Genomic DNA, 224,989 nt, shown 5'->3' with positions numbered 1-224,989 from the left:
GTTGTCCCGGCAGTGGGTGATCCTCACCCTCATCGCCCTCGTTCTCATCCCCACGATGATCGAGCTGGGCTTCTGGCAGTTGCACCGCCACGAGCACCGCGTCGCGCAGAACGCCGAGATCGCCAAGGCGCTCGACGCGAAGCCGGTGCCGGCCGAGCGGCTGACCTCCCCCGGGCACTCCGTCACCCGCTCCGAGCACTACCGCCGGGTGAGCGCGCACGGGACGTACGACACGAAGGACGAGGTCGTCGTGCGGCGCCGCACGAACGCCGACGAAGAGATCGGCTTCCACGTCCTGACCCCGTTCGTCCTCGACGACGGCAAGGTCCTGCTGGTCAACCGGGGCTGGATCCCGGCGAACGGACCGCAGACCGCCTTCCCCAAGATCCCCGCCGCACCCAAGGGCAAGATCACCGTCACCGGCCGGCTGATGGCCGACGAGACGTCCGCGCAGAGCGGCATCAAGGACGTCCAAGGACTGCCGGACCGTCAGATCATGCTGATCAGCAGCGGGCAGCAGGCGCACAGCCTCGGCAAGGAGGTGCTCGGCGGGTACGTCGAGCTGACCTCGCCGGAGCCCCCGGGCGGCTCCCCCCAGCTGATCGGCGAGCCCGAGCACGGCGACATCGGCCCGCACATGGCGTACGCGGTGCAGTGGTGGCTGTTCTGCACGGGCGTGCCCATCGGCTGGGTGGTCCTGGTGCGCAGGGAGGTCCGCGACCGCCGCGCGGCTGCCGCGGAGGCGGCGCCCGCGACGGAGTCGACGCCGGCCGCCGTCTAGCGGGCCTCGCGTTCCACTGTGGCGAGGCGGCAGGATAGAGCCATGGATCTTGGACTGAAGGACCGCGTCTACGTCATCACCGGTGCCACCCGTGGCCTGGGCAACGCCGCCGCGCGTGCGCTGGTCGCGGACGGCGCGAAGGTACTGATCACCGGCCGGGACGAGAAGACGGTCGCCGAGGCGGCGGCCGAACTCGGCGACAACGCCCGGGGCATCGCCGCCGACAACGCCGATCCGGCCGTCGCGGGCCGGCTGATCGCCGCCGCGCGTGAGCACTTCGGGAGCTTCGACGGCGTACTGATCAGCGTCGGCGGGCCGGCGCCCGGCTTCGTCGCCGACAACACGGACGAGCAGTGGGAGTCGGCCTTCGAGTCGGTCTTCCTCGGAGCGGTGCGGCTGGCCCGCTCCGCGGCGGCGGAGCTCGGCGAGGGAGGTGTCATCGGTTTCGTGCTGTCCGCCTCAGTGCACGAGCCGATCCCGGGGCTGACCATCTCCAACGGTCTGCGGCCGGGGCTGGCGGGATTCGCGAAGTCGCTCTCCGACGAGCTCGGCCCCCGGGGCATCCGCGTCGTGGGACTGCTGCCGTCCCGTATCGACACGGACCGCGTGCGGCAACTGGACGGACTCTCCGCGGACCCCGAGGCGACGCGGGCGGGCCACGAGTCCCGCATCCCGCTGCGCCGGTACGGCACTCCGGAGGAGTTCGGGCGGACCGCGGCGTTTCTGCTGTCGCCCGCGGCGTCGTATCTGACGGGGGTCATGCTGCCGGTGGACGGCGGGGCGCGGCACGGATTCTAGCCGCCGGATTCCTCACGGTATGGGGCGATTGGCCGAGCCATGCCCCATACCGTAAAGCTCAACTGACCCGCTCGGCGCGATGCTTCACGGCCCGCAGCTGCACCACCGCGGGCAGCCGGGCGAGGCCCGCCGAATCCCTCGCGTGCGCCAGCGCCTCCGTGGAGAGCCGGTGCAGTGCCTCATCGGGCGTCGCGTGGGGTTCCATGAGCAGCGACACCCGGGCCTCCGGCGCGTTGCGGCGCCCGGTCAGGGAGACCCCGGCCCGCTGCACGCCGTCCAGGGACTCCGCCTCGCCCACGAGCACGCTCTCCAGGGCCCGCCCCCGCAGCAGCGCACCCTCCCCGTCGCCGGTCTCCACGAGTACCTCGGCCAGCCTGCGCCGCCGCAACTGCGCCGCCAGCCACCACAGGGCGAGCAGCAGGCACACCGCGAGCACGGCGATCACCGTGGGCCAGAACCAGCCCTCGTCCCGCCACCGCGACCGGTCCGCGTCGCTCACCAGGACGTCACGCTTCCCGTCGTGGATCCACCACGAAGGCGGCGATGCCCCGAGCCCGATGGCGAGGACCGAGCCGCCCCCGATCACGAGCACCAGGCCGAGGAGGCCGAGCACCACACGGTTGACCGTCTTCAGCATCGCGCTCAGCCCTTCCTGCCCGGCCGTGCCACCCGGACGGAGAGCGCGGGACCGCGGGCCAGGCCCAGGTCCCGGATGCCGTCGGCCAGCGTGGCGTCCAAGTCGCTTCGTACGTCGTCGAGTTCGCGGAAGTGCGAGACCGCGCGGACGTCCACCTTCGAGCGCGTCATGCGCACCCGCACCGACTGCACCCCGGACACGTCCATCGCCCGGTCCCGCAGCACGGTCGCGGCGGCGCCCCGGTGCAGCCCGGCCCGTACGTCCGCGTCCCCGCGCCGCATGGCGAGGACCGCCCGGAGCCCGGGTGTCGCGGCGAGCACGATCAGCCAGAGGCCGGCGGCCACGGCCACCCCGGCGCCGACGAGCACCGCCGTGTCGTCCAGGGGCCGTTCGGAGAGTTCACGGGCGAGGTCGCGCCGCCAGCCCATGGCGTGATGCCCGGCCCGCACCGCCGCGACGTCGTACAGAAGCAGCCCCGCACCGCCGAGGACCAGCAGCGCGAGGACGGTGGCGGGAACCCGCCGCGGTGACCAGAAGCGGGTCGCCCTGGTCTCGTCGGCCAGCGTGGGCGGCGGATCGTAGGCCGCCGCGGAGGCCGACTGGTCGAGTTCGCTCTCGGCGCGTTCGACGACGGGCAGCGGCTGCGTGCCACCACCGCCGCCCGCTCCCTGAGGCCCCTGAGCCTCGCTCATCGCGTCCTCCCCTGCCTCGCGGCGCGCACGTGTGCCGAGTGCAGCCGCTCGACCTGGACCGCGACCTCGGGCACTTCCATCCCCGCCAACGCCTTTACCCGCTGGGTGACTTGGCGACGCACCGCACCGCACTGCCCGCCGATGTCCGAGGGGTAGTCGAGCTCGACGCTGACCCGGACGCGGGCGACGTCATGGCGGACGGTGACGGTCGCGTGCGGCGGCGAGCAGTCCGCGGGCACCTCCGTCAGCGCCTCACGGGCCGCCTGCGCCGCGATCTTCGCGACGACCCGGTCGGCGATCACGGTCGCGCCGCGCTCCCCGGGCCCGACCTGAGCCGCCACGGCTCACCGCCGCCGGTCGTCGCCACGCGTACGGAAGAAGTCGCCGACCTCAAGGTCCCCCTCAAGGAACCGGCCGGCGACAAACCCTATGGCGCCCAGGGCGGCCACCAGCAAAAAGGCCCCGAACCCGCCGAAGTACCCGGCGAAGCCGAGCGCCATTCCGGCCACCATGCCGATCACGGCCATGCTCATCGTGCGCTCCTTAGCAAGACGCGGCTGAGGTGGGGCTGATCCCGTACGGGATTGTCACTGGAGGCGGCCTTGCGGCTCATCGTCTTCCTCGTCCGGGAGCTTCACATCGCTCACCGCGATGTTGACCTCGACGACCTCGAGCCCGGTCATGCGCTCGACGGCACCGATGACGTTCTCCCGCACGTCGCGCGCGACGTCCGCGATCGACACCCCGTACTCGACGACGATCTCCAGGTCGAGCGCCGTCTGTACCTCGCCGACCTCGGCCTTCACGCCGCGTGAGACGGACTTGGAGCCGGAGCCGCCGGGCACCCGGTCGCGCACGGCCCCGAAGGTCCTGGCGAGCCCGCCGCCCATCGCGTGCACGCCGTCGACGTCGCGGGCCGCGAGCCCGGCGATCTTCTCGACCACGCCGTCCGCGATGGTGGTGCGCCCCCGGGTGGCGGGGTCGCCGCCGCCCCTCCTGGTCGTGCCGCTCTTCCCCACCGCCTCGTCCGGTGCTCCCTTGGCGAGGGGCTCCTGAGCCACGTTCCGCTGTCCGGTGTCGGTCATCGCCGTCTGTCCCTTTCGAAAGGGGATCTACTCCTTCGCCCACACTAAGTGCGGTTACGTCCTCGCGCGCCAGGGATGCGGCAGGCTGGGGCAATGACCGGTGACGGATGGACCGAGGCGGTACGGCGGCAGCTCGGCCTGGGGCGTGTGCTCCCGCTGGGCGGACCGGGTGACGGCTCCTGGCTGACCGAGGCGTGCGCGGACGGGGTGCTGCGCCATGCGGCGGAGCGGGTGAGCGGTGTGCGTCTCGGCGGTCTGCGGGTGGCGCTCGCCGATCCTTCGAAGGCGTACGCACCCTCCGTGCCGGCGCCGCCGAGCGCGCTGCCGCCGGGGCCGCTGCGGATCACCGCGGAGTTCGCGGCCGAGCCCGCCGAGCCGCTGCCCGCGGCGGCGGCCCGGCTCCGGGAGGCGCTGTTCGCGGCCGCCGGGGAGCGGCTCGGCCTGGTGGTCGACGAGGTGGACCTCAGCGTGACGACGCTGCTGGACGCGGGGCAGGCCCCGGCCGACGTACCGGCGGCCCCGGAGAAGGCACCGCAGGACGGGGCGGGGGCGGCCCCCGGGAGCGGGGACGAGGCCCGGGTGGCGAGCGCCGCGCTCGATGTGCCGGGCGTGCGGCGGCTGACCGGCGCCCTCGGCGGTTTCGGTCGCGCCGTCCACCTGGCGGAGGCCCGGACGGCGGACGCCTCGCTGCCGCGCCGGCACGCGCGCGTGGAGCTGGCCACGGACCACGGACACCGCGCACTGGACGTGGCGCTCGCGGTCCGTACGGCCGTCGGTGCGGCGCTGCCGGACCACCCTTCGGTGACCGTCCTGGTCACCGCGGTGGAGTGAGGTCAGTCGCCGAGCCCCGCCAGGTCGCGCAGCCGGCGCCCCTGCGCGGCGCGTTCGGCGGTGCGCTGCTCCTCGTACGTACGACCGGCGACGCCCTGCAGCAGGGCCTTGGTCTCGATGACGGCGTCGCGCGGGGCGGTCAGCAGCGCCGCCGCGAGGTCGCTCACGGACGCGTCGAGCTGGTCGGCGGGCACGACGAGGTTGGCCAGGCCGACGCGCTCGGCCTCGGCGGCGTGGACGAACCGCCCGGTGGCGCAGATCTCCAGCGCGCGGGCGTAGCCGACAAGACCCACGAGGGGGTGCGTGCCGGTGAGGTCGGGCACCAGGCCCAGGCTGGTCTCGCGCATGGCGAACTGCACGTCGTCGGCGGCGATCCGCAGGTCACAGGCGAGCGCGAGTTGGAAGCCCGCACCGATGGCATGCCCCTGGACGGCAGCGATGGACACGATGTCGCTGCGCCGCCACCAGGTGAACGCCTCCTGGTATTCGGCGATCGTCGCGTCGAGGACGTCGTCGTCGCCGCGCGCCAAATCGATGAATGACGGCTCACCGTCGAAGCCCTCGGGCGTGAACGCCTGTCGGTCGAGGCCCGCGGAGAAGGACTTGCCCTCGCCGCGGAGCACGACGACACGGACACTGCCCGGCAACATCCGGCCTGCCTCGGCCAACGCCCTCCACAGCGCGGGAGATTGGGCGTTGCGCTTGGCCGGGTTGGCCAGCGTCACCGTGGCGACGGCCTCGTCGACAGTCAGGCGTACGCCGTCCTTGTCGAGTACCGGTGCGGATCCGCCGAGTTCACTGCCGGGCGAAACCATAGGAGCCTCCGATGGTGGTGTGCAGTCGGTCGGGACGCAGGTACGCGCCCGTAAGTGACTGCACAGTAACCACCCGGCCGATCAGTCGATCGACCGGGTGGCCACCGTCGAAGCCGGTGTACCGCCCGCAGCCGTCAGCCGGCTGCGGCCTTCTTGCCTCGCGTCGCCCCGCCGCGTCCCCGCAGCGTGACTCCGGACTCGCTGAGCATGCGGTGCACGAAACCGTACGAACGGCCCGTCTCCTCGGCCAACGCCCGGATGCTCGCACCGCTGTCGTACTTCTTCTTCAGGTCTGCCGCGAGCTTGTCACGCGCGGCGCCGGTTACCCGGCTGCCCTTCTTCAGAGTCTCGGCCACCCGTGCCTCCTCATAGGAAGTGCGCTCTGGACTTCTCATGATCACCCCTCCCGGGCTTCCTGGCCACCCATTCGGCAAGGTCCGTACGACGAGCTTTCCCGTCAGGGAAGGCGACACCACGAGCGGAATTAACGATTCCGCTCGTCGAATTCCGTGCGGCCGAATGGGTTGCGGGAGGAATGGCCAGGTCAGCGGGGTGCCGGGCGAGAACCGGGTCGTACGCCCCTGCCGCCGATGAAATCCGTGTATCCGGCACTTCGGTACGAGGAGACCTCACACAGATGAAGGATCACGGATCGGCCGAATGATCCATACGCAGTGGATCAGTTATTCGATCAACCAATGTGGACGCCCCGACGGGGGCCCGGGGATCAGGCGAGAGCGACCAGATCCGCGTAGTCCTGGCCCCAGAGGTCCTCGACGCCGTCGGGCAGCAGGATGATCCGCTCCGGCTGGAGCGCCTCCACGGCGCCTTCATCGTGCGTGACGAGGACGACCGCGCCCTTGTAGGTGCGCAGGGCGCCGAGGATCTCCTCGCGGCTCGCCGGGTCGAGGTTGTTCGTGGGCTCGTCGAGGAGCAGCACGTTGGCGGAGGAGACCACCAGGGTGGCGAGGGCCAGACGGGTCTTCTCGCCGCCGGACAGGACGCCCGCGGGCTTGTCGACGTCGTCGCCGGAGAAGAGGAACGAACCGAGCGTCTTGCGCACCGCGACGAGGTCGAGGTCGGGGGCGGCCGAGCGCATGTTCTCCAGGACCGTGCGCTCCGGGTCGAGGGTCTCGTGCTCCTGCGCGTAGTAGCCGAGCTTGAGGCCGTGGCCCTCGATGACCTGTCCGGTGTCGGGCTTCTCGGCGCCGCCGAGGAGCCGCAGGAGCGTGGTCTTGCCCGCGCCGTTGAGGCCGAGGATGACCACGCGCGAGCCCTTGTCGATGGCGAGGTCGACGTCCGTGAAGATCTCCAGGGAGCCGTACGACTTCGAGAGGCCCTCCGCCATCAGCGGCGTCTTGCCGCAGGGCGAGGGGTCCGGGAAGCGCAGCTTGGCGACCTTGTCGCTCTGGCGCACCTCGTCCAGACCGGCGAGTAGCTTGTCGGCGCGCTTGGCCATGTTCTGCGCGGCGACGGTCTTGGTGGCCTTGGCGCGCATCTTGTCGGCCTGCGAGTGGAGCTGGCTGGCCTTCTTCTCGGCGTTCTGGCGCTCGCGCTTGCGGCGCTTCTCGTCGGACTCGCGCTGCTGCTGGTAGAGCTTCCAGCCCATGTTGTAGACGTCGATCTGGGCGCGGTTGGCGTCCAGATAGAAGACCTTGTTCACGACCGTCTCGACCAGTTCGACGTCGTGGGAGATCACGATGAAGCCGCCGCGGTAGGACTTGAGGTAGTCCCTGAGCCAGACGATGGAGTCGGCGTCGAGGTGGTTCGTCGGTTCGTCGAGGAGCAGGGTGTCGGCGTCCGAGAAGAGGATGCGGGCCAGCTCGACGCGGCGGCGCTGACCACCGGAGAGCGTGTGGAGGGGCTGGCCGAGCACGCGGTCGGGGAGGCTGAGCGCGGCGGCGATGGTGGAGGCCTCGGCCTCGGCGGCGTAACCGCCCTTGGTGAGGAACTCCGTCTCCTGGCGCTCGTACTGCTTCATCGCCTTGTCGCGGGTGCCGCCCGAGCCGTTGGCGATGCGCTGTTCGTTCTCGCGCATCTTGCGGATCAGGGTGTCGAGGCCGCGGGCGGAGAGGATGCGGTCGCGGGCGAGCACGTCCAGGTCGCCGGTGCGCGGGTCCTGCGGGAGGTAGCCGACCTCTCCGGAGCGGCTGATGGTGCCGCCGGCCGGGATGCCCTCACCGGCGAGGCACTTGGTGAGCGTGGTCTTGCCCGCTCCGTTGCGGCCCACCAGACCGATGCGGTCGCCCTTGGCGATACGGAAGGTGGCGTTCTCGATGAGGATGCGGGCGCCGGCGCGCAGCTCGATGCCGGAAGCGGTGATCACGGACAGACTCCTGGGCAGGGGGTGGGATGGACGGCGGAAGGGCTGAAGGCGATCACGCCGTCTAATGCACGAGGAGAATGGCCATGCGGCCAATTCTAACGGGGCGCTGCAAGCTCTTTTTCTGCCCGGGTCGGCACGTCCCCGGGGGCGCCGCCCGGCAGCTCGTTGCCCAGGGGCGTGCGGCGGGGCACGATCCGCCCGAGGCCGTCCACGGCGATCAGCTGCGAGGTCCACGGTGTCGCGGGGTCGTCGCAGGGCTGGGCCACCATCAGGGCGCCCCGGTGGCGCACGGCACGGGCGGGCTCGAAGGCGCAGCCGCCGCGGGCGGGCAGCACCCAGCGCAGGTCGCCGTCGGCGCTGCGGTAGGCGGCGATGCGCTGCGGGGTGACGACGGCGAGCATGCGGCCGCGGGGGTCGAGCGGCTGGAGGACTCCGGCGGCTTCGCGGGCGGCGGGCGAGCGCAGCCAGGGGGCGCTGCCGGGGATGGCGCGGTGCCAGCGGACGTTGCTGCCGTCGGCGCGTGCGGTGTCGGTGACCAGGCCGTCGCTCCAGAGCGCGACGGCGTGCCCGGGTACGGGCAGCAGCGCGAGCGGGCGCGCTCCCTCGCGGCTGTACGTCCAGCGGGGGCGCCCGGTCGCCGGGTCGTACGCCCGGACCGATCGCCCCGTCGTGCGGAGCTCGGGGGCGGCGGTGCCGTCGGCCACGCGCGCGTGGACGGTGACGTGGTCTCCGTAGGGGGCGGGCCGTGAGTGGTGGGCCGCGGTGATGAGCGGCAGGGCGAGCAGGCCGAGGGCCACCGGGAGGGCGAGCCGCGAGCCGCGGCGGGCGGACGCCGGTCCCACGGACCCGGATCCGGTCACCTCGAACGGCACTACGGACACGACGCCACCCCTCTGCGGCACATCTGCCGGTACCTCTGCCCATGGAACAGGCGCAGAGCGTAGCGGCGGCGGCGCCGCACGGCGCCGGGCGACGGCCGCGACACGGCGCACCGATCGCCGGGGTCCCCCGTTCGGACCCCCGTCCGGCGCCGCACGGAGTGGGGCATACCAGGATGAAGGCGCCGACATCTCGGCACAGGGCGGCGCGACGCCGCCCCGGATGCGAGGCAGAGGGTGGTGCGCCCATGCAGTTCGACGACGACGCCGATCTGGACACGTCCGAGGTGCAGGACGTGCGGGGCAGCCGGATCCCCGGCGGCAAGGCGACGGTCGGCGGCGGCATCGCGGGCCTGATCGCGCTGGTCCTCGGGCTGCTCTTCGGGGTCGGCCCTGACCAGCTCGGCCTCTCGTCGGGCAACGACGAGCCCGCCGCCACCTCCTCGTCCCTCGCGCAGGTCCAGCAGACCTGCCATACGGGCCAGGACGCGAACACCAAGGAGGACTGCCGCATCGTGGCGGTGGTCAACAGCGTGCAGGACTTCTGGCGTGCGGAGTTCCGGCGCAGGAACGCGAGCTACACCCCCGCGTCGACGGTCCTGTTCACCAGCCGGGTGGGCACGGCGTGCGGCGCGGCGACGTCGGCGGTCGGCCCGTTCTACTGCCCCGGCGACCGGAAGGTCTATCTGGACCTGGGCTTCTTCGAGGAGCTGCGGACCAAGTTCGGCTCCAGCGGCGGCCCCTTCGCCCAGGCGTACGTCGTGACGCACGAGTACGGGCACCACGTGCAGAACCTGATGGGGACGCTGCAGCGCTCCCAGGACGGGCGGACGGGGCAGAACAGCAACGCGGTGAAGGTCGAGCTGCAGGCCGACTGCTACGCGGGCGTCTGGGCGCGGCACGCGACCCGTACCCCCGACGACAAGACGGGCAAGCCGCTGATCACCAGCCTCACCGAGGCGGACATCCGCGAGGGCCTGGACGCGGCGGCCGCCGTGGGCGACGACCGCATCCAGGAGAAGTTCCAGGGCCGGGTCACCCCCGAGTCCTGGACGCACGGCTCGGCCGAGCAGCGGCAGCAGTGGTTCTACCAGGGCTACCGCACCGGCGACATGGCGCAGTGCAACACCTTCCGGTGACCCTCTGGGTTCAGACGCCGCCGGTGTGCACCTGGAAGGCCGCCCGGCGCACCGCCTTGGCGAGCGCCGGGTCGGGGTGGGCCGCGGCGAGGGCGACCAGGACCTGGACCGTACGGGGATGGCCGATGCGGCGGACCTCGTCGAGGAGCGCGGGCACCGTGGGCTGCACCGCGGACTCCAGGTGCCGTACGAGGAGATGGATCTCCCCGTGGTCGGCGACGGCCGCGGCGGTGTCGACCCACAGCCACGTCGACTCGTCCCGCGTCAGGACGAGATGGACGTCCTCGGGGTCGGCGCCCTCCTGCTCGGCCAGCCAGATCAGGGCGTAGGGCCGCAGCGAGGTCTCGTCCACGACGGCCCGCACTTCCGCCTCGGCCGGGGCGCCGACCACCCGCAGGGCCTCGAAGGCGAGGCCGCGCAGCAGGGCGTCCTCGCCGCGGGCCGCGGTGAGCAGCTCGGCGACGGCGCTGCCGACGGGGCGGGCGGCGAGCCAGGCGCGGTACTCGGAGCGGGCCGCGTTCGGGCGCAGCCGCGCGCAGCCGCGGAGCATGTCCTCGGCGGACTGCTCGATGTTCCCCGCGGGGCTCTGCGCGGCCACGCAGATCTGTTCCAGCTTGACCCAGACCGCCCAGGAGCCGAGTGGCGTCAGGGTGGCCTGCCCGTCGGCGTACGTCAGCGCGCCGACGGCGGACAGGCCACGCAGCGCCCAGTCCAGGAGGGTGGCGAGGGAGGGGGTGTCGGCCGGGTCCACCGGCTCGGGCTGCGGGCCGTAGGGGATCTCGCAGCGTTCCGTGCGCAGTTCCGTGACGCGCTGGTCGAGGAGGTCCAGGAGCTGTGGCACGGGGACGGGGCCCGCGGAGAGCTGCAGCAGGGTGAGGAGCTGCGGCATGGCCTCGACGGTCTCGGCCACGAGGGCGGGCGCCAGTTCGCGCGAGGCCGCGTGCGCGAGCGACCAGGCGTCGAAGAGGGCGACCCAGCCGCGCAGCACGGCGGCGTCGTCGCGGTCCCAGGCGCGCAGCCGCCAGCCGGGGCGCGCGGTGTCGCCGTGCACCTCGATGAGGCCGGCGAGCCGTGCGGTGTCCCAGTCGGCGCGGACCTGATCCGGGGTCAGCGAGAGGTCCGCGGCGGCCCGTTCGGCGGTGGCGGTGGAGAGGGTGCCGCGGGCGCCCTCCCCGCCTTTGGCGTCCGGGGCCGCGGCGCGGCTGCGTCCCGGGTGCAGCGAGGCGTCCGCCCAGCGGGCGAGCCGCACGGCGTCGGCGAGGCTTTTGCGGGCCATCCGGGCCAGCTCGCCGGGGGCGGGTGTGCCCTCGGGCGGGCGGGGCGCGGGACGGCGCGCACGCTGCTGTGTCACTGCGCCGGGGGCGGTCAGGGGCCGCGCTGTGCCGCGCTCCGCCCCCGCTCGCCTGTCGGCCCTGGGGGACTGAGCGCGGACGAGTCGGAGCCTTGAGTCGCGCGGGATACGGGACGTCACGGGAGCAGTCTTCCTGGTGACCGTCCGAAAACCCAAACGGAATGCTTGCGCAAGGCTTTGGGGCGCTGTGTCAGAGGGCTTTCACGCGCTACATGAGGGGCGTGAGGAAGCGTCGCAGCGCCTCTTCGTAGGCCGCGGGGTCGGCGTTCCACATGGCTCCGTGGGGCGCATCCGGAACGGTGTGCAGAGTGACCAGTTCCGGGCGCCGCTCGGCCAGTTGACGGGAAAGCGCCCAGGGGGCGATCACGTCGTCGGGGCCGTGGAAGAGGAGCGTGGGGACCTTGAGCACCCCGGGGTCGGCCGCCTCCAGGATGCGGTCGCCGCGCAGGCCCGTGCGGCCCTGGGCGGCGCGCACCGCGAGCGGCAGCAGGGCGCCCGGTGTGCGCCGGGCCGCGGCGAGCGCGCGCAGCGTGGTCTCCCAGTTGAGGACCGGGGAGTCCAGGACGATGCCGCTGATCCGGTCACGCAGAGCCGAGTACGCGGCGGCGTGCAGGGCCATGGCGCCGCCGGTGGACCAGCCGTGCAGGATCACGTTCTCGGCGCCGTAGCGCACGGCGTAGCGGATGGCCGCGTCCAGGTCGCGCCACTCGGTCTCGCCGAGGTGGCCGAGGCCGTCCGGGGAGCGGGGCGCGCCGAGGTCGCCTCGGTAGGCGAGGTCGAGCACCGGGAATTGCTGGCGGTGCAGGAAGTCCATGACGACCATGGGGTGCTCGCGGGTGGTGCCCAGGCCGTGCACGGTGATCACCCAGGTGTCGCGGACGCCCGGCACGAACCAGGCGGGCAGGCCGCCGAGTTCGCCGGGGATGTCGACGTCCGCGTGGTCGATGTCCAGGGCGGCGTGCGGGTCGCCGATGTGGACCTGCGGGGTGAGCCAGACCTTCGCGCCGGGTTCCAGGGAGCCGTGCGTGACGCGCTCCAGGCGGCGTACGACGGTGTCCGCCTCGTGCGGCGCGGAGTCCAGGACGGGCCCGATCACGGCGTGGCTGCCGTTGCCGCTGAGGCCGTACGTGCCGGGGCGCAGGCTCGCGAGGGCGCGGGTCAGGGTGATCTGGCCCGCGGCCGTGGAGTGGACGGTGAGGCGGGGCTCGGTCGGCAGCGGGCGGCCCGCCGGCGCTTTCAGGGCCGCGTTGCTGGCGAACCGGCCCGCGGCGACGGCGGCTGCGCCGCCCATGAGGGCGGTCGTGACGGCGGTGACGGCCGTTGCCGTCGCTTTGGCTGGGCGCACCTGCCCAGTGTCCGGCCCTGACGGGTCCTGGGCCAGTGGGCGGGGCCCGCGGGGTGATGTCAGTTCGTCCGCGGCGTCACGGGCTCGCCCCCGGGCGTCCGGAGGCGGAGCCGCTGCCGTGTCACCGCTTTCCGTAGCCCCGCAGTCTGTCCGCCGCTTCCCTGAGCTGCCCCGCGGACAGGAGGCTCGGGGCGTGGCCGGGCACGGAGCTGGCCGTCAGCCAGAGGCGGGACATCCACTCCAGCTGCGCCGTGCGGTCGTACGCCTGGTCCAGGGTGTCCCCGTAGGTGATGGTTCCGTGGTTCTGGAGCAGGCAGCCGGTGCGCTCCCTGAGGGCCCGGAGCATGTTCTCGGCCAGCTCGTCCGAGCCGTACGGCGCATACCGGGCGACCCGGACCGGGCCGCCGAGGGCGGCCGTCATGTAGTGGATGGGCGGGAGTTCCGGGACCAGGGTGGAGACGGCGGTGGCGTGCACCGCGTGGGTGTGGACCACGGCTCCGGCGTGCGTGGTGCGGTAGACCGCCAGGTGCATGGGCAGTTCGCTGGTCGGGGCGAGGTCGCCGAAGAGCTGGTTGCCGTCCGCGTCGACACCGACCGCGTCCCGCGCCGTCAGGCGGTCGTACGGCACCCCGCTGGGGGTGACGAGGATCGTGCCGCCGACGCGCACCGAGACATTGCCCGAGGTGCCGACCACCAGACCGTCCGCCACCGTTCTGCGGGCCGCCGCCACCAGCTCTTCCCACGCCCGCTCCATCGCACCCTGCCGGCCTTCGTCGCCTTCGCCCCGCTGCTCCGTCATGCGGTGATCCTGCCAGCAGCCCTCGCCGGGATTCCGGTTTCGGCCACGGGCAGGCCGAGAAGGCGCCCCTCTGCGCCACCACCCCTACGGGGTGATCAGGATCTCTCCAACGGATCGCCGGACCGCTGAAGAGGTTCGCCCGGGGGCGGCCGGGCACGGGCCAGGCACCCCAGAAGCCCGGAATCCAGGCTTCCGGCCGCCGCTCCGGGCGATCTTCGTCAGGGCCCCGGCACAACCGGAGTGACAGTGCCGCGCATTGGGTCACCGCACGGCCCGACCCAGTTCACTTTCCGTTCACCCACATTGCCTACGTTCCACTTGCCACTGACGTCCAACAGAAGCCTGGGTAAATGGAACACATCACGCTTCTCCTCGGGATCGTGATCGTTACCGCTCTCGTGTTCGACTTCACGAACGGTTTCCACGACACAGCCAACGCGATGGCGACCACCATCTCGACTGGCGCTCTCAAGCCCAAGACGGCGGTGGCCATGTCCGCCGTGCTGAACCTCGTCGGCGCTTTCCTCTCCGTCGAAGTCGCCAAGACCATCTCCGGCGGCATCGTCAACGAGGACGGACTGAAGACAGAGGTGATCTTCGCGGCCCTGGTCGGCGCGATCCTCTGGAATCTGCTGACCTGGCTGGTGGGCCTGCCCTCCAGTTCCTCCCACGCACTCTTCGGCGGCCTCATCGGCGCCGCTGTCATGTCGATGGGCTGGTCGTCGATCAACGGCGGCACCGTCGTCACCAAGATCCTGATCCCCGCGATCGCCGCGCCCCTGGTGGCCGGCATCGCCGCGACGCTGGCCACGCGCCTGACGTACCGCATCGGGCGCAACACCGACACCAGGGCGACCGCCAAGGGCTACCGCACCGGTCAGATCGCCTCCGCCGGCCTCGTCTCGCTGGCGCACGGCACGAACGACGCGCAGAAGACCATGGGCATCATCACGCTCGCCCTGATCACCGGCGGCGTCCTGAACCCGGGTGCCAACCCCCCGATGTGGGTCATCGTCTCGGCCGGTGTCGCCATCGCGCTCGGCACGTACCTCGGCGGCTGGCGCATCATCCGCACCATGGGCAAGGGCCTCACGGACCTCGCGCCGCAGCAGGGCTTCGCCGCCCAGACCAGCGCCGCGACCGCGATCCTCGCCTCCTCGCACATCGGCTTCTCGCTCTCCACCACCCAGGTCTGCTCGGGCGCCGTGATGGGCGCGGGCCTCGGCCGCAAGGGCGGCGTGGTCCGCTGGTCCACGGCGACCCGGATGTTCGTCGCCTGGGGCCTCACCCTGCCGGCCGCCGGTCTGGTCGGCGCGGGCGCGGAGTTCCTCACCAAGCAGGGCCCCTGGGGCGTCGCGGCGACCGCCGCGCTGCTGGTGGCCGGCTCGGCCGTGATCTGGGTGCTGTCCCGGCGCAACGCCGTCGACCACACGAACGTCACGAACGACGAGCCCGGCGCTCTCGACGCCGAGCCCGCCGGTGTCGTGACCACCGCGATCGCCGCCGTCAGTCCGCCGCCCACCGGGTCGGCCGTGACCAGCACCGACGTCGACCTCGTCAAGACCACCATCCCGGCCCCGACCAGCACCGTGGCGGACCCCGCCCGGCCCGCAACGGTGTAAGGAAAAGTCAGCATGGACATCGACTGGGCAGCTCTCGGCTCCGTCTTCGGAGTCAGCCTCGCGGTGACGGTGGCCCTGGTGGGCCTGTTCACCCTCGGCATCGTCGGCCTCGCCAAGCGCGAGGCGGCGACGTCCGGCGCCCCCTCGGCCGCGGGCGGCACCGCCGCGGCGGCACGCACGGGCGCGTACGTGTGCTTCGCGCTCTGCGCGGCGGCAGTGGCGTACGGGATCTATCTGATCGTCGCCTGACGACGGCGGTTCTCAGTGGGGTGCGGGACGCTTCGGCGTCCCGCACCCCACTTTTGTCCGTGGGCTCGGCAAGGAGCCGTCAGAGGCCCGGCTGTGGGCCTCAGCACACTCTCCCGTCGCAGGTCAACGGCGAGTTGACGGGCCTTCGCGGGCCGTGGTGGACTGCCGGAGCCAATACGGCAGCAGGAGAGGAAGCCGGTGCGAATCCGGCGCGGTCCCGCCACTGTCATCGAGGAACTGACTCCTCGGAAGCCAGGAACTCTCGCCGCCGATCACGTCGAACCAGGGCGCGGACACCCTGAGTGAGGACATATCGCCATGCGCGGCCGCCCATTGCCGGACCAGTTCCCGAGCGTGAGCTCTCCTCTCGGCACAACGGCCGGCTGAACCGATGCGTGCCGATCGCGACTTCGCGTACGGCGCCGCCGCCGGCCTCCTCGGTGACCTGTTCCTCGGCGATCCCCGCCGCGGGCATCCGGTCGCCGCGTTCGGGCGGGCCGCCGCTGCCGTCGAGCGTGTGCTGTGGCGTGACCACCGCGGGTGGGGCGCCCTGCATGCCGTGGTGTGTGCCGGAGGTGCGGCCGGTGCCGCCGTCCTGGCCTCTTCTCTCGTACGTGACTCGCGCGCCGCATCCGTCGCGCTGACCGCCGCCACCACCTGGGCCGTGGTCGGCGGCACCTCGCTGGGGCGTGAGGCGCGGGCCGTCGGCGGCGCGCTGGCCGCCGGGGACATCGAGGTGGCGCGGGAGCGGCTGCCGCATCTGTGCGGCCGGGACCCGCAGGCGCTGGACGCCGACGGCATCGCGCGCGCCGTGGTCGAGTCCGTCGCCGAGAACACCTCCGACGCCGTGGTCGGGGCGCTCGTGTGGGGCGCCGTCGGCGGCGTTCCCGGGCTCGTCGCCTTCCGGGCCGTCAACACCCTCGACGCCATGGTCGGGCACAAATCCGCGAGGTACCGGCGCTACGGCTGGGCCTCCGCGCGGCTCGACGACGTACTGGGGTGGCCCGGGGCCCGGCTCACCGCCGTGCTCGCGGCTGCCGCCGGGGACGCGCCGCGGGGAGCCCTGCGCGCCTGGCGCGGCGATGCGGCGAAGCATCCGAGCCCCAACGCGGGGCCCGTCGAGGCCTCCTTCGCCGGGGCGTTGGGCGTACGGCTCGGGGGGACGCTCTCGTACGCGGGGCGTGTCGAGCACCGACCTGTCCTCAACGAGGCCGGGCGGGGCGTCGAGGTCGCCGACATCGAGCGGGCCGTGAAGCTGTCGCGGCGGGTCGGGCTGCTGGCCCTGGGCGTCGCCGCGGCCGTGAGCACACTACGGAAAGGCAGGGCCTCATGAGCGGTGGACTGCTCGTCGCCGGGACGACGTCCGACGCGGGGAAGAGCGTCGTCACCGCCGGGATCTGCCGGTGGCTGGCCCGCAAGGGGGTCTCCGTCGCGCCCTTCAAGGCGCAGAACATGTCCCTCAACTCCTTCGTCACGCGCGAGGGTGCCGAGATCGGGCGGGCCCAGGCCATGCAGGCGCAGGCCGCCCGGGTCGAGCCGAGCGCGCTGATGAACCCCGTGCTGCTCAAGCCGGGCAGCGACCGCAGCAGCCAGGTCGTCCTGATGGGCAAGCCCGTGGGCGAGATGAGCGCCAGGGGCTACCACGGAGGGCGGCAGGAAGCGCTGCTCTCCACCGTCGTGGGATGCCTGGAGGAACTTCGGGGCAGCTATGACGCCGTGATCTGTGAAGGCGCGGGCAGTCCCGCCGAGATCAATCTGCGGCGTACGGACATCGTGAACATGGGGATCGCGCGGGCCGCCCGCTTCCCCGTGGTCGTGGTGGGAGACATCGACCGCGGGGGCGTCTTCGCCTCCTTCTTCGGGACCACCGCGCTGCTGAGCGCCCAGGACCAGGAGCTGGTCGCCGGGTACCTCGTCAACAAGTTCCGGGGCGACGTCTCGCTGCTCGAACCGGGGCTCGACATGCTCCATGAGCTCACCGGGCGGCGGACGTTCGGTGTGCTGCCGTTCCAGCACGGCCTCGGCATCGACGAGGAGGACGGGCTCCGGGTGTCCCTGCGGGGCGCCGTGCGGGAGTCCGTGGTCGCTCCCCCGATCGGTGCGGACGTGCTGCGGGTCGCCGTCTGTGCCGTACCGCTGATGTCGAACTTCACGGACGTGGACGCGCTGGCCGCCGAACCGGGCGTCGTCGTGCGGTTCGTGGACCGGGCCGAGGAACTCGTCGACGCCGACCTGGTGATCGTCCCCGGCACGCGCGGGACCGTGCGTGCCCTGGAGTGGCTGCGCGAACGCGGCCTCGCGGACGCCATCGCCCGGCGTGCCGCCGAGGGGCGGCCCGTGCTCGGGATCTGCGGCGGCTTCCAGGTGCTCGGCGAGCACATCGAGGACGACGTCGAGTCGCGGGCGGGCGCCGTGGACGGGCTCGGACTGCTGCCCGTGCGCGTCCGGTTCGAGCGGGAGAAGACCCTCGCGCGGCCCGTCGGCGAGGCCCTCGGAGAACCCGTCGAGGGGTACGAGATCCATCACGGCGTCGCTCAGATCCTGGGCGGAGAGCCCTTCCTGGACGGCTGCCGTGTCGGCGAGGTGTGGGGCACGCACTGGCACGGCTCGCTGGAGAGCGACGCGTTCCGGCGGCGTTTCCTCACCGAGGTGGCCCGCGCCGCCGGGCGCCGATTCGTGCCCGCGCCCGACACCAGCTTCGGCGCACTGCGCGAGGAGCAGCTCGACCTGCTCGGCGACCTGATCGAAGGGCACGCGGACACGGACGCGCTGCTCAGCCTGATCGAGACCGGCGCACCCGCCGGTCTCCCCTTCATCGCACCGGGGGCACCCTCATGACCGTCCTGCTTCTGTCCACCGCCGACACGGACCTCCTTGCCGCCCGTGCCTCCGGCGCCCCCTACCGCATCGGCAACCCGACCCGGGTCGACGTGCAGGACGAGCTGCCCGCGCTGATCGAGGGCGCGGACGTCGCCGTCGTACGCCTGCTCGGCGGCAAGCGTGCCTGGGAGGACGGGCTCGCGGCGCTGAAGGCCGCCGGGATCCCGACGGTGCTGCTCGGCGGCGAGGCCGTGCCGGACGCGGAGCTGATGGCCGAGTCGACCGTGCACGCGGGGTCGGTGGCGGAAGCCCTGCGGTATCTCGTCGAGGGCGGCGCGGAGAACCTGCGTGAGCTGGTGCGGTTCCTCAAGGAGGACGTCCTCGCGGCGGGACCCGCGCGCTCCGGTGACGCCCATGAGCGGCAGAGCGCCGAGCCGAAGAAGATGCCCGAGTACGGGGTGCACGGCACGCGCCCGTTCGTCGAGGGCCGGCCGACCGTGGGGGTGCTCTTCTACCGGGCGCACCAGCTCTCCGGTAACACCGGCTTCGTCGACACGCTGTGCGAGGCGATCGAGGCGCGGGGCGCCAACGCCCTTGCCGTGTACTGCGGTTCGCTGCGCGGCGCGGACGCGGGACTGTACGAGATCCTGGGGCGGGCGGACTCCCTGGTCGCCACCGTCCTCGCGGCGGGCGGCACGCACGCCTCGGGCGCGAGCGCGGGCGGCGACGAGGAGGCCTGGGACATCGGCGCGCTCGCCGACCTGAACATCCCTGTCCTGCAAGGACTGTGCCTGACCTCCTCGCGCGCCACGTGGGACGCGTCGGACGCCGCGCTCTCCCCCATGGACGCGGCCATGCAGGTCGCCATCCCCGAGTTCGACGGCCGCATCATCACCGTTCCGTTCTCCTTCAAGGAGCAGGGCCCCGACGACGTACCGGTGTACGTCGCCGACCCCGAGCGCGCCGCCCGGGTCGCCGGAATCGCCCTGCGCCACGCCCAGTTGAAGCACAAGCCGAACGCGGAGAAGAAGCTCGCCCTGGTCTTCACCGCGTACCCGACCAAGCACTCGCGCGTCGGCAACGCCGTCGGCCTGGACACCCCCGCGTCGGCGGTGCGGGTGCTCGACTCGCTGCGCGATGCCGGGTACGTCGTCGAGGGCCACCCGGACAACGGCGACGAGCTCATCCACCGGCTCATCAACGCCGGTGGCCACGACGTCGAGTGGCTCACCGAGGAGCAGCTGGCCGCCGCCCCCGCGCGCGTGCCGCTCGCCGACTATCAGGCGTGGTTCGACACGCTGGCCCCCGAGCTGCGCGACGGCATGCTGGAGGCGTGGGGCGAGCCGCCCGGCAACCTGTACGTGGACGGCGACGACATCGTGCTCGCCTCCCTGCAGTTCGGGAACGTCGTCGTGATGATCCAGCCGCCGCGCGGCTTCGGCGAGAACCCGATCGCGATCTACCACGACCCCGACATGCCGCCCTCGCACCACTACATGGCGGCCTACCGCTGGCTTGAGATGTCCTTCGGCGCCGACGCCGTCGTCCACATGGGCAAGCACGGCACGATGGAGTGGCTGCCGGGCAAGGGCCTCGGCCTGAGCGGGGGCTGCGCCCCGGACGCGGTACTCGGCGAGCTGCCGCTGATCTACCCGTTCATCGTGAACGACCCGGGCGAGGGCACCCAGGCCAAGCGGCGCGGGCACGCCACGGTGGTGGACCACCTGGTGCCGCCGATGGCGCGCGCGGACACGTACGGCGATCTGGCGAAGCTGGAGCAGCTCCTCGACGAGTACGCGCTGGTCAGCGACCTGGACCCGACGAAGGCGCCTGCGGTGCGGGCGCAGATCTGGACGCTGGTGAAGGCCGCCGAGCTCCACCACGACCTGCACGTGGACGAGCAGCCCGACGACACCGCCTTCGACGAGTTCGTCATGCACATCGACGGCTATCTGTGCGAGATCAAGGACGTGCAGATCCGCGACGGTCTGCACATCCTCGGCGGCGGCCCGGAGGGCGAGGCCCGCGTCAACCTGGTCCTCGCCGTGCTGCGCGCCTCGCAGGTGTGGGGCGGTCAGGCCAACGCCCTGCCCGGACTGCGGGCCTGCCTCGCCGAGCACTTCGGGCTGAGCGAGAAGGAGCTGCTGGCCGAGCCGGGCGCCGCGGTGAAGGTCGCCGACGGTCTCACCTCGCTGGTCGACGGGCCCGCGCGGTCCGGCGCGGACGCCCTGGACCTCCTGGAGCAGCTCTGCCGCCGCCTCGCCGAGGGCATGGAGGAGCGCGGCTGGGAGCTCGCGGCCGTACGGGAACTCGTACGCGATGTGGTCGGTGTCGAACTGCCGCCCACCGTGGCCGTGTTGGGCTTCGCCTGCGAGGAGGTCGTGCCGCGTCTCGCCCGCACCACGGACGAGATCGGGCACATCCTGCTGGCGCTCGACGGCGGATTCGTCCCCGCCGGTCCTTCCGGTTCGCCCACGCGCGGGCTCGTGAACGTGCTGCCGACCGGCCGCAACTTCTACTCCGTCGACCCCAAGGCGATCCCCTCGCGGCTCTCCTGGGAGGTCGGCCAGTCGCTCGCCGACTCGCTCATCGCGCGCTACCTGGCGGACACCGGCGACTACCCGAAGTCCGTCGGCCTGACCGTGTGGGGCACGTCGGCGATGCGCACCCAGGGCGACGACATCGCGGAGATCCTGGCGCTGCTCGGCTGCCGTCCCGTGTGGGACGACGCGTCGCGGCGCGTGACCGGCTTCGAGATCGTGCCGGTGGAGGAGCTCGGGCGGCCCCGCATCGATGTGACGGTGCGGATCTCCGGCTTCTTCCGCGACGCGTTCCCGCACGTCATCGGCCTGATCGACGACGCGGTGCGGGCCGTGGCGGAGCTGGACGAGGCCCCGGAGTCCAACTACGTACGGGCGCACGCCGACGAGGACACCGGCGAGCACGGTGACCGCAGGCGCGCCACCTCCCGCATCTTCGGCTCCAAGCCGGGCGCGTACGGCGCCGGTCTCCTTCCGCTGATCGACGCGCGGAACTGGCGCAGCGACGCCGACCTCGCCGAGGTGTACGCGGTGTGGGGCGGCTACGCGTACGGGCGCGGCCTCGACGGCAAGGCCGCGCGCGGCGACATGGAGACGGCCTTCCGCCGGATCGCCGTGGCCGCGAAGAACGTCGACACCCGGGAACACGACCTGGTCGACGCGGACGACTACTTCCAGTACCACGGCGGCATGGTCGCCATGGTGCGGCACCTGACGGGCGAGTCCCCCGAGGCGTACGTCGGCGACTCCGCGACGCCCGACCAGGTGAAGACCCGCACCCTGGGCGAGGAGACCCACCGCGTCTTCCGGGCCCGCGTGGTCAACCCCCGTTGGATGGCGGCCATGCGGCGCCACGGGTACAAGGGGGCCTTCGAGATGGCCGCCACCGTGGACTACCTCTTCGGGTACGACGCCACGGCGGGCGTGGTCGACGACTGGATGTACGAGAAGCTCTCCGCCGAGTACGTCTTCGACCCCGAGAACCGGGAGTTCATGCAGAAGTCCAACCCCTGGGCGCTGCGCGGGATTTCCGAGCGGCTGCTCGAAGCTGCCGAGCGCGGGCTGTGGGCCGAGCCGGACGCGGGGACCCTGGAGCGGCTCCGGGCCACCTACCTTGAGCTTGAGGGCGAGCTGGAGGGGGACGGGTGAGGCCCGCCGTCCCCTGCCCCGCCCTGGACCACGCAATGGAGGCCTTGTGAGTACCCCCTATCCGTTCACCGCCCTCGTCGGACAGGACGACCTGCGGCTCGCCCTGCTGCTCAACGCCGTGTCCCCCGCCGTCGGCGGCGTGCTCGTGCGCGGCGAGAAGGGCACCGCCAAGTCCACGGCCGTGCGGGCCCTTTCGGCCCTGCTTCCGCAGGTGCCCGTCGTGGCCGGCTGCCGGTTCTCGTGCGACCCGGCCGCCCCCGACCCCGCCTGCCCCGACGGTCCGCACGACGCGGGCGGGGCCACCGTGCGGGACGCGCGGATGGTCGAGCTGCCCGTCGGAGCCTCCGAGGACCGCCTGGTGGGGGCGCTGGACATCGAGCGTGCGCTCGCCGAGGGCGTCAAGGCCTTCGAGCCGGGACTGCTCGCCGACGCCCACCGCGGCATCCTCTACGTCGACGAAGTGAACCTGCTGCACGACCACTTGGTCGACCTGCTGCTCGACGCCGCCGCGATGGGCGCCTCGTACGTGGAGCGTGAGGGCGTCTCCGTGCGGCATGCCGCGCGGTTCCTGCTCGTGGGCACCATGAACCCCGAAGAGGGCGAGCTGCGCCCGCAGTTGCTCGACCGGTTCGGGCTCACCGTCGAGGTCGCCGCCTCGCGGGAGACCGACCAGCGCGTCGAGGTCGTACGGCGACGGCTCGCGTACGACGACGACGCGGAGGGGTTCGCCGCGCGGTGGCACGACGAGGAGTCCGCGCTGCGGTCCCGGATCGTCGCGGCGCGCGCCCTGCTTCCCCACGTACGGCTCGGTGACGGCGCGTTGCGGCAGATCGCGGCCACCTGCGCCGCGTTCGAGGTCGACGGGATGCGGGCCGACATCGTGATGGCGCGTACGGCGACGGCCCTGGCCGCCTGGGCCGGGCGCGAGGACGTACTGGCGGAGGACGTGCGGCAGGCCGCGCTCCTCGCGCTGCCGCACCGGCGCCGCCGCAACCCCTTCGACGCGCCGGGCCTCGACGAGGACAAGCTCGACGACACGCTGGAGCAGTCGGCCGACGACGAGGGCGACGGCGGGGACGACGACCCGGACGGCGGCGGCCCCGGTGGCGGCGGCCGGCCGCCGGAGGGCGGGCCCGACGCCCCTGACACCCCCGAAGGCACCCCCGACGCCTCCGACGCTCCCGCCACGGAGAGCGAGGGCGGTGAAGCAGGGCAGGACGAGAACGCCTCCCCCGCGCAGTCCCCGGCCGCCGGTGGCGGCGAGCAGCAGGCCGTGCGGGCCGCCGAGCCGTTCCGCACGAAGATGCTGAGCGTGCCCGGCCTGGGCGAGGGCGCCGCGGGGCGCCGCTCCCGGGCGCGGACCGAGCACGGGCGGACCACCGGGGCCCGGCGGCCCCAGGGGGCGCTCACCAAGCTGCACCTGGCGGCCACCGTGCAGGCCGCGGCCCCGCATCAGCGGGCGCGCGGGCGCGCGGGGCGCGGGCTCGTCGTGCGGCGGGACGATCTGCGGCAGGCGACGCGGGAGGGGCGTGAGGGCAACCTCGTGCTCTTCGTCGTGGACGCCTCCGGGTCCATGGCCGCCCGGCAGCGCATGAGTGCCGTGAAGGGCGCGGTGCTCTCGCTGCTGCTTGACGCGTATCAGCGGCGGGACAAGGTCGGGCTCATCACCTTCCGGGGTGCGGACGCCACCGTGGCGCTGCCCCCGACCTCCTCCGTGGACGCCGCCGCCGCCCGACTGGAGACGCTGCCCACCGGCGGGCGTACGCCTGTCGCCGCCGGGCTGCTCAAGGCGCACGAGGTGCTGCGGGTGGAGAAGCTGCGGGATCCGGCGCGACGGCCGCTGGTCGTGGTCGTGACGGACGGCCGGGCCACGGGTGGCGTGGAGCCGGTGGCGCAGGCGGGTCGTGCGGCGCGGCTGTTCGGGTCGGCCGGGATCGCTTCCGTGGTCGTGGACTGCGAGTCGGGGCCCGTGCGGCTCGGGCTCGCGGGGCAGCTCGCGGGTGAGCTCGGCGGGACCGCCGTGACGCTCGACGAGCTGCGGGCCGAGTCCATCGCCGGGCTCGTCAAGGACGTACAGGGAACTCGGATGAGGAGCGTGGCCTGATGCCGCAGGGGCAGCCGAGCGTGGTGCCGGACGACGGGCTCACCACGCGTCAGCGGCGCAACCGTCCGCTGGTGATCGTGCACACCGGGATCGGCAAAGGGAAGTCCACCGCCGCGTTCGGGCTCGCGCTGCGGGCCTGGAATCAGGGGTGGCCCATCGGGGTCTTCCAGTTCGTGAAGTCGGCGAAGTGGAAGGTCGGCGAGGAGAACGCCCTCAAGGTGCTCGGGGCCTCCGGCGAGGGCGGGTCCGTCGACTGGCACAAGATGGGCGAGGGCTGGTCGTGGATCCAGCGCGCGCCCGCCGAGGGCGAGCAGAGCAACGAGGAGAAGGCCCGCGAGGGCTGGGAGCAGGTCAAGCGCGACCTCGCCGCCGAGACGTACCAGCTGTACGTCCTCGACGAGTTCGCCTACCCCATGCACTGGGGCTGGATCGACGTGGACGAGGTCGTCGAGACCCTCCGGACGCGGCCCGGCAACCAGCACGTGATCATCACCGGGCGCAACGCGCCCGAGGCCCTGGTCGGCTTCGCCGATCTGGTCACCGACATGTCCAAGGTCAAGCATCCGATGGACGCCGGGCAGAAGGGCCAGAGGGGCATCGAGTGGTAGCTCGGCTTGTGGTCGCCGCGCCGTCTTCCGGGAGCGGGAAGACGACCGTCGCCACGGGGTTGATGGCCGCGTTCTCGGCGGCCGGGCTCGCCGTGTCCCCGCACAAGGTGGGGCCCGACTACATCGATCCCGGGTATCACGCGCTGGCCACGGGACGCCCCGGCCGGAATCTCGACGCCTACCTGTGCGGGCCCGACATGGTGGCTCCGCTGTTCGCGCACGGGGCACGCGGATGCGACGTCGCGGTGGTCGAGGGCGTCATGGGGCTTTACGACGGTGCCTCGGGGCAGGGTGAACTCGCCTCCACCGCACAGGTGTCGAAGCTGCTGCGGGCGCCCGTCGTCCTCGTCGTCGACGCGTCCTCGCAGTCCCGGTCCGTGGCCGCGCTGGTGCACGGCTTCGCGTCCTGGGACCCGGAGGTGCGGATCGGGGGCGTGATCCTCAACAAGGTGGGCTCCGCGCGCCACGAGGAGCTCCTGCGGGAAGCCCTGGACGCGTCCGGCGTGCCGGTCCTCGGGGCGCTGGGGCGGGCCCCGCAGGTGCGGGCTCCCTCGCGGCACCTGGGGCTCGTGCCGGTGGCCGAGCGGCGGGCCGAGGCCCTGGATTCGGTGGCCGCGCTGGCCGCGCAGGTGCGGGAGGGGTGCGACCTGGACGCGTTGCTCGCCCTGGCCCGCAGTGCGCCCGCGCTGGGCACCGAGCCCTGGGATCCGGGCACCGCTGCCGCCGGTGGCACGCGGCCCGTCGTCGCCGTCGCCGGGGGCGCCGCGTTCTCCTTCTCGTACGCCGAGCACGCCGAGCTGCTCGAAGCCGCCGGAGCCGAGGTCGTCACCTTCGATCCGCTGCACGACGAGGAACTGCCGCCGGGCACCGCCGGACTGGTCATCGGAGGCGGGTTCCCCGAGGTGTACGCGCCGGAGCTCTCCGCCAACGAGCCGCTGCGCAAGGCCGTCGCCGAACTCGCCCTGAGCGGCGCGCCCGTGGCCGCCGAGTGCGCCGGACTGCTCTATCTGACCCGGGAGCTGGACGGGAAGCCGATGTGCGGGGTGCTCGACGCGCACTCCCGCATGTCCGAGCGGCTGACCCTCGGCTACCGCGAGGCCGTCGCCGTGTCGGACAGTTCCCTCGCGGCCGCCGGGACCCGGCTGCGCGGGCACGAGTTCCACCGCACCGTCGTCGAACCGGGCGCCGGGGCGGTCGCCGCCTGGGGGATGCACGCTCCTGAGCGGCGCCTCGAAGGCTTCGTACAGCAAGGTGTGCACGCGAGTTACCTGCACACGCATTGGGCCGCCGAACCCGGTATCGCCCGTCGGTTCGTAGAGAGGTGCGGAGCATGAGCAGCAAGCTGACCGGTGTCGGGGTCGGGCCCGGAGACCCGGAGCTCGTCACCGTCAAGGGCGTCAACGCCCTGCGTGCCGCCGCCGTCGTCGTCGTGCCCGTCATGGCCGCGGCCGACGGGACGGACGGCGGGGAGCGCGGCCGGGCCGAGGCGACCGTGCTGCACTACGTCCCCGAGGACAAGGTCGTACGCGTCGTGTTCGCGCTGAACGAGCGCAGCGACCGCCAGCGCCGCGAGGCCGCCTGGGACGCCGCCGGTCAGCGGGTCGCCGCGCTGCTGCGGGAGAACGGCTCGGTGGCGTTCGCGACGATCGGCGACCCCAACGTGTACTCGACGTTCACCTACCTCGCGCAGACCATCGCGGAGCTCGTGCCCGGCGTCGAGGTGGAGACCGTGCCCGGGATCACCGCCATGCAGGACCTCGCCGCGCGCAGCGGTGCCGTCCTCACCGAGGGCACCGAGCCGCTGACGCTGGTGCCGGTGACCGCGGGGGCCGCCGTGCTCAAGGACGCGCTCGCCGGGCCCGGCACGGTCGTCGCGTACAAGTTCGGGCGGCTCGCCCATGAGGTGGCCGCCGCGCTGCGGGAGACCGGCCGGATCGACGACGCGGTGTGGGGTTCCGCCCTGGGGCTGCCCGAGGAGTCCGTCCAGGGGGCCGCCGAGCTCGGTGACGCCCCGCTGCCCTATCTGTCGACCCTCATCGCGCCCGCGCGGCGCGAGGGCGGCCGGGGCGGGAAACTGTGACCTCGGCGCATGCCGCGGCCTCACTCCGCGATGCCCACCACCAGCCAGATGAACGCCGCTCCCGCCACCGTGCACAGCAGCGTCGAGCGGGCCGGGTGCTCGTGGTGCGCCTCCGGCAGGATCTCCGCGGCGGCCAGGTAGAGCAGCGCTCCGCCGAAGAAGCCGAGATATCCGCCGAGCAGTTGCTCCGGAATGGTGAACAGGAGCGTCGAGGCGGCGCCCGCCACGGGGGCCACCGCGTCCGCGAAGAGCATCGCGAGGGCCTTGCGGCGGGCGTTCCCGTACAGGCTGGTGATCGTGTACGTGTTGAAGCCGTCCGCGAAGTCGTGGGCGACGACCGCGAGCGCCACGGCCGTCCCCATGCCGCCGCCCACCTGGAACGCGGCGCCGATCGCGACGCCGTCCATGGCGCTGTGTCCGACCATCGCGGCGGCCGCCGTCAGGCCCACCTGTGGGACCCGGCCGTTCGTGTGCTCGTCCCCGCCGTGCGCGGCGTGCCGCCCCGCGAGGAGCCGCTCCACGAGGTGCGCGGCGAGGAAGCCCGCGACGAACAGGAGCAGCGCCGCCGGTACGCCGAAGACGGGGGCGCCCGCGGCGTCCAGCGCCTCCGGCAGCAGGTCGAGGCCGACCACGCCGAGCATCAGACCGCCCGCGAGCCCGAGGACGAGGTGGCGCCGGTCAGTGACCCGCTGGGCCGTCCAGCCGCCCACCAGGGTCATCACGAAAGCGCCGAGCGCCACGAACACCGCCATGCGCCCTTGCTAGCCGATTGACCCCCTGCCCCGCACGTCCGACATCCGGCCGCGGGGTGACAACCGCCTGATTCTGTTCGTTCACGAGAGGAACCACACCCATGGCCGACGCCGAAGCCACCACCGGCAAGGTGACCTTTGTCGGGGCAGGGCCCGGCGCAGCCGACCTGCTCACCTTCCGGGCCGCGCGAGCGATCGCGGACGCCGATGTCGTCATCTGGGCGGCAAGCCTCGTACAGCCCGAAGTACTCGAACACGCGCGTGCAGGCGCAGAGATCCTCGACTCGGCGACGATGTCCCTCGAAGAGGTGGTCGCCGTCTACGAGCGGGCCGCCGCCGAGGGCCTGAAGGTGGCCCGCATCCACTCCGGCGACCCGGCCCTGTGGGGCGGCACGCAGGAGCAGGTCGACCGGTGCGCCGATCTGCGCGTGGAGACCGAGATCGTGCCCGGCGTCTCGTCGTTCTCGGCGGTCGCGGCGATCGCGCAGCGCGAGCTGACGGTCCCCGAGGTCGCGCAGTCCGTCATCCTCACCCGGCTCGGCGGCGGCAAGACGCCGATGCCGCCCGGCGAGGAGGTGCGGGAGTTCGCGCGGCACGGCACGACGATGGCGCTGTTCCTCTCCACGGCCCGCAGCGGCCAGCTGGTGCGGGAGCTCCTGGAGGGCGGCTACCCGACGACCACGCCCGTCGTCATCGCGTACCAGGCGACGTGGCCCGAGGAGCTCATCCTGCACTGCACCATCGAGACCCTGGAGGAGACGGTCAAGGAGCACAAGCTCTGGAAGCACACCCTCTTCCTGGTCGGCCCCGCGCTTGCCGCGCACGGCACCCGCTCGCACCTGTACCACCCGGGCCACTTCCACGGCTTCCGCAAGGCCGACCCGCAGGCGCGGGCCGCGCTACGCGCCGAGAAGGCCACTTCATGATCACTGTCGTCGGTACGGGGACGGGGGCGCCGCTCGACACGGCCGCCCTCGACGCGGTGCGCGCCGCGAGCCTCGTGGTGGGCGCCCAGCGGCACATCGACGCGGCCGGACTGCCGCCGGGGACGGCCCGCGTGGTGATGGGGCCGCTCGCCCCCGCGCTCGACGCCATCGAGGAGCGGCTGGCGAAGGCGGACCCGGCGGACGGCGGTGTCGTCGTGCTCGCCTCCGGGGACCCCGGGTTCTTCGGGATCGTGCGGGCGCTCGCCGAGCGGTTCGGGCCCGCCGAGCTGGACATCCGGCCCGGCGTCTCGTCCGTCGCCACCGCCTTCGCGCGGGCCGGGCTCCCGTGGGACGACGCGGTGGTGGTGAGCGCCCACGGGCGCGATCCGCGCACCGCCGTGAACGTCTGCCGCGCGCACCCCAAGGTGGCCGTCCTGACCGGCCCCGGCAGCGGCCCCGCCGAGCTCGGCGCCGAGCTGATGCGCCGCGCCGACACCCGCACCCTGGTCGTCGCCTCCGCCCTGGGTGACCCGGTGCACGAGCGCGTCGAGCGGGTCACGCCGGCCGAGGCCGCGGGCCGTGACTGGGGCGGCGCGGTGAGCGTCGTCCTCTGCCTGGACGAGGAGCGGGTGCTGGCGCCGGTGCGGACCGTCGCCGGGGCGCGGCTCTCCCCCGGCCGATGGGCCCTGGACGAGGACGAGTTCACGCACCGCGACTCGATGATCACCAAGTTCGAGGTGCGGGCGCTCGCCCTGGCCAGGCTCGGGCCGCGGCTCGGCGACCTCGTGTGGGACATCGGCGCGGGGTCGGGATCGGTCGCCGTGGAGTGCGCGCGGTTCGGGGCGGCCGTCGTCGCCGTGGAGAAGACCGCCGACGGCGTCGAGCGCGTCCGGGCGAACGCCGCCGCGCACGGTGTCGACGTACGGGCCGTGCACGGGGCCGCGCCCACCGTCCTCTCCGATCTCTCGGACCCGGACGCCGTGTTCATCGGCGGCGGCGGACGTGAGCTGCCCGCCATAGTGGCCGCGTGCGCGCGCCGTGCGCGGCGGACCGTCGTGGTCGCCATGGCGGCGATCGACCGGGTGCCCGCGGTCCGGGTCGCGCTGAGCGGTGCCGGTTACGACTGTGACGGCGTGCTGCTGCAGTCGTCGCGGCTCGCGCCGCTGCCCGGTGAGGTCTCGCGGCTCGCCGCGGCCAATCCGGTCTTCCTGGTGTGGGGCACCCGCCCCACATCTTCCTTGTCTGACCTGTCTGAAGGAGTAGTTCAGTGATCGGCCTGATCTCCGCCACGTCGGCGGGCGGCGCGGCACGCGACCGCGTCGCCGCGGCATGGCCCTCGCGGACGCGGGTGTACGAGGGTCCCGTTCGGGAGGCCTTGGAGCAGGCCTTCGCGGAGTGCGAGCAGGTGGTGTGCTTCCTCGCCACCGGCGCGGTGGTGCGGCTTGCCGCGCCGCTCCTGCGGGGCAAGGACGTCGACCCCGGGGTCGTGTGCGTCGACGAGGCCGGGCGCTTCGCGGTCGCGCTGCTCGGCGGGCACGAGGGGGGCGCCAACGCCCTGGCCCACGAGGTGGGGGACGTCCTGGGGGCCACGCCCGTTGTGACGACGGCGACGGACTCCGTGGACGTGCCGGGGCTCGACACGCTCGGCCTGCCGGTGGAGGGGGACGTCGCCGGGGTCACCCGCGCGATCCTCGACGGCGAACCGGTCGCGCTGGACGCGGAGTTGGCCCACCCGCTGCCCGCGTTGCCGTCCAACGTCACACCGGGGCAGGGGCACCCGGTCATCCGGGTGTCGGACCGGGTGCTCGAACTCGGTCCGGGTGAGGTCGTGTTGCGGCCCGGCTCGCTCACCGTGGGCGTGGGCGCCAGCAAGGGCGCTCCCGTCGAGGAAGTCCTCGGGCTCGTCGAGGACACCCTGCGTGGCGCGGGGCTCTCCCCCGCGTCCGTCGCCGCGCTGGCGACCGTCGACGCGAAGGCGGAGGAGCCCGGCATCGTCGGGGCCGCCGCGCGCCTCGGGGTGCCGGTGGTGACGTACACGGCCGACGAGCTGGCCGCCGTCGAGGTGCCGAACCCGTCAGACGCGCCGCTCGCCGCCGTCGGTACGCCCTCCGTGGCGGAGGCCGCCGCGCTGCGCGGCGGCGGTGAACTCCTCGTACCGAAGCGGAAATCGGCGCCCGAGGGCCGCGCGCCCATGGCGACCTGCGCGATCGTGCGGCGGACGCCCCGCGGGCGGCTCGCCGTGGTCGGGCTCGGTCCCGGCGCCCGCGATCTGCTGACGCCGCGCGCCCGGGAGGAACTGCGCAGGGCCTCGGTCCTGGTCGGCCTCGACCAGTACGTCGACCAGATCCGTGACCTGCTCAGGCCCGGCACGAAGCTCATCGAGTCCGGTCTCGGCGCCGAGGAGGAGCGGGCCCGTACCGCCGTCGCGGAGGCCCAGAAGGGGCAGGCGGTCGCGCTGATCGGGTCCGGTGACGCGGGCGTGTACGCGATGGCGTCGCCCGCGCTCGCCGAGGCGAGCGACGACATCGACGTCATCGGCGTGCCCGGCGTGACGGCCGCGCTCGCCGCCGCGGCGATCCTGGGCGCGCCGCTCGGCCACGACCACGTCTCCATCAGCCTGTCGGACCTGCACACTCCGTGGGAGGTCATCGAGCGCCGGGTGCGCGCGGCGGCCGAGGCGGACATCATCGTCACCTTCTACAACCCGCGCAGCCGGGGCCGCGACTGGCAGCTCCCGAAGGCCCTGTCGATCCTGGCCGGGCACCGGGAGCCGTCGACGCCCGTGGGTGTGGTGCGCAACGCGTCCCGCCCGGACGAGTCGGCGCGCCTGAGCACGCTCGGCGAACTCGACCCGGCGATCGTCGACATGATGACGGTCGTGACCGTCGGCAACACCGCGACCCGCGAGATCGCGGGCCGCATGGTGACCCCGCGCGGCTACCGCTGGCAGCACGCGGCCACCCCTTCAGACGCGGCGGCCCCTTCGGAGGTGACCAAGTGACCCGTGTCGTCCACCCCATCGAGCAGGAGTCGTTCCGGCGGCTGCGGGCCCGCCTGGACACCTCGCACTTCGCGCCGCTGACCCGCGCGGTCGTGGAGCGCGTCATCCACTCCGCGGCCGACCTCGACTACGCGACGGACCTCGTCACCGACGAGGCCTCCCTCGTGACCGCCCACGCGGCACTGCACGCGGGTGCGCCCGTGGTCGCCGACGTGGAGATGGTCGCCGCGGGCATCACGAAGCGGCAGACGATCTGCCGCCTCAAGGACGCCAAGTCCCATGCGGGTCTTACCCGTTCGGCCCACGCGATCCGCCTCGCGTACGAGGAGGTGGGCCCCGGCGCGATCTGGGTGATCGGCTGCGCGCCGACCGCCCTGGAGGAGTTGCTCGTACTCGACGCGGCGCCCGCCCTGGTGATCGGCCTGCCGGTCGGCTTCGTGGGGGCCGCGGAGTCCAAGGCGGCGCTGCGCGAGAGCGGGCTCCCCGCCGTCAGCAATGTGTCGGAGAAGGGCGGTTCGGCGGTGGCCGCGGCGGCGCTGAACGCGTTGCTGTACCACCCGGCGCCGTCCGACAAGGCCTCACTGCCACACCACCCCGCGCCGTCGTCCGGTGCGAACGAAACAACCCCCGAAGCATCCAAGGAGTCCCAGTGACCACCCCGCCCGCACTGCTCATCGCCGGACACGGCACCCGTGACGAGGCCGGGGCGGCCGCCTTCAGGGACTTCGTGCAGGAGCTCGCCCGCCGCAACCCCGAACTCCCGGTCGCCGGCGGCTTCATCGAACTGTCGCCGCCGCCGCTGGGCGACGCGGTGACGGACCTCGTGGACCGGGGCGTCAAACGCTTCGCGGCGGTGCCGCTGATGCTGGTGTCGGCCGGGCACGCCAAGGGCGACATCCCCGCGGCCCTCACCCGCGAGAAGGAGCGCCACCCCGGCATCTCGTACACCTACGGCCGCCCGCTGGGCCCGCACCCCTCGCTCCTGAAGGTCCTGGACCGCCGCCTGGACGAGGCGCTCGGCGGCACGGCCCGCACGCCGGAGGACCGCGCGGACATCACGGTGCTGCTCGTGGGCCGCGGCTCGACCGACCCGGACGCCAATGCCGAGGTGCTCAAGGCGGCGCGGCTGCTGTGGGAGGGGCGCGGTTACGCGGGCGTGGAGACGGCGTTCGTGTCGCTCGCGGCGCCGGACGTGCCGTCGGGCCTGGACCGCTGTGTGCGTCTTGGCGCGAAGCGGATCGTGGTCCTGCCGTACTTCCTGTTCACCGGCATCCTGCCGGACCGGGTCCGCCAGCAGACGGACGGCTGGGCGGCGGCGCACCCCGATATCGAGGTGCGCTCGGCGGACGTGATCGGCCCCGAGGAGGAGCTGCTCGACCTCGTCATGGAGCGCTACCGCGAGGCGGTCAAGGGCGATCTGCGGATGAACTGCGACTCCTGCGTCTACCGCATCGCGCTGCCCGGCTTCGAGGACAAGGTAGGGGCCCCGCAGCAGCCGCACTTCCACCCGGACGACGACGGGGACCACGCGCACGGCCATGGCCACGGTCACGGCCACCACCACGGGTCCCATGCGCACTCCCACTGAGACCGGTCCCGGGGTCGAGGCCGGGTACGTCGGCGAACCGGACCTGCGGCATCACGGGGATGCCGAGGTCCGGGGCGCCGACGGCCTCACGGACCTCGCGGTGAACGTCCGCGCTGACACGCCGCCCGCCTGGCTGAAGCGGCACATCGCCGCCTCGCTCGACGGCCTCGCCGCCTATCCGGACGGCCGGGCGGCGCGCGCCGCGGTGGCGCGGCGGCACGGTGTGACGCCGGACCGGGTGCTGCTCACGTCGGGTGCGGCTGAGGCGTTCGTACTCCTTGCCCGCGCCCTGAAGGTACGTCAGCCGGTGGTGGTGCACCCGCAGTTCACCGAGCCGGAGGCGGCGCTGCGGGACGCGGGGCATGCGGTGGGGCGGGTGCTCCTCCGGGAGGAGGACGGTTTCCGCCTCTCGGGTGCGACCGTTCCCGAGGACGCCGACCTGGTGGTGATCGGCAACCCGACGAACCCGACGTCGGTCCTGCACCCGGCGGCCTCGATCGCCGAACTTGCCCGCCCTGGCCGGGTGTTGGTGGTGGACGAGGCATTCATGGACGCGGTGCCGGGTGAGCGGGAGGCGCTTGCGGGTCGCACGGACGTACCGGGTCTGGTCGTCCTGCGCAGCCTCACCAAGACGTGGGGTCTGGCGGGGCTGCGGATCGGCTACGTCCTGTCCGACCCGGAGACGATCGACGCGTTGTCACGGGCGCAGCCGCTGTGGCCCGTCTCCTCCCCCGCGCTGGCGGCGGCGGAGGCCTGCGTGACGCCCGCGGCGCTGGAGGAGGCTTCGGTGGCGGCGGTGCGGGTGGCTCGGGATCGGGCCCATCTCCTGGCCGGGCTGCGGGAGTTGGCCCCCTTCGGGGTGCGGGCCGTGGAGCCCGCGGAGGGCCCTTTCATCCTGCTCCGTGCTCCTGAGGCCGCGGCTCTCCGGGAACGCCTCCGAGACCGGGGCTTCGCCTTGCGGCGGGGAGACACGTTCCCGGGCCTGGGGGCTGAGTGGCTTCGGGTGGCGGTGCGGGACCGGGGGACGAGTGATCGGCTTTTGGGGGCGGTCCGGGGGTTGTTGGGGGGCTGATTTTCCCCAACCCCGCCCCTTCCCGAAAACTCGCTGACGCGAGGGCCTTCGCCTTGCGTGCTGTCATCACCGGCTCCGCCGAGTTCGTCCTCAAACGCCGGACGGGCTGAAACCAATCAGCCCGGCCGGCGTTTGAGGCCATCTTGTCGGGGTCCAGGGGGCGGAGCCCCATGGTTTCGGGAAGGGGTGGGATCGGGGAGAGCCCCGCAGGGCCCGCCCTGCCCTCAGCCCTTCCGCCCCCGCCGAGTCATCGCCACCGCCCCGCCACCCACAGCGAGCAGCAGAGCCCCGCCACCCAGCAGGTAGGGAGTGGACGAATTCCCTCCGGTCTCCGCGAGGTTCGCCTCGGCGGGCTTCTTGGGCTTCTCGGCGACCGGCTTCTCCCCCGCACCCCCCTGCGGCTTCACCGGAGCCGACGGCTCAGGCTTCGGTTTGGCCGCCGCGGGCGTCTCGCAGGACGCCCCCGCCAGCGTCACCGTCCCCTCCACCTCGGCGACATTAAGCTTCAGGGGGTTCACGGACACCTTCAGCTCCAGTGCGGACGCGGCGGCCGTACGCGAGGTGGTGTGCGTCTTCGACAGGTCGAGCCGCACCTCACCGACCCCCGGCACCTTCACCTGGGTGGTGCCTCCCGCCGACAGGGTGATCTTCTTCCCGAGCACGGTCACGCCGCCCAGCAGATTCGATTCGGCGACAGGCCGCGCGCCCGCCTTGCAGACCGCCTTGGACGTCACCTGCTCGACCTCGATCAGGGACAGCAGCGGCAGGCCCGGCACATGCACCTTGGCCCGCGCGATGTTGCTGTACCCCTCGGCCTTGCCGTGCTCGACGGTCGCCCTCGCGGTGGCGACGTCCGCCCGCAGCACACTGAACGGCTGCCCGCCGTTGACGCCGTTCAACTCGGCGGTGAGCGCGGTCTTGTCGGCGGTGGCGGGCGCCTGCACTTCGTTGAGCGAGACCTTGAGCGGGACGTTCACGGTCTTGTTGAGCAGGGACACGTCGAGCCCGGTACGCAGCACGACGGCGTTCGCGCGGCCCTTGTCGCCGCCGCCCGTCGCCGAGGCGGGCCCCGCGGTGGCGAGCGCCGCGGGACCCGCGACGAGAGCCGTGGCGGTGGCGATCACACCGAGGCGGCGTGCGGGCAGGCGGAAGGTGTTGCTGTTCAAGGTGGTGGAACCCCCACAAGAGTTACGGAGCCGCCGGAAGCGTCGCGCTTCGCTGGATGGGGACATCGCATGAGCACGACACCGGCAACATCGACAGGGGGAATCTTTACGCACTGAGAGTGAATAGCCAGCGACGAAGCGTGAGTTCACTCCAAAGGGAGGTTTCCGCCCCTGTTTTCGAATCCCCCGGCACGGACGTTCCCCTCAGCCACTCAAGCAACTCCCTGGCTCGAACACATCGGTTGACGCCAGGACCGTGGCCGAATCATGTGTAACGAACCGGGGGCCTCACACGTAACGCTGCGTCAATGTAAGTCACTTGGGGCGAGCGGGCCGGGCGGGTAGCAATGACGGCTACCCCACCACCCTCCCGTTCAGCACCACCCTTCGCGGTGCCGCCAGTACCCCGACGTCCTCCCGGGGGTCCGCCTCGTAGACCACCAGGTCCGCGGGGGCTCCCTCCTCCAGGCCGGGGCGGCCCAGCCAGGACCTCGCGCCCCATGTCGTCGCCGACAGCGCGTCCACCGCCGGGATTCCGGCCAGCCTCAGTTCGGCGACTTCGGCGGCGACGAGGCCGTGGGCCAGGGAGCCGCCCGCGTCCGTGCCCGCGTAGACGGGGACGCCCGCGTCGTAGGCGGCGCGCACCGTGTCGTAGCGGCGGTCGTACAGGCGCCGCATGTGCCGTGACCACTTCGGGAACTTCGCTTCGCCGCCGTCGGCGAGCTGCGGGAACGTCGCGATGTTCACCAGGGTCGGGACGATCGCGACGCCGCGCTCGGCGAAGAGCGGGATGGTGTCCTCGGTGAGGCCCGTGGCGTGCTCGATGCAGTCGATGCCCGCCTCCACCAGGTCCCGCAGGGAATCCTCGGCGAAGCAGTGCGCCGTGACGCGCGCGCCCAGGCGGTGCGCCTCCGCGATCGCCGCCTCCACCTCGGGGCGGGGCCAGCACGCCGTCAGGTCCCCGGCGTCGCGGTCGATCCAGTCGCCGACCAGCTTGACCCAGCCGTCGCCGCGCCGCGCCTCCTGGGCGACGTACGCGACGAGGTCGGCGGGCTCGATCTCGTGGGCGTAGTTGCGGATGTAGCGGCGCGTGCGCGCGATGTGGCGGCCCGCCCTGATGATCTTCGGGAGGTCCTCGCGGTCGTCGATCCAGCGGGTGTCGGACGGGGAGCCCGCGTCGCGGATCAGGAGGGTGCCGATCTCGCGGTCGGTCAGCGCCTGCTTCTCCGCCGTGTCCGCGTCCACCGGTCCGTGCGTGTCCAGGCCCACGTGGCAGTGCGCGTCGACCAGGCCGGGGAGTGTCCAGCCGTCGACGGTCACGTCCGGGGCGGCCGACGGGCGGTCGTACGTCACCCTGCCCCCGACCACCCACAACTCGTCCCGGACCTCGTCCGGGCCGACGAGCACCCGCCCCTTCACGTGCAGCACCGTGTGATCGCTCATGTACAGCAGCTTAGGAGCCTGTCGGTACGCTCGGTCCGGCAGCCCGAACGAACTCGTGAGCGAAGTGAGCAGCGAAGTGAGCAGCACCGTGACGACGCATCCATTCCTTGACCTGGCACCCCTGAGTGCCCGGCACTTCGCCTCCATCGAGGAGCGCGTCGCCGGGCTGCTCTCCACCTCGCAGGACGTCGTGATCATGCAGGGCGAGGCGCTGCTTCCCCTGGAGGGCTGCATCCGGGGTGCGGCGCGGCCCGGCACGACCGCGCTGAACGTCATCACCGGCCCCTACGGGCAGACCTTCGGGAACTGGCTGCGGGACTGCGGGGCGACCGTCGTCGACCTGGCCGTGCCCTTCCACACCGCCGTCACCGCCGAGCAGGTCCGCCAGGCACTCGCCGAGCACCCCGAGATCGACTTCGTCTCGCTCGTCCACGCCGAGGCCGCGACCGGCAACACCAATCCCGTCGCCGAGATCGGTGAGGTCGTACGCGAGCACGGCGCCCTCTTCATGCTCGACGCCGTCGCCTCGGTGGCCGCCGAGCCGCTCCTTCCGGACGCGTGGGGCGTGGACCTGTGCGTGATCGGCGCCCAGAAGGCGATGGGCGGACCGGCCGGCGTCTCTGCCGTCTCCGTGAGCGAGCGGGCCTGGGCCCGCCTCGCCGCCAACCCGCAGGCGCCGCGCCGCTCCTACCTCTCCCTCCTGGACTGGAAGGAGCGCTGGATCGACGGCGGGCGCAAGGCCCTGCTGCACGCCCCGGCCCAGCTGGAGATGCTCGCCCTCGAAGCGTGCGTGGAGCGCATCGAGGCGGAGGGCCTCGACGCGCTGACGGCACGGCACGCGACCGCAGCGGCGGCGACCCGTGCGGGCGCGATCGCCCTGGGCGGCGGCCTCACCCCGTACGTCCACGAGGCGGCGGACGCCGCTCCGGTCGCCACGACGCTGCGCGCCCCGGACGGGGTCGACGCCTCGGAGCTCGTCGCCAAGGCGCTCGCGGCGGACCCGGTGCTTCCGCTGGTCGCCGGTGGCGGCGCGCTGGCCCAGGAGATGATCCGGGTGAACCACTACGGTCCGGACGCGACCCGTGGCGTCGTGCACGCCTCGCTCGCCGCCCTGGGTGCCGCGATGGGCGAGGCCGGTCTCGCGGTCGACCTGGAAGCGGCCCGGCGCGCGGTGACGGCCGCCTGGCAGTAGCGCGAGCCGGCACTAGGCGCGCCAGGAACACCGAGAAACACCGACCGCGGCAGGCACCCGCCTGCCCGCCCCTGCCCGCCCCTGCCGCGCCAAGCTCACAGCGAACAGCGGCCGTCCCGGGTGGTCGGCGTGGCAGCGTGACCGCCATGCCCACCCTCCCGGACGGCCGCACCGTTCCCGCCCCGACCGCCGACGAGCCGGCGATGCTGGCGGACTGGCTCGATTTCCATCGCGCCACGCTCGTGGTCAAGTGCTCCGGGCTCGATGACGCACAGACCCGTGTCGCTTCGGTCCGGTCCTCGTCGTTGACCCTGCTCGGTCTCGTGCAGCATCTGGCCGAGGTGGAGCGGAACTGGTTCCAGCGCGTGCTCGCCGGGTGGGACGTGCCGTGGGTGTACGGGGACCCGGCAGGGGGCTTCGCCCTTGACCCGGAGCGGACGTACGAGCAGGCCCTGGCCGTGTGGCGGCGCGAGGTGGCGGTGAGCCGGGAGATCTGCGAGGGGCGGTCGCTCGACGACGTCGGGCGGCTGAGCGAGCGGGACGCGGCCGTGACGGGCGGTTCCGAGGTCAGCCTGCGCTGGATCCTGGTCCACCTCATCGAGGAGTACGCGCGGCACAACGGCCACGTCGATCTCCTCAGGGAGGGCATCGACGGAGTGACGGGGCCGTAAATACTCTACGTAAATTCACGGACGAATTCTCACCGCTTCTTTATCCACTTTATCAGCACAGCTTCCCGTATTCTTCTGCCCGCTTTCCGAGGACCTAAACACTAAGGTTTCGTCAGCGGCAAGTCTCACAATTCGGACATGCTTCGAGGGAGTTACGCTTCTGTGACGTACTCCACATCGCGCCCGGTATGAGCCGTATGACCCCATCAAATCAGGCCATATCGCCGGGGATTCCCGCGGGCGCGCACCCCCGCCTGATAACACATGAAGCGCTCTGACGTAACCCCTTCCGGCGATGCAATTAAAGAAATTGCTCGGTAAATTCAATCCGCATGACCGCTGCACAAGCCGATCTACCGACCGACCTGCACGCGAATTCCCTGGAAATGCCCGAGGGGTTGCGACTCGACACCCCCGACGTCGCCGACGGCGCCGCCATCTGGCGCATCGCACGCGACTCGAAGGTGTTGGACCTCAACTCCTCGTACAGCTACCTGCTGTGGTGCCGCGACTTCGCGGCGACCTCCGTGGTGGCCAGGGACTCGAACGGTGAGCCCGCGGGGTTCATCACCGGATACATCCGGCCCGAGAGGCCGCGCACCCTGGTGGTCTGGCAGGTGGCCGTCGACCAGGAACACCGAGGCCGCGGCCTTGCCGGTGCGCTGCTGGACGGGCTGACCGCCAAGGTCGCCGCCGACCGGGAGCTGGTCTCGGTCGAGACGACCATCACGCCTGACAACGCACCGTCCCAGCGGCTCTTCACCTCGTACGCACAGCGCCACGGAGCGTCTGTCGAGCGCACGGTGCTCTTCGACGCCGGACTCTTCCCCGACGAGGGGCACGAGCCCGAGGTCCTGTTCCTCATCGAGCCGATAGCGCAGACCGGGAAAATCGCGCAGATCGAACCGGTCGAGCCCGTCGGCTGAGTTCCGCCGTTCCCCCCCACGCACCACCCGTCACCCCCCACTCCCACGTCTTTCCATCTCCCAGGAGATTTGCTGTGACCATCACCCAGCCCGACCTGAGCGTCTTCGAGACCCTGGAGTCGGAGGTGCGCAGCTACTGCCGCGGTTGGCCCACTGTCTTCGACCGTGCGCAGGGCAGCCGCATGTTCGACGAGGACGGCCACTCGTACCTCGACTTCTTCGCCGGGGCCGGCTCGCTCAACTACGGGCACAACAACCCGGTCCTCAAACGCGCCCTGATCGACTACCTGGAGCGCGACAGCGTCGTCCACGGCCTGGACATGTCCACGGTCGCCAAGCGGGCGTTCCTCGAGTCGTTCCAGAACATCATCCTGCGCCCGCGTGACCTTCCGTACAAGGTCATGTTCCCGGGCCCGACGGGCACCAACGCCGTCGAGTCCGCGCTGAAGCTCGCGCGCAAGGTCAAGGGCCGTGAGTCGATCGTGTCGTTCACGAACGCCTTCCACGGCATGTCGCTCGGCTCGCTCGCCGTGACCGGCAACGCCTTCAAGCGCGCCGGCGCCGGCATCCCGCTGGTGCACGGCACGCCGATGCCGTTCGACCACTACTTCGACGGCAAGACCCCCGACTTCATCTGGTTCGAGCGTTTGCTCGAGGACCAGGGCTCCGGCCTCAACCAGCCCGCCGCCGTGATCGTCGAGACGGTGCAGGGCGAGGGCGGCATCAACGTCGCCCGCGCCGAGTGGCTCCGCAAGCTCGCCGACGTGTGCGAGCGCTGGGACATGCTGCTCATCGTCGACGACATCCAGATGGGCTGCGGCCGCACCGGCGCGTTCTTCTCCTTCGAGGAGGCGGGCATCACGCCGGACATCGTGACGGTGTCCAAGTCCATCAGCGGCTATGGCATGCCGATGGCGCTGACGCTGTTCAAGCCCGAGCTCGACGTCTGGGAGCCGGGCGAGCACAACGGCACCTTCCGCGGCAACAACCCGGCGTTCGTCACGGCCGCCGCCGCCCTGGAGACCTACTGGTCCGACGGCCCGGCCATGGAGAAGCAGACCCGCGCCCGCGGCGAGCAGGTCGAGGAGGCCTTCGCCGCGATCGTCGAGGAGAACCCCGGCGCCATCAAGGAGTACCGCGGCCGCGGTCTCGTCTGGGGCATGGAGTTCATCGACAAGGCACGCGCGGGCGCCATCGCCAAGCGCGCCTTCGAACTCGGCCTGCTGATCGAGACCTCCGGCCCCGAGAGCGAGGTCGTCAAGCTCCTGCCGGCGCTGACCATCACCGCCGACGAGCTGGACGAAGGACTTCGCACGCTCGCCCGCGCGGTGCGCGAGACCGCCTGAGCGGTTCCCGGAAGCCGGCCGGGGCGGTGCGTCTGCACCGCCCCGGGCGGCTCTCGGACCGCGTCTTCACCCCCGTAAGAGAAAAGGAACCAACTCACCGTGATCGTCCGTTCGTTCAAGGACATTGAAGGCACCGACCGGCACGTGAAGTCCGCGTCCGGCACCTGGGAGAGCAAGCGCATCGTCCTCGCCAAGGAGCGGGTGGGCTTCTCGGTCCACGAGACCATCCTGTACGCGGGTACGGAGACGTCGATGTGGTATGCCAACCACATCGAGGCCGTCGTGTGCACCAAGGGCGAGGCCGAGCTGACCGACGACACGACCGGCAAGAAGTACACGATCACGCCGGGCACGATGTACCTGCTCGACGGGCACGAGAAGCACACGATGCGGATCAAGGAGGACTTCCACTGCATCTGTGTCTTCAACCCGCCCGTCACGGGTCGTGAGGACCACGACGAGAACGGCGTGTACCCGCTGCTCACGGAGCCTGAGCCGGCCTAGCCGGAGCTCGCACCCCATGAATCTCCCCCGCCGCCCTCTTCCTCTGGGCGGCGGGGGTGTACATCCCGGAAAGGGCCGTACGAGAGGAGAGGCAGGCAACACCATGACCACCGCACCCGAACGCACCGCCGACCTGTACCCGACACGAGGAGCCGAAGAGGTCCTCATCGAGCGCAAGGACCCCGTCGTGTGGTCCGAGCCGGGTACGCCGGGGCCCATCGCGGCCGACGAACTGGCGGGGTTCGACCGGGACGGATTCCTGGCGATCGACCAGCTCATCACCCCTGACGAGGTGAGCGTCTACTACGCGGAGCTCGCGCGGTTGATGGACGACCCCACGATGCGGGCGGACGAGCGCTCGATCGTGGAGCCGCGTTCCCAGGAAATCCGCACCATCTTTGAGGTGCACAAGATCAGCGAGCTGTTCGCGAAGCTCGCCGCCGATCCGCGAGTGGTGGGTCGGGCCCGGCAGATCCTGGGTTCCGACGTGTACGTCCACCAGTCCCGGATCAACGTCAAGCCGGGCTTCGGGGCCTCGGGGTTCTACTGGCACTCCGACTTCGAGACCTGGCACGCCGAGGACGGACTCGCGAACATGCGGACCGTCTCCGTCTCCATCGCGCTCACCAAGAATCACGACACCAACGGCGGTCTGATGATCATGCCGGGATCGCACAAGACGTTCCTCGGGTGTGCGGGCGCCACGCCGAAGGACAACTACAAGCGGTCCCTGCAGATGCAGGACGCGGGCATTCCCTCGGACGAGACGCTGACCAGCCTCGCCTCGGACTACGGCATCCGGCTCTTCACCGGTGAGGCGGGCTCCGCGACCTGGTTCGACTGCAATGCCATGCACGGTTCGGGGGACAACATCACGCCGTTCCCGCGCAGCAACGTCTTCATCGTGTTCAACAGTGTGGAGAACACGGCCGTGGAGCCGTTCGCGGCGCCGATCCGGCGGCCGGAATACATTGGGGCCCGCGACTTCACTCCGGTGAAGTGAGCAGCCTCGTGAAGTGAGCAGCCTCGTGAAGTGAGCAGCCTCGCGAAGTGAGCATTTCTCGTACGGGAGTTGGGCCCGGTACCTGGGGGTGCCGGGCCCAACTTTGTGCCCACCTCCGTGCCCGGCCTTGTCCGGGGTGCCGCTAGAGCCACGCCAGGGATGCCGCCCGAGTCAGGACCCGCTGTGCGGCGCTCTCGCTGCCGGAGACTCCCCTGGGCACCTCCGCCGGGTCCACCCGGCCGCCCATGAGCAGGCAGAAGTCCACCGGTTCGAGCACCAGCTCCGCGCTCACCGGCTCCGCCCCGCTGCCCAGGACCCAGGACATCTCGCCCCCTTCCCCCGCGACGGTCAGCGCGACGGCGGGCGCCCTGGAACCCAGGGCGAGCTCCAGGATCCGTACGGCAAGGCGCACCAGGTGCCATAGGTGCGGGGTGCGGGGTGGCGGCACCGGCACGTCAAGCGCCCTGCCGATGTCGTCCATGTGCACCCACGCCTCGAAGGCCCGGACCAGGAAGTGGTCCGCCAGCGGCAGCCGGGAGCCCATCAACGTCGTGGCCCGCCCCGCCAGTTCCGGATCGTGCGCCTCGGGGGACGCGAGCAGCGCGGTCGCCTGGCTCTCCCAGGACGCCATGGTCTGGGCGGGAGTACGGAGCCGCTCCCGGGTCAGGACCTCTTCCGTGCGCGCCGCCCACGCCACCCGCCACGGCGTCCCGTCCACGACGTCGCACGGCCCCGGATCGCGCAGCCGGAGCCGTACGGCCAGCGGCTCGTCGGCGGCCAGCAGATGCGCGACCGTGTCATGGACGTTCCAGTCGTGCACGACATGGGTCTCCCAGGACCCGTGCGCGTCCACCTCCCGCAGCATCGCCTGGAGACCGGCCACCGCGGCGGCGTACGGAGCGGCGTGCGGAGCCGTGCCGGTCGCCGCGGGCCGGGTGCGCAGGGCGAGGTCGAGGACGCGGGCGCGGCCGGCCGGGGCGGGCCCGGCGGCGAGGGGCGGGCCGTCCAGGTGGCGCACCGTCGTCCGCAGCCGTGTCGCCTCGGCCGCGCACGGGTCGCAGTCGGCCAGATGCGGGGCGACCGTCCGCTCGTCGCCCGGCATGAGCGCGCCGACGGCCCAGGCCCCGAGAAGGTCACGTACGGCTTCGTGATCCGTGGTCATCACGCGCCTCTTTCGCCTGGAGCGTCGGCAAGTGCCGTGCCGGATGGGCCTGTTGAGCCTGCTGGGCCTGATGGATCTGATGGGTCTGTGGGGTCGGGAGGTTCGGCCAGGGCTTCGGCGAGTCTGCGCAGGGCCGCCCGTAATCGGGTCTTCGCCGTGCCCTCCGGGATGCCGAGTTCCGCCGCCGCCTGGCGGTACGTGCAGCCCGCGAAGTACGCGAGGTGCACCACCTGGCGCTGCGGGAGCGGGAGTCTCGCCAGTGCGGAGTGCAGGAGCAGGGAGCGTTCTCGTGCCATGACCACGTCTTCCGGGGGCGGATCCGGGGTGGGGATCGTGTGCAGGGTCGAGTCGTCGGCGTGGACCGCCTTTCGGTGGCGTTCCTCGCCGCGTACCCAGTCCACCGCCCTTCGATGCGCCAGCATGCACAGCCAGGTGCGCAGACTTCCCCGCCGCGCGTCGAACGCGTAGGGCCTCGACCAGAGATGGGCGAAGACCTCCTGGGCGACGTCCTCCGCGGCGGAGGGGCTGCGGGTGACGCGTCCCGCGACGCGGTGGACGAGAGCCCCGTACGTGTCGTAGACCTCGGCGAGAGCCGTCTCGTCGCCGTACACCAGGCGCTGGTGCAGGCCGGCGTCCGGACAAGACTCCTGAGCCACTGACACCACCGCCTCGTGAGGCCACCCCGTCATGCCTTCCTAGCGCCCCGCCGCCCGGCGCGCCAGGGTTCAGCCGGAGAGCACGTCGAGGATCCGGTCCACGTCCGCCTCGGTGTTGTACAAGTGGAACGAGGCCCGCAGGTGTCCCGCCCGCGCGGAGGTGATGATCCCGGCGCTGCTCAACTCGGGCTCCCTGCCGCTGAGTCCGGGGACGGAGACGATGGGGGACGCACCGGGCACCGGCTCGTGGCCGAGCGAGGCGAGTCCGGCGCGGTAGCGGGCCGCGAGCGCCATGTCATGGGCGTGCACGGCTTCGACGCCGGTCTCCTCCACGTACGCCAGGGCCTCGGCCGCTCCGTGGTACGCGAGGAAGGCGGGGGGTTCGTCGAAACGGTGTGCGTCGGGTCCCAGTTCCGGCAGCGGACCGTAGATGGAGTCCCAGGTGTCGGCCGCCGCGAGCCAGCCGCCGTGCAGCGGGACGAGGGTCTCCTGCGCCTCCTCACTCACCGTCAGGAACGACGTGCCGCGCGGGCAGAGCAGCCACTTGAAGGCACCGGTGACGGTGTAGTCGTACAGGCTCGCGTCGAAGGGCAGCCAGCCCACGCTCTGTGTCGCGTCGTTGAGGGTGCGGGCGCCGTGGGCTGCGGCGGCCTCGCGCACCGCCGCGTCGTCGGCGACACGGCCGTCGGCCGACTGCACGCCGGAGTACACGACGAGGGCCGTGGTGGGGCGGATCGCCTCGGCGAGGTCTTCGAGCGGCGCGTACCGGATCTTGAGATCGCCGCGCACCACGAAGGGGTTGATGATCGAGCTGAAGTCCCCCTCGGGGAAGAGGATTTCGGAGCCGGGGCGCTGTGCCGCGGCGATCAGTCCGGTGTGGACGGCGACCGATCCGCCGAAGGCCACGCGCGCGTGCGGCACGCCGACGAGGCGCGCGAAGGACTCACGGGCGGCCTGCACGATCCCGAAGTCGCCCGCGCCTCCGCGTCTGCCCGCGCCGTTCTCGGCCGCGAGTGCCTGGATCGCCCGGACCGCGCGGGCGGGCAGCAGGCCGCAGCTCGCGGTGTTCAGATACGTCGACGTGGGCGCGAACTCGGCGCCGGTGATGATCCCCATGGGATCAACTCTCGCGCCCGTTCGCACCCACGTCCATCGCGGATGTGTGGAGGTGACCGGTTAGCGCTGCTTACCCATCGCCCTCAAGGGGTTCAGGCCTGCGGAACCGCGCAGCCGTCAGGGCCGCAGGCGTCGCCGTCCGCGAGCGTGGTGAGCGGCGAACGGCTGTCCCACGCCTGCTCCAGGGCCTGCGCGAAGACGTCGGCGGGCTGGGCGCCGGAGACGCCGTACTTGCGGTCGAGGACGAAGAACGGCACGCCGTTCGCGCCGAGCTCGGCGGCCTCGCGCTCGTCGGTGCGTACGTCGTCGGCGTAGCGGGACGGGTCGGCGAGCACCGCGCGGGACGCGTCGGCGTCGAGACCGGCCGCGACGGCGAGCTCCACGAGCCGCTCGTCGTCGTCGAAGACGGAGCGCTCCTCGGCGAAGTTGGCGCGGTAGAGGAGCCCGAGCAGCTCGTCCTGCCTGCCCTGCTCCTTGGCGAAGTGCAGGAGGCGGTGCATGTCGAACGTGCTGCCGTGGTCGCGGCCCTCGGTGAGGTAGTCGAGGCCTTCGGACGCGGCGTTCACGCCGAGGTTCCGCTCGGCCTCCTGGGCCTGCTCCTCGCTCATGCCGTACTTCTTGGCGAGCATCGGGATCACGAGCCCGCTGTCGCCCTTGGCACGCGAGGGGTCGAGCTCGAAGGAGCGGTGCACCACCTCGACGTCACCGCGGTGCGGGAAGGCGGCGAGTGCCTGCTCGAAGCGTGCCTTGCCGACATAGCACCAGGGGCAGGCGATGTCGGACCAGATCTCGACGCGCATGTGACTAGCTCTCTTCAGGTCGAACGGTAGTGCGGAGGTTCCCTCCGGTCAGTTGAAGAACGTACGACCTGCCCCGCTCATTCCCCGGCCGTCTCCTGGGCCGTCTCCCCGGCCGTCAGGGACAGCCGCATGCACATGTGGGTGCCGGTGCCGCCACCCGGTGCTTCGCGCCGCCAGCCATGGCGGGCGTAGAAGACCTGGGCCCGGCGGTTCTCGCGGTGGACGTCCAGGGAGGCCGCCCGGATGCCGTCGGCCCGCCACTCCTCCACGCACGCGTCGTGCAGGTCCGTGCCGACGCCCGCGCTCCAGTGCTCGGGGTCGACGTGGAACTGGAAGAGCCGCACGGTGTCCGTGGCCTCCCCCTCGGGCGTACGGAACGACGCGAGGCCCACGATCCGGCCGTCCCGGACCGCGCACAGCACATGCCCGTCACGGCGCTCGACGGCTCCCCGCCACATCGCCACCACGTCGAGGCCTTCGTCCGGCAGCCCCTCGGGGTAGTACGTGGCGCGGGCGCGGGCGTGCAGGGCCGCGAGGGCCGGGGCGTCGGCGGTGACGGCGCTGCGTATGACGGTCGGCATCACGGTCCGCATCGTCGTGGGAAGTACTGAGTGGATCACGCTGCGATAGACGTGTTCCGGGGGCCTTGAGTTCCGAGGCGGCTGAACTGGACGCGGTAGGCGCTCGGCGTGAGCCCGGTGCGGCGCACCAGGTGGCCGCGGAGCGAGTCGGCGGTGCCGAGCCCGCAGGCCTCGGCGACCCGGTCCATGGGGAGCTTCGTCGTCTCCAGGAGCTCCTTGGCCCGCTCGACGCGCTGGTGGAGGAGCCACTGCAGCGGGCTCACCCCGCTCTCCGCGTGGAAACGCCGGGTGAGGGTGCGCACGCTGACGCCCGCCTGCCGGGCGAGGTCGGTGAGCGTGAGCGGCTCGTCGAGGTGGCGCATGGCCCAGCCGCGGGTGTCGGCGCAGGCGTTGCCGCGCTCCGGCGGCAGCGGGGTCTGGGTGAACTGGGTCTGGCCGCCGGGCCGTACGGGGGCGACGAGCGCCGCTCTGGCCACCTCGTTGGCGGCGGCCGCCCCGTAGTCGGTGCGGATGATGTGCAGGCACAGGTCGATCCCTGCGGCGTACCCGGAGGACGTCATGACCTGCCCGTCCTCCACGTAGAGGACGTCTCCCTTGAGGTCGAGCGCCGGATAGCGGCTGCGCAGTTCCTCGGCGAGCTGCCAGTACGTGGTCGCGCTGCGCCCGTCGAGGAGTCCCGCCTCGGCGAGCACGAAGGCGCCGCTGCAGATGGACGCGATGCGCCGTCCCGCTTCGGCGGCCTCGCGGACGGCGGCGACGGTCCGCGGGTCGGGTTCGTAGCGGTGTCCGGTGCCCGCGACGAGGAGGGTGTCGGCGTCGCGCGCGGCGTCGAGCCCCTGCTCGACGTGGAGGCTGAGCCCGCCGGTGGTGGCGATGGTGCCGGGCTGCGGGGTGCAGACGACCACCTCGTAGCCGGGTCCGCCGGCCACCTCGACCCTCTCGAAGAGCATCTCGGGGACCGCGAGGTTGAACATCGACACGGGTGAGGGCGCGATGACGGCGATGCGGTGCGGCCGGTGCGACCTGTGCGACCTGGGGGCCGCCTTCGGGCGGGACATGGCCAGAACCTCCGGAGGTATGGCATTCAGGCCACTACTGTAGCCGCGCCGCCGCCAGCAGACTCATGGACATGGCAACGAACTCCCTCACCGATGGCGCCCCGGCGGCGGCGCACCCCACGGAACCGGCACCCGGCCCCGGCCGGCGCGGCACGGGCCGGACCTCCCCCGGCCTCACCCTCGCCGCGGCCATGCTCGGCTTCGCCCTGATCACGCTCGACGCCTCCGTGGTGAACGTGGCGCTGCCCGCGATCGGCGGCTCCCTGGGCGGCGGCATGTCCGGGCTCCAGTGGGTCGTGGACGCCTACACCCTCGCCTTCGCCGCCCTGATGCTCTCCACCGGCGCGCTCTCCGACCGGATCGGCGCGACGAGGGCGTACGCGACCGGCATCGCGGTGTTCGTCCTGGCCTCGGTGGCGTGCGGGCTCGCGCCGTCGCTGCCCGTGCTGATCGGCGCGCGGGTGGTGCAGGGCGTGGCGGCGGCCGTGGTCCTGCCCGCCTCGCTCTCCCTCGTCCGCCAGGCCTACTCGGACGCGGCCAAGCGGGCCCGTGCCGTGGCGATGTGGGCGGCGGGCGGCTCGGTGGCGGTGGCGCTCGGCCCGGTCGCGGGCGGTGCGCTGACCACTGCGTGGGACTGGAGCGGCATCTTCTTCATCAACGTCCCGCTGGGCGCGGTGACCCTCGTCCTGTTGCTGCGGGCGCCGCGCTCGGAGCGGCGGCCCGCTCCGCTGGACGTGCCGGGCCAGCTGCTCGCCGTCCTGACGCTCACGGCAGTGACCTTCGCGGTCATCGAGGGCGGTACGACGGGTCTGATCGCCCTGGCCGCCGCGGTGGCGGCAGGTGCGCTGTTCCTGTGGACGGAGGCTAGGCAGCCGCATCCGGTGGTACCTCTGGGCCTCTTCCGCGACCGGACGGTCGCGATCACCGTCGCGGCCGGGGCGGCGTGCAGTGTCGCCTTCTACGGACTTGTCTTCGTCTTCAGCCTCTTCTTCCAGCAGGTGCAGGGGCGTTCGGCGCTCTGGGCCGGGCTGATGTTCCTGCCGATGACGGGCCTGATCGCGGTGACGAACGTCTTCGCGGGCAAGCTGACGGCACGGGTCGGTCCGCGGCTCCCGATGCTGGTGGGCCAGGCGGTGGCCGTGCTCGGGCTGCTCGCCCTGCTCTTCGCCGACGCGTCGACGCCCGCGCCCGCCCTGGCGTTCCTCATGGTGCCGCTGGCGCTGGGCTGCGCGTTGACGATTCCACCGCTGACCGCGGCGATGATGGAGGCGGTGCCGGCCGACCGGGCGGGCCTTGCCGCGGGGGTTCTCAACTCGGCCCGGCAGGTGGCCGGGGGCCTGGGGATCGCGGCCTTCGGAGGCCTGGTGGCCGGGGACTTCGTCCCCGGGATGCGGGTGAGCCTGCTGATCGCGGCGGGCCTGCTGGCGGCTTCGGGGGTGGCGACGCTGGGGCTGCGGCGCGGACGCTGATTTCTCCCCAACCCCGCCCCTTCCCGGCCGTGACATGTGCGGCTCCGCCGAGTTCGTCCTCAAACGCCGGACGGGCTGAATCTGAAATCTCAGCCCCTCCGACGCTTGAGGACCGGGGCCCCGTGGCAGGGGCCCGAAGCCACAGGCCCAGGATGAATATTTCAGCCCCTCCGACGCTTGAGGACCGGGGCCCCGTGGCAGGGGCCCGAAGCCGCGGGCTCAGGATGAATATTTCAGCCCCTCCGACGTTTGAGGACCGGGGCCCCGTGGCGGGGGCCCGAAGCCGCGGGCTCAGGATGAATATTTCAGCCCCTCCGACGTTTGAGGACCGGGGCCCCGTGGCGGGGGCCCGAAGCCGCGGGCTCAGGATGAATATTTCAGCCCCTCCGGCGTTTGAGGAGCGGGGTCCGGGGCGGAGCCCCGTGGCGGGGGCGGAGCCGCGGGTTCAGGAGCCGTCTCTCAGGCCCCGGGGCCAGTTCGGACGGAACTCGATCCCGTCGTACGTCACCACGCACCCCTCCCCGACAGGGGACTGCGCCATGAAGCCGACCAGCGCCGCGCCCGCCGTCTCCTCCTCGCCCAGGGAGAAGATCCGGACGAACGTCCACTCCTTGCCGTCCAGCGAGGCGTGGAAGGCGAACGCCGAGCCCGTACGGCTGATGCGGAGCCAGACGCTGCTGCCGTCCACCACGAACGCGTTCGCGTCGTCGGAGCGGCCGCGGGTGACGACCGTGCAGACCGTCGCCTCGTCCGGCGACCGCTCCAGGCAGAGCTTCGCCCACTCCCGGTCGCCCACGTGGAGGTAGAGGACGCCCGCGTCGAACGCCGCCGCGAAGCCCACCGTCACCCGGGCGATGAGCTGGAAGTCCCCCTCGGGCGCGCCCAGGAGGCGCGGCGCGTCCGACGCGGGGTCCAGCGCCTCGCCCGTCGGCGGGACGAAGCGGTCCTGCCGGGAACCCGCCCAGCCGGTGAGCACCCCGTCGTCGTACGACCAGTTCCCGTCAGGGCCGTATGTGCGCAGGGAGAAGGGCAGTTCGGGGATATTGACGTCCATGGGCGTCAGTGTTCCAGGCGCCCGTCGTAGCGACGCGGCAGCCCCATCGGATTGTCGTCCCGCAGCTCGGGCGGCAGCAGCGCGGGGGGCGTGTTCTGGTACGCGACGGGCCGCAGCCAGCGTTCGATCGCCGTACCGCCCACGGAGGTGGAGGTCGACGTCGTCGCCGGGTACGGACCGCCGTGGTGCTGCGCGGGCGCCACCGCGACCCCGGTCGGCCACCCGTTGACCAGCAGGCGCCCGGCCAGCGGCGTCAGCTCGGCGAGCAGCGCGGCCCCGCGCCCCTCGCCGGCCGCCTCCTCGGCGGACAGCTGCACCGTCGCCGTGAGGTTGCCGGAGAGCCGGGTGAGGGCGGCGGCGATCTCCGCGTCGTCCTCGTAGCGCGCGACGACCGTCACCGGCCCGAAGCACTCCTCCAGGAGCAGGTCGTGCTCGCCCTCGGTGGCGAGCCTCGCCGCCGGGACCGTCAGGAACCCGGCGCTCACCGTGTGCTCGCTGCCCGCGCCCGGCGTCACCGGGGCGTCCACGTCCGGGAGTTCGCCGCGCTCGCGCACGCCCGCCACGAAGTTGTCCCGCATCCGGTGGTCGAGGAGCACCCCGGCCTCGGTGTCGCTGACCGCCTCCGTCAGGGACTTCAGGAGCCGGTCGCCGCCCGCGCCCGCCGGGGCGAAGACCAGGCCGGGCTTGACGCAGAACTGGCCGACGCCGAGCGTCATCGAGCCCGCGAGCCCCGCGCCGATCTCCTCCGCGCGCTCGGCCGCCGCGGCCTCGGTCACGACGACCGGGTTGAGGGAGCCGAGCTCGCCGTGGAAGGGGATCGGCACGGGGCGGGCCGCCGCCGCGTCGAAGAGGGCACGGCCGCCACGGATCGAGCCCGTGAAGCCCGCGCCGGACACGAGCGGGTGCTTGACGAGCTCGACTCCCGCCTCGAAGCCGTGCACGAGGCCGACGACGCCCTCGGGGATGCCGTGCAGGGCCGCGGCCCGCCGCAGCGTCGCCGCCACCAGCTCGGAGGTGGCCGGGTGGTCCGGGTGCGCCTTGACGACCACGGGGCAGCCCGCCGCGAGCGCGCTCGCGGTGTCACCGCCGGGGACGGAGAAGGCGAACGGGAAGTTGGACGCGGAGTAGACGGCCACGACGCCGAGCGGGATCTTGTAGCGCCGCAGGTCCGGGATGGGCGGCGTGGCGCTGTTGTCGGGGTGGTCGATGACGACGCCCAGGAAGCCGCCCTCGTCGACCACGTCCGCGAAGGCCCGCAACTGGAAGCAGGTGCGGGCGAGTTCGCCGGTGAGGCGGACGGGACCGAGCGCGGTCTCCGCGTCCGCGGCCTCCACCAGGTGATCCTTGGCTCCGTCGAGCAGGTCGGCCGCGGAGCGCAGGAAGGCGGCGCGTACGGCACGGTCGTTCAGGGAGTCCTTGGCGGCCAGTGCGGCACGCACCGCCTGATCCACCTCTTGGACTGTGGCTTCGACCGCAACCTGTTCGCGCTGCTTCCCGGTTCGGGGGTCGACACTCCAGACTGGTGCTGCTGCCACCGCGGGCCCCTCCAGAGGTGATGCCTCAGATGTGCTGCCACCCACCTGGGCTGTTCGATATGCTGAACGCTGTCTCCGATGATGAATAGCGGAGACTTCGGAGACTATTTCTCGTCGAACTAAGGGGTCAAGGGCGATGTCGGCTGGCGAGACTGGCGGGGCACAGGTCAAGTCCGCTGTGCGGACGGTGGAGTTGCTCGAATACTTCGCGGGCCGCCCCGGAATGCACTCTTTGGCCGCCGTCCAGGAAGCCGTCGGTTACCCCAAGTCCAGTCTCTACATGCTCCTTCGTACGCTGGTGGAGCTGGGCTGGGTCGAGACGGACGCGACGGGCACGCGGTACGGCATCGGGGTACGGGCCCTGCTGGTGGGCACCTCGTACATCGACGGCGACGAGGTGGTGGCGGCGGCGCGTCCCACGCTGGACCGCCTCTCGGACGACACCACGGAGACCATCCACCTGGCGCGCCTCGACGGCACGAACGTCGTCTACCTCGCCACGCGCCAGTCGCAGCACTACCTGCGGCCCTTCACGCGGGTGGGCCGCCGTCTCCCGGCGCACTCGACGTCCCTGGGCAAGGCGCTGCTCGCCACCCACACCGACGAGCAGGTCCGCAAGATGCTCCCGGAGACGCTGCCCGCCCTGACCGAGCACACGATCACCGACCGCGAGAAGCTGATCGAGGAGCTGCGCACGGTCCGCGAGCAGGGCTTCGCGGTGGACCGCGAGGAGAACACGCTCGGCCTGCGCTGCTTCGGCGTCGCGATCCCGTACCGCACGCCCGCGCGGGACGCGATCAGCTGCTCCGTGCCGGTCGCGCGGCTTACGCCCGCGCACGAGCAGATGGTGAAGGACGCGTTGTTCGACGCGCGGGACCGCCTGACACTGGCGACTCGTAGGCTTTGATCCATGGTGAGTATGGATGTCAGTCTGCGCCCGGTCCACGACAGCGATCTCCCGGTCTTCTACCGGCAGATGAACGATCCCGAGTCGAACCGCCTCGCCGCGTTCACCTCGCCGAAGGCCGCCGACCGGGACCTTTTCGAAGCCCACTGGAAGCGGCTCCGCGCGTCGGACGACGTCGTCCGCACGGTCCTCGCGGACGGCGACGTCGTGGGCAACGCGGCGGTGTACGGGGAGCCGGGCGAACGCGAGGTCACGTACTGGATCGACCGGGCGTACTGGGGCCGCGGGCTGGCCACGGCCGCCCTGCGGGAACTGCTCGCGGAGGTGCCGGAGCGGCCGCTGTACGCCCGAGCGGCGGCGGACAACGCGGGATCCCTGCGGGTCCTGGAGAAGTGCGGTTTCCGGGTCACCGCCGCCGCGCGGGGCTTCGCGCATGCGCGGGGCGAGGAGATCGACGAGGCGGTCCTGATCCTGGAGTAGGCCGGCGACGGGCCGGCCCCGTCCCCGACCGCGGGACGGGCCGACCCCGTCCTCGATCACAGGACCGGCTGCCCCCTCCCCCGCACGGCGGACCCGGATCATCGCCACGCACGACGTGCGCAGAGCCCCGCGCCGGGAGCGTAGGGGGCATGAGCCAGACACTCGTCCCCGCCCCGCCGGTCACTGCGCCCACGGACACGCCCCGCTCCCGCCGCGCCCTGCGGACCCTCGCCGTCCTGGCGTCCCTCCCCTACCTCACCCTCAAGATCGCGTGGATCGCGGGCAGCCACATCGGCATCCCCGAGGGCAGCAGCCTCCTCGACCACCGCGGCACCATGGTCTTCGCCAACGGCCTCACCCTCCTCATGGACGCGAGCGTCATCGTGCTCGCGCTGCTCCTGACCCGCCCCTGGGGCCTGCGGACCCCTGCCTGGCTGCTCGCCTTGCCCATGTGGACCGCCACCGGGCTGCTGACGCCGATCATGGCCGGGTTCCCGCTCCAGCTCCTGGTCAGGGCGCTGGGCGGCAGCGTCGACGACCCCTCGTCGGGGAGCGGCGACAGCGGTGGTGCCTTTCTCGACGACTGGGTCTTCGGCGTCGTCTACGGCGGCTTCATCCTCCAGGGCCTCACCCTCGGCGCCCTGTTCGTCCTCTACGCACGGGACCGCTGGGGACATGTGTGGCGGGGCCGCGTGGAGGATCTGCCCCGCACCGCCACCGGCCGCCGGAGCCCCCAGCGAGGCGCCGCCCTCACCGCTGCCCTGCTCGCCCTCGTCCCCCTGGCGATGCACGTTCTCTGGATCAGCGGCTCCACCGTCGGCCTCAACGAGGAGCGGATCGAGGGGCGTACGACCGACTTCTACGTCCTTGAGGCGCTGGACATGGTCTACCTCGCCGCGGCCGTGGCCGGCGGGCTGCTCCTCGCCTTCCGGTGGGCTCCCGCCCTGTCCGTCAGGGTGCCGCTCGCCCTGGGCTGGCTCGGCTCGGGCGCGATCGCCTGCTGGGGCGGCTGGCTGCTGCTCGCCTCGGTCGTCGGCGTGGACGACATCGCCCGGCAGCCGACGGCGGGAATGCTCCTGACCTACTCTGTGCAGATGATCGCCGGGATACTGGTGGCCGCCCTCGGGGCGTCCTTCCTCAAGGAGCGGGCGGGAGCGTCCGTCCCGGCACCGCGGCACCCCGCGTGAAGGCTCTCGCGGCAGCTCTGCCGGTCCTGTTCGGGCGGCGGGCCCGGCGCCGGTGGATCCATCTGATCCTCGGCGGCGCACTCGCCATGCCGTACGTCTTCGTGGGGTCCGTCATCGTCGGGCCGCTGCTCGGCGAGGACAACGTGTTCGGCTCGCTCACCTCCCAACTCGGCGCGTTCGCCCTGGGGTTGCCGCTCGCCGCGATCACCGCGCTCTTCCCGCTCACGCGCCCCATGTCGGTGGCCGCGGTGCGCGCGCTGTGCGACGTGCCGGGCGACGCACTCGCCGACGGGCCCGCACGGTCCCGGCAGGCACGCGGGCGCACCGTCGCGTGGTTCACGCTGCACCTCGGGTTCGGCGGGATCATCAGCGGGATGTCCCTGGCGCTGCCGCCGTTCGCGGCGGTGCTGATCGTGCTGCCCTTCGCCCCGGCACTGCGGGACAGCCGGGCCGGGACGCCGGAGGTCCTGAACGAGGGCTGGGCGCTCGCGCTCTGCCCGGTCGCCGGGATCGTCTCCCTCGTCGCGCTCGCGGGGTGCGCGGCGGCGGCCGGGGGCCTGCTCGCGCGCTGGGCGCCCGATCTCCTCGGCCCTTCGCCCGCCGACCGGCTCGCGGCGGCCGAGCAGCGCGCCGCGGACCTCGCCGTGCGCAACCGGCTCGCGCGGGAGCTGCACGACTCGGTGGGCCACGCCCTGAGCGCGGTCACGCTGCAGGCGAGCGCCGCCCGCCGGGTCCTGGACCGCGACCCGGAGTTCGTCCGCGAGGCGCTGACCGCCATCGAGGAGACGACGCGGCGCACGGTGGGCGAACTCGACGCGGTCCTCGGGGTGTTGCGGGAGGGCGGCGGCCAGGCGGGTCCGACCGCCCCCGCCCCCACCCTCTCCGCCGATCTCGACGGGCTCCTCAAGCGCACCCGCGCGGGCGGCCTGCGGGTGAAGGCCACGGTTGAGCTGGGCCCCGAAGGCGCGGACGCCCTGCCCCCGATGGTGTCCCGCGAGGCCTACCGCATCGTCCAGGAGAGCCTGAGCAACGCGCTGCGGCACGCGGGCCCCGACGCCCCGGTGACCCTGCGGATCGCCCTGGACGGCGCCGATCTGGCGATCCTCGCGGAGAACCCGCTGCCCCACGAAACCCCCGCGTCCCGCCCCGGCGGCGGCCACGGCCTGCGCGGCGTCACCGACCGGGCCAGGCTCCTCGGCGGCACCGTGCGGGCGGGACCCGTCGACGGGGTGTGGCGCGTGGACGTACACCTCCCCCTGAAAGGACCCGCACACCCATGACCGAGACGGCCTCGGCCCCCGCCCCCATCCGCATCGTCCTCGCCGACGACGAGCGCATGGTGCGCACCGCCCTGCGCGTGATCCTCTCCGCCGAGCCCGACCTGGAGGTCGTCGGCGAGGCGGCGAGCGGCGCGGAGGCGGTGTCCGTCGTGCGCGAGCTGCGGCCCGACGTGGTGCTCATGGACGTACGCATGCCGGAGATCGACGGCATCCGGGCCACCGAGCAGATCCTGGGGACGCAGGCCGACCCGCCGCGCATCGTGGTCGTGACGACCTTCGAGAACGACTCCTATGTGTACGAGGCACTGCGGGCGGGGGCCTCGGGGTTCCTGCTGAAGCGGGCCGACGCGGACTCGCTGGTGCAGGCGGTACGGCTGGTCGCGCGCAGCGACTCGCTGCTCTTCCCCGCGGCGGTGCGCGCCCTGGCCGCCGAGCACGCGCGCGCCAAGCCCGCGCCACCTGCCTGGGTGGCCCGGCTGACGGGGCGCGAGAGCGAGGTGCTGCGGCTGATGGCGGAGGGCCTGACCAACGCGGAGATCGCCGGGCGGATGGGCGTGGGCCCGGCGACGGTGAAGACGCACGTGGCCGCGGTGCTGGCCAAGACGGGGGCACGGGACCGCACGCAGGCGGTGATCGCGGCGTACGAGGCGGGCTTCATGAACGCCGACTGAGCCCACGGTCGCGTGTGTCCCCGCAGTATGAGGAATCTCTGAGAAACCCGGCAGAACGGAACGAATACGTCCGGGCCGCTCGTCCTTTTATGGGATGAACAAGACGATCAGGAACGCCTCGGTCTTCACGCTGCTGCTCGTGCTCGCCCTCCTCGTGCGGGCGACGTGGGTGCAGTTCTACGACTCGAAGGCACTCGCGGACGACAAGAAGAACCGGCGCAACGTGATCGAGCAGTACGCGAACCCGCTGGGCGACATCATCGTGGGCGGTGACACCGTCACCGGCTCCGAGCGGACGAAGGGCAGCGACCTCAAGTACAAGCGCACCTACAAGGACGGTGACCTGTACTCGTCCGTCACGGGCTACAGCTCGCAGGTGTACGGGGCGACGCAGCTCGAGGGCATCTACAAGGACGTCCTCGACGGCACCGACACCCGGCTGAAGAACCCGCTGGACACGGTGACCAACAAGCGCGCCGACCCGGGTGACGTGGTCACGACGATCGACCCGGCGGTGCAGAAGGCCGCGTACAAGGCGCTCGGCGACAAGAAGGGCGCGGCGGTCGCCGTCGACCCGAAGACGGGCAAGATCCTCGGCATGGTGTCGACGCCGTCGTACGACCCCTCGAAGATCAGCGGTTCCACGGACTCCAAGGAGTGGCAGTCGCTCCTCAAGGACGAGGACAAGCCGCTGGTCAACCGTGCGCTGCGGCAGCCGCTGCCGCCGGGTTCGACGTTCAAGCTGGTCGTCGCGGCGGCGGCCCTGGAGGACGGGCTCTACGGTTCGGCGGACACGAAGACCGACAGTCCGAACCCGTACACGCTGCCCGGCACGCGCACGGTCCTGAAGAACGAGAGCGCGAGCGCGCCCTGCGAGAACGCCACGATCCGTACGGCGCTGCAGTACTCGTGCAACAACGTCTTCGCGAAGATCGCCGTCGACCTGGGCCAGGACAAGGTCAAGTCGATGGCCGAGAAGATGGGCTTCAACACCGACAAGCTGGACGTGCCGGTGCGCGCGTCCGAGAGCGTGTACCCGTCGGACATGGACAAGGCCCAGACGGCGCTGACCGGCATCGGCCAGTTCGACGTGACGGCGACGCCGCTGCAGATGTCGATGGTCTCGGGGGCGATCGCCAACGGCGGTGAGCTGGTCGCGCCGCACATGGTGTCCCAGATCACCGACTCGGACGGCGATGTCCTCGATTCGTACGACGACGCCGACTCGCAGCGGGTGATGAGCGAGGGCACGGCGAACCAGCTGCAGTCGGCGATGGAGACGGTCGTCGGGACTGGCACGGGCACGAACGCGCAGATCAGTGGCGCGGAGGTGGGCGGCAAGACGGGCACGGCCCAGCACGGCGAGAACAACAGCAAGACGCCGTACGCCTGGTTCACCTCGTACGCCAAGGGCGGCGACGGCAAGGAGGTCGCGGTGGCGGTCATCATCGAGTCGTCGGACGCGGCACGGTCAGAGGTCAGCGGAAACGGCCTGGCGGCGCCGATCGCGAAGGCGATGATGCAGGCGGCCCTGACGTCGTAGCCCCTGGGCCGTGCCGAGCTCCGCGGGGTGCCGGTGATCGGGACGGCACCCCGCGCGCGGAGGTCAGCCCCGTGAGCGCCAGGCCTGCAGGCCCCACAGGGCGGCGAGTGGCACCACGGCGCCCACGAGCAGTCCGCCGGTGAAACCGAGACCGCTGCCGGCGTCCCCGTCGTCCACGGCGACGGCGACGCCCGCCACAACGACAGCCACGGCGGCGACGGCCACCAGCGCGTAGAAGCGCCGGCTGAAGAAGCGCCACCGGTCGGGCACCTCCGGCGGCGCCGGGATGTCCGCGCCGGGCCCCAGGCTCGCCGCCACCGGCCGCTTGAACCACGCGTAGACGATCCAGTTCCCGCAGGCCTCCCAGCCGTCCGGGGCCAGTCGCTCGTCGAGGCCTTCGCGCCCCCGCGTGACCAGCTCACGCCGGTACTCCCAGCGCTGCGGCCGCTCCAGGTCACGGTGGCTGACGAAGCGGCCGAGGGCGTCGACTCGCTCGACCTCCCAGCCCTCGCCGCCGAACCGGTTCAGGAGCCCCTCGTCGACGTACGTGTCGGCGGTCCACCGCCAGGTCTCGACGTGCGGCTCGGGGGCGTCGTGCCGCACTCCCCCGGCCGGGGCGAGCTCGCGGGCGAACGCGTCGACCGGGCCGAACTCGGCCTCCGGGTCGGCCCCGTCCGACTCGTCGAGGTGCGCGCCGAGATCCGCGACGGTGGCCTCGATGCGGTCGGCGGGCAGCCCGTGCTCCCGCAACCGGTCGGCGAGGTCGAGGAGGTAGCTGTCGCGTACGTAACCCTCGTCCATCGTTGCGTCGTTCATGGTGTCGTTCATTGCTTCGTTCATCGCTTCGTTTTTGGCGTCATTCATGGCGTCGTTCATCGCACGCCCGCCTTCGCCAGCATCTCGCGCACGGATCCGTCGAAGGCGAGCCACAGCCCGCCCTGCTCCCCGAGGGTGGCGCGCCCCGCGTCGGTGAGGGAGTAGTAGCGCCTGCCGGGGCCCTTCTCCGTGGCCCGGAACTCCGCGGCGACGAGGCCCGCCTCCTCCAGGCGGTTGAGCACGGGATAGAGCGTGCCGCCCTTGATCTGGCCGAAGCCTGCGGCGCCGAGCAGCTTGGCGATCTCATAGCCGTAGCTCTCGCCGTCGGTGAGGGCGGCGAGCACGAGCAGATCGAGTACGCCCTTGAACCAGCTGGCCCGGCGGTCGGTCTTCGCGCCCCCGGAAGCGGGTGCGGTCATGGTCAGCTGCCCTTCGGGGTCGGCTCGTACGGGGTCGGCTCGTACGGGGTCTCGCGCGGGGTGAAGGTCTCGACGGGCTCCGGCACGGGGAGCGTCAAGTCCCTGACGGAGAGGGCGATATGGATGGCGACGGGCAGCAGCAGGCTTCCGCTCGCCAGATAGAGCCCGGTGAACAGCACCCCGACGAGGCCGAAGGCGATGACGCCACTGCGGCCCTGGTAGATCCCGGCGAGGGCGTACGCGAGCACCGAAAGGGCCGCCGCCACATAGACGTCGAGGCCGAGCACGCCGACGCCGAAGGCGATCAGGAGCCCGCGGTAGACGAGCTCGGCGCAGATGCCGTCGGTCACGGCGACGGCGATCGCGAGGCGGCGCTCCTGGGGCGTGCGCGGCAGCATCGCCTGGATGGAGGCGAGCCCCGGCACGTTCCTGCCGCCCTCGGCGAGGGCCCGCATCTTCCGCCCGGACACCACGGACACCGCCACCATCACGGCGATGACGGCGACCGCGGTCAGCGGCGACTCGGGGAGCGCGATGCCGAGGTCGGCGGCGGCCATGGCCGGCGAGAACAGCAGCACGGCCATCGCGAGCGCGGCGAGGACCCACCAGAAGACGAGTACGAAGGTGAAGTAGCCGACGAGCGCGCGGGGTTCGGTGTCGCGGCGGCGGGCGAGCGAGGCGTAGACGCGGCGTCCGAGCCAGGGCTCGCCGAGGAGCAGATAGGCGCCTACCGCGGCGGCGACGGCCGTGGACACGGCCGAGAACTCCGGTGAGAGCGAGACGGTCATGGTGGGATCCCCCTTCCCGAAAGGGCCGCGCGGGCGCACCGCGCGGCCCCATGAGCATGTGAGCTACCTAGACCGTAGAGCGACCTAGTCAGGAATACAACCTATCTCGCCATGCCGAACAGTACGGAGCCGGGCTACTCCACGAAATAGGTGGGGTTGGGCAGCTTGTACGTCTTGTCCGCGTAGCCGCCCGCGAGGTCGGAGACCTGGTCGCCGAAGCTGCCGACGATGTTGTAGCCGGTCGACTCGATGTGCTTGCGGGTGCCTTCCTTGAACTGCACGGTGGTGCACTCCCACTTGGCGGGCGTGGCGCAGTTGCTCAGATAGGCGGGCGGGGCGGTCTTGTTCTTGGTGAAGACGTGCGTGGTGTCGAGCTGCGTGTCGTACCCGGCCTTGGCCAGGTTCGTGACGGCGCCCTCACGCTGCGACTCGCTCAGGCCGGTCAGGAAGAAGACCTCGACGCCCTTGCTCTTGGCGTACGTGACCAGTCCGGGCATACCGAAGACGGCGGGGCGCTTGGCCGCCTTCACGTACGCGTCCCACGTGGTGTTGTTGTAGGTGTAGTTGGTCGTCTTCTCGTAGTCGAAGCTGAGCAGCGAGGTGTCGTCCACGTCGAGGACGATCGCGGGCTTCTTGCCGTGGTGATGGCCCGTGCGGGCGGCGGCCTTCCTGATGTCCTTCTTCGCCTTCGCCTGGATGCGCGCCAGGTCCTTGGCGTACGGGCTGTCGGGCGAGGAGCGCCAGACACCGTCGGCGTCCTGGTAGGCGCCGTAGTAGTCGTCTATCTCGCCGACGAGCACGCCGATGTTCTGGGGTTCGGCGGTGTGCCGCGCCGTGGCGTTGTCGGCGGTGGCGGCGCCCGTGCCGTACAGCGCGGCACCGGCGACGGCACAGGCGGTGGCGATGCCCGCCACCCGTAGAGACTTGCGCATAGGTCGATTTCTCCGGATCAGAGTCAGTGCAGGGGCAACAGGTTCGAGCAGGTCAACACCTGTCTACGCGCACTGTCTACGCGCATCACACGCCACCCCGCGAGACCCTTTACCCGATCGATACCCGATCCGGAGAAAGCCAGGAGGCCGGAGAGAGCCAGGAGGCCGGAGAAGGCCCGGAGGTCACACCCCGGGCGTCCACCCCGGGTCCCGGCCGCTGAGGCCGATCACGCGGTCGAGCAGCGGGGCGTCGTCCGGCACCGGGACCATGGGCCCGAACAGACTGTTCCCGGACTGGTCGCCCTCCTCGGGCGTGAGGAGCTCCTTGGCCACCCCGAGGCTCACGTCGTCGGGCGCGTACGCCTGACCCGTGGACCGCGCCAAGTCCCAGCCGTGCACGACGAGTTCATCCATGGCGACGGCCCCCGCCACAGCCCCCGGAAGATCGATGCCGCCGGCCCGGGTCATGCCCTCGTACGCGGCGGGGCCGCGCCACACCTCCACCAGCTCGTCGAGCAGCTTCGGCAGCTCGGCACGCCACCCGGGCGTCAGTTCCGGGAGGGAGTCCCCCGGGCTCCGGTCGAGGTGCGCGCCCAGGTCCTTGCGCCCGGCGTCCCGGAACGCGGCGGTCAGGCCGACCAGATGGCCCAGCAGATGGCGCACCTGATACTCCGGACAGGGCGTGGGCCCCGCGAGCTGCTCGTCGGTGATGCCGTCCGCGACAGCTGCCACCAGCCGGGCCTGCCGCTCGAAGTCGATCGTCCGCGTCATGGATCCTCCAGAATCTCGGCGGCCCTGTCCCCCGCGGACCGCTGTCCTGCCCTGTAGACCGGCCCGGCGCCCGAAAGTCATCGGCGCACCCGGCTCGTCCGAGTCACGGAATACCGCACCTGCCCCATGCCGGACCGGGGGCCTTAGAACCAGCATCACCTGCCATGACATCTGCCACGACACCTGACGCGAGATCGTCGGTCTCCCGTGTCCTGCGCGACCGCGACGCGCGTCTCTGCCTGGGCGCGGTGCTGGTCTCCGGCTTCGGCAGCTCCGCGATGTGGCTGGTCTCCGGGATCTGGGTGAAGGAGCTGACCGGCTCGGACGGCCTGGCCGCCCTCTGCGCCTTCGCGCTCTGGGCCCCGGCCCTGATCGGCCCTCTCCTGGGCACGGTCGCCGACCGCACCCGCCGCAGACCCCTGCTCATCGGCACGAACCTGGCCCTGGGCGCCCTGCTGACCGCCCTCCTGTTCGTCGACTCCACCAGCACCCTGTGGATCCTCTACGCGGTGCTGTTCCTGTACGGGGCGTGCGGCGCCGTCACCGACGCGGCGGAGGCGGCCCTGGTGACGGCGGCGGTCGGCAGGGATCTGACGGGGGACTTCAACGGCCTGCGGATGTCCGCGAACGAAGGCATGAAGCTGATCGCGCCCCTCGCCGGAGCGGGCCTCTTCGCCGCGTACGGAGGCGCCCGGGTGGCGCTCCTGGACGCCGCCACCTTCGTGCTCGCGGCAGGGATGTTCGCACTCCTTCGGGTCCGCGAGGACTCACCCGTGCCCGGCGACGCGATGGGCTGGCGGGCGCAGACAGCCGAAGGGGCACGCCACTTGTGGGGCGACCCGCGGCTGCGGCCCCTAGTCCTCGCGGGCGGTCTCGCCATGCTGACCTCGGGGATCAGCGGGGCGGCCGTCTACGCGGTCGTGGAGGGACTGGGCCATTCCCCCGCGTACACAGGCATGCTGTACGTCGTGCAGGGCGCGGGATCGGTCGCGGTCGGCGTCGCTTCGGGGGCGCTGATGCGGCGCTTTGGAGGGCGCCGGTTCGGCGGGGCGGGCATCGCGCTCACCGCGCTCGCCGTGGTCCTGCAGGCACTGCCGTACGACGCGACGGCCCTCGCGGGCAGTCTCGCCAACGGCCTCGGGCTGCCCTGCGTACTGATCGCGGGCATGACGGCGGTGCAGCGCGAGACACCGCGGGCGCTCCTGGGCCGGGCGGCGGCGACCGCGAACACCCTGATGTTCACGCCGACCGCGGTGGGCATCGCTCTGGGCGCGGGTCTGGTCGAGACAGTCGACTACCGCGTCCTCCTGCCGGTCCTCGCGGGGGCGCGGCTGCTGATCGCCGCGCCCCTGCTCAGGTCCCGTTCCGCACGCGCTACTTCACGTCGGCCCAGCGCTTGATGGTCGCGACGGCCTCGGCCTGTTCGGCGGCCGGGAGCTTGGCGATGGAGGCGCCGTGGTTGGAGCCGGGGGCCTCGTAGCGGTAGGAGTCGCGGTGGCTCGGGGTGAACTTCTCCGCGCTCCACGGGTCGTTCTCGCCGTAGATGAACATCATCCGCTGGCCGCGGGTCTTCACCCAGCGGTCGACGTCCGCGATGGTCCGGTTGTTGTACGAGCCTCGCATCGCATCGGGGAGCACCGAGTTGGGCTGGTAGATGTCCGGGTAGTGGCGGACGTCCTTGAGGTGCTTGAACTTCAGGTCGGCCCAGCCGAGTTGGGTGGCGGCCTGCCGGTAGTAGGGGCCCGTGCCGTTCGTGCCGAGGGTCTCGTCCTGGTAGACGCTGAAGCCGTGGCCCTTCGACCAGGCGTAGAGCTCGTCGTCGGTGGCTTTCTTGGCGTCGGGCACGGTCGGGCAGTTGTCGATGCTGCCGCTCTGCCAGAAGTTCCACACCTGGTCGAGCACCGCGAACTCGTAGGCACGGTCGGTGGTGCCGAGCGTCTCCTCGAAGGTGTCGCCATTGGACTTGGCGTCCGCCTCGAACTTGGGGATCAGCGCGTCACGGCGTACGAGCATCTCGCGCTGCACGGCGTTGAGGGCGCTGCGGCACTCGGCCGTGCCGACCGTCTTGAAGAACCGCTCGTAGCCGCTGTCGTCCCTGTTGTCGGCGTCGTTCGGTGCCACGAACGCGACGACCGCGTCCAGGTCGTCGGGGTAGAAGCGCTCGTGGTACGTCGCCGTCATGCCGCCCTTGCTGGCGCCCGTGCCGAGCCACTTGCCCTTCTCGATGCCGCGCAGCGCCTGCGTGAGGCGGTGCTCGTCGGCGGCCTCCTGCTGGACGGTGAGTCTGGACCAGTCGGAACCGGCCGCTCCCGAGGGGCGGGACTGCTCGAAGTAGCGGTGCTCCACGCTGACCTGGTTGGCGTCGATCAGCTTGGTGAGGGCGGTGGTGTTGGACGCCAGGGTGTAGCCGCCGGTGTAGAGGACGGTCGGCTTGTCCGTGGCCTTGTGCCAGAGTGTGGCGCGCTGGGTGAACGTGCCGGCGCGGGGGTTGCCGTGGTCGACGGGCTGGGCGTACGTGAGCGTGTAGAAGGGGTATCCCTCCCTGTCGACCACGGAGACGACCTTCATGCCGGGGATCTTCTCCAGCTGCTCCCGGACGTCGGGTGCGGCGGCGCTCTGTCCGTCACCGGTCCGCGCGGCGGCGGGCATCGCCCCGCCCAGCACCGCCGCGCCCGCCATGATCCCGGCACAGGCCAGCGCCGCTATCCCCTTGTTGCGCACCTTGTCTCCTCGTACTGGAGCGAAATGGTTGGGCGGATGGTAACCGCTTCCACTTCGTGGGCGACAGAGGGTGGTTGAGGGGCGCGCGCCGGGCTAGTCCAGCTGCTTCAGGGCGCTCCTCACCTGTGCGAGATCCGCGTCCGACGCCAACCCCGCGTGGTAGAGCCGCAGTTCGTTCGCGCCCAGCGTGCGCGCATGCGCGGCGTCGGCGGCGAGGGTGGCGGGGCTGCCACCCATGCCGGAGACGACGGTGAGGTTCGCGGCGAGGGTGGTGCGGGCCGTGCGGTGCGCGGCGAAGGGTGCAAGGGCCTGAGCGCCGCCCGTGCAGGGCACGACCACTCCGTCGGCGACGGAGAGGATGTGCTCCGGGTCGACTCCGGCGTTGGCTCCGCAGTGGTACGCCACCGGGTCGGCGTGCAGCAGTACTTGGAAGCCGTCCGGGGCCGCGGCACGTACGGCTGCGATCGCCGCCTCCTGGAGCGTGCGGGCGGTTTCCTCGCGCCACGCGCGCGTGGCGGCGGCCGGCCCGGCACCCAGGAGCTTCTCCACCGCCTGCCAGCCGCCGGGGGGCTCGTCGCCCCGCCACACGGGCTCCAGGGCGCGGCGGACCCCGGCCGCCAGCTCGTCCGGGTCGAGTCCTTCCCGGGCGTATCCCGCACGGCAGTCCGCGCAGAAGCACAGCGACATCAGGTACTGCCCGGCTTCGCCGAGCGGCACCCCCGCGATCTTGTCGTGGGCGTGCAGATGCGCGAGGCCGTACCAGCCGAGGGACTCCAGCTCGGTGCCGCGCGCGCCGGGGCGTACGGCGGCCTCCGCCGCGAGGTCGACGAGGTACGCGCGCGTGGCGGGCTGTGCGATACAGGGCGCCCAGGGGTAGCGGTCTCCGTAGGCGTTGACGACGGAGGTGTCCGGATGGTCGGCGCCCATAAGGGAGTTGTGGGCGAGGACCACCCAGGTGTGCACGTCGAGCCCGGCGGCCGCCAGCGCGTCGGCGGCCTCTCTGTAGGCGTCGCCCGGGGCCCAGCTCCCGGCCGCGTACGGGCGCAGCACACGCCCCTCCCACCGGCCGTCGGGCTCGTAGAGGACGGCCGCATGCTCGGCGGTGACGATGCGGTGGCGCGGGTGACGCGGGGTCAGGGCGCGTGTGGAGTGGTAGGCGGAGGCGAGGGTGACCTGCTGGACGCCGAGGTCCGCGACGCGCGCGGGGGCGGTGGGGTCGCCGGTGACGTCCCAGGGGTACAGGAAGGCGGAGGTCCTCACGCGCCCTCCTCCCGCACCAGGGCGCGCCCGCGCTCGGTCAGCTCGGCGAGGCGCTTGACGTGCTCGTCGGCGGGTTCGTGCAGCGGCGTCCGCACCCCGCCGACGTCGAGCCCCGCCAGGCGTACGCCCGCTTTGACGAGGGAGACGGCATAGCCGCGGCCCTCGCTGCGCAGCTCCACGAAGGGGCGGTAGAAGCCGTCGATGAGCCGGTTCACCATCGCGTCGCCCTCGGCGGTCCCGGCGTTGAAGGCCCGGTGGAAGGCGAGCGCGATGTCGGGGGCGAAGCAGAAGACCGCCGACGAGTAGAGCGTCACACCGATGCCGCGGTAGGCGAGCCCGGTCAGCTCGGCGGTGGGCAGGCCGTTGAAGTAGAGGAATTCCTCCGGGACTTCCACGCGCACGGCACTGACGATGCGCTGCATCAGGTCCATGTCGCCGAGGCCGTCCTTGAAGCCGATGATGCCCTCGGTGCGGGCAAGACCGACGACGCTCTCCGGGGTGAACACGGCGTTGTCGCGCTGGTAGACGATGACGTCCAGCGAGGTGGCCGCGGCCAGTTCGGCGTAGTGGCGGAGCAGGCCCTCCTGCCCGGCGACGACGAGATAGGGCGGCATCGCCAGCAGCCCGTCGGCGCCCGCCTCCTCGGCGAGCTTCGCGTACCGCACGGCCAGCGCGGTGCCGTACCCGGCGCCCGCGACCACCGGCACCCGTCCCGCGGACTCCTCGACGGCGGCGGCGACGCACGCCCGGAACTCCTCGGGCGTCAGGGCGTGGAACTCACCGGTGCCGCAGCAGGCGAAGACGGCCGCGGCACCCGCCTCGATCCCCGCGCGCACGTGCGCGCGGTAGATGTCGAGGTCGATGGAGCCGTTCGGCCCGTAGGCGGTGACCGGGAAGAACAGCGGCCCGCTGGGGATGTCGAGTCGAGCGGCGAGGGGTGCTGACGTCACGGGCTCTCCCTTAGCGTGCACGTTTCTGATCCACGTCCATATTTCTGAACAAGCCCACGCTAAGCCGCCTCTTGAGCCCCGGTCAAGCGTCAAGGTCCGTGAGAGAACCGCGATTCAAGAGCGGATTCTCCACCGCCGTACGACACTTGACGCGATGAGCCGTTGATCCCTAGCGTGTCCATACATGTGAATGCTGTACGTGGACAAGAACGCGACCGACCGCCGAGCCACCGCTGAGCCACCACCGAGCCACCGCTGATCTGAGGAGACCCCCTCATGCCCGCTCCCCGCACCATCCTGCTCACCGGCGCCGCAGGCGGCCTCGGCACCTTGATGCGGGGGCTGCTGCCGGCCTACGGCTACGAGCTGCGGCTGCTCGACGTGCGGCCCATCGAGGGCGAGCCGGACGCGATCACGGCCGACCTCGCCGACAAGAAGGCGCTGCGGGAGGCCGTGCGGGGCGTCGACGCGGTCATCCACCTCGCGGGCATCTCCCTGGAGTCCTCCTTCGACAAGATCCTGCGGGCGAACATCGAGGGGACGTACAACCTCTACGAAGCGGCGCTCGAAGAGGGCGTCCGCCGTGTCGTCTTCGCGTCGTCGAACCACGCGGTGGGGTTCACGCCCCGGCCCGTCGGCGACGATCCGCTGATCCCGGTGGACACGCCGCGTCGCCCCGACACCTTCTACGGCCTGTCGAAGTCCTTCGGCGAGGACCTCGCCCAGTTCTACTGGGACAAGCACGGGATGGAGACGGTCTCCGTGCGGATCGGCTCGTGCTTCCTCGAACCGTCGAACGTACGGATGCTGTCGGTCTGGATGAGCCCGGGGGACGGCGCCAGGCTCTTCCACGCGGCGCTGACCGCCCCCTCGGTGGGGCACACCGTGGTGTACGGGTCGTCCGCGAACACGCGGCTGTGGTGGGACCTCTCGTCGGCGCGTGCGCTCGGCTACGAGCCGCAGGACGATTCGGAGCAGTACGCGGAGAAGCTCATCGCCGAGCAGGGCGAACTGGATCCCGCGAACCCGGATCACGCGCATCTGGGGGGCCACTTCTGCACGAACCCTCCGGTGTGGCCCCACTGACCCTCCGATGACCCTCCGATGGCCTTGCCGAGCCGGGGTCGTCCTCGGCCGCCGGAGGGGCTGAAATCAGCCCTCCGGCGCCGTCGGAGGAGTGCCCGGAACCCCCGAACGGGCAGCGAACGGGCACCCTTGACCCCCCGAACGGGCACACCGCCCGCCCGAACCACAGGCCGTGGCCCTGCCAAACGGGCAGAGGCGGGCAGCATCGCCCCCGTTCCGAGCCTGTTCACGCACCGCGCCCCGCTGTAGAACTTTCCCCCAGGGCCCGAACGGGCACAGCGAGGGAAGGAGGCGGCGCCCATGACCGCGGAAGAGCGCCAGCGGGAAATCGTCCGGGCGGCGCGGTCCTCCGGCTCCGTGGACGTCACCGCGCTCGCCACCAAGCTGGGCGTAGCCAAGGAAACCGTCCGGCGTGACCTCCGCGCCCTGGAGGACCACGGTCTGGTCCGCCGTACGCACGGCGGCGCCTACCCCGTGGAGAGCGCCGGTTTCGAGACCACCCTCGCCTTCCGCACCACCATGCACGTCCCGGAGAAGCGCAGGATCGCCGCTGCCGCCGCCGACCTCCTCGGCGACGCCGAAACGGTCTTCGTCGACGAGGGCTTCACCCCGCAGCTCATCGCCGAGGCACTCCCCGAAGCCGCCAAGGGCCGCCCTCTGACCATCGTCACCGCGTCCCTGGCCACCGCCGGCGCCCTCGCCGAGGCCGACAACATGTCCGTTCTCCTCCTCGGCGGCCGTGTCCGTCCGGGCACCCTGGCGACCGTCGACCACTGGACGACGCGCATGCTGGCCGGGTTCGTGATCGACCTCGCCTACATCGGGGCCAACGGCATCTCCCGCGAGCACGGCCTGACCACGCCCGACCCCGCGGTCAGCGAGGTGAAGACGCAGGCCATCCGCGCGTCACGGCGCACCGTGTTCGCGGGCGTGCACACCAAGTTCGGGGCGACGAGCTTCTGCAGGTTCGGGCACGTCGGCGAGCTGGAGGCCATCGTCACGAGCACGCAGCTGCCCGCCTCCGAGGCACACCGCTACTCGCTCCAGGGCCCCCAGGTCATCCGCGTCTGACGCTCCCGACCGCCCCCTGGACCCCCGCTCCGGCACCTGTCGTGATCCCGCACGCCCTCACCCGCCTTCGACGCCCCCCGACACACCCCCTCACACCCGATACGCCCCCATACGTCCCCATACGTCCAGGAGCATTCATGCGAACCCAGAGCCGACGGAGGCCGCGCGCACTAGCCGCGGCAGCCGCAGGGACGCTGCTTGCCCCGCTGCTCTCCGGCTGCTGGGCCGGGGCGGGCGGGACCGGTTCAGGCGGCGACTCCATCAACGTACTGATGGTGAACAACCCGCAGATGGTCGAACTGCAGAAGCTCACCGCCGCCCACTTCACCAAGGAAACGGGCATCAAGGTGAACTTCACGGTCCTGCCCGAGAACGACGTCCGCGACAAGATCAGCCAGGACTTCGCCAACCAGGCGGGCCAGTACGACGTCGCCACGCTCAGCAACTACGAGATCCCGATCTACGCCAAGAACGACTGGCTGCACGAACTCGGCTCGTACACCAAGAAGGACACGGCGTACGACGAGAAGGACGTGCTGCCGTCCATGCGCCAGTCCCTCACCGGGGACGACGGCAAGCTCTACGGACAGCCCTTCTACGGAGAGTCGTCCTTTCTGATGTACCGGAAGGACGTCTTCAAGAAGGCCGGTCTCACCATGCCGAAGAAGCCCACCTGGCAGCAGGTGGCGAAGCTCGCGGCCGACGTGGATGGAGCCGAGTCCGGGATGAAGGGCATCTGTCTGCGCGGGCTTCCCGGCTGGGGCGAGTTGATCGCGCCTCTGACGACCGTGGTGAACACCTTCGGAGGCACGTGGTTCGACAAGGACTGGAAGGCCCGCCTCGACTCCCCCGAGTTCAAGAAGGCGACGCAGTTCTACGTGGACCTGGTCCGCGAGCACGGTGAGTCCGGAGCCGCCCAGTCCGGCTATGCCGAGTGCCTGAACAACCTCACCCAGGGCAAGACCGCCATGTGGTACGACGCCACGGCCGCCGCCGGTTCGCTGGAGTCCGCCAAGTCCCCCGTCAAGGGCAAGATCGGCTACGTGCCGGCGCCGGTGGAGAAGACCAAGAGCTCCGGGTGGCTCTACACCTGGGCCTGGGGCCTGCAGAAGGCCTCGCGCAACCCGGACAAGGCCTGGAAGTTCGTCTCCTGGGCGTCCAGCAAGGAGTACGAGGAGCTGGTCGGCGAGAAGATCGGCTGGTCCAACGTCCCCGCGGGCAAGCGCTCCTCGACGTACGACAACCCCGAGTACGTCAAGGAAGCCGCAGCCTTCCAGGACGTCACCCACGATGCCATCGAGGGCGCGCGGCCGACCGATCCGGGCGTGCAGCCCCGCCCCGCGCCCGGCATCCAGTTCGTCGGCATCCCCGAGTTCACCGACCTCGGCACGAAGGTCTCCCAGGAGATCAGCGCGGCCATCGCCGGACGCCAGTCCGTCGAATCGGCCCTCAAGACGTCACAGAAGCTCGCCGAGAAGATCGCCGAGGAGTACGAGGGACGATGACCGCCACCGCGAGCACCACCACCGTCGCGCCACGGACCGCGCGCGCCCCCGGGCCCAAGGCGCCGGGACGGCTGCGTGCCTGGGCCACCAGGGCCCCGCTGCTCCCCGCCTTGATCTTCATGGTCGTCGTCACCCAGCTGCCGTTCGTGGCGACGCTGGTGATCTCCTTCTTCGACTGGAACGCCCTTTACCCCGACGCCCGCAGTTTCACCGGACTCGACAACTACTCCGAGGTCCTCACCGACCCCGACCTGCGCAAGTCCGTCCTGACGACCATCGTGCTGACGGCCACCGTCGTGATCGCCAGCCTCGTCATCGGGCTCGGCCTCGCCCTGCTCCTCGACCGGAAGTTCCGGGGCCGGGGCATGGTGCGCACGCTGCTCATCGCGCCGTTCCTGCTGGTTCCGGTGGCCGCGGCGCTGCTGTGGAAGCACGTGCTCTACAACCCCGAGTACGGGCTCTTCAACGGCCTGCTGCACTGGGTGGGCGGTGACGGCGCGGCCCAGCCCGACTGGGTCTCGAACACCCCGCTGATCGCCATCGAGGCCTCCCTGATCTGGCAGTGGACGCCCTTCATGATGCTGATCCTGCTCGCCGGACTGCAGAGCCGCGACAGCGAACTCATCGAGGCGGCCCGCATGGACGGCGCGGGCAACTGGCAGGTGTTCCGCTATCTGACGCTGCCCCATCTGCGCCGCTATCTGGAGCTCGGCTCGCTGCTCGGCTCGATCTACATCGTGCAGAACTTCGACGCCGTCTTCACGATCACCTCGGGCGGTCTGGGCACCGCCAACCTGCCCTACACCGTCTACCAGAGCTTCTACCAGGCCCACGAGAACGGCCTGGCGTCCGCCGCCGGTGTCCTCGTCGTCATCGGTTCCATCATCATCGCGACCTTCGCGCTGCGGGTCGTCTCGTCCCTGTTCCGTGAGGAGGCGTCCCGCGCATGAGCACCGCTGAGACGCGTGTACGTACCCAGCCCGGGAGCCGCATCCGGGGCTCAGCGGGCCTCGGCCTCGCCGCCTGGCTGGCCGGGATCCTGTTCTTCCTGCCCATCGCCTGGATGACGCTGACCTCGTTCCACTCGGAGGAGGACGCGGCCACCAACCCGCCCTCCCTTGCCGCCTCGCTCACCCTGGACGGCTACCGCGACTTCTTCGGTTCGGGCGGCGGCGCGAGCCCCTGGCCCTCGCTCATCAACTCGACCGTGGCGTCGGTGGCCTCGACCCTGCTCGTGCTGCTCCTCGCACTCCCCGCCGCGTACGCGCTCTCCATCAGGCCGGTGAAGAAGTGGACGGACGTCCTGTTCTTCTTCCTGTCGACGAAGATGCTGCCCGTCGTGGCGGGCCTGCTGCCGATCTATCTCTTCGCCAAGAACACCGAGATGCTCGACAACATCTGGCTGCTCGTCATCCTCTACACGTCGATGAACCTGCCGATCGCCGTGTGGATGATGCAGTCCTTCCTCGCCGAGGTGCCGGTCGCCATCATCGAGGCCGCGCAGATCGACGGGGCGCGGCTGCCGACCATCCTCGCGCGCGTGGTGGCCCCGATCGCGCTGCCGGGGATCGCGGCGACGTCCCTGATCTGCTTCATCTTCAGCTGGAACGAACTGCTCTTCGCACGGGTGCTCACGGGCGTCGTCGCCCAGACCGCGCCCGTGTTCCTGACCGGCTTCATCACCAGCCAGGGCCTGTTCCTGGCGAAGGTGTGCGCCGCGTCGCTCGTGATCTCCCTGCCGGTGCTCGCCGCGGGGTTCGCCGCCCAGGACAAGCTGGTCCAGGGCCTGTCGTTGGGAGCCGTCAAGTGAAGGCCGCCATCATCGAGTCCGTCGGCAAGGCCGTAGTCGGCGAGGTGCCCGACCCCACCCCGGGGCCGCGCGAGGTCGTCGTCGAGGTCGCGGCGTGCGGTCTGTGCGGGACCGATCTGCACATCCTGCAGGGCGAGTTCGCGCCCACGCTGCCGGTGGTGCCGGGGCACGAGTTCGCCGGGGAGGTGGTGGGGCTCGGCCGCGAGGTCACGGAGCTCGCGGTCGGCGACCGGGTCGCCGTCGACCCCTCGCTCTACTGCTACGAGTGCCGCTACTGCCGCACCGGCCACAACAACCTCTGCGAGCGCTGGGCCGCGATCGGCGTCACCACCGCGGGCGGTGCGGCCCAGTACGCGGTGGCGCCCGTCGCCAACTGTGTGCGGCTCCCCGAGAACGTACGCACCCAGGACGCGGCCCTCATCGAGCCGCTGTCCTGCGCGGTGCGCGGCTACGACGTGCTGCGGGCCCAGCTGGGCGCCCACGTGCTGATCTACGGCTCGGGGACGATGGGCCTGATGATGCTGGAGCTCGCCAAGCGGACGGGGGCGGCGAGCGTGGACGTCGTGGACCTCAACCCGGACCGCCTCGCCACGGCACGGCAGTTGGGCGTCTCGGGGTCGGCGGCGGGCGCGGACGAGCTGGACCGGCCGCAGGGCTGGGACATCGTGGTCGACGCCACGGGGAACGCGAACGCCATCCAGGACGGCCTCGGGCGGGTCGCCAAGGCGGGGACGTTCCTGCAGTTCGGCGTGGCCGACTACGCGACCCGGGTCAGCATCGATCCGTACCGCATCTACAACCAGGAGATCACCATTACCGGGTCGATGGCGGTCCTGCACAGCTATGAGCGCGCGGCGGAGCTGTTCGCCGCGGGCGTCCTCGATCCCGATGTCTTCATCAGTGACCGGATGCCGCTGGACGAGTACCCGCAGGCACTGGATCGGTTCGCCTCCGGCGTGGGACGGAAGATCATCGTGGTCCCGTAGAGGCCTGCCCCCGGGCCTCCCGGAGGCCCCCCGAACGCGCCCCTTCCCCACCCCCGGGAAGGGGCGCTCCCCCGTGGAGTGCGCCCCTGGACACAGCGGGCGAAGAAAACCTGTCAGGTAAGGGAACGGCAAAGCCGGGACGTTCGTTACCCCGGACATGACCGCTATGACACCCGGCTCGAACATCCCTCTCACCGCCACCCGCGTGGCGGTGGACGTCGCCGCACCGGTGCGGCTCGACGTGTCGGGCCTGCTGCTCACCGCCGACGGCAAAGTGCGCTCCGACGACGACTTCATCTTCTTCAACCAGCCCGCAGGCCCCGGTGTGACGTACACGTCGGGTGGCGGCACGACCCCCGACAAGATCACGGTCGACACCAGCGCCGTGCCCGCCGGCATCGAGAAGATCGTCGTCACCGCGAGCCCGGACGCGGCCGGCCAGACCTTCCAGGGCATCGAGCCCACCGCCACCATCCGCAACGCGGACGACGGCTCCGTCCTCGCCACGTTCACGCCCCCGCAGCTCGGCGGCGAGACCGCCCTGGTGATCGTCGAGGTCTATCTGCGGAACGGCGCGTGGAAGGCGCGCGCCGTCGGCCAGGGGTACTCGAACGGCCTGGCCGGCATCGCGACGGACTTCGGTGTCTCGGTCGAGGAGCCCGCCGCCCCGGCCGCCGCAGCCGCGCCTGCGGCCCCCATGGCGCCGCCGACCGGTGCCCCGGTCCAGGGCCCGCCCCCGCCGGTCGCGGACCCCCGCCTGGCCGCGCCCGCCGCCCCGGCCGCTCCCCCGGCCCCCGCCGCCCCCGCGCCCGGCGCCGGGAAGATCAACCTGGACAAGGGCCGGGTCAGCCTCCAGAAGAACCAGACGGTGTCCCTGGTCAAGGGCGGCCGGCCGCTGCTCTCGCAGGTCAAGATGGGCCTCGGCTGGGAGCCGGCGTACGGCGGCAAGGACATCGACCTGGACGCCTCGGTCATCGCGTACGGCCCGCAGCGCAACCACGTGGACAGTTGCTACTTCGGCAAGCTGTCGATCGTGAACGGCGCGATCAAGCACTCCGGCGACAACCTCACGGGCGAGGGCGGCGGTGACGACGAGGTGATCGTCGTGGACCTGGGCCGTCTGCCGCAGGACGTGACGGGTCTCGTCTTCACGGTGAACTCGTTCTCGGGCCAGAAGTTCACGCAGGTCGCCAAGGCGTACTGCCGTCTGCTCGACGCGGCGTCGGGCGAGGAGCTGGTCCGCTTCGACCTCACGAACGCCGAGGCGCAGACGGGCGTGATGATGGCCAAACTCATCAAGCAGTTCACGGGCGAGTGGGAAATGACCGCCATGGGTGACTTCGTTAAGTCACGGACCGTGCGCGGCATGGTGAAGCCCGCGGCGCAGGCGCTCTAGCCTCCGCACGGGCCTGGGCCGGACGAGCAGGAGGCCCGTTGCAAAGCGCAGGGGCGGTCGGCGGGGAAGGGGTGAACCTTCCCGCCGGCCGCCCCTTGTCGTACATGGGGACGCGCGCGCAGGCGTACGTCAGGTCAGAGCTTCGCCAGCTTGGGATAAGGGCTCAGGAACCTTCCCTGGCGGCCTGCGAAGTCGATGACCACTGCTTCCTCGCCTTCCACTCCGACGATCCGTCCGAGTCCGTACTGGTCGTGGGAGACCCGGTCGCCCACGGCGAACTGCTCGATGGGCGGTGCGGGGGGCGGCGGAACGTTGAAAGGACTGTTCGGCAGGTGGCGTCGGGTACCGGGGGGCCTCGTCATGTTCTGAGTATGCGCCCTCCGGACCCCGGCGCACCATGCTCCGAGCTCACACGGTCCTCACATCGGCATCAAACCGACACACAATTGCAGATTCCTCGTAGCGGTACGTAGTTGTTCCGTGGCACCACGCGCACGACGCGCACATGTGTGCCCCATGGGCAGCGACCGGACCCCGGACGGTCAGAACAGGGCGCTGTAAGCGTTCAGGGCGGGCTGCCCGCCGAGGTGGGCGTACAGGACGGTCGCGTCGCGCGCGATCTCCCCCCGGTCCACAAGATCGATCATCCCGGCCATCGATTTTCCCTCGTAGACCGGGTCGGTGACCATGCCCTCCGTGCGGGCCGCGAGCCGCATCGCGTCGAGGGTCGCCTCGTCCGGGAGCCCGTAGGTGCCCGCGTGATAGCGCGCGTCCAGCTCGATGTCGGCGTCCTTCACCTCGGCCTGTACGCCGATGAGTTCGGCCGTCCCGCACGCGATCCTGGTGATCTGCTCGCGGGTGCGGCCGGGGTCGGCGGAGGCGTCTATGCCGAGGACCCGGCGAGGGCGACCGCCTTCCTCGGCGAGCGCGGCGAATCCGGCGACCATCCCCGCCTGGGTGGACCCGGTCACCGAGCAGACCACGACGGTGTCGAAGAAGACCCCCAAGTCCTGCTCCTGCTCGGCCACTTCGTACGCCCACTGCGCGAAGCCCAGGCCGCCCAGCCGGTGCTCGGAGCAGCCCGCCGGGATCGCGTACGGCTTGCCGCCCGCCTCTTCGACCTCGCGTACCGCCCGCTCCCAGCTGTCCTTGATGCCGATGCCGAATCCGGCGCGCACGAGACGGATGTCGGCGCCCGCGAGCCTGCTGATGAGGATGTTGCCGACCTTGTCATAGACGGAGTCGGGCCAGTCCACCCAACTCTCCTGGATCAGCACGCACTTGAGCCCGGCGCGGGCGGCGACGGCCGCGACCTGGCGGGTGTGGTTGGACTGGACACCGCCGATCGACACGAGGGTGTCGCAGCCCTGGGCGAGCGCGTCGGCGACCAGGTACTCCAGCTTGCGCGTCTTGTTGCCGCCGTAGGCGATGCCGGAGTTGCAGTCCTCCCTCTTGGCCCAGAGCGTGGCGCCGCCGAGGTGATGGGTGAGGCGGTCCAGGGGGTGGACGGGCGAGGGGCCGAAGAGGAGGGGGTAGCGGGCGTAGGAGTCGAGGGGTGCGGGCACGGTGGCCTCCAGCCGGGGCGGTGTCTGCGGTGTCTTCAGGGGTGGGCGAGTTCTTCCAGGACGCGCCAGATCTCCGTGGTGACGGCCGCCGCGGCTTCCGCGTCGCCGTCCGCGCACGCGTCGATCAGCCGCTCGTGCAGTGCGGCGGAACCGCAGGTCACGCCCTCGCCGAAGCGCTGCCTCTCCAGGCGGCGGATGAGCGGGGTGTAGCGGGTGATGGTGGCCGCTGCCGCGCTGTTGCCGCAGGCCGCGACGAGGACGCCATGCAGGTCGTCGTCGGCCCGCAGGGCGCCCTCCACGTCGCCGGACGTGAGGGCCGCAGCGAACCGGCGGTTGGCCTCCCGCATCGCGTGCAGGTGCGCGGGCGCCAGGCATGGCACCGCGCTGCGGGCGACGAGCTCGTGCATGGCGCGGACGACGGCCGCCGCGTCCCTGACGTCGGCCGCGTCCAGCGGCGTCACACGGGTGTGGCTCTGCGGTTTGGTCTCCAGGAGGCCTTCGTCGACGAGCCTCGCGAACGCCTCGCGGACGGGTGCGCGGGACAGGCCGAGCGACGCGGCGAGGTCGGCGTCCCGCACGATGCTGCCCGGCGGGATGTCGCCTCCGACGATCGCGTCACGGATCGATGCGTACGCCTGGTCCCTGAGGAGGGTGCGTCGCACCGGTTGCATGGCTCCCATGCACTGAAATGTTAGATACCAATTCCCGTCGCGGACAAGGGCCTTGACGCGAGCAGGAGCCTTCACGCGAGCAAGAACCTAGAACGGCCAGTTGCCGGAAGAGCCCGCCTCCACCAGCTGCACCATCCGGAAAGCCGCGTCCGAAAGGCCCCCGAACACATGGCGGTTGCCCGTGCCGGACTCGCCGTGGCCCACCCGGTAGCCCGCGAGGTTCCAGGTGTAGACCGGGATGTGCGCCGGAACCTGCTCGGTCGGGTCGCCGTGGTAGTTGTACGTCGCCTGCTCGTCGGTGATGATCAGGACGCGGTCGTGCTTCTCGTAGAAGCGGCGCACCGCCTCGGTGGTGTTCGTGCCGCCGAGCTTGCCGAAGCGCTCGAGGATCTTGAGCACCGACTCCCCCTCGCGGTACTTCACGCGGGCGCTCGTCGTGCCGAACTCGACCAGGTCCGCGTCCGCCGCCCGCAGCGCGAGCGCCGTGCCGAAGACCGCGGCGGCGTCCGCGCGGTTGAGCTGCGAGCGCTCCGAGAGCGGCGACCACATGGAGCTCGAACGATCCACCAGGATCAGCGAACGGCCGGGCAGCGCGGGCACGTTGGCCAGCGAGTGGCCGAGCGCCCGCTCCAGCGGGTACGCCCAGCGCAGCGACGGCGCGTGCTGGTACGCGGCGAGGTAGCGGAAGGGGAACTGGCGCGACTTCGCGACCTCCGCCGGGTCGGCGAGCTTCGCCGCGACGGCGCTCGCCACCTCGTCCGACACGCCTGCCGTGTCGAAGTTGCGCAGGTTGCGCACGAGCGCCATCGCGCCCATGGACGGAATGACCGCTTCCCAGGCCGCCTTGTCCATCGGCCCCTGCAGCCAGCCCGCGAGCGCCTCCCAGGTGAGGCCCGCCGCGGCGAGCCGCTCGGCCCCGCCCGCGCCGGTGACCACCGCGCGCCGCTCGGCGACCGGCACGGCCATCAGCTCGCGGTGCGCGGCCAGGACACGGGCCGACGCGGGCGGTACGGCGGTGTCGGGGTGGTGGCGGCGGTCGAGCGCGTACTGGAAGAGGTCGCCCTGCCACGGCTTGTCCGGGTCGGGCGCGGCGTGCACGAGGTTGAGGATGTCGCCGAAGCGGTAGCCCTTGGACGCCGTGTCGTACTTGAGCAGCGCCTTCTCGTTGTACAGACGGCGCACCGCGTCCGCGATGCCGCGCTTGACGGGCTTGGGGATGGTCCGGCCGTACGTCGCCGTCCAGTACCCGAGGAACTCGCCGGGCTCGTCCGGGCGGCGCAGCACGGAGGCGACGACCTGGCGGTTGGCGGGGCCGTCGGTGGCGCCGGCGTCGAGGCGCGCCTTGACGTACTCGGCGGCGCCGACGAGTGAGGCCGTGCGCATGTTGCCGTCGCCGCGCAGCCAGCCGAGCAGGCCCGCGGTCCACTCCGGGTCCTGGACGGCGAGGCGGCGCACGAGCGCGGCAAAACGGTGGTCGCGCTCGTCTCCGGTCTCGTAAAAGGTCTGCTGCGAGACGAAATTCGCCACCGCGAGCAGAAAGAGCTCGGAGTGCGCGTCGCGGAGCTGGCCCCGGCCGCCCTGGTGGGTCGGCGCGGTGCGTCCGGTCGACTTCACGACGGAAGTGACCAGTGCCTTCGCGGACTTGGTATTGAAGCGTGCCATGTGAATTCCCCCGAATTCCGGAAACTCCGTATGACTTTAGGAGAGGGAACTCGGGGGGCGCCAAAGGTTTTCGCCGGGCGCTTTCCACGAACCGTCGGTGGATCGCCGCTGGACCCGTCAGTGGCGCTGGCGGCGCCACGGGCCGGTGATCGCCAGCATGATGCCGGGGGTCTGGATGTTGGCGTAGAGCGTCTTGCCGTCGGGCGAGAACGTGACGCCGGTGAACTCACTGTAGGAGGGGTCCTCGGTGGTGCCCCCATTGAGTTCGTTGCGTGCGATCGGGTACGTGCGGCCCCGGTCGGTCGCCCCGAAGAGGTGCTGGATGCCCTCGCCGTCCTCGGCGATGACCAGGCCGCCGTACGGGGAGACCGTGATGTTGTCCGGGCCGTCGAAGGCGCCGTCCTTCGCCGGGTCGGGGTTCACGCCGAGCAGGACCTTCAGGGTGAGGGTGCGGCGCGACGGGTTGTAGAACCACACCTGTCCGTCGTGCGGGACGGGGCTCTCGCCGCGGGCGAACGAGGCGACGATGTAGACGCCGCCGTCACCCCACCACATGCCTTCGAGCTTGCGGGCGCGGGTGACGTCGCCGTCGGCGAACTGCTTGCGCACCGAGACCGTGCGGGCGTCGCGGTCCGGGACCTCGACCCAGTCCACGCCGTAGACGGTGCCGGTCTTCGTGGCGCGGGACAGGTCGTCCACGAAACGGCCGCCGGAGTCGTAGCACTTGGGGGCCTTCAGGACACCCGCGTCGTCGGCCAGGGTGCGCAGCCTGCCGCGGCCGTGGTGGAAGCCGTGCGGCGGGGTCCAGCGGTAGAGCAGACCGTTGGGCCCGGAGGCGTCCTCGGTGAGGTAGAGGTGGCCGCGCTTGGGGTCGACGACGACGGCCTCGTGGGCGTAGCGGCCGAGGGCCTTGATCGGCTTGGGGGCGCGGTTGGCCCGCTTATCGAGGGGGTCGACCTCGAAGACGTAGCCGTGGTCCTTGGTCATGCCGTTCTGGCCGGCCTTGTCCTCGGTCTCCTCGCAGGTCAGCCAGGTGCCCCAAGGAGTGCTGCCGCCCGCGCAGTTGGTGGCGGTGCCCGCGATGCCGACCCACTCGGCGACGTGTCCGTCGCGGCGGACCTCGACGACGGTGCAGCCGCCGGACGCGGCCGGGTCGTAGACGAGGCCGTCGGTCAGCGGGACGGGGTGCGGCCACTTGGAGCGGGGGCCGCTCAGCTCGTGGTTGTTGACGAGGAGCGTCGCGCCGCGCGGGCCCTCGAAGGTGGCCGTGCCGTCGTGGTTGGAGGGCGTGAACTCGCCGGTCTCCAGCTTGGTCCTGCCGCTGTGGGTGAGGACGCGGTACGAGAATCCGGCGGGCAGCGCGAGCAGGCCCTTCGGGTCGGGGAGCAGCGGCCCGTAGCCGGGGGCGCCGTCGTGGCCGTCGACTCCGTCCTGGGTCGTCTCCTCCGCGGCGAGCGCGCCGGGCGCGGTGGCGAGCGCGCCGACGCTGCCGGCCAGCGCGACCCCCGCGCCGGTGATCGCGGAGCGTCTGGCGAAGTCCCTGCGGGTGAGCGGCATGATGTCTCCTGAGGCGCGTACGGGCGGGCTACGGGCTGACGGTGCACGTGCTGCGACTCTCGGCCTGCGTACTTCCTGTTTCGGCCGGGCTGCTGTCGGCGTCACGTTCCCGCTCACGTATAAACGGCGGTTGAACGCTGTCCGACATCAAGGGGCCACCTTCCATGAACCTGCCTGCCACCGGCCGTCGTGTACTGATCAGCGGAGCCTCCCGAGGTCTGGGCAGAGCCCTCGCGCAGGCCTTCGCGGCGAACGGCGACCGCGTCGCGGTGCACTACGGCTCCCGCGAGGACGAGGCGCGCGCGACCCTCGCGTCCCTGGCGGGCGACGGCCATGTGCTGGTGGGCGGGGACCTGTCCGATCCGGCGGGCGCGGCGGATGTCGCGGGGCGGGCCGCCGCGGCGCTCGGCGGTCTGGACGTCCTGGTCAACAACGCCGCCGTGAACCTGCCGCATCCCCTCGCCGACACGTCGTACGAGGACTGGGCGGCGCTCTGGCAGCAACATGTGTCGGTGAACCTGCTTGCCACGGCGAACCTCAGCCACCTGGCGGCCCGCCGGATGATCGACCAGGGCACGGGTGGCCGGATCGTGAACGTCGGCTCGCGCGGCGCGTTCCGCGGGGAGCCCGACCACCCGGCGTACGGGGCGACCAAGGCGGCCGTGCACGCGCTCGGCCAGTCCCTCGCGGTGTCGCTCGCGCCGTACGGGATCGCGGTGGCGTCGGTGGCGCCCGGGTTCTTCGCGACCGAGCGGGTCGCGCACCGGCTCAGCGGCGACGAGGGCGCGGCGATCCGCGCGCAGAGCCCCTTCGGGCGGGCGGGCACGGCCGAGGAGATCGCCGCGGCGGTGCTGTGGCTCGCCTCGCCGGTCGCGGAGTGGGCGTCCGGCACGGTCCTTGACCTCAACGGCGCTTCACACCTGCGTACGTGAAAGGGAAACGACGCACGTGGGCCACTGGTGGGAAGAATCTTCGTAGACAAGGTCAACAGGAACGGATCACCCGTAAAGCCAAGATTTCGTGCAGAACGCCTTGACCCGCCCTCCACACGGCAATAGACATCACCTACGTGCATCACCCGTAGGGGGAGGCGAGCCGCGTGGACGCACAGCAGGCACGCAGTCTCCATGAGGACCGGCTGATGAAGCTGGCCAATGTCACCGGTGTCGGCACCGGGAGGGACGAGAACTCGGGTACGGACGTGATCGTCGTCTTCGTCACCCGCAAAGTTCCCCGTGACCGGCTCCGTGACGAAGACGTGGTTCCGGCGGTGCTCGAAGGCGTCCCCGTGCGCGTACTCGCGATCGGCGGCGTCGACGCCCAGACCCAGGCCTAGGACAAGGCCAAGGACAGAGCACGGACCGGAACTCCGACCCCGCAATGAAGGCGAAGAGGTGGTCTGGCGTGAGCCAGCCCGAATTGATGCGAGGACCCACCGGCGGTCAGCTCAGTGACAGCTCCCGCCAGCAGGCGACATCCGACTTCCTGCGGCCCCAGTCGCCGCTTGCCAACGTCGTCGGCTTCGGCCACGGCGTGAAGTGGACCGAGGGACAGCCCACCGGCGAACCGGCCGTCATCGTGTTCGTCACCCAGAAGGTCCCGGAGTCCATGCTCCCGGAGCGGGACGTCGTCCCGCGCCAGATGGACGACGGCACCCCCACCGACATCGTCGCGGTCGGCCATGTCGCCGCGCAGCGGCAGCAGCGCCAGTCCTCCCGCGCCGATGACCGCTCATCGGCGGCGTACGGCCCCGACGGCAGCGTGAGCGAGCAGCTCGCGGGCCTGTCGCAGCCCCAGCTCCAAGAGCGCGGCGGGCTCGGCGCGTTCGAGCCGCAGCTCCTCAAGCGCCGTATGCGCCCGTGCCCCTCCGGCGCCTCGGTCGGCAACGTACGCGTGACGGCCGGCACGCTCGGCAGCGTGGTCTACGACTTCCTGCCCGGCGCCGCCGTCGACCCGCCGGGCCCCGGCCTCGGCGTACCGGCGAAGTTCTACGTCCTCTCCAACAACCACGTGCTGGCCGACTCCAACCGCGCGCAGCTCGGCAGCGCGATCGTGCAGCCGGGCGTCTTCGACGGCGGCCAGGACCCGGCCGACCGCATCGCGACGCTGGAACGCTTCATCACGATCCAGTTCGCCCCGCAGATCCCGCTGGAGCGTCACAACAACGTCGTCGACGCGGCGCTCGGCACCGTCGACTTCCAGGACGCGACCCGTGAGACGTACTTCAGTGGTGCGCCGCGCGCCTGGCGCCGCAAGGCGAACGTCGCGGTCGGCGACCAGGTGAAGAAGACCGGCCGTACGACCAACATCTCCTTCGGCCGGATCATCGCGGTCGACGCCACCATCGACGTCAACTACGGCACGGCGGGCACGGCCCGCTTCAAGGACCAGATCCTGACGACGAACATCTCGGCGGGCGGCGACTCGGGGTCCCTGGTGACCTCGCTCGACAACGTCGCGCTGGGGCTGCTGTTCGCCGGATCGTCCACCGTGACGGTGCTCAACCACATCGAGAACGTCCGCGCGCTGCTGCGGGTCGAGGTCTCCGAGCAGCTGGCCTGACCGGCCTCACCCCGAGAGGAGGGCTTCATGACCACTCAGTCACGCAAGCAGAAGGGCCAGGCCCGCGCGGAGCACCGCTTCCACAACCCGCAGGGCGCCGAGGTCAAGACGCGCGACGAGGCATTCGCCGCGCCCCAGGACGTGTCCGCCGAGGCGGTCTCCACCACCTGCAAGCTGGAGCTGCACAACGGCGCGATCACGTTCGCCATCGAGGTGAAGTACAACCCCAACACCCACCCGCACGTGGTGACCGGCGGCCAGATCACCTCCGGCATCTGCGGCGCCCCCTGGGACATCACGGGCGGCTTCGTGGGCGACACGATCCGCCTGGACGCCAAGCGCACGGGACAGGGCTCCTGCGCCAACACGATCACGATCGTCGGCGAGTACCAGAACCCTCCGGCGTACCGGGGGACGTACGGCTTCGACGGCGCGACATCGTCCTTCAAGCACACGACGAAGTACGAGTGCTGAGCTGACACCACTACCGGGCGGGCCGGGAGCTCCGGCCCGCCCGGTACGGCTCCGTGCTCGTCACATCCCTTGCTGCGACCGGGCCTTGAACGCCGCCTTCCGCGCTTCCTTCGCCACCTTCTTGTCGGGGTGCAGCCGCCCCATCGCCTCCAGGACGTCCGCGGTGGCGGGGTGTTCGACCCGCCAGGCCGCGGCGAAGAACCCGCTGTGCTGCTCGGAGAGACCCTCCACGAGACCCTGCAGCTCGTCCGAGTTGCCCTCGGCGGCGAGCTGCGCGGCGATCGTGTCGATGGTCAGCCAGAAGACCAGCTCCTCGGACGGCGCGGGCACGTCGGACGCCCCGTGCTCGGCCAGCCACACCCGGGCGAGTCCGCCGAGTTCGGCGTCGTCGAGGACCTCCCGCAGGGCGGGCTCCGCCTCGCGGCCCACCAGCGAGAGCGCCTGCTGGCACCGCAGCCGCCTGAGCGGTGCCCCATCGTCGCCGCCCCGCGCCGCGGCCAGCAACTCCCGTGCCGCGTCCAGCGGTTCGTGCCGGGCGAGCCACTGCTCGATCTCGGCCTGCGCCGCGGCCTGCGGGAAACCGGCCGTCCCTTCGAGCAGCGCGTCGGCGCCCTTGCCCGCGAGATCGCCCACCGCGGGGGCGTCCACACCGGCCTCCAGCATCCGCGCCCGGATGCCGTACACACCGAGCGGGGTCAGCTTGACCATCCCGTACCGCGAGACGTCCTCGTCGTCGTCCGGCAGCGGGGCGTCGGCCTCGTCGATGTCCACCATGAGGGCCTCGTCGACCGGCTGGTACTCGACGAGTCCGAGCGGCTCGAAGAGCCGGAACTGGTCGTCGAGTTTCATCATCGCGTCCGACACCTGCTCCAGGATGTCGTCCGTCGGCTCCCCCATGTCGTCCGGCACGATCATCGACGCGGCGAGCGCGGGCAGCGGCACCGGGGCGTCCTCCGCCCCGGTGTCCCCCGCGGTGAGCAGGTACAGGTTGCCGAGCACGCCGTCCAGGAAGTCCGCCTCCGCCTGCGGGTCCCAGCCGAGCTCCTCGAAGTCGATCTCGCCGTTCTCCTCCAGGACGTCGAGGAGGTTGTCCATGTCCGGAACGGTCGCGTCCGAGTACACGGTATCCAGGGCGCCGAGCCAGACGCCCAGGATGTCCTGCGGGCTGCCGGAGGTGAGCGCGGCGAGGTCCTCGCCCGCGGTCACCGTGCCCGGCGCGTCCTCACCCTCCGACTCGTCCGCGTCGGTCACGTCCACCAGGCCGGTGTCGACCGCCACGCGCCAGGCCTCGCTCGCGTACGCGGCGGCGTCCGGGTCGGCCGCCGCGAGCCCGAGCTCGGCCGCGGCGGCCGGCAGCTGCTCGTCGACGAGCTCACCGCCCGCCCCGACGCGCGTCTCGGGGCCCGCCCAGCGTGCGAGGCGCACGGCACGGGAGAGCAGCGGCGTGGCGAGCGCGGCCCGCGCGAGTTCCGCTTCGGAGTGCAGCAGCACCGGCGGCAGGGTGGCGGGACTTACGGACATCGGCTGGTTCTCCTCCGAAGGATGGGGCGTCCCCTGGTCGAGCGATGTCGAGCACCCGGGGAAAGGTCGGCAGGACCAAAGCCTAGACGGATTTGGACCCATGCCGCCCGGTTCATGTCCCTGTCAGAAGACATACACGGTGAGAACACCCGCGGAACCTTGACAACTCCCCTGGCCACGCAAGAGATTGACGCGCGTAGAACGCCGAGTGCCCGCCGGCCCCTCAGGGCCGGCCCGCTTCAGGTCCGCCCCTCACCCTCACCCTCCCGGAGTCCTTGCATGCCGCACATATCCCGTGCCACCCGGCCCGCCGTGAGATCCGCCGCCGTCTCCGCCGTCGTGGCGACCGCCCTCGCGGCCGGTCTGCTCGCCGTGAGCTCCTCGTCCGCGTCCGCCGCCGAGGTGCGCGTCCACGACATCCAGGGCACCACCCGTCTCTCGCCCCTCGCGGGACAGCAGGTCACGGACGTGACGGGCATCGTGACCGGCGTCCGCTCGTACGGCTCGAAGGGCTTCTGGATCCAGGACCCGAAGGCCGACTCCGACCCCTCGACCAGCGAGGGCATCTTCGTCTACACCGGCTCCGCCGCCCTGACCGTGAAGGCCGGTGACGCGGTCCGCGTCTCCGGGACGGTCGGCGAGTACGTTCCAGGCGGTGAGGCCTCCGGCAACCAGTCCCTGACCCAGCTCACCAAGCCGACGGTCACGGTCGAGTCGTCCGGCAACGCGGTGCCCGCGCCCGTCACGGTCAACGCCAAGGCGGTGCCTTCCGCGTACGCGCCCGACGGCGACCCCGCGAACGGCGGCAGCATCAACGCCCTGCCCCTGAAGCCCCGCTCGTACGCCCTGGACCTGTACGAGTCCCTGGAGGGCATGAACGTACGCGTCGGCACCTCGCGCGTGGTCGGCGCCACGGATCCGTACTCGGAGCTGTGGATCACCGTGAAGCCGCACGAGAACCCGAACCGGCGCGGCGGCACGGTCTACAAGTCCTACGACGACCAGAACACCGGACGCCTGCAGATCCAGCAGCTGGCCCCGGTCTCCGAGCAGCCCTTCCCGAAGGCGAACGTCGGCGACACGCTGTCCGGTGGCGCCGAAGGCCCCCTGGACTTCAACCAGTTCGGCGGTTACACGCTGGTCGCGCGGACGCTGGGCAAGGTCACGGACGAGGGTCTCGTACGGGAGAAGACGCGGCGCCAGACCAAGAGGGAGCTCGCTGTCGCGACGTACAACGTCGAGAACCTCGATCCCGGTGACCCGCAGACGAAGTTCGACGCGCTTGCCGGGGCCGTCGTCTCGAACCTCGCCTCGCCCGACATCCTCGCCCTGGAGGAGATCCAGGACGACAACGGCGCGAAGAACGACGGGACCGTCTCGGCGGAGGCGACCCTGAAGAAGTTCACGGACGCGATCGTCGCCGCGGGCGGGCCCCAGTACGCGTGGCGGTCCATCGACCCGGAGAACAACAAGGACGGCGGGGAGCCGGGCGGCAACATCCGCCAGGTCTTCCTCTTCAACCCCGAGCGGGTCTCCTTCACGGACCGCGGCCACGGGGACGCGACGACGGGCACGGGTGTCGTACGTTCCTCCGGTGGGCGCGCCGCGCTGACGCTCTCCCCGGGGCGCGTCGACCCCGCGAACACGGCGTGGGCGGACAGCCGCAAGCCGCTGGCCGGAGAGTTCGGCTTCCGGGGGCGCAGTGTGGTCGTGGTCGCCAACCACTTCGGTTCGAAGGGCGGCGACGAGGGGCTCACGTCACGGCACCAGCCGCCGGTGCGGTCCTCGGAGGCCAAGCGGCTCCGGCAGGCGCAGGCCGTGAACGCCTTCGTGCGGGACGTGCGGAAGGTGCAGAAGAGCGCGGACGTGGTCGTCGTGGGGGACGTGAACGACTTTGAGTTCTCGGCGACGACGACCGCCCTGGAGGCGGGCGGCGCACTGAAGTCCGCCGTCAAGTCCCTGCCGCGGTCCGAGCGTTACTCGTACGTCTACCAGGGGAACACCCAGGTCCTCGACCAGATCCTGACCAGCCCCGGGGTGGGCGGCGCAGGCGACTTCTCGTACGACAGCGTGCACATCAACGCGGAGTTCGCCGAGCAGAACAGCGATCACGACCCGCAGGTGCTGCGGTTCCGGCCGTAGGCCAGTGCCGTGAGTGACTGCTGTCCGGCTGCGCTCCCTCGTCACGCGTAGAGCCGGAGCAGCCAGTCCCGCCAGGCCATTTCGGTGCCCTTGGCGTCCGCCTGCGGCGCGAAGTCGTGGATGCTGATGCTCACGGGGGCACCGAAGTGGTTGCGGCCGAAGAAGCGGTAGAGCGCGGTGTCCGTGCGCAGGCCGATGAAGTGCCTGCTGCGGAAGTCGACCATCGCGTCGAGGTCTCCGCCCGGGGCGTCCACGCGCACCCGGGCCCCTTCCGCCGCGTCGTCGGGGAGACCCAGGCGGCGGCCCAGCCTGGCGAAGGCTCCCGGGGCGGTGGAGGGGGCGGGGCCGTCGAGGGCGGTGAACGTGACGGGCAGGCCCGTGAAGTACGTCAGGTACTGGCACAGGGTGTGCAGGTAGAAGTCGGTGTGCTTGGCGGCCTCTTCGTACTGGCTGTCCCAGGCGCCGGTGAAGATGCCGCTGTGCACGTAGCGGACCCAGGAGCGGCGGCCGCCGTCGCGGGGCTCGATGGTGCGGTCGAGCAGGTTGAGCTTCTGGCCCGGCGGAAGGCCCGTGGGGTCGTCGGCGCGGTCGGTGAGGCGGTGCGGCGGCTCCCAGTGGGTGACGATGCCGCCGAACGGAGCGGCGCCGCCCTCGCGGGGCTCGTACTCCACCAGGGGCCACAGCCAGCAGCCGGTGCCGGTGGTGAACGCGTCCCAGACCTCGGCAGGAGAGGCGTCGACCTCGAACTCCCGCGCTATCTCGAACTCCTTGCCCGCGATCATGGCGGCTCCCCCCGACGTTCCCGCATCGCTTCAACGTCCCACCGTCAACCATTCCCGTCCAGGGGGATGGTGCTGCCGGGGAAAGTATGTGCAATGTGGGGGAAATCGCCACTACTTGAGTACTTGAGCGTACGGGTTCCGGAAGTCTGCGCGGCTCGACCTACTGTGGCTCGATCCCGACGGCCAGGCGGTACCTGCCCTCCTCGGGCAGCCCGTCCCCGCTCTCCCACTCCTCGTAGCGGATGACCCGCTCACCGTCCGTCGTCACGTGGAAGTGGACGGAGATCAGGCCCGGCGCCCCCTCCGGCGGCCCTGCCTCCCCCTCGGTGATCACGATCGCCCCGGCCACCCGGTCGTCACCGGCCGCCCGCGCCGTCCCGTCCCGCAGCCGCGTCTTGTGCAGCCCCAGCCGTTCGATGCCCGGCACCGCCTCGTCGATCTCGGCGTTCCGCTCGTCCCTGCCGTGGGCGAAGAAGTCCCGGTACGCCCCCTCGTTCCGCCAGTGCGAGCGGTGCGCCAGCGTCGAGCCGTCCGCACCGGCGTACACGGTGTACGAGAGGAGGCCCTCGTGCGGCCACGGCCTGCTCCCCCAGGCACCGGCGATCGCCTCGGCCGCCGCCCGCTGCCGCTCCGGCGTGCCCGTGCTCCACGTGCTGAGGAAGACGAGCCCGCCGTCCGCGACAGCCGGGTCGGGGAGGGTGGTGGTGTCGGTGTGAGCCTTCATGGCCTGCTCCTTCAGTGTGTGGGGGTGGCGCTGCGCCCGCCCCACGGACACACTGCGACCTCAAGTTCGCTTGAGGTCAAGCCCGTTCAGACCTCGCGGTTCTCGCGGTCGTCGCAGCCCTCGCAGCCCTCGCGGTCAGGCCCGTTCGGGAGCGGCCACCGGGGTGAGGTCCGGCCGCTTCGCCTCGCGGCCGTCGCCCGAGGAACGGCCCCTGACGCGCCGCCACACCCACGGGCCCAGGAACCCCGCGAACCACGCCGTCTCCGCCGCCACCGCCCGCGGCGCGGACACCGGAGGTGCCGGGGGCAGCAGCGGCCGCACCCAGCCCTCGTGGCCGGGCACGCCCAGCGCGTCCGCCATGCCCGCCGCGATCCTGGCGTGCCCCAGCGGACTCGCGTGCAGTCGGTCGGTGCTCCACAGCCGGGGGTCCGTGGTGACCCGGTGCGGGAACGTGTCCAGGACGACGACCCCGTGGCGGTCCGCCGCCGCGCGGATGCGGGCGTTCAGGTCGAGGACACGGGGCAGTGCCCTGCGCGCGAGTGGCGAGATCCGTCCGATGTCCGGGAACGTCACCGTGGCGACCCGCGCACCCGCCGCGGTCAGCTCGGTGAACATGTCCTCGATGTCACGGGCCACCTGGGCCGCGTCGAAGCCGGGGCGCACCAGATCGTTCATGCCCGCCATGACCGTGACCAGGTCCGGGCGCAGCGCGAGGGCCGGGGCGAGCTGCTCCCCCTTGATGCGGGCCGTCAGCCTGCCCCGTACCGCGAGGTTCGCGTAGCCGAACTCCGGGTCCCCCTCGGCCAGGATCTCGGCGAGCCGGTCGGCCCAGCCGCGGTAGCCGTGAGCCTCGTCGCCGTCACCGACCCCTTCCGTCTGGCTGTCGCCGATCGCGACATAGCGTGCGTACGAATGCGTCGTCATGGCCAGAGCCTCCCCCCGGAGTCAGCGCACGTCAACGCGGTACCGGCCGCCGGCCCCCCCGCTACTCAGAGGAGGTGGCCCCCGCCGTCCACCAGGAGGATCTCGCCGGTGATGTACGAGGCGTTCACCAGGTCGAAGACCGCCTCCGCGATGTCCTGCGGCCTGCCCACGCGGCGCAGCGGAAGCCGGGCCGCCGCGGCCTCCATCGCGGCCTCGATGCCCTCCACGCCGTCGAACCACGGGGTGTCGATCATGCCGGGCGCGACCGCGTTGACCCGTACGTCCGGGCCGAGCGTCTTGGCGAGCAGCTTCGTCATGTGGTTCACGGCGGCCTTGCTCACCGAGTACGGGATGGAGCTGCCGCCGGGGCGCACTCCCGCCTGGGAGGAGATGGTGACGACGCTGCCCGTGCCACTCGCCCTGAGGTGCGGCACGGCGGCCGTGATCGTCTGCCATACGCCGATGACGTTGATGTCGTACAGCTCGCGCCAGACCTGGGGGCTCGCGGACTCGAAGTCGTCGTGGGCGATGAAGCGCGTGGCCCCGGCGCAGTTGACCAGGATGTCCAGGCGTCCGTACGCGTCGACCGCGGACCGGACCAGGCGCTTGGCGTCGTCCTCGTCGGCGACGTTCGCCCGGACGTAGAGGGCGTCGGGGAGTTCGGCGGCCAGTTTCTCGCCCGCCTCGACGGAGCGGGCGGAGTTGAGCACCACCCGGATTCCGGCCGCGGCGAGACGCCTGGCCACCTCCGCGCCGATGCCCGACGACGAACCCGTCACCAGGGCCACGCGGGTCTCTTCTACTGCCTCGGCCGCCTCGGTCGTCTTGCCCGTCCCAGTCGTCCCGGTCGGGCTTTCGTTCTTGTTCATCAAGCCTCATGCCTTTGTCATGTCGGCCTGTCGCACCCGGCTCCGATCATGCCAGACGGGCGGCACTAGCTCTTCCCGTCCCCCGCCAGGCGCGCCAACTCCCCCTGGAACAGATCGAGCCGGGCCTGGAGCAGCGCCGCCTCCGCGAGCAGCTCGGGCACCCCCATGGCCTCCGAAGGCGTCCCCGGTACGGAATCGGGGCGCGCCCCGGTGACCGTGAGGCCTTCTCCGGCGAGGCGGGCGAACTCCGCGAGCCGCAGCGACGCACGCCTGCCCGCGCAGGCACCGCACGCTCCCTCGACCACCCGCCACCCGGGCCTGCCCCAGCCCGCGTCCGCCAGGACCACTGCCCTCGCACCGCAGCGGCAGGGCCGCACCGTCACGGCCCGCACCCGCTGCCGCGCGTACCGGAAGCCGCGCTCGAAGCGGATGTACGCGCCGAGCACCGTCACCTGGAGGAGCGCCGCCCCGCGATGCTCCGCGGTGCACAGGAACGCCTCCGCCGCGGCACGTTCGTGGACGCAGTGGAAGCCGCAGTCGCAGCGGCGGTGCGGTGCCGCGTGCCGCCGGCCGTAGACGCAGTGGGCCTCGTCCAGCACGCCGTAGGGCAGGGCGGCGCCCAGGGAGACGCCGGTGAACCCTGCCCTCGCGCCGTCCTGGGACAGCGCGAGGCGGGCGATCTTGTATCCGGTCGGCGGCTCCTTCGGGCGTTCCGCGGGGAGCCGCAGCCTCATCGCGCCGCCGGAGCCTCGGCCGCCAACTCCTCGGCCACCGCGTTCTGTTCGGGCTCCGGATCCGCGTGCTCACGTGCTTCCTGCCGCGGCTGCTCCCGCGGGTCTTCCTCGGCGATCCCGGTGGCGAGTGCTTTGCCCAGCCTCATGACGCCTCCTGTGGCCGGCGGCCCTGCGGCCGTCCGTCGACTACCGTCCGGCCCATGGTGGCCCATACGGGGGCGAGTTGGCACTAGGGGGTGTGCCGCCGGACCCGGGAGCCAGTGGGTCGGGGGCGTCCTGACGCGTGCGGTAGCCGTCCTGGAAGACGATGGTGTAGACATCGTCACCCAGAGCCAGACGAGCCTGCTCCTCGCAGGTCCGCCGGGTGGCGATCCATTCGGCGACTCCGATCCGCGGTGCGCCGAGGGTGTCCCACAACTGCTGTGCGAGGCCGAGCAGATGGGCGGTCCGCCGGGCGTCGCCGTCCGCGGCCGCGGCCGCGCCGAGGACATCCAGGGCGACGGCCATCCCGAGCGAGTCGTCGAGGCGCCGCTTGGCGTCCCACGAGGCCCTGCCGTGTTCGAACGCGGCCTGTACCCGGCCGCGGGCCAGCTCGGCGCGTGCGCACATGTAGTCGGCGAAGGCACGCGACCACTGCTCGCTGTGCCGGTCGCAGTCGGCCCGGATGGGCGTCCATCGGTGGGTGCCCCGCCGCTCCTGGGGTGCGAGTCGGCACAAGGGGCCGCTGCCTCCCTGGTCGGCACCTCGGCGGCCACCTCGTAGCATTCCTGTGAAACATCTCGTAGCAGAATTAAGTGGAGCTTCAGCGTCGGTGTGCCGACACTGCCTCCATGGCCTCTCCCTCATCACCGCATCCCCCCTTCGGCCGCGCCCTCTGCGCGATGGTCACGCCCTTCACGGACGACGGGCTGCTCGACCTGGACGGCGCCCAGCTGCTCGCCGAGCGCCTGGTGGCCGACGGCTGCGACGGGCTCGTGCTCTCGGGCACCACCGGCGAGTCCCCCACCACGTCCGACAGCGAGAAGGCCGCGCTGGTGCGGGCCGTCGCCGAGGCGGTCGGCGACCGGGCATCGATCGTCGCGGGGGTCGGCAGCTTCGCCACCCGGCACACCGTCGAGATGGCGCTGCAGGCCGAAAAGGCGGGCGCCGACGCCCTGTTGGTGGTCACGCCCTACTACAGCAAGCCGCCGCAGGACGCCGTCGAGGCGCACTTCCTGGAGGTCGCCGACGCGTCGGGGCTCCCGCTCGCGCTCTACGACATCCCCGGGCGCACGGGCACCCGCATCGAGCCGGAGACGATGCTGCGGCTCGCGGAGCATCCGCGGATCGTCGCCGTGAAGGACTGCGCGTACGACCTGATGGGCACCCAGAAGGTCCTGTCCCGGTCGGACTTGGCGTACTACGCCGGCTGCGACGAGCTCATCCTGGCGCTGTACGCGGTGGGCGGCGCGGGATACATCAGCACGGTGGCCAACGTCGTACCCCGTCAACTCCGTTCCATCATCGACGCGTTCGACGCGGGCGAGACGACTCAGGCCCAACGGCTCCAGCAACAGGCCATGGAACTGATCGAGTTGATGATGGGCGCGGGACTGCCGGGCACGGTCACCTCCAAGGCGCTGCTCGGCGCGCTCGGACTGCCCGGCGGCCCGGTCCGCGCACCGCTGCGGCCCGCCGGGCCCGAGGCGGCCGACGGGCTGCTCGCCGCCTACGAGAGGTTCAGCCCGCGGCGGGGAAGCCCCCTGCCTTCGTCCACACGAGCGTGTCGGAGCCTCGGCTGAACGTGGCCTTCTTTCCCCCGGGGGCGACGGCGATCTTCTCCCAGCCGTCGAAGTTCTTGGTGAGGTGCGTGGCCCACTTGGTCAGCGGGCCCGTGGCGACCGCGGCGACCGACTCGGTCGGCGGCTCACCGTCGGCGCAGTACACCCCGAAGTCCCCGAAGGCCGCCACCGTCCCGTCCTTGGCCTTGAGCGTGATGCCCTGACAGGCGTCGGTCTTCGTCTTGTGGACCACGGCCGACTTGGACCAGCCCTTGGCCTTGGGGCTGTAGTCCTGCACGAGGAGCCCCTTGCCCTTCATGTAGTGCATCGCCACGCGCCGCCCGTCGGCGAGCTTGACCTGCGCGTTGAACGGGCTGGGGCTGCCGCTCCAGGGGATGTCGCTCTTCTGCAGGGGATAGCCGTGGTCACCGGTGGAGATCCGGCTCGCCCCGTGCGCGGCCCCGGCTCCCGCGCCCACGCTCTGACCGCACCCGGCCACCAGCGCGAGAACCACCGTTCCGCTCAGGGCCAGCGCCCTGACACCCACTCGCTGCATATCGCTCTCCTGTCGTCCGGCGCGACGCGCGCCCCCGTGGGAGGGCAGCTTACGCAACAGCGCCCCCCGGAAGACCGGAGGGCGCTCTTCACTGAAGCGGTGATGCTCAGTTGTGGCTGTGCAGCACGTCGTTCAGGCCGCCCCACACCGCGTTGTTCGGGCGGGCCTCGACGGCGCCGGTGACCGAGTTGCGGCGGAAGAGGATGTTCGAGGCGCCGGAGAGCTCGCGGGCCTTGACGATCTGCCCGTCGGGCATGGTCACGCGGGACCCGGCGGTGACGTAGAGACCGGCCTCGACGACGCACTCGTCGCCCAGCGCGATGCCGACGCCAGCCTCGGCGCCGATCAGGCAGCGCTCGCCGATGACGATGCGGACGTTGCCGCCGCCGGAAAGGGTGCCCATCGTGGAGGCGCCGCCACCGATGTCGGAGCCGTCACCGACGACGACACCGGCGGAGATGCGGCCCTCGACCATGGAGGTGCCGAGCGTGCCCGCGTTGAAGTTCACGAAGCCCTCGTGCATGACGGTCGTGCCCTCGGCGAGGTGCGCGCCGAGCCGCACCCGGTCGGCGTCGGCGATGCGGACGCCCTTCGGGGCGACGTAGTCCGTCATGCGCGGGAACTTGTCGATGGAGGTCACGGCGAGGTGCAGGCCCTCGGCGCGGGCGTTGAGCCGTACCTTCTCGACGTCGTCGACGGCGACCGGGCCGAGCGAGGTCCAGGCGACGTTGGCGAGGAAGGCGAACTGGCCGTCGAGGTTCACGCCGTGCGGCTTGACCAGGCGGTGCGAGAGCAGGTGCAGACGCAGGTAGACGTCGTGGGCGTCCAGCGGCTTGTCGTCGATGGACGCGATGACCGTACGTACGGCGATGATCTCCACGCCACGGCGGGCGTCCCGGCCGATGGCCTTGGCGGCGCCCTCGCCGAGCAGCTGCACGGCACGCTCGGCGGTGAGCCGCTCGGTGCCCGAGGGGCCCGCTTCGGCGACGAGCTCGGGCGCGGGGAACCAGGTGTCGAGAACGGTGCCGTCGGTGGTGACGGTGGCGAGGCCTGCGGCGACGGCGCCGGTGGGGCGGGAAGCGTTCGTGTCGGTCATGGGGAAAACCTAACCGGCGGCGCGCCGCGCGGGCGAACCGGTCTCAGCCTCCGGGCCACCCGTCCGCCTGCGCCGCGTGTCCCGGGAGCGCCCTCGGCGGTCAGCCGCCCGACGGAACGAGCCGGTGGAACACCTCGCGCGCGTACGCCTCGTCGTACCGCACGCCCGTGAGCAGCACCTGCAGGCAGATTCCGTCCACGAGCGCGACGAGCGCCTGTGCGGTGACGGGGTCGGTGCGCCGCCGCAGGACCACGGCGAGCGCCTCCCCGCACTCGGCGGCGACGGGCTGCAGCGCGGGCTTGCGCAGGGCGGCCAGATAGAGCTCGTACTCCAGCTCGAGCTCCGTGCGGTCCCCTGCGAGCCACTGGCCGAGCAGCCCGGCGAGCTCACCGGCGAGATCGACCCTCGGGTCCTCGAACGCGCCGCTCGCGGTGACCGCCTTGGCGAATCCTTCGTTGGCCTGCCGCATCGCGGCCACCAGCAGATCGTCGAGCGTCTTGAAGTGGTAGGTGGTCGAACCGAGCGGCACATCGGCCTCCGCGGCGACCGAGCGGTGGCTGAGCCCGCCAATTCCCTTGTCCCCCACCACCCGGATCGCGGCGTCGATGATCCGCTGGCGCCGCTCGGGGTCGTAGCGCCGGGCCATCAGTGCGCTCCGCCGAGGTTGAGCAGGACGACACCCGCGATCACGAGGGCGATCCCGGCGATCTTGGCGAGGCCGGCCGACTCGCCCATGAAGACCATCCCGATGGCCGCGACCGCGGCGGTGCCGATCCCCGCCCAGATCGCGTACGCGGTTCCGACGGACAGCGTCTTCAGGGTCTGCGCGAGCAGCGTGAACGCGATCAGATAGCCCACGACGGTGATCAGCGAGGGCCAGAGCCTGCTGAACCCCTCGCTGTACTTCATGGCCGTCGTCCCGGCCACCTCCGCGATGATCGCCCCGGCGAGCAGTCCGTATCCCATGCGTACGAGTGTACATATCGTTGTGTACGGGCGTACGCAAACGCGGGTGTTCCCACCGGTTAGGGTGACGCGATCGCTGTGGGGGGGCCACAGAGGCGCAAGAGACGACGGAGCACGAAAGCGATGGCAGACGCATCGGGGTGGGGACCACAGGAACCACAGTGGCCGCAGGGGCCGCAGGGGCCGCAGGGGCCGCAAGGACAGCCCGGGCCGTACCCGCAGGGTCCGTACCCGCCGAGTCCCTACGGCGGCCCGCCCGGCTGGGGCTGGAACGGCGGGTGGACGCCGCCGCCCCCGCCGCCCAAGCCCGGCGTCATCCCCCTCGCCCCGCTGAGCGTCGACCGCGTCCTCGGCGGCACTTTCGCCACGATGCGGCGGTACGCGAAGCCGCTGTTCGGCACGGCAGCCGCGGCGTACGGTCTGCTGGCCGCGGTCATGACAGCGGCGGCCGTCATCGCCTACCTCGGTGTCCGCGACCACTGGCGCACCCTGTCGGAGCCCGGGGGCACGTTCTCCTGGGACGACGGCAGGCCCGTCCTGATCGCCTTCGGCACGGTGTGGCTGCTCATCATGCTCGCCACCCTGGCCGTGAACTCGTTCATCCAGGCCGCGTGCGCGGCCACGCTGCACGAGGCGGTGCTCGGCCGCCCGGCGACGTTCACGGCGGTCTGGCGGCGGGCGTGGTCGCGGACGCCGTCGGTCATGGGCGTGACCGTCCTCTTGGCCGTCATCCTGCTGCTGCCCGCGGCCGTGTGCGTACTGCTCTTCGTCTCCTTCTTCGTCACCGTCCTGACGCAGTCCGCCGCGCCGTTCGGCATGATCTTCCTGCTGCTGCTCGTCGTGACCCCGCTGGCGGCCTGGCTCTACGTCATCTTCGCCTTCGCCCCCGCGGCCGCGTCCCTCGAGACGGCCGGCCCGCTGCAGGCCCTGCGCCGGTCCGTACGCCTGGTCCGCGGCGCCTGGTGGCGCACGTTCGGCATCTCGCTGCTCGCCGGGATGATCGTGGGTGCCGTGTCCCTGGCGGTGCGCCTCCCCCTGCAGTTCGCGACGCCGACACCGCCTCCGGTGCACGCGGGCGACTCCACCTCCACGATCATGCTCGACCAACTGCGTTCCCAGTTCGGCCTGTACGCCCTGTTCGGTCTGGTCGCCTCGTTCCTCACACAACTGGCCGCCAGCGTGTTCCTGCCCCTGGTGACCGCCGTGCTCTACATCGACCAACGCATCCGCAAGGAGGGCCTCGCGCACACGCTGGCGCAGGCCGCGGCCGAGAACGAGGCCGAGCGGGACGGCGCGCTGAGCCCCGCCCCCTGAGCGGAACGCGGTTCGGCCCCCCGCGCATCAAGCGCGGGGGGCCGAACCAGCAGAACTACCTGTCACACGTCAGACGTCGAGCCCTCGGACCCTCAGACGTTGAACCCGAGCGCGCGAAGCTGCTCGCGGCCGTCGTCCGTGATCTTGTCCGGGCCCCACGGCGGCATCCAGACCCAGTTGATCCGGAGCTCGTTGACGATGCCGTCGGTGGCGGACTTCGCCTGGTCCTCGATGACGTCCGTCAGCGGGCAGGCCGCCGAGGTGAGCGTCATGTCGATCGTCGCGATGTTCGCGTCGTCGACGTGGATGCCGTAGATCAGGCCGAGGTTGACGACGTCGATGCCCAGCTCGGGGTCGACCACGTCGTACAGCGCCTCGCGGACCTCTTCTTCCGAGGCCGGCTTGGTCAGGGTCTCGTTCTCGCTCATGCGGTCTTCCTCTCAGCGACGTCGTCGGTACCGAGTGCCTGCGCCGTCGCGTCCTTCCACGCCATCCAGCTCAGCAGAGCACACTTCACACGCGCCGGGTACTTCGAGACCCCGGCGAACGCGACGGCGTCCTCCAGGACCTCCTCCATCGCGTCGTCCGGCTCCAGCTTGCCCTTGGACTGCATCAGCTCCAGGAAGACTTCCTGGACCTTCTGCGCCTCGGCGAGCTCCTTCCCGACCAGCAGGTCGTTCAGGACGGATGCGCTGGCCTGGCTGATGGAGCAGCCCTGGCCCTCGTACGACACGTCGGCGATCGTCGACCCGTCGTACTTCACGCGCAGCGTGATCTCGTCGCCGCACGTCGGGTTGACGTGGTGCACCTCGGCGTCGCCATCACGCAGACCGCGCCCGTGCGGGTGCTTGTAGTGGTCCAGGATGACTTCCTGGTACATCGAATCCAGCTTCACGTTCCCAGCCAGCCCCTCAGCCGAAGAAGTTCCGTACGTGCTCCAGGCCGTCGACGAGCGCGTCGATCTCGCCGGGCGTGGAGTACAGATAGAACGACGCTCGCGTGGTCGCAGGAATTCCGTAGCGGAGGCAGACGGGGCGGGCGCAGTGGTGACCCACGCGGACCGCGATGCCTTGCTCGTCCAGGACCTGGCCCACGTCGTGCGGGTGGATGTCGCCGAGCGTGAAGGAGATCGCGGCGCCGCGGTCCTCGGCCGATGCCGGGCCGATGATCCGGAGGTCGGGGACCTCCAGGAGGCGCTTGACCGCATACTCGGTGATCGCGTGCTCATGAGCGGCGATCTTGTCCATGCCGATCGCGGAGAGGTAGTCCACGGCCGCGCCCAGGCCGACGGCCTGGGAGACCGGGGGCGTACCCGCCTCGAACTTGTGCGGCGCGGGAGCGTACGTCGACGAGCTCATCGACACCGTCTCGATCATCTCGCCGCCGCCGAGGAACGGCGGCAGGTCCTCGAGAAGCTCCTGACGGCCCCAGAGGACGCCGATGCCCGTCGTGGCCAGCATCTTGTGGCCGGTGAAGGCCACGAAGTCGGCCTGCAGCGCCTGCACGTCCAGCGGCATGTGCGGGGCGGCCTGCGAGGCGTCGATGAGGACGAGCGCGCCGACCTCCTGCGCCCGGCGGACGATCGCCTCGACGGGGTTGTGCGTGCCGAGGATGTTCGAGACAAGGACGAAGGAGACGATCTTCGTCTTCTCCGTGATGATCTCGTTGATGTTGGACAGGTCGAGCCGGCCGTCGTCCGTGAGACCGAACCACTTCAGCTTCGCGCCCGTGCGCTGCGAGAGCAGCTGCCACGGCACGATGTTGGAGTGGTGCTCCATCTCCGTGATGACGATCTCGGTCTCGTGGTCCACGCGGTAGGGCTCGTCGGCCCAGCCCAGCATGTTGGCCACGAGGTTGAGCGACTCGGAGGCGTTCTTGGTGAAGATCACCTCGTCGCGGCTCGGCGCGTTGATGAACGCCGCGACCTTGTCACGGGCGCCCTCGTAGAGCGCCGTGGCCTCCTCCGCGAGGACGTGCACACCGCGGTGGACGTTGGCGTTGTGCTTCTCGTAGTACTCGTTGAGTACGTCGAGCACCTGGCGCGGCGTCTGGGACGTCGCCGCGTTGTCCAGGTAGACGAGCTTCTTGCCGTCGTGGATCGTGCGATCCAGGATCGGGAAGTCCTTGCGGAGCGCCTCGGTGTCGAGGAGGCCGGAGAGCCCCTGGTGGGCCACTGTCACGCGGATACGCCACCCTTCGTGTAGGCCTCGTAGCCCTCGGCCTCGAGCTTGTCGGCGAGCTCGGCGCCGCCGGACTCGGCGATGCGGCCGTTCGCGAAGACGTGCACGAAGTCGGGCTTGATGTAGCGCAGGATGCGCGTGTAGTGCGTGATCAGCAGCGTGCCGACCTCACCGGTCTCACGGACGCGGTTGACGCCGTCGGAGACCTGACGCAGGGCGTCGACGTCCAGGCCGGAGTCCGTCTCGTCGAGGATCGCGATCTTCGGCTTGAGGAGCTCCATCTGGAGGATCTCGTGGCGCTTCTTCTCACCGCCGGAGAAGCCCTCGTTCACGTTGCGCTCGGCGAAGGCCGGGTCCATCTGGAGCTGCTCCATCGCGGACTTGACCTCCTTCACCCAGGTGCGCAGCTTGGGGGCCTCGCCGCGGATCGCCGTCGCCGACGTACGCAGGAAGTTGGAGACCGAGACGCCGGGGACCTCGACCGGGTACTGCATGGCGAGGAAGAGGCCGGCGCGGGCGCGCTCGTCGACGGACATCTCGAGGACGTCCTCGCCGTCGAGGGTGACCGTGCCCTGGGTGATCGTGTACTTGGGGTGACCCGCGACGGAGTAGGCGAGCGTCGACTTGCCGGAGCCGTTCGGGCCCATGATGGCGTGCGTCTCGCCCTGCTTCACGGTGAGGTCGACGCCCTTGAGGATCTCCTTCGTGGCGTTGTCGGCCTCGACGGTGACGTGCAGGTCTCGGATTTCAAGCGTTGCCATGTGCCTCAGGACTCCTGGGTGAGGGAGACGAGCACATCGTCCCCTTCGATCTTTACGGGGTATACGGGGACGGGGCGCGTCGCGGGGAGGCCGGACGGCTTGCCGGTGCGGAGGTCGAAGGCGGAGCCGTGCAGCCAGCACTCGATCTGACAGTCCTCCACCTCGCCCTCGGAGAGGGAGACGTTCGCGTGCGAGCAGATGTCGTTGATCGCGAACACCTCGCCCTCGGTGTGGACGACCGAGACCGGCGTGCCGTCGAGTTCCACCCGCTTCGGGGTGTCCTCCGACAGCTCGCTCAGTCCACAGGCGCGTACGAATGTCATGCGGCCGACGCCTCCAGCTCCTCTTCGATCTTCGCGAGGAGGCGCTCTTCGATGTCGGGCAGGCCGATCTGCTGGATCAGCTCGGCGAAGAATCCGCGGACGACGAGGCGGCGTGCCTCGTCCTGCGGGATGCCGCGCGACTGGAGGTAGAAGAGCTGCTCGTCGTCGAAGCGGCCGGTCGCCGATGCGTGGCCCGCGCCGACGATCTCGCCGGTCTCGATCTCGAGGTTCGGCACGGAGTCGACGCGGGCGCCGTCGGTCAGAACCAGGTTGCGGTTCATCTCGTACGTGTCCGTGCCCTCGGCCGCGGCCTCGATGAGGACGTCGCCGATCCACACCGCGTGGGCGTCGTCGCCCTGGAGCGCGCCCTTGTAGACGACGTTCGACTTGCAGTGCGGCTGATTGTGGTCGACCAGGAGGCGGTGCTCCTGGTGCTGGCCCGCGTCGGTGACGTACAGACCGAAGAACTCGGCCTCGCCGCCGGTGCCCGCGTACTCGACGCGGGGGTGCAGGCGGACGACGTCGCCGCCGAAGGTCACGACGACCGACTTGAAGGAGGCGTCGCGGCCGACCAGCGCGTTGTGCTGGGCGACGTGGACGGCCTTCTCGTCCCAGTCCTGGACGGAGACGACGGTCAGCTTGGCGCCGTCGCCCAGGAGGTAGTCGACGTTCGCGGCGAGCACGGCGTCACCGGTGTGGTCGATGACGACCAGGGCCTCGGCGAACGCGCCCACCTCGATGACCTGGTGCGCGAAGGCGGTGCCGCCCTCGCCGTGCACGGCGATCCGGATCGGCTCGGTCAGGACCGTCTCCTTGGGGACGGTCACCACCGATGCCTTCTCGAAGGAGCTGTAGGCCTGCGCGGCCACGCGGTCGACGGGCTTGCCCGCCTTGCCCACGCGCGCGTCGTCACGGCCGACGGTCTCCTGGGTCACGCCCGCCGGAGCCGTCACCTCGACGCGGATGCCGCCGGTGGCGACCGCCGTGCCGTCGTGCAGCCCGCGCAGGCGCTCCAGCGGGGTGAACCGCCACTCCTCCTCGCGGCCGTGGGGGACGGGGAAGTCCGCCACGTCGAAGGACGGGGGCGCGCTCATGCGGGTGGCGACGGTGGACTCGGCGGCCACCGCGATGGACCCGGCGGTGGTGGACCCCACCGGAATGTTCTGAGCCTCAGCCATGGCTGTCGTCGTGCTCTCTCTCTGCGTAAGAAGTCAGTCGCTGCTGCGGGGGTCGCGGCCGGTCTTAACCGACCGAACCCTCCATCTGCAGCTCGATCAGCCGGTTCAGCTCCAGGGCGTACTCCATGGGCAGCTCCTTGGCGATCGGCTCCACGAAGCCGCGCACGATCATCGCCATGGCCTCGAACTCCGTCATGCCGCGGCTCATCAGGTAGAAGAGCTGGTCGTCGGAGACCTTGGAGACGGTCGCCTCGTGACCCATGGACACGTCGTCCTCGCGGACGTCCACGTAGGGGTACGTGTCCGAGCGGGAGATCGTGTCGACGAGCAGTGCGTCACAGAGCACGTTCGACTTCGATCCGGCCGCGCCCTCGCCGATCTCGACGAGACCGCGGTAGGAGGTGCGGCCACCGCCACGCGCCACGGACTTCGAGACGATGTTCGAGGACGTGTTGGGCGCCATGTGGACCATCTTGGAGCCGGCGTCCTGGTGCTGGCCCTCGCCCGCGAAGGCGATGGACAGCGTCTCGCCCTTGGCGTGCTCGCCCATGAGGTAGACGGCGGGGTACTTCATCGTCACCTTGGAGCCGATGTTGCCGTCGATCCACTCCATGGTCGCGCCCTCGTACGCCACGGCGCGCTTGGTGACCAGGTTGTAGACGTTGTTCGACCAGTTCTGGATCGTCGTGTAGCGGCAGCGGCCGCCCTTCTTCACGATGATCTCGACCACGGCGGAGTGCAGCGAGTCCGACTTGTAGATCGGCGCGGTGCAGCCCTCGACGTAGTGAACGTAGGCGTCCTCGTCGACGATGATCAGGGTCCGCTCGAACTGACCCATGTTCTCCGTGTTGATGCGGAAGTAGGCCTGGAGCGGGATCTCGACGTGCACGCCCTTGGGGACGTAGATGAACGAGCCGCCGGACCACACGGCGGTGTTCAGCGACGCGAACTTGTTGTCACCGACCGGGATGACCGTGCCGAAGTACTCCTTGAAGAGCTCCGGGTGCTCCTTCAGGGCCGTGTCGGTGTCCATGAAGATGACGCCCTGCTCCTCCAGGTCCTCACGGATCTGGTGGTACACGACCTCGGACTCGTACTGGGCCGCGACACCGGCGACGAGGCGCTGCTTCTCCGCCTCGGGGATGCCGAGCTTGTCGTACGTGCTCTTGATGTCCTCGGGCAGGTCCTCCCAGGACTGTGCCTGCTTCTCCGTGGACCGCACGAAGTACTTGATGTTGTCGAAGTCGATGCCCGACAGGTCCGAGCCCCAGTTGGGCATGGGCTTCTTGCCGAAGAGCCGCAGGCCCTTGAGGCGCAGCTTCGTCATCCACTCGGGCTCGGACTTCTTGGCCGAGATGTCCTTGACGACGTCTTCATTGATGCCGCGCTTGGCGGACGCGCCGGCCACGTCGGAGTCGGCCCAGCCGTATTCGTACGTGCCCAGACCCTCGAGTTCGGGGTGGGCAGTCTCCGTGGGGAGCGTCATGCGGGGTTCCTCCCGGCCGTGCTTGCGGATGCTTTATCGGTGGTCTGTGAAGACTGTGGGGTGTTGCGGGGAATGAACGTCGTGCAGACGCCGTCGCCGTGGGCGATGGTGGCGAGCCGCTGGACGTGCGTCCCCAGGAGGGCGGAGAAGATCTCCGTCTCCGCCTCGCAAAGTTGTGGGTACTGCTCGGCGACGTGGGCGACCGGGCAGTGGTGCTGGCACAGCTGCTCACCCACCGGCGCGCTGCGAGCCGTAGCAGCGTACCCGTCGGCGGTCAACGCTTTCGCGAGAGCCTCCGTGCGCTGCTCGGGGGGCGCCGCGTCGATGGCTTTTCGGTAGGCCACGGCCTGGGCGGCGATCCGCTCGCGGGCGAATTCGACGACCGCTCCTTCGCCGTGCCGCTCGCTGATCCAGCGCAGGGCGTCGGCGGCGAGCTTGTCGTACGACTGGTCGAAGGCGTCCCGGCCGCAGTCGGTGAGCGCGAAGACCTTGGCGGGGCGGCCACGGGTACGTGCTCCGTAGACGCGCTGCTCACGGGGCTCGACGACGTCCTCATGGGCGAGCGTGTCGAGGTGGCGGCGGACGGCGGCCTGGGTCAGGCCCAGGCGGCCCGCGAGGTCGGCCACCGTGGAGGGGCCGTGGTCCAGGATGGAGCGCGCGACCCGGTTGCGCGTAGACCGCTCCCCGGTCGCGAGTTCCTCCTGCGGAGCCTCGCCAACGTTTTTCACAACGCCATTGTTGCGTAATTCCTCAGAGCCTGACAACCCGCGTCCGGATCACGGTCCGGTGCGCTGCATCACTTAGGCATACCTAAGCTGACCTGCGGGAATGATCACTGATCGATCAAATCGGTGGCGCCGGACGGCAGCGGCGAGGAGACTCCCTGACCATGGCGACACCCCCTCCGACCGGCCCTTTGTGTACGCGAGCGTCCCTCTCGGCGGACCTCGGCGAGCTCGGCGTGAGCCCCGGCGAGACCCTCCTCGTGCACTCCTCGCTGAGCGCGCTCGGCTGGGTCAGCGGCGGCCCGGTGGCCGTGGTCCAGGCACTCCTCGACACGCTGGGCCAAAAGGGCACCCTCGTGGTCCCCACGCAATCCAGCGACAACTCCGACCCCACCGAGTGGCAGGCCCCGCCCGTCCCCCAGGCCTGGTGGCCCGAGATCCGCGCGTCCATCCCCGCCTACGACCCGCGCACCGCCCCCACCCGAGGCGTCGGCGTGATCCCCGAGACCGTACGGACCTGGCCCGGCGCCCTGCGCAGCGCGCACCCCCAGACCTCCTTCGCCGCGGTCGGCCCCCGCGCGCAGGCGCTCCTGGCGGGGCACGCGCTGGACTGCCGCCTCGGTGAGCGAAGCCCGCTGGCCCGCCTGGAGGAGTCGGGCGCCCGCGTCCTGCTGCTCGGCGCGGGCTTCGCCTCCTGCACCTCCTTCCACCTGGCCGAGTACCGGCTCCCCGCCCCTGAGGTGTCGAACTCCTTCGCGGTGATGACCCCGCAGGGCCGCCGCTGGACGACCGTGCGCGAGACCTCCATCTCCGAGGAGCGCTTCGACGAACTCGGCTCGGACTTCGAGCGGGACCGCCCCGTGGTGCGCGGCACGGTGGGCGCGGCGACGGCCCGCCTCTTCCCGGTGGCGGACGCGGTCGCGTACGCGGAGCGGTGGCTCGGCACCCACCGCTCGCGTGCCGAGTGGGCGGGGTAGCGGCGCCGGGGTAGCAGCCCCCTGCCCGCGACCCCCCGGCCGCTCTCTAGACTTCCCGGCATGGGAATTGAGTCCGTCGTCCAGGTCACCGGCCTGGTCAAGCGGTACGGCAAGAAGACCGCGGTGGACGGCCTCGACCTGCGGGTCCGCGCGGGCGCCGTCACTGCGGTCCTCGGGCCGAACGGCGCAGGGAAGACCACCACGATCGAGACCTGCGAGGGCTATCGCAGGCCGGACGCGGGTACGGTGCGCGTCCTCGGGCTCGACCCCGTCCGCGAGGCCGGCGCCCTGCGCCCCCGCATCGGCGTGATGCTCCAGTCCGGCGGCGTCTACTCCGGCGCCCGCGCCGACGAGATGCTGCGCCACATGGCGAAGCTGCACGCGCACCCCCTGGACGTCGACGCCCTGATCGAGCGCCTGGGCCTGGACAGCTGCGGCCGCACCACCTACCGGCGCCTGTCCGGCGGCCAGCAGCAGCGCCTCGCGCTCGCGATGGCCGTGGTCGGACGGCCCGAACTGGTCTTCCTGGACGAGCCGACCGCGGGCCTGGACCCGCAGGCACGCCGGGCCACCTGGGATCTCGTACGCGATCTGCGCACCGACGGCGTCAGTGTCATCCTCACCACGCACCACATGGACGAGGCCGAGCAGCTGTCCGACGAGGTCGCGATCATCGACGCGGGCAAGGTCATCGCCGAGGGCTCCCCTGAGGAGCTGTGCCGCGGCGGCGCCGAGAACACCCTGCGCTTCTCCGGGCGCCCAGGACTCGACGTCGGCTCCCTCCTCAAGGCACTTCCACCGGACTCCGCGGCGGCCGAACTCACGCCGGGCGCCTACCGCGTGAGCGGCACGGTCGACCCGCAGATGCTCGCCACGGTCACCTCCTGGTGCGCCCAGCACGGCGTGATGCCGGAGAAGATCGCCGTCGAACGCCACACTCTGGAAGACGTCTTCCTGGAGCTCACAGGCAAGGAGCTGCGCGGATGAGCGCCGCCGGTACGTACACCCCGAAGCCGGGCGCCGCCCCGCTCCCCCGCATGATCGCGGCGCAGGCGGCCCTGGAGACGAAGATGCTGCTGCGCAACGGCGAGCAGCTCCTCCTCACGGTGGTGATCCCGACCCTTCTGCTCGTGCTGTTCAGCGCCGTCGACATCGTCGACACGGGCGACGGCAAAGCCGTGGACTTCCTCGCGCCCGGCGTCCTCGCGCTCGCCGTGATGTCGACGGCGTTCACCGGCCAGGCCATCGCCACGGGCTTCGAGCGCCGCTACGGCGTGCTCAAGCGGCTCGGAGCCTCGCCGCTGCCCCGCTGGGCCCTGATGGCGGCGAAGACCCTGTCGGTCCTGGTCACCGAGGTCCTGCAGATCGTCCTGCTCACGGTGATCGCCTTCGCCCTGGGCTGGTCGCCGCAGGGCAACCCCTTCGCCGTACTGCTCCTCCTGGTCCTCGGCACCGCGGCCTTCTCCGGGCTCGGCCTGCTGATGGCGGGCACCCTCAAGGCGGAGGCGACGCTCGCCGCCGCGAACCTGGTCTTCCTGCTCCTGCTGGTCGGCGGCGGGGTCATCGTGCCCCTGGACAAGTTCCCCGACGCGGCCCAGTCGGTGCTCGGCCTGCTGCCCATCTCGGCGCTCTCCGACGGCCTGCGGGACGTACTCCAGGACGGCGCGGGGATGCCGTGGGGGAACCTCGGGATCCTGGCGGTCTGGGCGGTGTTGGGGCTGGGGGCCGCGGGGAAGTTCTTTCGCTGGGAGTGACCTGACGGGGAGTGATCCGGCCACGGAACGGGCAGTCCCGTTCCGTGGCCGATACCCCGGAATTACCCGGCTCACGGCGTGTGCGGGCCCTGCAGCCGCTGCTGCACGACGTGATGATCTGCGTCGCGGCGCCCGCGTTCGCCGCGTCGCCCCGTGACGGACAGCTCCGCGGCGCCAGCGCCGACGGCTTCTACGACCACGACCGCCGCCTCCTGCACACCCTGTGTCTGCTGATCGACGGCCGGGAGCCGGAGCCCATCGGTGTGCGGGCGCTCGGCCCCGACCGGGTCCGCTTCACCTCGGTGCACCGCTATCCCAGCGACCGCACGGACGATCCGACGCTGATCGTCGAGCGCGTCCGCACCGCGGGCGACGGCGAGACCGTCAGTCTGCGCAATGTCGGCACCGTCACCCGCAGCCTGCACCTCCAGCTGTCCTTCGCCACCGACCTCGCCGACATCGCCGACGTCAAGCAGGGGCTCACCGGACGGGCGCTCCCACCGTCCGTCGAAGATGCCGATGACGACGGAGGGCCGGCGCTGACCTGGCGCTCCGCCACCGGCCTCGCCCGTGTCCACGCCGCCGAGTACGCCGCGGAGCCGGTGGTCGCCGAGGGCTCCCACGGCGGCACCTTCACCTGGTCCCGCGTCACCCTGCGCCCCGGATGCTCCTGGCGGATCCGGCTCGCGGTGACGGGATGCGCGGTCCCTGCCCCGCCGGGCCACCCCATCGCGGCCTCACCTCGCGTTCCCTGGTCGGAACCCTTGATCCGCGGCGACCGGCGACTGATCGGCCTGGTCCGCAGGGGCCTGGCCGATCTGCGGGCGCTTCGCCTCGCAGACGGCTCACGGAGCGAGGACGGCCAACGGGGCTCCGCCGACGACCAGTTCATCGCCGCAGGATGTCCCTGGTACCTGACGCTCTTCGGCCGGGACTCCATCTGGTCGGCCCGCATGCTGTTGCCTCTCGGGACCGAGCTGGCCCGCGGCACCCTCTGGACGCTCGCCCGCCGCCAGGGCACGGTCCATCACAAAGCCCGTGAGGAGGCACCGGGCAGGATTCTGCACGAGCTGCGCCCCACGGCGTCCCGGCACGGCCACGGCCTGCGGCTCCCCTCCCGCTACTACGGCTCCGTCGACGCCACGCCGCTCTTCGTCTCGCTGCTCGTCGACGCCTGGCGCTGGGGCCTGCCCGACGCGGATGTCGATGCCCTCCTGCCGTACGCGGAGCGCGCGATGCAGTGGATCGTCGCCACCAGCGACGCCGACGAGGATGGGCTGCTCCGCTATTTCCCGAGCCCCGGCGGCCTCGTCCACCAGTCCTGGAAGGACTCGGCCGACGCGGTGCGCGACGCGGCGGGACGCCGTATCGAACCGCCGCTCGCCCTGTGCGAGGTACAGGGATACGCCTATGAGGCGGCGACAGGGCTGGCCGACCTGCTCGTGTCCCGCAAGGAGACCCAGCAGGCGCAGACGCTGCGCGACTGGGCCCGCGGGCTCCGTGCCCGCTTCACCGACGCCTTCTGGATCGACACCGCCGACGGACCAGCTCTTCGCTACGTGGCGATCGCGGTCGGCCGCGACCTCGCCCCGGTCAGCGGACCCGCCTCCAACATGGGGCAATTGCTCTCGACGGGGATTCTCGACAGAGACGGCTGTGCCGACGTCGCCGCCTGGCTGGCCTCGCCCGAACTCAACTCCGGTTGGGGGCTGCGCAGCCGCTCCGCCGCCGTCCCCGGGTTCAATCCGCTGAGCTACCACGGTGGTTCGGTGTGGACCCACGACACGGCGATCGCCGTGCAGGGCCTGTGTGCAACCGGCCGCCACACCGAGGCGGCCGCACTGGCCGACGGGCTGCTCGAGGCAGCCGTCCACTTCTCGTACCGGATGCCCGAGCTGTACGGCGGCGACGCGCGCACCGACACCTCCCCCGCCCCGCTCGCCTACCCAGCCGCCTGCCGCCCGCAGGGCTGGTCCGCGGCGTCCGGTGTGGCCGTCCTCGCCGCCCTGCTCGGCCTGCGTCCGGACACCCCCCGCCGCACGCTCCGGCTGCGCCCCCTTGCCCCGTCGCTGCTCGGTGCGCTCTCGGCGTCGGGGCTGCGGCTCGCGGGGGCGGATCTGTCAGTGCGGGTCGACGTCTCGGGGCGCACCACGGTGACGGGGCTACCGGACGGCTGGGGCCTTGACGTCGAAGGCGTCGACGTCGGCTGAGACGTCGGCGGACCCGGCGAGCAACGCACGGTATCTGTCCTGCATCCGCTCCAGATAGATCTCGCGCAGATCGAAGTGCTCCCTGACGTGGGCCCTCCCCCGCATCCCCATCAGTCGCCCCGACTCCCTGTTGTTCAGCAGCTCGGCGAGGCGCGCGGCGAGTTGCCTCTCGTCCCGATCGGGCACGAGATAACCGATCACTCCGTCGTTGTCGACGCTTTCGTCGAGTCCGCCGATTCGCGTCACCACCACGGGCCGCGCGGCGCACATCGCCTCCAGCGGTGCGAGTCCCATCGGTTCCTGGAAGAGGGAGGGGTAGACGACAACAGTGGACTTCGCGTAAAGCTCCGGCATTTGATCGACGCCGGCCTCCACGAATTCCACGTCGTCGACGAGTCCGCGCATGAGGATCTCTTTTTCTACCTTCTCCCTGAACCCGATCTTCTCCCCGTGGAAATCGACCACATGACGGGTGTCCGTCAGCACGAGCCTCGGCCGGAATTCACACATCCGCTGCTCGATGACCCGTTCGAGTGCGCGCACCGCGAGCAGCGCCCCTTTGTCCGGAATCAGCCGGGCGGGCAGCAGTACGGTGCCGGGCCCCGGCTCGACGTCGAGGGCAGGAACATGCGCGTAGGGCGCAGTGTCAATACCCAGATAGGTGCGTGTGGCGTCCACGCCGAGTACCTCGGCGCAGGCTGTCCGAAGGAACTCGGAGACCGCATAGTGCCCCTGCCACTCCGGCCACGCGAGCCCTGAGCGACGCCCCTCCGAATCCCTCCAGATGCTGTGGTACGTATGGCAGAGCACGAGCCCGAGCGGCTTGCGCACGGCCTCGAGCGCCTTGGCCGGCGCCTCGCTGAAATGGTGCAGGTTGTGGCCGTGCACCAGCCGAATGCCCCGCTTGCCCAGCACCTCGGCGAACCACGCGGTCAGCGCCCGCCGGTCGTCGGGGTCGGGGTCGATCCTGGCCAGGTCGAGCGCGGGGTGGGTGAGCACCTCCACGCCGGGTTGACCGGGCGACTCCGCGCCGGGCGTCCCGGTGAGGACAGTGACCCGGTTCCCCTGCTGCGCCAACAGCCGCGAATAGTCCCAGAGGTGGGATTCCACCCCGCCCACACTGGGTGGAAAGGACCAGTGGACCAAGGCGATGTGCATCCCGCCCCCCGGGAGTCGATCCTTTGTACTGGGGTCCACGCCGCCTCCGTGCTGTCGAATCCGCGAAGCGAGGATGCTGTCACATTCTGCTGCCGCGATACACGCCGAAGGGATGGTTTCCCCCGAGAATGGGAACGTACTGCGCACAGCGCGGGCGGGGCAGACAGGGGGAACTGATGTCCGTATCCATTTCTGGCGTATTTCTCGGTGCCCACAAACGGTTCGCCACTGCCCTCGAGAGGTTCGCCGTCGTCATCAGGCGGCTGGCCACCGGTACCACCGCGGTCTCCGCCGTGGCCATTGCCCTGATGGGGATTCTCAAGGAGAAGACAAGCGGCCCCCTCTTATGGGGATTCGTCGCCCTCATCGTGCTGGCCGTCCTGTCTCTCGTGCTCGTCGCCCGTCCGCCCACGCAGGACGGCACGCCGCCCCGGCACACCTACCCGCCGAACAACCTCCTTCCACTGTCGCGGTACTTCGTCGGGCGCAGGAAGGAGCTGGACCAGGTCGAGAGGACACTCCGTCCCGACAAGAACTCCGGGCACCGGCGTGTCTGTGTCATCCACGGCACCGGCGGCGTCGGCAAGTCCCAGCTCGCCACGGCATACGCGCTCGACAAGCTGGGTGAGCACAGCCTCACCCGGTGGCTCAACGCCACCAGCCTGGAACGGCTCCGGACCGACCTCATCGAACTCGCCAACGCGATCGGCATCGACCACGAGTCCAAGACCGTCGTCCTGAGCAGGCTGTGGAGCTGGCTGCGCGACCACCCGGGCTGGCTGCTGATCTACGACAACGTCCAGCTCGACGAATCCGGTTCGCACAGCGATGGACCCGTCGACCTGCAGCCCCAGCTCCAGCCCCTGCTGCCTCCCGAGGGCTTGGGCAAGGTCCTGATCACCACCCAGCTGCGCGAGGGCTGGAGCGGGCTCTGCCCCGACCCCGTCGAGCTCACCGTCTACGACGAGAGCGACGGCATGGCCTTCCTGCGGCGCAGGACCGACTCGGACGCCGACGAGCGCCTCATCCGGCTCGGCCGGCTGCTCGGCTGGCAGCCCCTCGCCCTGGAGACGGCCGGGGCTTACCTCGAGCAGGCCGAGGTCCGCATCGCGAGCGACGAGTACGAGGACTATCTGGAGCGGCTGACCGAGCGGACCGCCGACAGCGACGCGAAGACCTTCGAGCTGGCGATCGAGCGGATCGGCTCGCGGCAGCCTGCCGCCGAGGACCTCATGAGGCTGTGCGCCTTCCTGGCCTCCGAGGACGTCCCGCGCACGACGCTCTTCCGGTACCGCTCGGTCGTCCCCGACCGGCTGCGCCTGGTCATGGACGATCAGCTCGCGTTCACCCGGCTCGTGCTCCAGCTGGTCGAGCACTCGCTGATGACCCGCCAGGGCGACGGCCGGGTGGAGCCGGTGATCTACGGAATCCACCCGCGGGTGCAGATCTTCATCCGGTCCAGGCTCTCGGACCACGAGCGCCTGGAGTGGTCGCAGGCAGCGGTCCGGCTGATCGAGGCGGCCTTCCCGCCCGCCCCCGAGCAGCTCGACTCGCGCGTCGACTGCGAACGGCTGATGCCGCACGTGGAGGCGGTCACCGCCGAGACGGCCTGGGCGGACGACCGCGACGGCGATCTGGGCGCGGCACGCGACCCCGAGGCCCTTGTGCGGCTGCTGCACCGGGCCGGCAGCTATCAGAACCACCGCTGCGACTGGAAGAAGGCGCTGGCCTTCTTCACCCGGGAGACAGGGCTGCGGCAGCTCGGCACCGGCTCCGACCACGGCCTGGCGACGGCCCACCTCGCCGTCGCCCGTCAGCACTATCTGCTGGCCCACCTCGACGACGCGGAGGAGGCATGCCGCAAGGCGCTCGCCCTGTGCGACGCGTACAAGGACGACAACGCCTTCCAGCAGGTGCGAGCCCAGTGCTGCCGCCAGTTCGGCGGCATCCTGCGCGAGCGCAACCGCTTCCGAGAGGCGAGCGGCTACCTCGAAGGCGCCCTGCGGATCTACCAGAACCAGGGCTCAGGATGGGAGATCCTCGACTGGGCGGTCACGGAGCAGGAAGCCGGCATGATCCACCGCAACGCGGGCCGGCTCTCCACGGCGCTCGCCTGCTATGAGCGGGCCCGCAAACTCGTCCACAGCGGCGGCTCCACCGAGCTGCACGAGTACGTGGTGTTCCGCGCCATGCTGCGCCGCGACATGGGGATCGTCGCCCAGGACCGCGGCGACCTGGACACCGCCGAGTGCGAACTGTCGGCTGCTCACGCCGTCCTCAGCAAAGAGCGCGGCACGGAGGACTTCGAGACAGCGCAGGTCGCAAAGTTCCTCGCGGACGTGCTGCGCCGCCAGGGTCAGGACCGCCGGGCCCGCTGCCGGCACGCCCGCAACCCTGTTCGCAAGCGCCGACTGCACCGTGAGTCCCAGGCACGGCTCGCCAGGGCGCACGAACTGCTCACCCCGGTCCTCGCGCTGCTCGGCGAGCGGCGCGAGACGGAGGCCCACACCTACGCCGCCTGTCTCAACAAGCTCGGCTCGCTGCAGTACGCGCAGGGGCACATCCACAAGGCGCTCGGCACCCTCCGCGAGGCCGAGAAGATCTACGTCACCGCGTACGGCCCCGAGCACCACTACCGCGCCAAGACCCTCTCCCGGATCGGCCCGGTGCTGCGGGCCGCGGGCGACCGGGCGGGCGCGGAGCGGGAACTTCGCACGGCCGAGCGCATCTTCATCGCCGGCCTCGGTGAATGCCACCCCTCACTCGTCGCGGTGTACGAGTTCCTCGCGGACTGCACCCCGGACCCCGAGCGGGCCGCGGTGCTGCGGGCCGGCGCCGCCCGCATCCACCGATCGCTCTGGGCCAACTCGTCCCCCTCGTGAAGCCGTGCACAAGCGGCCCCCTACGATGGGACCGTGCCAAACGTGACCCGAGCCGACGCCGTCTCCGCCGTGCGCAATCCGCTCGCCTTCATCGCCGAACGCTGGACCCCGCAGCAGCGGACCGTGCAGCGCGCCGCCCTCATCTCGCTCGCGATGACGGTGTGCATCGTGGTCACCGGCGGCGCCGTCCGGCTGACCGGCTCGGGCCTCGGCTGCCCGACCTGGCCCAAGTGCACGGACGAGTCCCTGACGGCCACCCACGAGATGGGCTTCCACGGGTTCATCGAGTTCGGCAACCGCATGCTGACGTACGTGCTGTGCGCGGCCGTCGGCTGGGCGATCATCACGGCGCGCTCGCAGAAGCCGATGCGGCGCAGCCTGACCCGGCTCGGCTGGATCCAGTTCTGGCTGGTCATGGGCAACGCCGTGCTCGGCGGCATCGTGGTCCTCGTGGGCCTGAACCCGTGGACGGTCGCGGCGCACTTCCTGCTCTCCACCGCCCTGATCGCGGTCGCCGTCACGATGTGGCAGCGCACCCGCGAAGGTGACTCCGAGGCACGCCCGCTGGTCGGCAAGGCCGTGGCGCAGCTGGTGTGGTTCCTGGTCGCGGCGTCCGTGCTGCTCATCGCGGTCGGCACGGTCGTGACGGGCTCGGGGCCGCATGCCGGTGACTCCAGCGAGGTGCCGCGGATGGGCTTCGACTGGGAGACCGTCAGCAAGCTGCACGCCGTGCTCGCCTGGATCGTGGTGACGCTGACGTTCGCCCTGTGGTTCGTCCTCAAGGCCGTCGACGCCCCCAAGGGCCCGCTGCACCGCACCCGCGACCTGTTCCTGATCCTGCTCGCCCAGGGTGCGATCGGCTACGTCCAGTACTTCACGGACCTGCCCGAGGTCCTGGTCGGCCTGCACATGTTCGGCTCCTGCGTGGTCTGGATCGGCGTGATGCGCGTGCTGCTCTCGCTGCGCGAACGGCCGTACACCGTCGCCGACGTGCCCTCCCAGACCGGCGACTCGCGGCTTTCGACCGTCTGAGCCCTGCGGGTCAGTCGTCCTGCGACAGCCCGTACACGCGGCGGGCGTTGCCCGCCGCGATGAGCCCCGCCACCCGCTGCGCGTCCGGCAGCGACCAGGCCCCCTCCGCGACCCACCCGCCGAGCACGCGCCCCACCGCCTCCCCGAAGAGCCGTGCGCCCACCACGTGCAGTTCGGGAAGCCCGTGCGCGCCGCTGGAGAACAGCAGCTTGCCGAAGGGCGCGAGCTCCAGGATCTCCGCGAGCACGGCGGCCGCGCGGGCCCCCGTGCGCACCAGGGCGGGGCCCAGATCGGCGTACACGTGCGGGAAGAGGGCCGCGAGGTCCGCGGCGTTGCGGTGGTACGGGTAGCCGTGCAGCAGGACCAGATCGGTGCCGAGCCCCGCGGTCGCCCGCGCGAAACCGCCGAAGTATCCCTGCGGGTCGCCGGCCCCCGCGTGCAGCTGCAACGGACGCCCCGACGCGACGGCGATCCACAGCAGATGCCTGAGCAGCACGGGGTCCTGGAGCGCCCCGCCCACCTGCCGCCGGGCGAGCCAGCGGCCCGCCGCTCCCCGCACCTCGCCGGGTCCCGGCGGTTCGGGGGCCAGCGCGAGGCTGCGCCGGACGCCCGCGACCGAGGTGAAGGCGACGGCGTTCGCGGCGGCGGCGTGCACGGACTCGGCGAGATTGGCGAGGAACGAGTCGACGGTTCCCGAGGTGTCGGCCACCTGTTCGGCCAGTAATTCCAGGCGGACGATCTCGTGGGCCTCGGCGTCACCAGCGGACGCCATCTCGCCGGGGCCGGTCAGATCGCCGGGCAGCCCCGTGTCCACGAGATACGTCGTGATGCCGCTCCCCCGCAGCAGCCGCCGCCCCGCTTCGAGGACGCCCAGGTCGCGTCGGCGGGCGAGATAGCGGGCGGGCGGGCAGTGCGGTTCGAGGCCGAGCAGCGGCGGGCACCAGCGGCGTACGGCGAAGCCCGTCTGGGTGTCGAAGAAGGTGGTGCCGGGCGCGGGCGGGCCCTCGCCGCGGCCGAGGTGGGCCTCGAAGGTGCCGAGGCCCAGCTCCGTACGCAGCACTCCGTGGCAGTACTGGTCCACCAGGGACGGCGTTTCGATCATCCGGACTCCCTGTGGACGGACCGTGCTCCTTACCGTCCTAACGGGTGACCCGGGTGTCAGGTGTTGCTTACGGCCGTTCTGTCCTGGACGGCCGCGACCGCCTCAGCCGTTGCTCGGACCGCCGAGCTGAATGCCCGCCATGCGCGACCATTCGTACGGACCGGTCTTCACCTTGGCCGCGAAGTCACCGTCGAAGTCCTCGTGGACGGTGATCCCGGCCTTCTCGACAGCGCTCAGCGCGATCGCATAGGTGGGGGCCACCAGGTCGCCCCAGCCGCCGTCGTCACCGACCAGGACGATGCGGGTGCCTTCGTGCCCGATGTACGCGACCTGCCCCTCGGCACCGCCGTGCGCCTGGGCGAAGGCACCGATCTGCTTGGCAAGCTTCGCCGCCCTCTTCTCCGCGCGGGCGGCCTGCTTGCTGTCCTCAACCTGCTGCGTCTCTGCCACGTCTGCCATAGCCAGGATGCTACCGACGGGTAGATCAACTGGCGACGGGCGGGGCACGTGGCGTTCAACACCACGTGCCCCGCCCGTCGGCGAGTCTTCGGCTCAGGGGATCAGCAGAATCAGCGCAGGAAGGGGTCGACCGCGACCGCCACGAACAGCAGCGAGACGTAGGTGATCGACCAGTGGAAGAGCCGCATCTCCTTGAGCTTGCCGCCCGTGACCTCCGCCTTGGCGCGGTTCTGGAGGCCGTGCGCCTCCCACAGCCACCAGCCGCCGGTCACGAAGGCGACCACGGTGTAGAACCAGCCGGTGTAGCCGAGGGGCTGCAGCAGCAGCGAGACGGCGACCATCACCCAGCTGTAGAGGACGATCTGGCGGGCGACCACCTTGTTCGACGCCACGACCGGCAGCATCGGCACGCCCACGCGGGCGTAGTCGTCCTTGACCTTCATGGACAGCGGCCAGTAGTGCGGCGGCGTCCAGAAGAACATGACGAGGAAGAGGATGACCGGGGCCCACGACAGGGAGTTGGTCACCGAGGACCAGCCGATGAGCACCGGCATGCAGCCCGCGATGCCGCCCCAGACGATGTTCTGCGAGGTGCGGCGCTTCAGGATCATCGTGTAGACGACCACGTAGAAGAGCAGTGCGCCCAGGGCGAGCCACGCGGACAGCCAGTTGACGACGAGGCCGAACAGCAGCGTCGAGGCGATCGCGAGCGCGATGCCGAACGCGAGGCACTCCCGGGGGCTCACCATTCCCGTGACCAGGGGCCGCTGGGACGTACGGTCCATCAGGGCGTCGATGTCACGGTCGATGTACATGTTGAGCGCGTTCGCGCCGCCCGCGGAGAGGTAACCGCCCAGGCAGGTCACGAAGACCAGCCACAGGTCGGGCACCCCCTGCTCGGCGAGGAACATCACCGGAACGGTGGTGATCAGGAGGAGTTCGATGATTCGCGGCTTGGTCAGCGCCACGAACGCCATGACACGGGCCCCGAGCGGCCGGTGGCTTGGGCTAGAGCTCGTCCCAATTGCTCCCGCTGGACGGGATTCAACGGCCGTCACGCACACCCCTGACAGAGACTTCCCAGCAAGCCGCATCGGACGTTCAGACATGAAGATCCGGTAAAGGCTCGCGCGTACCACGCCACTGTAGACGTTGCCCATACCTCGCCCATCGCGGGGGTGGGGTCGTGTTGAGCGGCGTGTTGGGCTGCCCGAAACGCGGCCCGACACCCGTTCAGATGAGCGGTCCGGCACTCGTTCTTCGAGTCCAGATGAGCGGCTCGCGGATCACATGGTGAACACCGTGGATCCCTTTCGGGAGGCGGATACCGGCGCACCCCGGCACTCTGGAATGACTCGAAAAAATGCACGTCTTTACAGCGGTAGGCTCGACATCGGCCGGTGGGATCTACATCGCCGGCATTCGACATGTGGAGAGGAGCCCTGACTCAGGGTGAGCACCAAGCCGACCACCACAGACCTCGAGTGGACCGAACTGGACCAGCGGGCTGTTGATACTGCCCGCGTCCTGGCCATGGACTCCGTACAGAAGGTCGGCAACGGCCATCCTGGTACGGCCATGAGCCTCGCGCCCGCCGCGTACACCCTCTTCCAGAAGGTGATGCGGCACGACCCCGCTGACGCCGAGTGGACCGGGCGCGACCGGTTCGTTCTCTCCGCGGGCCACTCGTCCCTGACCCTCTACATCCAGCTCTACCTGGCCGGCTTCGGCCTGGAGCTCGATGACCTGAAGGCCTTCCGCACCTGGGGCTCGAAGACCCCCGGCCACCCGGAGTACGGGCACACCACGGGCGTGGAGACGACGACGGGCCCCCTGGGCCAGGGCGTCGCCAACGCCGTGGGCATGGCGATGGCCGCCCGTTACGAGCGCGGCCTGTTCGACCCGGACACCGCTGCCGGCGAGTCGCCGTTCGACCACCACATCTTCGCGATCGCCGGTGACGGCTGCCTCCAGGAGGGCATCTCCGGCGAGGCGTCGTCGCTGGCCGGGCACCAGAAGCTCGGCAACCTCGTGCTGCTGTGGGACGACAACCACATCTCCATCGAGGGCGACACGGAGACCGCGGTGTCCGAGGACACCATGAAGCGGTACGAGGCCTACGGCTGGCACGTCCAGCGCGTGGAGCCCAAGGAGGACGGCGACCTCGACCCCGCCGCCCTCTACGAGGCGATCCTGGCCGCGAAGGCCGTGACGGACAAGCCGTCCTTCATCGCGATGCGCTCGATCATCGCCTGGCCCGCCCCGAACGCGCAGAACACCGAGGCCGCGCACGGCTCGGCGCTCGGCGACGAAGAGGTCGCGGCCACCAAGCGTGTCCTCGGCTTCGACCCGGAGCAGACCTTCGAGGTCTCGGACGAGGTCCTCGCGCACACCCGTGCGGCGCTGGACCGCGGCCGTGACGCCAAGGCCGAGTGGGAGAAGGGCTTCGCCGCCTGGCGCACCGCGAACTCCGCGCGTGCCGCCGAGTTCGACCGCGTCGCCGCGGGCGAGCTGCCCGCCGGCTGGGAGGAGAAGCTCCCGGTCTTCGAGACGGGCAAGGGTGTCGCGACGCGTGCCGCGTCCGGCAAGGTCCTGCAGGCGCTCGGCGCGGTGATCCCCGAGCTGTGGGGCGGCTCCGCCGACCTCGCGGGCTCGAACAACACCACGATCGACAAGACGTCGTCGTTCCTCCCCACGGGCAACCCGCTGCCGGGGGCGAACCCGTACGGCCGCACGATCCACTTCGGCATCCGCGAGCACTCCATGGCCGCGGAGATGAACGGCATCGCGCTGCACGGCAACACCCGCATCTTCGGCGGCACCTTCCTGGTGTTCTCCGACTACATGCGCAACGCCGTCCGTCTCTCCGCGCTGATGCACCTCCCGGTGACGTACGTGTGGACGCACGACTCCATCGGTCTCGGCGAGGACGGCCCGACGCACCAGCCGGTCGAGCACCTGGCCTCGCTGCGTGCCATCCCGGGCCTGAACGTCGTCCGCCCGGCGGACGCGAACGAGACCGCGGTCGTGTGGCGCGAGATCCTCAAGCGCTACACGAAGGAGTTCGGCAAGGGTGCCCCGCACGGCCTCGCGCTGACCCGTCAGGGCGTGCCGACGTACGACCGCGAGGTCACCGAGGGCGCCGTCAAGGGCGGCTACGTCCTCTTCGAGGCCGACGGCGGCACCCCCGAGGTCGTCCTCATCGGCACCGGCTCCGAGGTGCAGCTCGCCGTCGAGGCGCGCGAGCAGCTCCAGGCCGCGGGCGTGCCCACGCGGGTCGTCTCGATGCCGTGCGTCGAGTGGTTCGAGGCGCAGGACCAGGGGTACCGCGACAGCGTCCTTCCGCCGTCCGTCAAGGCGCGCGTGGCGGTCGAGGCGGGCATCGGCCTGACCTGGCACCGCTTCGTGGGTGACGCCGGCCGCATCGTCTCGCTGGAGCACTTCGGTGCCTCGGCCGACGGCAAGGTGCTCTTCCGCGAGTTCGGTTTCACCGCCGACCACGTGGCCGCAGCCGCCCGGGAATCGATCGACGCCGCTCAGCGCTGACGCCGACATACGACCAAGTAGGAGATGTAATCCCCATGACAGACGCACTCAAGCGCCTTTCCGACGAAGGCGTCGCGATCTGGCTGGACGACCTGTCGCGCAAGCGGATCACGTCCGGCAACCTCGCCGAGCTGATCGACCAGAGTCACGTCGTGGGCGTCACGACGAACCCGTCGATCTTCCAGAAGGCGATCAGCAGCGGTGACGGCTACGAGCAGCAGGTCTCGGACCTCGCCGCCCGCGGTGTCACCGTCGAAGAGGCCATCCGCATGATCACGACGGCGGACGTCCGTGACGCCGCCGACATCCTGCGCCCGGTCTTCGACGCGACGGGCGGCCAGGACGGCCGCGTGTCGATCGAGGTCGACCCGCGCCTGGCGCACAACACGAAGTCGACGGTCGCCGAGGCCAAGCAGCTCGCCTGGCTGGTGGACCGCCCGAACACGCTCATCAAGATCCCGGCGACGAAGGCGGGCCTGCCCGCGATCACCGAGGTCATCGGCAAGGGCATCAGCGTGAACGTGACGCTGATCTTCTCGCTGGAGCGCTACCGCGAGGTCATGGACGCGTACCTGGCGGGCCTGGAGAAGGCGAAGGCCGCCGGCCTGGACCTCTCCAAGATCCACTCGGTGGCGTCCTTCTTCGTGTCCCGCGTGGACACCGAGATCGACAAGCGCCTGGACGGCATCGGCACGGACGAGGCCAAGGCCCTCAAGGGCAAGGCCGCCCTCGCCAACGCCCGTCTGGCGTACGAGGCGTACGAAGAGGTCTTCTCGTCCGACCGCTGGGCCGCGCTCGACAAGGCGCAGGGCAACAAGCAGCGTCCGCTGTGGGCCTCGACCGGCGTCAAGGACCCGGCGTACAAGGACACCCTGTACGTCGACGACCTGGTCGCGCCGAACACGGTGAACACGATGCCGGAGGCGACCCTGGAGGCCGCCGCCGACCACGGTCAGATCACCGGCAACACCATCGCGGGGACGTACGACACCGCGCGCGGCGAGATCGAGGCCGTCGAGAAGCTCGGCATCAGCTACGACGACGTGGTGCAGCTGCTCGAGGACGAGGGCGTCGAGAAGTTCGAGGCGTCCTGGAACGACCTGCTCAAGTCCACCGAGGCGGAGCTCAAGCGCCTCACCCCTTCGGAGGGCTGACCACCTTGTCAAGCAGCAATCCGCTGCGTGACGCCGCAGACCGACGGCTCCCGCGTATCGCGGGGCCGTCGGGCCTGGTCATCTTTGGCGTCACGGGCGATTTGTCCCGTAAAAAGCTGATGCCCGCTGTGTATGACCTCGCCAACCGAGGTCTGTTGCCGCCGGGCTTCTCGCTCATCGGCTTCGCGCGTCGCGACTGGGAGGACGAGGACTTCGCCCAGGTCGTCCACGACGCGGTCAAGCAGCACTCGCGCACGCCGTTCCGCGAGGAGGTCTGGCAGCAGCTCATCCAGGGGATGCGCTTCGTCCAGGGCAACTTCGACGACGACGCCGCGTTCGAGCAGCTCAAGGCCACCATCCAGGACCTCGACAAGGCACAGGGCACGGGCGGCAACTTCGCCTTCTACCTGTCGGTGCCCCCGAAGTTCTTCCCGCAGGTCGTCCAGCAGCTCAAGAAGCACGAGCTGGCGGACGCCCCGCAGGGCTCCTGGCGCCGCGCGGTCATCGAGAAGCCCTTCGGACACGACCTGACGTCGGCCAAGGAGCTCAACTCGATCGTGCACGAGGTGTTCGCCCCGGACCAGGTGTTCCGGATCGACCACTACCTCGGCAAGGAGACCGTCCAGAACATCCTGGCGCTCCGCTTCGCCAACCAGATGTTCGAGCCGATCTGGAACCGGTCGTACGTGGACCACATCCAGATCACGATGGCCGAGGACATCGGCATCGGCGGCCGGGCCGGGTACTACGACGGCATCGGCGCCGCCCGTGACGTCATCCAGAACCACCTGCTCCAGCTGATGGCGCTGACCGCGATGGAGGAGCCCGCCTCCTTCGACGCGAACGCGCTGGTGGCCGAGAAGGCGAAGGTCCTGGGTGCCGTGCGGCTGCCCAAGGACCTCGGCGAGAGCACGGTCCGCGGTCAGTACGCCGCGGGGTGGCAGGGCGGCGAGAAGGCCGTCGGCTACCTCCAGGAAGAGGGCATCGACCCCAAGTCGAAGACCGACACCTACGCGGCCATCAAGCTGGAGGTGGACAACCGCCGCTGGGCGGGCGTCCCCTTCTACCTCCGCACCGGCAAGCGCCTTGGCCGCCGCGTCACCGAGATCGCGGTCGTCTTCCAGCGCGCGCCCCACTCCCCCTTCGACCACACGGCGACGGAGGAGCTGGGCCAGAACGCGATCGTCATCCGCGTCCAGCCCGACGAGGGCATCACGGTCCGGTTCGGCTCGAAGGTGCCCGGCACCTCGATGGAGATCCGCGACGTGTCGATGGACTTCGCCTACGGCGAGTCCTTCACCGAGTCCAGCCCGGAGGCGTACGAGCGCCTGATCCTGGACGTCCTGCTCGGCGACGCCAACCTCTTCCCGCGCACGGAGGAGGTCGAGCTCTCCTGGAACATCCTCGACCCGATCGAGGAGTACTGGGACAAGCACGGCAAGCCCGCGCAGTACCCGTCCGGGACCTGGGGCCCGTCCGAGGCGGACGAAATGCTCGCACGAGACGGACGGAGCTGGCGTCGCCCATGAAGATCGACCTTACGGACACCACGTCCAGCAAGATCAACAAGGCGCTCGTGAAGGGGCGCAGGGCGATCGGCACCCCGGCCGTCGGCATGGTGCTCACCCTCGTCATCGTGACCGACGAGGAGAACGCCTACGACGCCCTGAAGGCCGCCAACGAGGCGTCGCGCGAGCACCCCTCGCGCACCCTGGTCGTCATCAAGCGCGCCGCGCGCTCGCCCCGTGACCGCACGACGTCGCGTCTGGACGCCGAGGTACGGGTCGGCGTCGAGGCGGGCACCGGCGAGACGGTCGTCCTGCGGCTGTACGGCGAGGTCATCAACCACGCCCAGTCGGTCGTCCTGCCGCTGCTGCTTCCCGACGCCCCCGTGGTCGTGTGGTGGCCGGTCAACGCGCCGCTCAACCCGGCCAAGGACCCGCTGGGCGCCCTCGCTCAGCGCCGCGTCACGGACACGTACGCCGCCGAGCAGCCGATCCACGAGCTGACCGCGCGCGCCGACGCCTACCACCCCGGCGACACGGACCTCTCCTGGACCCGGATCACCCCGTGGCGCTCGATGCTCGCGGCGGCCCTCGACCAGATCCACTGCAAGGTGACGTCGGTCGAGGTGGAGGGCGAGGAGTTCAACCCGAGCTGCGAGCTGCTCGCCATGTGGCTCGCGGACCGGCTCTCCGTCCCCGTGAAGCGCTCGCTCTCCGCGGGCCCCGGCCTCACCGGCGTACGCATGGACACCGACTGCGGTCCCATCGTGCTCGGCCGGGCCGACGGCTCGCTCGCCACGCTCTCCATCCAGGGGCAGCCCGACCGTGCGGTGGCGCTCAAGCGCCGCGAGACGGCCGAGCTGATCGCCGAGGAGCTGCGCCGTCTCGACCCGGACGACACCTACGCGTCCGCGCTGAAGTTCGGCGTGGACCGTCTTGGCGAGCCCGCCGAGGAGACCACGGTTCCCGCGGTGGAGGAGCCCGCCGAGGCGGCGAAGAAGACCGCCCCAGCGAAGAAGACCCCGGCCAAGAAGGCGGCGACGAAGTGAGCGCGGCGCCGCAGCTGGTCGTGCACCGCGACAAGGAGCTGATGGCGCAGGCCGCCGCGGCCCGCCTCATCACGAAGATCGTCGACGCGCAGGCCGCCCGCGGCTTCGCGTCGGTGGTCCTCACGGGCGGCCGCAACGGCAACGGCCTGCTCGCGGCGCTGAGTTCGTCCCCCGCGAAGGACGCGATCGACTGGTCGCGCCTGGACCTGTGGTGGGGCGACGAGCGCTTCCTGCCGGACGGCGACCCGGAGCGCAACTACACCCAGGCCAAGGAGGCACTGCTCGACTCGGTGCCCCTGAACCCGGCCCGGGTGCATCCGATGCCCGCGTCGGACGGTGCGTACGAGGTGGACGCGGCGGCCGGGATGTACGCGGCCGAGCTCACCGCGGCCGCGGGGCCCGAGGACCACGGTCCGGTGCCGACGTTCGACGTGCTGATGCTGGGCGTCGGCCCGGACACCCATGTCGCGTCGCTCTTCCCGGAGTTGCCCGCGGTCCGCGAGACGGAGCGGACGGTGGTCGGCGTGCACGGCGCGCCCAAGCCGCCGCCCGTCCGCATCACGCTCACGCTGCCGGCGATCCGCTCGGCGCGCGAGGTGTGGCTGCTCGCGGCCGGCGAGGACAAGGCGAACGCCGCGGCGATCGCCCTGTCGGGCGCGGGTGAGGTGCAGGCGCCCGCCGCGGGCGCGTACGGCAGGTCGCGGACGCTGTGGCTGCTGGACACGGCGGCGGCCTCGCAGCTGCCGCGCGACCTGTATCCGCCGGCTTCTTCCTGACCGGTTCGCATTACGGCAGTACGGCCCGGCCCGCCTCTCGGCGGACCGGGCCGTACTGTTTCAGCTGCTGCTCAGAGGATCAACGCCCGCGCAGGGTGCGGTACTTGGCGACCAGCGCCGTCGTCGAACCGTCCAGGTCCGGCACGTCCGCGCCCTCGGTCAGGGCGGGCTCGATGCGCTTGGCGAGGACCTTGCCGAGCTCGACGCCCCACTGGTCGAACGAGTCGATGTTCCACACGGCGCCCTGCACGAACACCTTGTGCTCGTAGAGCGCGATGAGTTGACCGAGAACCGACGGCGTCAGTTCCTTGGCGAGGAGCGTCGTCGTCGGGTGGTTGCCCTGGAACGTCTTGTGCGGGACGAGCTCTTCCGGCACGCCCTCGGCCCGCACCTCGTCGGGCGTCTTGCCGAAGGCCAGCGCCTGCGTCTGCGCGAAGAAGTTGGCCATCAGGAGGTCGTGCTGGGCCACCAGGCCGGGCAGCAGATCACCGACTGGTTCGGCGAAGCCGATGAAGTCCGCCGGGATCAACTTCGTGCCCTGGTGGATGAGTTGGTAGTACGCGTGCTGGCCGTTGGTGCCCGGCGTGCCCCAGACGACCGGTCCCGTCTGCCAGTCGACCGGCTCGCCGTCACGGCCCACGGACTTGCCGTTGGACTCCATGTCGAGCTGCTGGAGGTAGGCCGTGAACTTGGAGAGGTAGTGCGAGTACGGCAGGACCGCGTGCGACTGGGCGTCGTGGAAGTTGCCGTACCAGATGCCCAGCAGGCCGAGCAGGAGCGGCACGTTCGACTCGGCGGGCGCCGTGCGGAAGTGCTCGTCGACGAGGTGGAAGCCGTCCAGCATCTCGCGGAAGGCGTCCGGGCCGATCGCGATCATCAGCGACAGACCGATCGCCGAGTCGAACGAGTAACGGCCACCGACCCAGTCCCAGAACTCGAACATGTTGGCCGTGTCGATGCCGAAGTCGGAGACCTTCCCGCCGTTCGTCGACAGGGCCACGAAGTGCTTGGCGACGGCGCTCTGGTCGGCGCGCAGGCCGGTCAGGAGCCAGTCGCGCGCCGAGGTGGCGTTCGTGATCGTCTCGATGGTGGTGAACGTCTTTGAGGCGATGATGAACAGGGTCTCGGCCGGGTCCAGGTCCCGCACGGCCTCGTGCAGGTCGGCGCCGTCGACGTTCGACACGAAGCGCACGGTGAGGTCGCGGTCGGTGAAGGACCGGAGCGCTTCGTACGCCATGGCGGGACCGAGGTCCGAGCCGCCGATGCCGACGTTCACGATGTTCTTGATGCGCTTGCCGGTGTGTCCGGTCCACTCGCCGGAGCGGACCTTGTCCGCGAAGGCGGACATCTTGTCGAGCACGGCGTGCACGCCCGGCACCACGTTCTCGCCGTCGACCTCGACCACCGCGTCCCGCGGGGCGCGCAGCGCGGTGTGCAGGACGGCGCGGTCCTCGGTGGTGTTGATCTTCTCGCCGCGGAACATGGCGTCCCGCAGGCCGAAGACGTCGGTGGCCGCGGCAAGATCGCGCAGGAGCGTCAGCGTCTCGTCCGTGACGAGGTGCTTGGAGTAGTCGACGTGCAGGTCGCCGACCTGGAGCGTGTACTGCGTGCCGCGCGCCGGATCCTTCGCGAACAGCTCACGCAGCTGCACCTCCCCCAGCTGCTCCCGGTGCTTGCTGAGCGCCGCCCATTCGGGCGTCTGGTTGAGCCTGGCGCGGCTTTCTGCGTTCATCTCGGACTTCAGCCTTCTCTCGTACCTGTGTACGTACCTTGCCCCGCTGCACGTTCCAACCTAATTGATCAGGGCCCGATATGAGATCTCTGAAGCTGTCTGTCCGCACACGTGCCAGTAAACGCCGCGTGAAAAACACAGCGGCCGGACATCCACGGATGTCCGGCCCTTCGCACGCCCTAGATCTCGCCCCGCAGTTTGGCCAGCGCCTCCGCGAGAATCGCCTCGCCGTCCGCGTCGCTGCGCCGCTCCCGCACATACGCCAGGTGCGTCTTGTACGGCTCGGTGCGGGGCGGGTCCGGCGGGTTGTCCCGGTCCTGACCTGCGGGAAAGCCGCAGCGGGGGCAGTCCCACGTATCGGGGACCTGCGCGTCGCTGGCGAAGCTGGGCACCGTCTCGTGTCCGTTGGAGCACCAGAAGGAGATGCGCAGTCGCGGCGCGGACTCACCGCGCTCGGCCTCGCCCATCGGCCCCGCCCCGACCCGACTTCCTCGGATCGCGTTGCCACTTGCCACGGTCGTAACTCCCTGCGTGATGGTGCTGCTGCGGGCGCCTCAGTCTACGTAAGGCCCAACGCGCGTCCAGTGTTTGGAGTTACACCCCACCCAGAGACGCAAGCCCCATGATAATCCGCGCCGTGCGGCGCGCACCGTACATGGGGCTTTAAGCGAAGCTTTCGCAAGGTAGCAATCAAGCCGCTTTCGCGGTCAGTTGTTCACCTTCATCAACAGGCCGAGCACGACAATGCACGCGAACCAGAGAAGACCGACCACGACAGTGATGCGGTCGAGGTTGCGCTCGGCGACCGACGAGCCGCCGACGGAGGACTGCATGCCGCCACCGAACATGTCGGAGAGACCGCCGCCCTTGCCCTTGTGCATCAGCACCAGCAGCATCATCAGCAGGCTGAAGACGATCAGGGCGATCGAGAACCCCATAACCACGGCTGGACCAACTTCCTCGGAACTGGATAGACGACGGGGGCCGGTGCCTCGCTGAGCGAAGCCGCCCGGCCCCCGCAAGGGTACGACGTATCGGCGCTACCGCATACTCACTGGTCGCGGAACCGGACGATCTTGACGAACTCGTCGGAGTCGAGCGCCGCGCCGCCCACGAGGGCGCCGTCGACATCGGGCTGCGCCATGATCGCGGCCACGTTGCCGGACTTCACGGAGCCGCCGTACTGGATGCGCACCTTGTCGGCGAGCTCCTGCGAGTACAGCTCGGCGAGGCGGCCGCGGATCGCGCCGCACACCTCCTGGGCGTCCTCGGGGGTCGCGACCTTGCCGGTGCCGATGGCCCACACCGGCTCGTAGGCGATGACGATGGTCTCGGCCTGCTCGGCGGGGAGGTCCTTCAGACCGCCGTCGAGCTGGGCGAGGGTGTACTGGATCTGCTGGCCGGCCTCACGGATGTCGAGGCCCTCGCCGATGCAGAGGATCGGGGTCAGGCCGTGCTTGTAGGCGGCCTTCACCTTGGCGTTGCAGATCTCGTCGGTCTCGTCGTGGTACTGACGGCGCTCGGAGTGGCCCACGGCCACGAACGTGCACTTCAGCTTGGAGAGCATCGGGCCCGAGATCTCGCCGGTGTAGGCACCGGTGTCGTGCGCCGAGATGTCCTGGGCGCCGTACTTGATCTTGAGCTTGTCGCCGTCGACCAGGGTCTGCACCGAACGCAGGTCGGTGAAGGGGGGCAGGACGGCGACCTCGACGGCCTCGTAGTCCTTGTCGGCCAGGGCGAAGGCGAGCTTCTGGACGTGCGCGATGGCCTCAAGGTGGTTGAGGTTCATCTTCCAGTTGCCGGCCATCAGCGGGGTACGCGTAGTCATCAGGTGTCAGTTCTCCAGTGCGGCGAGGCCGGGGAGCGTCTTGCCCTCGAGGTATTCGAGGGAGGCGCCGCCGCCGGTGGAAATGTGGCCGAATGCGTTCTCGTCGAATCCCAGCGTCCGGACGGCCGCGGCGGAGTCGCCACCGCCGACGACCGTGAAGGCCGGGGAGTCGAGGAGGGCCTGGGCGACCGCCTTGGTGCCCTCGGCGTAGTCGGGGTGCTCGAAGACGCCCATCGGACCGTTCCAGAAGACGGTGCCCGCGTCGGCGAGCTTCGAGGCGTAGAGCTTACGGGTCTCGGGTCCGATGTCGAGACCCTCCTGGTCGGCCGGGATGGCGTCCGCGGCGACCGTGGTGGGGTTGGCCGGGGCCTTGGTCTTCAGGTCCGGGAACTCGGTGGAGACCAGCACGTCGACGGGGAGGACCAGCTCGACGCCGCTCTCCTGTGCGCGCTTGATGTACTCCTTGACGGTCGGGACCTGGTCCTCCTGGAGGAGGGAGATGCCGACCTCGTGGCCCTGGGCCTTCAGGAAGGTGTAGGCCATGCCGCCGCCGATCAGGAGGCGGTCGGCCTTGCCGAGCAGCTGGTCGATGACGGCCAGCTTGTCGGAGACCTTGGCGCCGCCGAGCGCGACGACGTACGGACGCTTGACGTCCTCGGTCAGCTTCTTCAGGACGCCGACCTCGGTGGCGATGAGGAAGCCCGCGTAGTGCGGCAGGCGCGCCGGGAGGTCGAACACGGAGGCGTGCTTGCGGTGCACCGCACCGAAACCGTCGCCCACGTAGACATCCGCGAGGGCGGCGAGCTTGTCGGCGAACTCGCCGCGCTCGGTGTCGTCCTTGGACGTCTCGCCCGCGTTGAAGCGGAGGTTCTCGATGACGGCGACCTGGCCGGGCTCGAGACCGTCGACCGCGTCGTGCGCGGCGGGGCCGACGGTGTCCTGGGCGAACGCCACGGGCTTGCCGAGGAGTTCACCGAGGCGCTCGGCGGCGGGAAGCAGCGAGAACACCGGGTCCGGGGCGCCCTTGGGGCGGCCGAGGTGCGAGGCGACGATCACCTTGGCGCCGGCTTCGACGAGCTTGGTGACGGTCGGCAGGACGGCGCGGATGCGGCCGTCGTCGGTGATGGTGCCGTCGGCGAGCGGCACATTGAGGTCGGCGCGGACGAAGACCCGCTTGCCTTCGACCCCTTCGGCGAGAAGTTCACGAATCGTCTTCATGGCTGGACTCCAGGACTCCTTTAGAGGGCTGACGTGCAACAAGGCCCGGACCACGCAGTATTGCGCGGTCCGGACCCTGTGCTCACATCGAGGTGCCTGCTCTGGTGATCAGAGCTGACCGCCGACGAAGACCGTGAGGTCGACGAGGCGGTTGGAGTAGCCCCACTCGTTGTCGTACCAGCCGAGGATCTTCACCGTCTTGCCCTCCTGGACCATGGTCAGGGAGGAGTCGAAGGTGCAGGAAGCAGGGTCGCTGACGATGTCGGACGACACGATCGGGTCCTCGGTGTAGAAGAGGATGCCCTTGAGGTCGCCGTCGTCGGCGGCCTTCTTGAACGCGGCGTTGACCTCGTCCTTGGTGACGTCACGCTGCAGGTCGACGACGAGGTCGGTGGCGGAACCGGTCGGGACCGGGACGCGCATCGCGATGCCGTCGAGCTTGCCCTTGAGCTGCGGAAGGACCAGAGCGGTGGCCTTGGCGGCACCGGTCGTGGTCGGGATGATGTTCTCGGCGGCGGCGCGGGCGCGGCGCAGGTCCGAGTGCGGGAAGTCCAGGATGCGCTGGTCGTTGGTGTACGCGTGCACCGTCGTCATCAGGCCCTTGACGATGCCGAAGTTCTCGTCGAGAACCTTCGCCATCGGCGCCACACAGTTGGTGGTGCAGGACGCGTTCGAGATGACGTGGTGGTTGGCCGCGTCGTACTTGTCCTGGTTGACGCCCATCACGATGGTGATGTCCTCGTCCTTGGCCGGAGCCGAGATGAGGACCTTCTTGGCGCCACCGGCGATGTGCTTCTCGGCGTCGGCCTTCTTGGTGAAGATGCCGGTCGACTCGATCACGATGTCGACGCCCAGCTGACCCCAGGGGATGTCGGCGGGGTTGCGCTCGGACAGCACCTTGATGGTGTGGCCGTCGACCGTGATGGTGTCCTCGGTGTGCGACACCTCGGCCTTGAGACGGCCAAGGATGGTGTCGTACTTCAGGAGGTGCGCCGTAGTCGCGGTGTCACCCAGGTCGTTGACAGCCACGATCTCGATGTCCGCACCCTGCTCAAGCAGCGCCCGGAAGTAGTTGCGCCCGATGCGGCCGAAGCCGTTGATGCCTACGCGGATCGTCACGAACCGATCTCCTCGTTGGTACGCCGGTTTCAGACGCCGGCGAGTTGTATGGGATGTCCCCGACCGATCCCGACCCTACCTCTCTGAGGGCCTTTGGGTGACATCGACAGGGGTCCCGGACGGCACGGTGGCCCGTACCCCCGAGTAGGGAGCACGAGCCACCGGGACCTTGGTCCTGATTACGCAGCGTCAGCGGCGCAGATGTGCAAGGGATGCGCCCATAAGAGCGGCCCGTTCGGCACTTCCGGGTACATGCTCGAACCCGAAGCCGAGCAGCACGCTGTCACGCGCTGTGACGGCCGCATAGGGCTTGTAGAGCTCCCCCGTACGGGCCCAGTCACCCGTGATGTTGGGGCTGCCGGGGGGCGCCGGAGCGACCGCCCAGGTGCCCAGCGAGGACTCGAATCCCTCGGTCTGCGTGGCGTTGCCCCCTATCACAAGCTGAGCGTTGTCGGCAAACAGTCCGCGGCCCCCGCTGGAGGGGTCGGTGATGGAGCTGAGCGACACCTCGATCGTCTTGCCCGCGTAGGCGCTCAGGTCGAACGTGACGGGCTTCCAGCCGCCGGAGGACCCGGTGAAGCTGTTCCAGGCGCCGCTGGTGCCGGACGCCGTGCAGCCGGTCGCGGACTGCGTCAGGTAGTGGCGCAGGAACGGGTGGCCGTTGATGAAGAACCCGGCACCGCACTCGGCGGGCACGGCGCTGGACGAGTTCCCGTTGATGTCGGGGAGCGTGGTCCAGTCGTCGGCGCCCGTGGTGTGCGCCTCCAGGACGCCGTGGTCGTAGCCGGTCTCGAGGTTCCAGTTGAGCGCGAACCGCAGCTCCGGCTTCTGCGCGGCCGTGACCCCGGTCAGGTCGATCGTGCGGGTCAGCCTCTTCCAGTCCTGGTCGGCGTGGGTAGCCGAGGCCATGCCCTGGCCCTCGAAGGGGGCGTAGGGGTTGCTGAGGCCGGGGTAGCTGCCTGCCGCCGCGCTCTTGAACTGCGGGAACTCGTCGGCGGGCAGGTTGTCGGACGTGACGGTGTAACGGCCCGCCTTGTCCAGGGGGTTGGCGTCGGCCGCGGCGAGCGGCGTGTTCACGCCGTTGAGCGCGCCGCTGCCGGCGAAGCGGGTGGCACCGGGCGCGGAGAGGCGTTCGTACGCACCGAGGTAGTACTGCGCGAAGTCGTCGGTGAGTGCCTCGCCGAGGTCGACGTTGCCGCCCGTGCGCTCGCCGGACTCGATGAGCTTGCCGCCCTCGTTGAGGTAGGCGCGCACGGCGAGCTGGGTGGCCGCGCCGGGTACCGGGTCACCGGTGTAGTGCACGACCGCGGAGAAGTGCGACAGGATGCCGAGCGGGTGCGGGGCGCCCTGCTTGGCGACGTCCCAGACCGCGGCCGAACGGCCGTTGGCCTTCAGGGCGTCGACGTACTTCTGGGCCTGTGTCGCGGCGGCTCCCTCTTCGGCCACGACGAGGGTGTTCGCCTTGGGGCGTTCGGCGACGGTGTACGTGAAGTGCTCGCTCTCCGTGCGCCCCTTCTTGCCGCGGCCGGTGAACCAGACCTCGACCTTGTCGCCCACGCGTGCGTCCTCGACCTCGGCGCGGTACTGGTCGAAGTGGATGTTGTCCTTACCGCCGTACGTCTCGCCGCCCTTCCAGGCCTTGACGTCCTCGTCATGCGTACGGCCGCCGTTGATGCGGTAGTTGAGCTCCTTGTCGCGCACCGACTTGCGGGCGGTGACGGCGACTTCCTGGTCGGCGCCGCGTGCGTACGACTCCTTGAAGGCGTCCGGCGTGAAGTCGGGGGCCTCGATGCCGGTGACGGAGACCGGCTGGTCGGGGTGGGTGGCGGTCTCGGCGACGGCGAGCGCGAACGGGACGTTCTTCGCGAACTCCTGCTGGATCAGCTTCTCGTCGTCCGGGAAGGTGAAGACCGACGCACAGTCCTCGGGCTTCCACGCGTCGTTCGGGTCGATGTTCGATGCGGTCTGGCAGGTGGACATCTCCGGCGTGAACATCGAGAAGCCGTTGACGTTGCCCGCGTGCCCGTCGGCCTCGCCGTTGGTGGTGTAGAGCTCCGAGGAGACCTGTGGGTGGTAGCCGGGAACCGCGGGCTTCTCCGGGGTGCCGTTCAGCGCCTTGTAGAGGACGTCGTCCGGGGTCGGCGTGGCGACCTGCCAGCCCACTCCGTAGAGGAGCAGTTCGGCCGCGGAGTGGTAGTTGATCCCGTACGTGAAGCCGATGCGCTTCTGGAAGCGGTCGAGCGCCTTGGTCTCCGGCTCGGACATCGGGCCGGTGCCGCGGTAGGTCTCGGACGACTGTTCGGGGGACGAACCCTCGTTGTCGTAGCCCCACTTGTAGGCGAAGTTGCGGTTGAGGTCGACGCCGTCGCCCGCCGCGATCTTGCCGTCGCCGTCGATGTCACGGAGGTTCTTGCGCCACTGGCGCTCACCGTCGGCGGCGTGCGTGAAGTCGTATCCGTCGGGGTTGGCGGAGAGCACGAACCACAGCTCGGTGGTGTTCACGAGCTTGGTGACGCGCTGGTCCTTGCCGTAGTTGTCGAGGTAGTAGTGCATCAGGCGGCGGGTCATCTCGGGAGTGATCCACTCGCGCGCGTGCTGGTTGGACATGTAGAGCGTGGACGGCTTGGAGCCGTCCTTGGACTTCGCCGCGCCCTTGGAGAGCTTCAGGGCGAGGATGTCCTGGCCCTTGAGCGTCTTGCCGATGGAGACGACCTTGGTGAGGCCGGGGTTGGCCTGACCGGTCTTGACGATCTCCTCCTTGAGCCCGCCCGCGCCGCTGTACGGGCGGAACACGCCGTCCCCCGCGGCCTTGAGCTTCTGCTGCGTACTGGCCGGGATCTTCTGCTCGGTGAGCTTCACGCCCTCGTGCTCGACGCCCTTGGCCTGCGCCTCGGTCAGGTAGACCTCGACGCGGCCGGTGCCGCGCTCGGGGGCCTGCCCGGCGAGCTCACGGGCGTCCTGGCCCGCCTCGACGAGGATCGGGATCTGCTTCTTGGTGACCTCCGCCTCGTAGACCTTGACCGCTGCCGGGTCATCGGCGGCCGGGGCCTTCGCCCCGCTGTCGGCCTGGGCGTGCGGCACTGCGACAAGGCCGCCGACGAGCAGTGCGCCCGCGGCGACGACGGATCTGAAACCGGCTCTGGATCTCGCTCTTCGTCTCATGAGCCCCCCTTGCGGATGTCCGGCACATTTGTGCGCGAACGCCAGGCTCGTGACACTTCATGATCATGTCAATATGGCGTGAAGGGCGAGGCGGAAAGGGCAAGGCGGAAAGGGACGGAAAAAGCCGCCGGGGCCTCGGCGGCCCCGGCGGCTTGCGTCACGTACGACGGCGGTCAGACCGCCATGTTGTCGGCGAGCTCCTCGCTCAGATTGGACTCCGTGCCCGGAATCCCCAGGTCCTGCGCCCGCTTGTCCGCCATGGCGAGCAGCCGGCGGATGCGGCCCGCGACCGCGTCCTTGGTCAGCGCCGGCTCGGCGAGCGCGCCCAGCTCCTCCAGGGAGGCCTGCTTGTGCTCCATGCGCAGCCGCCCGGCCGCCGCCAGGTGCTCGGGGACCTCATCGGCGAGGATCTCCAGGGCGCGCTGCACACGGGCGCCCGCGGCGACGGCCGCGCGGGCCGAGCGGCGCAGGTTGGCGTCGTCGAAGTTCGCGAGGCGGTTGGCGGTGGCGCGCACCTCGCGGCGCATCCGCCGCTCCTCCCAGGCCAGCACCGACTCATGGGCGCCGAGCCGGGTGAGCAGGGCGCCGATCGCGTCACCGTCCCGGACGACCACGCGGTCCACGCCGCGCACCTCACGGGCCTTGGCCGCGATCTGCAGCCTGCGTGCGGCGCCTACCAGGGCGAGCGCGGCCTCCGGGCCCGGGCAGGTGACCTCCAGGGACGAGGAGCGCCCCGGCTCGGTCAGCGAGCCGTGGGCGAGGAACGCCCCGCGCCACGCGGCCTCGGCGTCACAGGTGGCCCCCGAGACCACCTGGGGCGGCAGTCCTCTGATGGGGCGCCCCCGGCCGTCCACGAGGCCCGTCTGACGGGCCAGCTGATCGCCGCCCGCGACCACCCGTACGACGTAGCGGGAGCCGCGTCGCAGCCCGCCGGGGGCCATCACGATCAGCTCCGAGCTGTGCCCGAAAATCTCAAGAATGTCCCGCTTCAGCCGCCGCGCGGCCATCGCCGTGTCCAGCTCCGCCTCGATCACGATGCGGCCACTCACCAGGTGAAGGCCGCCCGCGAACCGCAGGATGGCCGAGACCTCTGCCTTTCTGCAGCAGGTCCGGGTGACGGGAAGCCGGGAGATCTCGTCCTTCACCGCTGCCGTCATCGCCATGGGCCGATCCTTCCATGCATCCGAAAAATACGGTCGTACGCGGTGGCCAGGAGCTCCGGATCGTGCCTCGGAGTGCCATCGTGCCTGGCCACCGGCGCCAGCTCGACCGTGGCGCCGAGCCGCTTGGCGGCATCGGTGAGTGACTCACGGTCGGGCACGGCGGCGTCGTCGGCCAGCACCACGTCCAGGGCGAGTTTAGGGGCGTGTCGGGCCAAAACCTCCAAATGACGCTGCGGAGAGAACCCATCGGTTTCACCGGGTTGTGGCGCGAGGTTGAGCGAGAGCACCCTGCGGGCCTTCGTCTCGATGAGCGCGTCGAGCAGTTCGGGGACCAGCAGATGGGGGATCACCGAGGAGAACCAGGAGCCGGGGCCGAGCACCACCCAGTCCGCGTCGAGCACGGCGGCGACCGCTTCGGGGACGGCCGGCGGGTCGTGCGGGACGACGTGCACGGACTGCACCTCCCCCGGGGTGAGCGCCACCGTGGCCTGCCCGCGCACCGTGTCGACGTCGTCCGGGCGCTCCGGGTCGTGCCCCTTGACCAGGGCCTGGAGCTCCAGCGGCACCGCCGACATGGGCAGCACGCGGCCGTGCGCGCCGAGCAGCTTGCCGACCAGGTCGAGGGCCTGGACGTGGTCGCCGAGCTGCTCCCACAGCGCCACGATCAGCAGATTGCCGACCGCGTGCTCGTGCAGGTCGCCCTTGGACTGGAAGCGGTGCTGGATGACGCGCGCCCAGGTCTGGCCCCAGTCGTCGTCCCCGCACAGGGCCGCGAGCGCCTTGCGCAGGTCACCGGGCGGCAGCACGCCCAGTTCGTCGCGGAGCCGCCCGCTGGAGCCGCCGTCGTCGGCGACGGTGACCACGGCGGTGAGGTCACCGGTGATGCGGCGCAGCCCGGCCAGCGAGGCGGACAGGCCCATCCCGCCGCCGAGCGCCACGACCTTGGGCTGAGCGCCCCGCTTGCGGCCCAGGCGGTTCAGCCGCAGGGAGGACTTCACTCTCGCCCCATGTCCCGATGGACGAGGACGGTCTCGACGCCCTCGGACACGAGGCGCGCCGCGAGCTTCTCCGACATGGCGACGGAGCGGTGCTTGCCGCCCGTGCAGCCGACCGCGATCGTCACGTAACGCTTGCCCTCGCGGCGGTAGCCCGCGGCGATGAGCTGGAGCAGCTCGGCGTACCGGTCGAGGAACTCCTTGGCGCCCGGCTGGTTGAAGACGTAGCCGGAGACCTCTTCGTTGAGCCCCGTGAAGGGCCGCAGCTCCGGCACCCAGTGCGGATTGGGCAGGAAGCGGCAGTCCACGACGAGGTCGGCGTCGACCGGCAGGCCGTACTTGTAGCCGAACGACATGACCGTGGCCCGCAGCTCGGGCTCCTCGTCGCCCGCGAACTGGGCGTCCATCTTGGCGCGCAGCTCGTGGACGTTCAGGCTGGACGTGTCGATCACCAGGTCGGCGTCGCCGCGCAGCTCGCGCAGGAGCTCGCGCTCGGCCGCGATGCCGTCGACGATGCGGCCGTCGCCCTGCAGCGGGTGCGGGCGGCGGACCGACTCGAAGCGGCGCACCAGGGCGTCGTCCGAGGACTCCAGGAAGACGATCCGCCGGGTGACGTGCTTGGCCTCCAGGTCCGCGAGGGACTGGCGCAGGTTGTCGAAGAAGCGGCGGCCTCGCACGTCGACGACGACCGCGATGCGGGCGACGTTCCCCTGCGAGCGGGCGCCGAGCTCCACCATGGTGGGGATCAGCGCGGGCGGCAGGTTGTCGACGACGAACCAGCCGAGGTCCTCAAGACACTTCGCCGCGGTGCTGCGGCCGGCTCCCGACATGCCGGAGATGATCACCAGTTCGGGGACCACCTCGGCGGTCTCACCTGGCGTGATGGTCGTGCCCGTACTCACTTGCTCGCCGCCTTCGTCGTGCTCGGTCATGTCTCCTGCCCCCGTCGTTCCTCTGAGGTGCCCGCGGACACGGGCTCCTCGCCATCGCTCGGGGATCCCGCGTTCGCGGGCTCCTCGTCTTCAATGATCTCTCCGGTCGCCGTGTTCACGGCGGGCGCCGCGGGTGCCGCGGAGGCGAAGGCCACGACGATCGCCTCCGCGGTCTTGCGGCCTATGCCCGGAACCTCGCAGATCTGGTCGATTGTCGCGGATCGCAGCTTCTTCACCGAACCGAAGTGCTTGATCAGCGTCTGCTTGCGCGCGTCGCCCAGGCCGGGCACGGCGTCCAACGGCCCGGCCCTGAACCGCTTGGCGCGCTTGGCCCGCTGGTAGGTGATCGCGAAGCGGTGCGCCTCGTCGCGTACCCGCTGGAGAAGGTACAGGCCTTCGCTGGTGCGGGGCAGGATCACCGGGTCGTCGTCGCCCGGCACCCAGACCTCTTCGAGGCGCTTGGCCAGGCCGCACACCGCGATGTCGTCGATGCCGAGCTCGTCCAGGGCCCGCTGGGCGGCCGCGACCTGCGGCTGGCCGCCGTCCACGACGACGAGCTGGGGCGGGTAGGCGAAGCGCTTGGGACGCCCGTCCTCCTCGGTCAGGCTCTCCTGCTCGCCCTCGGGGTCCCACTCCCCCGTCTTCTCCTTTTCGGAGAGGTAGCGCTTGAAGCGGCGCGTGAGCACCTCGTGCATGGAGCGGACGTCGTCCTGGCCCTCGAAGCCCTTGATCTGGAAGCGCCTGTACTCGCTCTTGCGGGCGAGGCCGTCCTCGAAGACGACCATCGAGGCCACGACGTCGTCACCCTGGAGGTGCGAGATGTCGTAGCACTCGATGCGCAGCGGGGCGCTGTCCAGTTCGAGCGCCTCGGCGATCTCCTCCAGGGCGCGGGAGCGGGTGGTCAGGTCGGAGGCACGCTTGGTCTTGTGCAGCACGAGCGACTGCTGCGCGTTGCGTGCCACGGTCTCCATGAGCGCCTTCTTGTCGCCGCGCTGCGGGATGCGCAGGGAGACGTTCGAACCGCGGCGCCCGGTGAGCCACTCCTGGACGGGCTCTATGGGGTCGGGCAGCGCGGGAACGAGGACTTCCTTCGGTACGGAGTCCCCGCTCTCCTCTCCGTAGAGCTGCTGGAGCGCGTGTTCGACGAGGTCGCCGCTGGTGACCGCCTCGACCTTGTCGGTGACCCAGCCGCGCTGACCGCGCACTCGGCCGCCGCGGACGTGGAAGATCTGGACGGCCGCCTCCAGCTCGTCCTCGGCGAGGGCGATGAGGTCGGCGTCCGTGGCGTCGGCGAGGACGACGGCGCTCTTCTCCATGGCCTTCTTGAGGGCCCCGATGTCGTCGCGGAGACGGGCCGCCCTCTCGTACTCCATGTCCTCGGCGGCGTCCGCCATCTGCCGTTCGATGCGGCGGATGTACGTCCCCGTGCGGCCCGTCATGAACTCGCAGAAGTCCTCGGCGAGTTCACGGTGCTCCTCCGGTGAGACACGCTCCACGCAGGGCGCCGCACACTTGCCGATGTAGCCGAGGAGGCAGGGGCGGCCGGTGCGCTCGGCGTTCTTGAAGACGCCCGCCGAGCAGGTGCGGACGGGGAAGACGCGCAGGAGGAGGTCGACGGTGTCGCGGATCGCCCACGCGTGGCCGTAGGGCCCGAAGTAGCGGACGCCCTTCTTCTTGTGGCCGCGCATCACCTGGACGCGCGGGAACTCCTCGTTCATCGTCACCGCGAGGTACGGATAGCTCTTGTCGTCGCGGTACTTGACGTTGAACCGGGGGTCGAACTCCTTGATCCAGGAGTACTCCAGCTGCAGCGCCTCGACCTCGGTGGAGACCACGGTCCACTCGACGGAGGCGGCCGTGGTCACCATCGTGGCGGTGCGCGGGTGCAGGTTCGACAGGTCCTGGAAGTAACTGGCCAGGCGCTGGCGCAGGCTTTTCGCCTTGCCCACGTAGATCACCCGGCGGTGTTCGTCGCGGAACCGATAGACCCCCGGCGAGTCGGGGATCTGTCCCGGCTTGGGGCGGTAGCTGGAGGGGTCTGCCATGCTCCACACCCTACTGGCGGGGGCTGACAGTCAGGGGGCCAGCCACCACCTCCGGCCGGGGCCCGCCCGCCCGGGAGGGCAGGCGGGTGGGGCACCCCGGCCGGAGGAGCCTCGGGGTCAGCCTCGCTGCCGGGCGCGACGTCGCAGGACGGCAGCCCCGGAGAGACCGAGGGCGGCCAGGGCCCCCGCTCCGGCCACGGAGGAGGCAACTGTGACGGGGCCGTCGGCCGAAGCCCCGGGCGAGGCCGAAGCCCCAGCAGCCCGCTCCTTCGGGGCGAAGCCCCCCGCCTTGCCGGACTTCGCGTACGCGGAGCCCGGCAGCTTGTCGCCGTACGCCTTGTGGACACGCTTCTGGTAGGCGGCGACCGAGGTCCCGCCAGAGCCCACGGCGCGCCTCGCGTCCGCGTCCAGCGGAAGCACCCGCCCGCCGCCCTGGACGTACCAGGCGTTGATCTGCGGCTCGTGGAAAACGGTGCCCCCGGGGAGCTTGTCGGCGCCCACGCGCGCGTAGCGCGTCTCGTCGTCCCCGGTGGCGATGTTCACGACCTGCCAGGAACCGCCCTGCCGCACGGTCCACAGGGAGGCCTCCTGCCCGTCGGAGGAGACCGCCTTGCTGGCGAGGAACTCCACACGGGCGACCGGAGCGCCCTTCTCGCCGGCGACGAACTCCGGGGAGAGGTAGCGCACGGGCACGGCCTCGCCCCGCACGCGCGGGTCCGCGGCGGCCTTGCTGACGGCCCCCTCCCGCGCGAAGAACCGGGAGAGCGTGTCGAGGGTCTCAGGAGCGCTCGCGGCATCGTGGGCAGCGTCACGGGAGGCGGCGGACGGTCCGGAGTCGGCGGTGGCGTACGGCGCCGCGAGACCAAGCAGCAGGGTGGCCGCCGAACCGGCGAGCGCCGCCCGCACCAGGTGGCGGGGAAGGTGACGGGTCATCGCGCTCACGCCCCGATCCGGTACAGCGAGTGGGTCCAGGAGAAGGTGTTGTTGTTGACGTACCAGCTGTGCGAGGCCCAGTTGTAGCGGTCGCTGGAGGGCCAGGGGTCGCCCCAGTAGACCCAGCTGCTCGCGTCGTCGTACCCGTAGAGGACGTGCATGTGGCCGCCGCCGTTCGACCACTGGATGCGGGTCTCGACCGGGCGGCCCGCGTTGATCTCGGCCTGCACGGTCGGGTAGCGCAGCCAGCCGCTGACGTACGAACCGGCGTTGATGCCCGCCCAGTCCAGGCCGTTCTGCACGTCGCCGAGCGTGGCCTGCGAGTTGGGACACTCGGTGCTCTGGCTGCGCCCGAAGGCGGCGTTGCAGAACTGGTTCTGGCTGTACTTCCTGCCGTAGAAGGTGGCGATCGTGTTCCCGGCCGCGGCCCAGCACCAGTTGGTCTTCTGCTGGGCCTGCATCGTGATGTTCAGACGCTTGGCGGCGAGGAGGGAAGGGGCGTCCGTGCCGGGTACGGCTGCGGACGCGGACACGGACGGGGGGCTGTCGGGGGCGGCCGTGGCCGTGGCCGCCGGTGCGGCGACCAGGGCAGCCGCCACCACGGCGAGCGCGGACAGGCGTCTGCGTCCGCTGTGTCTGCTGATTCGATGGCGCATCGCGATCCTCCCAAGCGGGGGGTGAGGGGGTGGAGGAGCGCGTCCGGACGCTGCGATTGAGCATCGAGTGTTGTCGGGTGCAGGTCAACAAGGTTCAATGCGGGATTAACTTGGGCCGTGAACGTCGGCGTACGTATGTGAACACCCCTCGTACGCCCACCTGGTGGCCCGCTCCGACCGGCGCGTACGCCCGGACGGCCGGTGTGAATGTTCACAGAGGGGGCTTGCGATGCGGCACGGCACACAGCTCGCGGACGGCACGCCTGCGGACCTGGAGGCCGCCCTGCGCACCGGCCCCTTCCATGTGGCACTGCGGGCCGCGATCGCCGCACGGCGCCTTCCCCTGCAACGCGTACGGCATCATCTCGCGCGCCAGGGCGTCAACGTCGGGGTGACGAGCCTGAGTTACTGGCAGCAGGGCGCCCGCCGCCCCCAGCGCACCGAGTCGCTCCGGGCCGTGCGCGCCCTGGAGGAGATCCTCGATCTCCCCGAGGAGTCACTGATCCGGCTGCTCGCCAAGCCCTCCGAGCACCCCGACTGCGAACGCCCCGCCGCCCGCTCCTACCGCTCCCTCCTCGACGCCTCCGACGTCGTCCAGGAGCTGATCTCCGAGCTCGGGTCGCCGCTCGACGGCGGCCTGCACACCATCGGCCACCACGAGCGGGTGCGGATCGGCGAGCGCCGTGAGCTGCTCGGCCGCGACTCGCAGCACGTCGTGCGCGCCCATCGGGACGCCGTGGACCGCTACCTCGCGATCTACCACGGCGACCCCGGCTGCGTACCGGAACGTGTCGGCGTCCACGCCCTGGAGAACTGCCGCACGGGACGTGTGCGGTGGCATCACGAGACGGGGGTGCTCGTCGCCGAGCTGCTCTTCGACGCGCGCCTGCGCGCGGGCGACACGCACCTGTTCCGCTACGGCTTCGAGGACGGCACCGCGGGGGCGGCCACCGAGTACTTCCGGGGCTTCACGTTCGCGGGCGGGCAGTACGCGCTCCAGGTGCGCTTCGACGAGGGCGCCCTGCCCGTACGCTGCCACCGCTTCACGCAGCATTCGGCCGCCGCGCCGCGCGGCGGGCGCCAGGAGCTGACGCTGAGCGGCAGCCACCGGTCGGTGCACCTCGTGGAGCCGCAGGTACGGGCGGGGATCCTGGGGATCGCGTGGGACTGGGACTGAAGGGCCGCACGGCCTCTCAGCCCCCATTACCGGCTTCGTAGCTGCTCAGCCCGCGACGATCTTGCCGTCCTCCACCTTCACCGGCAGCTCCTCCAGCGGTGAGATGGCGGGGGCGTGCAGCACCTTGCCGTTCGTGGCGTCGAACTGACTGCCGTGGCAGGGGCAGATGAGCTTGTGCCCCTGGAGCTTGTTGATGGGGCACCCCTCGTGCGTGCAGATCGTGCTGAACGCTTTGTACTCGTCGTCGGAGATGCGGCTGACGACCACGTTCTCGTCGGTGTAGAGCTTCGAGGCGCCGACCTTCACCTCGTCGGACTCTCCGAGGTCCACCGCCGTGGTGGGCGCCGAGCTGTTGGAGCCGCCGTCGCCACCACCACCGCCGGACGAGCAGGCCGTGATCCCCAGGCCTGCGGCCGGGACGAGGGCAGCGGCACGCAGCACGGTGCGGCGGGCGGGGGGCGGCGTGCCGGGCATGGAATCTCCACAGGTCAGGCGCTTCGGTGACGGATCAGACCATACCGGTGGGGTGCCGCCTGCCCGCGTTGGGCGCGGCCGTGCCCGAGTGCCGCCCGTGTCGGGCCGGGCCCGCCCAGAAGCTCTAACCTGTGGCGGAAGCCGGGGAGCACGACCGCAGCGCCACGAAAGCAGAGCCGGAAGGAACCACCCGTGATAGTCGTCGCCGGAGAGGCCCTGATCGACCTCGTTCCGCAGGATATGCCGCAGGATGTGCCGCGGGATTCCGCCCCTGCCGGGCTGCCCGCGCTCGCCCCGCGGCTCGGCGGCGGTCCGTACAACACCGCGGTGGCCCTCGGCCGGCTCGGCTCCCCCGTCGCCTTCTGCTCGCGGATCTCGGCGGACGCGTTCGGTGACGCGCTGGTCGACGGGTTGCGGGCCGCGGGTGTCGACGTGTCGTACGTCCAGCGGGGCGCCGAGCCGACGACGCTCGCGGTCGCCTCGATCGGAGCGGACGGCTCCGCCGGTTACTCCTTCTACGTGGAGGGCACGGCGGACCGGCTCTTCGCGGCCCCGGAGCGACTGCCCGACGACGTGGGCGCGGTGTCGTTCGGCACCTGCTCGCTCGTCCTCGAACCGGGCGCGAGCGCGTACGAGGAGCTGCTGCGCCGGGAGGCGGCGCGGGGCGTCTTCACGGCGCTCGACCCCAACATCCGGGCGGGTCTGATCCCGGACGCGGACGCCTACCGGGCGCGGTTCAAGAGCTGGCTGCCGTCGGTCGCCCTGCTCAAGCTGTCTGAGGAGGACGCGAGTTGGCTCGGCGGAACGCCGCGCGAGTGGCTCGCGTCCGGCCCGGGCGCCGTGGTGATCACCCGGGGCGGCAAGGGGCTCACCGTCTTCACGCGGGACGGCGGTGAGTGGTCGGTGCCGGGCGAGCCGGTCGACGTGGTGGACACCATCGGCGCGGGCGACACGGTCAACGCGGCCCTGCTGCACGGACTTTCCGCCCGGGACGCGCTGTCCGTGGAGTCACTGTCCGGCCTCGGCGCGGACAGCTGGTGCGAGGTCCTGCGCTTCGCGGCACGCGCGGCGGCCGTCACCGTGTCGCGCGCGGGCGCCGAGCCGCCGTACGCGAAGGAGCTGGGGTAGGGCTCAAGGCCCACCCGAGGGCAACGACGTGGGCCCGTCAGCCCGTCACCGCGCGGAGGCCGCCCGGCTTGCGGCCGTTGAGGCGGTCGAGCGCGGCCGACGAGGCTTCGTCGGCCGGCAGGTGGACGACCAGGCGCTGGCCGTCGGCGTCGGGCAGGGCCAGCGTCTCGTACGAGAGGCGCAGCGCGCCGGCCTCCGGGTGCGTCAGGGATTCGACGCCGCTGTGCCGGGGCAGCCGCGGCACGGCCGTCATCCGGTCGGCGAACGGCGCACCGGCCAGGACGGTCAGCTCGTCGGCGAATCCCTCGGCATGGGGGTCGGTGAGCATGGATCCGGCCCGCAGCGAGGCGACCTGCTCGTCGGCGATCCGCTCCCACTCGGGGTAGGCGGCGCGGGCCCGCTCGTCGGTGAACAGGTACCGGACGAGATTGGGCCGCTCACCGTCGAGGAGCCCGATGGGCCCCACGATCCGCTCGTAGCCCGAGGTGTACGCGAGGACGTCGCCGAGCCGGTTGAACAGGACGGCGGGGGTGGGCTCCATGCGGTCGATGAGCGCCCGCACGGTGGGACGCACCGACCGGGAGGGCTCACTCGCCGTCGGGCAGCAGGGGTCGCCGCTCGTCTCCTTCTCCAGGCGGCGCAGGTGGAAGCGTTCCGCCACGGACAGCCGCAGGGCGTCCGCGAGCGCGCCCATCACCTGCGGGGAGGGGTGGCGGTCCCGGCCCTGTTCGAGGCGGGCGAGGTACTCGACGCTGACGCCGGCGAGCGTGGCGACCTCGGACCGGCGCAGCCCCGGCGTGCGGCGCCGGGGGCCGGTGGGGAGCCCGACTTCGGCGGGCGTGACCGCTTCACGGCAGGTGCGCAGGAACGTGCCCAGCTCGTTGTCGCTCACCGGCCGAACGTACCAGCCGTCACCGGGCCGGATCGTGGCCCTGTCACTACCAGTCTCGGCCCGGCCTTCCTGGGCCGCGGCCGGCCTCGCATCGTGGACGGCATGACTTCTGACACGAGCACCGCCGCGACGACCGCGCTCCCTCTCCCCGCCGGAACCTGGGAGATCGACCCGTTCCACTCCGCCGTCAACTTCACCATCCGCCACCTGGGGATCTCGAAGGTGCGGGGACGGTTCACGGAGGTGACGGCCGGACTGGTCGTGGGCGAGAGCGCCGAGACCTCATCGGTGACGGCGACCGTCGCGCTGGCGTCCGTCGACACCGGCAACAAGGACCGCGACGCCCATGTCCGCGCGCCGGACCTCCTTGACGTGGAGCGCCGCCCCACGATGACGTTCCGGTCGACGCGGGTCATCGGCCAGGAGTACGAGTGGACACTGGAGGGCGACCTGACCATCGGTGACGTCACGAAACCCCTCACCCTCGCCGTCGAGTTCGGCGGACTGCAGGCCTTCCCGGGCGACGCCCGGCGCCATGCGGGGTTCGAGGCGACCGGGGAGATCAGCCGCGGTGACTACGGGCTCGACTTCGGTGCCGGGCTGCTCGGTGACGTGGTGAAGATCCAGCTGGACATGCAGTTCCTGGAGCCGGAGGCCGCGCCCTCCGCGGGCTAGCCGACGGCCGGTCCCGCATCTCCCCCGCTCCCGCTCCCGCCTTCGGCGAAGGCCCCGTGCCGCCCCGCCCCCGCGGCGAATCTGGCCGCGCCGTCCGCCGCCTCGGTCAGGGACCGCAGACCGTGGCGGAGTTCGCCCGCCATCGCCTCCTCCTCGGTCAGGCCGCCCTGTTCCTGCACGGAAAGCCGGTCGTTGCGGAGGCAGGTCTGCGGGAACGCGGCGATCTCCGCGGCGAGCCGTTCGGCCGCGGCGCGGCAGGTGCCCGGCGGTACGGTCCGGTTTACCAGGCCCATCGCGAGCGCCTCCGTCGCGAGGACGGGTCGGCCGGTGAGCACCAGGTCCATGGCCCGGCTCTCGCCGATGAGCCGGGGCAGCCGTACGGTCCCGCCGTCGATGAGCGGGACGCCCCAGCGGCGGCAGAACACACCGAGTACGGCGTCCTCCTCGGCGACCCGCAGATCGCACCAGAGCGCGAGCTCCAGGCCGCCGGCGACCGCGTGTCCGGAGATCGCCGCGATGACGGGCTTGGAGAGCCGCATGCGGGTCGGGCCCATGGGTCCGTCGCCCTTCTCGGTCACCTCGTTCCCGGTGGGTGTCCCGATGGCCTTGAGATCCGCTCCGGCGCAGAAGGTGCCGCCCTCGCCCCACAGCACGGCGACGTACGCGTCGGGGTCCGCGTCGAAGGCGCGGAACGCGTCGGCGAGGGCACGGGCCGTGGGCCCGTCGACGGCGTTGCGCACGTCGGGGCGGGACAACACGATCGTGGTGACGGGACCTTCACGTTCACTGCGTACGGCCATACGGCCAAGGCGAACACAGGAACGGGCCGCCGGACAAGGGAACTTGTCCGGCGGCCCGTTCACGGCGGACCCGCGGATCCGTACTACCAGGTCAGGCCTTACGGGCCTTGACGGCCTTCTTCGGAGCGGCCTTCGTGGCCGTGGCCTTCTTCGCGGCGGCCTTCTTCGCGGGGGTGGCCTTCTTGGCGGCCGTGGACTTCGCGGCCCCCGTCTTGACGGTCGCCGTCTTCTTCGCCGTCCCGGTGCCGGCGCTGGCCGCCACCGCCTTCTTCGCGGCGGCCTTCTTCACCGCGGCCTTCTTCGCGGGCCTGCGCGCCTGCGAGGGAACCGCGTCGCTGATCCGGTCCGCGGCGAGGATGTCCCGCAGGAACTTGCCAGTGTGGCTCGTCGTGACTCCGGCGACCTCCTCGGGCGTGCCCTCGGCGACGACCAGACCGCCGCCGTTGCCGCCCTCGGGGCCCATGTCGACCACCCAGTCCGCGGTCTTGATGACGTCGAGGTTGTGCTCGATGACGATGACCGTGTTGCCCTTGTCGACCAGGCCGGACAGGACGGTGATCAGCTTGCTGATGTCCTCGAAGTGCAGACCGGTGGTCGGCTCGTCGAGTACGTACACGGTGCGGCCCGTCGAGCGCTTCTGGAGCTCGGAGGCCAGCTTCACGCGCTGGGCCTCACCGCCGGAGAGCGTCGGCGCGGACTGGCCGAGCCGGACGTACCCGAGGCCCACGTCGTTCAGCGTGCGCAGGTGGCGGGAGATGGCCGGCACCGCCTCGAAGAAGTCGAGCGCTTCCTCGATCGGCATGTCCAGGACCTCGGCGATGGACTTGCCCTTGTAGTGGACGTCCAGCGTCTCGCGGTTGTAGCGCGCCCCGTGGCAGACCTCGCAGGGGACGTACACATCCGGCAGGAAGTTCATCTCGATCTTGATCGTGCCGTCACCGGAGCAGTTCTCGCAGCGGCCGCCCTTGACGTTGAAGGAGAAGCGGCCGGGGAGATAACCCCGCACCTTCGCCTCCATCGTCTCCGCGAACAGCCTGCGGACGTGGTCGAAGACTCCGGTGTACGTCGCCGGGTTCGACCGCGGGGTGCGGCCGATGGGCGACTGGTCGACGTGCACGACCTTGTCGACGAGGTCGTCGCCGTCCACGCGCGTGTGCCGTCCGGGGACGGACCGGGCGCCGTTCAGCTCGCGCGCCAGGTGCGTGTAGAGGATGTCGTTGACGAGCGTCGACTTGCCGGAGCCCGAGACACCCGTGACCGCGGTGAGGACGCCGAGCGGGAAGGAGACGTCGATGTCCTGGAGGTTGTTCTCGCGGGCACCGTGCACCGTGAGCTGGCGGGAGGGGTCCGCTGGGCGGCGCAGGTCCGGCACCGGGATGGACTTCTTGCCCGAGAGATACTGCCCGGTCACCGACTCGGCGTTGGTCAGGAGCTCCTTCATGGAGCCGCTGTGCACGACCTTGCCGCCGTGCTCGCCCGCGCCGGGGCCGATGTCGACGACCCAGTCGGCGACCTTGATGGTGTCCTCGTCGTGCTCGACGACGATGAGCGTGTTGCCCATGTCGCGCAGGCGCACGAGGGTCTCGATCAGGCGGTGGTTGTCGCGCTGGTGCAGGCCGATGGACGGCTCGTCCAGTACGTACAGGACGCCGACGAGGCCGGAGCCGATCTGCGTGGCCAGGCGGATGCGCTGGGCCTCGCCGCCGGAGAGGGTGCCCGCCGCGCGGTTCAGGGAGAGGTAGTCCAGGCCGACGTCGACCAGGAACCGCAGCCGTTCGTTGACCTCCTTCAGGACGCGCTCGGCGATCTTCTTGTCGCGGGCGCCCAGCTTCAGCTCGGCGAGGAAGTCCGCGCAGTCGCTGATGGACATCGCCGAGACCTCGGCGATGGACTTCCCCATGACCGAGACGGCCAGGACGATCGGCTTGAGACGCGTGCCCTCACAGGTGGGGCAGGGCACCTCGCGCATGTAGCCCTCGAAGCGCTCGCGGCTCGCGTCGCTCTCGGCCTCGCTGTGGCGGCGCTTGACGAAGGGGACGGCACCTTCGAAGGCGGTGGTGTAGACCCGCTCGCGGCCGTACCGGTTTCGGTAGCGCACCTCGATCTGCGTCTTGTGGCCGTACAGGAGGGCCTTCTTGGCGCGCTGCGGGAGGCCCGCCCAGGGCATGTCGGTGGAGAAGCCGAGCGCGTCGGCGAGCGCGCCGACCAGGCGCCCGAAGTAGTCCTTGGTGTGGCCGTGCGACCAGGGGTGGATGGCGCCCTCGTCGAGTGACTTGTCCTCGTCCGGGACGATCAGCTCGGGGTCGACCTCCATGCGCGTGCCGATGCCCGTGCAGTCCGGGCAGGCGCCGAAGGGCGAGTTGAAGGAGAAGGAGCGGGGCTCCAGCTCCTCGAAGGACAGGTCGTCGTACGGGCAGTACAGGTGCTCCGAGTACATGCGCTCGCGCTCGGGGTCGTCCTCGGGGAGGTCGACGAAGTCGAGCACGACCATGCCGCCGGCGAGGCCGAGCGCGGTCTCCACGGAGTCGGTCAGGCGGCGCTTGGCGGAGTCCTTCACCGTGAGGCGGTCGATGACCACCTCGATGGTGTGCTTCTCCTGCTTCTTCAGCGTGGGCGGCTCGGAGAGCTGGATCGTCTGGCCGTCGACCCGCGCACGGCTGTAGCCCTTGGTCTGGAGGTCGGCGAAGAGGTCGACGAACTCGCCCTTGCGCTCGCGCACCAGCGGCGAGAGGACCTGGAAGCGGCTGCCTTCCGGCAGCTCGAGGACCTTGTCGACGATGGCCTGCGGCGACTGCCGGGAGATCGGACGCCCGCACTCGGGACAGTGCGGCTTGCCGATGCGCGCGAAGAGCAGGCGGAGGTAGTCGTACACCTCGGTGATGGTGCCGACCGTGGAGCGCGGGTTGCGCGAGGTCGACTTCTGGTCGATGGAGACCGCGGGTGAGAGGCCCTCGATGAAGTCGACGTCCGGCTTGTCCATCTGGCCGAGGAACTGCCGGGCGTACGAGGACAGCGATTCCACGTACCGCCGCTGGCCCTCGGCGAAGATCGTGTCGAACGCGAGCGAGGACTTGCCCGACCCGGAGAGCCCGGTGAAGACGATGAGGGAGTCACGCGGGAGGTCGAGCGACACGTTCTTGAGATTGTGCTCGCGCGCGCCACGGACGATGAGACGGTCGGCCACGCCGGTCCGCACCTTTCTTGAGAGAAGTGACAGGGGCGGGACCCCCGTCATTCACAGACTAGGGCGAGCCACTGACAACGCCGGGGCGGATGCCCTGGTTGATAACAAACCCGGACCACCAAGAATGCCCGATGCCGCACCCGACCATATAGCACGTGCATTCGATTTGCGGTGGCGCTCCCACACCTTCACCCGAACGTGTGGCGCGACTATCGTCGGGCGCATGATTGATCATGTGCGCGACCTGGCGTCTGTACGTGACGCGACCGACCGGCTGCTCACCGCAGCCGCGAAACTGAACAACGATTCGACCGCCGAGCCGTCACGGCTGCCCGGCTGGACCCGTGGCCACGTCCTCGCCCACCTCGCCCGTAACGCGGACGCGCTCGTGAACGTCCTCGCCGGGCGGCCCATGTACATCAGCGGCGACGCACGGGACGCGGACATCGAGCGGGACGCACCCCGGCCCCTGGCCGAGCAGCTCACCGACGTACGCGAGGCCGCGGAACGATTCCAGGAGCAGGCCGCGATCCCGGCCGACTGGTCCCGCACCATCACGATGCGCAACGGAGTGACCGACTCCGCGTCCCGTGTGCCGTTCCGGCGGTGGGTCGAGGTCGACCTGCACCACGTCGACCTCGGCATCGGGTACGAGCTCGAAGATCTGCCCGAGGAATTCGTGCGGCGGGAGATCGCTTTCCTGGCGGCTCGCTTCTCCGGGAACCCCGATGTGCCGCCGACGGGGCTGACGGACGGCACGCACGCGTGGACCACCGGCCGGGACGGTGCGCCCGAGGTCACTGTTTCCGGCCCCGCGTCCGACGTGGTCGGCTGGCTCTCCGGCCGTCGGGACGGCTCCGCGCTGACGGCTGAAGGCGGCCTCCTGCCCTCCCTGCCGCCGCTATAGGCTGAGGAACATGACGTACAGCGGAGCAGTGAAGGTCGGCGGCGGCGCGGACGTGCACGAGCTGCAGGACCTGATGATCTCGAAGGTCGCGGTCGGCCCGATGGACAACAACGCGTACCTGCTGCGCTGCCGGGCCACGGACGAGCAGCTCCTGATCGACGCGGCGAACGACGCCGAGACGCTGCTCACGCTGATCGGTGACGACGGCATCGCGTCCGTCGTCACCACGCATCAGCACGGCGACCACTGGCAGGCCCTCGCCGCGGTCGTCGAGGCCACCGGTGCCCGGACCTACGCGGGCCGCGAGGACGCCGTGGGCATCCCGGTGCCCACGGACGTCCCGCTCGTGGACGGCGACACCGTGCGGGTCGGCCACGTCTCGCTCACCGCGCGTCACCTGGTGGGCCACACGCCGGGCTCGATCGCCCTCGTGTACGACGACCCGCACGGCCACCCGCACGTCTTCACCGGCGACTGCCTCTTTCCGGGCGGCATCGGCAACACGCACCAGGACCCGCAGGCCTTCGCGAGCCTGCTGAACGACGTCGAGACGAAGATCTTCGGCACGCTCCCCGACGAGACCTGGGTCTACCCCGGCCACGGGAACGACACCACGCTGGGCACCGAGCGCCCGCACGTCGCGGAGTGGCGTCAGCGGGGCTGGTGAGCCGAGGGAGCCGCGGGCGCGGCCGGGAGGTCAGGCCGCGCCGACCAGCGCCGCCACCCGCTCCACCGCGAACGCGTACCCCTGGACACCGCACCCCGCGATGACGCCGTCGGCGCGCTGGGAGACGTACGAGTGGTGCCGGAACGCCTCGCGCTGATGGATGTTGGAGATGTGGACCTCCACCACCGGCATGCCGTCACAGGTGTTGAGCGCGTCCAGGATCGCGACCGACGTGTGCGAGTAGGCCGCCGGGTTGATGACGATGCCCGCGTGGTGCTCGCGCGCCTCGTGGATCCAGTCCACCAACTGACCCTCGTGGTTGCTCTGCCGCAGGTCCACGGTGCCGCCGTGCGCCGCTGCCGCCTTGGCGCACAGCGTCTCGACGTCGGCGAGGGTGTCGGAGCCGTAGATCTCGGGCTGGCGCTGACCGAGCAGGTTCAGATTGGGGCCGTTCAAGATCATGATCGGGGCGTTGGCAAGAATGCGCGTCATGCCGTCAGCGTACTGAGGAACCGATCCACGCCTCCGCACGCCCCCGTAACCGGCCATCACAGCGGGTAGTTGACGCGGCATGCGCAAGAGCCCCTCCCCCGCCGGGACGGCCGCGGCCCTGGCGCTCGGCAACCCGCCCCGGTCACGGCGTGACCGCGAGCTCCAGGTAGGCCGCGAACAACACCAAATGGACGCCGCCCTGCAACAGCGTGGCGCGTCCCGGCACGACCGTGAGCGTGCCGACGATCACGGTGAGGGCGAGCAGCACCATGTGGGTCGGGCCCAGTCCGAGCACCAGCGGTCCGGAGAGCCAGACGGAGGCGACCGCGACGGCCGGGATGGTCAGGCCGATGCTGGCCATCGCGGACCCGAGGGCGAGGTTGAGGCTGGTCTGCACCCGGTCGCGGCGGGTGGCGCGGACGGCGGCGATGGTCTCCGGGAGCAGCACGAGCAACGCGATGATCACACCGACCACGGAGTGCGGCATGCCGGCGCTCTCCACGCCGGACTCGATGGTCGGCGAGACCCCCTTGGCGAGGCCGACCACGCCGATCAGGGCGAGGGCGAGCAGGCCCAGGCTGATCTGGGCGGCACGGGTGGAGGGGCCTGCGGCGTCCTCGGAGTCGATCACCTCGCCCTTGCGGGTGATCGGCAGGAAGTACTCGCGGTGGCGCACGGTCTGCGTGGCCACGAACAGGCCGTACAGGACGAGCGAGGCGAGGGCGGCGAAGGTGAGCTGCGCCGTGGAGAACTCCGGGCCCTGCTTGCTCGTGGTGAAGGTCGGCAGGACCAGGCTGAGGGTCGCGAGCGTGGCGACGGTCGCGAGGGCGGCGCCGGTGCCCTCGGACTGGAAGACGGCGACGCGGTGGCGGAGTGCGCCCACCAGCAGACACAGGCCGATGATGCCGTTGCAGGTGATCATCACGGCGGCGAACACGGTGTCGCGGGCCAGCGTCGCGCTCTTGTCGCCGCCGTCGGCCATCAGGGTGACGATCAGCGCGACCTCGATGATCGTCACGGCGACGGCGAGGACGAGAGAGCCGAAGGGTTCACCGACGCGGTGCGCGATCACCTCCGCGTGGTGCACGGCGGCGAGCACCGCCCCGGCGAGCACGAGCGTCACCACGGCCACGACCACGCCCGGCAGATCGCGTCCCCAGGTGAGGGCGAGCAGGACGACGGCGAGAACCGGCACGACCGCGGTCCACTGGGTGGCGAGTGCCCGGAGCCGAGTGATCATGCCTCCGATGCTGCACCGGGCGGCTGGGCCCCGCTACTTCAGTTCTGCCGTCTCCCGTACGTCGCGGTCCGCGAAGGACGGGCCGCTCGTCCACATGCGGCGGGGACGAGCACGGGGTGTGGCCCACGGCGATCCGCCGCGGGCCACACCCCGTATGAGAACTCCTGCGACCGACGCCGTCAGGCCTCGATGCTGTCCTTCGCAGTCTCGTCGGCCGCCTTCTCCGCGGCCTCCTTCTCGGCCTGCTTCCTGGAGGCGAAGAGGCTGGTGATCGTCGTGATGACCAGGACACCGCAGATGACGCCGAGCGAGACCGGGATGGAGATCTCGGGAACGTGCACCCCGTTCTCGTGCAGGGCGTGCAGGACCAGCTTCACGCCGATGAAGCCCAGGATGACCGACAGGCCGTAGCTGAGGTGGACCAGCTTCTTGAGCAGTCCGCCGATGAGGAAGTACAGCTGGCGCAGACCCATCAGGGCGAAGGCGTTCGCCGTGAAGACGATGTACGGGTCCTGGGTGAGGCCGAAGATCGCGGGGATCGAGTCCATCGCGAAGAGCACATCGGTGGTGCCGATGGCGAGCATGACGACCATGAGGGGCGTCATGATCTTCTTGCCGTTCTTCTTGATGAACAGCTTGGTGCCGTGGTACTGGTCGGCGACGCCGAACTTCCTCTCGGCGGCCTTCAGGAGACGGTTCTCCTCGAAGTCCTCCTCCTCGTCGTCCGAGCGCGCCTCCTGGATGAGCTTCCAGGCGGTGTAGATCAGGAACGCGCCGAAGATGTAGAAGACCCAGGAGAAGTTGGCGATGACCGCGGCTCCGGCGGCGATGAAGATCGCTCGCAGGACGAGCGCGATCAGCACGCCGAAGAGCAGCACCCGCTGCTGGAGATGGGTGGGCACCGAGAACTTCGCCATGATCAGGATGAAGACGAAGAGGTTGTCGACGCTGAGCGACTTCTCGGTGATGAAGCCCGCGAAGAACTCGCCGGACGCCTGGCCCCCGCCCCAGATCAGCAGGCCCACTCCGAAGAGCGCGGCCAGCACGATCCAGACGACCGTCCAGATTCCGGCTTCCTTGATCGACACGTCATGCGGCTTGCGGCCGATGAAGAAGTCGACCGCGATCAGGGCACACAGACCAAGAATGGTCAGTACCCACAGGGTCATTGAAACGTCCACTGCGCCTCCGGCGTCGTACGGCTACTGATCAGCGTCGTCGCTGCCGGAGGTCTCTTCCACCCGAGGCGGCTCACCGCCCCGCGGGCCGACGCCCCGGGACCGATGGCGGTCCGTATTGACGGGTACGTCGCGTTCGGGAGTACTCCCCTCCGCTGCAAGAAGAGTACGCGAAACACCAAGACTTAGTAAAGGAGATGGCAAACAAGAGCCAAAAGCCCAGGTCAGCTGGGTCCGAAAGTCGCTTTACCGGTAGCCGACGGAGGTCAGCGGCCGCCCGTGCGCCGGGCGCGCGCGACCTGGTCCAGGACCTGCTGGAGCACCCGGCTGCCGGGCGGTGTCATCGGCGGCTCGTACGTCCAGGCGTGGCCGACCCAGGGGTCGGCGAGGTGGTCGTCGGCCACCGGGGTCAGGCGCAGGAGCGCGCGCCAGAGCGGGTCGAGCAGCGGGCCGTACTCGGCGGCGTCCTCACGGTCGGCGACCATCATCAGGTGCACGCCGACCGCCGGGCCCTCGTCCGCGAGATAGCGGAGCTGGGTCACGGCGCGGTCGTCGAAGCCGTGCGGGAAGTCGTTGACGATCAGGAGCTGCTCGGCGGTGTCCAGGTCAGGCGGCAGCGCGTCGGCGGCGCCCGCGCGGATCGCCATCTGCACCAGGTCCACGCGCTGGGTGAGCTTGGCCAGCACGGCGGAGACCCCTGCCGCGCCGGCGGCCGGGGCCTCGTCCAGCACGCCCGCCGTCACCAGCGGGGAGAGCGCGCCGGCCGCGGAGCCCGCCGCGTCGATGACGTGCACCGTGAACTCGCCCGCGGGGTACACCGCGAGCAGCCGCGCGGCGTGCGCGACCGCGCTGTCCATGGCGAGACGGCGCAGCTCGTCCGTGTCGGCCAGGGAGTCCGTGCCCGACGAGCGGCCGCTGTCGATCCACAGGCCGCGCTCCAGGGGCAGCCTGACCAGCATGGGGATGTGCAGATCGGGGCGCTCGGGCAGATGGAGGTCGCCCAGGCGCACGGCCATGGGGATCTCCATGGGGGTTCGGTACGCGTGCCAGACGGGGCTGTCCCAGCCCGCGTACGCCATGGGCAGGGCGGGCTCGACGACCTCGGACTCGGCGGCGAGCTGGCCCAGGTCGCGGTCGAGGGCGGCCCTCGCCCGGTCGACGAGGAGGCCGTGCTTGGCGCGGGCGGCCTCGCGCGCGACGTCCCCGGTGTCGCCGATGCGGCTGCGCGGGTCGGAGAGGACCTTGTCGAGCTCCTGGTCCATGCGCGACTCGGCGAAGTCGACGGCGCTCCGGTACGCGGCCGTGGTGCGGGCCAGGTCCTCGAACATGCCCCACACCTGGTTGTAGAGGCGCTCCTCCATGGACCAGCCGGTCGCGTCGCCCGCCACGGGCTGGGCGGCCTTGCCCGGTTCGGCCGGGGCCGCGGTCGGCGCGGGCGGCGGCGGTGCGCTGGTCTGGCGGCTGGGGTGGGTGTAGTTGACCGGGCCGCCCGTGGCACCCGTGGCGGCGCTCGCGTCGCCCGGCTGGTGCGGCGCCGGTGCGGCCTGCGGGGCGGCGGTGCTGTCCGGGCCCGGGGCTCCCGGGCCGGGGGCGGCGGTCTGTCCGGCCGTCCGCACGCGGGCGTCGTCCGAGGAGCGGGGCGGCGGCGCGGCCACCGAGCGGGCCAGGCCCTGGGCCACCGCTTCGTTGATCGAGCCCGCCAGTTCACGGGCCTGCGGCAGGCCCTGGTCGGTGAGCATGTCGGCGAGGCCGCCCGCGTACCCCTGGCCGACTGCGCGCACCTTCCAGGCGTCCTGCCTTCGGTAGAGCTCCAGGGCGACGACGGCGGACTCGGCGTCCAGGTCGGTGATGGTGTAGCTGGCGACCTCGGAGCCGTCGAGTCCGGTGACGGCGACGAAGGGTGCGGCGAGGGCGCCGAAGCTGACCGGTCCGCCGACGCCGACGGGCAGCGCGAGGAGGACGTTGACCCGGTGCACCGCTTCCGGCACGGCGCCGAGGTCCACCGCGAGGCGGTGGTCGGCGGCGGCCTGCCGGGGCACTTCGAGCCCCGGCAGCGTGGGCGACCCGGGATGGGCCACCCAGTCCGTGCCGCGTACCTTGCCCTGGTCGTCGCTGAGCGTGACCCCCGCCACGATCGGCTTGCCGACCGAGACCCTGATCTCCAGACGGGTCTCGGGAAGCGGGTGGTTCTGCCCCCGGACCAGCTCGGCCGTCATCGCCTTCGTCCCCCTCGTGCCCTCAGTACTTACTGGTGCCGCGTGGCTACAGCTGCGGCAGGATCGACGGCATCAGGTCCTGGAACGTGCGGCCGTTGGCCGGATTGCCGATGGCCGTCATCTGCCAGCCCGCGCCGGCGCGGTGGACCTTCGCCATGATCTGCGCGGTGTACTGACCGCCACCGTCGAGCGTGTACCGGGCGAGCTCCTGGCCGTTGGTCTCGTCGACCAGGCGGCAGAACGCATTCTGCACTTCCTGGAACGTCTGGCCCGTGAACGAGTTGACCGTGAAGACGATCTGGTCGATGTGGACCGGGATCCGCTGCAGGTCGACGAGGATCGCCTCGTCGTCCCCGCCCTGGCCGACACCGCCGACGAGGTTGTCACCGGTGTGCCGCACGGAACCGTCGTCACTGACGAGGTGACGGAAGAACACGACGTCCACCGGCTGCTTGTCGGCGAACAGGACCGCCGAGGCGTCCAGGTCGACCTCACGCGTGCGCGTGCCGAACAGGCCGCGCCTGGGGGCCGCTTGCCAGCCGAGGCCCATGCGCACCGCGGTCAGGGCGCCCCCGTCGTCCTTCTGCAGGCTGATGGCCTGACCCTTGGTCATGTTGACCGTCACGCGCTGTCCCCTCTCGAACTGCCTGGGCAACCGCCGGTCTGTGCGGTTGCCCAGCACCCTATGCAGAGGCACTGACCGTGCCGTACCGCGGGCAGCACTTTGTGTCGGTCTTGCAACACACCAGGCAGTACGCCTACGCCTGCCCCGCCTCCCTCATCTGCCTGAGCTCCTTCTTCATCTCTGACACCTCGTCACGCAGCCGTGCGGCGATCTCGAACTGGAGGTCGCCGGCGGCGGCACGCATGCGGGCCGTCATCTCTTCGATCTGCTCGGCCAGTTCGGCCGCGGGCCTGTCGGTGGGCACCTTCTCGGCCGCCTTGCCCTTGGCCGCCTTGCCCGCCTTCCCGCCGAGCGCCGGCACCGGCGCCTTGGCGGCCGTCCCCGCGTCGGCCTTCGCCTTGCGGTAGTCGGTGCCGAGGAGCTGCTCCGTGTCGACCTCCTCGCGCGCGATCGCCGACACGATGTCGTTGATCTTCTTGCGCAGCGGCTGCGGGTCGATCCCCTTCTCCTTGTTGTACGCGATCTGCTTCTCGCGGCGGCGGTTCGTCTCCTCGATGGCCTGCTCCATCGCGGGGGTGACCTTGTCCGCGTACATATGGACCTGGCCGGAGACGTTTCGGGCGGCGCGGCCGATCGTCTGGATCAGTGAGGTGCCGGAGCGCAGGAAGCCCTGCTTGTCGGCGTCGAGGATCGACACCAGGGAGACCTCGGGCAGGTCGAGTCCCTCGCGCAGGAGGTTGATGCCGACCAGGACGTCGTACTCGCCGGCGCGCAGTTCGCGCAGGAGCTCGACGCGGCGCAGGGTGTCGACGTCACTGTGCAGATAGCGGACCTGGATGCCCAGTTCCAGGAAGTAGTCGGTGAGGTCCTCGGCCATCTTCTTGGTGAGCGTGGTGACCAGGACGCGCTCGTCCTTCTCGGTGCGGGTGCGGATCTCGTGCACCAGGTCGTCGATCTGGCCCTCGGTGGGCTTGACCACGACCTCCGGGTCGATGAGGCCGGTGGGGCGGATGATCTGCTCGACGAAGCCGTCGCCGCGCGAGAGCTCGTACTTCCCGGGGGTCGCCGAGAGGTAGACGGTCTGGCCGATGCGGCCGAGGAACTCCTCCCACTTCAGCGGGCGGTTGTCCAGCGCGGACGGCAGGCGGAAGCCGTGGTCCACCAGGGTCCGCTTCCGTGAGGCGTCGCCCTCGTACATCGCGCCGATCTGCGGGACCGTGACGTGCGACTCGTCGATGACGAGGAGGAAGTCCTCGGGGAAGTAGTCGATGAGGGTGTTCGGCGCGGAGCCGGGCTCGCGGTCGTCGAAGTGCATCGAGTAGTTCTCGATGCCGGAGCAGGAGCCGATCTGGCGGAGCATCTCCAGGTCGTACGTCGTGCGCATGCGCAGGCGCTGGGCCTCCAGCATCTTGCCCTGCTTCTCCAGCTCGGTCAGGCGCTCGGCGAGCTCCTTCTCGATGCCGTTGACCGCCTTCTCCATGCGCTCCGGGCCCGCCACGTAGTGCGAGGCCGGGAAGACGTACAGGTGGTCGTCGTCGCTGATGACCTCACCGGTGAGGGGGTGCAGCGTGGAGAGTGCCTCGATCTCGTCGCCGAACATCTCGATGCGGACGGCCAGCTCTTCATAGACCGGGAAGATCTCGATGGTGTCGCCGCGGACCCGGAAGGTGCCGCGCGCGAAGGCCACGTCGTTGCGCGTGTACTGGATGTCGACGAAGCGGCGCAGGAGCTGGTCGCGGTCGATCTCGTCGCCGACCTTGAGCGGCACCATGCGGTCGACGTACTCCTGCGGTGTGCCGAGGCCGTAGATGCAGGAGACGGAGGCGACCACGATCACGTCGCGCCGGGTGAGCAGCGAGTTCGTCGCGGAGTGGCGCAGGCGCTCGACTTCCTCGTTGATCGAGGAGTCCTTCTCGATGTACGTGTCCGACTGCGGGACGTACGCCTCGGGCTGGTAGTAGTCGTAGTACGAGACGAAGTACTCCACCGCGTTGTTCGGCAGGAGCTCTCGGAACTCGTTGGCCAGCTGAGCGGCGAGCGTCTTGTTCGGCGCCATCACGAGGGTGGGGCGCTGGAGCTTCTCGATCATCCACGCGGTGGTGGCCGACTTGCCGGTGCCGGTCGCGCCGAGCAGGACGACGTCCTTCTCACCTGCGTTGATGCGCCGCTCCAGGTCGGCGATGGCCGCCGGCTGGTCGCCGCTTGGCGTGTAGTCACTGACGACCTCGAAAGGTGCCACCGTGCGTTCGATCTTGGATACGGGCCGCATGGAACCCACCGTACGACCCCGCACTGACAACGGGGTCGGATCACCAGCTCTGCGGGGTCTTGGAGCCGGGTCGCTGCGAGGGCTTGCGGCCCGTCCGCGGGGCGTGCCGGTCGCCTGAGCGCGGCACGGGGTAGGGGGCGTGCTGCCGCTGTGCGGCGTTCTGGAGGTCGGCCTTGCCCATCACCATCAGCGGGTCGAACATCACGATCACCCCCGCCAGGAGCAGGAAGGCGAGCGGGCCGATCATCATGGGCGCGAGCAGTTCGGCGGGCGAGTCCCCCGTGGCCGGCGCGGCGGACGAGCCGTGCAGATGGACACTGAGCGCGGCCATCCCCGTGTAGTGCATGCCGCTGACGGCGAGCCCCATGACGAGGCTCGCGCCCAGGCTCCAGAGGAAACCCCTGACCTGCGCGGCGGCCCACAGGGCCGCGCTGGCGGCGACCACGGCGATCACGACGGACGCGGAGACGGTGAGGGTGTTGTACTCCAGCGACCCGCGCAGACGCATACCGGCCATTCCCAGGTAGTGCATCGAGGCGACACCCAGACCGGTGATCGTGCCCCCGGTGAACAGCGCCGTCCCGGTCGCACCGCGGTAGCCCACGATGAAGATCCCGATGCCGACCATGACGATGGCGACGGCGAGACTCGCGAACGTCAGCGCCTTGTCGTAATGGATCGGGGCTTCCTCAACGGTGAAGCCCATCATCGCGATGAAGTGCATGGTCCAGATGCCGGACCCGATCGCCGCCGACCCGAGGGCGAGCCAGCCGGGCCGCCAGGAGTGTGCGACGAGCAGCGACCTGGTGGTGCAGCGCAGGCCGAGCGCACCGCCGAGACACGCCATGAGGTACGCCGCTACCGGCGTGACAAGTCCATAGCTGAAACCGTCGACCGTGCCCTGCATGAGCGGTAGCCCTTCCGCCTATTTTTCCAAATGCCCGGGATTGCACCCAAGTGGCCCCAGCCGCCCGTGCAATGACAGGCCATGGGCTGACGCAGAGAGTAAAGCTCACTCCGGAACTTGCGAACGATTTTCCGGGAAAGAAACCCGGCTGTCTCCGTTCAACCTGTGGCCATCCTGCACCTGTCTCGCGTTGGCCGTGAACTGTCACTCTCATCCGGTCCGTGCCCGCATAGCGCGAGGAGTCACCGTTGTACGCACGCGTTGCCGCTGCCACCACCGCCGCTCTTCTTGGAGCCGGTGCACTCGTCCTCCCTTCCGCCACCGCTCAGGCCGCCGACCAGAAGTCGGCGCCGGCGTCCGCCCGGACGCCCGCACAGACGCCCGCCTCGCACGACAGACCGCTGGTCGTCGCACACCGGGGCGCTTCCGCCTACGCGCCCGAGAACACTTTCGCAGCCATCGACAAGGCGGCTGACATGGGGTTCCGCTGGGTCGAGAACGACGTCCAGCGCACCAAGGACGGCGAGCTCGTGATCGTGCACGACGACACCCTGACGCGGACCACGAACGTCGAGCAGGTCTTCCCCGGCCGCGCGCCGTGGAAGGTCAAGGACTTCACCGCGGCGGAGATCGCCAGGCTGGACGCGGGCAGCTGGTTCAGCCCGAAGTACGCGGGCCAGCGGGTGCCGACGCTGAAGCAGTACATGAACCGCGTCTCGCGCAACCACCAGAGCCTCGTCTTCGAGTTCAAGAAGCCCGAGCTGTACCCGGGCATCGAGAAGCAGGGCCTCGCGGTCCTGCGCAAGACCGGCTGGCTGGACAAGCACCACGTCAAGAGCAAGCTCGTCATCCAGAGCTTCAGCGCGGACAGCGTCAAGAAGGTCCACAAGCTGCGGCCCGACGTCAAGACCGGCTTCCTCGGCACGCCCGCGGTCGCCGATCTGCCCAAGTACGCGAAGTTCGCCGACCAGATCAACTCGACGCACGGCTCCATCTCCCGTGAGTACGTCGCCGCGATCCACGCGACCAAGGGGCCGCACCGCAAGCGCCTGGAGATCTTCACGTGGACCGTGAACGACGCGGCGACCGCGCGGAAGGTGGCGGGCTTCCGGGTGGACGGCATCATCACGAACACGCCCGACGTCGTGCGCAAGGCCGTCTCCGGCTAGGCCCGCGCGGGTCCGGCCGGCCCCGTTGTCAGTGCCCGGTCGTACGGTGGTCCACATGAACGCCGAGGGGCAGCAGGAGCAGGGCCGGCCGGGCACGCACGACGAGGGCGGCCGGCGGCAGGTGGTGTGGGCCGTCGTCGCGAGCGACATCGGCCCGCTGCTGCTCGCCGCGACCGACGAAGGCCTGGTCAGCGTCGCCTTCCACGCCACGGACGAGGTGCGCGACCAGACGATCGAGCGGCTCGGCTCCCGGCTGGGGGCCGAGCCGGTCGAGGCACCCGGGTCCCCCCTGCTCGCCGAGCCCATACGCCAGCTCGCCGCCTATTTCGCGGGCGAGCGGCACGACTTCGAGCTGCCGCTCGACTGGTCGCTGATCTCCGGGTTCAACCGCCAGGTCCTGCGCGAGCTGACCACCGTTCCGTACGGCGCGGTCGTGGGGTACGGGGACCTGGCCCGCCGGGTCGGCCAGGCCGGCGCGGCTCAGGCGGTCGGTATGGCGATGGGTGCCAATCCGCTGCCGGTCGTAGTGCCGTGCCACCGGGTGGTCGAGCGGGACGGCGGCATCGGCGGATTCGGCGGCGGCGTCGAGACCAAGCGGCAGCTCCTCGCACTGGAAGGGGTGCTGCCGGAGCCACTCTTCTGACGCTGCCGCCCCCCGCCCGGGCCGCTCCTCCGCCGTCCTCCGGCGGAGTGCGAAATCTGTGTTTCCCGCCTACGAACGCCCTGGCACACTGCGTCAGTGACTTCGACCGTCGACGCTCCTGACATACCCGCGCCAGAGGCACTGCCCGCCCTGCGCCGCCGCACCACCGCGGTGCTGGTCTCCAGTCAGATACTGGGCGGGCTCGGCGTACCGATCGGCATCGCCCTGGCGCCGATGCTGGCGACCGAGGTGAGCGGGACGGAGGCGCTGTCCGGCCTCGCGCCCACCGCGTCCGTGGCCGGCACGGCCCTGCTGTCGCTGCCGCTCGCCGCCCTGATGACGTCGCGCGGACGGCGGCCCGGCCTCGTCCTCGCGTATCTGATCGGCGCGCTGGGAGCGGGACTCGTGGTCCTCGCCGCGGTCATCGAGAGCTTCCCCCTGCTGCTGCTCGGCATGGCGGGCTTCGGGGCGGGCTCCTCGGCCAATCTGCAGGCCCGCTTCGCGGCGGCGGACCTCGCCGAGCCCGAGCGGCGCGGCCGTGCCATCTCCCTCGTCATCTGGGCCACGACCATCGGCTCGGTCCTCGGCCCGAACATCGCCGCGCCCACGAGCCGCGCCTTCTCCAACACCTCCATCCCCGAGGCGGCGGGCCCCTTCCTCTTCGCCGCCGGGATCTTCGCCGTCGCGGGGCTCGTGGTGGCGGTACTGCTGCGCCCGGACCCGCTGCTCACCGCCCGGGCGCTCGCCCCGCACGAGAACCACTCCGCGCAGAGCCGCTCACTGCGGGCCGGTGTCGCCGCGGTGGCCGCGTCGCCGATGGCCCGGCTCGCGCTGGTGACGGTCGCCGCTTCGCACACGGTGATGGTCTCGATCATGGTCATGACGCCGGTCGACCTGGGGCACCACGGGGCGAGCCTGCAGCTGGTCGGCCTGGTCATCAGCGGACACATCGCGGGCATGTACGCGCTCTCGCCGGTGATGGGCTGGCTCTCCGACCGGTTCGGGCGGCTCTCCGTGATCGGCCTCGCGGTCGGGCTGCTGTGCTGCGCCGCGCTCCTTGCCGGTACGGCGGGGCCCAGCCACGGCCGGACCGCCGCCGGTCTCTTCGTGCTCGGCCTCGGCTGGTCGGCGGGCCTCGTCTCGGGCTCCGCGCTGCTCACCGACTCCGTGCCGCAGCCCGCCCGGGCCGCCGTGCAGGGCCTCTCGGACCTGACCATGAACACGGCGGCGGGCATCGGCGGCGCGGCGGCCGGCCTGATCGTCGCGCGGGCGAGCTACGGCTGGCTCAACCTCGTCGGGGTCTGCGTACTGCTGCCGATGGCGGCGCTGGCACTCCGCAGGGCGGTCAAGAAGGCCTGACCCGCGGGGTGCGCGACACGTGCCGGGGTCAGGCGAGGGTGATGTGGTACGCCTTGCGCAGCGTCTCGTGCACGGTCCACGTCGTACGGTCGCCCTCGCGCAGGACGGCCGCGTCGCCGGGGCCGATCTCGATCACGTCGCCGCCCTCGACCTCGATCGTGGCACGGCCGCTGACGACCACGAAGAGCTCGTTCGCCTCGGTGTCGGTGACCACGCCGGGCGTGATCTGCCAGATGCCGCGCAGCTGCTTGCCGTCGGCCGACTCCCACAGGACCTTGCCGGTGACCTCCGGGGTGCCGGAGATGATCTGCTCGGGGTCGAGGGGCTCGGCCTCCAGGTCGACATCCGGAATGTGCACGGCAAAGGACGCAACGGCCTGATCATTCGTGGTCATGGCCGGTCACCCTAGCCGGGCGCGGCGGGGCGCCCTGACGGGGGTGGCTCCTTCTCGGCTACCTCTCCTCCGCCGTGCCCGCCTTGTCCGCCCCCTCCTCTCCGTAGTGCCGCGCCTCGAAGATGTTCCCGTCCGGGTCGCGGAAGTAGAAGCTGCGGCGGGCCTTGCCGCGGGCGCCGAACGCGTCGTACCCGATGTCCGACACCGGGGTGCCGTGCTCCTCCAGGCGGGTGCGCAACGCCTCGAAGTCGGCTTCCGGCAGGGCGAGGCAGACGTGGTTGACCGGGTGGCCCGCGCTCTTGTCGGCGTCAGGGACGACGTTCATGCGCTCGGCGAGGGTGAGCGGGGCGAGGTCGAAGATGGTCTCTTCGTTGAGCCGGACGGAGGGGAAGGAGACCTTGCCCTCCGTGTACTCGGCGACGCGCAGGGGTTCGAGGCCCAGCACCTTCTCGTAGAAGCCGGCTGCCGCCGCGGGATCGCTCACCCACAGGACGACGTGGTCGAGACGTGTCGTGTTGTCCGTCATGCCCCCAGGCTGCTGGCCGGCCCCCGGCGTCGCAAGGGTTTGGCAGGGCGCGCCGGTCGCCAGGGATGAGGGGAGACCCGACAGGCAGGAGGCAGGCCCGTGTTGGTGGTGTCCGACGAGGTGCAGGCGGCTGTGGCGGACCGGCGGCCGGTCGTCGCCCTGGAGTCCACGATCATCGCGCACGGGCTGCCGCGCCCGCGCAATCTCCAGGTCGCGCGTGAGCTCGAAGAGGCCGTACGCGCGGAGGGCGCGGTCCCCGCGACGATCGCCGTACTGGACGGGCGGCCTCATGTCGGCCTGGACAAGCAGCAGTTGGAACGCGTCGCGAACGAGGACGGCATCCGCAAGCTGGGCCACCGCGATCTGGCGCTCGCGGTCGCGGCGGGCGCGAGCGGGGCGACGACGGTGTCCGCGACGGCGCTGCTCGCCGCGCGGGCGGGCGTACGGGTGTTCGCCACGGGTGGCCTCGGCGGGGTGCACCGGGAGTGGACGGAGACCCAGGACGAGTCCGCCGACCTGGGGCTGCTCGCCCGGACGCGCATCACGGTGGTCTGCGCGGGGGTGAAGTCGATCCTGGACGTGGCGGCGACACTGCAGCGTCTGGAGACGCTGGGCGTGGCGGTGGCCGGGTACGGGACGGACCGCTTCCCCGGCTTCTACCTCACCGACTCCGGGCATCCGGTGGACTGGACGCTGCGGACGCCCGAGGAGGTCGCGGCGGTGATGCGGGCCCAGGACGCGGTCGGCGGCCCGGAGTCCGCGCTGCTCGTGACGAACCCCGTACCGGAGGCCGAGCAACTCGACCCCGCGCTCCACGCGCGCGTGCTCGCCGAGGCGTTGGAGGCGTGCGCCGAGCGGGGCATCACCGGCCAGGCGGTCACCCCGTTCCTCCTGGACCAACTGGTCCACCGCACGAACGGCGCCTCCCTGAACGCCAACCTCGCGGCGGTACGGGGCAATGTGCGGCTTGCGGGTCGGATCGCGGCGGCTTGGGTGGGGTGGTGAGGGGTTGGTGGGGTGGGGTGTCTTGGCGGGGGCGTGCGGAGACATCGGGGCAGCAGGACGGTGCGGCGGTGATGTTGGGGCGGGGCGGGGTGGAGACGTCGGGGCCGGGTGAGGCGGTGGCGGTGCGTCGCAGTGAGGCGGTGGCATCGGGGCCGGGCGAGGCAGCGGCCTCGGGGCGGGGTGGGGCGGCGTCCCGGCGGGGTGAGGGGGCGGCGTCGGGGCCGGGTCGGGCGGAGACCTCGCGGCAGGGGGAGGCGGTGGCGGTGCGTCGGGGTGAGGCAGAGATATCGGGGCCGGGCGAGGCAGCGGCCTCGGGGTGGGGTGGGGCGGCGTCCCGGCGGGGTGAGGGGGTGGCGACGAGGCCGGGTCGGGCGGAGACCTCGCGGCAGGGGGAGGCGGTGGCGGTGCGTCGGGGTGAGGCAGAGATATCCCGGCGGGGTGGGGCGTTGCTGGTTGTCGGGGATGTCGTCACGGACATCGTTGCGCGGCACGGTGCGCCGCTCGCTCCGGGCACCGACACGGCGGCGGCGATCCGGGCGGTGCCGGGTGGCGCGGGCGCCAACGTGGCCTGCTGGGCGGCTTCTTGGGGGTGCCGCGACGTGCGGTTCCTGGGGCGGGTGGGCGCGGACTCCGTGAGGTGGCACGAGGAGGCGCTCACGCGCGCGGGGGTGCGGCCACGGCTCGTCGTCGACCACGAGGCGCCTACGGGGACCGTGATCTGCCTGGTCGACGGGGGCGCCGGAGCCGGGGCCGAGCGGACGTTCCTGACGGACAGCGGCGCGTCACTGCGCCTGTCGGCCGCGGACTGGTCTCCGGCGCTTCTGGACGGCGTGGGGTGGCTGCACCTGTCGGGGTACTTGTTCTTCGCTGAGCCGAGCAGGGCGGTGGCCGAGACGGCGTTGGGGGCGGCACGCGCGCGTGGAGTGCCGGTAAGCGTGGATCCGGCGTCGGCGGGCTTCCTCGCCGAGCTGGGGGTGGAGCGGTTCTTGGCGGCGGTGGACGGGGTGGATGTGTTGCTGCCCAGTGAGGGGGAGGCGCGGGCTCTGGCGGGGGCGCCTGGGGTGGAGGACGCGGGTGGCGTTTTGCTGGCGGAGGCCGCCGCGAAGTTGAGTCGGCGGTTCCCGGTGGTGGTCGTGAAGCGGGGCGCCGCGGGGGCGTTGCTGGCCCGGGACGGTGAGGTGCGGGCCGAGATCCCCGCACAGCCCGCCACCGCGCGGGACTCCACGGGGGCGGGCGACGCGTTCACGGGGGCGTTCCTTGCCGCGCGCCTGGGCGGCGGGGGGCTTCGCGAGGCTTCGGCCGAGGGGTGTCGGGCGGGAGCTAGGGCGGTCGAACTGGTGGGAGGTCGACCGCTGCCGGCTCAGGGGTGGGGCCGCGACGATCACGGTCTGAGCCGGGGGTGACTCCGGCGGGGGAACTCTGCGCACCGTGCTCCGGTGGACACCCCGCCGAGACTCCTCGCGCGCGCTGCCGACTGCGGGTGCGCGCCAACTGCGGCGCCGCCCACACGGCTTGCACGCCCCGCCGCTACGGCGAACGAGCCCCACGCATCGCGCTCCGGGCGGACGTACCGCCACGCCCTCTCACGCACACTGCCGCCCGCGGGCACGCGCACCGTCCGCCTTGGAGGCGGGGCCACGTCGGGATGCCTGTCCCCGCCAACACGCCTCGCACGACCCGCCACTCCAGCGAGCAAGTCCCGCGTGCCGCGCTCCGGGCAGACTTTCCGACCCGCCCCCTCACCCACTCTGCCGCCCACAGGCACGCGCCAGCTCCGGCTCCGCCCGCCATGGACACGGGGCCACGCCGGTCTGCCCGTCCCCGCTGACACGGCCTACACGCACCGCGCTCCGGCGGACATACCGGCACGCCCCTCACCCACGCTGCCGCCCGCGAGGGCATCGGGGCGAGGGGACAGGGCTGGGGTTCCCTCTTCCCTGCGTTCCCGGCCCAACTGCTCGACGCTCCCGGGCAATCGGGGGGGGTGGGAAAGGTTTGAAGGTTTGTCGGACTACCGGGGGCCGGGAAGCGCTACGGTTTGCGGCCCCAGGCTGAGATCAAAGGGGACGTCGCGAGGTCCATCGGCTCGGCGGCGATGTTCGCGAGGTGGTCGGCGATGTCCTCGTCCGTGGCCAGGCCCGCCGCCGTCAGCGCCACGCGGGACTGCTGGATCGTGGCCGTCTCCAGGGCCACGCAGGCGGGCGAGCTCAAAGGGAAGTACGCGTCGGCCTCCACCTGGCGCAGGCCCGCCGCCCGAAGCAGACGGGGCAGCCCACGCCCGTACGCGACGTCAGCGCCGCGCTCAGCGAGCAGCGCCCCCCGAAGCCGGTTCGCCAACCGCTGTGCAGGCCCGTGCTCGTCCGGACAGGACAGCGGCTGCAGGGCCGGGTCCACCTCCTCGACCAGCAGGCGGCCCCCCGGGCGCAGAGCCCGGATCATCGAGCGCAGCGCCAGTTCCTGGTCCGGCACCCGGGCGAGGACCAGCCGCGCATGGACAAGGTCGAAGCCCCCGCCGGGCGGCCCCTCCGCCCCCACGTCATGCGTACGCACCTCCACCGGCGGCCGTGCCGCCGACGTCTGCCAGGAGATGTCCGTGTCGGTCGCGAGGACCCGTCCGGTGGGCCCGACCCGCTTCGCGAGCCAGGAGACGACGGAGAAGCCGCCCGCGCCGACCTCCCAGCAGCGCCACCCCGGCCCGATGCCCAGCCGCTCGACGTGCCGGAAGGTCGTGGGGTCGAAGAGCGCGGAGAAGGCCGCTTCGGCCCCCTGCCCCGAACCCGCCGCACCCGCGCCCGCCCCCTCCGCGTGCCGATTCCTCTTGCCGGTCAGATAGCCATCGATGAGCGTCATGCGGCAATTATCGCGATTGTCCTGCTTACTCCGGGGAGGCAGCCCCGAACACCCGGAGCGGAGTCTTCCGTTCCCACAGGCTCCGACCACACTGTCGGGACGTGCTGGCACACTGGCACGTCACGTCACCAGAACGAGGAGCCACGCATGTCGATGGCAGGCAACCTGCGAAAGGTAGGGAACCTCCGCAAGGTAGGCGGCCTGCGGAAAGTCGCGCGGGTCGCCCAGTTCGTGCGCAAGCACAAGCGCGTCGACCTGAGCCACCCCGCCCGCTCACCCCTGGGCTCGGCGGTGGTCAAGTGCGTGACGTACCGGAACGGAGTGCGCCAGGACGGCGGCCGCGATCTCGTCGAGGAGGTCGAGCGCGTCCGCAAGAGCGGTGACGGCTTCGTCTGGCTCGGGTTGCACGAACCGACGGAGGACGAGTTCGCCGGCATCGCCGACCTCTTCGACCTGCACCCGCTCGCCGTCGAGGACGCGGTCCACGCCCACCAGCGGCCGAAGGTGGAGCGGTACGACGAGATGCTGTTCGCCGTGTTCAAGACCGTTTGCTATGTGGAGCATGCCGAACTCACCGCGACCAGCGAGGTGGTGGACACCGGCGAGATCATGGTCTTCGTCGGCGCGGACTTCGTGATCACCGTGCGGCACGGCCGCCACGGTTCTCTCGGCCCGCTGCGCGAGGAGCTCGAATCGGCTCCCGAGCAGCTCGCCCAGGGTCCCGCGGCGGTCCTGCACGCCCTGGCGGACCACGTCGTGGACGACTATCTCGTCGTGACGGACGCGGTGCAGGCCGACATCGACCAGGTCGAGATGGACGTGTTCTCCAAGGAGGGAGAGCGCGCCGACCCCGGCCGGATCTACCAGCTCAAGCGCGAACTCCTCGAACTGAAGCGCGCCGTGGTGCCACTCGGCCGCCCCCTGCAGATCCTCTCCACCCAGCAGATGCGGGCGATCGCCCCGGAGATACAGGCGTACTTCCGGGACGTCGACGACCACCTCAAGCGGGTCACGGAGCAGATCGCGTCCTTCGACGAGCTCCTGAACTCCATCCTCCAGGCCCATCTCGCCCAGGTGACGGTCGCTCAGAACGAGGACATGCGGAAGATCACCGCCTGGGCCGCCGTGATCGCCGTGCCGACGATGGTCTGCGGTGTGTATGGGATGAACTTCGACCACATGCCCGAACTGCACTGGAAGTACGGCTACGGACTGGTGGTCGGCCTGATCGTCACCACCTGTTTCGCGCTCTACCGCGGCTTCCGGCGCAACGGCTGGCTCTAGTCTCAATTTCCTCGCGAGTCTCAGTTCCTCGCGAGTCTCAGTTCCTCGCGAGTCTCAGTTCCTCGCGAGTCTCAGTTCCTCGCGAGTCTCAGTTCTTCGCGTACACGCTCTCGACCCAGCCCGCGAGCTGGTCGTCGGTGAGGTGCGTCGCCAGGTCGGCCTCACTGATCATGCCGACCAGGCGTTTGTTCTCGATGACCGGCAGCCTGCGGATCTGGCTGCCCTTCATCTCCTGGAGCACCTCGTGGACGCCCGCGCCCGAATCGATCCAGCGCGGCGTGCCCTTGGCCATGTCGCCCGCGGTCACCCGGGACGGGTCGTGCCCCATGGCCACGCAGCCGACCACGATGTCACGGTCGGTGAGGATGCCGCAGAGCCGCTCGTTCTCGTCGCTGATGGGCAGCGCGCCGACGTCGAGCTGACGCATCAGTTGTGCGGCGCGGTCCAGGGTCTCGTGTGCGGGGATCCACTGGGCGCCGCGGTGCATGATGTCTCCGGCGGTCGTCATGAGGTGCCTCCCGGTCCGGACGGCCGGCGCGGCGCGGAGGCACCGCCAGTCCCGGCGACCCTCATTCTCGTCGGGCCCCCGGAGGTCCGCACTCCGGAGGCGGGCACCCCTTACGGGGCAAGGGCTCCCGGGGCGGGGCAATGACTCCCAGGACCGAACAGGGCTCAGACGGAGAACCCGACGATCTTCTCCGGGGTCACCCTGATGATCACCCGGGCCTCCTCCTCCTTCTCGCCGGGCGGGTCGATGCCCAGGTACTTGTGCGAGAGCTCGTACGGAAGCCTCTTCTCCGGATCGGGGAGCACCTCGGCGACGCCGCGGATCTCGGTCGACACGTACGGGTTGGCCAGGTCGAAGACCGAGATGCTGATGCGCGGGTCGCGTTCGAGGTTGCGGACCTTCTGCCGCCGCGCCGTGGAGGAGAACAGCACGGTGTCGCCCTCGCGCTTGATCCACACCACCGAGTTCTGCGGCGCCCCTCCGGGGCCGAGGGTCGCGACGCTGGCGAAGTTCTTGCCGTCGAGGAGAGTGCGGACCGATTCGCTGAAGTGGAGCGCTGTCGTTGCCATGCCCAGACCCTAACTACATGCACGTGCATATAAAAGGGCTTTCCCTCAACAACTTTCTCGACCCCTTCGCCTCCCGCCGTCAGCCGCTCCACGCCGGATGCCGTGGGTCGTCCGCCCGTACGACGACGTCGGCCACCGCACCGGGGTCCGCCTCCGCTTCATACCGCTCGAAGGCAGGCAGGGTCCAGCGTTCGCTCTCCGCCGTACGTCGCCGCAGGGCGCCCGGCGAAAGGCTCGTGTGGACCGTCAGATCGAAGGGGAACCAGTGGCCGAGCAGCAGCGGCCCGTGCAGCAACAGCAGCGTTCCGGGCTGGAGTTGGACGTACGGGCTGCGCGTCGCGCGGTCCGCTTCCGGGTCCCAGAGGTCGGGCAGCACCCGCCCCGTTCCGCCCGGATCCAACGGCCCGAAGACCTCGCGCCAGAGCGCGCCGGTGTCGAACCAGCCGCTGTAGTACGCCTCCACGTCCTCGCGCCCGTATTCGAGCCGCAGCGAGGCGGGACGCAGGAAGCCTTCCGCGCCGACGACCAGCGCGGACCGTCCCCGCACCCGCAGGGCGTCGGCCACGCTCCGGGCCAGCTCGCCCGGGCGGCCCGCCGGGGCCCCGTCGAAGGCGACGCGGGGCCACGGGCTCGCATCGGCCGTCCTCAGGTCGAGCAGCCGGTCGGCGAGGGTCTCGGTGAGCCGCTCCCAGGTGATCGCTTCGAGTCGCACCCGTCCCATGATGCCGGGCCCTCCCCCACCCTGGCGCCGGGCCCTCCCCCGCCGTACCGCCGGACCCCCGCCCCTCCCCCGCGGCGGTACGCACCCGCCGCCAGGGGGAATGAATCCTTCATGGCAGCAACTCCCCTCGCCCGGAAAGAACTTCTCGCCATCCAGCCCCTCAGGCGTCGGCACTGCGCGGAGTGCCGCGGCGGCCCGCTCTCCCTCCTGGTCGTCGAGGACGCCGAGCCGCACTGCCTGGACTGCGCCGACCTGGACCACCTCGTCTTCCTGCCGCGCGGCGACACCGCGCTGACGCGCCGGGCCCGCGAGGGGAGCGGGCTCTCGGCGGTGGTCGTCCGCCTCAACCGCCGCCAGGGCCGGTACGAACGGCAGGGCGTCCTCGTCGAGGAGGCGGCGCTCGCACGGGCCGAGGAGCGGTGCCTCGCGGACGCCGAGGCACGGGCCCGCCGCCGGGCACGGGACGCGGCGCGCCGGGCCCTGGAGGACGTCCGCTTCACCGCGGCCTTCGCGGACGAGATACGGCGGCTCTTCCCGGGGTGCCCCGACGAGCGGGCCCGGGCGATCGCCGCGCACGCGTCCGTGCGGGGCAGCGGTCGGGTGGGCCGGAGCGCGGCGGGCCGTGCCCTGTCCGGCTCCGCGGTGACGGCGGCGGTGGTGGCCGCCGTCCGGCACACGGACACGCCGTACGACCGTCTCCTCATGAGCGGAGTCCCCCGCGGCGAGGCCCGCCGACGGATCACCCCGGCGGTCGAGGCGACGCTCCGTTCCTGGCAGGGACCTGGGCGACAGGAGGGCATGGCGGTCTGAGGCTCCCGCCCGAAAACCTTGCAGCCCCGGGATCGCCCACCCCCCTCGGTCGAGGCGCTGTATCGCTCACCGCCTCGACCAGGCCTCCCCATGCCCCCTCAAGCCCCCCAAGAGCCCCGGCCAGACGCCCGCACATGCCCCCGCGCGCCCCACGCATGGCGCTCCCCCCGGTCAGGGCAATTCACTTGTGGTGCGGGGCCGCGCCATGGAGGATCATCGCGGCTCACTCACCTGACGGCTGCCTTACACAACGCGGGAGTTGCCATGATCGAGGGACCCTATTTCGTGCTCGTCGTGCTGGGCGCGCTCGCCTGTGGTCTGGTCGCCGGAGCGTTCGTCGCGTTCTCGACGTTCGTGATGCAGGGCCTTGCCGCGCTGCCCCCGGCGCAGGGCATCGCGGCCATGCAGTCGATCAACGTCAAGGCGGTCACCGCCGGGTTCATGACCGTGTTCATGGGCGCCGCCGGTCTCAGCGCGGTCGTCGCCGTCGTCACTTTCGTGCTCTGGCCCGACGACGGCACCGTCGAACTGCTCCTTGGCAGCGCGCTGTATCTGTTCGGCTCGTTCGGCGTGACCATCGCCGCGAACGTCCCCCGCAACGACGCCCTCGCCAAACTCGACCCGCAGGCACCGGAGAGCGCGGACCGCTGGCGTACGTACGTCCGTGAATGGACCATGTGGAACCACATCCGCGTCGGGGCCTCGCTCGCCGCGTCGGCGTCCTTCACCCTCGCCCTCACCTGACCTGGCCCGGCCTTACGCGGGCCGACCGGGCCTGACCTGGGACGACAGCCCCCGCTACCCGCGAGCGTGCCGTGCCCGCCCACCCGTCGTACAGTGGCCGAAAGCCTGCGAAAGCACCCGAGGGAGACGGCCATGGCCGACCCCAAAGGCTTCCTCACCACCGCCCGCCAGGAATGGCCGCGCCGGTCCGTCGGCGAACGGGTCAAGGACTGGGACGAGGTGTACGTCCCCGGCGCGCTGCTGCCCATCGTCGAGCGGCAGGCCGACCGCTGCATGGACTGCGGCATTCCGTTCTGCCACGATGCCTGCCCGCTGGGCAATCTGATCCCCGACTGGAACGACCTCGTCTCGCGCGCCGACTGGGGTGCCGCGGCGGACCGCCTGCACGCCACGAACAACTTCCCCGAGTTCACCGGCCGCCTCTGCCCCGCCCCCTGCGAGGCAGGCTGCGTCCTCGCGATCAATCAGCCCGCGGTGACCATCAAGAACGTCGAGGCGGCCATCGCCGACCGCTCCTGGGCGGACGGCCTCAACCCGCCCCGCACCCCGGACCGGCACTCCGGCAGGACGGTCGCCGTGGTCGGCTCCGGCCCGGCCGGACTCGCCGCCGCACAGCAGTTGACGCGCGCCGGGCACACCGTCGTCGTGTACGAGCGCGACGACCGCGCGGGCGGGCTCCTGCGGTACGGGATCCCCGCGTTCAAGATGGAGAAGCACCACGTGGAGCGGCGGCTCGCGCAGTTGCGGGACGAGGGCACGGTCTTCCGTACGTCCGTCACCATCGGGCGGGACATCGGCGCCGCGGAGCTGCGGGCCGGGCACGACGCGGTGGTGCTCGCCACCGGCGCCACCGCGTGGCGCGAACTCGACGTGGCCGGGCGGGAGTTGAGCGGCATCCACCAGGCCATGGAGTACCTCCCGCTCGCCAACCGCGTGTGCGAGGGAGACTTCGACATCTCACCGCTGTCCGCCGAAGGCAAGCACGTCGTGATCGTCGGCGGCGGGGACACCGGAGCGGACTGCCTGGGCACGGCGGTGCGTGAAGGGGCCGCATCCGTCACGCAGTTGGACATCTACGAACGGCCCGGTGACGCACGCGACGAACTGGCCGAGCCCTGGCCGACGTACCCGAAGGTCTACCGCCTCTCCGTCGCGCACGAGGAGGCGGGCGAGCTGCGCACCGCCCCCGCTGCGGACGCCGACGCGCGTCTGTTCGCCGCGTCCACCCTCCGCTTCACCGGCGACACGGCGGGCCGGGTACACGCCCTGCACCTGACCGGGGTCGACGCGGACCGCCGCCCCCGCCCGGGCACCGACCGTGAACTCCCCGCCGATCTGGTGCTCCTGGCGCTCGGTTTCACCGGCCCCGAGCGGGCCCCGGGCGGTCTCGTCGACCAGCTGGGCCTGGACGTCGAGAACCGCGGAACCCTCGCCCGCGGCGCTGACTTCGCGACCAACGTGCCGGGGGTCTTCGCGACCGGGGACGCGGCTCGCGGTCAGTCGCTGGTCGTCTGGGCCATCGCCGAGGGCCGCGCGACCGCCGCCGCGGTCGACCGATGGCTGACCGGTGCGACCGATCTCGCGGCGCCGATCGGCCCGCACGACCGGCCGATGACGGTGTGAGCCGGGGTGCGGTCACGACGATGAGCCGCCCCCGGACTCGGGTGACGGCTCACGGCGGTTCAGGACCCGCTCACGGCGGGGCTCACGACAGCAGGAAGTCGGCCTCCCCCGCCTTCGCGCCCTGGATGAACGCGTTGATCTCGCCGTGCGTGTAGATCAGCGCCGGGCCGTCCGGATCCGCCGACTGACGGACCGCCACCCGGCCGTCGGCCAGCTTCATGGCCTCCAGGCAGTTGCCGCCGTTGCCGCCGCTCCACGGCTTGTGCCAGCCCTCGCTGCCGAGCTCGCGGGCGGGCATGCCGTTGTATATCCGGGAGTCGTCCCGGGACTCGGGACGGGATCCGGCTCCGGGTTTGCCCCCGGGGCGCGTACCGGCTCGGTGTCGATCCATTCACAGCTCCTTGCGGAGGTCCCGGAGGATCTCCTTTGTGCGATGTGCCGTCGCGGCTTGCGCCGCCATGCGGTCCATGACCTCGAGGTGGGTCGCCACCTCGGTGCGCGCGTCCAGATAGACGGCGCCGGTCAGGTACTCGCTGTAGACCATGTCCGGCAGCTCCGCCATGGCGAAGCGGAAGAGCACGAACGGTCCGTACGTGCCCGGGTGCGGACCCGCCGCGAACGGCGCGATCTGCAACGTCACATGAGGAAGTTCAACGGCTTCGAGCAGCTTGTCGATCTGCTCTCGCATCACATCGGAACCGCCCACGGGTCTGCGCAGGGCGGTCTCGTCCATCACGGTCCAGACCCGTGGCGCGTCCTCGCGGGTGAGCAGCGACTGGCGCTCCATGCGGAGCGCCACGTACCGCTCGATGTCGTCGGGGTTGGTCTGGCCGATCGCTCCGGAGCGCATCACGCCTCGTGCGTACTCCTCGGTCTGCAGCAGACCGGGCACGAAGTGCGGTTCGTAGGACCTGATGAGGCTGGCCGCCCCCTCAAGGCTGACGTACATGCTGAACCAGCCCGGCAGGATGTCGTGGAACCGCTGCCACCAGCCCGGCTTGTTCGCCTCCTCGGCGAGGGTCACGAAGGCGTCGGCCTCGTCGTCGGCGACGCCGTAGGACTTCAGGAGGAGCTGGAGATACGGGATCTTGAGCGCGACCTCGGCCATCTCCATGCGGCGGACCGTGGCGGGGGCCACGCGGAGAATCCGCGCGGCCTCCTCTCGTTTGAGACCCGCGCGCTCACGCAGGTCTTGCAAACGACGGCCTAGGACGACCTGGCCGACGGTCGGCGCGGACCGCGGTTCGCTCACGTCCTACCTCCACGTACTCCATGACATGCCAATTCACTCCGCACCTGGAGCCGTTGCGTGCAGTGTGCCACGTGACGTCTCGAAGGAACACGCCACTGTGCACTTTTCAGAGTGGGTCTTGCCAAGGTGTTCCCGGCGGGGCGATAGTGGATGGCGTGACTCCGCCCGCGCCGTTACACACAGCTGCCGCCGAAGCCCCTGTTGGCATTACCGCCGACGCGTGGGTCGAGAGCGGCTCCGAGCTCTGCGTCAGCTTCGCGCTGGTGCCACGGCCGGGCTCCGCCTCACAGGCCAGACGGCTGGCGAACGCCCAGCTCCTGGGCTGGGAGATAGGCGAGGAAGCCCGCGACGCCGCGGCCCTCGTGGTCTCCGAGCTGGTCACGAACGCCATCGTGCACACCGCGAGCCACCGGATCATCTGCGAGCTCTGCACGAAACCCGGGTCACTGCGCATAGCTGTGCGTGACGACGGATACGGATCAGGTGTCCCGCGGCCCGCCCAGGAGGGGCCCGACGCCGACGAGGAGCACGGGAGGGGACTGCTTCTCGTCGAGGCGATGAGCAACGCGTGGGGTGTGCGGGACGAGGGTCCCGGAGCAGGCCTCACCGTATGGGCGGAACTGCGGGCGTGACGTGAATGAGGGTTCGGGCGTGAGGACTACGTGGACAGGGGGCGTGTGAGCGCGGTGACGGTGCGGCGGCTGTGGGACCTGGACACGCTGGTCCGCCTCGAACGGAGGCGGAGCGCCGCCGCCTCGCCGCCACCGGCACCGACGCGGCTCGCCGTGCCCGCCGGGATGTCGCTGCCGCTCGGGTGTGACGCGGTCTCGGTGCCCGCGCGGTTCGGGCCCCGGCTGATGGCACGGCTGCCTCGGGTGGGGTGTGTGTACGAGGACGCCGGGGCTGACGGGGACGCTGCCGGGGCCCGGTGGTGGTGGATCGTGCCCGCGGATTCAGATGTCGCGCTGGAGTGGCCGTCGCCCGCGTATTACGCCGCCGGAGCCGTGGTGCCCGGCGCCCGCAGCGCTCCCTCGCTGATCCACAGCCCCTCCGGGGGCGAGGTTCCCTATACGCCTCCCATTCCGCTGTATCTGGCGTGGTGCAGGGCCACGGGCACCACACCGGGGTGGTCGCGGGCCGTCAGCGCCTAGACCCGCACCGTCACAGCTCGCACCGCCGCACCCGCACGCACCGCCGCCCCGGAGCGGCACCCTCCCGCAGGCGCCACCCCGCCCCCTCACCCCGCCATCGTGGCCTCCACCGCCGAGACGACCTCGCCCGGCGCCTCCAGCTGGGCCGTGTGGCCCACCACCCCCTCGATCACGCGGCCGGCGGGCCCTCCCCTCCAGGGACGCCGCATTGGCCGCCGGGATCACCCGATCGGCCGCGCCCCACACGGCGACCGTCCGCACGCCCGCCGGCAGCAGGGAACTCACGCCGAGCGCCGATCCGCGTCCGGGACCGTCAGCATCGGCGGGAGCGTGCGCAGCGCCGTGCCGACGCCGTCCAGGCGCTTGTACTTCAGGAGGTCGTCCACGAGCTGCCGCGTCACGAGCCCCTCGTCCGCGAACAGCTTGCTCAGGTGCGGACGGAGCTCGCGCCGCGTCCCCGCCTCCGCGAAGCCCCGCAGGCAGGAGACGTCCGCATCGGGCCCGTAGCGGCGGGTGCGACGAAGACGGCGGGCAGGCGCCAGACGGTCGCGAGGTCAAGGGATTCGATGGGGGTGCCCTGCCTGCTGCCGCCGTCACCGAAGAAGGCCACGCCGCCGATGCCGTTGGCGCCGAGCATGCCCCTGGACAGGTCGGCGATGTGCATGGAGCCGCTCCTCTCCTGCGTACAGGTGGACGAAACCGGGGATGTCACCGGTCGCGAACTCCTCGTGGAGACGCTCCTCGAAGTCACGGATCGTACGCATCGTGCGGTAGGCGTCCAGGAGTGCGGGCCCGTCCAGGTCGTTCTCATAAGGGACTTGGGGTGTCCGGAGAGTGTCGGTCACGGAATAACTCCCTTGCCTGCGCGGGTGCGGAGTTGCCTGCATGGGGTATGGCACTGCCGCCCCGGCGAACCGGCAACAGCTGCCCGGGGTCGCAAGGCCGCACGCGACGCACACAGACAGAGAAGGAGAAGCACACGAACGACAAAAAGAACAACTACCGTATTCCACAGGGGACTTCGGAGTCCGAGTCGCTGCTCTTCGGCGGGCCCCTGCGCTACGACACCGGCTGGGCCCAGTACGAGGAGGCCTTCCTCCAGCTGGGCTTCCGGTCCATGCTGAAGCGGCTTCCCGCACTCCTCGCCGCCAGCTTCCGCCTCGCCCGGCAGGCCGACCGGCGGGCCGCGCGCGTCGTCATCGGCGCCGAGGTGGGCCGCGGACTCGCCCAGGCGGTGAGCCTCCTCGCGGTCAACAGCGTCCTCGGCCGGCTGATGACCGACGCCCCGATCACCGACCGGCTGCGCGGCGCGGCGCCCGCCCTGGTCACGATGGCGTCCGTACTGTGCGTCGCCGCGCTGCTGCGCGCCGCGTCCACGTACGCGACAGGGCGCCTGGAACCGAAGGTCGAACGCGTCGCCACCGAGCAGTACCTGGAGAAGGCCGCGTCGGTGGAGCTCTCCGCCATCGAGGACGACGCGTTCCACAAACTGCTCGACACCGCGCAGTACGGAGCCGCGTCGGCCCGGCGCATGATCGGCATCGCCACGCGCGTGGTCAACGCGATGATCTCGCTGATCGCGGCGGCCGGCGTGCTGACCGTCCTGCACCCGGCGCTGCTTCCGCTCCTGGTGACGATGACCCTGCCGAGCGCGTGGAGCGCCCTGACGATCGCCCGGCGCCGCTATGTCTCCTTCCACGCCTGGGTGCAGCACGCCCGCGCGGGACGCCTCATCGGCAGCCTGCTCACGGAGGCGCAGGCGGCCCCGGAGATCCGGGTGCACGGGGTGGGCCCCTTCCTGCTGCGGCACTTCCGGTCGATGTCGGAGGTGGCGGAGGAGGAGCAGGCACGCCTGGCGCGGCTCGCCGCCCGGACGGGTCTGATCGCGGCGGCCTGGACGGGCGTGGCGACCGCGGCGACGTATGCGACGCTCGGCGCGCTGCTGCTCGCCGGGGCGATGGCGCTGTCCGTCGCGGGTACCGCCGTCATCGCGATCCGCACCGGCGCGTCCAATCTCGACACGCTCGTCCTGGAGGTCAACTCCCTGCACGAGGACGCCCTGTTCGTCGGCGACCTGGAGCGGCTCTTCGAGGAGGCCGCGCAGCGCGCGATCCCGGTCGGCGGCGCCGAACTGCCGCCGGATCCACGGGAGATCCGGTTCGAGAAGGTCACCTTCCGCTATCCGGGGACCTCGGGCAGGGACGCGCTCAGCGACGTCTCCCTCACCCTGCCCACCGGAAAGATCGTCGCCCTGGTGGGCGAGAACGGCTCCGGCAAGACGACGCTGGTGAAGCTGCTCGCCGGTCTGTACGCGCCGAAGGACGGCCGGATCCTGTGGGACGACGTCGACGCGGCGACCGCGGACCGGCATCAGCTGGCGGCACGCATCGCGATGGTGGCGCAGGACTTCAAGCGCTGGCCGTTCACGGCGCGCGTCAACATCGCGATCGGCCGGTCGTCCGTGCCGCTCACGGACGACCGGATCGGCGTGTCGGTCGGTGAGGCCGGCGCCGGGGACGTCGTGGCCGATCTGCCGCGCGGGCTCGACACGCTGCTGGCCCGCGCGTTCACCGGCGGGCACGAGCTGTCGGGCGGTCAGTGGCAGCGGCTCGGCATCGCACGCGCCGCGTACCGGCGCGGCAGCATCCTCATCGTGGACGAGCCGACGGCGGCGCTCGACGCCCGCGCCGAGCTGGAGGTCTTCGAGAAGATCAGGGCCCTCGCCGGGACGGGCCAGACCGTCATCCTCATCACCCACCGCCTGGCGTCGGTGCGCCACGCGGACCTTGTCCATGTCCTGGACGGAGGGCGTCTGGTGGAGTCGGGCACACCGGACGAACTCCTGCGGACAGGTGGGGTGTACGCGGAGCTCTACGCGCTGCAGGCCGACCAGTTCACCGCGAAGATCCCGAAGGCCACCTCGTCGAACAGGCACACCGAGCGCTGACGGGTGGCGAGCACTGAGGGGCAGGCCCGGGACTACGCGGCGGTGGCTATGTCGCCCACGTCGGTCACCTCGGTCTCGCGCACGATCACCAGGAAGGCGTCGGAGGCGAGGTCCATGACGACCTCGGCCTGCTGGCCCTCCATGCGGCGGGCCTTCGCGAAGTCCTCCGCGGGCCACGATCCTCGCGGCCCACCGGCCGGAAAGCGTTCAAGTACCACTCGGCTGTTCATGATTGTCCTTCTGCTCCCCCGTTGGCAGTCCTCACGGACTCTTGTCGAGTAGAACGCACCGGAGGGCGGAAAGGACTCGCAACGTGACGGACCTGACACCTGATTGTGTCGGTCCGTCACATCCCGTACTCGTCGTGGTACTTCAGCCGGCTGCTGCCCGCGGGCGCGCCGAGCCCCGTCGACCGGCCCTTCGGCTCCTCCCACTCCTCCTGCCGGCCGAGGGCGGTGAGGTCGAGGAGGCTGGAGTAGGAGGCGACCCAGTCGGTGCCGCGGTCGTACGTCGAGTACGTGTGGAAGACGCGGTCGCCGTCCCGCAGGAAGCAGCTGAGGCCGGGCTGCTCGAAGGACTCGGCGCCCTCCCCCACGGTGGCGTCGAAGTCGTGGTTGAAGTCGCTTCCGTGGGAGGAGTACCACGGAACCGTCCAGCCCATCCGTGCCTTGAAGGGCAGGATCTTGGTGAAGGGTGCGCGGGAGACGGCGATGAAGTTCGTGCTGCGGGCCCGCAGATGGGCCAGGTGGCCGATCTGGTCGAGGAAGGCCGAGCAGCTGCGGCAGCCCGCGTCCCACTCCGGGGCGAACATGAAGTGGTAGACGATCAGTTGGGAGTCTCCGTCGAAGAGGTCGAACAGCGTCGCCTTGCCGTCGGAACCGTCGAACAGATACTCCTTGCCGATCTCGACCATCGGAAGCCGCCGCCGCTCGGCGTTGAGCGCGTCACGCGCCCGCGTCTGCGCCTTCTCCTTGGCCAGCAGTTCCTGGCGCGCGGCGAGCCACTGCGCGCGCGTGACGATGTCGGGAAGTCCCATGGTCCCTCAGTCCCTCCTGCGGACCCGCCCCTCGGATCCGTACTTCTCCGAGGGGTGACCTGCGCGGCCGTCGGAACTCATCGGTCGCGGCGGAGAAACTCAAAAGAATCTAGAAGGTCACCGGGAGCGCGAGCAGTCCGCGGGCCCGCATCGAGGGGCGCCACTTCAGCTCCTCCGGCGGCACGCCGAGTGCGAGGCGAGGGAAGCGTTCGATGAGCGCGGCGAGCGCGGTGGCCGTCTCCAGGCGGGCGAGGGGCGCGCCGACGCAGTGGTGGATGCCGTGCCCGAGGGCGAGGTGGCCCGCGGTGTCGCGGGTGATGTCGAGGCGGTCGGCGTCGGGGTAGCGGCCCGGGTCGCGGTTGGCGGCCGACGGGGAGAGCAGCACGGTCTCGCCCGCCGGGACGGTGACGCCGCCGATGGTGATGTCTTCGAGGGGGAAGCGGCGGATGGCGAGCGCGGCCGGGCCGTCGTAGCGCATGAACTCCTCTACCGCTGCCGGGATTTGCGCGGGGTTGGCGCGCAGGGCCGCGAGCTGGCCGGGGTGGCGGAGGAGTGCGAGGGTCGCGTTGCCGATGAGCTGGACGGTGTTCTCGTATCCGCCGAAGAGGATCAGGAAGGCGAGGGACATCAGCTCGTCCTCGCTCAGCCGGTCCTCCTCCCCTCGGCGCGCGTCGCCCTCGTCCCGTACGGCGGCGTCCCGTACCGCGATCAGGTCGGAGAGCAGGTCGTCGGCGGGCTCCTCGCGCTTCTCGGCCAGGAGTCGCGTGAAGAAGCCGAGCATCGCGACGACGGCCTCTTTGGCGGCCTGCGGCCGTGCGGGGTCGGGTGCGATCAGCGTGTCGGTCCAGGCCCGGAAGTCCGGGCGGTGTCCGGCGGGCACCCCGAGGAGGTCGCAGATGACGGAGATCGGGAGCGGGGCGGCGTACGCGGCGACGAGATCGGCGCCGCCCAACGGCTCGACGGCGTCCAGGAGTTCGTCGGCGGTGCGCCGGATCGGCGCGCGCAGGCTCTCCACCCGGCGCGGCGTGAAGGCCTTGACGACCAGGCGCCGGATGCGGGTGTGGTCCGGCGGGTCCATGTTGAGCAGGTTCGCGTCCAGGGCCGGCGGCAGGGCGAAGCCCCGGTATCCGCCGGGCAGCGCATGGCTCTTGTCGAGCGAGAGCCGCGGGTCGGCGAGCGCGGCGCGTACGTCGTCGTACCGCGTGACCAGCCAGGCCGGGCTGCCGTCGGGCCCCGCGACCCGGTGCACGGGCGCGGTGTCACGCAGCCGCGCGTAGGCGGCGTACGGGTCGTCGATGAGGCCGTCGGCGGGGTCCGGGAGGATGTCGGCGGGGTCCGGCTGCGGGGCGTGGGGCATGGTGCCAGCCTAGGCAGCGGCCTTCCCGCGCCCGCTCTCGGCCCCGCCCCTCACACCTCGTAGCTCTGGATCCGCTTCCCGTGGCCGCGGTTGACCAGGGCGGGCAGTTCCGCGCCCAACTCCGCGACGATGCCCGGCACATCGAGGGTCAGCAGCCGTCGGTCGCGCATCAGGATGCGGCCGTCGACGATGGTCGTGGTGACGTCCGCAGAGCGGGCGCTGTGCACGAGCGTGGCCGCGAGGTCGTGCACGGGCTGGGTGTGCGGCCCGTCGAGGGCGACCAGGATGATGTCGGCGCGGCGGCCCGGCGCGAGGCTGCCGATCTCGTCGCCCAGGCCGACGGCCCGCGCGCTCTGCAGCGTGGCGTGGTCGAGCGCCTGGCGCGCGGTCAGCCAGGCCGGGTCGCGCTCCGTGGACTTCTGCACGAGTGCGGTGAGCGCCATGGACTCCCACACGTCCAGGCTGTTGTTCGACGCGGCCCCGTCGGTGGCCAGGCCGACGGGGATGCCGATCTCGCGCAGGGCACGCACAGGCGTGGTGTCCCAGCCGAACTTGAGGTAGCCGCGCGGCGCGGACGCCACGGCGATGCGGCCCGTGCCCTGCCGCAGCACGGGCAGGTCACGGTCGAGGATGCCGGTGCCGTGCGCGATGAGGACGTCGACGTCGAGCAGCCCGGTGCGGTGCAGGACCTCGATGGGGGTGTGGCCGTGGCGCTCCAGGCTGTGGTCGGTCTCGGCACGGCTCTCGGCGGCGTGGAGGTGGACCAAGAGGCCGTGTTCGCGGGCGAGTTCGGCGGTCGCGGCGAGGTCCGCGTCGTCGACGGTGTAGGGGGCGTGCGGGGCGAGCGAGGTGGCGATGCGGCCGTCGGCGGCGCCGCGCTGCCGCAGCGCGAACTCCAGGGAGGCGGCGCGGCCCTCGGGCCCCTGCGAGGAGAAGAAGGCGGCTCCGAGGTTGGCGCGCAGCCCGCTCCCGGCGACGGCGTCGGCCACGGCGTCCATCGCGAAGTAGTGGTCGGCGAAGGTCGTCACCCCGCCCCGGATCATCTCGGCGCAGGCCAGCCGCGCGCCGAGCCCGACCACGCGCTCGGTCAGATTGGACTCGATGGGCCAGATCCAGTCGTTGAACCACTCGTGCGCCGGCACATCCTCCGCGATGCCGCGCAGGGCCACCATCGGCGAGTGCGTATGGCAGTTGATCAGACCCGGCAGGGCTGCCTGACCACGTGCGTCGATGCGTTCGACGGCCTGGAGTCCGGTGACCGCCGGTGTGGTGGTGACGGCTTCGATACGGCCGTCCCGTACGACGACGGCCGCGTCGTCGAGGAATCCGACCCGGCCCTCCGCATCGTGGACGAGGGCCGTGCAGCCCGTGATGACGAGGTCGGCGGGGCCGTGCGCGGGAGGCGGCGTCATCTCTTCACGGTACGGGGAGTGCGCATCCCGCGCCCTGTCGCGTCGCCGGTTTCGCAGGCACGCTGACGTCAACCCGCTGACCTCGCTCTAACAGTTGGAGCCCGCCATGCTCGTCGGCACGTGGAACCTGGAGAACCTCTACCGGCCCGGCGGCAGGTTCGGGCCCAAGGACAAGGCCGCGTACGAGGCGAAGCTGGCCTCGCTCGCGGCGACGATCAACGCGCTGAACCCGAGCGTGCTCGGCGTGCAGGAGGTCGGCGACCCGGAGGCCCTCGCGGATCTGGCCGGAATGCTGGAGGGCACCTGGCACACCACGCTCTCGGAGCACGCGGACGAGCGCGGCATCCGCGTCGGCTTCCTCAGCTCCCTGCCGGTGTTCGTCGTGGCCGACGAGGACCGCTTCCCCGAGCCGCTGCGCCCGGTGCAGTCCGGTGACGCGGGCAGGCCGGTTTCGCGGGCGGGCCGCGGGGTGCTCGCGGTGACGGTGACGACGCGCGCCTTCTTCTTCGACGTGGCGGTCTGCCATCTCAAGTCGAAGCTGCTGTCGTACGGCGATGGCCGGTTCCAGCCGAGGGACGAGGGCGAGCGGGCCCGCTTCGGCGCGTACGCGCTGTACCGGCGTGCGGCCGAGGCCACACTGGTGCGTTCCGTGGCCGGCCGTCTCCTGAAGGGCGACGGCCGCCAGCACGACGTCGTGGTGCTCGGTGACCTGAACGACGAGGTCCCGGCGGCGACGACCCAGATCCTGCTCGGCCCGCCCGGCTCCGAGATAGGCACCCCCGGCTTCGACAAGCCGGACAAGGGTGACGCGCAGCGGCTGTGGAACGTGGCCCCGCTCATCCCGCCCGAGCAGCGGTACTCCCGTATCCACGCGGGGCGCCGCGAGCTGATCGACCACGTCCTGGTGAGCCGCGGCTTCCTGAACCTGGTCAAGGCGGCGGGCACGGGCGTGCCGGGCTCGACGGCGACGGCGCTGCCGTCGGTGCAGGACGAGGATCCGGCGGTGCGCCGGAACGCGCCGGGCTCGGACCACGCGCCGGTGTGGATACGGATCGAACGCTAGCCGCGGCGGCGACCGGGCCCAGTCGGTCTAGCCGCGCGGGAGCACCGTCGCGAGGACGCCCGGCAGCGGATACCAGTCCGACGACACGATGCTGGCGTTGTCCCGTGCGAGCAGGGCGACGCGGTCCCTGGCCTGGGCCTCGGTCGGGTTCACCGAGTCGATGGCCGGGGCGACGTTGTGGGCGTCGGACATGACGACCAGATAGCGCCGGTCGGCGTACCACTTGGTGTCGATGGTGCCGCCCGCGTACTTTGCCGCGTCGCCGTTGAACAGCACGAACCAGGGCCGGATCGCCGCGTCCGTGTACCGCCCGCGCGGGTCACCCGCTTCGGCGCCGAGCACGGCGGGGAAGGCTGCGGCATCGCCGAGGCGTCCGGCCGCCTTGAGGTCGCGCAGGTGGGTGGCGTACTCGCGGTCGGTCCACAGCGTGTCGGCCGGGTTGCCCTGTTCGACCGTGCCGGGGATGAGCTCGACGATGAACTTGCCCGCGAGGGCGCTGCGCTGGGGCCAGCCGTCGGTCCGTACGGCATCGTCGAGGGTGGCGTGGCCTCCGGTGAGCTGGCCGGGGCGGTAGACCGCGTCGCCGAGCTTGCTCTTCAGGAGGGTGTCGAGGTCGGCGGGCCCGCGTCCGTTCCTGCCCTGAAAGCCGTCCTTCAGCTCCATCTTCAGCAGGATGGGCCGGTGGCCGGGGTGGGCGTCGTGCCAGCTCTTCATGTCCGCGAGGCATCCGGTGAGGCTCTGGTTGCGCGGCTTGGTGCGCAATTCGGCCGGACTCGCGGCGTTCTCGCAGTTGTTGTCGTTGCCGAGCGGGTTGCTGTGCGAGACCCGCCAGCCGCTGCCGAACGCGTTGGTCCACACGTCGAGTTCGAGCATTCCGGCGCCGGAGTCCAGGGCGTCGGCGAAGTACGGGTACTTCGCCTTCTCGTACGCGTTGTGGACGCCCACGCCGGTGGTGGACGCGTACGACGACTGCGGTGCCGGATCGGCGGCGGCCGCCGCGGCGGTACTGCTCGCGGGCCCCGCGGTTCCGAGCGCCAGTGCGCCCGCCGCGGCGACCGCCATGGCAAGGCCTGTCCCAGTACGTGCCCTCATGTCGGCCGTCCCCTCCACCGCTCCGGTCAAGTCCAGCGCAACGTATGGGAGTTGAGTGTCCTATGGGAAGACGGCGACTTACGGGAGGGGAGAGATATCCAGCCGTGCGGGCGGGACGGGGAGGGCGGGGAGCGTGGCGTGTCCGCTACCGTCTGCGCCCGTTATGGATCAACGTATTCACCGTACGCGGAGATCCGTCTGCCGTACGAGGAGATCCGTCTGTCGTACGTCGGCAGAAACCGCTCTGCCTTCGTCCCCGCCCCCCGCCGAAAGGGATCAGCCGACATGCCTCTCGCCCTCTCCCGCATCTCCCGCACCCGCCTCGCCGTGACGGCCGCCGCGGCCACGGTCATCGCGGTCGGCGCCCCGGCCGCGTACGCCTCGTTCGACACCGACACGCAAGCGCCCGGCAGGACGACGACGTCGCAGGTGTCCCGTGGCGACGCGTACACCGAGACGCGTCTCCTCTTCGGGACCGAACGTCCCGACGGCGGCCCGGATGTGACCGACAAGCAGTTCATGAAGTTCATCGACGACGAGGTCACGCCTTCGTTCCCCGACGGGCTCACGGTGCAGGACGGCCGCGGCCAGTGGCGGGACTCGAACGGCAAGATCGAGCGTGAGCGTTCGTACGAGCTGATCCTGCTGTATCCGTCGTCGCAGGCGCACAAGCGTGATGCCTCGATCGAGGAGATCCGCGAGGACTACGTGAAGGAGTTCGCGCAGGATTCGGTGGCGCGGCTCGACGACCGGGTGCGCGTGGACTTCTGAGGTCGGCCCGCGCCCTGCCTGGGCCCGGGCGAGGTGGTCACGCCACCGCGGTGAGTTCGTCGGTGCGCTCGTCGCCGAGTTCCGCGAGCAGCGTGTCGAGGCGCTCGGCGTGCCGCCGCGGCAGGCGTCCCGTGTCGTCGACGTGCACCGCGCAGGCGGTCGTGGTGTCGACGAGGCGTTCGAGGGTGGCCGCTACCTGCGCCGAGCCCTCGGAGACCCGGGCCACGGTGGGGAGTTCGGCGGCCGCCAGGTCGATCGCGGCGCGGGCCTCGGCCAGCGTGCGGTAGGCCTCGCGCCGCAGGGCCCAGCGGGCCGCGCGGTGCTCGGCGCCCGCCGGCTCCCCTTCCTCTTCCGCGAAGGCGCCGCTCAGGACGTGGCGCAGGTACGCGTGCGCGGACGCGCGGGCGGCCGAGAGCCGGTCCTGTACGCGTCCGCCGCGCTGCACCGGCCATGGCAGATGCCCGACGAGCAGGACGATCCCGCAGGCGAGCAGCGTCTCGCCGATCCGTCCCCAGGAGGCCTGCGGCTCCCCGCCCACCATGACGAGGGCGAGGACGAGGACGGTGACGACGGCGGTCTGGGCGGCGAAGTGCCGGGTGGCCACCGGGATCAGCGCGCCGCACACGGCGACGACGGCGACGAGCCCGGCGGGCCGTGGCAGCAGGGCGGCGAGCACCGCGAAGAGGGCGGCTCCCAGGACGGTGCCGAGGGCTCGGCACAGGACGCGTGACGCCAGCGGCCCGAGGTCGGGCTTGACCAGGAAGACAGCGGTGGCGGGGAGCCAGTACCAGTGCGGGTGGTGCAGGGCCTGCGCGACCGCGGCGCTCGCCCCGAAGCAGAGCGCGACCCGCACGCCGTACTCGCGCCCGCCGGGGCCGACCGCCTTGCGCAGTACGCCGACGAGGCCGCGCCCGTGGACCGCCTTCGCGGGCCCCGCGGTGCCGCTGTCGAAGGCTTCGGCGGCGTGCAGCAGCGCGTCGTCGAGGGCGCGGAGCCCGGCGCCGGAGCGGGCGGGCGCGGGCAGCGGGCCGCAGGGTGCGCCGTCGCGGATGGCGGCCGCGAGGCGGCGCGGCCCCTCTCCCGTACGCGCCGGGAGCGGCTCACCGGCCCAGGCGAGCGCGGTCGCCGCCTCGCCGAGCGGCAGCGCGGCCCGGTACTGCGCGTGCAGCCGCCGTTCGGCCGCGGAGCTGGCGTGCCTGCGCAGGCGAGGACCGGAGAGGGCGTCCTGGGCGTGGTCGAGGGCGGCGGTGAGTGCGGCGCGACGGGTGGTCGAGCCGGGGGTGCCCGCGGAGTCGAGGAGCGCGGCGACGGCTTCGTAGACGGCGGACACGGCGGTGCGCTCGCCGTCGAGGCGGTAGGGCCCGGCCTTGCCCATCCTGCCCTTCCGGCCGTCGGGCGACGGCAGCGCGAGCCGCAGCACGATCAGCCACGCGGCCCCGGCGAGAAAGAACAGGGCCCGCTGCCACCCGGGCTCGGGCAACGGCATCCCGGCCCCGATGGCGGCGGCGACCAGCAGTTGCGTACCGCAGGCGGAGGCGACGGGCCCGACGGCGCTGAAGGCTCCGGCGAGGAGGCCGAGGACGGCGAAGAGGAGGGGGAGCAGGTAGGACCCTGTGGGGGCTGCGGGTGCTCCGAGGGCTTCGGGTGCTCCGGCTACTCCGAGGGCCCCCGCCACGCCGGGGGCTCCGGTGACGTACGCCCCGAAGGCGAGCCCGGCCGCGCCGGCGACCGCGGGCTGTCCGAGGCGCCGGACGGCGACCCGACGGCTCCCGGGCCGGTCGTTGATCCCGGCCAGCATGGCTCCGAGCGCGGCCACGACCCCCAGGGAGACCCGCCCGAAGACCACGCCCGCGCCCAGCAACGGCCCCGCGGCCAGCGCACCCCGCAGCACGGCGTGCCACGGCACGGGCCCACGCTGCGTACGAAGGGCATGGCCGAGCCAGGGCGGAAGGGAAGCTGCGCGCGCGGAAGCCACTCGGGAGATCACCGGACTCACCGTTGTTCCTGTCGTCGTCGGGGGCGGGGCGGGGCGGAGTGGGGCGGGGTTGGGGGCATTGACGGGTACGTACCACCGGACGACATCGGCCTGGGCTTGCGATCAACCGTAAGCGCCGACTTGGGAGAAAAGGGAACGGCCACGTTTCACCGATGTGACGGTTGCCGAACGCTCGACGGGCGGGAGGCGATCACGTACGGCCACATACAGCCGCATATGGCCACGTACGGCCACGTACGGCGACAGGCTCTCGCCCAGGACGGTGGGGCCCCCTCTGCACCCCTCTACACAGCGGCCAGCAACAACACCTGCGCCTCGGCGATGGCACTCTCCAAGGCATCCGGGCTCTGCCCCATCCCCGCCAGGATGCCGTCGACCCCCCGCAGCCCGGCCCGCTCCAGCAGCCGCTTCTCGTTGGTGACCCACTCGCCCCGCGCCGCCAGTACCGCGTGAGCGGCCTGCATCGCGGCCACGGCGATGGCACCCGCGACCTCGGTGTGCTGGCCGCGTGGGGCGTTGTTGGAGCGGGCGTACCGCATCGTGACCCTCGCCCGGCCCAGCCATGCCTCCGGGGCTGCCTTGCGCAGGGCCTGCGGGTAGGCGGGACGGGGCAGTTCACCGACGAGCACCTGATTGACGGCCAACTCGGCGACCAGCAAGTAGCTGGGGATACCGGCCAGATGGAACATGAGCGGCTCCCAGCGGAACCGCCCCGCGCGCGCCTCGGCCAGCTCGTGCTCCACGACACCGAGGTCGCGGTAATGGACGTCCACGCGCCGGCCGTCGATCGTCAGCCAGGCACCACCGTTGAAGACACCGCCACCCCAGTCACCCACCCCGAAGACCTCACCCTCCCAGCCGAGGGCACGCAGCTCCGCGGGCTCGAAGGCGCCCCGGTAGTAGACGGCCATGTCCCAATCGCTCTCGGCCGTATGCGTACCCTGCGCGCGCGAGCCGCCGAGCGTGACGGCCTGGACGCCACTGAGGGTGGCCAGCCGCTCAGTGACGTGAGCGAGGAAAACGTCATCATCGGCAAAATTCATGGCACTCATCCGCACCACCCCACCACGCCCGCACCGAGCCGGGCCACTCGATTGCAATCCGGTTGCGCAGGGCAGCCATCGAAGCGAGATCATGAAGAGATGACGAAGAGGCTCAAGAGCGCGGGCTCGGACCCGGTGGAGCAACTCGCTCCTGAACAGGGGCTTTCCTCCTACCAACACGCCCTGCGGGAGCGGCTCCTGGCCGCTCCTGTGATACCCGCACCCGACCCCTGGCGGCCCGTCTTCGACTACAAATACGGCGCCCCGGTCGGTGGACTCCTCGGGATCGGCTTCGCGTCGCACCCCGAGAGCGGGCGTGACCTGGTGATGGTGGTCTCCCACGACGGTCACGGTCTCTTCGACGCCGTCACCGGGGAGAAGATCGCCAGGGACCGCGACCCCGACCCCGAGGACAGCACACCCGACGCGGTCGCTGATCTGTCCTGCCCCGGACTGGGGCCGATCGCAGGCAGTCGCGTACGCATCGCAGGGCTCTTCGGCGGCGGGTTGCACACGACGACCGGGGACGGGTGGACCCTGGAGGCCGTCACTCCAGACTGGCCCAACGACCGCGTGCTCCTCTCGGGCGACGGCGGACTCCCCCACTCCGGCCCGCACGGAGAGCGGTGGTGGCACATCTTCCACTCCACGTACTCGGAACTCCGAGCCTTCGGCTTCTCTCCGTCCGGCGAGACCATCGCCGTAGCGACGAGCAGTGACATATCCCTGTGGACCCGCCGCCCCGACCACAGCGATAACAGCGATAGCAGCGACGTCCAACCGCCAGCCGACTGAGGAGGATGCCGCGTGAACCACTCCGTTGCGGCCAGAGGACATGGACAGCCCGTACGGCTACCCCTGCGAGCTCGGGCGGCTGCCGACAACCCCGGAGGTCCGGGCCAAGCTGGTCAGGCTGTCCCAGCGGTACCAGTCGTCGATCGACTGGGACTATCCACCGAACCCGTCACCGTGGTCCCCTCACGCGCCGCCACCGTCCGGCCCCTGGCACACCGGACACCGGTCCCTGCCGTCCCACCCTGCCCATCCGAATGCCGCGGGTGAGAGGGACTGCCCGTCGAGCTCTTTGCGGACGGCGACGCGATAGCTCCATACGCTCCCGATGTACGGGTGATAGGCGGCATGGAAGGCGGGCGACGTCTGCGAGGCGCCCGTCGCGACCACACTCCGAAGCGTCCGGAGCCGCTCGAACATCACCTGGCCCGCGCCTGCGACGTCAGCGCTCGCGTCGATGAACAGCCGCTCGCGCACTTCATAGATCGCCGCTTCGGCCAGCGCCGCGCGCGTGACCACGTCGAGGTCACCTCCCTCATCACCGCCCTCACCGCTTTCCGCGCGGGCCGTCTGCGCGATCTGCCGCAACCGTGAGTGGCACGCCTCGGCAGCACTGATGAACTCGATGTACACCGCACGCCGCCGCGCACTGAGACCGCGACCGGTCTCATGACGATTACGCAGGTGATCGGCCAGGACGGTGCCGGTAATGGCAATGGAGCCACCACTCACCGCCGCGACAAGCGTCCCCCAGTCCACAGCTCCCCCAAGCAACGATCACGACATCGAGTCCTGGAATCTACGCCGGGCCCGCTCTCCAGAACAGGGCGAGCGTCGGGGACTTGCTGCGGCGAGCAGCGTCAACTCCAGCCCTTGGTCCATAAGCCGTGCGCTACGGTTGATCTGCGCCCCGAACCTCCTTGAGGTGTACGAGTCGTGGCTTGCTTTTGCAGAGGCCTTTGGTACGGACGTGTGGATGCTCCCGGTGGGAGCCCTCCTGCCGCCCGATTTCACCGAAGGGGATGCATCCGTATGGCTTCCGTCGAGTACACACCCAAGCGCCGCACCTGGCTCCGCGACGTCCTCATCGGCGTCACGGCGGGCCTTGGTGCCGACCTCGTGCGGACGTGTGTGGAGAACGCGGCGCGTCTTCTGGGTTGACCGGAAGGCGGGGCGGGCCCGAGGGCCCGCCCCAATACAGCATGCTGCCGCTCGACTTCCTCGTAGGTCAGCCTCGTACTTCAGCTTCCTCGCGGTACGTCAGCTTCCTCGCGTGATCGCACGCCGAACTGCCTCACCGCGAGCTAATGTACGAGCAGCCATTGCGGCCCGACGGGCTTCCCTCATCGGACATGCCCCCACCCGCACGAGATCCGTCGTGCCCGTGGGGAATTCTCTTTGCTGCTCCGGAAATCAGCCGCCGAACTGCGCCCGCTCATCGTGCCCGTCGGGCAGGACACCCTGCCGCTCACCCAGCGGCTGATCAATGAGTACGTGCAGTCGCATCCCCGCAAGAAACAACCGGGCAGCGGGCTCATCGCCTCGTGGGAACACAGCCTTCCAGAAGTCGTCGAGGCGCTGACTTCCTGTGGTCTCGACGATGTCGAGGTCCTCATCGAGTACTCGACTCCCGGCATGGCGGGCGAAGCCGACGTGATCCTGGCGGGCCAGCATCCGACCACCGGCGATCTGTCGTATGTCGTCGTAGAGCTCAAACAGTGGCACAAGGCCGAGGTTTCGCCCACCAACCCCATTGCTGTGGACGCCGGATACGACAAGCCCAAGCTTCATCCCGTACGCCAGGTGCAGCGCTACTGCGAGTACCTCATCCAGCGCCTCGTGCCCCTGCACGGCAAACGCGACAGAATCGCCGGAGTCGCACTGCTGCACAACGCCAGCCATGAAGTCAGTTCGCTTTTCGATCTGAAGCGGAGCACTCACGGACAGCTGTACACCAGAGATCAACGTGAGGATTTCAGAAGGTTCCTCTCCACCCGACTTGCCGGCGGGGTGCCCGGCGCGCGGGCAGCCGATGTGCTCTGCCAGGCGCAGCAATACGAGGCACCGTCGTCGAGTGAGGCGTTCAGCCGCGTGGGAAGCCCGCATCCGGTCTTCGCCCTCCAGAAGGAACAGGAGATCGCGTTCCAGGAAGTTCACCGGAAGATCGGTGCGAGTGGCGGCAAAGGGCGCAAGAAAGTCATCATCGTGCAGGGTGGCCCCGGCAGCGGAAAGACCGCAGTCGCCGTGGAACTGCTGCGCACCTTGCGTCAAGAGGGGCGCAACGTCGTACATGCCAGCGGCTCCCGTTCGTTCACCAAGAATCTACGCGACTCGACGGTCGCTGCCGCTCCCTACGGACGGAAGGGGGCAGCAGAGCGGCAGTCCCGTAAGGACTATCGCTATTTCCAGCAATTCGGACATCTGCCGGAGGATTCGGTGGAGGTCCTCATCTGCGATGAAGCCCATCGAGTGCGCCTCAAATCGGACGGGCGTGACGTCAAGAGGGCGGCGAAGGCTCGCGGCCTCTGTCAGGCCGACGAGCTGATTCATGTCGCGGAGGTCCCCGTCTTCCTCCTCGACGACTGGCAGTCCCTGCGCCCCAAGGAGGTAGGAACCGTCGACTACCTCGTCGAACGTGCCAAGGCATGCGGATGCGACTACGAGGTGATTGAACTGCCCGGCATGTTCCGGGCCGAAGGCAGCATCGCCTTCCGCGAGTGGGTGACGAAACTGCTCAGCCTCAAGGCGACCACTGCCCCGGCATGGGTACCGGACGGGCTCATCGACGTGCGTCTCGCGGAGAGCCCGGAGGAGATGGAGAGTTTCCTCGAGCGCAGGATCCGCGAAGACAACCTGCAGGCCCGCATGACAGCCGGATTCTGCTGGGAATGGAAGACTCCACCGAACGGCGAACTCCTTCTTGAAGTGCAGATCAAGGATTGGCACCGCCCGTGGAACGCGAAGGAGGGAGTCAGTCTCGACGACGTGCCCGAGACCAGCCAATGGGCGACGGACCCACGCGGCTTCGGACAGGTCGGCTGTATCTTCACGGCCCAGAACTTCGAGTTCGACTGGACCGGAGTCATCCTCGGCCCGGACCTGCTCTGGCGCAACGGGCAGTTCGTCGTCGATCGGACGAAAACGCGGGACAGCAAGCTTCAAGAGAAATGGGTGAGTGACGAGCGGGTGGACCAGCTGGTCCGTCACGCCTATCACGTACTCCTGACGCGAGGACGTCGCGGCATCGTTCTGTACTCGGAGGACACCATCACCCGCAATGCGCTGCGTGAACTGATCTCCGGCACAGTCGCGGACTCTCCACTGGCCAAACCCCCGAGGAAGAAGCTCCCTCCGGTGATCACGCCTGCGGAGAAGGCCGTCGCACAACAGCTCGCGATAGAGTTCGAGTAATCGTCATCGCGGCCCGCCGGGCTTCCGCTCCGCTCCGGCGGGGTCACGAAGGACATGCCCCCACCCGCACGAGTCACTTCGTGCTGCCTGGGAGCATCCGTTGCTGTTCCGCGACTCCGCCGCCGCGGTCGCCGCCGAGTGCCTGTCCGGTGCTCTCTTCTTCCGCCTGACCGAGCAGTTCGCCCACGTGCACGGCCACAAGCCAAGTACCTCGGAAGTCCGTTCCTGGGAACGCAGCATCCCAGTGCTCGCGAGCGCGCTCAACGACGCCGGACTCGGGCAGGTGGAGATGCTCCTCGAGTACGGGCTGCCGCTCAACAGCAAACGGGCCGACGTGGTGCTTGCCGGGGTACATCCGCATACCGGGCAACCGTCGTACGTCGTCGTCGAGCTCAAGCAGTGGAGCAGTGCCGAACCGGATGACGACGACCCGTCGCTGTGCCGCGTGGAAGCGTATGCCCACCCTGTACTCAATCCAGTCGACCAAGTGCGCGGCTACTGCGATTACTTGGTCTCCTTCAACGGGGCACTGGCAGATCATCCGGATCGAATCTCCGGAGCCGCGTATCTGCACAACGCCACCGAGTTCGGGGTCGGCGGACTGTTCGAGGCCGAGCAGGATGCGTACGGGCAATTGTTCATCGGCGCGCGGCGTGGGGAGTTTGTCGACTATCTGCGGACGAGGCTGGGTGGCGAGTCCGGCGCGACGGCCGCAGACGAGTTGCTGGCCGGGAGGGTCGGCCCCTCGAAGCAACTGATGGCCGTCGCAGCTCAAGAGGTGCGAGAACGCGAACAGTTCGTGTTGCTGGACGAGCAGCTGGTCGCGTACCGCATGGTGCTCAATGCCGTGCGGCGGGCGAAACAATCCGACCACAAGGAGGTCGTCGTCGTCACCGGCGGTCCCGGCACCGGCAAGAGCGTCATCGCGCTGTCGCTGCTCGGCGAGCTGTATCGGCAGGGGACCCCCGCGTTGCATGCCACCGGATCCAATTCGTTCACCACCACCATGCGCAAAGTGGCGGGAGCACGAAAGCGCGAAGTGCAGAGCCTTTTCAAGTACTTCAACAGTTTCATGACCGCTGAGCGCAACAGCCTTGACGTCCTCATCTGCGACGAAGCCCACCGCATGCGTGAAACCTCGGCCAACCGGTACACGTCCGCAGCCCACCGCACCGGGAAGGCACAGATCGACGAACTGATCGATGCGGCGCGCGTGCCGGTCTTCCTCCTTGATGAACACCAAGTCGTACGCCCCGGGGAGATGGGGACCGTGGCGGAGATCGAGGCGGCCGCCGCCAAGAAGGGGCTTGCCTGCCAAGTGGTGCCACTCGACAGCCAGTTCCGCTGTGGTGGCAGTGACGTATACCTGCGGTGGGTCGTCCGGCTGCTGGGGCTCGAGTCCGGTGGGCCCCTGCAGTGGGAACCCGACGACAAGATGCACCTCATGGTCGCTGAGAGTCCGCAGGAGATGGAGGAGTTCCTCACCACTCGTCGGACACAGGGTTATGGCGCACGCATGTCCGCGGGCTACTGCTGGAAGTGGACCAAGAAGGTGCCGCCGGGGCAGGCGCTTCCCACCGACGTCGTCATCGGTGATTGGGAACGTCCTTGGAACGTCTTCGGCGACCGGGCTGTCGGAGGTGCTCCTCCCGCCGCGTTGTGGGCCACCGACCCGGCCGGATTCGGGCAGGTGGGCTGCGTCTATACGGCGCAGGGCTTCGAGTACGACTGGAGCGGCGTGATCATCGGCCCTGACTTGGTGTGGCGCGGGGATCAGTGGGTCACCGACCGCACGGCATCCAAGGACCCCGTCTTCAAGAAGTCGATTCCGGACACGGATGTGGACCGGCTGATCCGCAACACCTACAAAGTGCTGCTGACCAGGGGCATGGTGGGCACGGTGGTGTACTCGACGGATGCCGAGACGCAGGCGAAGCTGCGCGAGTTGGTTCACGGAGCTCGACTGCCGGTCGCGTCCATCCGGTAGATGCTCCAGGACGCACGGCGCAGGAAGCACTCGGAACGATCGGCTGGGCTGGGGGTTGCGGAGCGACCAGCTCGACTGAGGCCTACGGACCGATCGCCGTGCTCAGGGCCCCCACCGGGTCCTCGTCCGCCTCTCCCTCCGGCCACCAGTCGTTTCGTGATGGTTCGCTTCTGTAGGGGTACCAGCGGGCGTCTTTGCCGAAGCGGAGTTGTAGGGCGCCGGTCGCGTCCGTGAGGTGGTTTCGGTGGATCGTCATGCGGGGGAGGTCCGCCGCGATCAGTGCGCCCCTCGCTCGGTCGAACGGGCCCGCCGGGGGGTCCCACGGGGATTCCAGGACCGCCAGGCCCTCCTCGCCGCCCTGGCGCCAGGCCGCCGCCGCGCGGGCCAGGTCCGCGGGGGTGTGGTCCACCGACTCGGCCAGCTCCGCGAATTGGCGGCTGAAGCTGCGGCGGCCCGTCAGGCCCGGGTGGGAGGCCGCCAGGCGGACCGCGTCGTGCCAGGCGTCGGCCGCCGGGAAAGGGGCAGCGCCGGTGGCGAGGTATGCGTGGGCCCTTGATGCCGTGTCCGTGGCCAGGAACTCCAGTGATGTGGGGTTCGGGGCACCCGGGAGTGAGGGCAGGAGCGGGGGTTCGCCCGGGTGGGCGGGGGGTGGGAGCGGGGCCGGGAGCGGCGGGCGGTAGTCCGTGGCCAGGACGTCCCTCGCCAGGGTTCCCGGGAGCGCTTCCGCCGTCGCGCCCTGCTGGGTGGCTGATTGCTCGCGCGCCGCCTCGTGCGCGTTGCGCTGGGCCAGTTCGTCGAGGAGCGCCTGCTCGTCTCCGCCTCGCAGCAGGAGCAGTACGAAGGGGTCGGCGTCCAGCAGCCTGGCCGTCTGGTAGGTGAGGGCCGCCGCGTGCTTGCAGGGGCGGCCGTGGTCAGGACAGGTGCAGGACGGCACCAAGTCGCCAGGGCCGGGGAGGAGTTGCACTCCTGCTTGCTCTGCAGCATCGACCAGCGCGTGCGGCATGTCCTTGTCCAGGAGCGCCGCGATGTGCGCGGGTTCCGTGGCCACCGCGTCCAGGAATCTGTCCCAGTCCTCCGGCGTGAGGGTGCGCATGCGGATCTCGGAGCGGTAGGGGCGCGGGCGACTGCCGTGTACGTACGCCACGATGCGGCCCGGCGCGACGGTGATCGTGTCGACGTGCCCCTCACGGGCGTACGCGCGTCCGCGGGCCAGGCGCCCCGCGTCCAGCGACGTCCCCTCCAGCGCGCCGATCCAGGCATTCCCCCACCATGATGTGGCGAACGGTGCCTGGGGGTCTGGGTGTTGAGGCAGTGGGGGGAAGACACGGCCCGCGCCTGTGGCGCGGCTCGCTGATGTCATCCCCGTGCGCCCGCCGGCAGGTCCGGCAGCGGCCCTGCCCGTGCGCCCGGCCCGGCCGCCTTGTCGGCCACCGCCGCTCATGCCACCGCCGCTCACACCCGCACCACCCTGCCGCCCACCGCCGCTCACACCAGCACCGCCCTCGCCGCCGCCCCTCACGACATCCTCCGCAACGACACCAGATCCGCCAGCTCCGCGTCCGAGAGTTCCGTGAGTGCCGACTCGCCGCCCTCGCCGAGGACCGCGTCGGCCAGCGCCTGTTTCGCTGCCAGGAGTTCGGCGATGCGGTCCTCCACCGTGCCCTCGGTGATGAGACGGTGGACCTGGACCGGCTGGGTCTGGCCGATGCGGTAGGCGCGGTCCGTGGCCTGCTCCTCGACCGCCGGGTTCCACCAGCGGTCGTAGTGGATGACGTGGCCGGCCCGGGTGAGGTTCAGGCCCGTGCCCGCCGCCTTGAGGGAGAGGAGGAACACCGGGGCCTCGCCGGACTGGAAGCGGTCCACCATTTCCTCCCGCCGCGGGACCGGCGTACCCCCGTGCAGGAGTTGCGTGCCGATGCCGCGTGAGGACAGGTGCGACTCCAGGAGGCGGGCCATCTCCACGTACTGCGTGAAGATGAGGACGGCGCCCTCCTCCGCCAGGATCGTGTCGAGGAGTTCGTCCAGGAGGTCCAGTTTTCCCGAGCGCGAGCGGCCGCCGCGGGTGGTGATCGCGCCGTCCTTCAAGTATTGCGCCGGGTGGTTGCAGATCTGCTTCAGCGCCATCAGCAGCTTCATGACCAGGCCGCGGCGCGCGATGCCTTCGGACGCCTCGATGCGCGCGAGGGTCTCGCGTACGACCGCTTCGTAGAGCGACGCCTGTTCGCGGGTGAGTGTCACCGGATGGTCCGTCTCCGTCTTGGGAGGCAGCTCCGGGGCGATGCCCGGGTCGGACTTCTTGCGGCGCAGGAGGAAGGGGCGGACCAGGCGGGCGAGGCGCGCGATCGCCTCGTCGTTCTCGGCGGTCTCGCCGCCCTCCACCAGCCGGGCGTGGCGCGCGCGGAACGCCTTGAGCGGGCCGAGCAGGCCCGGCGTCGTCCAGTCCAGCAGGGCCCAGAGTTCGGAGAGGTTGTTCTCGACCGGGGTGCCGGTGAGCGCCACCCGCGCCGCGGAGGGGATCGTGCGCAGCGCCTTGGCCGTCGCCGCGTGCGGGTTCTTGACGTGCTGCGCCTCGTCCGCCACCACCAACCCCCAGGAGTGGGCGGCCAGTTCGGACGCACTCGTCCGCATCGTTCCGTACGTCGTCAGGACGAAGCCGCCCGCCACGTCGCCGGACAGGCTGCGGCCCGTCCCGTGGAAGCGGTGCACCGGGACGCCCGGCGCGAACCGCTCGATCTCGCGTTGCCAGTTGCCGAGCAGCGACGCCGGACAGACCACCAGCGTCGGCTCCGGCCTGGCCCGGTACAGGTGGAGGGCGATCAGCGTGACCGTCTTGCCGAGGCCCATGTCGTCGGCGAGGCAGCCGCCGAGGCCCAGCGACGTCATCCGGTCCAGCCAGGCCAGGCCCCTGAGCTGGTAGTCACGGAGGGTGGCGGCGAGCGCGGGCGGCGGGGTGACGGGGCTCAGGTCGTCGGTCAGGCGTTCCCGCAGGCGGGCCAGGGCGCCGATCGGGACGGCCTCGACGCGCTCGCCGTCCACCTCCGCCGCTCCCGTCAACGCGACGGACAGCGCGTCCACCGGGTCCAGGAGGCCCAGATCCCGTTTGCGCGCCTTGCGTACGAGTTCGGGGTCGACCAGGACCCACTGGTCACGGAGGCGTACGACCGGGCGGTGCGCCTCCGCCAGGATGTCCATCTCCGCCTCGGTCAGAGGCCCTCCGGAGCCGTCACCCTCCCCGTCGTCGGCGCCGAGCGCCAACTGCCAGCGGAATTCCAGCAGTTGCTCGGTCTTGAAGAAGTCGAAGTTGTCGGCCGCCGTGCCGGGCGCGGGGCGTACGACAGCGGTTGCCGTCAGGCCGCGCGTCAGCTCACGGGGCCAGTGCACGGCCACCCCCGCCGCGCCGAGCCTGGTCGCCGCCGCACCGAGGAGTTCGTACAACTCACCCTCGCTCAGCGGCAGTACGTCGGGGCGCGGGCGCTCGAGGAGGCGGGCCAGCGGCGGCCACACGCGGGCCGCGCGCCGCACCGCGAGCAGCGTGTCCACGCGGGCACGCGGGCCGAAGTGGTCCGCCCCGGCCCACAGTTGGGCCGCGTCCGCCACGAGGGTGGGATCGGCGAGGCTGTGCACCTGCACGACGGCGGCCGCGGGGCTCGCCATGCCCTCGCGCGACGCCCCCACCCCGGGCTCGCCCGACTCGCCGGCATCACCCGTCCCGCCGCCGCCCCGCACGTCCTCCGTCGCGCTGTCGAACACCTCATGCGCCTGCAGATCCAGCCGCAGCGACACCCGCACCCCGGCGTCCATCCCGGCCGCCACCTCGGCGGCCCACTCCCGCGCGCCCGGCAGCCGCTGCGGCTCGCGCGCCGCGAAGGGGGCGCCGACCGCGTGGGCCGCGGCGGGCGTACGCGGCAGGGTGTCCACCACCGCGTCGACGAAGGCCCTGACCAGGGCGAACGGCTCGGGGAGCAGGAGGGGCCTACTGCCGGGCAGGGGTACGGCGTGCGCCTCGGCCGGCATCGCCGCGGCGATACCCCGCAGCTGCGTGACGTCGGCGGTGTCCAGCGGCCCGGCCCGCCACGCGTCGAGATCACCGCCGGTCAGGCCGGGCAGCAGCCTGCCCCGCGCGGCCAGGTGCAGGGCGTGCCGGGCCGCGGCGGCCCAGCAGGCCACGGCGGGGTGCGCGGTCGCGGGCGAGGGCGCAGCGCGCAGCAGGAGCGGGAGGGCCTCCGCCACGGGCAGGATCAGCGCGGGGACGGTACGCGTGCGGACACCCTTTCCGTGAGGGCGCACGACGGGGATCTCCCCCTCTACGGCACCACCCCCAGCAGCACCAGGCACCCCAGACGCCCCCGGCACCTCCCCCTCCGGCGCCCAGAACGCGACCCGCCCCTCCCTGGGCACCTCGGCCGGAAGGAAGACAGCGGCACAGGAGCGCACGAGCTCCCCGAGCTGTCGCTGTTCGCCAGAGGACACAGCACCGGAGGGCCCGGCAGCGGACCCGGCGGAGGACACAGCAGCAGCCCCCAAGCCCCCCGCGGCAGCCCCCGCCAGCACGTTCACCACCCAGCTCACCCTCAGTCACTCGCACGTCATTCCCGCACGCCAGCCTAGGCCAGCCGTCCCACCGGCCGTCCCACGGCAAGCGCTGGTAGGAAACTTTCCTAACAATTATTGGCCGAAGTTATTGACGCGAACATGCCGTCTCGACAAGATGCCTGCGGAACCGGTCCCCACACCGCTCACGGCCCCCAGCCGATCTAGGAGACGGACATGCCGCCCACCCCCCGCATCACGCAACCCCGCAGCAACTCCCACAAGAGGAAGGCCCGTTGGGCCATCCCGCTGGCAGCGGGCGCCTCGCTCGCGCTCGTCGGCGGAGTCCTCCTCTGGTCCCCTGCCGGTGAGGCCGACGCCGCGCCGAGCGGCCCGGACACGAAGGCGGCGTTCACCGCCGTCGCCGCCGGAGACATCGCCGAACAGTGCACTTCGGACGACAGCGGCTGCGCACACCCGAAGACCGCCGCGCTCGTCCAGAGGCTCAACCCCTCCTTCGTCATGACGATGGGCGACAACCAGTACGACGACGCCCGGCAGCAGGACTTCGAGGACTACTACGACACGAGCTGGGGCGCGTTCAAGGACAAGACGCGCCCGGTGCCCGGCAACCACGAGACGTACGACCCGGACGGCGCCCTGGAGGGCTACAAGTCCTACTTCGGCAGCATCGCCTACCCCAAGGGCGAGAGCTACTACAGCTTCGACCAGGACAACTGGCACTTCATCGCCCTCGACTCCAACAGCTTCGACGACAAATCGCAGATCGACTGGCTCAAGGCCGACCTCGCGGCCAACTCCAAGAAGTGCGTGGCGGCGTACTGGCACCACCCGCTCTTCTCCTCGGGCGAGCACGGCAACGACCCGGTCAGCAGGCCGGTCTGGAAGCTGCTGTACGCCAACAAGGCCGAGCTCGTCATGAACGGCCACGATCACCACTACGAGCGCTTCGCCCCGCAGAACCCGGACGGGAAGGCGGACGCCAACGGCATCGTCGAGCTGCTCGGCGGCATGGGCGGCGCCAACCCGTACAAGATCGAGGAAGTCCAGCCCAACAGCCAGAAGCGGCTCACCAAGACCTTCGGCGTGGTGAAGCTGAACTTCACCGACACCGGCTTCTCCTGGAACCTCGTCGGCACGGACGGCTCGACGAAGGACAGCAGCCCGTCCTACAAGTGCCGCTGAGCCGCCGAGATGTATCTGGCGTCAACGGACGCGGTCGCGAAGGCCAAGGCCAAAGCGGGGCCCCAGCCTGAAGCTGAACCCAAGCCCGAGCCCACAGCCACCAAGTCCAAGACCAACTCCAACTCCAAGTCCAAGTCCAAGCGCGGCCGCGTCGCGGGTCCCGTCATCGCCCTCGGCGCGGTCAGCCTGGTCACCGACATCTCCTCCGAGATGGTCACGGCGGTCCTTCCGCTCTACTTCGTCCTCCAACTCGGCCTGTCACCACTCCAGTTCGGGTTTCTCGACGGCCTTTACAACGGCGTCACCGCCTTCGTCCGGCTCCTCGGCGGGTACGCCGCCGACCGCGGCGGGCGGCACAAGCTCGTCGCGGGCGGCGGCTACGCCCTCTCCGCGCTGTCCCGGCTCGGCCTGCTCCTCGCGGGCGGCGCCACGGCCGGGATCGGCGCGGCGCTCGCCGCGGACCGCATCGGCAAGGGCGTGCGGACCGCGCCGCGCGACGCGCTGATCTCGCTCAGCAGCCCGCCGGACGCCCTCGGCCGGGCGTTCGGCGTGCACCGCGCGATGGACACGACGGGCGCGCTGCTCGGCCCGCTGGCCGCGTTCGCGCTGCTCTGGGCGACGGCGGACGCGTACGACGCCGTGTTCGTGGTCAGTTTCTGCTTCGGGCTGCTCGGAGTGCTGATGCTGGTCGCGTTCGTGCCGGGACGGGGTGAACCGCAGGCCCCCGCACGTGCCACGCAGCCCATCGCCCTGTCAACCACCAAGCCCGAAAGGATCCTCGGCATCCTCCGGGTGCCCGCCTTCCGCCGCATCCTCGGCGCCGCGGCCCTCCTGGGCGCCGCCACGATCGGGGATGCCTTCCTCTACCTGCTCCTCCAGCGGCGGCTCGACTTCGCGGTGAGCTGGTTCCCCCTCCTGCCGCTGGGCGCCGCCGCGGTCTATCTGCTGCTCGCGGTGCCCGCCGGGCGCCTCGCCGACCGCATCGGCCGCCGTGTCCCGTTCCTGGCCGGGCACGTGGCGCTGCTCGGCGGATACGTCCTGCTGCTCTCCCCCACCGACGGCTGGGCCCTGCTCATCGGCGTACTGCTCCTGCTCGGCATCTTCTACGCCGCCACCGACGGCGTGCTCATGGCGCTCGCCACCCCCGTGCTCGCGCAGGGGCGCCGGGCCAGCGGCATGGCGGTCCTGCAGACGGGCCAGGCCCTGGCCCGTCTCGTCGCGGCAGCCGGGTTCGGCGCGGCCTGGACGCTGTGGGGCATCGGCCCGGCGCTGACCTGCGCGTCGCTCGCGCTGGCAGTGGCACTCGGCGGGGCGACGCTGCTGCTCCCCCGCCCCGAAACCCCCGAGAGGCCGGCATGACCGCACCCCCACAGGCCCCACTTCCCCCGCAGGCCCCGCACTCCCCGCGTTCCCTGCGTGCCCGCGTCATCGCCGTGGCCACGGCCGCCGCCGTCCTCGCGACGGTGGCCGTCGGCTACACCCTGCACGCGGCCGACCGGGCCGAACCTGCCGCCGCCACCTCGGAGTTCGGGCTCGACGCGGGCCACCTCTACTACCGGAGCACGGGGGCGGGCGCGGGCCGCGTCGCCCGGACCGCCACCCCTTCCGGCAAGGGCCACCGCACCCCCGGCGGCCCCTCCTGCGAGCGCTTCTACGCGGCCGGGGGCACCGCGCTCTGCCTCCAACGGCGCTCCGGGATCCCGCCCACGTCGTACGCCCTGGTCATGGACGACAAGCTCCGCGAGAAGCGCCGCATCGCGCTCACCGGCATCCCCAACCGGGCCCGGGTCTCGGCATCGGGCCACATGCTGTCCTGGACGATGTTCGCGACGGGGGACTCCTACGCGGGCTCCTCCTTCTCCACCCGCACCTCGATCCTGGACACCCGCACGGGCTACTTGATCAAGAACATGGAGGAGATCCCCCTCACCCTCGACGGCCGCCGCCACCACTCCCCCGACGTCAACTACTGGGGCGTCACCTTCGCCGATGACGACAACCGCTTCTACGCGACCGTCTCGACGAAGGGCAAGACGTACTTGATCCAGGGCGACATGAAGAAGTGGGCGGCGCACACCCTGCGCACGAACGTGGAGTGCCCGTCACTCTCCCCCGACAACACGCGCATCGCTTTCAAGAAGCGCGTACGGAAGGGTACTTCGGACCCGTGGCGCCTGTACGTCCTGGATCTGCGGACGATGCGCGAGCACCCGCTCGCCGAGACCCGCAGCGTCGACGACCAGGCCGCGTGGCTGGACGACGACACCTTGGCGTACGCCCTGCCCGGCAAGGAGGGCAGGAAGCAGGACATCTGGACGACGCGGGCGGACGGGAAGGGGTCCTCGAACTTGCTGGTACGCAACGGGACTTCACCCGCCGCGGTGCGCTGACGCACAAGCTGAAGCACAAGCTGACATTCAAACCGATGGCCCACCCCGGCCTGCCCGCCATCCCAGCCGGAATTCGGATGCGCCCGCGCCCCGCCTCGCGCAGGATCGGGTCCATGACCACCACTCAGCGCACCGTCGTGCCCACCCTCTTCCCGCCGCCCGGATACGCCCACGCCGCCCTCGTAGAGGCCGGCACCAAGCTCGCCTTCATGGCGGGTTCGGTGCCGCTCGATCCCGAGGGGACCCTCGTCGGAGAAGGTGATGTGGTGCGCCAGACCGAACAGGTCATCGCCAATCTCGACGAGGCGCTGCGCGCGATCGGCAGTGATCTGACGCAGGTGGTGGCCAGCACGGTGTACGTCGTGAGCGACGAGCCGGGCCCACTGAGCGAGGCGTGGGAAGTCATCCGCGCCTCCGACCTGCTCGCGAAGGGCCCGCACACGTCGACGCTGCTCGGCGCGGCGTGCCTCGGCTACCCCGGCCAGCTGATCGAGATCACCGCCACGGCCGTGGTCCCGGAGGCGCCGACCGCTCCATAGGACGGACCGCCACCACCCGGCGCCCTCCCCTACCCCCGCGCCCTGCTCGCGAGCCCCAGCGCGTACTGCGGCCACCACTGCCCCGCCCTCGGCCCGCCCCGGCAGGTTCCGTCGGACTCGCCGGGGCGCTTGATCCAAAGGTAGGCGTCGATGGCGGGGTCGCCGGTGGCGGTGGTGGGCGGGGTGCCGAGGGCGCGGCCCGGCGGGTTGCACCAGGCCTGGTCGCCGACGCCGGTGTAGGGCCCGTTGCCGTTGCGGCTGCTGTCCACGACGAAGTGCTTGGCGCCGCCGAGTGCCGCCGCGATGCGGTGCCCGTACGCCGAACTCGCGCCGTTCGTCTTGAAGTTGGACGTGTTGACGGCGAAGCCGTCGGCCCTGGCGACCCCGGCCTGTCGCAGCGGTGCGACCAGTCGCCGCTCGTCGGGGATCCAGCCGGAGTTGCCCGCGTCCACGTACACCTTGGTGTGCGGGCGGGCCTTGAGGCGGGCGACGGCGTAGGCGAGCAGGCCGTAGCGCTCGCGGGCGTCGCCCTGCTCGCAGCCCGCGATCTTCTGCGCGACGGCGTCCGGTTCGACGATGACGTACGCGGGGCGGTCACCGATGCCGGCGGCGAACTCGTCGGCCCAGCGCCGGTACTCCGCCGCGTTCCCCGCCCCGCCTCCGGAGTAGTCGCCGCAGTCGCGGTGCGGGATGAAGTACGCGACGAGCAGGGCGGTGCGCCGCGCCGCGGCGGCGGCGAGGGTGACCGCGCGGACGGTGGGCCCGGGGTTGGCGCTGTGCAGCCAGATCGCCTGGGGGCGCCACGCGATGCGCTGCATGAGCCGGGCGTCGGCGGTCCGGCCCTGGCGCCGCCAGGCGGTGACCTGGTGGGCGGCGGCGCTGTTCGGGTCGATCCAGAAGGCGGTGCCGGGGGCGGTGCCCGTCGGGGCGGGGGCGAGCGCGGGGGCCGATGCGGGCCCGGCGCCTGCCGCCTGCGCACCGCCGGACGCCGCCGCGCTCACCAGGAGCGCGACGGCGAGGAGCCGGGCGAGGCGGGGGCGGACGCCACGGGAACGGGGACAGCCATGGTCCAGGTCACGCTCACGCTCAGGTGATCGGAAGGGCGGCTGCGACACCGGGCACCTCCAGTTGCTCGACGCCGGACGGGCCCGGCGTGTTCCCCGGAGTCTGCGGTCGCCCGACCCCCGCGAGGCCTCGTACACCGCCGGTCGGGCGGCAGATCACCCGAAGAATCACTCCGACGGCTGCGTCCAAGTGCGCCTCTTCGGCAGGGGTTTGGCGTAGCCGCCGGAGCGGCTCGTGGTGAGCCCGAGGCCGACGAGCGACTCGGCGAGCCTGACCGCGGCGGCCACGCCGTCGACCACCGGCATGTCGAGGGCCGCGCCGACCTTCTCCTGCAGCCCGGTCATCCCCGCGCAGCCGAGCACCAGGACCTCGGCACCCGCGTCGCGGGCCCGTTCGGCGGCGGCGAGGAAGGCGCGGACGGTGACCTCGGAGTCCCCGAGGTCCAGGACCCCGAGGCCGGTCCCGACCACGGCGGCGCAGTTCTGCGCGACGCCCGCCGCGTGCAGGCTGTCCTCGATCTGGCCGCGCGCCCGGTCGAGGGTGGTGACCACGCCGTACCGCCGCCCGAGCAGACAGGCCAGATGGGCGGCGGCCTCGGTGATGTCGACGACGGGCACGTCGAGGAGCTCCCGGGCGCCCTCGCGTCCGTGCTCGCCGAACCCGGCCATGACCACGGCGTCGTACGGCTCCTCGTGCCGGCGCAGGGTGTCGAGGACGGCGGCCGCCGAGAGGTAGCTGTCGAGCCATCCCTCCGCGGATTCCGGCCCCCAGGCGGGCGTGAGTCCGGTGATGGTGGTGCCGGGTGATGCCGCGTCCCTGGCGCCCCGCACGATCTCGTCGGTCATCGCCCGCGTGGTGTTGCAGTTGGTGACGACGATGCGCACTAGGCCTCCACCTCGGCCACAGCCCCGGCCCCGGCGGTCCGCTCGGCGCGGCACAGCACGGCGTAGAGGAGCGCGGCCGTCGCCGTCCCGATGAACCAGGAGTACGGCGCGACGTAGTCGAAGAACGGCACCAGCGCGCACACCGCCGCGAATCCGGCCGTCGGCACGAAGGCGGCGAGAGCCTTCGGGTTGACGCCCTTCTTGTAGTAGTACGGCGATCCCGGCTCGGCCTTGAACAGCGCCTCGGCGTCGATACGTCCGCGCTTCACCCAGAAGTAGTCGACCGCGATGATCCCGAACAACGGTCCGAGGAAGGCGCCGAGGCCGCCGAGGAAGTAGTTCACGACGGTCGGGTTGGAGTAGAGGTTCCACGGCGTGACGAGCAGCGCGGCGACCGTGGAGATGATCCCGCCGATCTTGAAGGTGATCTTCTGCGGCCAGACGTTGGCGAGGTCGTACGCGGGCGAGACGAAGTTGGCCACGATGTTCACGCCCATCGTGGCGACGGCGAAGGTGAGCGCCCCGAAGACAAGGACCCAGGTGTTGCCGATCTCGGCGACGAGCTCGGCGGGGTCGGTGATGGCCTTGCCGAAGACTTCGAGGCTGCCCGCGGTGACGACGACGGAGAGGATCACGAAGGCCGTGGAGTTGATGGGCAGGCCCCAGAAGTTGCCGCGCTTGACGGTGCGGTAGTCGGGGGCGAAGCGCGAGAAGTCGCAGAAGTTGAGCATCAGCGTGCCGTAGGTGGCGAGGATCAGGCCGATCGCGCCGAACCACTGCCGCACCTGCTCCCCGGTGGAGACCGGGTTCGGGGTGCTGGTGAGCGAGATGGTCCAGCCGGCCTTCCAGAGGATCCACACGGCGAGGGCGATCATCACGACCCAGATGGCGGGCCCGCAGAAGTCCTGGAACTTCCGTACGGATTCCATGCCCCGGGTCATGATCAGCCCCTGCACCAGCCAGAGCGCGACGAACGAACACCAGCCGAGGGCGTGCAGCCCGAGGAAGGAGTGCTCGGTCCACGCGTCGAGGCTCGGGAAGGCGGCGATGAGCATGACGTTGACCGCGATGGAGGCCAGGTAGGTCTGGATTCCGTACCACATGATGGCGATCACGGCCCGGATCAGGGCGGGGATGTTGGCGCCCCAGACACCGAAGCTGATGCGGCTGACGACGGGGAACGGCACGCCGTGGCGCTGTCCGATGCGCCCCATCATGTTCATCCCGGCATAGATGAGCACGAAGCCGACGAGGAGTGAGGTGAAGATCTGCCAGACGTTCAGGCCGAGGACCAGCAGACCGGCCGCGAAGGTGTAGTTGCCGAGGTTGTGGACGTCGGACATCCACAGGGCGAAGAGGTCGAAGACCTTCCACTTGCGTTCGGCGGTGGGGGCGAGGTCTTCGTTGGTGAGGCGGGGGTCGGGCACGAACTCGGTCGCGGCGCTCGGGGAGTCGGCGCCTGGGGAGTCGGCGCGCTGGGTGAGGGACACGGGGCCTCCTGCGAAGGGGGACGGAGGTGCGGCGCGCTTTGGTATACCAAAGTTTGGTATACCAAAGTTTGGTATACCAAAGATTCCGTCATGCTCCCGCTCCCGGGGGCGCCCGGCAATGTCCGTACGGTTACGAATCGGTAAATCGATGCGGCGTTCGGCGATGATGGACACCATGACGACCGTGGAGCAGCCGCTGGCCGCCGTACGCGAACGAGTGCTCGCCGAGCTGCGGCAGGAGATCATCGCCGGACGCCTCGGTCCGGGCGACCGCCTGGTCGAACGGGAGCTCGCCGACCGCCTGGGGGTGTCCAGGGTCCCGGTACGCGAGGCGATCCGGGCCCTGGTCGCCGAGGGCTTCGTCACCTTCGAGACCCCGCGCAGGACCGTGGTGCGCCGCCTGACCCGCACCGACGTGACCGAACTCTTCGAGCTGCGCGAGGCGTTGGAGGTGTTCGCGGCGGGCCGCGCGGCGGAACGGGCCACGGAGGAGGGGCTCGCGGAGCTCTCCGCGCTGCTCGACAGCGCCGCGAGGGCGACGCGCACGGCGGACGGGGAGGCGATCACGGACATCAACACCCGCTTCCACGACCGCCTCCTGGCAATGGCGGGGAACGGCCTGCTGACCTCGGTCATGGAGCCGGTGGACGGACGGCTGCGGTGGATGACGCGGCGCAACGAGGAGTGGGCGCACCTGCTCGTGGAACACAGGGAGTTGTACGAGGCGGTGGCCTCGGGGGACGCGGGACGAGCACGGGACGTGGCGCTGGCCCACGTGCGGACCAACTACCGGTCTACGGTGCGGCATCTCTTCGGCGAGGAGGAAAAGGACTAGTCCCCGCCGCCATCGCCGAGCCGGCCCTCGAACGCCGTACGGGCTATGCCTGGCCGCCCCTGCCCGCCCGATACCCGTCCGTCGCCCGCACCAGCTCCTCCGCGATCCCCCGCGCCCCAGCGTTGTGCCCCACATCCCCGACGAGGACCAACTCGCTGCCGGGCCAGGCCCCTTGAAGCCGCCAGGGGATCCCGATCAGATTCCCGAAGTCGAGGCTTCCCTGCACCAGGGTCCCCGGGATGCCGGCCAGCGCCCCCGCGTCCCGCAGCACGACCTCGTCCCCGCCCAGCCAGTGGTCATGGGCGAAGTAGTGCGTGACGGTCCGGGCGAACCCCGCCCGGAAGGTCTCGTCCTCGTACCGGGGAACGGACCGGGGCGCCCCCAGTGCGAAGGCCGTCTCCCAGTCGGTCCACGCCCGTGCGGCGGCGGCCCGGACCTCCGCGTCGGGGGACTCCAGGAGCCGGTTGTACGCGGCGGCGAGGTCCCCGTCCCGCTCCTCCTCGGGCACCGCGTCCCGAAACGCCTCCCACGCCTCCGGGAAGAGCCGCCCAAGACCCCGGGTGAGCAGCTCGACCTCGGCCCGGCTTCCGGTGGCAAGGCCCGTGAGCACCAGTTCCGACACCCGGTCGGGGTGGGTCTGCGCATACCGGAGCCCCAGCACGGAGCCCCAGGACGCGCCCCACACCAGCCACCGCTCGATCCGCAGGTGCCGCCGCAGCAGCTCCAGGTCGGCCAGCAGATGCTTGGTCGTGTTGACGCTCATGTCCGTACGGGGATCACTCGCGTGCGGCGTCGAGCGCCCACACCCACGCTGGTCCAGGAGCACCACCCGGTACGCGTCAGGGTCGAAGTACCGCCGGAAGAACGGCGTGCACCCCGACCCCGGCCCGCCATGAAGCACCACCGCCGGCTTTCCCAGCGGATTGCCGCAGACCTCCCAGTACACGCGGTTGCCGTCGCCGACTTCGAGCATGCCGTGGTCGTACGGCTCGATCTCCGGATAAAGGCCCATCGGCCGAAGATATCCCGCCCACCGGGCGCGCCACCGGCCATCGGACGCGCGTACCCCGTGACCGGTTACCCGGCACGCAGCCCCCGCATCCGCCCGTACGCGTACACGCACCCCGCGAGCGCGAGGTCCGAGAGCAGCATGAAGCCGATGGAGTACGAGTTCTTGGCGCTGTAGATCGCGCCCATGACCAGCGGCGGGACGAACCCTCCCAGGCCGCCCACCGCTCCCACGATGCCCGTCACGGACCCCACCTGCGCCTGTGGTGTCACCTGCGAGACGAGCGCGAAGACGCTGCCGCTCGCCGTGCCGAGCCCCGCCGCCATGAGCAGGAAGCAGACCGTGCCGCCCGGATTCAGCGACGGTTCGAGGGCCTGCGCGATGGCGAAGACGGCGACGACGGCCAGCGCGGCCGAGGTGACCGTCGCCGGGTGGATCCGGTCGGAGAGCCAGCCGCCGATGGGCCGGAAAATGACCGTGACCAGCGCGAACCCGGCCGCCTTGGTGCCCGCGTCGGTGGGCGAGAGGTCGTACCAGGTCTTCAGGTACGTGGGCAGATAGACCCCGAAGGCGACGATGCCGCCGAAGCCGATCGCGTACAGCGCCGAGAGCTCCCACGTCACCCGCAGCCGCCCGGCCTCCCCGAGGCGGGTCGTGAGGGGGCTCGTCGGCACCGGCCGGTCGGGCCGGTCGGTGATGAGCAGCGCCGCGACCACCGCGAAGGCCGCGAGCGCGATCGCCACGACCAGGAACGGCAGGTTGTCGCCGTGCTTGGCGATCCGGGGCGTGAAGTACCCGGAGAGCGCCACACCGCCCATGCCCATCCCGAAGACGCCGAGCGCGAAGCCCCGGTGGGCGGGCGGGAACCAGGAGTTGACCAGCGGGATGCCGATCGCGAACGTCGTGCCGCCCAGGCCGAGCAGGAAGCCGACCGCGAGCATCGCGACGTAGGTGTCCCTGGCCGGGATGATCAGCAGCACCGGCACGATCGTGAGCGCCGAGACCAGCGGGAACATCCGCTTGGCGCCGTAGCGGTCGGTGAGTGCGCCGACCGGGACGCGGCCGAGCGAGCCGACGATGACCGGCACGGCGACCAGCAGGGACTGGGCGAACGAGGAGAGCCCGAGCCGCTCCCCGAAGTCGCTGCCGAGCGGCGCGATCAGGTCCCATGCCCAGAAGGTGAGCGTGAAACCGACCGTGGCCACGGCGAGGTTCCGGTAGGCCGCGGCCGAGGGGCGCGCCGCGGCGGCTGATGGATGTGCCGAGGGGGTTGTTGTCATGTGAGCGCCGCTCCAAGCGCCACGAAGGCGCAGATCAGGATGAACAGGATGGCAAGCAACGGCCATACGAACCGCAGGTATTTGTCGTAGCCGACCTTCGCGAGCGCGACGCCGCCGATGGTCACGGCCGTCGTCGGGACCCACAGGTTCATCCAGCCGCTCGCCGCCTGCCAGGCGGTGACGACGACCGAGCGCGAGACCCCGGCGAAGTCGGCGAGCGGGGCGAGGATCGGCATGGCGAGGGTCGCGTGTCCGGAGGTGGAGGGGATCAGGAAGGCCAGCGGCAGGTTCACGACGAAGACGATGATCGCGAAGAGGCCGGACGACGTGCCCTTCACGATGCCCTCGATGGAGTGCAGGACGGTGTCCGTGACCTTGGAGTTGTTCATGATCACCGTGACGCCGCGCGCGAGCACGATGACCAGGGCGGGCGAGATGAAGTCGGCCGCGCCCTGGGTGATCGTCGAGCTGAGCTTCTGCTCGCCCATCCGGGCCACGCACCCGACGAGTACGGCCGCACAGAGGAAGAGCGCCGCCAACTGCGGGAAGGACCAGCCGAGTTCGAAGCCGTACGGCTTCGCGTCCGCCTTGCCCGTGAGCGCGCTCGACCAGGGCACCACCGAGAAGATCATGAAGGCGAAGACCAGCGCGACCACGACGAGCACGGTCTTGTGCAGCCGGGTCAGCTCCGGCACCTCGCCCGCGTCGGCGGCGGTCTGCTCACGGTCACCGGGCAGGAAGCCGGTGAGGGAGCGCTCCGGGTTCTTCTGTACGCGCTTCGCGTAGCGGATGACGTAGGCGATGGTGACCGCGGTCAGGACGACCCACATCACGAACCGCAGCACGATGCCGTCGCCGAGCGAGATGTCCGCGGCGGAGGAGGCGACCCCGGTCGCGAACGGGTTGACCGTCGAGCAGAGCACGCCGATCCCGGCGCCCAGGATGATCGCGCCGACGGCGACCATCCGGTCGTAGCCGAGGGCGAGCATCAGCGGCACGATCAGGCCGTAGAAGCCCAGTGTCTCCTCCGCGAATCCCTCGACCGTGCCGAGGACGGAGAAGACGAGCATCACCCCCGCGATCAGCATCGCGCCGCGCTCGCGCAGCCGGTGGGCGAGGCGGCCGATGCCGCGGTCGAGGGCGCCGGTGGCGAAGACGACGGTGATGAACGCGCCGATGGCGAGGACGAACAGGAACACGCCCGCGCTGCCGTACAGCTCGCCGGCCAGGTCGGGCCCGACGGTGCCCGACTTCTCGTCCTGGATGCCGTACAGGCCGTTGACCGGGGCGAGGAAGAGGTCGTTGAGCCGGTCGACGAAGGTCTGGCCCGAGTCGACGCGGTGGTAGCTGCCCTGGACGGGGGCGCCCTTGTCGTTGCGGTCGTAGGCGCCGGACGGGATGAGGAAGGCGAGCAGCCAGACGGCCACGGTGACGATCGCGAGGATGGTCAGGGCGCTGGGGAAGGTGAACTTCCGTTTGTGCTGCGGCTCTTCGGTGCCTGGATCGGTGGTGGCGGTACTCATGCGCTGCTCTCCCCCGTGCTGTCGGGGCCGGTGAAGCCGTCGGCGTACTCGCGCACGAAAGCCGCCATGGCGACGACCGTGTTGCGCAGCTCGGAGAAGAGGACGCGTTCGTTCGGGGCGTGCAGATTGCACATGCTGTCCTGGGCGCCGAAGAGCAGCACCTCGGCGCCGGGTGCCGCCTTCGCGAGGCCGTTGACCAGGGGGATGGAGCCGCCGGTCGCCACGAACGAGGCGTCCTCGCCCCAGGCCTCCTTGAGCGCGGCACGGGCGGCGCGGTAGGCGGGTCCGCCGGTGGCGGCCTCGTAGCCCGGGCCGGTGTCGCCGGGCGTGACGGTGAGGGGAATGCCGAAGGGCTTGAGTGAGCGCAGGTGGTCGACCAGCTTGCCCCGCGCCTCCTTCGGGTCCTGCCGAGGGTGGAAGCGCAGGTTCAACTTGGCCCGCGCGTACGGCACGACCGCCGACGCCGCGTGTTCGACACTGGGCGCGTCCAGGCCGATCACCGTGATGGCGGGGCCGCTCCACAGCCGCTCGCCCAGGCTGCCGCTGCCGACGAGCGGCACCCCTTCGCACACCCCGGCGAGCGAACGGAACTCGTCCTCGGTGTAGCTCGTGCCGCTCCAGTCCTCGCGCCGCAGCCCCTCCACGGCCACATCGCCGTGTACGTCGTGCAGGGTGGCCAGGGCCTTGAGGAGCACGAGCAGCGCGTCGGGCGCCGCGCCCCCGAACTCCCCGCTGTGGCGCGGCTCGTCGAGGGTGCGCACCTCCACGACGACTTCGCACGCGCCGCGCAGGGCGGTGGTGAGGGTGGGGGTGCCGGGCCGGAGGTTGCCGAGGTCGGCGACCACCATGGCGTCACAGGCGAACCGCTCCGGGTCGGTGGGCGGATAGTCGTCGAAGGCGCTGCCGTACTCCTCCTGCCCCTCGATGACGATCTTGATCCCGACGGGTGGCCTGCCGCCGTAGGCCCGCAGCATCCCCAGGTGCGCGATGACATTGGACTTGTCGTCCGCGATGCCGCGGGCCCGCAGGCCCCCCTCGATCGGGGTGGGCTCGAAGGGCGGCGACTTCCACAGGCTCTCGTCGCCGGGCGGCTGGACGTCGTAGTGGCCGTAGAGCAGGACCGTCGGCGCCTCGGGTGTCGGTGGCGGGATCTCCCCGTAGATCACGGGTGCGGTGTCCGGCAGATCGAGGCGTTCGACGGTCGGCACCCCCGCGCCCCTGAGCAGCTCGACCAGCAGATCGTGCGCCTGCCGCACCGGCGCGTCCGGGAAGCCGGGGAAGGCGATCGACGGAATCTCGGCGAGCCGTACGAGGTCGGCGCGCAACGTGTCCATCAGGTCGTCGACAGTGGCTTCGAGCTTCATGGGCGGCACCCCTCGGTCTGCGTCCCGCTTTGCGGCGAATAGCCCGAATTATCAGACTCTGAGGGGAGCGGTTTCCGAACGGCTCGCCGTGCGGGCAGGGATGCCGCACTGCTGCCGCACGACCACCGCGCCGCACCTGCCCGGCGCGACGGCCCTGCCACGGGGTGACGCCCGGTGCATCGCGACCCCGGCCCCGAACCACCGGGCAGGCATTAAAGTCGGGGCATGGCTTCGCAGAATTCAGGCGGTGACGGCAGCGGCGCGAGCGCGACTGCGGGTACGGGCCCGGGCAAGGCTGCGAGCCCGGGTACGGCTGCGGCCGGGGGTTCCGTGCGCATCGACGCCTGGATCTGGTCCGTACGTCTGGTCAAGACCCGCTCCATGGGCGCGGCGGCCTGCAAGGGCGGCCATGTGCGGGTCAACGGCGAGCGCGTGAAGCCCGCTTACGGCGTGCACGTCGGCGACGAGGTGCGCCTGCGTCACGCGGGCGGCCGCGAACATGTCGTGGTCGTCAAGCGCCTCATCCGCAAGCGCGTCGGCCCGCCGGTGGCCATCGAGTGCTACGTCGACAACAGTCCTCCCCCGCCACCCCGCGAAGCCGTGGCCCCCGCCGGCGTACGGGACCGGGGAACGGGCCGCCCCACCAAGCGCGACCGCCGCGACATGGAAAAGCTGCGCGGCTTCGAGGGCTGAAAACACCCCCGTCCCTGTGTTGAGGGCTCACCGCGGTGCGGATGAGCCCTCAACACAGGGACGGGGACAGGGGCGTGACTCCCCGCGCCGCTCCCTGCCTCACTCCCCGCGTCGCAGGAGCAGCCGGAACAGCTCCGTCGTCTGCCCACGCCGCGCCCACGCGATCCACGCCAGCGGCAGGATCAGGATGAGCGGCGTGGCCGCGTTCTCCCCGCCGAGCGCGGTCACACTCACGATGAACGCACCGATCATCAGCCCGATGAAGGCCGTCGCGCCGACGGAGCTGAGCACCGGCACCAGCAGCGCGATCCCGCCGAGCACCTCCAGCGCCCCGATCGTGTACATCCCCGGATCGCCCCACCCGAGCTTCTCGAAGGCCTCGACCGCCGTCGGGTGCGCGATCAGCTTCGGCACCCCGCTGGCGAGCCCGAAGAACAGGGCCAGCACCACCTGGAGCGTGCGCAGCGTGATCCGGACGGAACGACGACCGGCGGCGGAGGGGGCGGCGCCGACAGAGGTGGCGGTCGTGGCGGAGGCAACGGTGGGGGCGTTGGTGGCCGTGGTCATGGCGATCTCCTCGGTGAGCAGGGGCTGTTGTGCTGTCACCGTGATAGACCGGCCCGCCCCGCAGAACTCATCGCCCGGCAGCACACCATCTCCGCGCGGTTCCCAGCCGCCCGGCCACCAGCCCCGCACCACCTCCCCGCCTTCGCCCGCGAGGCCCTCCGCCGGGCCACCTCAGCACCGCGACACGGCAGGCCACCCCCTGCCCCTAGCGGACCGGCACCGCCCGCACCCAAATCCCGTCCTCCGTCAGGTACTTGTCGACCCTCAGCCCCGCCTCCTCCAGCGTCTGCTCGAACTGCTCCTTGGTGAGCGGCCTGGCGCGGAACGTCTGCGTCCATACGGCGTCCGGGAAGATGTACTCCGCGTGCACCTCGTTCACCCCGTCCCCGACCGGCTCCGCCGACACGATCCGCACCGTGTACCCACCCGGGTCTACCCGTTCCCTCGGCAGGTTCGTGTGGTAGTCCGCGCCCTCCCGCTGGATCAGCACACAGCCGTCGTCCGTCACATGGCTCCGGCAGGCCCGCAGCATCCCGCGCCGGACCGTCTCGTCGCCTTCGTGCACGAGGAACGAGCCGAGCATCACCACCTCGAACCGCTCCCCCAGGTCGAGCTCCTCGATGGGGCTCCGGATCGTGCGCACCCGTCCCTCCAGCGCGGAGACCTTCTCCAGCATCTCGGCGGACTCGTCCACCGCCGTGATCCGGAACCCCCGCTCCAGCAGGGGACGCGTCACCCGTCCCGCACCGCAGCCGAGCTCCAGGATGTGCGCCCCGGCCGGCACCGCACCGGCGATGACGTCGGGCTCGTCCCCCACTGCCAGGCGGGTGTACAGCTCCACCGCGCAGCCGTCCGGGGTGATCGCTCCGGGGCCCGTTCCCTCGTGTCCCTCACGCATCTCCACAGTCATGCCCCCTCAACGAAGCGCCCCGAGGGCCCGTTCCCGCCCCTCCCCGGAGCCCCGCGGTCTACAGCGGGAACCAGCCACGCCCCCCGTACCAGTGCCCGCCCGCCCTGAGGTGGTCGCCGACGGCCCGCTCGACCTTTGTCCGCCTGGGCAGTCCGGCCACGGGCAGGTCGCGGTCGCCGAAGACGAAGGCGACGGGAGCCGCGTCGTCCACCTCCCGCTCGTACCCGGTCGCCGGGCGGAATCGGTCCTGGAAACGGACGATGTTCGAGTCCGCCGGGAGGTACTGCTTCAGCTGCGGATCGAGCAGCCAGGAGTGGCATATCGCTGTCTCATACCGCTCCTCCGGGAAGTGCCGCGCGAAGAACTCCCGTGCCAGCGCCATCGACCGGTCGCAGGCCTCCGGGGCCAGCGGCCCCCGGAAGTCGGTGATGTGGAGGTTCAGACACGGGTCGCCCCTCCCCGCGGAGTGCCCCGCGGCGGCCACCGTCCCGCCCATCCGCTCCCCCAGCACGGCACGCTGGAACTGCAGCCGGCCCAGTTGATAGAGCTCGCCCCGGAAGTGCAGGGCGTTCCATTCCGGGTGCAGCAGCCCGGGGCCACCGCGCGCCCTGCGGTGCACCGCCATGTGCCGCCCGAGGTCCGCGAGCGTACGCCGGGAGATGTCGTCCGGGATACCGCGGCTCCGGTGATACGCGCGTACGTACGGCAGTGCCGCCGTGAACACGTATACGTAGAAGTACGTTCCGAGCGCGCCCGACTCCGCCGGCAGAGGGCCGTACTCGGGACCCGCCCCCGGCTTCCCCATGTCCCGCACCGTCGCGTCGACGGTGCGGTCGAGCAGCCATCGGGCCTCCGGGTCCCCCATCAGCCGCTCACGCAGGGCCAGCAGGTCATTGATGTCCTCGTGCGGCACGGCCAGGTCGAGCAGCACGTCCGCCAGCTCGTCGGCCGCGGGCAGCACCGCCTCGGCCCTTGGCTCCTGCGCGCCCTCAAGATCCTTCAGCCATGCGGCGAGCCGCTCGTCCGTCCTCGCCCGGTTCCTCAGTACGTCCAGCACAGTCTTACCCCCGATCGACACATCTACGATCTTGAAGGTTCGGGCCCTTCCGGTCCACCACCCACGGGTGGATCCTGGAAGGTGGAGACGCTCAGGGATCCACGCGGGGGCGTGTAAGGGACAAGGGGTGGAGAAAGCAGGGAGAGGGAGGAGATGACCTCTCGTGATGCGCACAGGCAGTGAACCGGTGACCGCGCGCAGTCCGCTGCGCATGCGCTTCTGGCTCAGCGTGTGGGGCCTGATCTGGGCCACGTTCGGCACCGTCGCCTTCGCCCTGGTGGGACGCCCCGAGTGGGCGGCGGCGTGCGGGGTGCTCTGGCTGATCGTCACCACCGCCATGGCGATGATCGTGCACCACATCCACCAGGGCCCGCACTATCAGCCGGGCCGCGACATCCCGCCGTACGAGCCCCCGCGGACCGGCTAGCCCGCGCCGCCCCCGCTGCCCCCCTCGCCGTCGGCGCCGTCGTCGAAGCGCGCCGCCGCCAGGTACTCCGGCTGCGGATCGAGCGCCGCGGCCAGCCGGAAGTGCCGCCGGGCCTGGTCGGGCCGCGCCGCACGTTCGTAGGTACGGGCGAGCGCGAAGTGGGCGAACGCGTTGTCCGGCTCGCGCTCCAGGACGATGCTGAACTCAAGCTCGGCAGCGCGCAGTTGGGCGGCGGCGAAGAAGGCGCGGGCCCGCAGCAGCCGCGCGGCCGTGTTCTCGGGGTGGGCCGCGATGACCGTGTCGAGCAGCTTCACGGCGCCTCTGGGATCCCGCGCGGCAAGGAGCTGCTCCGCCGCTCGGAAGTCGATGACATGGGTCTCCGGGGTAATTTCGGGCACGCGTGACTCCTTCCCTCGCTGCACTGTGTCAACGCCCGTCGCGCCGACGCCTATTCCGCTGCCGGCATCCCTTCCCGGCCCGAGCCTCACGCTCACACCGCCAGGGCCCTCACATCGCCAGGACCGTCAGCATCAGGCCGAGCACCAGGACCGCCGCCCCCGCCGTCACGAACCCCCGGTCGATGCCCCTGCGCTCGCGGCCGAGCACGACGGTCTCCCGGGGGTCGTCGCTGTCGTACGCGATGCGCACCCGGTCACCCGCGGCGAGCGGATGACTGCCGCTCGGCGGCACCGGTGACACGACCTCGACGACCCGCCCGTTCCCCGTCTCGAACTGCAGCAGCGGCCGCTCGGCCCCCGGCGGCACGGCCTTGACCAGGGCCTGCGCCCTCTCGCCCGTGCCCGTGATGTGCCGGGTCCGCCACAGGCCGTAGGCACCGGCCAACAGCGCGACCAGGCCGCCCAAGGCGGTGACCACCGCCAGTACGACCACGCCCCCCGCCTCCTTCTAGGCCGCCCGCGCCCGCAGCGCGAGGTCCGCCCATACGGCGCCGACGCGCTCCCGGAGGCCCTCCAGCGGGCCGTCGTTGTCGATCACGATGTCGGCGATCTCCAGACGCTTCTCGCGCGTGGCCTGGGCGGCCATCCGCGCGCGGGCGTCCTCCTCGCTCATGCCGCGCAGTCCCACCAGACGCTCCAGCTGGGTCTCGGGGCTCGCGTCGACGACGACCACGAGGTCGTACAGGGGTGCCAGGCCGTTCTCCGCGAGCAGCGGCACGTCGTGGATGACCACGGCGTCCTCGGATGCCGCCTGCTCCAGTTCGGCGGAGCGGGCGCCGACCAGGGGGTGCACGATCGAGTTCAGGACGGCCAGCTTCTCCGGGTCGGCGAAGACGATCGAGCCGAGCTTCGGCCGGTCGAGGGTGCCGTCCGCGGCGAGGATCTCCTGGCCGAAGGCTTCAACGACCTTCGCCAGGCCCGGAGTTCCTGGCTCCACAACTTCCCGCGCGATCTTGTCGGCGTCGACCAGGACGGCTCCGGACGCGACGAGGAGACGTGATACTTCACTCTTGCCGGCGCCGATACCGCCGGTCAGGCCCACCTTCAGCATGACCGGCAGCTTAGGGGGTGGCCTCACGCTCCGCCTTCCCGGCCAGGCGCTGCACCTGTCCCCTTCATGTCCACGCCCCGCTACGCGTCGCCCTCCCGCTCGGCGAGGAAGCGCTCGAATTCCTGGCCGATCTCGTCGGCCGACGGAATGTCCATGGGCTCCGCGAGCATGTTGCCGCGCGCGTCGGCGCCGGCCGCGGCGTCGTACTGGTGCTCAAGTCCCTGCACGAGGGAGACCAGTTCCTCGTCGCCCTCCTGGATCTGCCGGTCGATCTCGGTCTGGGTGCGGTGCGCCTCGGTACGCAGGCCGTGCGCGACACTCGGCAGCACGAGACCGGTCGCGGCGGTGATCGCCTCCAGGACCGTGAGAGCGGCGTCCGGGTACGCGGAGCGCGCGATGTAGTGCGGGACGTGCGCGGCGACACCGAGCACGTCGTGGCCCGCCTCCAGGAGGCGGTACTCGACGAGCGACGCCGCGCTGCCCGGCACCTGCGCCTCGTCGAAGGGGCTGCGGTGCCCCGGCACCAGGTCGGTGCGGTTGCCGTGCGGCGTGAGGCCCACGGGACGGGTGTGCGGCACGCCCATGGGGATGCCGTGGAAGTTCACCGAGAGGCGTACGCCGAGTCGCTCCACGATCTGCCCGATCGCCGCGGCGAAGCGTTCCCACTCGATGTCGGGCTCGGGCCCGGAGAGCAGCAGGAAGGGTGCGCCCGTCGCGTCCTGGAGCAGCCGCACGTCAAGCGCGGGCACCTCGTAGTCGGTCCAGCGGTCGCGCCGGAACGTGAGCAGCGGGCGGCGCGCGCGGTAGTCGACGAGCCGGTCGTGGTCGAAGGTCGCCACCACCTGACCCGGCAGACTGTCCGTGAGCCGCTCGACGATCTGGTCGCCGGTCTCGCCCGCGTCGATGTAGCCGTCGAAGTGGTAGAGCATGACCAGTCCGGCCGATTCCTGGGCGAGCGCCATGTCGACGACGGCAAGGCCCTTCGGCTCCCATGCGTACAAACCCTGCGGATCAAGCACTGTGACCGCTCCTCGCCCTCTTCGTCGTGACTCGTACAGCAGAACGCCCTCAAGAGCGCAGGCATTCCCTCTCTCGCCTCTTCAGAGTTGCTTCGCACTTCACGGCGTGCGACTACCGCCTCGCGCTGAACACCCGCACCGGGGCCCCGAGTTCGAGCCGACCGCCGGCACCGCACCCGGCTCGGTCCGGTTAGTCCAGACCTTGACGCAGACATGACCCAGCTCTACGTTCATATGCACACCCAGTGTTCATATACAGGAACCGGAAAGGGTCACCCCCATGCTCACCCGACGCACACGACGCACCCTGCTCGTCTCCACGCTCACCGCAGTCGCCGCGACAGCCGCGACCGGAGGCCTGACCGTCGCGGCCACCGCCTCCCCCGCCTCGACGGCCGCCGCGACCATCGAGGTCTCCACGGCGGCCGAGCTCAAGTCCGCGCTCGCCAACGCCTCCCCGGGCGACACGATCCACCTCGCCGACGGCACGTACACCGGGAACTTCAAGACGAGTACGGCCGCGAGCTCAGGCGCCCGCATCGCCCTGACCGGCTCCTCTAAAGCCGTGCTCACGGCGGGCGGCGGATACGGCCTGCATCTGAACGGCGCCTCCTACTGGACGGTGAAGGGCATCACCGTCACGGGCGGCCAGAAGGGCATCATGATCGACTCCGCGAAGGGCGTCACCGTGGACACGGTCACGGTGCACGGCCTCGACATGGAGGGCGTCCACTTCCGGAAGTCGAGCACCGACGGCGTCATCAAGAACTCGAAGATCTACGACACCGGGAACGACGATCGCGGCATGGGAGAGGGCGTCTACGTGGGCAGCGCCAACACGCTCTCCGACAAGAGCGACAACGTACAGATCCTCGGCAACACGATCGGCCCCGACGTGGGCGGCGAGGCCATCGACCTCAAGGAGGGCACCACCGGCGGCAAGGTCACCGGGAACACCTTCGACGGCAAGGGCCTGACCGGCAACAACTACGACGACTCGTGGATCGACGTGAAGGGCAACAACTACGTCATCGAGAACAACACCGGCAAGAACACCACCAACAGCGGCTACGAGACGCACAGCCAGCAGTCCGGCTGGGGCTGCGGCACGGTGTTCCGGGGCAACAAGTCGAACCTGACCGGTTCGACGGGCGACAAGCAACTGGCCATCAACGTCACCAACTTCAGCGGCAGCTGCAAGACGACGGTGTACGCCAGCAACACGGTGACGGGCGGCAAGGGCCTGACGAACATCACGGTCACCCCGTGAACGGCGCCCCGGAGTAGCGCACGAAGAAGCGCACGGAGGAACGCACGGAAACGCACTGCGGGCCCGCACCCCCGAAGGGATGCGGGCCCGCAGTGTTCAGCTGCTACCGCTTAGTGGAGAGCCTCAGCTCTGGCCACCGGCGAGCTTCTCGCGCAGAGCGGCAAGCGCCTCGTCCGACGCCAGGGCGCCGGAGTTGTCGTCCGACTCCGAGGAGTACGAACCGCCGCCGCCACCGCCGCTGCCACCGGCAGCCGGGGTGCCGGACGAGGACGCGGGAGCCGCAGCACCCTCGGCCTCGGCCTGGGCGTCCGCCTCGCGGGACTTGATGACCTGGGCCTGGTGCTGCTCGAAGCGCGTCTGCGCCTCGGCGTACTGACCCTCCCAAGCCTCACGCTGGGTCTCGAAGCCCTCGAGCCAGTCGTTCGTCTCGGGGTCGAAGCCCTCGGGGTAGATGTAGTTGCCCTGGTCGTCGTACGACGCGGCCATGCCGTACAGGGTCGGGTCGAACTCGACGGCCGACGGGTCGGCACCGAAGGACTCGTTGGCCTGCTTGAGGCTCAGCGAGATCCGGCGACGCTCGAGGTCGATGTCGATGACCTTGACGAAGATCTCGTCGTTGACCTGGACGACCTGCTCCGGGATCTCCACGTGGCGCTCGGCCAGCTCGGAGATGTGGACCAGGCCCTCGATGCCCTCGTCGACGCGCACGAACGCACCGAACGGAACGAGCTTGGTGACCTTACCGGGAACAACCTGCCCGATCTGGTGCGTGCGGGCGAACTGCTGCCACGGGTCTTCCTGCGTCGCCTTGAGCGACAGGGACACGCGCTCGCGGTCCATGTCCACGTCGAGAACCTCGACGGTGACTTCCTGGCCGACCTCGACAACCTCGGAGGGGTGGTCGATGTGCTTCCAGGAAAGCTCGGAGACGTGCACGAGACCGTCGACGCCGCCCAGGTCCACGAACGCACCGAAGTTGACGATCGAGGAAACGACGCCGGAGCGGACCTGGCCCTTCTGCAGGGTCGTGAGGAAGGTCTGACGGACCTCGCTCTGGGTCTGCTCGAGCCAGGCACGGCGGGACAGGACCACGTTGTTGCGGTTCTTGTCCAGCTCGATGATCTTGGCCTCGAGCTCCTTGCCCACGTAGGGCTGGAGGTCGCGGACGCGGCGCATCTCGACGAGGGAAGCCGGCAGGAAGCCTCGGAGGCCGATGTCGAGGATGAGACCACCCTTGACGACCTCGATGACGGTACCGGTGACGATGCCGTCTTCTTCCTTGATCTTCTCGATCGTGCCCCAGGCACGCTCGTACTGAGCGCGCTTCTTGGACAGGATCAGACGGCCTTCCTTGTCCTCCTTCTGGAGAACCAGGGCCTCGATCTCGTCACCAACCGCGACGACCTCGTTCGGGTCGACGTCGTGCTTGATGGAGAGCTCGCGGCTCGGGATGACGCCTTCGGTCTTGTAACCGATGTCGAGCAGGACCTCGTCCCGGTCGACCTTCACGATGACGCCGTCGACGATGTCGCCGTCGTTGAAGTACTTGATCGTCTCGTCGATCGCGGCGAGGAAAGCTTCCTCGTTACCGATGTCGTTGACCGCTACCTGCGGCGTGGTAGAGGTGGTCTCGGTGCTGCTCGTCATGTGGGAAAGGGCTCCGGTACGGACAGTGAGTCGTAGGTACTGCTAGCGCCGGAACCGGTTTCGCTCTGAAGAAGCCGGACAGCCTTGGAAGCGCCGATTCCTGAGTTTCCGAAGAAACGGAAGGCGCCTCGACAACCGAGGGGACATACAACAGATGCGAGCGCACCCTGCTATGTCTGAGGACGGCAGGCTCGCAGCGCAACTTGTAGCATACGGGGGCAGCCGGACAGGGTCAATGCGCGAAGGCGCACACCCGGGGCGGAACGCCGCATACCCGGCACAAATGCTGTCGCGTAAGGCCACATGGGCCGCACAGCGCCCTGTCGCGACCGCTTGCGGACCACCCGCCGCCATCCCGCTGCGACGAGCCGCGCCAAGCCAGACGGAAGAGTACGACGATGGAGCCGATCATCCAAGAGTCCGAGCTGCCCGAGACGCCCGAACCGGAAGCCACCCGCCGTGACGCGAATGTCACGGAGAGCAGCCGCGCCAATCGCGGCTGGTGGGACAGGAACGCGGACGACTACCAGATCGAGCACGGCACCTTCCTGGGTGACGACCGTTTCGTGTGGGGTCCGGAAGGGCTCGACGAGGTGGAGGCCGAGCTCCTCGGTCCGCCCGAGGAGCTGAAGGGCAAGGACATCCTGGAGATCGGCGCGGGTGCGGCACAGTGCTCGCGCTGGCTCGCCGCGCAGGGCGCGCGTCCGGTGGCCCTCGATCTCTCCCACCGGCAGCTGCAGCACGCGCTGCGGATCGGTGGCGGGGTGCCGCTGGTGGAGGCGGACGCGGGGGCGCTGCCGTTCGCCGACGGGAGCTTCGACCTCGCGTGCTCCGCGTACGGGGCGATGCCGTTCGTCGCCGATCCGGTGCGCGTCCTCAAGGACGTGCACCGTGTGCTGCGGCCCGGCGGCCGGTTCGTGTTCTCGGCGACGCACCCGATCCGCTGGGCGTTCCCGGACGAGCCGGGCCCCGAGGGTCTCTCGGTCGCGGCCTCGTACTTCGACCGCACTCCTTATGTGGAGCAGGACGAGGACGGAAACGCCGTCTACGTGGAGCACCACCGCACGCTCGGCGACCGGGTGCGGGACATCGTGGCCGCCGGTTTCCGGCTCACCGACGTGGTGGAGCCGGAGTGGCCCGCGTGGAACACCCAGGAGTGGGGCGGCTGGTCCCCGTTGCGCGGGAATCTGATCCCGGGGTCGGCGATCTTCGTCTGCGTACGAGACTGAGTGCGTGATCCGTCTCCGTAACGAAGCCCTGGAACTGCCCGTCCGCAGTGCGCTGCCCGCGCTGCGGTCCGCTCTGGAGGGGCCGGGGAGCGCCGTGCTGTGCGCGCCTCCCGGTACGGGCAAGACGACGCTGGTGCCGCTGGCCCTGGCGGGGCTTCTGGGGGACGCGCCCGTACGGCGTGTGGTGGTCGCCGAGCCGCGGCGCATCGCCGCTCGGGCCGCCGCGCGGCGGATGGCGTGGCTGCTCGGCGAGAAGGTCGGGGAGAGCGTCGGTTACACCGTGCGCGGTGAGCGTGTGGTCGGTCCACGCGCGCGCGTGGAGGTCGTCACCACGGGTGTCCTGTTGCAGCGGCTGCAGCGGGACCAGGAGCTGACCGGTATCGACGTGGTGATCATCGACGAGTGTCACGAGCGGCATCTGGACGCGGACACCGTGGCGGCGTTCCTGGTCGACGTGCGGGCGGCGCTGCGGCCCGAGCTGCGGCTGGTGGCCGCGTCCGCGACGACCGACGCGGAGGGATGGGCGCGGATCCTCGGGGACGCGCCCGTGGTGGAGGCGCGGGGCACCTCGCATCCGGTCGAGGTCGTCTGGGCGCCGCCCGCACGTCCGGTGCGGCCGCCGCACGGGATGCGGGTGGATCCGGCGCAGCTCACGCATGTGGCGTCGGTGGTGCGGCGGGCGCTCGCCGAGCGGGACGGGGACGTGCTGTGCTTCCTGCCCGGGGTGGGGGAGATCGCGCGGGTGGCGGGTCAGCTGGGGGGCGCCTCCGCGGAGGTGCTGCAGGTGCACGGGCGTGCGCCCGCCGCGGTGCAGGACGCGGTCCTGGCGGGTTCGGCGGACGGCACCCGGCGGGTGGTCCTCGCGACCTCGGTGGCCGAGTCGTCGCTGACGGTTCCCGGGGTGCGGGTGGTCGTCGACTCGGGGCTCGCGCGTGAGCCCCGCGTCGACCACGCGCGCGGGCTGAGCGCGCTGGCGACGGTACGGGCTTCGCAGGCGTCGGGCCGGCAGCGGGCCGGTCGTGCGGGGCGTGAGGCGCCGGGGACCGTGTACCGGTGCTGGGCGGAGGCCGAGGACGCCCGTCTGCCGCGCTTTCCGGCGCCGGAGATCAAGCTGGCCGACCTTGCCGCGTTCGCGCTGCAGGCGGCCTGCTGGGGGGATCCTGACGCCTCCGGGCTCGCGTTGCTCGACCCGCCTCCGGGTGGGGCGATGGCAGCCGCGCGTGCCGTTCTGACGGCGGTCGGTGCGGTGTCCCCGGAGTCGGGGCGGGTCACGGACCGGGGCGTGCGGATGGCGCGGGCCGGGCTGCACCCGCGGCTGGCGCGGGCCCTGCTCGACGCGGTCCCCCTCGTGGGGGCGCGCCGCGCGGCCGAGGTGGTGGCCCTCCTCAGCGAGGAGCCGCCGCGTGAGTACGGGGACGACCTCGCGGCGGCCTGGCGCGCCGCCCGGCGGGGCAAGGACGGGTACGCGGCGCGGTGGCGCACGGAGGTACGGCGCCTGACTTCAGCAGCGGGTACCGGCACCGGAGACGCGCGCGAGGCAGGACCCGGGGACGACCGCGCCGCCGGAATCGTCGCCGCGCTCGCCTTCCCCGAGCGCGTCGCCCAGGCGCGTGGGGACGGGACGTACCTCATGGTCAACGGGACCCGTGCCGAGGTGCGGCCGGGGTCCGCGCTGACCGGCGCCGAGTGGATCGCCGTGGCCGCGGCCGACCGGCCGGTGGGCGCGGGGCACGCGCGCGTGCTGCTCGGCGGGCACATCGACGAGGACGTCGCCCGGAGCGCGGCGGCGTCCCTGTACGGCGAGGGGGACGAGGTCGCCTGGGCCGACGGGGATATCGTCGCGCGGCACGTCCAGCGCCTCGGAGCCGTGGAGCTGACGGTGCGGCCCCTCAAGAAGCCGGCCCCGGGACTCGTACGGGAAGGGCTGCTCGCGGGGCTCAGGGAAGAGGGGACCTCGCTCCTCAACTGGTCCCAGGGCGCTCGGGAGCTGCGGGAACGGCTCGCGTTCCTGCACCGGCATCTGGGGGCGCCCTGGCCCGACGTGTCTGAAAGCGCCCTGCACGCGCGCGTGGACGAGTGGCTTGAGCCCGAGCTGTCGAAGGCGCGGCGCCGGGCGGACCTGCGGCGCATCGACGCGGGGCAGGGGCTCAACCGGCTCCTGCCGTGGGCGACCGGCGAGGCCACCCGGCTCGACGCGCTCGCCCCGGAGCGGGTGGCGGTGCCCAGCGGGTCCAGGATCCGGGTCGACTACGCCGACCCCGAACAGCCCGTCCTCGCGGTGAAGTTGCAGGAGATGTTCGGGCTGGCCGAGACCCCGCGCGTCGCGGACGGCGCCGTACCCGTCCTCGTACACCTGCTCTCCCCCGCAGGCCGCCCCGCCGCGGTCACCGCCGATCTCGCCTCCTTCTGGCGGGACGGCTACCGGGCCGTGCGGGCCGAGCTGCGCGGGCGGTATCCGAAGCATCCGTGGCCGGAGGATCCGGCGGCCGCCCAGGCGACGCGGTTCACCAACGCGCGGCTCAGGCGTTGACCGGTTCCGGCTCGGGCGCCGCCGTGGCCTCCGGGTCGCCGGGCCTGCGGCTGCGGGCCTCCAGCCAGAGGGAGAGGGCGAGCAGGAGCAGGCCGAGGCCGAGGAAGCCCCAGGGGAGGTAGGCCGTCATGAGGAGGACCAGGACACGCTGGGACTTCACCAGGGCGACCGTGTCCTCGATGTAGTCCTCGCGCATCTTCACGTGGCCGGCGAAGACGGTGACCTTGTCGCGGTCACCGAGGAGCGTGCCGCCGCGCAGCTCGTTCTTCTGGATCTCCTCGCCGTAGACGGGCGCCCCGGTGGTCGGATCGACCCAGAACTTTCGGACGGTGGTGTACCAGCGGGTGGTGCCCGTCTTGGCGAGCGACTCCGGGGTGATGCCCTTGACCGGCATGGTCTTGGGGAAGGGCACCTTGGTCCAGGGGATGGTCTGCTCGAAGTAGTAGACCTTCACGCCGCGGAACGTCTGCGTGCCCTTGTAGTGGATGGGCTTGGTGACGCGGGCCTGCGCGTCGAAGTACTCGTAATCACGCTTCTCGGTCAGGAAGGGCCACTTGAACTCGATGCCCTCGCGCTTGACCGGGTCGCCGTCGACCATCTCGCCCGTGGCGTGCACCGGTTCCTGGCTGTGCGCGTCGAAGATGTAGCGCTCGGGGACCTTGGAGACCATCTTGCCGTCGCCGTCCTGGACGTAGGAGAGGGCGTCCCAGACGACGACGTCGCGGTCGGCGCTCTTCTCGATCTTCTCGGAGGCCTCCACGTTGCCCTTGAGGGTCTGCACGATGGTGACCTTGTCGATCTTCTTGGCCCGCATCGTGCCGTAGTCGATGAGCGTCGGGTTCTTCGCCTCCAGCACCGCCTCCTGGTACTGGCTCGGCGGGATCTTGGCGAGGCGCGGGAAGGCGTACCAGCGCATGAGCGGGGACATCGCCGTGAAGAACACGGCGAAGGCGAGCAGGATCAGGCTTGCCTTGCGGCGCATCGCGGCGGCCCTCCCTACGGAGACGGGCGGTTGACGGTCAGGGGTGCTTGGGGACGGTGGTGAGCAGCGGCTCGGGCGAGGTCTCACCGGGCGGGGCGCCGATCGCCGTGATCGTCATGACCAGGGCGAGGGCGACGGCAAGACCGGTCGCGGCGGCGATGAGAGCACGCATGCGGATCCTCCCGAGGCGGAGAACTGACAGGGCGTCAGGGCTGGGGCACCGTAGCAACGCGGCGGCCAGATGAGAACACGTTGCACACATACGAACGCCCCCTGCGCCGGGCGGGCGCAGGGGGCGTTCGTATGTGGTGCGTGTGATGCCTGCTGTGCGGAGCCCGCGCGGGGCTAGGCCGCGGGCGCCGCCACCTTCAGTTCGACCGTGAGCGTCGCGCCGCCCTCGGTGACGACACGCAGCAGATACGTGCCCGCCGCGTCGTCCGCGTACATCTTGGGGAGCTTGAGCACGCCGTTCGCGTCCGTCTTCAGGGCCTTGAGGGTGCGGACCGGCTTGCCGTCCGCG

Annotated in this window: 213 protein-coding genes and 1 riboswitch (2 of these 214 running past the window's edge); of the genes, 91 read left to right on the top strand and 122 right to left on the bottom strand. The window is 71.1% G+C overall.

All coding sequences use genetic code 11. From position 1 onward, the window contains the following. Both OG302_RS31925 and OG302_RS31920 read left to right on the top strand, forming a co-directional pair. Window positions 1-781, top strand: the 3' portion of a protein-coding gene (locus OG302_RS31925; RefSeq protein WP_371750294.1) for an SURF1 family protein. The gene continues 14 nt to the left of window position 1, outside the view; the window shows 781 of its 795 coding nt (coding positions 15-795); its start codon lies beyond the left edge, outside the window; the stop codon is at window positions 779-781. Between the two features lie 42 nt (window positions 782-823). Next, window positions 824-1,579: an SDR family oxidoreductase gene (locus OG302_RS31920; RefSeq protein WP_371529931.1), complete on the top strand. Its 756-nt coding sequence runs from the start codon at window positions 824-826 to the stop codon at window positions 1,577-1,579. Between the two features lie 58 nt (window positions 1,580-1,637). Here the strand turns inward: OG302_RS31920 and amaP are convergent, their stop codons facing one another. From amaP to OG302_RS31895, 5 genes are read right to left on the bottom strand one after another with little or no spacing between them, the layout of a single operon-like run. Next, window positions 1,638-2,216: an alkaline shock response membrane anchor protein AmaP gene (gene amaP, locus OG302_RS31915; protein WP_371529930.1), complete on the bottom strand. Its 579-nt coding sequence runs from the start codon at window positions 2,214-2,216 to the stop codon at window positions 1,638-1,640. 5 nt (window positions 2,217-2,221) lie between these two features. Beyond that, complete coding sequence (locus OG302_RS31910) at window positions 2,222-2,908, bottom strand: DUF6286 domain-containing protein (RefSeq protein ID WP_371529929.1); 687 nt, start codon at window positions 2,906-2,908, stop codon at window positions 2,222-2,224. Next, window positions 2,905-3,249 (bottom strand): hypothetical protein, encoded by a 345-nt coding sequence (locus OG302_RS31905; RefSeq protein WP_371529928.1) that lies wholly within the window; start codon window positions 3,247-3,249, stop codon window positions 2,905-2,907. Before OG302_RS31905 ends, OG302_RS31910 begins: the two co-directional genes overlap by 4 nt. A gap of 3 nt (window positions 3,250-3,252) precedes the next feature. Further along, complete coding sequence (locus tag OG302_RS31900) at window positions 3,253-3,441, bottom strand: hypothetical protein (protein WP_361826151.1); 189 nt, start codon at window positions 3,439-3,441, stop codon at window positions 3,253-3,255. A gap of 54 nt (window positions 3,442-3,495) precedes the next feature. After that, the gene (locus OG302_RS31895; RefSeq protein WP_371529927.1) at window positions 3,496-3,993 is read right to left on the bottom strand and encodes an Asp23/Gls24 family envelope stress response protein; all 498 of its coding nucleotides are present in this window, start codon (window positions 3,991-3,993) and stop codon (window positions 3,496-3,498) included. Window positions 3,994-4,086: 93 nt separating this feature from the next. On the opposite strand from OG302_RS31895, the gene OG302_RS31890 reads away from it, so the two are divergent. After that, window positions 4,087-4,824, top strand: coding sequence for a nucleopolyhedrovirus P10 family protein (locus OG302_RS31890; RefSeq protein WP_371529926.1), 738 nt, complete (start codon window positions 4,087-4,089; stop codon window positions 4,822-4,824). Between the two features lie 2 nt (window positions 4,825-4,826). On the opposite strand, the gene OG302_RS31885 is transcribed toward OG302_RS31890, so the two are convergent. The 4 genes from OG302_RS31885 to OG302_RS31870 form a co-directional block, all read right to left on the bottom strand. Beyond that, on the bottom strand, window positions 4,827-5,639 hold the full coding sequence (locus tag OG302_RS31885) for an enoyl-CoA hydratase/isomerase family protein (protein ID WP_361826160.1): 813 nt from the start codon (window positions 5,637-5,639) through the stop codon (window positions 4,827-4,829). 134 nt (window positions 5,640-5,773) lie between these two features. Next, window positions 5,774-5,995 (bottom strand): helix-turn-helix domain-containing protein, encoded by a 222-nt coding sequence (locus OG302_RS31880; protein WP_249590717.1) that lies wholly within the window; start codon window positions 5,993-5,995, stop codon window positions 5,774-5,776. Between the two features lie 371 nt (window positions 5,996-6,366). Continuing rightward, window positions 6,367-7,965 (bottom strand): ABC-F family ATP-binding cassette domain-containing protein, encoded by a 1,599-nt coding sequence (locus OG302_RS31875; protein WP_371529925.1) that lies wholly within the window; start codon window positions 7,963-7,965, stop codon window positions 6,367-6,369. Between the two features lie 95 nt (window positions 7,966-8,060). Continuing rightward, complete coding sequence (locus tag OG302_RS31870; protein WP_371529924.1) at window positions 8,061-8,846, bottom strand: hypothetical protein; 786 nt, start codon at window positions 8,844-8,846, stop codon at window positions 8,061-8,063. Window positions 8,847-9,091: 245 nt separating this feature from the next. Between OG302_RS31870 and OG302_RS31865 the strand changes: the two genes are divergently transcribed. Next, window positions 9,092-9,982 carry a neutral zinc metallopeptidase gene (locus OG302_RS31865; RefSeq protein ID WP_361826167.1) on the top strand — a complete coding sequence of 297 codons (891 nt, stop codon included), beginning with the start codon at window positions 9,092-9,094 and terminating at the stop codon, window positions 9,980-9,982. Window positions 9,983-9,992: 10 nt separating this feature from the next. Here the strand turns inward: OG302_RS31865 and OG302_RS31860 are convergent, their stop codons facing one another. The 3 genes from OG302_RS31860 to OG302_RS31850 all read right to left on the bottom strand — a co-directional run bounded on the left by OG302_RS31860 (window position 9,993) and on the right by OG302_RS31850 (window position 13,477). Then, window positions 9,993-11,453: a hypothetical protein gene (locus OG302_RS31860; protein WP_371529923.1), complete on the bottom strand. Its 1,461-nt coding sequence runs from the start codon at window positions 11,451-11,453 to the stop codon at window positions 9,993-9,995. A gap of 88 nt (window positions 11,454-11,541) precedes the next feature. Continuing rightward, entirely contained in the window at window positions 11,542-12,678 is a 1,137-nt protein-coding gene (locus tag OG302_RS31855) for an alpha/beta hydrolase (protein WP_371529922.1), read from the bottom strand. A gap of 121 nt (window positions 12,679-12,799) precedes the next feature. Then, window positions 12,800-13,477 carry a class II aldolase/adducin family protein gene (locus OG302_RS31850; RefSeq protein WP_371529921.1) on the bottom strand — a complete coding sequence of 226 codons (678 nt, stop codon included), beginning with the start codon at window positions 13,475-13,477 and terminating at the stop codon, window positions 12,800-12,802. Window positions 13,478-13,827: 350 nt separating this feature from the next. Here OG302_RS31850 and OG302_RS31845 point away from each other — a divergent pair, with 350 nt between their 5' ends. The 9 genes from OG302_RS31845 to cobI all read left to right on the top strand — a co-directional run bounded on the left by OG302_RS31845 (window position 13,828) and on the right by cobI (window position 26,649). Continuing rightward, window positions 13,828-15,099 carry an anion permease gene (locus OG302_RS31845; protein WP_371529920.1) on the top strand — a complete coding sequence of 424 codons (1,272 nt, stop codon included), beginning with the start codon at window positions 13,828-13,830 and terminating at the stop codon, window positions 15,097-15,099. A 12-nt stretch (window positions 15,100-15,111) separates the two neighbouring features. Further along, a complete protein-coding gene (locus tag OG302_RS31840) occupies window positions 15,112-15,348 on the top strand; it encodes a hypothetical protein (RefSeq protein ID WP_371529919.1) in 237 nt (78 codons plus the stop codon). 140 nt (window positions 15,349-15,488) lie between these two features. Beyond that, window positions 15,489-15,631, top strand: a riboswitch (cobalamin riboswitch). A 108-nt stretch (window positions 15,632-15,739) separates the two neighbouring features. After that, window positions 15,740-16,681: a cobalamin biosynthesis protein gene (locus OG302_RS31835; RefSeq protein ID WP_371529918.1), complete on the top strand. Its 942-nt coding sequence runs from the start codon at window positions 15,740-15,742 to the stop codon at window positions 16,679-16,681. Further along, window positions 16,678-18,186: a cobyric acid synthase gene (locus OG302_RS31830; RefSeq protein ID WP_371529917.1), complete on the top strand. Its 1,509-nt coding sequence runs from the start codon at window positions 16,678-16,680 to the stop codon at window positions 18,184-18,186. The genes OG302_RS31835 and OG302_RS31830 overlap by 4 nt, the downstream gene beginning before the upstream one ends. Then, window positions 18,183-21,857, top strand: coding sequence for a cobaltochelatase subunit CobN (gene cobN, locus OG302_RS31825; protein ID WP_371529916.1), 3,675 nt, complete (start codon window positions 18,183-18,185; stop codon window positions 21,855-21,857). The genes OG302_RS31830 and cobN overlap by 4 nt, the downstream gene beginning before the upstream one ends. Before the next feature lie 46 nt (window positions 21,858-21,903). Further along, window positions 21,904-23,961 carry a putative cobaltochelatase gene (locus tag OG302_RS31820; RefSeq protein ID WP_371529915.1) on the top strand — a complete coding sequence of 686 codons (2,058 nt, stop codon included), beginning with the start codon at window positions 21,904-21,906 and terminating at the stop codon, window positions 23,959-23,961. After that, the gene (gene cobO, locus OG302_RS31815; RefSeq protein ID WP_361826197.1) at window positions 23,961-24,569 is read left to right on the top strand and encodes a cob(I)yrinic acid a,c-diamide adenosyltransferase; all 609 of its coding nucleotides are present in this window, start codon (window positions 23,961-23,963) and stop codon (window positions 24,567-24,569) included. The genes OG302_RS31820 and cobO overlap by 1 nt, the downstream gene beginning before the upstream one ends. Beyond that, window positions 24,563-25,903 (top strand): cobyrinate a,c-diamide synthase, encoded by a 1,341-nt coding sequence (locus tag OG302_RS31810; protein ID WP_371529914.1) that lies wholly within the window; start codon window positions 24,563-24,565, stop codon window positions 25,901-25,903. The genes cobO and OG302_RS31810 overlap by 7 nt, the downstream gene beginning before the upstream one ends. Beyond that, window positions 25,900-26,649: a precorrin-2 C(20)-methyltransferase gene (cobI, locus tag OG302_RS31805; protein ID WP_371529913.1), complete on the top strand. Its 750-nt coding sequence runs from the start codon at window positions 25,900-25,902 to the stop codon at window positions 26,647-26,649. The genes OG302_RS31810 and cobI overlap by 4 nt, the downstream gene beginning before the upstream one ends. A 20-nt stretch (window positions 26,650-26,669) precedes the next feature. Here the strand turns inward: cobI and OG302_RS31800 are convergent, their stop codons facing one another. Further along, the gene (locus OG302_RS31800) at window positions 26,670-27,401 is read right to left on the bottom strand and encodes a ZIP family metal transporter (protein WP_371529912.1); all 732 of its coding nucleotides are present in this window, start codon (window positions 27,399-27,401) and stop codon (window positions 26,670-26,672) included. Window positions 27,402-27,502: 101 nt separating this feature from the next. Here OG302_RS31800 and cobM point away from each other — a divergent pair, with 101 nt between their 5' ends. Genes cobM through cobC form a run of 6 tightly spaced genes read left to right on the top strand, consistent with a single transcriptional unit; the run spans window position 27,503 to window position 33,988 of the window. Further along, window positions 27,503-28,327, top strand: coding sequence for a precorrin-4 C(11)-methyltransferase (cobM, locus tag OG302_RS31795; RefSeq protein ID WP_361826206.1), 825 nt, complete (start codon window positions 27,503-27,505; stop codon window positions 28,325-28,327). Then, window positions 28,324-29,598 (top strand): precorrin-6y C5,15-methyltransferase (decarboxylating) subunit CbiE, encoded by a 1,275-nt coding sequence (gene cbiE, locus OG302_RS31790; RefSeq protein WP_371529911.1) that lies wholly within the window; start codon window positions 28,324-28,326, stop codon window positions 29,596-29,598. The genes cobM and cbiE overlap by 4 nt, the downstream gene beginning before the upstream one ends. After that, on the top strand, window positions 29,595-31,328 hold the full coding sequence (cobJ, locus tag OG302_RS31785; RefSeq protein ID WP_371529910.1) for a precorrin-3B C(17)-methyltransferase: 1,734 nt from the start codon (window positions 29,595-29,597) through the stop codon (window positions 31,326-31,328). The genes cbiE and cobJ overlap by 4 nt, the downstream gene beginning before the upstream one ends. After that, entirely contained in the window at window positions 31,325-31,981 is a 657-nt protein-coding gene (locus tag OG302_RS31780; RefSeq protein ID WP_371529909.1) for a precorrin-8X methylmutase, read from the top strand. Before cobJ ends, OG302_RS31780 begins: the two co-directional genes overlap by 4 nt. Then, on the top strand, window positions 31,978-32,916 hold the full coding sequence (locus OG302_RS31775) for a sirohydrochlorin chelatase (protein ID WP_371529908.1): 939 nt from the start codon (window positions 31,978-31,980) through the stop codon (window positions 32,914-32,916). The genes OG302_RS31780 and OG302_RS31775 overlap by 4 nt, the downstream gene beginning before the upstream one ends. Next, window positions 32,900-33,988, top strand: coding sequence for an Rv2231c family pyridoxal phosphate-dependent protein CobC (gene cobC, locus OG302_RS31770; RefSeq protein WP_371529907.1), 1,089 nt, complete (start codon window positions 32,900-32,902; stop codon window positions 33,986-33,988). Before OG302_RS31775 ends, cobC begins: the two co-directional genes overlap by 17 nt. A 224-nt stretch (window positions 33,989-34,212) precedes the next feature. Here cobC and OG302_RS31765 read toward each other — a convergent pair whose 3' ends face one another. Together OG302_RS31765 and OG302_RS31760 are read right to left on the bottom strand one after the other, a co-directional pair. After that, window positions 34,213-35,154: an SCO1860 family LAETG-anchored protein gene (locus OG302_RS31765; RefSeq protein WP_371529906.1), complete on the bottom strand. Its 942-nt coding sequence runs from the start codon at window positions 35,152-35,154 to the stop codon at window positions 34,213-34,215. A 354-nt stretch (window positions 35,155-35,508) separates the two neighbouring features. Then, a complete protein-coding gene (locus tag OG302_RS31760; protein WP_371529905.1) occupies window positions 35,509-36,597 on the bottom strand; it encodes an amidohydrolase family protein in 1,089 nt (362 codons plus the stop codon). Between the two features lie 55 nt (window positions 36,598-36,652). Between OG302_RS31760 and OG302_RS31755 the strand changes: the two genes are divergently transcribed. From OG302_RS31755 to thpD, 6 genes are all read left to right on the top strand, one after another. Then, the gene (locus OG302_RS31755) at window positions 36,653-37,789 is read left to right on the top strand and encodes an alanine--glyoxylate aminotransferase family protein (protein WP_371529904.1); all 1,137 of its coding nucleotides are present in this window, start codon (window positions 36,653-36,655) and stop codon (window positions 37,787-37,789) included. A 146-nt stretch (window positions 37,790-37,935) separates the two neighbouring features. Next, window positions 37,936-38,460: a DinB family protein gene (locus OG302_RS31750; protein WP_371529903.1), complete on the top strand. Its 525-nt coding sequence runs from the start codon at window positions 37,936-37,938 to the stop codon at window positions 38,458-38,460. Window positions 38,461-38,792: 332 nt separating this feature from the next. Next, window positions 38,793-39,386, top strand: coding sequence for a diaminobutyrate acetyltransferase (gene ectA / locus OG302_RS31745; protein ID WP_371529902.1), 594 nt, complete (start codon window positions 38,793-38,795; stop codon window positions 39,384-39,386). 74 nt (window positions 39,387-39,460) lie between these two features. Next, window positions 39,461-40,732 (top strand): diaminobutyrate--2-oxoglutarate transaminase, encoded by a 1,272-nt coding sequence (gene ectB, locus OG302_RS31740; RefSeq protein ID WP_361826230.1) that lies wholly within the window; start codon window positions 39,461-39,463, stop codon window positions 40,730-40,732. 99 nt (window positions 40,733-40,831) lie between these two features. Next, window positions 40,832-41,236, top strand: coding sequence for an ectoine synthase (locus OG302_RS31735; protein WP_371529901.1), 405 nt, complete (start codon window positions 40,832-40,834; stop codon window positions 41,234-41,236). Between the two features lie 103 nt (window positions 41,237-41,339). Further along, the gene (gene thpD / locus OG302_RS31730) at window positions 41,340-42,239 is read left to right on the top strand and encodes an ectoine hydroxylase (RefSeq protein ID WP_371529900.1); all 900 of its coding nucleotides are present in this window, start codon (window positions 41,340-41,342) and stop codon (window positions 42,237-42,239) included. A 142-nt stretch (window positions 42,240-42,381) separates the two neighbouring features. On the opposite strand, the gene OG302_RS31725 is transcribed toward thpD, so the two are convergent. From OG302_RS31725 to OG302_RS31700, 6 genes are all read right to left on the bottom strand, one after another. Continuing rightward, window positions 42,382-43,401 (bottom strand): maleylpyruvate isomerase N-terminal domain-containing protein, encoded by a 1,020-nt coding sequence (locus OG302_RS31725; protein WP_371529899.1) that lies wholly within the window; start codon window positions 43,399-43,401, stop codon window positions 42,382-42,384. Beyond that, complete coding sequence (locus OG302_RS31720) at window positions 43,401-44,057, bottom strand: RNA polymerase sigma factor (RefSeq protein WP_371529898.1); 657 nt, start codon at window positions 44,055-44,057, stop codon at window positions 43,401-43,403. Before OG302_RS31720 ends, OG302_RS31725 begins: the two co-directional genes overlap by 1 nt. Window positions 44,058-44,126: 69 nt before the next feature. Then, a complete protein-coding gene (locus OG302_RS31715; RefSeq protein WP_371529897.1) occupies window positions 44,127-45,173 on the bottom strand; it encodes an aminotransferase class V-fold PLP-dependent enzyme in 1,047 nt (348 codons plus the stop codon). Window positions 45,174-45,265: 92 nt separating this feature from the next. Then, entirely contained in the window at window positions 45,266-45,973 is a 708-nt protein-coding gene (locus OG302_RS31710) for a DsbA family oxidoreductase (protein ID WP_361826242.1), read from the bottom strand. Between the two features lie 77 nt (window positions 45,974-46,050). Beyond that, on the bottom strand, window positions 46,051-46,554 hold the full coding sequence (locus OG302_RS31705; protein WP_371750293.1) for an N-acetyltransferase family protein: 504 nt from the start codon (window positions 46,552-46,554) through the stop codon (window positions 46,051-46,053). 35 nt (window positions 46,555-46,589) lie between these two features. After that, window positions 46,590-47,612 (bottom strand): GlxA family transcriptional regulator, encoded by a 1,023-nt coding sequence (locus OG302_RS31700; protein WP_371529896.1) that lies wholly within the window; start codon window positions 47,610-47,612, stop codon window positions 46,590-46,592. A gap of 71 nt (window positions 47,613-47,683) precedes the next feature. On the opposite strand from OG302_RS31700, the gene OG302_RS31695 reads away from it, so the two are divergent. Continuing rightward, the gene (locus OG302_RS31695) at window positions 47,684-49,081 is read left to right on the top strand and encodes an MFS transporter (protein ID WP_371529895.1); all 1,398 of its coding nucleotides are present in this window, start codon (window positions 47,684-47,686) and stop codon (window positions 49,079-49,081) included. 445 nt (window positions 49,082-49,526) lie between these two features. Here OG302_RS31695 and OG302_RS31690 read toward each other — a convergent pair whose 3' ends face one another. Together OG302_RS31690 and OG302_RS31685 are read right to left on the bottom strand one after the other, a co-directional pair. Then, window positions 49,527-50,135 (bottom strand): DUF1349 domain-containing protein, encoded by a 609-nt coding sequence (locus OG302_RS31690; RefSeq protein ID WP_371529894.1) that lies wholly within the window; start codon window positions 50,133-50,135, stop codon window positions 49,527-49,529. Window positions 50,136-50,140: 5 nt separating this feature from the next. Beyond that, a complete protein-coding gene (locus OG302_RS31685; protein WP_371529893.1) occupies window positions 50,141-51,670 on the bottom strand; it encodes an aldehyde dehydrogenase (NADP(+)) in 1,530 nt (509 codons plus the stop codon). 136 nt (window positions 51,671-51,806) lie between these two features. On the opposite strand from OG302_RS31685, the gene OG302_RS31680 reads away from it, so the two are divergent. The 6 genes from OG302_RS31680 (at window position 51,807) to OG302_RS31655 (ending at window position 57,738) form a co-directional block, all read left to right on the top strand. Then, window positions 51,807-52,577 carry an IclR family transcriptional regulator gene (locus tag OG302_RS31680; protein ID WP_160504308.1) on the top strand — a complete coding sequence of 257 codons (771 nt, stop codon included), beginning with the start codon at window positions 51,807-51,809 and terminating at the stop codon, window positions 52,575-52,577. A 12-nt stretch (window positions 52,578-52,589) separates the two neighbouring features. Then, the gene (locus OG302_RS31675) at window positions 52,590-53,057 is read left to right on the top strand and encodes a GNAT family N-acetyltransferase (RefSeq protein ID WP_371750292.1); all 468 of its coding nucleotides are present in this window, start codon (window positions 52,590-52,592) and stop codon (window positions 53,055-53,057) included. 149 nt (window positions 53,058-53,206) lie between these two features. Further along, complete coding sequence (locus tag OG302_RS31670) at window positions 53,207-54,244, top strand: hypothetical protein (protein WP_371529892.1); 1,038 nt, start codon at window positions 53,207-53,209, stop codon at window positions 54,242-54,244. Then, window positions 54,241-55,524: a sensor histidine kinase gene (locus OG302_RS31665; RefSeq protein WP_371529891.1), complete on the top strand. Its 1,284-nt coding sequence runs from the start codon at window positions 54,241-54,243 to the stop codon at window positions 55,522-55,524. Before OG302_RS31670 ends, OG302_RS31665 begins: the two co-directional genes overlap by 4 nt. Then, entirely contained in the window at window positions 55,521-56,195 is a 675-nt protein-coding gene (locus OG302_RS31660) for a response regulator (protein ID WP_371529890.1), read from the top strand. The genes OG302_RS31665 and OG302_RS31660 overlap by 4 nt, the downstream gene beginning before the upstream one ends. Before the next feature lie 94 nt (window positions 56,196-56,289). After that, window positions 56,290-57,738, top strand: coding sequence for a peptidoglycan D,D-transpeptidase FtsI family protein (locus OG302_RS31655; RefSeq protein WP_371529889.1), 1,449 nt, complete (start codon window positions 56,290-56,292; stop codon window positions 57,736-57,738). A 63-nt stretch (window positions 57,739-57,801) separates the two neighbouring features. Here OG302_RS31655 and OG302_RS31650 read toward each other — a convergent pair whose 3' ends face one another. The 5 genes from OG302_RS31650 to OG302_RS31630 all read right to left on the bottom strand — a co-directional run bounded on the left by OG302_RS31650 (window position 57,802) and on the right by OG302_RS31630 (window position 61,464). Further along, complete coding sequence (locus OG302_RS31650; protein WP_371529888.1) at window positions 57,802-58,602, bottom strand: hypothetical protein; 801 nt, start codon at window positions 58,600-58,602, stop codon at window positions 57,802-57,804. Window positions 58,603-58,610: 8 nt separating this feature from the next. Beyond that, window positions 58,611-58,973: a PadR family transcriptional regulator gene (locus OG302_RS31645; RefSeq protein ID WP_371529887.1), complete on the bottom strand. Its 363-nt coding sequence runs from the start codon at window positions 58,971-58,973 to the stop codon at window positions 58,611-58,613. Between the two features lie 2 nt (window positions 58,974-58,975). Continuing rightward, complete coding sequence (locus OG302_RS31640; RefSeq protein ID WP_371529886.1) at window positions 58,976-59,761, bottom strand: CPBP family intramembrane glutamic endopeptidase; 786 nt, start codon at window positions 59,759-59,761, stop codon at window positions 58,976-58,978. Window positions 59,762-59,895: 134 nt separating this feature from the next. Further along, window positions 59,896-60,693 carry an HAD family acid phosphatase gene (locus OG302_RS31635; RefSeq protein ID WP_371529885.1) on the bottom strand — a complete coding sequence of 266 codons (798 nt, stop codon included), beginning with the start codon at window positions 60,691-60,693 and terminating at the stop codon, window positions 59,896-59,898. Between the two features lie 183 nt (window positions 60,694-60,876). Further along, the gene (locus OG302_RS31630) at window positions 60,877-61,464 is read right to left on the bottom strand and encodes a TIGR03086 family metal-binding protein (RefSeq protein WP_371529884.1); all 588 of its coding nucleotides are present in this window, start codon (window positions 61,462-61,464) and stop codon (window positions 60,877-60,879) included. Window positions 61,465-61,628: 164 nt separating this feature from the next. On the opposite strand from OG302_RS31630, the gene OG302_RS31625 reads away from it, so the two are divergent. After that, the gene (locus OG302_RS31625) at window positions 61,629-62,864 is read left to right on the top strand and encodes an MFS transporter (RefSeq protein ID WP_371529883.1); all 1,236 of its coding nucleotides are present in this window, start codon (window positions 61,629-61,631) and stop codon (window positions 62,862-62,864) included. On the opposite strand, the gene OG302_RS31620 is transcribed toward OG302_RS31625, so the two are convergent. From OG302_RS31620 to OG302_RS31610, 3 genes are all read right to left on the bottom strand, one after another. Further along, window positions 62,839-64,185 (bottom strand): S28 family serine protease, encoded by a 1,347-nt coding sequence (locus OG302_RS31620; protein ID WP_371529882.1) that lies wholly within the window; start codon window positions 64,183-64,185, stop codon window positions 62,839-62,841. The genes OG302_RS31625 and OG302_RS31620 overlap by 26 nt on opposite strands. 93 nt (window positions 64,186-64,278) lie before the next feature. After that, window positions 64,279-65,445, bottom strand: coding sequence for a hypothetical protein (locus OG302_RS31615; protein ID WP_371529881.1), 1,167 nt, complete (start codon window positions 65,443-65,445; stop codon window positions 64,279-64,281). Then, window positions 65,442-66,395: a 5-dehydro-4-deoxyglucarate dehydratase gene (locus OG302_RS31610; protein ID WP_371529880.1), complete on the bottom strand. Its 954-nt coding sequence runs from the start codon at window positions 66,393-66,395 to the stop codon at window positions 65,442-65,444. Before OG302_RS31610 ends, OG302_RS31615 begins: the two co-directional genes overlap by 4 nt. A 276-nt stretch (window positions 66,396-66,671) precedes the next feature. Between OG302_RS31610 and OG302_RS31605 the strand changes: the two genes are divergently transcribed. The 7 genes from OG302_RS31605 (at window position 66,672) to OG302_RS31575 (ending at window position 74,249) form a co-directional block, all read left to right on the top strand. Beyond that, a complete protein-coding gene (locus tag OG302_RS31605; protein WP_371529879.1) occupies window positions 66,672-67,481 on the top strand; it encodes an NAD-dependent epimerase/dehydratase family protein in 810 nt (269 codons plus the stop codon). Window positions 67,482-67,781: 300 nt separating this feature from the next. Next, entirely contained in the window at window positions 67,782-68,552 is a 771-nt protein-coding gene (locus OG302_RS31600) for a DeoR/GlpR family DNA-binding transcription regulator (protein ID WP_371529878.1), read from the top strand. Between the two features lie 137 nt (window positions 68,553-68,689). Further along, complete coding sequence (locus tag OG302_RS31595) at window positions 68,690-70,057, top strand: sugar ABC transporter substrate-binding protein (RefSeq protein WP_371529877.1); 1,368 nt, start codon at window positions 68,690-68,692, stop codon at window positions 70,055-70,057. Beyond that, window positions 70,054-71,007, top strand: a complete 954-nt coding sequence (locus tag OG302_RS31590) for a carbohydrate ABC transporter permease (protein WP_371529876.1) — start codon at window positions 70,054-70,056, stop codon at window positions 71,005-71,007. Before OG302_RS31595 ends, OG302_RS31590 begins: the two co-directional genes overlap by 4 nt. Continuing rightward, window positions 71,004-71,867 (top strand): carbohydrate ABC transporter permease, encoded by an 864-nt coding sequence (locus OG302_RS31585; protein ID WP_371529875.1) that lies wholly within the window; start codon window positions 71,004-71,006, stop codon window positions 71,865-71,867. Before OG302_RS31590 ends, OG302_RS31585 begins: the two co-directional genes overlap by 4 nt. Beyond that, on the top strand, window positions 71,864-72,853 hold the full coding sequence (locus tag OG302_RS31580) for a zinc-dependent alcohol dehydrogenase family protein (protein ID WP_371529874.1): 990 nt from the start codon (window positions 71,864-71,866) through the stop codon (window positions 72,851-72,853). The genes OG302_RS31585 and OG302_RS31580 overlap by 4 nt, the downstream gene beginning before the upstream one ends. A 166-nt stretch (window positions 72,854-73,019) precedes the next feature. Next, window positions 73,020-74,249, top strand: coding sequence for a TerD family protein (locus tag OG302_RS31575; protein ID WP_371750291.1), 1,230 nt, complete (start codon window positions 73,020-73,022; stop codon window positions 74,247-74,249). Between the two features lie 134 nt (window positions 74,250-74,383). Here OG302_RS31575 and OG302_RS31570 read toward each other — a convergent pair whose 3' ends face one another. The 5 genes from OG302_RS31570 to OG302_RS31550 all read right to left on the bottom strand — a co-directional run bounded on the left by OG302_RS31570 (window position 74,384) and on the right by OG302_RS31550 (window position 79,704). Further along, window positions 74,384-74,611, bottom strand: coding sequence for a CarD family transcriptional regulator (locus OG302_RS31570; protein ID WP_135329399.1), 228 nt, complete (start codon window positions 74,609-74,611; stop codon window positions 74,384-74,386). Between the two features lie 180 nt (window positions 74,612-74,791). Then, window positions 74,792-75,814, bottom strand: a complete 1,023-nt coding sequence (locus OG302_RS31565) for a 1-aminocyclopropane-1-carboxylate deaminase (protein WP_371529873.1) — start codon at window positions 75,812-75,814, stop codon at window positions 74,792-74,794. A gap of 35 nt (window positions 75,815-75,849) precedes the next feature. Continuing rightward, window positions 75,850-76,494: a GntR family transcriptional regulator gene (locus tag OG302_RS31560; protein ID WP_371529872.1), complete on the bottom strand. Its 645-nt coding sequence runs from the start codon at window positions 76,492-76,494 to the stop codon at window positions 75,850-75,852. Between the two features lie 78 nt (window positions 76,495-76,572). After that, window positions 76,573-78,147 (bottom strand): TROVE domain-containing protein, encoded by a 1,575-nt coding sequence (locus OG302_RS31555; RefSeq protein ID WP_371529871.1) that lies wholly within the window; start codon window positions 78,145-78,147, stop codon window positions 76,573-76,575. 117 nt (window positions 78,148-78,264) lie between these two features. Beyond that, window positions 78,265-79,704 (bottom strand): alkaline phosphatase PhoX, encoded by a 1,440-nt coding sequence (locus OG302_RS31550; RefSeq protein ID WP_371529869.1) that lies wholly within the window; start codon window positions 79,702-79,704, stop codon window positions 78,265-78,267. 164 nt (window positions 79,705-79,868) lie between these two features. On the opposite strand from OG302_RS31550, the gene OG302_RS31545 reads away from it, so the two are divergent. The 4 genes from OG302_RS31545 (at window position 79,869) to OG302_RS31530 (ending at window position 82,740) form a co-directional block, all read left to right on the top strand. Beyond that, entirely contained in the window at window positions 79,869-80,636 is a 768-nt protein-coding gene (locus OG302_RS31545; RefSeq protein WP_371529868.1) for an SDR family NAD(P)-dependent oxidoreductase, read from the top strand. Between the two features lie 167 nt (window positions 80,637-80,803). Continuing rightward, window positions 80,804-81,040, top strand: coding sequence for a hypothetical protein (locus OG302_RS31540; protein WP_361826313.1), 237 nt, complete (start codon window positions 80,804-80,806; stop codon window positions 81,038-81,040). Between the two features lie 68 nt (window positions 81,041-81,108). Beyond that, a complete protein-coding gene (locus OG302_RS31535) occupies window positions 81,109-82,266 on the top strand; it encodes a hypothetical protein (RefSeq protein WP_371529867.1) in 1,158 nt (385 codons plus the stop codon). Between the two features lie 27 nt (window positions 82,267-82,293). Next, on the top strand, window positions 82,294-82,740 hold the full coding sequence (locus tag OG302_RS31530) for a hypothetical protein (RefSeq protein WP_361826319.1): 447 nt from the start codon (window positions 82,294-82,296) through the stop codon (window positions 82,738-82,740). Window positions 82,741-82,800: 60 nt separating this feature from the next. On the opposite strand, the gene OG302_RS31525 is transcribed toward OG302_RS31530, so the two are convergent. Continuing rightward, window positions 82,801-84,261, bottom strand: a complete 1,461-nt coding sequence (locus OG302_RS31525; protein ID WP_371529866.1) for a hypothetical protein — start codon at window positions 84,259-84,261, stop codon at window positions 82,801-82,803. Window positions 84,262-84,540: 279 nt separating this feature from the next. Between OG302_RS31525 and OG302_RS31520 the strand changes: the two genes are divergently transcribed. Continuing rightward, the gene (locus OG302_RS31520; RefSeq protein WP_371529865.1) at window positions 84,541-86,403 is read left to right on the top strand and encodes an endonuclease/exonuclease/phosphatase family protein; all 1,863 of its coding nucleotides are present in this window, start codon (window positions 84,541-84,543) and stop codon (window positions 86,401-86,403) included. A gap of 41 nt (window positions 86,404-86,444) precedes the next feature. On the opposite strand, the gene OG302_RS31515 is transcribed toward OG302_RS31520, so the two are convergent. The 7 genes from OG302_RS31515 to OG302_RS31485 all read right to left on the bottom strand — a co-directional run bounded on the left by OG302_RS31515 (window position 86,445) and on the right by OG302_RS31485 (window position 91,153). Beyond that, window positions 86,445-87,185 carry an SRPBCC domain-containing protein gene (locus OG302_RS31515; protein ID WP_371529864.1) on the bottom strand — a complete coding sequence of 247 codons (741 nt, stop codon included), beginning with the start codon at window positions 87,183-87,185 and terminating at the stop codon, window positions 86,445-86,447. A 160-nt stretch (window positions 87,186-87,345) separates the two neighbouring features. After that, on the bottom strand, window positions 87,346-87,909 hold the full coding sequence (locus tag OG302_RS31510; RefSeq protein WP_371529863.1) for an antibiotic biosynthesis monooxygenase: 564 nt from the start codon (window positions 87,907-87,909) through the stop codon (window positions 87,346-87,348). Window positions 87,910-88,044: 135 nt separating this feature from the next. After that, a complete protein-coding gene (locus tag OG302_RS31505) occupies window positions 88,045-88,833 on the bottom strand; it encodes an SGNH/GDSL hydrolase family protein (protein ID WP_371529862.1) in 789 nt (262 codons plus the stop codon). A gap of 65 nt (window positions 88,834-88,898) precedes the next feature. Next, complete coding sequence (locus OG302_RS31500; RefSeq protein WP_371529861.1) at window positions 88,899-89,702, bottom strand: SDR family NAD(P)-dependent oxidoreductase; 804 nt, start codon at window positions 89,700-89,702, stop codon at window positions 88,899-88,901. A gap of 65 nt (window positions 89,703-89,767) precedes the next feature. After that, window positions 89,768-90,436 (bottom strand): hypothetical protein, encoded by a 669-nt coding sequence (locus tag OG302_RS31495; protein ID WP_371529860.1) that lies wholly within the window; start codon window positions 90,434-90,436, stop codon window positions 89,768-89,770. Further along, window positions 90,433-90,582: a hypothetical protein gene (locus OG302_RS31490; protein WP_371529859.1), complete on the bottom strand. Its 150-nt coding sequence runs from the start codon at window positions 90,580-90,582 to the stop codon at window positions 90,433-90,435. The genes OG302_RS31495 and OG302_RS31490 overlap by 4 nt, the downstream gene beginning before the upstream one ends. A gap of 40 nt (window positions 90,583-90,622) precedes the next feature. After that, window positions 90,623-91,153 carry a hypothetical protein gene (locus OG302_RS31485; RefSeq protein ID WP_371529858.1) on the bottom strand — a complete coding sequence of 177 codons (531 nt, stop codon included), beginning with the start codon at window positions 91,151-91,153 and terminating at the stop codon, window positions 90,623-90,625. Window positions 91,154-91,266: 113 nt separating this feature from the next. Between OG302_RS31485 and dapA the strand changes: the two genes are divergently transcribed. Beyond that, window positions 91,267-92,217 carry a 4-hydroxy-tetrahydrodipicolinate synthase gene (gene dapA, locus OG302_RS31480; protein WP_371529857.1) on the top strand — a complete coding sequence of 317 codons (951 nt, stop codon included), beginning with the start codon at window positions 91,267-91,269 and terminating at the stop codon, window positions 92,215-92,217. On the opposite strand, the gene OG302_RS31475 is transcribed toward dapA, so the two are convergent. The 4 genes from OG302_RS31475 to OG302_RS31460 form a co-directional block, all read right to left on the bottom strand. After that, complete coding sequence (locus tag OG302_RS31475; protein ID WP_371529856.1) at window positions 92,156-92,752, bottom strand: hypothetical protein; 597 nt, start codon at window positions 92,750-92,752, stop codon at window positions 92,156-92,158. The two genes, dapA and OG302_RS31475, sit on opposite strands and share 62 nt — an antisense overlap. Window positions 92,753-92,858: 106 nt before the next feature. Continuing rightward, on the bottom strand, window positions 92,859-93,848 hold the full coding sequence (gene dapD / locus OG302_RS31470; RefSeq protein WP_371529855.1) for a 2,3,4,5-tetrahydropyridine-2,6-dicarboxylate N-succinyltransferase: 990 nt from the start codon (window positions 93,846-93,848) through the stop codon (window positions 92,859-92,861). A 100-nt stretch (window positions 93,849-93,948) separates the two neighbouring features. Next, on the bottom strand, window positions 93,949-94,494 hold the full coding sequence (locus tag OG302_RS31465; RefSeq protein WP_371529854.1) for a TetR/AcrR family transcriptional regulator: 546 nt from the start codon (window positions 94,492-94,494) through the stop codon (window positions 93,949-93,951). Beyond that, window positions 94,494-94,814 (bottom strand): multidrug efflux SMR transporter, encoded by a 321-nt coding sequence (locus OG302_RS31460; protein ID WP_371529853.1) that lies wholly within the window; start codon window positions 94,812-94,814, stop codon window positions 94,494-94,496. Before OG302_RS31460 ends, OG302_RS31465 begins: the two co-directional genes overlap by 1 nt. Before the next feature lie 123 nt (window positions 94,815-94,937). Between OG302_RS31460 and OG302_RS31455 the strand changes: the two genes are divergently transcribed. Beyond that, entirely contained in the window at window positions 94,938-96,128 is a 1,191-nt protein-coding gene (locus OG302_RS31455) for a hypothetical protein (RefSeq protein ID WP_371529852.1), read from the top strand. A gap of 92 nt (window positions 96,129-96,220) precedes the next feature. Here the strand turns inward: OG302_RS31455 and OG302_RS31450 are convergent, their stop codons facing one another. The 8 genes from OG302_RS31450 to OG302_RS31415 form a co-directional block, all read right to left on the bottom strand. Continuing rightward, on the bottom strand, window positions 96,221-96,556 hold the full coding sequence (locus OG302_RS31450) for a metal-sulfur cluster assembly factor (protein ID WP_160504340.1): 336 nt from the start codon (window positions 96,554-96,556) through the stop codon (window positions 96,221-96,223). Continuing rightward, window positions 96,553-97,023, bottom strand: a complete 471-nt coding sequence (gene sufU, locus OG302_RS31445) for a Fe-S cluster assembly sulfur transfer protein SufU (protein ID WP_160504341.1) — start codon at window positions 97,021-97,023, stop codon at window positions 96,553-96,555. The genes OG302_RS31450 and sufU overlap by 4 nt, the downstream gene beginning before the upstream one ends. Window positions 97,024-97,039: 16 nt before the next feature. Next, complete coding sequence (locus OG302_RS31440; RefSeq protein WP_371529851.1) at window positions 97,040-98,308, bottom strand: cysteine desulfurase; 1,269 nt, start codon at window positions 98,306-98,308, stop codon at window positions 97,040-97,042. Then, window positions 98,305-99,069: a Fe-S cluster assembly ATPase SufC gene (gene sufC, locus OG302_RS31435; RefSeq protein ID WP_371529850.1), complete on the bottom strand. Its 765-nt coding sequence runs from the start codon at window positions 99,067-99,069 to the stop codon at window positions 98,305-98,307. Before sufC ends, OG302_RS31440 begins: the two co-directional genes overlap by 4 nt. 5 nt (window positions 99,070-99,074) lie before the next feature. After that, complete coding sequence (locus OG302_RS31430; protein ID WP_190083272.1) at window positions 99,075-99,392, bottom strand: bifunctional 3-phenylpropionate/cinnamic acid dioxygenase ferredoxin subunit; 318 nt, start codon at window positions 99,390-99,392, stop codon at window positions 99,075-99,077. Continuing rightward, window positions 99,389-100,570 (bottom strand): Fe-S cluster assembly protein SufD, encoded by a 1,182-nt coding sequence (gene sufD, locus OG302_RS31425; protein WP_371529849.1) that lies wholly within the window; start codon window positions 100,568-100,570, stop codon window positions 99,389-99,391. The genes OG302_RS31430 and sufD overlap by 4 nt, the downstream gene beginning before the upstream one ends. Before the next feature lie 64 nt (window positions 100,571-100,634). Next, a complete protein-coding gene (sufB, locus tag OG302_RS31420) occupies window positions 100,635-102,056 on the bottom strand; it encodes a Fe-S cluster assembly protein SufB (RefSeq protein WP_361826370.1) in 1,422 nt (473 codons plus the stop codon). Beyond that, window positions 102,053-102,784, bottom strand: coding sequence for a helix-turn-helix transcriptional regulator (locus tag OG302_RS31415; RefSeq protein WP_371529848.1), 732 nt, complete (start codon window positions 102,782-102,784; stop codon window positions 102,053-102,055). The genes sufB and OG302_RS31415 overlap by 4 nt, the downstream gene beginning before the upstream one ends. A 161-nt stretch (window positions 102,785-102,945) precedes the next feature. Here OG302_RS31415 and OG302_RS31410 point away from each other — a divergent pair, with 161 nt between their 5' ends. The 4 genes from OG302_RS31410 to OG302_RS31395 all read left to right on the top strand — a co-directional run bounded on the left by OG302_RS31410 (window position 102,946) and on the right by OG302_RS31395 (window position 107,722). Further along, window positions 102,946-103,758, top strand: coding sequence for an aminoglycoside N(3)-acetyltransferase (locus tag OG302_RS31410; RefSeq protein WP_371529847.1), 813 nt, complete (start codon window positions 102,946-102,948; stop codon window positions 103,756-103,758). A gap of 60 nt (window positions 103,759-103,818) precedes the next feature. Further along, complete coding sequence (locus OG302_RS31405) at window positions 103,819-104,745, top strand: ABC transporter ATP-binding protein (protein ID WP_371529846.1); 927 nt, start codon at window positions 103,819-103,821, stop codon at window positions 104,743-104,745. Continuing rightward, window positions 104,742-105,512 (top strand): ABC transporter permease, encoded by a 771-nt coding sequence (locus OG302_RS31400; protein WP_371529845.1) that lies wholly within the window; start codon window positions 104,742-104,744, stop codon window positions 105,510-105,512. Before OG302_RS31405 ends, OG302_RS31400 begins: the two co-directional genes overlap by 4 nt. Before the next feature lie 80 nt (window positions 105,513-105,592). Continuing rightward, window positions 105,593-107,722 carry a glycogen debranching N-terminal domain-containing protein gene (locus OG302_RS31395; protein WP_371529844.1) on the top strand — a complete coding sequence of 710 codons (2,130 nt, stop codon included), beginning with the start codon at window positions 105,593-105,595 and terminating at the stop codon, window positions 107,720-107,722. Here OG302_RS31395 and OG302_RS31390 read toward each other — a convergent pair. Continuing rightward, a complete protein-coding gene (locus OG302_RS31390) occupies window positions 107,675-108,832 on the bottom strand; it encodes a glycosyltransferase family 4 protein (protein ID WP_371529843.1) in 1,158 nt (385 codons plus the stop codon). The genes OG302_RS31395 and OG302_RS31390 overlap by 48 nt on opposite strands. Before the next feature lie 224 nt (window positions 108,833-109,056). Here OG302_RS31390 and OG302_RS31385 point away from each other — a divergent pair, with 224 nt between their 5' ends. After that, complete coding sequence (locus tag OG302_RS31385; protein WP_371529842.1) at window positions 109,057-111,762, top strand: hypothetical protein; 2,706 nt, start codon at window positions 109,057-109,059, stop codon at window positions 111,760-111,762. A 42-nt stretch (window positions 111,763-111,804) separates the two neighbouring features. Continuing rightward, window positions 111,805-112,794: a COX15/CtaA family protein gene (locus tag OG302_RS31380; protein ID WP_361828420.1), complete on the top strand. Its 990-nt coding sequence runs from the start codon at window positions 111,805-111,807 to the stop codon at window positions 112,792-112,794. A gap of 10 nt (window positions 112,795-112,804) precedes the next feature. Here the strand turns inward: OG302_RS31380 and OG302_RS31375 are convergent, their stop codons facing one another. The 3 genes from OG302_RS31375 to OG302_RS31365 form a co-directional block, all read right to left on the bottom strand. Further along, entirely contained in the window at window positions 112,805-113,896 is a 1,092-nt protein-coding gene (locus tag OG302_RS31375; RefSeq protein WP_371529841.1) for an amidohydrolase family protein, read from the bottom strand. Between the two features lie 102 nt (window positions 113,897-113,998). Next, on the bottom strand, window positions 113,999-114,355 hold the full coding sequence (locus OG302_RS31370; protein WP_371529840.1) for a hypothetical protein: 357 nt from the start codon (window positions 114,353-114,355) through the stop codon (window positions 113,999-114,001). 110 nt (window positions 114,356-114,465) lie between these two features. Continuing rightward, on the bottom strand, window positions 114,466-115,419 hold the full coding sequence (locus tag OG302_RS31365; RefSeq protein ID WP_371750290.1) for a heme o synthase: 954 nt from the start codon (window positions 115,417-115,419) through the stop codon (window positions 114,466-114,468). Window positions 115,420-115,807: 388 nt separating this feature from the next. Between OG302_RS31365 and tkt the strand changes: the two genes are divergently transcribed. The 5 genes from tkt to pgl are packed head-to-tail and all read left to right on the top strand — an operon-like array spanning window position 115,808 to window position 122,385. Then, window positions 115,808-117,901, top strand: coding sequence for a transketolase (tkt, locus tag OG302_RS31360; protein WP_371529839.1), 2,094 nt, complete (start codon window positions 115,808-115,810; stop codon window positions 117,899-117,901). 35 nt (window positions 117,902-117,936) lie between these two features. Beyond that, complete coding sequence (tal, locus tag OG302_RS31355) at window positions 117,937-119,055, top strand: transaldolase (protein WP_371529838.1); 1,119 nt, start codon at window positions 117,937-117,939, stop codon at window positions 119,053-119,055. Continuing rightward, on the top strand, window positions 119,052-120,584 hold the full coding sequence (gene zwf, locus OG302_RS31350; RefSeq protein ID WP_361828426.1) for a glucose-6-phosphate dehydrogenase: 1,533 nt from the start codon (window positions 119,052-119,054) through the stop codon (window positions 120,582-120,584). The genes tal and zwf overlap by 4 nt, the downstream gene beginning before the upstream one ends. Next, entirely contained in the window at window positions 120,581-121,609 is a 1,029-nt protein-coding gene (gene opcA / locus OG302_RS31345) for a glucose-6-phosphate dehydrogenase assembly protein OpcA (RefSeq protein WP_371529837.1), read from the top strand. The genes zwf and opcA overlap by 4 nt, the downstream gene beginning before the upstream one ends. Beyond that, entirely contained in the window at window positions 121,606-122,385 is a 780-nt protein-coding gene (pgl, locus tag OG302_RS31340) for a 6-phosphogluconolactonase (RefSeq protein ID WP_371529836.1), read from the top strand. Before opcA ends, pgl begins: the two co-directional genes overlap by 4 nt. A 79-nt stretch (window positions 122,386-122,464) precedes the next feature. Here pgl and pgi read toward each other — a convergent pair whose 3' ends face one another. The 13 genes from pgi to OG302_RS31275 form a co-directional block, all read right to left on the bottom strand. Further along, a complete protein-coding gene (gene pgi / locus OG302_RS31335) occupies window positions 122,465-124,117 on the bottom strand; it encodes a glucose-6-phosphate isomerase (protein ID WP_371529835.1) in 1,653 nt (550 codons plus the stop codon). 179 nt (window positions 124,118-124,296) lie between these two features. Continuing rightward, window positions 124,297-124,632 carry an RNA polymerase-binding protein RbpA gene (locus OG302_RS31330; protein WP_078077905.1) on the bottom strand — a complete coding sequence of 112 codons (336 nt, stop codon included), beginning with the start codon at window positions 124,630-124,632 and terminating at the stop codon, window positions 124,297-124,299. Window positions 124,633-124,824: 192 nt separating this feature from the next. Continuing rightward, a complete protein-coding gene (secG, locus tag OG302_RS31325; protein ID WP_135329442.1) occupies window positions 124,825-125,055 on the bottom strand; it encodes a preprotein translocase subunit SecG in 231 nt (76 codons plus the stop codon). Between the two features lie 113 nt (window positions 125,056-125,168). After that, a complete protein-coding gene (gene tpiA, locus OG302_RS31320) occupies window positions 125,169-125,945 on the bottom strand; it encodes a triose-phosphate isomerase (protein ID WP_361826404.1) in 777 nt (258 codons plus the stop codon). A gap of 6 nt (window positions 125,946-125,951) precedes the next feature. Then, window positions 125,952-127,163 carry a phosphoglycerate kinase gene (gene pgk / locus OG302_RS31315; protein WP_371529834.1) on the bottom strand — a complete coding sequence of 404 codons (1,212 nt, stop codon included), beginning with the start codon at window positions 127,161-127,163 and terminating at the stop codon, window positions 125,952-125,954. 108 nt (window positions 127,164-127,271) lie between these two features. Beyond that, a complete protein-coding gene (gene gap, locus OG302_RS31310) occupies window positions 127,272-128,282 on the bottom strand; it encodes a type I glyceraldehyde-3-phosphate dehydrogenase (protein WP_249590615.1) in 1,011 nt (336 codons plus the stop codon). Window positions 128,283-128,471: 189 nt separating this feature from the next. Further along, window positions 128,472-131,444: a M14 family zinc carboxypeptidase gene (locus OG302_RS31305; RefSeq protein WP_371529833.1), complete on the bottom strand. Its 2,973-nt coding sequence runs from the start codon at window positions 131,442-131,444 to the stop codon at window positions 128,472-128,474. A gap of 173 nt (window positions 131,445-131,617) precedes the next feature. Then, complete coding sequence (gene whiA, locus OG302_RS31300; RefSeq protein ID WP_190083252.1) at window positions 131,618-132,607, bottom strand: DNA-binding protein WhiA; 990 nt, start codon at window positions 132,605-132,607, stop codon at window positions 131,618-131,620. Further along, the gene (gene yvcK, locus OG302_RS31295; RefSeq protein WP_371529832.1) at window positions 132,598-133,605 is read right to left on the bottom strand and encodes a uridine diphosphate-N-acetylglucosamine-binding protein YvcK; all 1,008 of its coding nucleotides are present in this window, start codon (window positions 133,603-133,605) and stop codon (window positions 132,598-132,600) included. The genes whiA and yvcK overlap by 10 nt, the downstream gene beginning before the upstream one ends. Further along, on the bottom strand, window positions 133,602-134,534 hold the full coding sequence (gene rapZ / locus OG302_RS31290; protein ID WP_371529831.1) for an RNase adapter RapZ: 933 nt from the start codon (window positions 134,532-134,534) through the stop codon (window positions 133,602-133,604). The genes yvcK and rapZ overlap by 4 nt, the downstream gene beginning before the upstream one ends. Beyond that, window positions 134,531-136,579, bottom strand: coding sequence for an excinuclease ABC subunit UvrC (uvrC, locus tag OG302_RS31285; protein ID WP_371529830.1), 2,049 nt, complete (start codon window positions 136,577-136,579; stop codon window positions 134,531-134,533). The genes rapZ and uvrC overlap by 4 nt, the downstream gene beginning before the upstream one ends. Window positions 136,580-136,696: 117 nt before the next feature. After that, entirely contained in the window at window positions 136,697-137,512 is an 816-nt protein-coding gene (locus tag OG302_RS31280; protein ID WP_371750289.1) for a hypothetical protein, read from the bottom strand. Window positions 137,513-137,517: 5 nt separating this feature from the next. Then, the gene (locus OG302_RS31275) at window positions 137,518-138,168 is read right to left on the bottom strand and encodes a papain-like cysteine protease family protein (RefSeq protein WP_371529828.1); all 651 of its coding nucleotides are present in this window, start codon (window positions 138,166-138,168) and stop codon (window positions 137,518-137,520) included. 229 nt (window positions 138,169-138,397) lie between these two features. Between OG302_RS31275 and OG302_RS31270 the strand changes: the two genes are divergently transcribed. Continuing rightward, window positions 138,398-139,345: a hypothetical protein gene (locus OG302_RS31270; protein ID WP_371529827.1), complete on the top strand. Its 948-nt coding sequence runs from the start codon at window positions 138,398-138,400 to the stop codon at window positions 139,343-139,345. 45 nt (window positions 139,346-139,390) lie between these two features. Here the strand turns inward: OG302_RS31270 and OG302_RS31265 are convergent, their stop codons facing one another. After that, window positions 139,391-139,819 carry a Rieske (2Fe-2S) protein gene (locus OG302_RS31265; RefSeq protein WP_371529826.1) on the bottom strand — a complete coding sequence of 143 codons (429 nt, stop codon included), beginning with the start codon at window positions 139,817-139,819 and terminating at the stop codon, window positions 139,391-139,393. Window positions 139,820-140,011: 192 nt separating this feature from the next. Between OG302_RS31265 and OG302_RS31260 the strand changes: the two genes are divergently transcribed. Then, a complete protein-coding gene (locus OG302_RS31260; protein WP_371529825.1) occupies window positions 140,012-140,947 on the top strand; it encodes a carbohydrate kinase in 936 nt (311 codons plus the stop codon). A 37-nt stretch (window positions 140,948-140,984) separates the two neighbouring features. On the opposite strand, the gene OG302_RS31255 is transcribed toward OG302_RS31260, so the two are convergent. Further along, window positions 140,985-141,839: a helix-turn-helix domain-containing protein gene (locus tag OG302_RS31255; RefSeq protein WP_371529824.1), complete on the bottom strand. Its 855-nt coding sequence runs from the start codon at window positions 141,837-141,839 to the stop codon at window positions 140,985-140,987. 102 nt (window positions 141,840-141,941) lie between these two features. Between OG302_RS31255 and OG302_RS31250 the strand changes: the two genes are divergently transcribed. Beyond that, window positions 141,942-142,514, top strand: a complete 573-nt coding sequence (locus tag OG302_RS31250; RefSeq protein WP_371529823.1) for a YceI family protein — start codon at window positions 141,942-141,944, stop codon at window positions 142,512-142,514. On the opposite strand, the gene OG302_RS31245 is transcribed toward OG302_RS31250, so the two are convergent. Continuing rightward, a complete protein-coding gene (locus tag OG302_RS31245; protein ID WP_371529822.1) occupies window positions 142,511-143,314 on the bottom strand; it encodes a crotonase/enoyl-CoA hydratase family protein in 804 nt (267 codons plus the stop codon). The two genes, OG302_RS31250 and OG302_RS31245, sit on opposite strands and share 4 nt — an antisense overlap. A 91-nt stretch (window positions 143,315-143,405) precedes the next feature. Then, entirely contained in the window at window positions 143,406-146,498 is a 3,093-nt protein-coding gene (gene uvrA, locus OG302_RS31240) for an excinuclease ABC subunit UvrA (RefSeq protein WP_371529821.1), read from the bottom strand. 223 nt (window positions 146,499-146,721) lie between these two features. Here uvrA and OG302_RS31235 point away from each other — a divergent pair, with 223 nt between their 5' ends. Together OG302_RS31235 and OG302_RS31230 are read left to right on the top strand one after the other, a co-directional pair. Next, window positions 146,722-147,405 carry a maleylpyruvate isomerase family mycothiol-dependent enzyme gene (locus OG302_RS31235; RefSeq protein ID WP_371529820.1) on the top strand — a complete coding sequence of 228 codons (684 nt, stop codon included), beginning with the start codon at window positions 146,722-146,724 and terminating at the stop codon, window positions 147,403-147,405. Between the two features lie 10 nt (window positions 147,406-147,415). After that, window positions 147,416-148,072, top strand: coding sequence for an MBL fold metallo-hydrolase (locus OG302_RS31230; protein ID WP_371529819.1), 657 nt, complete (start codon window positions 147,416-147,418; stop codon window positions 148,070-148,072). Between the two features lie 30 nt (window positions 148,073-148,102). On the opposite strand, the gene aroQ is transcribed toward OG302_RS31230, so the two are convergent. The 7 genes from aroQ to OG302_RS31195 all read right to left on the bottom strand — a co-directional run bounded on the left by aroQ (window position 148,103) and on the right by OG302_RS31195 (window position 156,999). Then, on the bottom strand, window positions 148,103-148,564 hold the full coding sequence (aroQ, locus tag OG302_RS31225; RefSeq protein ID WP_371529818.1) for a type II 3-dehydroquinate dehydratase: 462 nt from the start codon (window positions 148,562-148,564) through the stop codon (window positions 148,103-148,105). A gap of 142 nt (window positions 148,565-148,706) precedes the next feature. Beyond that, window positions 148,707-149,804, bottom strand: a complete 1,098-nt coding sequence (locus tag OG302_RS31220; protein ID WP_371529817.1) for a calcium:proton antiporter — start codon at window positions 149,802-149,804, stop codon at window positions 148,707-148,709. A gap of 179 nt (window positions 149,805-149,983) precedes the next feature. After that, window positions 149,984-150,985, bottom strand: coding sequence for a TerC family protein (locus tag OG302_RS31215; RefSeq protein ID WP_371529816.1), 1,002 nt, complete (start codon window positions 150,983-150,985; stop codon window positions 149,984-149,986). A 263-nt stretch (window positions 150,986-151,248) separates the two neighbouring features. After that, window positions 151,249-153,198: a TerD family protein gene (locus OG302_RS31210; protein ID WP_371529815.1), complete on the bottom strand. Its 1,950-nt coding sequence runs from the start codon at window positions 153,196-153,198 to the stop codon at window positions 151,249-151,251. 46 nt (window positions 153,199-153,244) lie between these two features. Further along, complete coding sequence (locus OG302_RS31205; RefSeq protein ID WP_361826469.1) at window positions 153,245-153,823, bottom strand: TerD family protein; 579 nt, start codon at window positions 153,821-153,823, stop codon at window positions 153,245-153,247. 133 nt (window positions 153,824-153,956) lie between these two features. After that, window positions 153,957-156,092, bottom strand: a complete 2,136-nt coding sequence (uvrB, locus tag OG302_RS31200) for an excinuclease ABC subunit UvrB (protein ID WP_361826472.1) — start codon at window positions 156,090-156,092, stop codon at window positions 153,957-153,959. A gap of 40 nt (window positions 156,093-156,132) precedes the next feature. Beyond that, a complete protein-coding gene (locus OG302_RS31195; RefSeq protein ID WP_371529814.1) occupies window positions 156,133-156,999 on the bottom strand; it encodes an MHYT domain-containing protein in 867 nt (288 codons plus the stop codon). A gap of 248 nt (window positions 157,000-157,247) precedes the next feature. Between OG302_RS31195 and OG302_RS31190 the strand changes: the two genes are divergently transcribed. From OG302_RS31190 to OG302_RS31180, 3 genes are all read left to right on the top strand, one after another. After that, on the top strand, window positions 157,248-158,168 hold the full coding sequence (locus OG302_RS31190) for a glycerophosphodiester phosphodiesterase (RefSeq protein WP_371529813.1): 921 nt from the start codon (window positions 157,248-157,250) through the stop codon (window positions 158,166-158,168). Window positions 158,169-158,223: 55 nt separating this feature from the next. Then, window positions 158,224-158,811: a methylated-DNA--[protein]-cysteine S-methyltransferase gene (locus OG302_RS31185; RefSeq protein WP_371529812.1), complete on the top strand. Its 588-nt coding sequence runs from the start codon at window positions 158,224-158,226 to the stop codon at window positions 158,809-158,811. A 96-nt stretch (window positions 158,812-158,907) separates the two neighbouring features. Next, window positions 158,908-160,170 (top strand): MFS transporter, encoded by a 1,263-nt coding sequence (locus OG302_RS31180; protein ID WP_371529811.1) that lies wholly within the window; start codon window positions 158,908-158,910, stop codon window positions 160,168-160,170. A 28-nt stretch (window positions 160,171-160,198) separates the two neighbouring features. Here the strand turns inward: OG302_RS31180 and OG302_RS31175 are convergent, their stop codons facing one another. Both OG302_RS31175 and OG302_RS31170 read right to left on the bottom strand, forming a co-directional pair. Continuing rightward, window positions 160,199-160,564, bottom strand: coding sequence for a cupin domain-containing protein (locus OG302_RS31175; RefSeq protein ID WP_371529810.1), 366 nt, complete (start codon window positions 160,562-160,564; stop codon window positions 160,199-160,201). Between the two features lie 58 nt (window positions 160,565-160,622). Further along, complete coding sequence (locus tag OG302_RS31170) at window positions 160,623-161,090, bottom strand: VOC family protein (RefSeq protein WP_371529809.1); 468 nt, start codon at window positions 161,088-161,090, stop codon at window positions 160,623-160,625. Window positions 161,091-161,189: 99 nt separating this feature from the next. Here OG302_RS31170 and OG302_RS31165 point away from each other — a divergent pair, with 99 nt between their 5' ends. Next, window positions 161,190-162,095, top strand: coding sequence for a pseudouridine-5'-phosphate glycosidase (locus OG302_RS31165; protein WP_371529808.1), 906 nt, complete (start codon window positions 161,190-161,192; stop codon window positions 162,093-162,095). 446 nt (window positions 162,096-162,541) lie between these two features. After that, window positions 162,542-163,498: a carbohydrate kinase family protein gene (locus tag OG302_RS31160; protein WP_371529807.1), complete on the top strand. Its 957-nt coding sequence runs from the start codon at window positions 162,542-162,544 to the stop codon at window positions 163,496-163,498. 628 nt (window positions 163,499-164,126) lie between these two features. On the opposite strand, the gene OG302_RS31155 is transcribed toward OG302_RS31160, so the two are convergent. Beyond that, complete coding sequence (locus OG302_RS31155) at window positions 164,127-164,945, bottom strand: methyltransferase domain-containing protein (RefSeq protein WP_371529806.1); 819 nt, start codon at window positions 164,943-164,945, stop codon at window positions 164,127-164,129. A gap of 147 nt (window positions 164,946-165,092) precedes the next feature. Between OG302_RS31155 and corA the strand changes: the two genes are divergently transcribed. Further along, a complete protein-coding gene (corA, locus tag OG302_RS31150) occupies window positions 165,093-166,229 on the top strand; it encodes a magnesium/cobalt transporter CorA (RefSeq protein WP_371529805.1) in 1,137 nt (378 codons plus the stop codon). Window positions 166,230-166,317: 88 nt separating this feature from the next. Here corA and OG302_RS31145 read toward each other — a convergent pair whose 3' ends face one another. From OG302_RS31145 to OG302_RS31135, 3 genes are all read right to left on the bottom strand, one after another. Beyond that, window positions 166,318-166,737, bottom strand: coding sequence for a CBS domain-containing protein (locus tag OG302_RS31145; protein ID WP_371529804.1), 420 nt, complete (start codon window positions 166,735-166,737; stop codon window positions 166,318-166,320). Between the two features lie 164 nt (window positions 166,738-166,901). Then, window positions 166,902-167,306, bottom strand: coding sequence for a PPOX class F420-dependent oxidoreductase (locus tag OG302_RS31140; protein WP_371529803.1), 405 nt, complete (start codon window positions 167,304-167,306; stop codon window positions 166,902-166,904). A 79-nt stretch (window positions 167,307-167,385) separates the two neighbouring features. Further along, window positions 167,386-168,018 (bottom strand): uridine kinase, encoded by a 633-nt coding sequence (locus OG302_RS31135; RefSeq protein WP_371529802.1) that lies wholly within the window; start codon window positions 168,016-168,018, stop codon window positions 167,386-167,388. 120 nt (window positions 168,019-168,138) lie between these two features. On the opposite strand from OG302_RS31135, the gene OG302_RS31130 reads away from it, so the two are divergent. The 3 genes from OG302_RS31130 to OG302_RS31120 all read left to right on the top strand — a co-directional run bounded on the left by OG302_RS31130 (window position 168,139) and on the right by OG302_RS31120 (window position 171,204). After that, window positions 168,139-168,837, top strand: a complete 699-nt coding sequence (locus OG302_RS31130; protein WP_371529801.1) for a DUF2293 domain-containing protein — start codon at window positions 168,139-168,141, stop codon at window positions 168,835-168,837. Window positions 168,838-169,101: 264 nt separating this feature from the next. Next, entirely contained in the window at window positions 169,102-169,581 is a 480-nt protein-coding gene (locus OG302_RS31125; protein ID WP_371529800.1) for a DUF1772 domain-containing protein, read from the top strand. Between the two features lie 132 nt (window positions 169,582-169,713). Beyond that, on the top strand, window positions 169,714-171,204 hold the full coding sequence (locus OG302_RS31120; RefSeq protein ID WP_371529799.1) for a glutamate synthase subunit beta: 1,491 nt from the start codon (window positions 169,714-169,716) through the stop codon (window positions 171,202-171,204). Window positions 171,205-171,286: 82 nt separating this feature from the next. On the opposite strand, the gene OG302_RS31115 is transcribed toward OG302_RS31120, so the two are convergent. Next, a complete protein-coding gene (locus OG302_RS31115; protein WP_249593092.1) occupies window positions 171,287-171,502 on the bottom strand; it encodes a DUF397 domain-containing protein in 216 nt (71 codons plus the stop codon). Window positions 171,503-171,595: 93 nt separating this feature from the next. Beyond that, window positions 171,596-172,456, bottom strand: a complete 861-nt coding sequence (locus OG302_RS31110; protein WP_371529798.1) for a helix-turn-helix transcriptional regulator — start codon at window positions 172,454-172,456, stop codon at window positions 171,596-171,598. 155 nt (window positions 172,457-172,611) lie between these two features. Here OG302_RS31110 and OG302_RS31105 point away from each other — a divergent pair, with 155 nt between their 5' ends. Both OG302_RS31105 and OG302_RS31100 read left to right on the top strand, forming a co-directional pair. Continuing rightward, on the top strand, window positions 172,612-173,088 hold the full coding sequence (locus OG302_RS31105) for an ATP-binding protein (RefSeq protein WP_371529797.1): 477 nt from the start codon (window positions 172,612-172,614) through the stop codon (window positions 173,086-173,088). A gap of 45 nt (window positions 173,089-173,133) precedes the next feature. Further along, complete coding sequence (locus OG302_RS31100) at window positions 173,134-173,607, top strand: hypothetical protein (protein ID WP_371529796.1); 474 nt, start codon at window positions 173,134-173,136, stop codon at window positions 173,605-173,607. An 86-nt stretch (window positions 173,608-173,693) separates the two neighbouring features. Here the strand turns inward: OG302_RS31100 and OG302_RS31095 are convergent, their stop codons facing one another. Both OG302_RS31095 and OG302_RS31090 read right to left on the bottom strand, forming a co-directional pair. After that, entirely contained in the window at window positions 173,694-173,816 is a 123-nt protein-coding gene (locus OG302_RS31095; RefSeq protein WP_371529795.1) for a hypothetical protein, read from the bottom strand. A gap of 218 nt (window positions 173,817-174,034) precedes the next feature. Then, window positions 174,035-174,271: a thiamine pyrophosphate-dependent enzyme gene (locus OG302_RS31090; protein ID WP_371529794.1), complete on the bottom strand. Its 237-nt coding sequence runs from the start codon at window positions 174,269-174,271 to the stop codon at window positions 174,035-174,037. Window positions 174,272-174,499: 228 nt separating this feature from the next. Between OG302_RS31090 and OG302_RS31085 the strand changes: the two genes are divergently transcribed. Then, on the top strand, window positions 174,500-176,554 hold the full coding sequence (locus tag OG302_RS31085) for an ABC transporter ATP-binding protein (RefSeq protein WP_371529793.1): 2,055 nt from the start codon (window positions 174,500-174,502) through the stop codon (window positions 176,552-176,554). A gap of 32 nt (window positions 176,555-176,586) precedes the next feature. Here the strand turns inward: OG302_RS31085 and OG302_RS31080 are convergent, their stop codons facing one another. The 4 genes from OG302_RS31080 to OG302_RS31065 form a co-directional block, all read right to left on the bottom strand. Beyond that, window positions 176,587-176,784, bottom strand: coding sequence for a hypothetical protein (locus OG302_RS31080; RefSeq protein ID WP_371529792.1), 198 nt, complete (start codon window positions 176,782-176,784; stop codon window positions 176,587-176,589). 116 nt (window positions 176,785-176,900) lie between these two features. After that, window positions 176,901-177,590 (bottom strand): DUF899 domain-containing protein, encoded by a 690-nt coding sequence (locus OG302_RS31075; protein ID WP_371529791.1) that lies wholly within the window; start codon window positions 177,588-177,590, stop codon window positions 176,901-176,903. Between the two features lie 109 nt (window positions 177,591-177,699). Continuing rightward, window positions 177,700-178,947 carry a cytochrome P450 gene (locus tag OG302_RS31070; RefSeq protein ID WP_371529790.1) on the bottom strand — a complete coding sequence of 416 codons (1,248 nt, stop codon included), beginning with the start codon at window positions 178,945-178,947 and terminating at the stop codon, window positions 177,700-177,702. Between the two features lie 50 nt (window positions 178,948-178,997). After that, window positions 178,998-180,359: an amidohydrolase gene (locus tag OG302_RS31065; protein WP_371529789.1), complete on the bottom strand. Its 1,362-nt coding sequence runs from the start codon at window positions 180,357-180,359 to the stop codon at window positions 178,998-179,000. A 106-nt stretch (window positions 180,360-180,465) separates the two neighbouring features. On the opposite strand from OG302_RS31065, the gene OG302_RS31060 reads away from it, so the two are divergent. Further along, on the top strand, window positions 180,466-181,422 hold the full coding sequence (locus tag OG302_RS31060; protein WP_371529788.1) for an endonuclease/exonuclease/phosphatase family protein: 957 nt from the start codon (window positions 180,466-180,468) through the stop codon (window positions 181,420-181,422). A gap of 27 nt (window positions 181,423-181,449) precedes the next feature. On the opposite strand, the gene OG302_RS31055 is transcribed toward OG302_RS31060, so the two are convergent. After that, entirely contained in the window at window positions 181,450-182,514 is a 1,065-nt protein-coding gene (locus tag OG302_RS31055; RefSeq protein WP_371529787.1) for a phosphatidylinositol-specific phospholipase C domain-containing protein, read from the bottom strand. A 285-nt stretch (window positions 182,515-182,799) separates the two neighbouring features. Here OG302_RS31055 and OG302_RS31050 point away from each other — a divergent pair, with 285 nt between their 5' ends. Then, window positions 182,800-183,285, top strand: a complete 486-nt coding sequence (locus tag OG302_RS31050; RefSeq protein ID WP_371529786.1) for a DUF3574 domain-containing protein — start codon at window positions 182,800-182,802, stop codon at window positions 183,283-183,285. Between the two features lie 37 nt (window positions 183,286-183,322). On the opposite strand, the gene OG302_RS31045 is transcribed toward OG302_RS31050, so the two are convergent. Both OG302_RS31045 and OG302_RS31040 read right to left on the bottom strand, forming a co-directional pair. Beyond that, window positions 183,323-185,260: an FUSC family protein gene (locus OG302_RS31045; protein ID WP_371750288.1), complete on the bottom strand. Its 1,938-nt coding sequence runs from the start codon at window positions 185,258-185,260 to the stop codon at window positions 183,323-183,325. A 305-nt stretch (window positions 185,261-185,565) separates the two neighbouring features. Next, on the bottom strand, window positions 185,566-186,333 hold the full coding sequence (locus tag OG302_RS31040; RefSeq protein WP_371529785.1) for a nucleotidyltransferase domain-containing protein: 768 nt from the start codon (window positions 186,331-186,333) through the stop codon (window positions 185,566-185,568). A 90-nt stretch (window positions 186,334-186,423) separates the two neighbouring features. Here OG302_RS31040 and OG302_RS31035 point away from each other — a divergent pair, with 90 nt between their 5' ends. Beyond that, window positions 186,424-187,119, top strand: a complete 696-nt coding sequence (locus tag OG302_RS31035) for a hypothetical protein (RefSeq protein ID WP_371529784.1) — start codon at window positions 186,424-186,426, stop codon at window positions 187,117-187,119. A 183-nt stretch (window positions 187,120-187,302) separates the two neighbouring features. On the opposite strand, the gene OG302_RS31030 is transcribed toward OG302_RS31035, so the two are convergent. Beyond that, window positions 187,303-187,875 carry a CchlQ gene (locus OG302_RS31030; RefSeq protein ID WP_371529783.1) on the bottom strand — a complete coding sequence of 191 codons (573 nt, stop codon included), beginning with the start codon at window positions 187,873-187,875 and terminating at the stop codon, window positions 187,303-187,305. A gap of 273 nt (window positions 187,876-188,148) precedes the next feature. On the opposite strand from OG302_RS31030, the gene OG302_RS31025 reads away from it, so the two are divergent. From OG302_RS31025 to OG302_RS31015, 3 genes are all read left to right on the top strand, one after another. Beyond that, window positions 188,149-188,277: a DUF6408 family protein gene (locus tag OG302_RS31025; protein ID WP_371529782.1), complete on the top strand. Its 129-nt coding sequence runs from the start codon at window positions 188,149-188,151 to the stop codon at window positions 188,275-188,277. 237 nt (window positions 188,278-188,514) lie between these two features. After that, complete coding sequence (locus OG302_RS31020) at window positions 188,515-190,527, top strand: DNA/RNA helicase domain-containing protein (RefSeq protein ID WP_371529781.1); 2,013 nt, start codon at window positions 188,515-188,517, stop codon at window positions 190,525-190,527. Window positions 190,528-190,627: 100 nt separating this feature from the next. Beyond that, window positions 190,628-192,514, top strand: a complete 1,887-nt coding sequence (locus OG302_RS31015) for a DNA/RNA helicase domain-containing protein (RefSeq protein ID WP_371529780.1) — start codon at window positions 190,628-190,630, stop codon at window positions 192,512-192,514. 82 nt (window positions 192,515-192,596) lie between these two features. On the opposite strand, the gene OG302_RS31010 is transcribed toward OG302_RS31015, so the two are convergent. Both OG302_RS31010 and OG302_RS31005 read right to left on the bottom strand, forming a co-directional pair. Then, window positions 192,597-193,874 carry an SWIM zinc finger family protein gene (locus OG302_RS31010; protein WP_371529779.1) on the bottom strand — a complete coding sequence of 426 codons (1,278 nt, stop codon included), beginning with the start codon at window positions 193,872-193,874 and terminating at the stop codon, window positions 192,597-192,599. Window positions 193,875-194,029: 155 nt separating this feature from the next. Further along, on the bottom strand, window positions 194,030-196,984 hold the full coding sequence (locus OG302_RS31005; protein WP_371529778.1) for a DEAD/DEAH box helicase: 2,955 nt from the start codon (window positions 196,982-196,984) through the stop codon (window positions 194,030-194,032). A gap of 297 nt (window positions 196,985-197,281) precedes the next feature. Here OG302_RS31005 and OG302_RS31000 point away from each other — a divergent pair, with 297 nt between their 5' ends. The 4 genes from OG302_RS31000 (at window position 197,282) to OG302_RS30985 (ending at window position 201,179) form a co-directional block, all read left to right on the top strand. Beyond that, window positions 197,282-198,250: a metallophosphoesterase gene (locus OG302_RS31000; RefSeq protein ID WP_371529777.1), complete on the top strand. Its 969-nt coding sequence runs from the start codon at window positions 197,282-197,284 to the stop codon at window positions 198,248-198,250. Window positions 198,251-198,259: 9 nt separating this feature from the next. Next, window positions 198,260-199,609: an MFS transporter gene (locus tag OG302_RS30995; protein ID WP_371529776.1), complete on the top strand. Its 1,350-nt coding sequence runs from the start codon at window positions 198,260-198,262 to the stop codon at window positions 199,607-199,609. Then, entirely contained in the window at window positions 199,606-200,640 is a 1,035-nt protein-coding gene (locus tag OG302_RS30990) for a hypothetical protein (protein ID WP_371529775.1), read from the top strand. The genes OG302_RS30995 and OG302_RS30990 overlap by 4 nt, the downstream gene beginning before the upstream one ends. A 113-nt stretch (window positions 200,641-200,753) precedes the next feature. Beyond that, window positions 200,754-201,179 carry a RidA family protein gene (locus OG302_RS30985; RefSeq protein ID WP_371529774.1) on the top strand — a complete coding sequence of 142 codons (426 nt, stop codon included), beginning with the start codon at window positions 200,754-200,756 and terminating at the stop codon, window positions 201,177-201,179. A gap of 29 nt (window positions 201,180-201,208) precedes the next feature. Here OG302_RS30985 and OG302_RS30980 read toward each other — a convergent pair whose 3' ends face one another. From OG302_RS30980 to OG302_RS30970, 3 genes are all read right to left on the bottom strand, one after another. Next, the gene (locus tag OG302_RS30980) at window positions 201,209-202,252 is read right to left on the bottom strand and encodes a glycoside hydrolase family 6 protein (protein ID WP_371750287.1); all 1,044 of its coding nucleotides are present in this window, start codon (window positions 202,250-202,252) and stop codon (window positions 201,209-201,211) included. Between the two features lie 159 nt (window positions 202,253-202,411). After that, window positions 202,412-203,128 carry an aspartate/glutamate racemase family protein gene (locus OG302_RS30975; protein WP_371529773.1) on the bottom strand — a complete coding sequence of 239 codons (717 nt, stop codon included), beginning with the start codon at window positions 203,126-203,128 and terminating at the stop codon, window positions 202,412-202,414. Then, a complete protein-coding gene (locus tag OG302_RS30970; protein WP_371529772.1) occupies window positions 203,128-204,618 on the bottom strand; it encodes an NCS1 family nucleobase:cation symporter-1 in 1,491 nt (496 codons plus the stop codon). The genes OG302_RS30975 and OG302_RS30970 overlap by 1 nt, the downstream gene beginning before the upstream one ends. 175 nt (window positions 204,619-204,793) lie before the next feature. Between OG302_RS30970 and OG302_RS30965 the strand changes: the two genes are divergently transcribed. Continuing rightward, entirely contained in the window at window positions 204,794-205,453 is a 660-nt protein-coding gene (locus OG302_RS30965) for a GntR family transcriptional regulator (protein ID WP_371529771.1), read from the top strand. Between the two features lie 43 nt (window positions 205,454-205,496). Here OG302_RS30965 and pip read toward each other — a convergent pair whose 3' ends face one another. The 4 genes from pip to OG302_RS30945 form a co-directional block, all read right to left on the bottom strand. Continuing rightward, a complete protein-coding gene (gene pip / locus OG302_RS30960; protein ID WP_371529770.1) occupies window positions 205,497-206,465 on the bottom strand; it encodes a prolyl aminopeptidase in 969 nt (322 codons plus the stop codon). A 65-nt stretch (window positions 206,466-206,530) separates the two neighbouring features. Next, on the bottom strand, window positions 206,531-207,742 hold the full coding sequence (locus OG302_RS30955; protein ID WP_371529769.1) for a nitrate/nitrite transporter: 1,212 nt from the start codon (window positions 207,740-207,742) through the stop codon (window positions 206,531-206,533). Continuing rightward, window positions 207,739-209,265: a YfcC family protein gene (locus OG302_RS30950; protein ID WP_371529768.1), complete on the bottom strand. Its 1,527-nt coding sequence runs from the start codon at window positions 209,263-209,265 to the stop codon at window positions 207,739-207,741. The genes OG302_RS30955 and OG302_RS30950 overlap by 4 nt, the downstream gene beginning before the upstream one ends. Further along, a complete protein-coding gene (locus tag OG302_RS30945; protein ID WP_371529767.1) occupies window positions 209,262-210,629 on the bottom strand; it encodes a M20/M25/M40 family metallo-hydrolase in 1,368 nt (455 codons plus the stop codon). Before OG302_RS30945 ends, OG302_RS30950 begins: the two co-directional genes overlap by 4 nt. A gap of 225 nt (window positions 210,630-210,854) precedes the next feature. On the opposite strand from OG302_RS30945, the gene OG302_RS30940 reads away from it, so the two are divergent. Beyond that, window positions 210,855-211,322, top strand: coding sequence for an RNA-binding S4 domain-containing protein (locus tag OG302_RS30940; RefSeq protein WP_371529766.1), 468 nt, complete (start codon window positions 210,855-210,857; stop codon window positions 211,320-211,322). A 99-nt stretch (window positions 211,323-211,421) separates the two neighbouring features. Here OG302_RS30940 and OG302_RS30935 read toward each other — a convergent pair whose 3' ends face one another. The 3 genes from OG302_RS30935 to OG302_RS30925 all read right to left on the bottom strand — a co-directional run bounded on the left by OG302_RS30935 (window position 211,422) and on the right by OG302_RS30925 (window position 213,760). Next, on the bottom strand, window positions 211,422-211,889 hold the full coding sequence (locus tag OG302_RS30935; protein ID WP_371750286.1) for a DoxX family protein: 468 nt from the start codon (window positions 211,887-211,889) through the stop codon (window positions 211,422-211,424). Window positions 211,890-212,094: 205 nt separating this feature from the next. Continuing rightward, a complete protein-coding gene (locus tag OG302_RS30930; protein ID WP_371529765.1) occupies window positions 212,095-212,799 on the bottom strand; it encodes a trans-aconitate 2-methyltransferase in 705 nt (234 codons plus the stop codon). A gap of 58 nt (window positions 212,800-212,857) precedes the next feature. Then, window positions 212,858-213,760 (bottom strand): acyltransferase domain-containing protein, encoded by a 903-nt coding sequence (locus tag OG302_RS30925; protein ID WP_371750285.1) that lies wholly within the window; start codon window positions 213,758-213,760, stop codon window positions 212,858-212,860. Window positions 213,761-214,022: 262 nt separating this feature from the next. On the opposite strand from OG302_RS30925, the gene OG302_RS30920 reads away from it, so the two are divergent. Then, window positions 214,023-214,283, top strand: coding sequence for a DUF6343 family protein (locus OG302_RS30920; RefSeq protein ID WP_371529764.1), 261 nt, complete (start codon window positions 214,023-214,025; stop codon window positions 214,281-214,283). On the opposite strand, the gene OG302_RS30915 is transcribed toward OG302_RS30920, so the two are convergent. From OG302_RS30915 to OG302_RS30900, 4 genes are all read right to left on the bottom strand, one after another. Continuing rightward, on the bottom strand, window positions 214,280-214,681 hold the full coding sequence (locus OG302_RS30915; RefSeq protein WP_371529763.1) for a tetratricopeptide repeat protein: 402 nt from the start codon (window positions 214,679-214,681) through the stop codon (window positions 214,280-214,282). The genes OG302_RS30920 and OG302_RS30915 overlap by 4 nt on opposite strands. A gap of 109 nt (window positions 214,682-214,790) precedes the next feature. Continuing rightward, complete coding sequence (locus tag OG302_RS30910; RefSeq protein ID WP_371529762.1) at window positions 214,791-215,174, bottom strand: DUF3592 domain-containing protein; 384 nt, start codon at window positions 215,172-215,174, stop codon at window positions 214,791-214,793. A gap of 15 nt (window positions 215,175-215,189) precedes the next feature. After that, window positions 215,190-215,792, bottom strand: a complete 603-nt coding sequence (gene coaE / locus OG302_RS30905) for a dephospho-CoA kinase (RefSeq protein ID WP_371529761.1) — start codon at window positions 215,790-215,792, stop codon at window positions 215,190-215,192. A gap of 80 nt (window positions 215,793-215,872) precedes the next feature. After that, the gene (locus OG302_RS30900; RefSeq protein WP_361826612.1) at window positions 215,873-216,811 is read right to left on the bottom strand and encodes a PAC2 family protein; all 939 of its coding nucleotides are present in this window, start codon (window positions 216,809-216,811) and stop codon (window positions 215,873-215,875) included. 280 nt (window positions 216,812-217,091) lie between these two features. Between OG302_RS30900 and OG302_RS30895 the strand changes: the two genes are divergently transcribed. After that, a complete protein-coding gene (locus OG302_RS30895) occupies window positions 217,092-218,081 on the top strand; it encodes a sheath polysaccharide-degrading enzyme (protein WP_371529760.1) in 990 nt (329 codons plus the stop codon). Between the two features lie 123 nt (window positions 218,082-218,204). Here OG302_RS30895 and rpsA read toward each other — a convergent pair whose 3' ends face one another. Further along, window positions 218,205-219,728 carry a 30S ribosomal protein S1 gene (rpsA, locus tag OG302_RS30890; RefSeq protein WP_361826617.1) on the bottom strand — a complete coding sequence of 508 codons (1,524 nt, stop codon included), beginning with the start codon at window positions 219,726-219,728 and terminating at the stop codon, window positions 218,205-218,207. Window positions 219,729-220,126: 398 nt separating this feature from the next. Between rpsA and OG302_RS30885 the strand changes: the two genes are divergently transcribed. Next, on the top strand, window positions 220,127-220,957 hold the full coding sequence (locus OG302_RS30885) for a class I SAM-dependent methyltransferase (RefSeq protein ID WP_361826619.1): 831 nt from the start codon (window positions 220,127-220,129) through the stop codon (window positions 220,955-220,957). A gap of 4 nt (window positions 220,958-220,961) precedes the next feature. After that, window positions 220,962-223,487, top strand: a complete 2,526-nt coding sequence (gene hrpB / locus OG302_RS30880) for an ATP-dependent helicase HrpB (protein WP_371529759.1) — start codon at window positions 220,962-220,964, stop codon at window positions 223,485-223,487. Here hrpB and OG302_RS30875 read toward each other — a convergent pair. From OG302_RS30875 to OG302_RS30865, 3 genes are all read right to left on the bottom strand, one after another. Then, on the bottom strand, window positions 223,477-224,469 hold the full coding sequence (locus OG302_RS30875) for a DUF3068 domain-containing protein (RefSeq protein ID WP_371529758.1): 993 nt from the start codon (window positions 224,467-224,469) through the stop codon (window positions 223,477-223,479). The genes hrpB and OG302_RS30875 overlap by 11 nt on opposite strands. A gap of 37 nt (window positions 224,470-224,506) precedes the next feature. Continuing rightward, window positions 224,507-224,641 carry an SPW_0924 family protein gene (locus tag OG302_RS30870; RefSeq protein WP_361826627.1) on the bottom strand — a complete coding sequence of 45 codons (135 nt, stop codon included), beginning with the start codon at window positions 224,639-224,641 and terminating at the stop codon, window positions 224,507-224,509. Between the two features lie 173 nt (window positions 224,642-224,814). Continuing rightward, a protein-coding gene (locus OG302_RS30865; protein ID WP_371529757.1) for a lytic transglycosylase domain-containing protein crosses the window boundary here: on the bottom strand, window positions 224,815-224,989 show its 3' portion. 1,535 nt of this gene lie beyond the right edge of the window; only the last 175 of its 1,710 coding nucleotides appear in the window; its start codon lies beyond the right edge, outside the window; the stop codon is at window positions 224,815-224,817.

Origin of the sequence: Streptomyces sp. NBC_01283, assembly GCF_041435335.1 — a bacterium.
Classification (GTDB): Bacteria; Actinomycetota; Actinomycetes; order Streptomycetales; family Streptomycetaceae; genus Streptomyces.
This window is presented reverse-complemented; position numbering and strand designations above follow the sequence as displayed.

Bases quoted from the DNA above. Each gene is read 5' to 3' on its own strand.
- OG302_RS31920 (WP_371529931.1), top strand. From the start codon at position 824: ATGGATCTTGGACTGAAGGACCGCGTCTACGTCATCACCGGTGCCACC.
- amaP (WP_371529930.1), bottom strand. From the start codon at position 2,216: ATGCTGAAGACGGTCAACCGTGTGGTGCTCGGCCTCCTCGGCCTGGTG.
- OG302_RS31910 (WP_371529929.1), bottom strand. From the start codon at position 2,908: ATGAGCGAGGCTCAGGGGCCTCAGGGAGCGGGCGGCGGTGGTGGCACG.
- OG302_RS31900 (WP_361826151.1), bottom strand. From the start codon at position 3,441: ATGAGCATGGCCGTGATCGGCATGGTGGCCGGAATGGCGCTCGGCTTC.
- OG302_RS31895 (WP_371529927.1), bottom strand. From the start codon at position 3,993: ATGACCGACACCGGACAGCGGAACGTGGCTCAGGAGCCCCTCGCCAAG.
- OG302_RS31890 (WP_371529926.1), top strand. From the start codon at position 4,087: ATGACCGGTGACGGATGGACCGAGGCGGTACGGCGGCAGCTCGGCCTG.
- OG302_RS31885 (WP_361826160.1), bottom strand. From the start codon at position 5,639: ATGGTTTCGCCCGGCAGTGAACTCGGCGGATCCGCACCGGTACTCGAC.
- OG302_RS31865 (WP_361826167.1), top strand. From the start codon at position 9,092: ATGCAGTTCGACGACGACGCCGATCTGGACACGTCCGAGGTGCAGGAC.
- OG302_RS31850 (WP_371529921.1), bottom strand. From the start codon at position 13,477: ATGACGGAGCAGCGGGGCGAAGGCGACGAAGGCCGGCAGGGTGCGATG.
- OG302_RS31845 (WP_371529920.1), top strand. From the start codon at position 13,828: ATGGAACACATCACGCTTCTCCTCGGGATCGTGATCGTTACCGCTCTC.
- OG302_RS31840 (WP_371529919.1), top strand. From the start codon at position 15,112: ATGGACATCGACTGGGCAGCTCTCGGCTCCGTCTTCGGAGTCAGCCTC.
- OG302_RS31835 (WP_371529918.1), top strand. From the start codon at position 15,740: ATGCGTGCCGATCGCGACTTCGCGTACGGCGCCGCCGCCGGCCTCCTC.
- OG302_RS31830 (WP_371529917.1), top strand. From the start codon at position 16,678: ATGAGCGGTGGACTGCTCGTCGCCGGGACGACGTCCGACGCGGGGAAG.
- cobN (WP_371529916.1), top strand. From the start codon at position 18,183: ATGACCGTCCTGCTTCTGTCCACCGCCGACACGGACCTCCTTGCCGCC.
- cobO (WP_361826197.1), top strand. From the start codon at position 23,961: ATGCCGCAGGGGCAGCCGAGCGTGGTGCCGGACGACGGGCTCACCACG.
- cobI (WP_371529913.1), top strand. From the start codon at position 25,900: ATGAGCAGCAAGCTGACCGGTGTCGGGGTCGGGCCCGGAGACCCGGAG.
- OG302_RS31800 (WP_371529912.1), bottom strand. From the start codon at position 27,401: ATGGCGGTGTTCGTGGCGCTCGGCGCTTTCGTGATGACCCTGGTGGGC.
- cobM (WP_361826206.1), top strand. From the start codon at position 27,503: ATGGCCGACGCCGAAGCCACCACCGGCAAGGTGACCTTTGTCGGGGCA.
- cbiE (WP_371529911.1), top strand. From the start codon at position 28,324: ATGATCACTGTCGTCGGTACGGGGACGGGGGCGCCGCTCGACACGGCC.
- cobC (WP_371529907.1), top strand. From the start codon at position 32,900: ATGCGCACTCCCACTGAGACCGGTCCCGGGGTCGAGGCCGGGTACGTC.
- OG302_RS31760 (WP_371529905.1), bottom strand. From the start codon at position 36,597: ATGAGCGATCACACGGTGCTGCACGTGAAGGGGCGGGTGCTCGTCGGC.
- OG302_RS31750 (WP_371529903.1), top strand. From the start codon at position 37,936: ATGCCCACCCTCCCGGACGGCCGCACCGTTCCCGCCCCGACCGCCGAC.
- ectA (WP_371529902.1), top strand. From the start codon at position 38,793: ATGACCGCTGCACAAGCCGATCTACCGACCGACCTGCACGCGAATTCC.
- thpD (WP_371529900.1), top strand. From the start codon at position 41,340: ATGACCACCGCACCCGAACGCACCGCCGACCTGTACCCGACACGAGGA.
- OG302_RS31725 (WP_371529899.1), bottom strand. From the start codon at position 43,401: ATGACCACGGATCACGAAGCCGTACGTGACCTTCTCGGGGCCTGGGCC.
- OG302_RS31715 (WP_371529897.1), bottom strand. From the start codon at position 45,173: ATGGGGATCATCACCGGCGCCGAGTTCGCGCCCACGTCGACGTATCTG.
- OG302_RS31710 (WP_361826242.1), bottom strand. From the start codon at position 45,973: ATGCGCGTCGAGATCTGGTCCGACATCGCCTGCCCCTGGTGCTATGTC.
- OG302_RS31705 (WP_371750293.1), bottom strand. From the start codon at position 46,554: ATGCCGACCGTCATACGCAGCGCCGTCACCGCCGACGCCCCGGCCCTC.
- OG302_RS31700 (WP_371529896.1), bottom strand. From the start codon at position 47,612: ATGTCCCGCCCGAAGGCGGCCCCCAGGTCGCACAGGTCGCACCGGCCG.
- OG302_RS31695 (WP_371529895.1), top strand. From the start codon at position 47,684: ATGGCAACGAACTCCCTCACCGATGGCGCCCCGGCGGCGGCGCACCCC.
- OG302_RS31690 (WP_371529894.1), bottom strand. From the start codon at position 50,135: ATGGACGTCAATATCCCCGAACTGCCCTTCTCCCTGCGCACATACGGC.
- OG302_RS31680 (WP_160504308.1), top strand. From the start codon at position 51,807: ATGTCGGCTGGCGAGACTGGCGGGGCACAGGTCAAGTCCGCTGTGCGG.
- OG302_RS31675 (WP_371750292.1), top strand. From the start codon at position 52,590: ATGGATGTCAGTCTGCGCCCGGTCCACGACAGCGATCTCCCGGTCTTC.
- OG302_RS31670 (WP_371529892.1), top strand. From the start codon at position 53,207: ATGAGCCAGACACTCGTCCCCGCCCCGCCGGTCACTGCGCCCACGGAC.
- OG302_RS31660 (WP_371529890.1), top strand. From the start codon at position 55,521: ATGACCGAGACGGCCTCGGCCCCCGCCCCCATCCGCATCGTCCTCGCC.
- OG302_RS31655 (WP_371529889.1), top strand. From the start codon at position 56,290: ATGAACAAGACGATCAGGAACGCCTCGGTCTTCACGCTGCTGCTCGTG.
- OG302_RS31650 (WP_371529888.1), bottom strand. From the start codon at position 58,602: ATGAATGACGCCAAAAACGAAGCGATGAACGAAGCAATGAACGACACC.
- OG302_RS31645 (WP_371529887.1), bottom strand. From the start codon at position 58,973: ATGACCGCACCCGCTTCCGGGGGCGCGAAGACCGACCGCCGGGCCAGC.
- OG302_RS31640 (WP_371529886.1), bottom strand. From the start codon at position 59,761: ATGACCGTCTCGCTCTCACCGGAGTTCTCGGCCGTGTCCACGGCCGTC.
- OG302_RS31635 (WP_371529885.1), bottom strand. From the start codon at position 60,693: ATGCGCAAGTCTCTACGGGTGGCGGGCATCGCCACCGCCTGTGCCGTC.
- OG302_RS31630 (WP_371529884.1), bottom strand. From the start codon at position 61,464: ATGACGCGGACGATCGACTTCGAGCGGCAGGCCCGGCTGGTGGCAGCT.
- OG302_RS31625 (WP_371529883.1), top strand. From the start codon at position 61,629: ATGACATCTGCCACGACACCTGACGCGAGATCGTCGGTCTCCCGTGTC.
- OG302_RS31605 (WP_371529879.1), top strand. From the start codon at position 66,672: ATGCCCGCTCCCCGCACCATCCTGCTCACCGGCGCCGCAGGCGGCCTC.
- OG302_RS31600 (WP_371529878.1), top strand. From the start codon at position 67,782: ATGACCGCGGAAGAGCGCCAGCGGGAAATCGTCCGGGCGGCGCGGTCC.
- OG302_RS31595 (WP_371529877.1), top strand. From the start codon at position 68,690: ATGCGAACCCAGAGCCGACGGAGGCCGCGCGCACTAGCCGCGGCAGCC.
- OG302_RS31590 (WP_371529876.1), top strand. From the start codon at position 70,054: ATGACCGCCACCGCGAGCACCACCACCGTCGCGCCACGGACCGCGCGC.
- OG302_RS31585 (WP_371529875.1), top strand. From the start codon at position 71,004: ATGAGCACCGCTGAGACGCGTGTACGTACCCAGCCCGGGAGCCGCATC.
- OG302_RS31575 (WP_371750291.1), top strand. From the start codon at position 73,020: ATGACACCCGGCTCGAACATCCCTCTCACCGCCACCCGCGTGGCGGTG.
- OG302_RS31570 (WP_135329399.1), bottom strand. From the start codon at position 74,611: ATGACGAGGCCCCCCGGTACCCGACGCCACCTGCCGAACAGTCCTTTC.
- OG302_RS31560 (WP_371529872.1), bottom strand. From the start codon at position 76,494: ATGGGAGCCATGCAACCGGTGCGACGCACCCTCCTCAGGGACCAGGCG.
- OG302_RS31555 (WP_371529871.1), bottom strand. From the start codon at position 78,147: ATGGCACGCTTCAATACCAAGTCCGCGAAGGCACTGGTCACTTCCGTC.
- OG302_RS31550 (WP_371529869.1), bottom strand. From the start codon at position 79,704: ATGCCGCTCACCCGCAGGGACTTCGCCAGACGCTCCGCGATCACCGGC.
- OG302_RS31545 (WP_371529868.1), top strand. From the start codon at position 79,869: ATGAACCTGCCTGCCACCGGCCGTCGTGTACTGATCAGCGGAGCCTCC.
- OG302_RS31530 (WP_361826319.1), top strand. From the start codon at position 82,294: ATGACCACTCAGTCACGCAAGCAGAAGGGCCAGGCCCGCGCGGAGCAC.
- OG302_RS31525 (WP_371529866.1), bottom strand. From the start codon at position 84,261: ATGTCCGTAAGTCCCGCCACCCTGCCGCCGGTGCTGCTGCACTCCGAA.
- OG302_RS31520 (WP_371529865.1), top strand. From the start codon at position 84,541: ATGCCGCACATATCCCGTGCCACCCGGCCCGCCGTGAGATCCGCCGCC.
- OG302_RS31515 (WP_371529864.1), bottom strand. From the start codon at position 87,185: ATGATCGCGGGCAAGGAGTTCGAGATAGCGCGGGAGTTCGAGGTCGAC.
- OG302_RS31510 (WP_371529863.1), bottom strand. From the start codon at position 87,909: ATGAAGGCTCACACCGACACCACCACCCTCCCCGACCCGGCTGTCGCG.
- OG302_RS31505 (WP_371529862.1), bottom strand. From the start codon at position 88,833: ATGACGACGCATTCGTACGCACGCTATGTCGCGATCGGCGACAGCCAG.
- OG302_RS31500 (WP_371529861.1), bottom strand. From the start codon at position 89,702: ATGAACAAGAACGAAAGCCCGACCGGGACGACTGGGACGGGCAAGACG.
- OG302_RS31495 (WP_371529860.1), bottom strand. From the start codon at position 90,436: ATGAGGCTGCGGCTCCCCGCGGAACGCCCGAAGGAGCCGCCGACCGGA.
- OG302_RS31490 (WP_371529859.1), bottom strand. From the start codon at position 90,582: ATGAGGCTGGGCAAAGCACTCGCCACCGGGATCGCCGAGGAAGACCCG.
- dapA (WP_371529857.1), top strand. From the start codon at position 91,267: ATGGCCTCTCCCTCATCACCGCATCCCCCCTTCGGCCGCGCCCTCTGC.
- OG302_RS31475 (WP_371529856.1), bottom strand. From the start codon at position 92,752: ATGCAGCGAGTGGGTGTCAGGGCGCTGGCCCTGAGCGGAACGGTGGTT.
- dapD (WP_371529855.1), bottom strand. From the start codon at position 93,848: ATGACCGACACGAACGCTTCCCGCCCCACCGGCGCCGTCGCCGCAGGC.
- OG302_RS31465 (WP_371529854.1), bottom strand. From the start codon at position 94,494: ATGGCCCGGCGCTACGACCCCGAGCGGCGCCAGCGGATCATCGACGCC.
- OG302_RS31460 (WP_371529853.1), bottom strand. From the start codon at position 94,814: ATGGGATACGGACTGCTCGCCGGGGCGATCATCGCGGAGGTGGCCGGG.
- OG302_RS31455 (WP_371529852.1), top strand. From the start codon at position 94,938: ATGGCAGACGCATCGGGGTGGGGACCACAGGAACCACAGTGGCCGCAG.
- OG302_RS31450 (WP_160504340.1), bottom strand. From the start codon at position 96,556: ATGAGCGAGAACGAGACCCTGACCAAGCCGGCCTCGGAAGAAGAGGTC.
- sufC (WP_371529850.1), bottom strand. From the start codon at position 99,069: ATGGCAACGCTTGAAATCCGAGACCTGCACGTCACCGTCGAGGCCGAC.
- OG302_RS31430 (WP_190083272.1), bottom strand. From the start codon at position 99,392: ATGACATTCGTACGCGCCTGTGGACTGAGCGAGCTGTCGGAGGACACC.
- sufD (WP_371529849.1), bottom strand. From the start codon at position 100,570: ATGGCTGAGGCTCAGAACATTCCGGTGGGGTCCACCACCGCCGGGTCC.
- sufB (WP_361826370.1), bottom strand. From the start codon at position 102,056: ATGACGCTCCCCACGGAGACTGCCCACCCCGAACTCGAGGGTCTGGGC.
- OG302_RS31410 (WP_371529847.1), top strand. From the start codon at position 102,946: ATGGCGACACCCCCTCCGACCGGCCCTTTGTGTACGCGAGCGTCCCTC.
- OG302_RS31405 (WP_371529846.1), top strand. From the start codon at position 103,819: ATGGGAATTGAGTCCGTCGTCCAGGTCACCGGCCTGGTCAAGCGGTAC.
- OG302_RS31400 (WP_371529845.1), top strand. From the start codon at position 104,742: ATGAGCGCCGCCGGTACGTACACCCCGAAGCCGGGCGCCGCCCCGCTC.
- OG302_RS31385 (WP_371529842.1), top strand. From the start codon at position 109,057: ATGTCCGTATCCATTTCTGGCGTATTTCTCGGTGCCCACAAACGGTTC.
- OG302_RS31375 (WP_371529841.1), bottom strand. From the start codon at position 113,896: ATGATCGAAACGCCGTCCCTGGTGGACCAGTACTGCCACGGAGTGCTG.
- OG302_RS31370 (WP_371529840.1), bottom strand. From the start codon at position 114,355: ATGGCAGACGTGGCAGAGACGCAGCAGGTTGAGGACAGCAAGCAGGCC.
- tal (WP_371529838.1), top strand. From the start codon at position 117,937: ATGACAGACGCACTCAAGCGCCTTTCCGACGAAGGCGTCGCGATCTGG.
- opcA (WP_371529837.1), top strand. From the start codon at position 120,581: ATGAAGATCGACCTTACGGACACCACGTCCAGCAAGATCAACAAGGCG.
- pgi (WP_371529835.1), bottom strand. From the start codon at position 124,117: ATGAACGCAGAAAGCCGCGCCAGGCTCAACCAGACGCCCGAATGGGCG.
- secG (WP_135329442.1), bottom strand. From the start codon at position 125,055: ATGGGGTTCTCGATCGCCCTGATCGTCTTCAGCCTGCTGATGATGCTG.
- tpiA (WP_361826404.1), bottom strand. From the start codon at position 125,945: ATGACTACGCGTACCCCGCTGATGGCCGGCAACTGGAAGATGAACCTC.
- pgk (WP_371529834.1), bottom strand. From the start codon at position 127,163: ATGAAGACGATTCGTGAACTTCTCGCCGAAGGGGTCGAAGGCAAGCGG.
- OG302_RS31305 (WP_371529833.1), bottom strand. From the start codon at position 131,444: ATGAGACGAAGAGCGAGATCCAGAGCCGGTTTCAGATCCGTCGTCGCC.
- whiA (WP_190083252.1), bottom strand. From the start codon at position 132,607: ATGGCGATGACGGCAGCGGTGAAGGACGAGATCTCCCGGCTTCCCGTC.
- rapZ (WP_371529831.1), bottom strand. From the start codon at position 134,534: ATGACCGAGCACGACGAAGGCGGCGAGCAAGTGAGTACGGGCACGACC.
- uvrC (WP_371529830.1), bottom strand. From the start codon at position 136,579: ATGGCAGACCCCTCCAGCTACCGCCCCAAGCCGGGACAGATCCCCGAC.
- OG302_RS31280 (WP_371750289.1), bottom strand. From the start codon at position 137,512: ATGACCCGTCACCTTCCCCGCCACCTGGTGCGGGCGGCGCTCGCCGGT.
- OG302_RS31275 (WP_371529828.1), bottom strand. From the start codon at position 138,168: ATGCGCCATCGAATCAGCAGACACAGCGGACGCAGACGCCTGTCCGCG.
- OG302_RS31270 (WP_371529827.1), top strand. From the start codon at position 138,398: ATGCGGCACGGCACACAGCTCGCGGACGGCACGCCTGCGGACCTGGAG.
- OG302_RS31265 (WP_371529826.1), bottom strand. From the start codon at position 139,819: ATGCCCGGCACGCCGCCCCCCGCCCGCCGCACCGTGCTGCGTGCCGCT.
- OG302_RS31250 (WP_371529823.1), top strand. From the start codon at position 141,942: ATGACTTCTGACACGAGCACCGCCGCGACGACCGCGCTCCCTCTCCCC.
- OG302_RS31245 (WP_371529822.1), bottom strand. From the start codon at position 143,314: ATGGCCGTACGCAGTGAACGTGAAGGTCCCGTCACCACGATCGTGTTG.
- OG302_RS31235 (WP_371529820.1), top strand. From the start codon at position 146,722: ATGATTGATCATGTGCGCGACCTGGCGTCTGTACGTGACGCGACCGAC.
- OG302_RS31230 (WP_371529819.1), top strand. From the start codon at position 147,416: ATGACGTACAGCGGAGCAGTGAAGGTCGGCGGCGGCGCGGACGTGCAC.
- aroQ (WP_371529818.1), bottom strand. From the start codon at position 148,564: ATGACGCGCATTCTTGCCAACGCCCCGATCATGATCTTGAACGGCCCC.
- OG302_RS31220 (WP_371529817.1), bottom strand. From the start codon at position 149,804: ATGATCACTCGGCTCCGGGCACTCGCCACCCAGTGGACCGCGGTCGTG.
- OG302_RS31210 (WP_371529815.1), bottom strand. From the start codon at position 153,198: ATGACGGCCGAGCTGGTCCGGGGGCAGAACCACCCGCTTCCCGAGACC.
- uvrB (WP_361826472.1), bottom strand. From the start codon at position 156,092: ATGCGGCCCGTATCCAAGATCGAACGCACGGTGGCACCTTTCGAGGTC.
- OG302_RS31195 (WP_371529814.1), bottom strand. From the start codon at position 156,999: ATGCAGGGCACGGTCGACGGTTTCAGCTATGGACTTGTCACGCCGGTA.
- OG302_RS31185 (WP_371529812.1), top strand. From the start codon at position 158,224: ATGAACGCCGAGGGGCAGCAGGAGCAGGGCCGGCCGGGCACGCACGAC.
- OG302_RS31175 (WP_371529810.1), bottom strand. From the start codon at position 160,564: ATGACCACGAATGATCAGGCCGTTGCGTCCTTTGCCGTGCACATTCCG.
- OG302_RS31170 (WP_371529809.1), bottom strand. From the start codon at position 161,090: ATGACGGACAACACGACACGTCTCGACCACGTCGTCCTGTGGGTGAGC.
- OG302_RS31155 (WP_371529806.1), bottom strand. From the start codon at position 164,945: ATGACGCTCATCGATGGCTATCTGACCGGCAAGAGGAATCGGCACGCG.
- corA (WP_371529805.1), top strand. From the start codon at position 165,093: ATGTCGATGGCAGGCAACCTGCGAAAGGTAGGGAACCTCCGCAAGGTA.
- OG302_RS31145 (WP_371529804.1), bottom strand. From the start codon at position 166,737: ATGACGACCGCCGGAGACATCATGCACCGCGGCGCCCAGTGGATCCCC.
- OG302_RS31140 (WP_371529803.1), bottom strand. From the start codon at position 167,306: ATGGCAACGACAGCGCTCCACTTCAGCGAATCGGTCCGCACTCTCCTC.
- OG302_RS31130 (WP_371529801.1), top strand. From the start codon at position 168,139: ATGGCAGCAACTCCCCTCGCCCGGAAAGAACTTCTCGCCATCCAGCCC.
- OG302_RS31125 (WP_371529800.1), top strand. From the start codon at position 169,102: ATGATCGAGGGACCCTATTTCGTGCTCGTCGTGCTGGGCGCGCTCGCC.
- OG302_RS31120 (WP_371529799.1), top strand. From the start codon at position 169,714: ATGGCCGACCCCAAAGGCTTCCTCACCACCGCCCGCCAGGAATGGCCG.
- OG302_RS31115 (WP_249593092.1), bottom strand. From the start codon at position 171,502: ATGCCCGCCCGCGAGCTCGGCAGCGAGGGCTGGCACAAGCCGTGGAGC.
- OG302_RS31095 (WP_371529795.1), bottom strand. From the start codon at position 173,816: ATGCGGCGTCCCTGGAGGGGAGGGCCCGCCGGCCGCGTGATCGAGGGG.
- OG302_RS31090 (WP_371529794.1), bottom strand. From the start codon at position 174,271: ATGCACATCGCCGACCTGTCCAGGGGCATGCTCGGCGCCAACGGCATC.
- OG302_RS31085 (WP_371529793.1), top strand. From the start codon at position 174,500: ATGGCACTGCCGCCCCGGCGAACCGGCAACAGCTGCCCGGGGTCGCAA.
- OG302_RS31080 (WP_371529792.1), bottom strand. From the start codon at position 176,784: ATGAACAGCCGAGTGGTACTTGAACGCTTTCCGGCCGGTGGGCCGCGA.
- OG302_RS31075 (WP_371529791.1), bottom strand. From the start codon at position 177,590: ATGGGACTTCCCGACATCGTCACGCGCGCGCAGTGGCTCGCCGCGCGC.
- OG302_RS31070 (WP_371529790.1), bottom strand. From the start codon at position 178,947: ATGCCCCACGCCCCGCAGCCGGACCCCGCCGACATCCTCCCGGACCCC.
- OG302_RS31065 (WP_371529789.1), bottom strand. From the start codon at position 180,359: ATGACGCCGCCTCCCGCGCACGGCCCCGCCGACCTCGTCATCACGGGC.
- OG302_RS31060 (WP_371529788.1), top strand. From the start codon at position 180,466: ATGCTCGTCGGCACGTGGAACCTGGAGAACCTCTACCGGCCCGGCGGC.
- OG302_RS31055 (WP_371529787.1), bottom strand. From the start codon at position 182,514: ATGAGGGCACGTACTGGGACAGGCCTTGCCATGGCGGTCGCCGCGGCG.
- OG302_RS31050 (WP_371529786.1), top strand. From the start codon at position 182,800: ATGCCTCTCGCCCTCTCCCGCATCTCCCGCACCCGCCTCGCCGTGACG.
- OG302_RS31040 (WP_371529785.1), bottom strand. From the start codon at position 186,333: ATGAGTGCCATGAATTTTGCCGATGATGACGTTTTCCTCGCTCACGTC.
- OG302_RS31035 (WP_371529784.1), top strand. From the start codon at position 186,424: ATGACGAAGAGGCTCAAGAGCGCGGGCTCGGACCCGGTGGAGCAACTC.
- OG302_RS31025 (WP_371529782.1), top strand. From the start codon at position 188,149: ATGGCTTCCGTCGAGTACACACCCAAGCGCCGCACCTGGCTCCGCGAC.
- OG302_RS31010 (WP_371529779.1), bottom strand. From the start codon at position 193,874: ATGACATCAGCGAGCCGCGCCACAGGCGCGGGCCGTGTCTTCCCCCCA.
- OG302_RS31000 (WP_371529777.1), top strand. From the start codon at position 197,282: ATGCCGCCCACCCCCCGCATCACGCAACCCCGCAGCAACTCCCACAAG.
- OG302_RS30995 (WP_371529776.1), top strand. From the start codon at position 198,260: ATGTATCTGGCGTCAACGGACGCGGTCGCGAAGGCCAAGGCCAAAGCG.
- OG302_RS30990 (WP_371529775.1), top strand. From the start codon at position 199,606: ATGACCGCACCCCCACAGGCCCCACTTCCCCCGCAGGCCCCGCACTCC.
- OG302_RS30985 (WP_371529774.1), top strand. From the start codon at position 200,754: ATGACCACCACTCAGCGCACCGTCGTGCCCACCCTCTTCCCGCCGCCC.
- OG302_RS30965 (WP_371529771.1), top strand. From the start codon at position 204,794: ATGACGACCGTGGAGCAGCCGCTGGCCGCCGTACGCGAACGAGTGCTC.
- pip (WP_371529770.1), bottom strand. From the start codon at position 206,465: ATGGGCCTTTATCCGGAGATCGAGCCGTACGACCACGGCATGCTCGAA.
- OG302_RS30955 (WP_371529769.1), bottom strand. From the start codon at position 207,742: ATGACAACAACCCCCTCGGCACATCCATCAGCCGCCGCGGCGCGCCCC.
- OG302_RS30950 (WP_371529768.1), bottom strand. From the start codon at position 209,265: ATGAGTACCGCCACCACCGATCCAGGCACCGAAGAGCCGCAGCACAAA.
- OG302_RS30945 (WP_371529767.1), bottom strand. From the start codon at position 210,629: ATGAAGCTCGAAGCCACTGTCGACGACCTGATGGACACGTTGCGCGCC.
- OG302_RS30940 (WP_371529766.1), top strand. From the start codon at position 210,855: ATGGCTTCGCAGAATTCAGGCGGTGACGGCAGCGGCGCGAGCGCGACT.
- OG302_RS30935 (WP_371750286.1), bottom strand. From the start codon at position 211,889: ATGACCACGGCCACCAACGCCCCCACCGTTGCCTCCGCCACGACCGCC.
- OG302_RS30930 (WP_371529765.1), bottom strand. From the start codon at position 212,799: ATGACTGTGGAGATGCGTGAGGGACACGAGGGAACGGGCCCCGGAGCG.
- OG302_RS30920 (WP_371529764.1), top strand. From the start codon at position 214,023: ATGCGCACAGGCAGTGAACCGGTGACCGCGCGCAGTCCGCTGCGCATG.
- coaE (WP_371529761.1), bottom strand. From the start codon at position 215,792: ATGCTGAAGGTGGGCCTGACCGGCGGTATCGGCGCCGGCAAGAGTGAA.
- OG302_RS30895 (WP_371529760.1), top strand. From the start codon at position 217,092: ATGCTCACCCGACGCACACGACGCACCCTGCTCGTCTCCACGCTCACC.
- rpsA (WP_361826617.1), bottom strand. From the start codon at position 219,728: ATGACGAGCAGCACCGAGACCACCTCTACCACGCCGCAGGTAGCGGTC.
- OG302_RS30885 (WP_361826619.1), top strand. From the start codon at position 220,127: ATGGAGCCGATCATCCAAGAGTCCGAGCTGCCCGAGACGCCCGAACCG.
- OG302_RS30875 (WP_371529758.1), bottom strand. From the start codon at position 224,469: ATGCGCCGCAAGGCAAGCCTGATCCTGCTCGCCTTCGCCGTGTTCTTC.
- OG302_RS30870 (WP_361826627.1), bottom strand. From the start codon at position 224,641: ATGCGTGCTCTCATCGCCGCCGCGACCGGTCTTGCCGTCGCCCTCGCC.